At 41.0% G+C, this 174,286-nt stretch carries 157 protein-coding genes and 6 pseudogenes; 72 read left to right on the top strand and 91 right to left on the bottom strand.

Annotation, left to right across the window (positions count from 1 at the left end):
- Positions 1-123: 123 nt before the first annotated feature.
- A pseudogene (locus tag V7K48_RS26095) lies at positions 124-351 on the bottom strand (protein rep); the annotation flags it as partial.
- Between the two features lie 8 nt (positions 352-359).
- Positions 360-1,079: a response regulator transcription factor gene (locus V7K48_RS26090; protein ID WP_334972410.1), complete on the bottom strand. Its 720-nt coding sequence runs from the start codon at positions 1,077-1,079 to the stop codon at positions 360-362.
- 1,036 nt (positions 1,080-2,115) lie between these two features.
- Here V7K48_RS26090 and V7K48_RS26085 point away from each other — a divergent pair.
- Together V7K48_RS26085 and V7K48_RS26080 are read left to right on the top strand one after the other, a co-directional pair.
- The gene (locus V7K48_RS26085) at positions 2,116-2,241 is read left to right on the top strand and encodes a hypothetical protein (protein ID WP_335076764.1); all 126 of its coding nucleotides are present in this window, start codon (positions 2,116-2,118) and stop codon (positions 2,239-2,241) included.
- A gap of 455 nt (positions 2,242-2,696) precedes the next feature.
- Positions 2,697-3,143 (top strand): annotated as a pseudogene (locus V7K48_RS26080) (rhodanese-like domain-containing protein); the annotation flags it as partial.
- A 644-nt stretch (positions 3,144-3,787) separates the two neighbouring features.
- On the opposite strand, the gene V7K48_RS26075 reads toward V7K48_RS26080, so the two are convergent.
- From V7K48_RS26075 to trpB, 4 genes are all read right to left on the bottom strand, one after another.
- A complete protein-coding gene (locus V7K48_RS26075; protein WP_335076761.1) occupies positions 3,788-4,417 on the bottom strand; it encodes a ribonuclease H-like domain-containing protein in 630 nt (209 codons plus the stop codon).
- A gap of 86 nt (positions 4,418-4,503) precedes the next feature.
- Complete coding sequence (locus V7K48_RS26070) at positions 4,504-5,052, bottom strand: CAP domain-containing protein (protein ID WP_335076758.1); 549 nt, start codon at positions 5,050-5,052, stop codon at positions 4,504-4,506.
- 633 nt (positions 5,053-5,685) lie between these two features.
- Positions 5,686-6,213, bottom strand: coding sequence for a CAP domain-containing protein (locus V7K48_RS26065; protein ID WP_335076756.1), 528 nt, complete (start codon positions 6,211-6,213; stop codon positions 5,686-5,688).
- 912 nt (positions 6,214-7,125) lie between these two features.
- Positions 7,126-8,361 (bottom strand): tryptophan synthase subunit beta, encoded by a 1,236-nt coding sequence (gene trpB / locus V7K48_RS26060; RefSeq protein WP_335076754.1) that lies wholly within the window; start codon positions 8,359-8,361, stop codon positions 7,126-7,128.
- Positions 8,362-8,593: 232 nt separating this feature from the next.
- Between trpB and V7K48_RS26055 the strand changes: the two genes are divergently transcribed.
- Entirely contained in the window at positions 8,594-8,941 is a 348-nt protein-coding gene (locus V7K48_RS26055; protein WP_335076752.1) for a translation initiation factor, read from the top strand.
- A gap of 140 nt (positions 8,942-9,081) precedes the next feature.
- The gene (locus tag V7K48_RS26050) at positions 9,082-9,240 is read left to right on the top strand and encodes a YqaE/Pmp3 family membrane protein (RefSeq protein ID WP_334972139.1); all 159 of its coding nucleotides are present in this window, start codon (positions 9,082-9,084) and stop codon (positions 9,238-9,240) included.
- 218 nt (positions 9,241-9,458) lie between these two features.
- On the opposite strand, the gene V7K48_RS26045 is transcribed toward V7K48_RS26050, so the two are convergent.
- The 4 genes from V7K48_RS26045 to lpdA form a co-directional block, all read right to left on the bottom strand.
- Positions 9,459-10,139, bottom strand: coding sequence for a carbonic anhydrase (locus V7K48_RS26045; protein WP_335076750.1), 681 nt, complete (start codon positions 10,137-10,139; stop codon positions 9,459-9,461).
- A 466-nt stretch (positions 10,140-10,605) separates the two neighbouring features.
- Positions 10,606-10,857 carry a DUF5340 domain-containing protein gene (locus V7K48_RS26040; RefSeq protein ID WP_334972412.1) on the bottom strand — a complete coding sequence of 84 codons (252 nt, stop codon included), beginning with the start codon at positions 10,855-10,857 and terminating at the stop codon, positions 10,606-10,608.
- Between the two features lie 242 nt (positions 10,858-11,099).
- Entirely contained in the window at positions 11,100-11,990 is an 891-nt protein-coding gene (trpC, locus tag V7K48_RS26035) for an indole-3-glycerol phosphate synthase TrpC (protein ID WP_335076748.1), read from the bottom strand.
- 183 nt (positions 11,991-12,173) lie between these two features.
- Positions 12,174-13,604, bottom strand: a complete 1,431-nt coding sequence (gene lpdA, locus V7K48_RS26030; protein WP_335076746.1) for a dihydrolipoyl dehydrogenase — start codon at positions 13,602-13,604, stop codon at positions 12,174-12,176.
- Positions 13,605-14,169: 565 nt separating this feature from the next.
- Here lpdA and V7K48_RS26025 point away from each other — a divergent pair.
- The gene (locus V7K48_RS26025) at positions 14,170-15,945 is read left to right on the top strand and encodes an SWIM zinc finger family protein (protein ID WP_335076744.1); all 1,776 of its coding nucleotides are present in this window, start codon (positions 14,170-14,172) and stop codon (positions 15,943-15,945) included.
- A 136-nt stretch (positions 15,946-16,081) separates the two neighbouring features.
- On the opposite strand, the gene V7K48_RS26020 is transcribed toward V7K48_RS26025, so the two are convergent.
- Positions 16,082-17,191: a potassium channel family protein gene (locus V7K48_RS26020; RefSeq protein ID WP_335076742.1), complete on the bottom strand. Its 1,110-nt coding sequence runs from the start codon at positions 17,189-17,191 to the stop codon at positions 16,082-16,084.
- 624 nt (positions 17,192-17,815) lie between these two features.
- On the opposite strand from V7K48_RS26020, the gene V7K48_RS26015 reads away from it, so the two are divergent.
- The 9 genes from V7K48_RS26015 to V7K48_RS25975 all read left to right on the top strand — a co-directional run bounded on the left by V7K48_RS26015 (position 17,816) and on the right by V7K48_RS25975 (position 28,800).
- Complete coding sequence (locus tag V7K48_RS26015; protein ID WP_335076740.1) at positions 17,816-17,992, top strand: SDR family NAD(P)-dependent oxidoreductase; 177 nt, start codon at positions 17,816-17,818, stop codon at positions 17,990-17,992.
- Positions 17,992-18,384 carry an SDR family NAD(P)-dependent oxidoreductase gene (locus V7K48_RS26010; RefSeq protein ID WP_335076738.1) on the top strand — a complete coding sequence of 131 codons (393 nt, stop codon included), beginning with the start codon at positions 17,992-17,994 and terminating at the stop codon, positions 18,382-18,384. The genes V7K48_RS26015 and V7K48_RS26010 overlap by 1 nt, the downstream gene beginning before the upstream one ends.
- A gap of 935 nt (positions 18,385-19,319) precedes the next feature.
- Positions 19,320-21,107 (top strand): ShlB/FhaC/HecB family hemolysin secretion/activation protein, encoded by a 1,788-nt coding sequence (locus V7K48_RS26005; protein WP_335076736.1) that lies wholly within the window; start codon positions 19,320-19,322, stop codon positions 21,105-21,107.
- Between the two features lie 612 nt (positions 21,108-21,719).
- Positions 21,720-24,356: an EAL domain-containing protein gene (locus tag V7K48_RS26000; protein ID WP_335076733.1), complete on the top strand. Its 2,637-nt coding sequence runs from the start codon at positions 21,720-21,722 to the stop codon at positions 24,354-24,356.
- A gap of 74 nt (positions 24,357-24,430) precedes the next feature.
- Positions 24,431-25,351, top strand: coding sequence for a histone deacetylase family protein (locus V7K48_RS25995; protein ID WP_335076732.1), 921 nt, complete (start codon positions 24,431-24,433; stop codon positions 25,349-25,351).
- A 452-nt stretch (positions 25,352-25,803) separates the two neighbouring features.
- A complete protein-coding gene (locus V7K48_RS25990; RefSeq protein ID WP_334972163.1) occupies positions 25,804-25,941 on the top strand; it encodes a hypothetical protein in 138 nt (45 codons plus the stop codon).
- Between the two features lie 178 nt (positions 25,942-26,119).
- Positions 26,120-26,566, top strand: coding sequence for a tellurite resistance TerB family protein (locus V7K48_RS25985; protein WP_335076730.1), 447 nt, complete (start codon positions 26,120-26,122; stop codon positions 26,564-26,566).
- Between the two features lie 209 nt (positions 26,567-26,775).
- Positions 26,776-28,131 carry a UDP-N-acetylmuramoyl-tripeptide--D-alanyl-D-alanine ligase gene (locus V7K48_RS25980; protein ID WP_335076727.1) on the top strand — a complete coding sequence of 452 codons (1,356 nt, stop codon included), beginning with the start codon at positions 26,776-26,778 and terminating at the stop codon, positions 28,129-28,131.
- A 342-nt stretch (positions 28,132-28,473) separates the two neighbouring features.
- Entirely contained in the window at positions 28,474-28,800 is a 327-nt protein-coding gene (locus tag V7K48_RS25975; RefSeq protein ID WP_335076725.1) for a hypothetical protein, read from the top strand.
- A gap of 161 nt (positions 28,801-28,961) precedes the next feature.
- Here V7K48_RS25975 and V7K48_RS25970 read toward each other — a convergent pair whose 3' ends face one another.
- Together V7K48_RS25970 and V7K48_RS25965 are read right to left on the bottom strand one after the other, a co-directional pair.
- Positions 28,962-29,297: a hypothetical protein gene (locus tag V7K48_RS25970; protein WP_334972171.1), complete on the bottom strand. Its 336-nt coding sequence runs from the start codon at positions 29,295-29,297 to the stop codon at positions 28,962-28,964.
- 204 nt (positions 29,298-29,501) lie between these two features.
- On the bottom strand, positions 29,502-29,903 hold the full coding sequence (locus V7K48_RS25965) for a fasciclin domain-containing protein (protein WP_335076723.1): 402 nt from the start codon (positions 29,901-29,903) through the stop codon (positions 29,502-29,504).
- A gap of 388 nt (positions 29,904-30,291) precedes the next feature.
- Here V7K48_RS25965 and V7K48_RS25960 point away from each other — a divergent pair, with 388 nt between their 5' ends.
- The gene (locus V7K48_RS25960; RefSeq protein ID WP_335076721.1) at positions 30,292-30,498 is read left to right on the top strand and encodes a ferritin-like domain-containing protein; all 207 of its coding nucleotides are present in this window, start codon (positions 30,292-30,294) and stop codon (positions 30,496-30,498) included.
- A 99-nt stretch (positions 30,499-30,597) separates the two neighbouring features.
- On the opposite strand, the gene trmFO is transcribed toward V7K48_RS25960, so the two are convergent.
- Positions 30,598-31,914 carry an FADH(2)-oxidizing methylenetetrahydrofolate--tRNA-(uracil(54)-C(5))-methyltransferase TrmFO gene (gene trmFO, locus V7K48_RS25955; protein WP_335076719.1) on the bottom strand — a complete coding sequence of 439 codons (1,317 nt, stop codon included), beginning with the start codon at positions 31,912-31,914 and terminating at the stop codon, positions 30,598-30,600.
- Positions 31,915-32,372: 458 nt separating this feature from the next.
- On the opposite strand from trmFO, the pseudogene V7K48_RS25950 reads away from it, so the two are divergent.
- Positions 32,373-32,576: pseudogene (locus tag V7K48_RS25950) on the top strand (hypothetical protein); the annotation flags it as partial.
- A 270-nt stretch (positions 32,577-32,846) separates the two neighbouring features.
- Here V7K48_RS25950 and V7K48_RS25945 read toward each other — a convergent pair.
- The 3 genes from V7K48_RS25945 to V7K48_RS25935 all read right to left on the bottom strand — a co-directional run bounded on the left by V7K48_RS25945 (position 32,847) and on the right by V7K48_RS25935 (position 35,342).
- Positions 32,847-33,263 carry an aspartyl protease family protein gene (locus V7K48_RS25945; protein WP_335076717.1) on the bottom strand — a complete coding sequence of 139 codons (417 nt, stop codon included), beginning with the start codon at positions 33,261-33,263 and terminating at the stop codon, positions 32,847-32,849.
- 78 nt (positions 33,264-33,341) lie between these two features.
- A complete protein-coding gene (gene panB / locus V7K48_RS25940; RefSeq protein WP_335076715.1) occupies positions 33,342-34,115 on the bottom strand; it encodes a 3-methyl-2-oxobutanoate hydroxymethyltransferase in 774 nt (257 codons plus the stop codon).
- Between the two features lie 120 nt (positions 34,116-34,235).
- Complete coding sequence (locus V7K48_RS25935) at positions 34,236-35,342, bottom strand: ligand-binding sensor domain-containing protein (RefSeq protein WP_335076713.1); 1,107 nt, start codon at positions 35,340-35,342, stop codon at positions 34,236-34,238.
- Between the two features lie 816 nt (positions 35,343-36,158).
- On the opposite strand from V7K48_RS25935, the gene V7K48_RS25930 reads away from it, so the two are divergent.
- From V7K48_RS25930 to V7K48_RS25920, 3 genes are all read left to right on the top strand, one after another.
- Positions 36,159-37,589 carry a form I ribulose bisphosphate carboxylase large subunit gene (locus V7K48_RS25930; protein ID WP_335076711.1) on the top strand — a complete coding sequence of 477 codons (1,431 nt, stop codon included), beginning with the start codon at positions 36,159-36,161 and terminating at the stop codon, positions 37,587-37,589.
- 171 nt (positions 37,590-37,760) lie between these two features.
- A complete protein-coding gene (gene rcbX / locus V7K48_RS25925) occupies positions 37,761-38,207 on the top strand; it encodes a RuBisCO chaperone RbcX (RefSeq protein WP_335076708.1) in 447 nt (148 codons plus the stop codon).
- A gap of 46 nt (positions 38,208-38,253) precedes the next feature.
- Positions 38,254-38,589 carry a ribulose bisphosphate carboxylase small subunit gene (locus V7K48_RS25920; RefSeq protein WP_298916202.1) on the top strand — a complete coding sequence of 112 codons (336 nt, stop codon included), beginning with the start codon at positions 38,254-38,256 and terminating at the stop codon, positions 38,587-38,589.
- Positions 38,590-38,702: 113 nt separating this feature from the next.
- Here the strand turns inward: V7K48_RS25920 and V7K48_RS25915 are convergent, their stop codons facing one another.
- From V7K48_RS25915 to V7K48_RS25905, 3 genes are all read right to left on the bottom strand, one after another.
- Positions 38,703-38,960: a hypothetical protein gene (locus V7K48_RS25915; RefSeq protein ID WP_335076705.1), complete on the bottom strand. Its 258-nt coding sequence runs from the start codon at positions 38,958-38,960 to the stop codon at positions 38,703-38,705.
- A gap of 43 nt (positions 38,961-39,003) precedes the next feature.
- Positions 39,004-39,636, bottom strand: a complete 633-nt coding sequence (locus V7K48_RS25910; protein WP_335076775.1) for a TonB-dependent siderophore receptor — start codon at positions 39,634-39,636, stop codon at positions 39,004-39,006.
- 159 nt (positions 39,637-39,795) lie between these two features.
- Positions 39,796-40,443: a hypothetical protein gene (locus tag V7K48_RS25905; RefSeq protein ID WP_335076703.1), complete on the bottom strand. Its 648-nt coding sequence runs from the start codon at positions 40,441-40,443 to the stop codon at positions 39,796-39,798.
- Between the two features lie 810 nt (positions 40,444-41,253).
- Here V7K48_RS25905 and V7K48_RS25900 point away from each other — a divergent pair.
- Complete coding sequence (locus V7K48_RS25900) at positions 41,254-41,508, top strand: type II toxin-antitoxin system VapC family toxin (protein WP_335076701.1); 255 nt, start codon at positions 41,254-41,256, stop codon at positions 41,506-41,508.
- Positions 41,509-41,599: 91 nt separating this feature from the next.
- Positions 41,600-42,874 carry a ribulose bisphosphate carboxylase small subunit gene (locus V7K48_RS25895; RefSeq protein ID WP_335076699.1) on the top strand — a complete coding sequence of 425 codons (1,275 nt, stop codon included), beginning with the start codon at positions 41,600-41,602 and terminating at the stop codon, positions 42,872-42,874.
- Positions 42,875-43,086: 212 nt separating this feature from the next.
- Here V7K48_RS25895 and V7K48_RS25890 read toward each other — a convergent pair whose 3' ends face one another.
- Positions 43,087-43,839, bottom strand: coding sequence for a hypothetical protein (locus tag V7K48_RS25890; RefSeq protein WP_335076697.1), 753 nt, complete (start codon positions 43,837-43,839; stop codon positions 43,087-43,089).
- A 360-nt stretch (positions 43,840-44,199) separates the two neighbouring features.
- Entirely contained in the window at positions 44,200-44,595 is a 396-nt protein-coding gene (locus tag V7K48_RS25885; protein WP_335076695.1) for a hypothetical protein, read from the bottom strand.
- Between the two features lie 339 nt (positions 44,596-44,934).
- Here V7K48_RS25885 and V7K48_RS25880 point away from each other — a divergent pair, with 339 nt between their 5' ends.
- Positions 44,935-45,279 carry a hypothetical protein gene (locus V7K48_RS25880; RefSeq protein ID WP_335076693.1) on the top strand — a complete coding sequence of 115 codons (345 nt, stop codon included), beginning with the start codon at positions 44,935-44,937 and terminating at the stop codon, positions 45,277-45,279.
- Positions 45,280-46,031: 752 nt separating this feature from the next.
- Here V7K48_RS25880 and V7K48_RS25875 read toward each other — a convergent pair.
- Together V7K48_RS25875 and V7K48_RS25870 are read right to left on the bottom strand one after the other, a co-directional pair.
- Entirely contained in the window at positions 46,032-46,418 is a 387-nt protein-coding gene (locus tag V7K48_RS25875; RefSeq protein WP_335076691.1) for a DUF2358 domain-containing protein, read from the bottom strand.
- Between the two features lie 75 nt (positions 46,419-46,493).
- On the bottom strand, positions 46,494-47,057 hold the full coding sequence (locus V7K48_RS25870) for a hypothetical protein (RefSeq protein WP_335076689.1): 564 nt from the start codon (positions 47,055-47,057) through the stop codon (positions 46,494-46,496).
- A 241-nt stretch (positions 47,058-47,298) separates the two neighbouring features.
- Here V7K48_RS25870 and V7K48_RS25865 point away from each other — a divergent pair, with 241 nt between their 5' ends.
- The 3 genes from V7K48_RS25865 (at position 47,299) to V7K48_RS25855 (ending at position 50,980) form a co-directional block, all read left to right on the top strand.
- Positions 47,299-47,460: a hypothetical protein gene (locus tag V7K48_RS25865; RefSeq protein ID WP_335076687.1), complete on the top strand. Its 162-nt coding sequence runs from the start codon at positions 47,299-47,301 to the stop codon at positions 47,458-47,460.
- 149 nt (positions 47,461-47,609) lie between these two features.
- Positions 47,610-47,777: a hypothetical protein gene (locus V7K48_RS25860; protein WP_335076684.1), complete on the top strand. Its 168-nt coding sequence runs from the start codon at positions 47,610-47,612 to the stop codon at positions 47,775-47,777.
- A gap of 107 nt (positions 47,778-47,884) precedes the next feature.
- Positions 47,885-50,980, top strand: a complete 3,096-nt coding sequence (locus tag V7K48_RS25855; protein WP_335076682.1) for an S-layer family protein — start codon at positions 47,885-47,887, stop codon at positions 50,978-50,980.
- A gap of 458 nt (positions 50,981-51,438) precedes the next feature.
- Here the strand turns inward: V7K48_RS25855 and V7K48_RS25850 are convergent, their stop codons facing one another.
- On the bottom strand, positions 51,439-51,960 hold the full coding sequence (locus tag V7K48_RS25850; protein WP_335076680.1) for a DUF1036 domain-containing protein: 522 nt from the start codon (positions 51,958-51,960) through the stop codon (positions 51,439-51,441).
- Between the two features lie 1,040 nt (positions 51,961-53,000).
- Here V7K48_RS25850 and V7K48_RS25845 point away from each other — a divergent pair.
- Together V7K48_RS25845 and V7K48_RS25840 are read left to right on the top strand one after the other, a co-directional pair.
- On the top strand, positions 53,001-54,077 hold the full coding sequence (locus tag V7K48_RS25845; protein WP_335076678.1) for a cellulase family glycosylhydrolase: 1,077 nt from the start codon (positions 53,001-53,003) through the stop codon (positions 54,075-54,077).
- Between the two features lie 144 nt (positions 54,078-54,221).
- On the top strand, positions 54,222-54,452 hold the full coding sequence (locus V7K48_RS25840; RefSeq protein WP_335076676.1) for a hypothetical protein: 231 nt from the start codon (positions 54,222-54,224) through the stop codon (positions 54,450-54,452).
- 496 nt (positions 54,453-54,948) lie between these two features.
- Here the strand turns inward: V7K48_RS25840 and V7K48_RS25835 are convergent, their stop codons facing one another.
- The 4 genes from V7K48_RS25835 to V7K48_RS25820 form a co-directional block, all read right to left on the bottom strand.
- The gene (locus V7K48_RS25835; RefSeq protein WP_335076772.1) at positions 54,949-55,215 is read right to left on the bottom strand and encodes a Precorrin-3B methylase; all 267 of its coding nucleotides are present in this window, start codon (positions 55,213-55,215) and stop codon (positions 54,949-54,951) included.
- A 72-nt stretch (positions 55,216-55,287) separates the two neighbouring features.
- Complete coding sequence (locus tag V7K48_RS25830; protein ID WP_335076674.1) at positions 55,288-55,659, bottom strand: NAD(P)/FAD-dependent oxidoreductase; 372 nt, start codon at positions 55,657-55,659, stop codon at positions 55,288-55,290.
- A gap of 205 nt (positions 55,660-55,864) precedes the next feature.
- Complete coding sequence (locus tag V7K48_RS25825) at positions 55,865-56,197, bottom strand: hypothetical protein (RefSeq protein WP_335076672.1); 333 nt, start codon at positions 56,195-56,197, stop codon at positions 55,865-55,867.
- Positions 56,194-56,358 (bottom strand): hypothetical protein, encoded by a 165-nt coding sequence (locus V7K48_RS25820; protein ID WP_335076670.1) that lies wholly within the window; start codon positions 56,356-56,358, stop codon positions 56,194-56,196. The genes V7K48_RS25825 and V7K48_RS25820 overlap by 4 nt, the downstream gene beginning before the upstream one ends.
- A 339-nt stretch (positions 56,359-56,697) precedes the next feature.
- On the opposite strand from V7K48_RS25820, the gene V7K48_RS25815 reads away from it, so the two are divergent.
- From V7K48_RS25815 to V7K48_RS25790, 6 genes are all read left to right on the top strand, one after another.
- Positions 56,698-57,009 (top strand): MetQ/NlpA family ABC transporter substrate-binding protein, encoded by a 312-nt coding sequence (locus V7K48_RS25815; protein WP_335076668.1) that lies wholly within the window; start codon positions 56,698-56,700, stop codon positions 57,007-57,009.
- A 174-nt stretch (positions 57,010-57,183) separates the two neighbouring features.
- A complete protein-coding gene (locus V7K48_RS25810) occupies positions 57,184-57,504 on the top strand; it encodes a MetQ/NlpA family ABC transporter substrate-binding protein (RefSeq protein WP_335076770.1) in 321 nt (106 codons plus the stop codon).
- A 148-nt stretch (positions 57,505-57,652) separates the two neighbouring features.
- Positions 57,653-57,859 (top strand): hypothetical protein, encoded by a 207-nt coding sequence (locus tag V7K48_RS25805; RefSeq protein WP_335076666.1) that lies wholly within the window; start codon positions 57,653-57,655, stop codon positions 57,857-57,859.
- Between the two features lie 270 nt (positions 57,860-58,129).
- Positions 58,130-59,320: an MFS transporter gene (locus V7K48_RS25800; protein WP_335076664.1), complete on the top strand. Its 1,191-nt coding sequence runs from the start codon at positions 58,130-58,132 to the stop codon at positions 59,318-59,320.
- A gap of 70 nt (positions 59,321-59,390) precedes the next feature.
- Complete coding sequence (namA, locus tag V7K48_RS25795; RefSeq protein WP_334972230.1) at positions 59,391-60,458, top strand: NADPH dehydrogenase NamA; 1,068 nt, start codon at positions 59,391-59,393, stop codon at positions 60,456-60,458.
- A 232-nt stretch (positions 60,459-60,690) separates the two neighbouring features.
- Positions 60,691-60,903, top strand: coding sequence for a hypothetical protein (locus tag V7K48_RS25790; protein WP_335076662.1), 213 nt, complete (start codon positions 60,691-60,693; stop codon positions 60,901-60,903).
- 121 nt (positions 60,904-61,024) lie between these two features.
- Here the strand turns inward: V7K48_RS25790 and V7K48_RS25785 are convergent, their stop codons facing one another.
- The 3 genes from V7K48_RS25785 to V7K48_RS25775 are packed head-to-tail and all read right to left on the bottom strand — an operon-like array spanning position 61,025 to position 63,637.
- Positions 61,025-61,849: an ABC transporter permease gene (locus V7K48_RS25785; protein ID WP_335076660.1), complete on the bottom strand. Its 825-nt coding sequence runs from the start codon at positions 61,847-61,849 to the stop codon at positions 61,025-61,027.
- A 5-nt stretch (positions 61,850-61,854) separates the two neighbouring features.
- The gene (locus V7K48_RS25780; RefSeq protein WP_335076658.1) at positions 61,855-62,637 is read right to left on the bottom strand and encodes an ABC transporter ATP-binding protein; all 783 of its coding nucleotides are present in this window, start codon (positions 62,635-62,637) and stop codon (positions 61,855-61,857) included.
- A 4-nt stretch (positions 62,638-62,641) separates the two neighbouring features.
- The gene (locus tag V7K48_RS25775; RefSeq protein WP_335076656.1) at positions 62,642-63,637 is read right to left on the bottom strand and encodes an ABC transporter substrate-binding protein; all 996 of its coding nucleotides are present in this window, start codon (positions 63,635-63,637) and stop codon (positions 62,642-62,644) included.
- Positions 63,638-64,068: 431 nt separating this feature from the next.
- Here V7K48_RS25775 and V7K48_RS25770 point away from each other — a divergent pair, with 431 nt between their 5' ends.
- Both V7K48_RS25770 and V7K48_RS25765 read left to right on the top strand, forming a co-directional pair.
- The gene (locus V7K48_RS25770; protein WP_335076654.1) at positions 64,069-64,659 is read left to right on the top strand and encodes an HD domain-containing protein; all 591 of its coding nucleotides are present in this window, start codon (positions 64,069-64,071) and stop codon (positions 64,657-64,659) included.
- Between the two features lie 59 nt (positions 64,660-64,718).
- Positions 64,719-65,369, top strand: coding sequence for an ABC transporter substrate-binding protein (locus V7K48_RS25765; protein WP_335076651.1), 651 nt, complete (start codon positions 64,719-64,721; stop codon positions 65,367-65,369).
- On the opposite strand, the gene V7K48_RS25760 is transcribed toward V7K48_RS25765, so the two are convergent.
- Both V7K48_RS25760 and V7K48_RS25755 read right to left on the bottom strand, forming a co-directional pair.
- A complete protein-coding gene (locus V7K48_RS25760; protein WP_335076648.1) occupies positions 65,351-65,797 on the bottom strand; it encodes a GNAT family N-acetyltransferase in 447 nt (148 codons plus the stop codon). The two genes, V7K48_RS25765 and V7K48_RS25760, sit on opposite strands and share 19 nt — an antisense overlap.
- A gap of 271 nt (positions 65,798-66,068) precedes the next feature.
- On the bottom strand, positions 66,069-67,514 hold the full coding sequence (locus tag V7K48_RS25755; RefSeq protein WP_335076646.1) for a PQQ-dependent sugar dehydrogenase: 1,446 nt from the start codon (positions 67,512-67,514) through the stop codon (positions 66,069-66,071).
- 1,019 nt (positions 67,515-68,533) lie between these two features.
- On the opposite strand from V7K48_RS25755, the gene V7K48_RS25750 reads away from it, so the two are divergent.
- The 9 genes from V7K48_RS25750 to V7K48_RS25710 all read left to right on the top strand — a co-directional run bounded on the left by V7K48_RS25750 (position 68,534) and on the right by V7K48_RS25710 (position 77,977).
- Positions 68,534-69,019, top strand: a complete 486-nt coding sequence (locus V7K48_RS25750; RefSeq protein WP_335076644.1) for a lasso peptide biosynthesis B2 protein — start codon at positions 68,534-68,536, stop codon at positions 69,017-69,019.
- 146 nt (positions 69,020-69,165) lie between these two features.
- Entirely contained in the window at positions 69,166-70,431 is a 1,266-nt protein-coding gene (locus V7K48_RS25745; protein WP_335076643.1) for a nucleotidyltransferase domain-containing protein, read from the top strand.
- Between the two features lie 40 nt (positions 70,432-70,471).
- Entirely contained in the window at positions 70,472-70,780 is a 309-nt protein-coding gene (locus V7K48_RS25740; protein ID WP_335076641.1) for a PqqD family protein, read from the top strand.
- A gap of 3 nt (positions 70,781-70,783) precedes the next feature.
- Entirely contained in the window at positions 70,784-72,643 is a 1,860-nt protein-coding gene (locus V7K48_RS25735; protein ID WP_335076639.1) for an asparagine synthetase B family protein, read from the top strand.
- A 504-nt stretch (positions 72,644-73,147) separates the two neighbouring features.
- Positions 73,148-73,294 carry a hypothetical protein gene (locus V7K48_RS25730; protein WP_335076637.1) on the top strand — a complete coding sequence of 49 codons (147 nt, stop codon included), beginning with the start codon at positions 73,148-73,150 and terminating at the stop codon, positions 73,292-73,294.
- 203 nt (positions 73,295-73,497) lie between these two features.
- The gene (locus V7K48_RS25725; protein WP_335076635.1) at positions 73,498-73,668 is read left to right on the top strand and encodes a hypothetical protein; all 171 of its coding nucleotides are present in this window, start codon (positions 73,498-73,500) and stop codon (positions 73,666-73,668) included.
- Positions 73,669-73,684: 16 nt separating this feature from the next.
- The gene (locus tag V7K48_RS25720; RefSeq protein ID WP_335076633.1) at positions 73,685-74,728 is read left to right on the top strand and encodes a serine/threonine protein kinase; all 1,044 of its coding nucleotides are present in this window, start codon (positions 73,685-73,687) and stop codon (positions 74,726-74,728) included.
- Positions 74,729-74,731: 3 nt separating this feature from the next.
- The gene (locus tag V7K48_RS25715) at positions 74,732-75,769 is read left to right on the top strand and encodes a tetratricopeptide repeat protein (protein WP_335076631.1); all 1,038 of its coding nucleotides are present in this window, start codon (positions 74,732-74,734) and stop codon (positions 75,767-75,769) included.
- A 42-nt stretch (positions 75,770-75,811) separates the two neighbouring features.
- A complete protein-coding gene (locus V7K48_RS25710) occupies positions 75,812-77,977 on the top strand; it encodes a prenyltransferase/squalene oxidase repeat-containing protein (RefSeq protein ID WP_335076629.1) in 2,166 nt (721 codons plus the stop codon).
- A 124-nt stretch (positions 77,978-78,101) separates the two neighbouring features.
- On the opposite strand, the gene V7K48_RS25705 is transcribed toward V7K48_RS25710, so the two are convergent.
- Positions 78,102-78,329, bottom strand: coding sequence for a Nif11-like leader peptide family natural product precursor (locus V7K48_RS25705; RefSeq protein WP_335076627.1), 228 nt, complete (start codon positions 78,327-78,329; stop codon positions 78,102-78,104).
- A 33-nt stretch (positions 78,330-78,362) separates the two neighbouring features.
- On the opposite strand from V7K48_RS25705, the gene V7K48_RS25700 reads away from it, so the two are divergent.
- The gene (locus V7K48_RS25700; RefSeq protein WP_335076625.1) at positions 78,363-80,201 is read left to right on the top strand and encodes an ABC transporter ATP-binding protein; all 1,839 of its coding nucleotides are present in this window, start codon (positions 78,363-78,365) and stop codon (positions 80,199-80,201) included.
- 67 nt (positions 80,202-80,268) lie between these two features.
- Here V7K48_RS25700 and V7K48_RS25695 read toward each other — a convergent pair whose 3' ends face one another.
- The 4 genes from V7K48_RS25695 to V7K48_RS25680 form a co-directional block, all read right to left on the bottom strand.
- Positions 80,269-80,493 (bottom strand): hypothetical protein, encoded by a 225-nt coding sequence (locus V7K48_RS25695; protein ID WP_335076623.1) that lies wholly within the window; start codon positions 80,491-80,493, stop codon positions 80,269-80,271.
- A gap of 62 nt (positions 80,494-80,555) precedes the next feature.
- Positions 80,556-81,362, bottom strand: coding sequence for a pentapeptide repeat-containing protein (locus V7K48_RS25690; RefSeq protein WP_335076621.1), 807 nt, complete (start codon positions 81,360-81,362; stop codon positions 80,556-80,558).
- Positions 81,363-81,372: 10 nt separating this feature from the next.
- Entirely contained in the window at positions 81,373-82,014 is a 642-nt protein-coding gene (locus V7K48_RS25685) for a hypothetical protein (protein ID WP_335076619.1), read from the bottom strand.
- Positions 82,015-82,784: 770 nt separating this feature from the next.
- Positions 82,785-83,585, bottom strand: a complete 801-nt coding sequence (locus tag V7K48_RS25680) for a hypothetical protein (RefSeq protein WP_335076617.1) — start codon at positions 83,583-83,585, stop codon at positions 82,785-82,787.
- A 290-nt stretch (positions 83,586-83,875) separates the two neighbouring features.
- Between V7K48_RS25680 and V7K48_RS25675 the strand changes: the two genes are divergently transcribed.
- Together V7K48_RS25675 and V7K48_RS25670 are read left to right on the top strand one after the other, a co-directional pair.
- The gene (locus tag V7K48_RS25675; RefSeq protein ID WP_335076615.1) at positions 83,876-84,091 is read left to right on the top strand and encodes a hypothetical protein; all 216 of its coding nucleotides are present in this window, start codon (positions 83,876-83,878) and stop codon (positions 84,089-84,091) included.
- A 39-nt stretch (positions 84,092-84,130) separates the two neighbouring features.
- Entirely contained in the window at positions 84,131-85,186 is a 1,056-nt protein-coding gene (locus tag V7K48_RS25670; protein WP_335076613.1) for a DUF1350 family protein, read from the top strand.
- A gap of 625 nt (positions 85,187-85,811) precedes the next feature.
- On the opposite strand, the gene argC is transcribed toward V7K48_RS25670, so the two are convergent.
- A complete protein-coding gene (gene argC, locus V7K48_RS25665; RefSeq protein WP_335076768.1) occupies positions 85,812-86,804 on the bottom strand; it encodes an N-acetyl-gamma-glutamyl-phosphate reductase in 993 nt (330 codons plus the stop codon).
- Between the two features lie 869 nt (positions 86,805-87,673).
- On the opposite strand from argC, the gene V7K48_RS25660 reads away from it, so the two are divergent.
- Positions 87,674-88,798, top strand: coding sequence for a choice-of-anchor tandem repeat GloVer-containing protein (locus tag V7K48_RS25660; RefSeq protein WP_335076611.1), 1,125 nt, complete (start codon positions 87,674-87,676; stop codon positions 88,796-88,798).
- 451 nt (positions 88,799-89,249) lie between these two features.
- Here the strand turns inward: V7K48_RS25660 and glpK are convergent, their stop codons facing one another.
- Entirely contained in the window at positions 89,250-90,764 is a 1,515-nt protein-coding gene (glpK, locus tag V7K48_RS25655) for a glycerol kinase GlpK (RefSeq protein WP_335076608.1), read from the bottom strand.
- A 519-nt stretch (positions 90,765-91,283) separates the two neighbouring features.
- On the opposite strand from glpK, the gene V7K48_RS35170 reads away from it, so the two are divergent.
- On the top strand, positions 91,284-91,541 hold the full coding sequence (locus V7K48_RS35170; RefSeq protein ID WP_442949475.1) for a hypothetical protein: 258 nt from the start codon (positions 91,284-91,286) through the stop codon (positions 91,539-91,541).
- 19 nt (positions 91,542-91,560) lie between these two features.
- On the opposite strand, the gene V7K48_RS25650 is transcribed toward V7K48_RS35170, so the two are convergent.
- Complete coding sequence (locus tag V7K48_RS25650; RefSeq protein WP_335076606.1) at positions 91,561-92,730, bottom strand: PAS domain S-box protein; 1,170 nt, start codon at positions 92,728-92,730, stop codon at positions 91,561-91,563.
- A gap of 1,070 nt (positions 92,731-93,800) precedes the next feature.
- A complete protein-coding gene (locus V7K48_RS25645) occupies positions 93,801-95,093 on the bottom strand; it encodes a hypothetical protein (protein WP_335076604.1) in 1,293 nt (430 codons plus the stop codon).
- Between the two features lie 510 nt (positions 95,094-95,603).
- Between V7K48_RS25645 and bchM the strand changes: the two genes are divergently transcribed.
- The 5 genes and pseudogenes from bchM (at position 95,604) to egtD (ending at position 99,442) form a co-directional block, all read left to right on the top strand.
- Positions 95,604-96,290: a magnesium protoporphyrin IX methyltransferase gene (bchM, locus tag V7K48_RS25640; protein WP_335076602.1), complete on the top strand. Its 687-nt coding sequence runs from the start codon at positions 95,604-95,606 to the stop codon at positions 96,288-96,290.
- A gap of 250 nt (positions 96,291-96,540) precedes the next feature.
- Positions 96,541-97,020, top strand: a complete 480-nt coding sequence (locus tag V7K48_RS25635) for a hypothetical protein (protein ID WP_335076600.1) — start codon at positions 96,541-96,543, stop codon at positions 97,018-97,020.
- A 50-nt stretch (positions 97,021-97,070) separates the two neighbouring features.
- On the top strand, positions 97,071-97,451 hold the full coding sequence (locus V7K48_RS25630; RefSeq protein WP_335076598.1) for a DUF423 domain-containing protein: 381 nt from the start codon (positions 97,071-97,073) through the stop codon (positions 97,449-97,451).
- Positions 97,452-97,692: 241 nt separating this feature from the next.
- A pseudogene (locus tag V7K48_RS25625) lies at positions 97,693-97,971 on the top strand (ergothioneine biosynthesis protein EgtC); the annotation flags it as partial.
- 436 nt (positions 97,972-98,407) lie between these two features.
- Positions 98,408-99,442, top strand: a complete 1,035-nt coding sequence (egtD, locus tag V7K48_RS25620) for an L-histidine N(alpha)-methyltransferase (protein WP_335076596.1) — start codon at positions 98,408-98,410, stop codon at positions 99,440-99,442.
- Positions 99,443-100,042: 600 nt separating this feature from the next.
- Here egtD and V7K48_RS25615 read toward each other — a convergent pair.
- Positions 100,043-100,357 (bottom strand): hypothetical protein, encoded by a 315-nt coding sequence (locus V7K48_RS25615; RefSeq protein WP_335076594.1) that lies wholly within the window; start codon positions 100,355-100,357, stop codon positions 100,043-100,045.
- A 1,124-nt stretch (positions 100,358-101,481) separates the two neighbouring features.
- On the opposite strand from V7K48_RS25615, the pseudogene V7K48_RS25610 reads away from it, so the two are divergent.
- Positions 101,482-101,697 (top strand): annotated as a pseudogene (locus V7K48_RS25610) (ISAs1 family transposase); the annotation flags it as partial.
- Between the two features lie 275 nt (positions 101,698-101,972).
- On the top strand, positions 101,973-104,999 hold the full coding sequence (locus tag V7K48_RS25605) for an SMC family ATPase (RefSeq protein ID WP_335076592.1): 3,027 nt from the start codon (positions 101,973-101,975) through the stop codon (positions 104,997-104,999).
- On the opposite strand, the gene V7K48_RS25600 is transcribed toward V7K48_RS25605, so the two are convergent.
- A complete protein-coding gene (locus V7K48_RS25600) occupies positions 104,996-106,414 on the bottom strand; it encodes a peptidoglycan-binding protein (protein WP_335076590.1) in 1,419 nt (472 codons plus the stop codon). The genes V7K48_RS25605 and V7K48_RS25600 overlap by 4 nt on opposite strands.
- Positions 106,415-106,682: 268 nt before the next feature.
- Here V7K48_RS25600 and V7K48_RS25595 point away from each other — a divergent pair, with 268 nt between their 5' ends.
- Positions 106,683-108,449, top strand: coding sequence for an MHYT domain-containing protein (locus tag V7K48_RS25595; RefSeq protein WP_335076588.1), 1,767 nt, complete (start codon positions 106,683-106,685; stop codon positions 108,447-108,449).
- 27 nt (positions 108,450-108,476) lie between these two features.
- Here the strand turns inward: V7K48_RS25595 and V7K48_RS25590 are convergent, their stop codons facing one another.
- The 11 genes from V7K48_RS25590 to V7K48_RS25540 form a co-directional block, all read right to left on the bottom strand.
- Positions 108,477-108,986, bottom strand: a complete 510-nt coding sequence (locus V7K48_RS25590) for an SH3 domain-containing protein (RefSeq protein ID WP_335076586.1) — start codon at positions 108,984-108,986, stop codon at positions 108,477-108,479.
- A 418-nt stretch (positions 108,987-109,404) separates the two neighbouring features.
- Entirely contained in the window at positions 109,405-110,916 is a 1,512-nt protein-coding gene (locus V7K48_RS25585) for an AAA family ATPase (protein WP_335076584.1), read from the bottom strand.
- 184 nt (positions 110,917-111,100) lie between these two features.
- The gene (locus V7K48_RS25580) at positions 111,101-113,059 is read right to left on the bottom strand and encodes an AAA family ATPase (protein ID WP_335076582.1); all 1,959 of its coding nucleotides are present in this window, start codon (positions 113,057-113,059) and stop codon (positions 111,101-111,103) included.
- 185 nt (positions 113,060-113,244) lie between these two features.
- Entirely contained in the window at positions 113,245-113,766 is a 522-nt protein-coding gene (locus tag V7K48_RS25575) for a YceD family protein (protein WP_335076579.1), read from the bottom strand.
- A gap of 241 nt (positions 113,767-114,007) precedes the next feature.
- Positions 114,008-114,535, bottom strand: coding sequence for a Jag family protein (locus V7K48_RS25570; protein WP_335076577.1), 528 nt, complete (start codon positions 114,533-114,535; stop codon positions 114,008-114,010).
- Positions 114,532-115,683, bottom strand: coding sequence for a membrane protein insertase YidC (gene yidC / locus V7K48_RS25565; protein ID WP_335076575.1), 1,152 nt, complete (start codon positions 115,681-115,683; stop codon positions 114,532-114,534). The genes V7K48_RS25570 and yidC overlap by 4 nt, the downstream gene beginning before the upstream one ends.
- Before the next feature lie 174 nt (positions 115,684-115,857).
- The gene (locus V7K48_RS25560) at positions 115,858-116,250 is read right to left on the bottom strand and encodes a PH domain-containing protein (RefSeq protein WP_334972296.1); all 393 of its coding nucleotides are present in this window, start codon (positions 116,248-116,250) and stop codon (positions 115,858-115,860) included.
- The gene (gene rnpA / locus V7K48_RS25555; protein ID WP_335076573.1) at positions 116,237-116,659 is read right to left on the bottom strand and encodes a ribonuclease P protein component; all 423 of its coding nucleotides are present in this window, start codon (positions 116,657-116,659) and stop codon (positions 116,237-116,239) included. Before rnpA ends, V7K48_RS25560 begins: the two co-directional genes overlap by 14 nt.
- Positions 116,660-116,684: 25 nt before the next feature.
- Positions 116,685-116,819 (bottom strand): 50S ribosomal protein L34, encoded by a 135-nt coding sequence (gene rpmH / locus V7K48_RS25550; protein WP_094327629.1) that lies wholly within the window; start codon positions 116,817-116,819, stop codon positions 116,685-116,687.
- Between the two features lie 366 nt (positions 116,820-117,185).
- Positions 117,186-117,698, bottom strand: a complete 513-nt coding sequence (locus V7K48_RS25545; protein ID WP_335076571.1) for a DUF2808 domain-containing protein — start codon at positions 117,696-117,698, stop codon at positions 117,186-117,188.
- A gap of 239 nt (positions 117,699-117,937) precedes the next feature.
- The gene (locus tag V7K48_RS25540; protein WP_334972301.1) at positions 117,938-118,096 is read right to left on the bottom strand and encodes a hypothetical protein; all 159 of its coding nucleotides are present in this window, start codon (positions 118,094-118,096) and stop codon (positions 117,938-117,940) included.
- 362 nt (positions 118,097-118,458) lie between these two features.
- Here V7K48_RS25540 and V7K48_RS25535 point away from each other — a divergent pair, with 362 nt between their 5' ends.
- From V7K48_RS25535 to V7K48_RS25515, 5 genes are all read left to right on the top strand, one after another.
- Positions 118,459-119,625: a Re/Si-specific NAD(P)(+) transhydrogenase subunit alpha gene (locus V7K48_RS25535; protein ID WP_335076569.1), complete on the top strand. Its 1,167-nt coding sequence runs from the start codon at positions 118,459-118,461 to the stop codon at positions 119,623-119,625.
- 32 nt (positions 119,626-119,657) lie between these two features.
- A complete protein-coding gene (locus V7K48_RS25530; RefSeq protein ID WP_273766159.1) occupies positions 119,658-119,951 on the top strand; it encodes an NAD(P) transhydrogenase subunit alpha in 294 nt (97 codons plus the stop codon).
- A complete protein-coding gene (locus V7K48_RS25525) occupies positions 119,948-121,354 on the top strand; it encodes an NAD(P)(+) transhydrogenase (Re/Si-specific) subunit beta (protein WP_335076567.1) in 1,407 nt (468 codons plus the stop codon). Before V7K48_RS25530 ends, V7K48_RS25525 begins: the two co-directional genes overlap by 4 nt.
- Positions 121,355-121,576: 222 nt before the next feature.
- Entirely contained in the window at positions 121,577-122,095 is a 519-nt protein-coding gene (locus V7K48_RS25520) for a DUF4365 domain-containing protein (RefSeq protein ID WP_335076565.1), read from the top strand.
- Complete coding sequence (locus tag V7K48_RS25515) at positions 122,092-123,186, top strand: hypothetical protein (protein ID WP_335076563.1); 1,095 nt, start codon at positions 122,092-122,094, stop codon at positions 123,184-123,186. Before V7K48_RS25520 ends, V7K48_RS25515 begins: the two co-directional genes overlap by 4 nt.
- A gap of 526 nt (positions 123,187-123,712) precedes the next feature.
- Here the strand turns inward: V7K48_RS25515 and V7K48_RS25510 are convergent.
- The 8 genes from V7K48_RS25510 to petN all read right to left on the bottom strand — a co-directional run bounded on the left by V7K48_RS25510 (position 123,713) and on the right by petN (position 129,653).
- On the bottom strand, positions 123,713-124,075 hold the full coding sequence (locus V7K48_RS25510) for a DUF5615 family PIN-like protein (protein WP_335076561.1): 363 nt from the start codon (positions 124,073-124,075) through the stop codon (positions 123,713-123,715).
- 9 nt (positions 124,076-124,084) lie between these two features.
- On the bottom strand, positions 124,085-124,315 hold the full coding sequence (locus tag V7K48_RS25505) for a DUF433 domain-containing protein (protein WP_335076559.1): 231 nt from the start codon (positions 124,313-124,315) through the stop codon (positions 124,085-124,087).
- A gap of 103 nt (positions 124,316-124,418) precedes the next feature.
- A complete protein-coding gene (locus tag V7K48_RS25500; protein WP_335076557.1) occupies positions 124,419-124,610 on the bottom strand; it encodes a hypothetical protein in 192 nt (63 codons plus the stop codon).
- Between the two features lie 128 nt (positions 124,611-124,738).
- Positions 124,739-124,951, bottom strand: coding sequence for a hypothetical protein (locus V7K48_RS25495; protein WP_335076555.1), 213 nt, complete (start codon positions 124,949-124,951; stop codon positions 124,739-124,741).
- A gap of 47 nt (positions 124,952-124,998) precedes the next feature.
- Positions 124,999-125,754: a hypothetical protein gene (locus V7K48_RS25490; RefSeq protein ID WP_335076553.1), complete on the bottom strand. Its 756-nt coding sequence runs from the start codon at positions 125,752-125,754 to the stop codon at positions 124,999-125,001.
- Positions 125,755-126,097: 343 nt separating this feature from the next.
- The gene (locus V7K48_RS25485) at positions 126,098-129,238 is read right to left on the bottom strand and encodes a GAF domain-containing sensor histidine kinase (protein ID WP_335076551.1); all 3,141 of its coding nucleotides are present in this window, start codon (positions 129,236-129,238) and stop codon (positions 126,098-126,100) included.
- Positions 129,239-129,394: 156 nt separating this feature from the next.
- Positions 129,395-129,559 carry a hypothetical protein gene (locus V7K48_RS25480; protein WP_292718964.1) on the bottom strand — a complete coding sequence of 55 codons (165 nt, stop codon included), beginning with the start codon at positions 129,557-129,559 and terminating at the stop codon, positions 129,395-129,397.
- 4 nt (positions 129,560-129,563) lie between these two features.
- Complete coding sequence (gene petN, locus V7K48_RS25475; RefSeq protein ID WP_017322509.1) at positions 129,564-129,653, bottom strand: cytochrome b6-f complex subunit PetN; 90 nt, start codon at positions 129,651-129,653, stop codon at positions 129,564-129,566.
- A gap of 277 nt (positions 129,654-129,930) precedes the next feature.
- Here petN and V7K48_RS25470 point away from each other — a divergent pair, with 277 nt between their 5' ends.
- Positions 129,931-131,817, top strand: coding sequence for an ATP-binding protein (locus tag V7K48_RS25470; protein WP_335076549.1), 1,887 nt, complete (start codon positions 129,931-129,933; stop codon positions 131,815-131,817).
- 30 nt (positions 131,818-131,847) lie between these two features.
- Complete coding sequence (locus V7K48_RS25465; protein WP_335076547.1) at positions 131,848-133,110, top strand: sensor histidine kinase; 1,263 nt, start codon at positions 131,848-131,850, stop codon at positions 133,108-133,110.
- Positions 133,111-133,323: 213 nt separating this feature from the next.
- On the opposite strand, the gene V7K48_RS25460 is transcribed toward V7K48_RS25465, so the two are convergent.
- Positions 133,324-134,250, bottom strand: coding sequence for an AraC family transcriptional regulator (locus V7K48_RS25460; protein ID WP_335076545.1), 927 nt, complete (start codon positions 134,248-134,250; stop codon positions 133,324-133,326).
- A 194-nt stretch (positions 134,251-134,444) separates the two neighbouring features.
- Between V7K48_RS25460 and V7K48_RS25455 the strand changes: the two genes are divergently transcribed.
- From V7K48_RS25455 to V7K48_RS25440, 4 genes are all read left to right on the top strand, one after another.
- Positions 134,445-135,428 (top strand): aldo/keto reductase, encoded by a 984-nt coding sequence (locus V7K48_RS25455; protein WP_335076543.1) that lies wholly within the window; start codon positions 134,445-134,447, stop codon positions 135,426-135,428.
- Between the two features lie 61 nt (positions 135,429-135,489).
- The gene (locus V7K48_RS25450; RefSeq protein ID WP_335076541.1) at positions 135,490-135,669 is read left to right on the top strand and encodes a hypothetical protein; all 180 of its coding nucleotides are present in this window, start codon (positions 135,490-135,492) and stop codon (positions 135,667-135,669) included.
- 406 nt (positions 135,670-136,075) lie between these two features.
- Complete coding sequence (locus V7K48_RS25445) at positions 136,076-136,717, top strand: class I SAM-dependent methyltransferase (protein ID WP_335076540.1); 642 nt, start codon at positions 136,076-136,078, stop codon at positions 136,715-136,717.
- Positions 136,718-137,272: 555 nt separating this feature from the next.
- Positions 137,273-138,463 (top strand): acyl-CoA dehydrogenase family protein, encoded by a 1,191-nt coding sequence (locus V7K48_RS25440; protein WP_335076539.1) that lies wholly within the window; start codon positions 137,273-137,275, stop codon positions 138,461-138,463.
- 27 nt (positions 138,464-138,490) lie between these two features.
- On the opposite strand, the gene V7K48_RS25435 is transcribed toward V7K48_RS25440, so the two are convergent.
- On the bottom strand, positions 138,491-138,730 hold the full coding sequence (locus tag V7K48_RS25435; RefSeq protein WP_335076537.1) for a hypothetical protein: 240 nt from the start codon (positions 138,728-138,730) through the stop codon (positions 138,491-138,493).
- A gap of 478 nt (positions 138,731-139,208) precedes the next feature.
- Between V7K48_RS25435 and V7K48_RS25430 the strand changes: the two genes are divergently transcribed.
- Positions 139,209-139,772, top strand: coding sequence for a 3'-5' exonuclease (locus V7K48_RS25430; RefSeq protein ID WP_335076535.1), 564 nt, complete (start codon positions 139,209-139,211; stop codon positions 139,770-139,772).
- 299 nt (positions 139,773-140,071) lie between these two features.
- On the opposite strand, the gene V7K48_RS25425 is transcribed toward V7K48_RS25430, so the two are convergent.
- From V7K48_RS25425 to V7K48_RS25310, 24 genes and pseudogenes are all read right to left on the bottom strand, one after another.
- Positions 140,072-141,412, bottom strand: a complete 1,341-nt coding sequence (locus V7K48_RS25425; RefSeq protein ID WP_335076533.1) for a hypothetical protein — start codon at positions 141,410-141,412, stop codon at positions 140,072-140,074.
- An 86-nt stretch (positions 141,413-141,498) separates the two neighbouring features.
- Entirely contained in the window at positions 141,499-142,140 is a 642-nt protein-coding gene (locus V7K48_RS25420) for a hypothetical protein (RefSeq protein ID WP_335076531.1), read from the bottom strand.
- Between the two features lie 1,276 nt (positions 142,141-143,416).
- Complete coding sequence (locus tag V7K48_RS25415) at positions 143,417-143,956, bottom strand: WcaF family extracellular polysaccharide biosynthesis acetyltransferase (protein WP_335076529.1); 540 nt, start codon at positions 143,954-143,956, stop codon at positions 143,417-143,419.
- 22 nt (positions 143,957-143,978) lie between these two features.
- A complete protein-coding gene (locus V7K48_RS25410) occupies positions 143,979-144,473 on the bottom strand; it encodes a YdcF family protein (protein ID WP_335076766.1) in 495 nt (164 codons plus the stop codon).
- Between the two features lie 351 nt (positions 144,474-144,824).
- Positions 144,825-145,592, bottom strand: a complete 768-nt coding sequence (locus V7K48_RS25405) for a glycosyltransferase family 2 protein (RefSeq protein ID WP_335076527.1) — start codon at positions 145,590-145,592, stop codon at positions 144,825-144,827.
- A 123-nt stretch (positions 145,593-145,715) separates the two neighbouring features.
- Positions 145,716-146,183, bottom strand: a pseudogene (locus V7K48_RS25400) (class I SAM-dependent methyltransferase).
- A 115-nt stretch (positions 146,184-146,298) separates the two neighbouring features.
- Positions 146,299-147,492 (bottom strand): glycosyltransferase, encoded by a 1,194-nt coding sequence (locus tag V7K48_RS25395; protein WP_335076525.1) that lies wholly within the window; start codon positions 147,490-147,492, stop codon positions 146,299-146,301.
- A gap of 2 nt (positions 147,493-147,494) precedes the next feature.
- On the bottom strand, positions 147,495-148,541 hold the full coding sequence (locus V7K48_RS25390) for a glycosyltransferase family 4 protein (protein WP_335076523.1): 1,047 nt from the start codon (positions 148,539-148,541) through the stop codon (positions 147,495-147,497).
- A gap of 122 nt (positions 148,542-148,663) precedes the next feature.
- The gene (locus tag V7K48_RS25385) at positions 148,664-149,935 is read right to left on the bottom strand and encodes a hypothetical protein (protein ID WP_335076521.1); all 1,272 of its coding nucleotides are present in this window, start codon (positions 149,933-149,935) and stop codon (positions 148,664-148,666) included.
- Between the two features lie 243 nt (positions 149,936-150,178).
- Positions 150,179-151,309 (bottom strand): glycosyltransferase family 4 protein, encoded by a 1,131-nt coding sequence (locus tag V7K48_RS25380; RefSeq protein WP_335076519.1) that lies wholly within the window; start codon positions 151,307-151,309, stop codon positions 150,179-150,181.
- On the bottom strand, positions 151,285-152,463 hold the full coding sequence (locus tag V7K48_RS25375; RefSeq protein WP_335076517.1) for a glycosyltransferase: 1,179 nt from the start codon (positions 152,461-152,463) through the stop codon (positions 151,285-151,287). Before V7K48_RS25375 ends, V7K48_RS25380 begins: the two co-directional genes overlap by 25 nt.
- Entirely contained in the window at positions 152,463-153,152 is a 690-nt protein-coding gene (locus V7K48_RS25370; protein WP_335076515.1) for a class I SAM-dependent methyltransferase, read from the bottom strand. The genes V7K48_RS25375 and V7K48_RS25370 overlap by 1 nt, the downstream gene beginning before the upstream one ends.
- Before the next feature lie 143 nt (positions 153,153-153,295).
- Positions 153,296-153,964, bottom strand: coding sequence for a class I SAM-dependent methyltransferase (locus tag V7K48_RS25365; RefSeq protein ID WP_335076513.1), 669 nt, complete (start codon positions 153,962-153,964; stop codon positions 153,296-153,298).
- The gene (locus tag V7K48_RS25360; RefSeq protein WP_335076511.1) at positions 153,955-154,812 is read right to left on the bottom strand and encodes an FkbM family methyltransferase; all 858 of its coding nucleotides are present in this window, start codon (positions 154,810-154,812) and stop codon (positions 153,955-153,957) included. The genes V7K48_RS25365 and V7K48_RS25360 overlap by 10 nt, the downstream gene beginning before the upstream one ends.
- Before the next feature lie 115 nt (positions 154,813-154,927).
- Positions 154,928-156,133 carry a glycosyltransferase family 4 protein gene (locus V7K48_RS25355; RefSeq protein WP_335076509.1) on the bottom strand — a complete coding sequence of 402 codons (1,206 nt, stop codon included), beginning with the start codon at positions 156,131-156,133 and terminating at the stop codon, positions 154,928-154,930.
- A 130-nt stretch (positions 156,134-156,263) separates the two neighbouring features.
- Positions 156,264-157,349: a glycosyltransferase family 4 protein gene (locus V7K48_RS25350; RefSeq protein ID WP_335076507.1), complete on the bottom strand. Its 1,086-nt coding sequence runs from the start codon at positions 157,347-157,349 to the stop codon at positions 156,264-156,266.
- Between the two features lie 93 nt (positions 157,350-157,442).
- Positions 157,443-158,576 carry an acyltransferase family protein gene (locus V7K48_RS25345; RefSeq protein WP_335076505.1) on the bottom strand — a complete coding sequence of 378 codons (1,134 nt, stop codon included), beginning with the start codon at positions 158,574-158,576 and terminating at the stop codon, positions 157,443-157,445.
- A gap of 14 nt (positions 158,577-158,590) precedes the next feature.
- Positions 158,591-160,411, bottom strand: coding sequence for an ABC transporter ATP-binding protein (locus V7K48_RS25340; protein ID WP_335076503.1), 1,821 nt, complete (start codon positions 160,409-160,411; stop codon positions 158,591-158,593).
- A gap of 310 nt (positions 160,412-160,721) precedes the next feature.
- On the bottom strand, positions 160,722-161,024 hold the full coding sequence (locus V7K48_RS25335) for a GDP-mannose 4,6-dehydratase (RefSeq protein WP_335076501.1): 303 nt from the start codon (positions 161,022-161,024) through the stop codon (positions 160,722-160,724).
- A 49-nt stretch (positions 161,025-161,073) separates the two neighbouring features.
- Complete coding sequence (locus V7K48_RS25330; protein ID WP_335076499.1) at positions 161,074-162,171, bottom strand: glycosyltransferase family 4 protein; 1,098 nt, start codon at positions 162,169-162,171, stop codon at positions 161,074-161,076.
- A 79-nt stretch (positions 162,172-162,250) separates the two neighbouring features.
- Positions 162,251-162,574 (bottom strand): hypothetical protein, encoded by a 324-nt coding sequence (locus tag V7K48_RS25325; RefSeq protein ID WP_335076497.1) that lies wholly within the window; start codon positions 162,572-162,574, stop codon positions 162,251-162,253.
- Positions 162,575-162,776: 202 nt separating this feature from the next.
- A complete protein-coding gene (locus V7K48_RS25320) occupies positions 162,777-163,736 on the bottom strand; it encodes a GDP-mannose 4,6-dehydratase (RefSeq protein ID WP_335076495.1) in 960 nt (319 codons plus the stop codon).
- Positions 163,737-163,968: 232 nt separating this feature from the next.
- Positions 163,969-164,397, bottom strand: coding sequence for a hypothetical protein (locus tag V7K48_RS25315; protein ID WP_335076493.1), 429 nt, complete (start codon positions 164,395-164,397; stop codon positions 163,969-163,971).
- Positions 164,398-164,530: 133 nt separating this feature from the next.
- A complete protein-coding gene (locus tag V7K48_RS25310; protein ID WP_335076491.1) occupies positions 164,531-165,892 on the bottom strand; it encodes a glycosyltransferase family 4 protein in 1,362 nt (453 codons plus the stop codon).
- Between the two features lie 1,250 nt (positions 165,893-167,142).
- Here V7K48_RS25310 and V7K48_RS25305 point away from each other — a divergent pair.
- Complete coding sequence (locus V7K48_RS25305) at positions 167,143-169,413, top strand: GumC family protein (RefSeq protein WP_442949476.1); 2,271 nt, start codon at positions 167,143-167,145, stop codon at positions 169,411-169,413.
- Between the two features lie 1,163 nt (positions 169,414-170,576).
- On the opposite strand, the gene V7K48_RS25295 is transcribed toward V7K48_RS25305, so the two are convergent.
- Entirely contained in the window at positions 170,577-170,789 is a 213-nt protein-coding gene (locus V7K48_RS25295; protein WP_335076487.1) for a hypothetical protein, read from the bottom strand.
- 17 nt (positions 170,790-170,806) lie between these two features.
- Here V7K48_RS25295 and V7K48_RS25290 point away from each other — a divergent pair, with 17 nt between their 5' ends.
- Together V7K48_RS25290 and V7K48_RS25285 are read left to right on the top strand one after the other, a co-directional pair.
- Positions 170,807-172,168, top strand: a complete 1,362-nt coding sequence (locus V7K48_RS25290) for an LLM class flavin-dependent oxidoreductase (RefSeq protein WP_335076485.1) — start codon at positions 170,807-170,809, stop codon at positions 172,166-172,168.
- A gap of 776 nt (positions 172,169-172,944) precedes the next feature.
- The gene (locus V7K48_RS25285) at positions 172,945-173,799 is read left to right on the top strand and encodes a hypothetical protein (protein WP_335076483.1); all 855 of its coding nucleotides are present in this window, start codon (positions 172,945-172,947) and stop codon (positions 173,797-173,799) included.
- Positions 173,800-174,286: the final 487 nt, after the last annotated feature.

Raw genomic sequence — 174,286 nt, 5'->3', positions numbered from 1 at the left:
GTGATTGATTTTTTTGTACAAGCTCTAATTGCTGCTTCTAATAATCATCTGTCTCGCCCTTCTTTGCTTCCCCAATATTAGACCTGAATCCTTACAAACTAAACTTTCCCCATCCACCTCATCTGTCTCTTCACTTTCATCAATGAGGTCTTGGTTTTTCTCCTCCAATTCGCGCATATACTGCCTGAGTATACCCCCAACAGCGATCGCTCTAGTTTTATGCAGCTGACGGGTTAACTCTAGAAACCATTCTCTATCACCTACCAAATCTGACTCTTTCACCTGATACTTGAGAATTTCTGGGAATGCTGACTCATCTGAGTCATTCTTTTTATGAAGTACTCCTGAAATCGGTCAGATCAAAAATTAGTATTTTCGTCAGGTGCTTCAAACTTGTAACCATAGCCCCGCACAGTTTTAATAAACTCCGGTATACTAGCATCAACTTCCATCTTCTTGCGAAGCTGACCAATATGCACATCAACCACCCGGCCATCTCCTACGTAGTCGCAACCCCAAATTTTTTGGATTAACTGTGGACGACTCCAAGCCTGATTAGGATGACTTGCCAAAAAATGTAAGATATTAAATTCCAGCGCTGTTAAGGCGAGAGGTTTATCGTTAAGTGTTACCTCCCGACCCTCTGGGTTAATTGCTAGCTGCTTGAAGAGAATACGTTGTGTTGGGGAAGGGTTGATGTAGCGTATCCGCCTCAAAAGAGCTTCTACTCTAACTTCAACTTCTGCAAGACTAAACGGTTTAGTCATAAAATCATCAGCACCTACGCTTAAGATTTTAATTTTATCAGCCTCGTCAGTCCTACTAGTCAGTATCAACACTAAAACATTAGTACGACTCTGCATTTCTTGGCAGAGGCTATAACCATTAACATCCGGCAAATTCCAATCCAGAATTACTAAAGCTGGGTTGAATTGCTCAAACAATGATAAGGCAGTCTTACCATCTGCTGCCGACTCTATTTGATATTTCCGACTTAAAAAACGATAGACGAGATTTCGGACGCCAAAGTCGTCATCGACGATCAGAATTTTGGGAGTAGTAGCGGTAACCATAACCATAATGCTGCCTATTGTAGATTGGGCGATTCGCTGTTGCGCCACTTTTGCTTTACGTGTTTCTGTTGAGAGTGTATTCACGCGCGTCTGTGCTGAGTACCATCCCTACTGTAGTACTTGTGTACAATTAATTTTCCATGAAGTTTATGAAAACTTCAGCCATCATAATGCTTCTAAAATGTAAAGCTATTGTATGATTTTTGTATACTTTTGAATTTTTATGGTACAATTTTAAACTTCATACTGAAGATGAGTGTAATTGAAGACCATCTCCATAACCGCAAATAGTCCAGAGAAACACCAAACGCCACAGCAATTACCACAACTTTGGAAGAGCAATGCACTCCCTGATTAATTAGGTATCAACAAAGGCTCACAAACTAAGCTATAAGCCAATCTAGATTCTAAACTCCTACTTATCCAACTGTACTCTAGCCAATGGGTATATCCTTTTGAAGAGGATCTACGAGAGTTTTCCCTGCGTGCATTTACATGTACTTACCCTCTTAAGCATATACTATACTACAAGTTTCAGCTTGAGATTATGACAAGCCAAAAACTGAGAGGATCACCAGAAGGCATCAAGGCAGCAAAAACAGTTTTAACAGACAAAACTTAGAGTTAGCATAAATTAGCAATGGCTTTAGACATTACACGTCAACCAGGTTGCAAATTTTTACAGGTGAGTCGGTTTTACGCTCTTGTTTTGTGCAAATTTGCCAACAGCTAGAGTTATCTTGACAAAAGGTTGCTGCTTTACCTGAAGATGTGGCATTTGAGGCAACTCCTAAGCGCAATTCAGGTCAAACGGCTGATTTTGTGCTAGATGGATTAGATGAAGTACAAGCACAAAAAGCAGATAAAATCACAATATAAATTCGCAGATTTACCCAAACTTTTTACAAAAATCAGTTTGTTATTAGCTGTAAATTGCTTTTTTGAACAAGAAAAAAGCCTGCAACTTATTGCTGACTATCTAGAACCCTTGCAAAATATTAATTCAGAGTTAACTCAATAGCAGCTAGATAACGAAGCAGTGATGAAAGCAATTGAGGTACAAAATGGGTTCTTGGTGGAATACGATGTCAAGAAATTGCTGGTAAATTGCCTCAATAGTGCAGCGAGAAATTCAAGAGACATTATTATGAGCGATCGCAAATATTGAAAAGGTACACAATTCCTGTACTAAAAGGTCATTTATAAAGTAAAAATAAAATTACTGTCGGGGAGCCTGTGCGTTGGACAGGTTTTGCGGCTTATTCGCTCTTAGTGTTTCCTTATATTTACTTTATAAATGGTCTTTAATGACTGAATATTTTTAATTCTTAAACTATTTTTTATTAATTAGATAGTAATTTTAATAAATTTAAATTTAATCATAAAGTGTCTTAATATATAAATTAAAAATATAAACTTTAAATATATTTAATTAAATTAATATACAAATTTACCTTCCAATAGTCGAAGTTGACTATATTTGCAATGGATTAAATGGTAGAAAATATTTTAATTAGCCACTCTATCTCAGGAGATATTTTGAGTAAATTCATCCTAGAGAAAGAGAAATTAAAGATGTTTAGTCCGGTAAATTGCTATTAATATCGCTAGTAAGGAATAGTTATGACTAACAATTTAGCCGGCGGCATCATTCCCCCACAGCCACCAATAGAAGCAGAATCTGATGCTCATGTCCTGAAGACTCGTCTAGAATGGGGCGAACCAGCTTTTACAATACTGGATGTGCGCGATCGCCCGACCTTCAACCAAGGTCACATTATGGGAGCGATGCCGATGCCAATAGATGAATTGGTGGAGCGTGCAGTATCTTCTTTGGATAAGAGCCGTGATATTTACCTTTACGGTGCTAATGAAGAAGAAACTGCCCAAGCCGCACAACAACTGCGTTCTAATGGATTTGAGCATGTCTCCCAACTCAAAGGTGGTCTTGCTGCATGGAAGGCGATCGGTGGGCCAACAGAAGGCATTGTTGAATCAAAAACTCCCCCAGGTGCAGATGACTACAATATCGTAGATCGGCTAAAAAATAACCAAGAGCTTCAGGAAAAGGGAGGCTCTACCCCAGCGGAAGCCATTAAAAAGGGAGCCAGTAACCTCAAAGAAGGCATTCAAGAGGGAGTCACTAATCTAAAGGAAAGTATTCAAGAGAAAGCCAGTGACGTCAAGGAGAAAGCCAGTGACGTCAAGCAAGATATTCAAGAGAAAGCCAGTGACGTCAAGGAGAAAGCCAGTGACGTCAAGCAAGACATTCAAGAGAAAGCCAGTGACGTCAAGCAAAACATTCAAGAGAAAACCAGTGACGTCAAGCAAGACATTCAAGAGAAAACCAGTGATGTCAAGCAAGACATTTAGTGAATCTATAACTCCTAAAAGTTCAGATGATTCCAATGTTGGCTCTTAGGCATAAAATAACTTAGCAAATCAGCAATAGACTTCTTGCAAAATCTCAATTTCTCGTGAGGAAATAAGTCTGAATTCACAGAGCACTCTGAGCTGCAGCTTTAGCCATTCCTTGTAGGGGTACGGGGAAGCAAGCTAGGTGATAGCGTCCAGGAGAAGGAGTTGCCCTTCGCCCTTGGCGTTGAATATAAAAAAAGGCATGTGAAAAGTTTGAAGAGTCAGGAGACAAAATATTCTGCCTCCAGAGGCTTGTCCTGTAGAAATATAACTTTTGCAAGAGGTTTACTGTTTTGTCAGTGTTCAAACAAATCTTTAAATTGCAATAAATCTAAGGAAACTATTGTTGGTAGAAATTCAAAACATTCTTGAGCAATTTCCCAACGTTCTTCTCGTTTAAGCATTTCTATTAGCTTCTGCTGCACACTAAGTAAGTAGCGCACATCATTGGCAGCATAACTCAGTTGAGCTTCAGATAAACTAGCGGCGTTACCCCAATCAGAACTTTGAGAGCTTTTATCCAGTTCCACTTGTTCTAACTCTTGCACCACATCTTTGAGTCCGTGGCGATTTGTGTAAGTACGGGCTAATTTACTAGCTATTTTGGTGCAAAAAACAGACTCAACCTGAATTCCCAGATTGGCTCGTAAAGTGGCAAGGTCAAACCGAGCAAAATGAAATACTTTTACAACATTTGCTGCTTCCAAGAGTTTTTTTAAGTTTGGAGCGTTAGCTTGTCCTTTGGCTATACGGATTGCAGTCACTTTCCCTTTGAGGTTGCACAGCTGGACAAGACACAACCGATCGCGCTGTGGCAATAATCCCATCGTTTCTGTATCAACTGCGATCGCTGTAGATTCTAAATACTGTCCAAGGGCTGCGTCACTGAGATCGCGATCGCTCACCTGAAAATCTTGTAATGTCATGAATTGTTCAAAAATAATAGCAGTGTCCAGCAGACAAAAGTATTGTCAGACACTATATTATTGTGCAAAAAAATCAGAAATTAAATTTACCTAGTGTGAAAGAAAAGTTGTGTTAGGTAGACTTCGCCTTGATTATTAGTAGCAACGCCAATTCCAGTCAGGTTATAATTTCCTTTAAGATTCTTTAAATGTCCCGGACTGTTGATCCAACCAGTAACAGCCTCGTCCACAGGTTTGCTATATCCCCGATTGAAAGCAACATTTTCCGCCGCACTGTTGTAGCGAATAGGGATAGCTTTGACTCGTTGTTCAAATCCCTGATGGCTAAACGGGGTTTTACCTCTAGCCATATTTTGACTATGAATTCTTGCCTGTCGAGTGATATTTGCATTTAAGGTCAACTTTGGCAGTCCTTTAGAAGCCCGATATCGATTAATTTGGTCAAAAACTGATTTTTCTAACTCCGTAGTTTTAAAAGTAGGAGTCGATATTGCAACCTGACTGGAAAAAAGCGACAACAGCTTATTACGGGTGGATGTATTCGTAGAAGGATAATTTGGGATCGGAACAGTCGTTAATCCACTAGCAAGGACAAGCGCACTTAAAGCGATGCCAAAAGCAGTTTGTCGGAACATGGAGAATTGCGTAATGTGTAGAGATATAAGACTTCTACTCTACCCTATTGTTCCGACGATATATACCACGATACTATTAAGGATTGATGAATTTCGGCAATCTGGCTAAATTTTTGTATAGGAAGTATAAACAATCTGAACAATTGTCAATACTTCAGTAGGTCAGCTTGATGAAATTACGGTTATTTTGGCTAGAGAATTTAAGATTTTCATGAATTACTAAAAAAATAATATAGTATCCAATAGACAAATGTCATTAAAACTACATTATTCAACATCTAGCAAAAGCTTTGCTAGCAGGCTGAAGTCTGGGGAATTTGAGAAAAAAACCTAAATTTTACCAAATCAGGACTTACGCATTCAAAACCTGAAACCTCGTTCGCGTAGCGTGCGCTTCGTGCACTCCCTCGTAACGCCCCGATAAATTGCGGGGGATCTTAAATAGCCAACTTTTTAAGGGGTAGGACTTACGCAAAATATCTCTGAAACTCTGATTTCTCCGTGTCGCGCCAGTTGCTTTAAGTCGGGGAACCCGCCCAACGCACTGGCTCCTCTGCGGTTCGTTATTCCGTAACTGGTGCGTAAGTCCTAAGGGGGTTGGGGGATCTCTTGTGCGTAAGTCCTACAAATCTATCAGCGAAGGAAAATCTGTGTGAAGTAGATTTCGCCTCTACTGTTCTTAGCGACACCAATCCCCGTCTTATCATAATTACCTCTGATATTGGCCAGATGCCCTGGACTTTTGAGCCAGCCTTGAACAGCTATTGTGGCAGGATCACTATATCCCTGGTTGTAAGCGACATTTTCACCAGCAGCTCTGTAAGGAATACCGATTGCTTTAACACGTTCTGGAAATCCTGTATGTCCAAAGGGAACTGTACCATTAGCCATGTTCTGACTGTGAATCCTGGCTTGATTATCGATGGCAGCATTACGAGTCAGCGCTGGTAGCCCTTGGGTAGCTCTGTAGTTATTAATTTGGTTGAAAACCGACTGTTCTAAAGTAGCAGTGTTGATGCTAGATGCTGCTAGATAAACAGTATCACTTAATACAAGTGAAGATTTTGATGTAAAAGTTGCATTTGTTACAGGAGTAGCGATCGCTCCACTACTGAGAATAATAGTGCCTAAAGCAACGCTGTAGATTGTTATTTTTATCATTTGCTGAAACTGAAGTTCCAGACAATCTAGCCAAGGTAGTATCAATGTGACAAATTGCCTATCAGTCTATATACCTCTGTTTATGGGGTTTTATGTTCAAAAACTACCAGTAAACATTTAAATGCACGATTTTACAAAAAAATTGTGTTATTTATAAAAAATTTACATGTACTATTAGTATGATTATTTATATACAGATAATTTGGATTTTCCCCAAAAATATCTACGTAATTTTAGCTAGGCTTATTCAAGAGTTTCTAATTCCTCTTGTATCACGTGCAACACCCATGCAAGATATTCTGCACGCCACTGTTCCTGCTCTTTAGTTACTTTGGCATCCGGCTCATAAGCTTCAATCTCAGTAGCTGATAAAATCCCTTTAATCTCTAAGAACTGTTTAATGGTGTCCAGCCCTCACACAACCGCTAATATCATTTCTTTGTGAAGCTGCGCCAAATTTTCTTGGCTTTTTATTTCTTTCTTTGTATCCTTCTCTACGAGACGCTACGCGTAGCTTGCTTCCCCGTAGGGGTATGCGTTCTTTTCTGCGAAACGCTGCGCGAATGCGGTTCGTTCCTCATATATGGCGAATCTTCATACAGAATCGGTATAACAATTTATCGATTTGCGGATTGTCTAAGTAAACAGATCGTTTACCCTTAGCTATTTTTGTCATCCTAATACCAATTCTCCAAAAATAAGACTACACATACAAAAGAAAGCCAGATAAAATCTGACTTTCTCAATTACAAATTACAAGTTACGAATTGGTATACTTCCTCTACTTATTTAGTTGCAGCAACTACAAACCAAGTGCTTTGGCGTGCCAACTCGTCGTGAGTGGGTTACGTTAGCATAGCGTGTTGGAATTGTTGATCCATTATTGCTTCTTCCCAAAAACTTTATGTATATTTACGCATAATTTAATGATTTTGCTACCGTTTGTACATCCTTATCACCACGTCCAGAGCAGTTAATTACAATCCGAGGACTGTCCGTTAGTTGAGGACATAGGGTTTCGAGGTAAGCGATCGCATGGGCTGTTTCCAATGCCGGGATAATCCCCTCCAATTTCGACAATCGCTGGAATGCTGCCAAAGCGTCTGCATCCGTCACACTATAGTATTCGGCGCGACCAGTATCCTTCATATAACTATGTTCTGGGCCCACACCGGGATAATCTAAACCCGCACTAATTGAATGTGCCTCAATAATTTGCCCATCCTCATCTTGCAGGAGATAGCTCATTGCTCCATGCAATACACCAACTCGTCCTTTTGTCAAGGTAGCTGCATGTTTTTCGGTATTGACACCTTCTCCTGCTGCCTCAACCCCAATAAGTCGTATAGAAGACTCATTGATAAACTCATAGAATAGGCCCATAGCATTGGAACCGCCACCCACACAAGCCAACAGAATATCAGGTAATACACCCCACTTTTCGATTGCTTGGGCGCGAGTTTCTTGGCCGATTACTGCATGAAAATCACGTACCATCATCGGGTAAGGATGGGGCCCTGCTACCGAACCCAGGATGTAGTGAGTCGTTTCCACATTTGTTACCCAATCGCGAATCGCCTCAGAAGTAGCATCTTTCAGGGTTCCCGTTCCCGCCTCCACCGGACGCACTTCTGCGCCCATCAGCCGCATTCTAAACACATTCAAAGCTTGGCGTTCCATGTCATGAACGCCCATGTAAATTACGCATTCCAGCCCAAAACGAGCGCAAACTGTGGCTGTGGCAACTCCATGCTGTCCAGCACCCGTTTCGGCAATAATCCGTTGCTTGCCCATGCGTTTCGCCAACAATATCTGACCAAGGGCATTATTAATTTTGTGAGAGCCAGTATGATTTAAATCCTCGCGTTTTAAGTAAATTTGCGGCCCTGTGCGATCGGGTCGGGCATAATGAGCAGTCAGGCGTTCAGCGAAATACAATGGTGTGGCACGTCCTACATAGTCCCGTAACAACTGCTGTAGTTCTGCTTGAAAACCAGGATCATTGCGGTATTGCTGATAAGCTGTTTCTAGTTCAGCAAGAGCAGGCATGAGCGTTTCAGGTACATACTTACCGCCAAAGCGTCCAAAGCGACCTAGCTGATCGGGAACTCGAGCAGTTGAACTTGGAGATAGGGGAGTGGTAGTCACGGGCTGATTTTGATGACGGGAATGACTTAATTATTATAGAAAGTCTGGGGCATATCTGGGGTATACCTGGGGACTGGGAACTAAATTCTTCGTTGAGACTCAATGCCCCATGCCCAATTACTTTGAATCCCTTGCAATGGATTTGTGATGTTAGCCTAGAAATTGATATCCCAGCAGAATGGTTGCGTAGAAGTTTCCACTGCCTTTGAAATCTTTCTTAAACATTCGTTTTATGTCTTCTTCCAATCCCAAATCTTCTGACAAAAGCTTTGTCTACCGCGAATTTGGCAACGACAACTTCGCCGCCACAGAAAGACCAATTTCAGAACTGCCCCCACAACAACAAAATCTCAAAGTACAAGCTTCCCGCAAAGGACGCAAAGGCAAAACCGTCACAGTGGTTAGCGGTTTTCAAGCCAAACCAGAAACCTTGGCAGATTTGGTGAAGCATTTGAAAACCCAGTGTGGCACAGGTGGGACAATTAAAGACAACGAAATTGAAATTCAGGGTGAACACAAGCAAAAAATTGTCGAGATATTGACCAAGCTAGGTTATAAAGCCAAAATTAGCGGTGGTTAATCTTGAGTGGAGTTTACCGCATCTAAACTGTGACCTAGATTGAGAGTGACAATGTTATCTTTGAGAGGTATAAATATACTTGAGCAGTGGTGAATCACTTCGCCGACAAGCTGTCTTTGTGAGATTAACAGGAGGTTCAAATGGATTTAGTTCGTCTTCTGTGTGCCATCTTCTTACCGCCTTTGGGAGTTTTTTTACAAGTAGGTTTTGGTATAGACTTTTGGATTAATATACTTTTGACGCTTTTCGGTTACATTCCTGGGATTATTCATGCAGTGTGGATAATTTATAAGAAATAATTCTTTGTAGTAATCTAATCTTTGACGGTGCGTTAGCCACAGGTAAAACGCACCCTTATATTCATAACTTTCATTGGACAAGAATCTAAAATTATTTAGAGATTTGACGTAAAATTTATAATACTGTGGCAAAAAAACAACTATTTATTTCACTTAAAATAAAAGTTGTGAAGACACGATTTATCACGTCTCCAATGTACATTTTTGTTTGTGTGGCGTTAAATACCGAATTGACTATCATTTTTTAACATAGTGTAGAGTCTAAACTCTAGAAGCAAGGGGCAGATGTGCAATTGCCATTGCACAGTTGAAACGTTCAAATCTTTGATCAACCCACTGCCTATATCTAGTACCCAGCCATGAACCATAGGCGCTTTTCGCTCATAGAGTGCCTGACGCATGACGGAAGTTTGGTAAAGATTTTTTACTCGCGCCACAACATTGATTTCTGCCAAACGATTCAGACGTTCTTCTCTTGTTGGCAAGGCATCAATTTCTTCTCGTTTGTGTAAATACAGTTCGCGAATCGGATTTACCCAGTTATCAAGAATTCCGATGGTTCTCCCTTCTAAAGCGGTCTTAATTCCTCCGCAATCGTAGTGACCACAAACAATAATGTGTTCCACTTCAAGATGTAAAATTGCATATTCTAAAACGGCTAAAAAGTTAATATCTGTAAGAGAAACTTGATTGGCAATATTACGATGTACAAAGAACTCTCCTTGTTCTGTACGGGTAAAGTTTGTTAAGGCTAGACGACTATCAGAACAACCGATGTATAGAAAAGGTGGTGTTTGTCCCCTAGATAGTTTTTGAAAGTAAGTTGGGTCTAGAGCCAGTTTTTCAGCAACCCAAGCCTGATTATTTCTGAATAGTTCATCAATGCTGTTATTTTTCATCTTTCATCAAATTCGAGAGAGAATCTCATCAATATTTTAGCGGATCTACACTTTCCTTTAAATCAATATGAACTTTTTCCAATCTGAAATTTTTATAAAAATGACATTTTTTTTATACAGCATTAATAGAATTATTGTATAAATTATAAAAAGCTTAGTAATTAGAGAAAAAATAACTATGTATAACTTGATAAAATAAGCTAAATAAAGTAAAATTTATATGAACTAAAATCTGAGCGTTGAGACTGGCGATTTCAAATCCTCATCTAGTATTTATAGATATTTTTGCAAAGCAGAGAAAGTTCTGTAACCAGAAACATTTTAAATCACACCCCAAACTGTGCATTTGAGTCAAGCAAGTGCGGCGGAACTTTTAAGTACTGGCCACTTCAATACACTTTCTGATAATGGTAAGCTCACTTAACAAAGATGCCAAATTTGAGGTTGAGATATTAAGTTATCAGCTTCAATCGGGGGCAACAACTTTGCTATCGTTATAATGGTTGATCGACCAACGGTGATCAATAGTTACAGAGGAAAACTCACAAATTTCTTCTAGTCGCTTTTGCTGCACAGCAGCTTTACGGAGAGTAATAATTAGCTGATTCACCTGATGCCGTAAATCTGGATTATCATTTACTGCTAACATAGTTTGTCTTTCTAAGAGTTGAAGTATAAGTTCGTAGTGAATAGGTGAAGGTAGAGGAATTTGCTCCATGAAGTTAAATTTTGATTTCATATTTGGAATTTTGTATTAATCAGATTTTCTATCTTGTCAATAAATTGTTACATATGAAAGAACTAATTGCTTATAGCTTTGATCCGAGTGGCGATGAAGATTTGGCAAAGATATTGATAATATCAGGCGGCAAACAGCTGCGTATCTACGCATAGTCTGCCTGATCGCCCAAAAATTGTGTGTATTTACCCCGTGCTAAGGGCGCTCAAAAGGGGTTTTTTTCAAAAATTCTTCGGCAAGATATGGGCGATCGCTGCGCCGGGATCTGGTTGTTTTACCAAAGATTCTCCAATCAGTACAGCAGATGCACCTGCTGTAAGTACCAAACTCAAATCTTCTGGGTTGTGTAGTCCTGACTCACTGACAACAAGGATGTTTTTCTCCTGCAATTGGCTACCCCTTGCAGCTAAAAGTTGGCAAGTAGTTTGCAGGTCAACAGAGAAATCTTCCAAATTGCGATTATTGATTCCTATTAAGGAGACCCTATCTAAGGCTAACACACGGTCAAGTTCTGCCAAACTATGGACTTCAATCAAGGCTGCCATTTTCAGTTTGTTAGCAATTTTCAGGAAGTATTTCAAATTTTGATCGTTCAGGATAGCTGCAATCAACAAAATAGCATCTGCACCCTGAACCCGCGCTAAGTACATTTGGTAAGGATAGATGATAAACTCTTTGCACAGTAAGGGCAAATCTACGGCAGCCCGAACTTTGGCTAAGTTGTCAAAACTACCTTGAAAGAATTTGACATCTGTCAGCACAGAAAGACAACTAGCTTTGGCTTGCTGATAAGATAGGGCGATCGCTACTGGGTCAAAATCTGCTCGTAAAACGCCTTTGCTCGGTGAAGCTTTTTTGACTTCGGCAATCAACGCTGGCTTTGTCTTACCTTGGCGTAAGGCGGCGACAAAATCACGGGTAGGTGGCGCAGTTAGTACCTGCTTGACTAATTCCTGCAAAGGAAGCCTTTCTCGCATTTGGTCAACTTCTACTTCTTTGTGCCAGACAATTTCTTCCAAGATGTTGTTTGGCGCTGCATCAGGCACAGCAGCCTGATAACGTAACATGGATACATTAATAGCTGGGCTAGGTGAACGGCGACGGATTTGCATAATTAGTGCTGAGTTAGGAATTATGAGTCATTCAATTTTGGATTTTGGATTTTGGATTTTAGATTTTAGATTTTAGATTTTAGATTCAATCCAAAATCCAAGTTGCGCTGTCAGCGTACCAAAGGTGCGACCAAAATCTAAAATTGACAGAGTGAGGAATTATTAACTCCTCACTCCTAACTTTTAGATGGCGATCGCTCGTTTATAAGCTTCGTCCAAGACTTCCGAAAGTGTTGGGTGGGCGTGAACTAGATGTGCGAGGCTTTGGACAGATTGACGGTTTGCGATCGCAGCTGACGCTTCATGAATTAAGTCTGAGGCGTGCAGTCCGAAAATGTGAACGCCCAAGACTTCTCCTGTGTCTTTGCGATATATCACCTTGGCAACACCATCGGCTTCATTTTCTGCCAATGCTTTGGAATTCCCTTTGAAGTAACTCCTACTTGCGGCGATTTCAAACCCTTCGGTTTGTCCCAATTCCTTAGCTGCGGTTTCCGTTAAGCCCACATAGCTAACTTCTGGGTGGGTAAACGCCGCTGCGGGGATGCTGCGATAGTCTACTATTCTTTCCCTCCCAACTATATTTTCTACCGCGATGATGCCTTGAGCAGAAGCCGCATGTGCCAACATTATCTTTCCATTAGCATCGCCAATTGCCCACAAATGCGGCACTACTTCACCAGCTGATAGCACTGCCATGCGATCGTCAACTGGGATAAAATTCCGCCGATCAACTTCCACACCCACAGACTCTAAACCGAGATTTTGGGTAGCCGGGATGCGTCCTGTAGCCACCAAGCAAGCATCTACCTCGATGACATCTACATCTTCTTTGGTTTTGAAATCTGCTAACTCAATCACCACAGGTGAACCTGGGATAACTTTTTTGGCGTATATTCCCACTTTGGTTTCAATATCGCGGGGAGTAATCAGCACCCGTTCGGCAAGTTTGGCAATATCACGGTCAAATCCTGGCATTAGCTGATCTAGGGCTTCAATCATGGTGATTTCACAACCCAAAGCTGAGTAAATATCAGAAAATTCCAAGCCGATGTAACCACTGCCAATAATCGCCACCCAGTCTGGTAACGACTCTAACTTGACACCTTGATCGCTAGTAAAGACAGTTTTGCCATCTACTTCAATCCCTGGAGGCACAAAAGGAATTGAACCAGGCGAAAGGATAACGTCTTTGGCTGTGATGGTTTTTTCACCACCATCTCCAGTGATAGAGACTTTTTGCACCCCAGCGATTTTTCCCCAACCCCTGATGATATCGACTCCTAGACGTTTGAGGCTGTTGGTTAAATCGCCTTGAATTTTCGAGACAAGATTGGTAGCATGATTGGCGATCGCTTGGCGATCAAATTCCACGCTCTCAACTTGAATTCCCATTGACTTGAGGTGGTGGGCATTGCGTAACTCCCGCACACGTCCAGATGCTGCCAGCAGCGCCTTAGAAGGAATACAGCCCCGATTAATACAGGTTCCTCCCATATCAGCAGCTTCAATAATCGCTGTTTTCAGACCACAACTTACGGCGTGTAAGGCTGCGCCATGTCCGCCTACACCAGCGCCGATAATTACTAAATCGTAATCAAATCCTTCACTCACGTTAGTTTCCCCGTGTGCTTCGCCTATTTATTCTCAACTTGACTGACAATCAGCGCAACCCCTTTAACAGTTATCAGTTATCAGTTATCAGTTATCAGTAAAAAATGAGGTGTTTATCCTTGGGTTTAAGTCCCCCACCAATTGGTGGTAGGCGTTGGTGGCGGGTTTAAAACCTACGCCGGTACGAAGACAGATTTCTGTTTACTGTTCACTGTTCACTGTTTTAAATCCCCTACCATCCGTCTGATAACTATTTACTGATTTAAAGTTCGGGTGTTGCTAACTCAAATTATGATTCACTCACTTCAGGCCAAAAGATGGACGTTTTCAGTAATTATAGTCAAATCTATATACTTATTTTTTTTTATACTCAAAACGAGTGGGGAGGTAGGGGAGTAGGGGAGTAAAGGAAAGTTAGAACTGGATTCATCCACCTCAGAACCTCAAAGCTTCCAATGCCCGGTTTGGCCCATACCTATAACTTTGAATTTCTTTACAGCGTGTTAGCCTAACACCTAAGCTGGATTTAGGATTTATCCAAAGGATTTACGCAGGCGATCGCTCGATGTCTATTCCCCAAATTAGTGAATTTACTATCCGCCGTCATGCCAACGCCAAATCTTTCCAGCGGGGCGAGGCATATTATGAGGCTGGTGCTGTCAATGCTGTTACCCAACGTGGTCATCTGCTTCAGGCAAATGTTGTCGGCACTCAAGCTAAACCTTATCATGTCAATCTGAGTTTCGATAGCAGTGGGTTAACCTCAGTCAACTGCACTTGTGCTTACGACTTTGAAGGGTGGTGCAAACACATTGTCGCGACGATGCTTGTCTGTGCGCGGAACTCAGAAAATATTGAGCAGCGCCCCACCTTAGAACAACTACTAAATCGCCTGGATCATATCCAAACCCAAAGGCTGCTGCAAGAATTGGTAACAGAATACCCACCACTAATTGAGGCGATTGACCACCATGTCACCTGGATGACTAATCCTGCTGTCCAGGAAAAAACCACAAAATCTGTGCGCCACAGTACTATTGATCCGGTTCCCTTTCGGGGGCAAGTCCGGCAGATTCTCCGGGATACCGTGCGCTACTTTGAGGAGGGGTACGAAGAAGACCCGATTGCCGAAGAATTGCTGAGTGTGGTGCAAACTGCGGTAGATTTTAGCGAACGGGGAGAGGGTGAAAATGCGATCGCTATTTTAGAAGCGATTACCTCTACCTGTGTGGAAAATTGGGATGATGTTGCAGAATACGGTGCTGAAAATGATGAAATTGTTGGGGAATTAAATAATGCTTGGTGTGAAGCAATTCTCAGTGTGGAACTCACCCCAGAAGAAAAAGTTGATATTCAAATAAATTTAGAAACCTGGCAAGATGAGTGGGATGCTGATTTTGGCATAGTTATGGAGGCTTTACGCCAAGGTTGGGATTATCCGCCGCTGGTACAAGTTCTCCAAGGTAATATCACCGAAAGGGGAGCTTGGGAAGAAGATGTGCCAGACTATGCAGATGATTTGGCATTAATTCGGCTGAAAATTCTTGAACGTCAGGAACGTTACCAAGAATACCTGTATTTAGCAGAAGCGGAAGGACAAACCCAGCAGTATCTCACAATGCTAGGGCGTTTGGGCAGGGTGGAAGAAGCAATTGATGCTGCTCAAACCCAGATGAACTCAATGGAAGAAGCCTTTGCCCTAGCGAAAACACTAAGCGTTCAGGGGGCATTACAGCAAGCACTAGATATAGCCCAGAGTGGATTAAATTTACCGGGTAATTGTCAATACGAATTGGGAATTTGGACAAGTGATTTGGCTCTGGAGTGGGGTAATAGTGAAGCTGCTTTATTAGCAATCAAGGCAGCTTTTCAAGTCAAGCCCTGCTTTGTTGACTACCAAAAGATGACAGAATTGGCTGGGGAAAACTGGGAAAGTCTCAAAACAGACCTGCTGAGAATTGTCCGTACTTATGGTGGTTGGGGAACAGAATCAGCCAAGGTGGATATATTTTTATATGAAGGACTAATTGATGATGCAATTGCGATCGTTAGTGAACTCAGTTCTTATTATTCAGAGTTGATTCACCGAGTCATGAATGCTGCTATCCCTCACAATCCTGATTGGGTGATTGCTAATGCTCGTCGCCGTGCCGAAAAGATTATGGATGCAGGTAAAGCCGAATACTACTACTATGCGGTTGAATGGTTGAAAAAAGTACGTAATGCCTACTTGGAATCTGGGAAGAAAGCTGACTGGTTAAGCTATCGGGAAAACTTGATGCAAACCCACGCTCGTAAACGTAAATTGATGGGAATGTTTAAGCAAAGAGGTATGGAGTAAACCATATACAAAATAGATTAGAGGCTGAAAAAGATGATGGGGGACGGTTAATTAAAAAGATTATGGCTCTAGAGGCAGTGGCAAAAGTTGCTTTGGCATTAGGTAGCTGCCGAAATAAGGTTATCAAGTCTATGAATCAGTGACTTGAGGTTGAGCTTGGCGATCGCTTGCCCGTTTTCTGGCGAAGTCGGTGAGCAAGCGGATGAGGTGCAGGGAAAGTATGGTCAGTCCATAAGGGCGGTTTGATGGCGAAGTATTCAACTAATGTGTTGAGTAAGCTGCTGTAGGCAGAATGCATTTCTACAAACTTTCGCCACGCCGATTCTGCATCCTTTAGCACAAAACCCGCCTGTGCTAAACTTGCCCGTGACTGCTCAAATTGTTCGCGATCAACTTCGAGTATGGCGGCTTCGGGAAGTTGAAACAACTGATGCAGATCCAGAATAATACGACAGCCCATTCGGTGCATCAAATACGCTCGACCGCTATGCTCAGTTTGCACGGTAGTAAGCAATAGCGTACAAGCGTCGAGCATTGCACCGAGTGTACTAATCCAGGAATCATCTTCCAGAGTCGAGCGAAAAAACGACAGAATTGGATACGCGCGATGGCTCTCTAAAATTTCCGCTGCCCAAACTTCCCAATCCCCAATGTCACCAGGCAGTTGGTCAAGAATCTTTAACCGAGCATAAGTTTCCAACAACGTCACCCCCGATGGAGGACTGCCAGCCCGTGCTTCGACAAGATTGACAAAAACTTCCCGATGCTGTAGCGAACTGTAGAGTGAGAATAAAAACGCGATCACAAGCGACATCACTGCCAATCCCGATCCTGCTGCCGCTAACACCACCACTCGCGCAATCCCTACAGCTACAAAATCGCCAAATCCAAGGGTGAACAGCGAGGTTCCCGCCACGTAAAGGGCACTACCAAAATCTCGAATCGCAGGTTGGATGGAGTCTTGCAGAGCATATAGGAGCAGCCCGTACCCAACGATCAATACAATCACCCAAACCGTGAGCAGCAGCATTAACGACAACGGCGCGAATATTCCCAATAAATACTCCTGCCGCTTGCCGGCGTGCAAACTCAATTGTCGCCACGGCAACCAGAATAATCTGATCAGCAGCGATGAAATTCTAAACGTGCGCGGTGAGCGACGAGGAACAATCACCACCTGAAACACATCAAACCAGACAATGACAATGATTAAGATACCGATACTCGCCTCAGATATCGCCATCATTTGATTGCCTTAGTTTGAACTTATCCTTTTGACAAAAATTGTAACCCATGCATGGCAAAAATTTTGAGGATTTTGACTCTATGGCTTTGATGCTAGAAACAATAGAATCCCAAATAAACGTTGTGGCTTAAATCCGGGATTTTGTCAAGTACTTTAGAGAACAGAAGATCACTATCAAAAAATTTCTCGGTGGCCTGCCAACTCTGCACTCCTTAAACGAAGAAATTATGGAAGATATTCCAAGAGGAGATATTGTCAGAATTAATGAGATAGTAATTAATTATTATTATTGAATAATGGACTTATTTGAACAAGATATTATAAAAATAACTGAAAATGATTATTCCAAAACTTCGGCTCTTTCAATAATCAACCATTTATAATATAAAACTACTAGAAAAAATTCTTCTCCCTTCAGGCGATCACATACTGCCATAAAGAAAAGAGAAAAAAGTGTCATCATAGGTAGATCGAACAGGAAAAGCGTTACAGAATTTCTGTCCGCTATTACCATTAATATTTTGCTATGTGAGGAAATATACGTCGGAGCGCCTAAAGCCCTCAAACCGTCAATTGACTTTTACGTAAAAAACGAAAAAATAATCTTCAAGGGAGAAGCTAACAATGCCTGGTAAGTTAACTGACAAAGTGGCAATTGTAACAGGGGCATCGTCTGGTATTGGCGAGGCTACAGCACTAGCGCTGGCATCAGTTGGCGCTACAGTAGTGATTACTGCCCGTCGGAGCGATCGTTTGCAAATCTTAGAAGCCCGTATTACTGCCACTGGTGGAAAAGCCTGATGTATGCGACTCACAAAGTTTTACCGTTGATGAAGGCACAAGGCATTGGGCATATCGTCAACATTTCATCAGTTGCAGGTCGAGTTGCAAACGCTGGAAGCGGTGTCTACAACGCCAGCAAATGGGCGGTTGGTGCATTTAGTGAAGCACTTCGCAAAGAGGTCTATCAAAACAACATCCGCGTCACGATTATTGAACCCGGGTTAGTGGCGACAGAGCTCCCACAGCACATTACGGATTCCACTGCACTAAAGCGGGCGAAAAACTTTTACGGTTCGGTCAAAAATCTAGAGAGTCAAGACATTGCCAATGCCATCGTCTATGCTGTCACACAGCCGTTACACGTTAACGTCAACGAAATCTTGATCCGCCCGACTGAACAAGAACGGTAATCGACATACTCTTAATCAGGCAATAATCAGTGCCCTGTTTAATTTTGCTGTAGATTCCGGCTACATTCAATCCAATCTAGCTAGTCGGTTAAGTCGGAGGAAACCGGAACCAGAACGTTTTGAACATCAAAACAGATGAAGTAATACGCTATCTCACGCCATCACAGCTAGATATTTTGTATGAATTGGTCAAAAAATTTAATGCCCGACTTGAGACGATAGTGAACAAGAAAAAACACTCTTCTGCAAAATAATGATGGTGGTTGAAGCGTTTAGGCATCGCCCAGTCACAACCTGGTATACAACAAACAGCAAAGCCAATGATAAAACTTGGTGTAATCAATTTAAGTTGACATCAATGAGCAATGCTGTGCCCGTAGGGCGTGGTCTATTTATCTGAAAATTGCTGTAATTTGCCATTGCAACACTTTCTTTGCTCTAAGAGGTCATTTATAAAGTAAAAATGAAATGACTGTAGAGGATGTTAGGCGCATATTTTGATATGCTTGATCACAAAAAACATGACTCTCGGCGATCATGCACCGCTATATAAAATGGTGCGTGCTCGCAAAGCTCTAGTACAGCGGGCGCGTAAATAAACCAACCATACCCTCCGGGAAGCCGCTCTGCGTCTACAAAATGGCGCAAGAGCAAGGAATATAATTCTTTTGAATGAGTGAATGAGTGACTTTTAACTTCCGCCTTGCGATACTAGGTCTATTTTTCCGGCAGCAACAGATAATTCCAACATATCTACTTGTTTATACAGCTCGAACACCATCGATACTTTAAAGTCTGCAATAACTAGATAATTTAGCTTTTAAATTGAGATTTGCCCAAGATATCAACTTTAGCGACAAAAGATGAAGTAAGATTCACATCTGAAGTAGTCGCCGTATAATCCTATAGTTTCTGACAAAAAATAGTCGAGTGCGATGATTGATAAATATCCTCAGAATCGTATAGTGTCTTGCTTACCGCTGAGTATGCTTCTATTACTCAGCAACATATCTTCTAGTCCACTGAAAGCTCAGGCTGTTGATACTACACAATTACCAACTAGTAATTTCATCCTGTCACAACGACAACTCCCACCACCACAGGATGTCCAACCACCCGCACCTTCCCCACTTCCCTCACCTGAACTGCCACAGCCACTCCCCCCACCAGCAGAACTATTTCCACCCTCTGTCCCAACTCCCACACTTGAGCAACCATTCCCTAGTAACTCTCCTCAAACTATTGTTGTTGAACGATTTGAAGTTGTTGGTAGCACAGTCTTCAGTGCCAAAGAGTTAGCCCAAGCCATTGCTGAATTTACCAAACGACCGATCTCACTGACTGAATTGTTTCAAGCACGTTCTAAAATCACTGATCTATACGTCAAAAATGGTTACATTACTTCTGGTGCTTTGATTCCACCCCAAACAATCCAATCCGGTGTTATAAAAATTCAGGTGGTCGAAGGTAAATTAGAAAATATCCAGGTAACTGGGACTCGGCGGTTGAATCCAAATTATGTCCGCAGCCGATTAGCAATAGCTACATCACCACCTCTGAATCGGCAGCGTCTACTAGAGGCGCTGCAACTTTTGCAACTTAATCCTTTGATTCAAAACGTGTCTGCTGAACTCTCGGCAGGATCGCGGACTGGTGAGAGTCTCTTAGAAGTCAAGATTAGCGAGGCTAAAACCTTTAGTAGCCAAATAGTTCTTGATAATGGGCGATCGCCTAGTGTTGGCAGTTTCCGCCGCCGATTACAATTGAGTGAAGCCAACTTATTGGGACTAGGAGATGCTCTGGGTGTAGCTTACACTAATACCGATGGTAGCAATTCCATTGATGCCAGCTATACATTACCACTCAATCCTAAGAACGGAACCCTCACCTTCTACTATGGCACTACGTGGAGTAATGTCATTGAACCTCCTTTCGACGTTTTAGATATCCAATCGGCTTCCCGCTATTACGAACTAACATTCCGCCAGCCCATAATTCAAACTCCCACACAAGAATTCGCCCTTGGGTTGACAGCCTCCCGACGGGAAAGTGAAGCCTCTTATATCGACATAGATCGACTCCCTTTCCCTGGTTTAGGTGCTGATGAACAGGGACGCACCAGGGTATCTGTGTTGCGATTTTTTCAAGAATGGACGAGTCGTAACAGCCGTGAAGTCATCGCCCTACGCTCTCAATTCAGTCTGGGCATAGATGTGTTGAATGCCACGATTAATCAAAATCCTCCCGATAGTCGTTTTTTTGCCTGGCAAGGGCAAGCGCAGTGGGCACGCCTTTTGGCTCCTGAAACCTTATTGTTATTACGTTTAAATACGCAACTAGCATCCAGAACACTTCTGCCTATAGAGCAATTTGGCTTAGGTGGGCAGGATAGCATTCGAGGCTACCGTCAAGATTACCTGCTGACGGATAATGGCACTTTTGTTTCTGCTGAAGTTCAAGTACCGATTCTGCGCTTACCCCAGATAAATAGCACGTTACAGGTTATCCCGTTTGTGGATTTTGGGGTTGGCTGGAATAGTTCTGATAGAGAGAATCCCGACCCTAATACTCTAGCTGCTGTTGGTCTGGGGTTGCGTTGGTCACAAGGCGATCGCTTCACTGTTCGTCTTGACTGGGGCATTCCTTTAGTATCTGTTAACTCAAATGAGAGAACATTACAAGAAAACGGTCTCTATTTTAGTTTATTCTATAATCCTTTTTAAAATTTAGGGGTTCATTCTGCTTTCCTTCTCTACTAGGACTTACGCACACTCGAGAATTGCCACCATTGAAGCTACTGGTGGGCGATTTCCAATCGTCAGGTATTTTTTGCCCAGTAGGATGTGCCCAATTAATTTAATTCCTACCTTGCTCCTATCTATTTTGCAAAATTACCGGAAGCACTACTCCTTGACTGATTAAAAAATAAAAATCATCCGGTTATTTATATAATTCGGAATTTACCCACCACTCAGAATAAAAATCCGCAAATATACCATGTGTTCTATTCAGTGTTTAATTTTATTCTGGGTATCCTAAGAAAGACAAGGTTGGATGATATGGACGAAAGGACAAAATTTATAACTTATGTATGAGTGGAGAAAACAGCTAGAACTTCTACCGCAAAAACTGAATTGTTCAATTAGCCATCTGATTCCAGAAGGTCAATCATGAAGATAATATCTGGTTTGCACCCTCATACCAATTTTGGGTTCACAGACAGTGACAACTTTGATTGAGCAAATTTTTCCATAAGTTCAGACTTTCAGGTTGAACTTATGGGAGTAGTATTTTTCAGACTAAGACATAAAGATATGAGAATTTGAGGAACAGCCATGCTAGGAAATGAGCGGGGAAAAATACGCCATTTATTGGTTATCCAAGACCTGGAAGGGCGACGAACTGTCCCCTTGCAAGAGACTACTTATTCTCTGGGGCGGCATTCCGCAAACACTATTGTCTTGGCTTCCCGATCAGTATCTATGCAACATGCGATTTTATTGCGAGTAACTGTTCCAGAGACTGACCAATACGGTTTCCAAATTATTGATGGCAACTACAAGGGTAAAGGAAGTACTAATGGCTTATTTGTGAATGGTACTAAATGTTTTTCTCATAATCTTAGAAATGGAGATATCATTGCCTTTGGTAGTAATCAAGCTCAAGCTAAATACTATGCTATTTCCAACATCTCAGAACAAGCATTTTCTGAATCTTGTGATGTTGAAGACTTATCTGGTTTCCTATCAGAGCAAGCCAGTCTTGCAAATCCTTTTCAAACCCTAGCTGTCGATCCCACCTTTGAAGCAGCTAGTGAGTCCGCCCTAGCTCGCCTAGCATCCTTTCCTGAACTTATCCCCAATCCAATTATTGAGATGGATCTCGAGGGAACAGTGACTTATCTCAATCCAGCCGCCGCTCTCAAGTTTCCCAAACTTCGGGAAGTTGGGACAAAACACCCGATCTTAACAGGACTCCTGAGTGCAGTTAACAATCTCGAAAAAAATTCTTTTGTGCGGGAGGTGGAAGTAGGCACAGAAGTTTTTGAACAATCCGTTCTCTACCTTCCTGAAAGTGATTTAATTAGAACTTTTATTGTTAGGGATATTACAGAGCAAAAGCAAGCTACAGCCGAACTGCGCCAGCGCGATCGCTTGTTACAGGCAGTTGCGGAAGCCGCCAATTATTTGTTAGGGGAAATGAATTATGAAACTGGTATTGATCGAGCTCTCGCTATATTGGGCGAAGCTGCTTTGGCAGATCGTGCCTATCTCTTTCAAAACCATCCGCATCCTGCTACAGGGGAAATAGCAGTCAGCCTGCGGTTTGAATGGACGCATTCCTCCATTGAATCTACCCACCACCATTGGCAGAATCAGCCTTATCAAGCTTCTCGATTAGCCCGTTGGTACGCTGTTCTCTCTAGCGGCCAGTCGATTAGCGGACTCACCCAAACATTTCCTGTCGCCGAACAAGAATTCCTGATTCGAGATCGCATTCAATCCCTTCTGTTGGTACCTCTCCGCTTGGAGAAGGAGTTCTGGGGTTACCTTGGCTTGGCAGACTGCACCTTTGAGCGTCATTGGTCAACGCACGAAGAATCTACCCTTTTGACGATGGCCGCCAGTATCATTGGTGCACGGCAGCGTCAGCAAGTAGAAGAAAAGATTCGCTATCAAGCCCTCCATGACGTGCTGACAGGGTTGCCCAATCGCCTACTATTTAATGAGCTGCTCAGTAAAACTCTGCCCAACGCTACTCGAAATGGCGAAAGTTTAGCTGTGATCTTCCTCGACTTGGATCGCTTCAAGGTTATTAATGATACTCTGGGGCACACTCTGGGAGACCAATTATTACAAAGCCTTGCTCAAAGATTAAAAGACTTACTCAGAGGCGGAGACACCATAGCTCGTTGGGGAGGCGATGAATTCACTATCTTACTTCCGCGAGTCAATGATATTGAAGAAGTAACCCTGGTGGCGTACAGAATCTTACAAGCTTTAGAGGATGCTTTCCATCTCCAAGGGCATGAACTTTATGTGACTGCCAGCCTCGGTATTGCATTGCTTGATAACAATAGTCCTGACGCCGAAACACTAATTCAGCACGCGGATGCCGCGTTATACTACGCCAAAGACAAAGGGCGGAATAACTACCAATTCTATAGTGTTTCCCTGAGCGCTAAAAATCCTGAACTCCTGACTTTAGAAAAGAGCTTGCGCTATGCCCTAGAACGCAAAGAATTTACCGTGTACTATCAGCCTCGTGTGGACATTGCCACAGAAGAAATTACTGGTATGGAGGCTCTGTTGCGTTGGCAGCACCCAGAGATGGGGTTAGTCGCACCCAGTGTCTTCATTCCCCTCGCTGAAGAAAGTGGATTAATTATCCCTATCGGCGAATGGGTGCTGCGGACAGCCTGTAGCCAAAATAAAACCTGGCAAGATACAGGATTGCCACCCATGACGATCGCTGTCAATCTTTCTCTTAAGCAGTTCCGCCAACCCAAATTGGTGGAGACTATAACCGAAGTTTTAGAACAAACGGGGTTAGAAGCCCGCTTTTTAGAATTAGAAATTACCGAAACCACAGCTATTGAGGATTTAGATTTTACCAGAACAGTGTTACAAAATCTACAGCAGATGGGTGTTTATATCTCCATTGATGACTTTGGTATAGGTCATTCCTCGCTCTCGCGCCTACAGCTTTTGCCACTCCACAATCTGAAAATAGATAAATCTTTTATTCAAGATTTGACGCAGGATGTAAAAGTAGCTCATATTATCAAGGCCATAGTTAGCTTGGGACAGAGCTTGGGATTAAAGTTGACAGCCGAAGGGGTAGAAAAAGAAGAGGAACTGGAGTTCTTAAAATCTATCAACTGTGACGATGTACAGGGCTTTTTCTTCTACCGGCCACTTTCTGCAAAGATTGCAACAGAAATCCTCGAAAGTAAACGACCAAAGCTCTAGCACAAGGATAAAACTGTTTGTACCAGTAACGATACAATAGCATTCATTATCCTGCTGCCAACCTTTTTCGTTCTATGCTGCCAGTCATCTATTCTGACGAATTTTTAGATCACAAGACTGGAAAATACCATCCCGAAAGACCAGAACGCTTGATAGCGATCGCTACTGCCCTAAAAACAGCTAAATTCGCAGATCAAATTGACTGGCGTCAACCTACACCAGCATCATCACAACCATCACTGATGTCTGTGTTAGTTAAAGCGCATAGCCCAGCCTACATCAAAAAACTTTGGCAAATCGCTTCTAGTGGCGGCGGCCCTTTGGATGGAGATACGCCAGTTTCCCCGCGCAGTTATGATGTGGCATTGTTGGCAGTCAGTGCCTGGTTAGATGGAGTTGAGGCTGTCCTCAAGTCAGCTAATCCGGCTTTTGTACTGGCGCGTCCCCCAGGACACCATGCAGAAAGTGATGCGGGGATGGGATTTTGCCTATTTTCTAATGCAGCGATCGCAGCTTTATTTGCCCTAGAACAACCTGAAATTAACCGCGTCGCCATCCTAGATTGGGATGTGCATCACGGTAATGGTACTCAGGCGATCGTCGAAACCCAAGCACGCATCGCCTACTGTTCCCTACATCAGTATCCATGCTATCCCGGTACTGGAAGATCGACAGAACGCGGCTTTCATAATAATGTATTAAATTTACCAGTACCCCCTGGTAGTGATATTGCAGTATATCAGCCACTATTTGAAAGACAGGTAGTACCGTTTTTAGCCAACTTTCAGGCAGATTTACTGATTGTGAGTGCTGGTTACGATGCTAATGCAGCAGATCCTTTGGCAAGTATCAATTTGCAGCCAGAAGACTACGCTTTATTTACTGATTATTGTTTAGGGGTAACTCGTAAAATTCTGTTTGGCTTAGAAGGTGGTTACGACTTTGAGACGCTTTCTCAATCAGTTGTAGCGACGATTGAACGCTGTTTACTTTAAGTGGAACCTGGGAATTCCTGATTGAGTAACTTTCGTATATGCACTGAGATCATAATAATCTTATTTGATTTATGGCTCAGATTCCTGGTTTTTTGGAGAAGTCGCAAATCTTCTTGTATATTTCATTTGGGTTTCACAACATAGTCTGCAAAAATAAGCAATTTGTGTATATTTATTGTCATGGTTATTTGTGACTTAGTTGACTAATTTTATAACCATCTTTACGTAAATTTAGGGTGATAAAACTTTTTTCTAAACTCAACCTAAGTAATTTCTTTTACAAATGCTCTCGATAATTCATCAAATCTTCAGAAATAAAAGGTTTGAACAGTGCTCTGAAAGAGCTAAAGTTTTGTTAAGATGCAATTGCTAGCAGTTTCTCACCGAAATTCACCTATCGGGGTGTGGAGAAATAAAAAGTACTAGCAGCACAAATTTCAAAAGGTGAAGCAATGACCACCTACATTTTTTTCGATGAAGCCCTACGGATGCTGACCAACGCCTATTTGATATCAGCAGTACTGTTAATAGCAGCTTCTGGTATAGGTTTGGCGGTAATAGAAACAATAGAAAAGACAGGAGAAGGCTAAGTTTACAGATGGCAGTATAGTTTTTGCTAAAAACCATTGGGTGCTGGTGTTCGCTGTGAATAAATCCTGGGAACACTAAAGTATGAAAGTCTCACAGCGTTGCAGTCTTACCTAGAAATCCACCAAACACACAGGTAACTGTAGCGCTATTGGGACTCATAACCAAGGAGCTACTACAATGGGTCTATTCGACGCTGTGTTGGGTACAGAAAGCCAAATCCAAACAGCACTCAATCCAGAGGAAGCTTTTGCTGTCATTATCTTAATGGCAACGGCTTCAGACGGTTATCTTTCTGTTGAGCAAGCAAATTCTATCACTTCTGTGCTGTCCCGGATGAAACTTTTTAAAACTTATCCCCAAGAGATGATGAACAGGCTGTTTAACAAAATCTTGGGCATTCTCCAGGGGGATGGTTTTAATAGTTTATTTAATGCAGCAAAACATTCTTTATCTCAAGACTTGCGGGAGGCAGCCTTTGCTGTAGCCACTGATTTAGTCTTAGCTGAAGGTATCATAGCTGAAGAAGAAAAAAACTTCTTAAATGATTTATATCAAGCTTTAGGTGTTTCTAATGAGATAGCTATCCAAATTGTACAAGTAATCTTAATTAAAAACCGGGGATAGGCGATAGAACATATGCCTAATTAAACTATATAAATAGCTGATAAACAAAGTGTGCCAAAGGAGTTAAGTTTCTTTGGCACTATTTTTGGTGTTATTGTGACTAGGCTTAGATTCGCAACTTTTTCGATAAGTCGCAAATCTTGTTGTTCAATGCAGTATTGTGTCATAATTCGATTTTCTAATTTTGAACTTTAAGTTGTAAATTACTTATGCATTGTTCTGCTACCCTAACCCAACTGGTTGAAGTTCTTTTGGCCAGTCCGATAAACTTATCTGAAACTGCTTTAACACAAGTAAGTAACGGTATCCAAACAGATAGCCGTACCCTGAAGCCGGGTGAAGTATTTCTAGCTTTGCGAGGTGATAAGTTTGATGGGCATGAATTTGTACCAACTGCGATCGCCAAGGGTGCAATAGGTGCAATTGTGGATTTTGAATACGAAAATCCCGGATTTCCTGTGTTACAGGTAAAAGACACCCTCAAGGCATATCAAAAAATTGGCAGATGGTGGCGCGATCGCTTTAACATTCCTGTAATTGGGGTTACAGGTTCTGTGGGCAAAACTACAACCAAAGAATTGATCGCCACAGTTTTAGCAACAAAGGGACGAGTTCACAAAACTTATGGAAATTACAACAACGAAATCGGTGTCCCAAAAACTCTCCTAGAACTTGGCGCAGAACATGACTACGCCGTGATTGAAATGGCGATGCGGGGTAGAGGACAAATTGCCGAACTGACGCAAATAGCGCGTCCAACAATTGGAGTGATTACCAATGTGGGGACGGCACATATTGAGTTACTGGGTTGCGAAGAAGCGATCGCTCAGGCAAAATGTGAATTATTAGCTGAAATGTCTGCTGATAGTGTGGCAATTCTCAACTACGACAATCCCCTATTAATGGCCACAGCGGCGAAAGTTTGGCACGGAGAAGTTTTGACTTACGGCTTTTCTGGCGGGGATATCCAAGGGCAGTTAATAGATCACCAGACTGTAGGAGTTGCAGGAATCCAACTGCCTTTACCTCTACCTGGGCGTCACAATGCGACTAATTTCTTGGCAGCTTTAGCGGTGGCAAAGGTGTTGGGGATCGATTGGGCAAGCCTTAAAACAGGTGTGGTGGTGGATATGCCCACAGGGCGATCGCAGCAGTTTACCTTGCCCAATGACGTGGTAATCTTAGATGAAACTTATAATGCTGCACCAGAAGCTGTAATAGCAGCGTTGCAATTATTAGTAGATACACCCGGAAAGCGGAAAATTGCTGTATTGGGTGCAATGAAAGAATTGGGAGAGCGATCGCAGCAGTTGCACCAGCGAGTCGGAGAAACAGTGCGAAAGTTGAATTTAGACGGCTTGTTGGTTTTGGTAGATGGACAAGATGCCGAAGCTATCGCCCTTAGTGCCGAAGGTATTCCATCGGAGTGCTTTGCCACTCATGCTGATTTGGTTGCTAGATTGAAGACATTTGTGCAAGCAGGCGATCGTTTATTGTTCAAAGCCGCCCATTCCGTGGGACTAGATCAGGTAGTCAATCAGTTACGTGCAGAATTTCCCAAATGATACTGCCAGAAACCTAACGTCTCATACTGCGAGACTTTGTAGAATCAGATTGGCCAATGGTTCATAAATAGGCCAGCGATCGTGAAGTTGTGCGTTATTTGACGTTTGGCCGACAAACAATGCAGCTGAAGTAAACAATCCTAACTCGTCTTTAATCTAAAATTTGGAGAGCGATGTTTAACAACAAGCCCTGACTCTCGTTCGCCTTTGGCGTCTCCTCTTCTCTACGAGACGCTGCGCGAAGGGAGAAGACTCGCTTTAAGCGTACTCCTTCTCCTTCTCCTGACGGAGAGGCTGCGCCAACGGGGAAGCAAGCTACGCGTAGCGTCTTTTGGAGTTGCCATGCCGTTGGCGCAGCCTCTGGTAGAGAAGGCTTTACACTACGCTATCTGGTTCAGGAATGACGCTCGTTCGCCTTTGGCGTCTTTCTTTGGAAGAAGACTCACTAATGCTGTGCTATCGCAATCGACACGGGAACCGCCAACTCTTGGAGAGGCTTCTGCTAATGTGCAGCGTCTGATAAAGAAGACTGCGACTCCCTCACTGATAGGCGTATACGCAGCGCTTTACTTATCAGAAGCTATGATCGCAGGGTTACAATTATTGGCAGACACACCCGAAAAACGTAAACTTGTCGTGTTAGGTGCTATGAAAAAATTGAAAGAATGATCGCACTAGTACCGCAAGGCGGAAGTCAAAAGTCAAAAGTCAAAAGTCAAAAGTATTACGGAATAGCCTTTTTAAGGTTTTTAAATGGTTGCTCTATTTACGCCGTGCTGTACTAGTTGCACCTGCAAGTTAGAGAAATAGTGCGATCAAGAGTTTAGATTTCAGGCGTTGTTGGAAAGACTAGGACTGTTACCGTAGCGTCTTTGAAAAAGAATTGCTGCCAAATTAGTCACCAAACAAGTAATTGCTAACCACAGCAAGATATAAGTAGGAGCCATCACCACCCCAATCATGAACCAAGTATATACGTGCAATATCATCACCGAAGCGAAAAAGCTGGCAATTCCAGCAGATTGCCACACTTGATATGATGGGCGACGTAACGCTACTAGGCTCATCGTTAAAATTGTGACAAGCAAGTTCGCTGGTACGAGAAATGTACAAATACTTACACAGTTGCCACGAGAGAACTCAACTAGGGTGTTAAAATCGAGCATTAATTTGTTGGGATAGTGTTAGCTTTTTAAGAATTTAATTTATTGTATTTTAAAATAAAAAAATCTATCTTAACATATGAGTGAGTAATCACATTGCAAACATAACATAAATTAAACTATTTAGCTGCGTTTTGATACTACCAATAGTTAGTTAATTATAAAGATTTTGGATAAGTAGGGTGGAAAACACCCACCCTAGCTCAATTAACCCGGTAAAATCACTGTATCGATAACGTGTACTACACCATTATCAGCTTCGATATCTGCTGCTAAAACTGTGGCATTTTTAACTTCAAAACCATCAGAAGAATCAATTTTAATCGGTGAACCTTCTACAGAATTAACCGTACCGAGTTGTGCCAAATCAGCTTTTAACAGCTTTCCTGGAACGACATGATACTTTAAAATCCGCGTTAGCTGGGGAATATTCTGTAATAGAGTTTGGATAGTTCCCGCTGGTAACTTAGCAAAAGCATCGTCATTTGGTGCAAAGACAGTGAACGGGCCAGGACTTTTTAATGTTTCTACTAAACCAGCAGCTTGTACAGCTGCCACCAGTGTTTTAAAAGACTCAGCCGTAACTGCAACATCAACAATATCAGCCATATATCTTACCTAAATCTCTGCAAAAGATTTTAAAGGATAATAAACCTATTTTAAGTTTTATTAAATAAAATAAATTTAAAATCAGGCGTTGAATAAACTACACGTAGACGCGTACTTCCTGTCAGACATCACCTGATGATGTTTCTAGGAAAATTCCTGTGTAGAACAAATGTCCGTCGCACGTATACCATTCTGGGAACTGGAGTAATGTAACTGTTATCGGTGGGTTGTGCTTTCTATGTTCTAATCAAGTGGGGTCAGGGGATATACACTACTTAGATTATGGGCAGATTATCAGCGATCGCTTCATTCAAACAATGCTCAATTATACTGTCAAGGTGATGTTTCATCTTACATCAAAAAAGGTAAGGGAAACTTAGATAGCGATGTGAATATTGCCAAGCTGGCTTTAGCTTTGGAGACTGATGCTGCGATCGCCTATACCCAAAAAATTGCTAAGTTGAAAACTCCAAAATTGATTACTGTGGGGGCGAGTATCGGCTCTACTAAGGCTGCCCATGCTGCGGCTATTCGTGCCACTTTCAAAGAAAGCTCTAGGAGTGAATCTCGAAATTATACCAACGTCTTTTGTTAGCATTGAAACTCGTGAAGCCTGGGTGTTGAAGGTATAGATAGGGACTGGGGACTGGGAAGATGGGGAAATCTCAATGTCCAATGCCCAATGCCCATTAATTTAATTATGATTTGCTTTCCAGTTTGCTAGATCACTTAAAGAGCGATCGCGGTAACGTCCGTAACGCTCCTGCTTACTTTTGATTTTCGCACCTAGTTCCGGAAAAATCCCAAAGTTGGGCGGCATTGGTTGGAAATGCTTCGGCGAAGCGGAACTAATAAATTCCAATAACGCACCCATCATTGTTGTTGGTGGTAAAATCAAAGGTTCTTTACCCAAAGCTAGCCGCGCGGCATTAATTCCTGCCAAGCAGCCACCCGCAGCCGCTGCGGTGTAGCCTTCAGTACCAATCAACTGTCCAGCTGCTAACAATGTCGGACGCTCTTTAAATTGCAGAGTTGGATGCATTAGCCCAGGAGCATTAATAAAAGTGTTGCGGTGCATCACTCCCAGCCGCACAAACTCCGCCTTTTCCAAACTGGGAATTAGCTGAAATATTCGCTTTTGCTCACCCCAGCGCAGGTTCGTTTGGAATCCTACCATATTCCACAGTTGACCGGCTTTATCTTCTTGTCGCAACTGCACCACAGCATAAGAACGTTCGCCTGTGCGAGTATCTGACAATCCCACTGGCTTTAGGGGGCCATAGCGCATGGTATCTTCCCCCCGCTGTGCTAGTTCTTCAATGGGTAAACAAGCTTCAAAAAATTTCGCTGTTTCCCGTTCAAAACCTTTGAGTTCTGTTTGTTCAGCTTTACAAAGTTCTTCTCGAAACTGCAAGTACTGCTCTTTATTCATTGGGCAGTTGAGATAAGCGGCTTCACCTTTGTCATAACGTGATGCCATAAAAGCAACGTCACGGTTAATCGATTCTCCCACAATAATCGGACTAGCCGCATCAAAAAAACTGAGGTATTCCATCCCGGTAAAGCGACGCAAATCTTCTGCCAAGTCGGGGCTGGTTAAAGGCCCAGTCGCCAAAACCACAATTCCTTCCGGAATCACAGACACTTCATCCCGGCGAAATTCAATTAAAGGATGGCTAGCTAAAGTTTGAGTCAAGTCTTGGCCAAATTGTCCTCTATCGACGGCTAGCGCCCCACCCGCAGGAACGGCGTGTTCATCAGCTTTAGAAATGACGATAGAGCCAAGTTGGCGTAATTCTTCGTGTAATAATCCAGCTGCGCGATCACTTCCCATTGCCCCAAAGGAATTACTACACACTAATTCTGCCAAATGTTCTGTATGATGAGCCGGACTGAAGCGTTTTGGACGCATTTCATGGAGAATTACTGGCACTCCAGCTTGGGCTATTTGCCACGCTGCTTCTGTCCCAGCGAGTCCACCTCCAATTACTTGTATCGGTTGTTGTTCCATAGTTAAATTTTTAGTTCCTATATCATAAGTATTCATCAGCATCACAGAAGTAAAATTAAATTAAAAGAGGTAAATTCATAACTACTTCTGTAATTCTATCGATAAATTCAGTTATTCCGTTTTAGTGACACAACTGGCAATGTGTTTATTTTGGCAGGTAATGAACTGTAAATCTTTGTATTTCGTGACAGAACTTGGAAATTTGTCAATAGACCTCTTGTAAAAATCCTTGAATCAACCCTCCCCGATGTATTGGGGAGGGCGCAAGATTTCAAGCTTCCCCCCAATATATCGGAGGGATTAAGGGGGGTCTATTCGACTTATGCAAGAGGTCTAATGAAACCTAATTTTGCAGAAATGTCCACAAAATAATTGAGGGCATATGTGCTAATCGGCAAGATATAGAAGCAGTGGTAATCCTATTTAGTCGCCGGACTCCTGACTCAGAAGCAATTATTTTGGAAGTGCATAAATTAGTTAATGGCAAGTATATATTGCAAGCAGGAAATCCGGTTTGGCTATCCGAAATTGGCTTAGGAATTGGCTGCGATCGCGGCAATTATTCCGGTGTAACCAGAGAATGGCTTTATTAGTATGATCAGTCAGGAAAACGCTATCCTACGCTGCAAGAGAAGATTCAACAAACTGAACAACGCGCTTAACGGTTAGCGGAGAAATTGCGTAGACGCGTAGCGGCTTGTCGTTATATCATGTCCGCCAAATTACCCATAATAAAAGAACCCCACCCCGCAAAAGCTACGCTTTAGCTCCCCTCCCCGCCTGCGGGGAGGGGTTGGGGGTGGGGTTCTTCGGGTTTAATAAGCAATCAAGCGGACATGATATTAGACATCGCTCGGCATAGATCCAGATAATCTTGATTAAATTTATGTGTGAATCGCGGCAATTATTCCGGTGTCATCAGAGAATGGCTTTCACTTAATTATGGCAACTGGATAATCAGGGTGTTCTGGATTGGGAATTAATCGCTGGTTTCTGCAATCTACCAGTAAATCTATCTGTTCTAAAACCACTTGACCAATTAATACTTCATTACCAACAACCAATGCTTCGACTACTGTTTCACGTCCTTGGCACTCAATTATTACAGGCTCAGTAACTCCGATTGTTTCTTCACTACCATTTGCATATTGAGCGACACGTTGACCTCTGATTCTTAACCCTAGCTGTTCTACTATTTGTGGTGGAATAACTAAGGATACTGCACCTGTATCTACTAATCCTTCTGTTTCACATTCTCGCAAAAGTCCCGGTGCTAGGAGTCCTCGACTGACTAAAGCTTCATCAATGGCATTTTTTAACTTTACTTTGGTACGAACTGAACCCATCATGAGCAAAACAAAAATTTATTATCTTCTATTGTGTATACTCTCAGCTTTTGCGCCAATTTGGACTCAACTCAAATTCTACTATGATGGAAACTTCCGATCGCGCACTTCTACAGCATAATCTTGCACAGCTTTGGTAATTGTCTCGCGCAAATTTGTGTAAACCTTGGCAAAGGGTGGCTGCTTCTCTGTAAGTCCGATTACATCTGAGGTAACTAAAACTTGTCCATCGCAGTGAGTTCCTGCACCGATACCAATTGTCGGAATGCTCAGTTTTTGGGTAATCTGCATTGCTAAATCTGCGGGGATATGCTCTAACACTAGAGAAAATACACCTGCTTGTTCGAGAGCGATCGCTTCATTTAAAATTCTTTCTCCGGTTTCCTGGCTCTTTCCCTGTTGTCGCAAACCAAGTTGATGTATTGATTGTGGTGTTAAACCTACATGACCCATTACCGGAATTCCGGCTTGTACTAAACGAGCAATAGTTTCTGCGATCGCTGGATAGCCACCCTCCAATTTTACCGCTTGAGCGCCCGTTTCCTTCAATACTCGCCCAGCAGAGTGCATTGCTTGCTGGAGACTTTCTTGATAAGTCAAAAATGGTAAATCTACAACCACTAATGCGCGTTTAACTCCTCGACGCACGGATTTGGCATGGTATATCATCTCATCCAAAGTTATTGGCAGTGTTGTTTCATACCCTAGAACTACTGCCATAGAGTCACCCACAAGGATTAAGTCTACACCAGCTGCGTCGAGGAGTTGAGCGATCGCATAATCCCAAGCGGTCAACGCCACAATTGAACGTCCCTGTTGTTTCCATTGAATTAATTGCTGGGTAGTGATTGCCATTGCCAATTTTAGATTTTGGATTTTGGATTTTGGATTGGGGATTAGGTATTGGTTATTAAGTATTGGGTATTAGGAATAAATTTTCCTAGTTCCCAGTCCCTAGTCCCCAGTCCCTAGTCCCTACTTAACGGCGCGACTGAAAGCAATATGGGGTTTTGCACTATTTGTTTTGGGCATTAACCAAGCTAGACCTTCACTAGTACCTATCCATAATTTATTGCCGATGTCAGGTGCAAGGGTAAGAACCCGACTAGAAGGAAGTCCAGCAACTTCTGGGTCTAAGACAGCTCCTGTATTTGGATTTAATCGTAACAAACCATTGTTAGTCCCGACCCAGACACTACCATCTTTAGCAAAACGTACTATTGTCACGTTACGCCCACGCAGGCGAGTCACAGATCGCAACACTGCACCAGTTTTTGGGTTAATAACTAGTAAATTATTCGGCATTCCTGCCCAAATTAATCCTTCTGGACTAATAGCTAAGGCTTGTACAGTTGTCCCTGGTAAATCGGCAATCCGCTTCATAATCGCAGCACTAGCAGTATTTACCCGCACCAATCCATCAAGGGTGCCAACCCACAGTTGACCTTCAGCATCTAAAGTCAGGGTGTTGGCACTGACACCAGGCAGATTTTTTAATGTTGTCATAATCAAGCCTTGATCGGGACTAATTAGCGCTAAACCGCTATCGGTTCCAGTCCACAAATAACCCCGCTTGTCAAGTAACAGTGACAATACCCGTTTAGAAGGTAAAAATAAATTCTGCGCGGTGGTTTCGTTAGTGCGGGGGTCTACTCGGATTAGTCCCTCATAACTTCCCACCCACAAGCGTCCTACTTTGTCTTGGGCTAAAGCACCAATGGCAACATTCGGTAAGCTAACACGAGAAATAATCTTGCCGGTTTTAGGATCAATCCGTGATAGTCCCCGCCAAGAACCGACCCAAAGATTGCCTGTAACATCTTTCAGTAAGTTACCAACCCGATAATCAATTTCTGGCGAATGTTCTTGGACTCCCCGCTCATCGGGCAAGGGTTTTACTCGCGGTGGCGGTGGGGAAGGTGGATAAGCAGGGGTTACATCAGATGAATTAATGTCAGGGGTTTTTTGTGCCCATCCCATACCTGGCAAAGCTATCAACCCCAGCAAAATATAAGTAATCAATAAACTAGTACGCTTGCAAAACAATACCACAGTGACATTTCCTTTGGAGACAGTACTCATAGCCGTTACCTAAACTGGCTTTGGGTTAACTCCAGTGTTCCCGTAGCTGGGATTTTTTAAACGTCATAGGCAATTTTTCTCAAATTCAATGGACATTGAGCATGGGGCATGGGGCATTGGGGAAAGAATTCTTATAACTCCTAACTCCCCACTCCTGAAAAGCTTCTTTACAGTTATTCATGACATTTTGTAAAGTACTTGTAACAAAATGTTAAAACTTTCTGTAATAACAAATTCATATAGTTAAGTTAAAAACTTTCAAAGAATAACTTATCAAATTCTTGATATATTGTGAGACAAGTTACAAATTACGTGGTGTGCAATTTTTTATCTTTAGTTGATCACTCTGCTAAATCTGTGTCAAGTAGATTCTTTTGCGGTATCTCTTCCATGAACGGGAAAGATAGAAGGAGTTTAGAGGCGGGAATGTGTGGCAGCCAGCCCAATCCCCTGAATACCCTGATTTGTCAGGGCATTATCTAAATGCTACCTGCAAAACGCCGAAGTTTTAATGAAATTGAGAAGGTTTAGTTGGGTGCGAAGAAGAGGTAAAAAAGAATTTTGATTCGTGGAAAGAGGGAACAGTAGAAGCGCTAGGTCGTGTACCCCTATAAAAGGAGAACACTGGTGAGGAGGGTTACAACTGCTACCAAAGTGTCCGTCGCAAAAAAACTGTTAACCTCTGCTAAAGGCAACCCCTAACAAAAATTTTTCCTGATCTTCCCGTCGCTCAAGGGAGGAACGAGCGGGGTGAGGGAAAGTGGCACAGAACGTGATTTGATAATTAAAAAGAGTGATTTCAGGGAAGGATAAAATATGTCTTACGCTCAAACGAAGACTCAGAGCAAATCTGGGTATAAAGCCGGTGTTCAAGATTACAGACTAACTTATTACACACCCGATTACACACCAAAAGATACCGATCTTCTCGCTGCGTTTCGCATGACACCCCAACCTGGTGTTCCTCCCGAAGAAGCAGGTGCGGCTGTAGCGGCTGAGTCTTCCACAGGTACTTGGACAACTGTGTGGACAGACTTGCTCACCGACCTCGATCGCTACAAAGGTCGTTGCTATGATATCGAACCAGTTCCCGGTGAAGACAACCAGTACATCTGTTACGTTGCCTATCCTCTGGACTTGTTTGAAGAAGGCTCTGTAACCAACGTCTTGACCTCAATTGTCGGTAACGTATTCGGTTTCAAAGCTCTACGGGCACTGCGTCTAGAAGACATCCGCTTTCCAGTCGCTTACATCAAGACCTTCCAAGGGCCTCCCCACGGTATCCAAGTTGAGCGCGACAAGTTAAACAAATACGGTCGTCCTTTGCTGGGTTGTACAATTAAGCCCAAATTGGGTCTTTCCGCTAAGAACTACGGACGCGCTGTATACGAGTGCTTACGCGGTGGTTTGGACTTCACCAAAGACGACGAAAATATCAACTCCGCACCATTCCAAAGATGGCGCGATCGCTTTTTGTTCGTAGCTGAAGCTATCAACAAAGCTCAAGCAGAAACTGGTGAAATTAAAGGTCACTACCTAAACGTCACCGCCCCCACCTGTGAAGAAATGCTGAAGCGGGCTGAGTACGCTAAAGAACTCAAAATGCCCATCATCATGCATGACTACCTGACCGCAGGTTTCACCGCCAACACCACATTGGCTCGTTGGTGCCGTGACAATGGTATCCTGCTACACATTCACCGTGCTATGCACGCTGTAATTGACCGTCAAAAGAACCACGGTATCCACTTCCGTGTATTGGCTAAAGCCCTACGTTTGTCTGGTGGTGATCACATCCACACCGGTACAGTAGTTGGTAAGTTAGAAGGTGAACGCGGCATCACAATGGGCTTCGTTGACCTGTTGCGTGAAAACTACATTGAGCAAGACAAGTCTCGTGGTATTTACTTTACCCAAGACTGGGCTTCTCTACCTGGAGTATTTGCAGTTGCTTCTGGTGGTATCCACGTATGGCACATGCCCGCGCTGGTAGAAATCTTTGGTGATGACTCTGTACTACAGTTCGGTGGTGGTACTCTGGGGCATCCTTGGGGTAACGCTCCTGGTGCAACCGCTAACCGCGTCGCCTTGGAAGCTGTTGTTCAAGCTCGTAACGAAGGCCGCAACTTGGCTCGTGAAGGTAACGATATCATCCGCGAAGCTGCCAAGTGGTCTCCTGAACTGGCTGTTGCTTGCGAACTGTGGAAAGAAATCAAGTTCGAGTTTGAAGCAATGGATACCGTCTGATCAAAAGTTAGGAGTTAGAAGTAGAGACGCGACACCAGTCGCTACAACGGGGGGAACCCCCGCAACGCGCTGGCTCATTAATCGCGTCTCTACAGGAGTTAAGAGTTAAGATTTGCATTAATTCATAACTCATAACTCATAACTCATAACTCTTCAGGGCTGGGGTCAAGCATGAATCTTAAGCAAATTGCGAAGGACACAGCCAAGACTCTCCAAAGCTACCTGACTTATCAGGCTCTAAGGACAGTACTGGCACAGCTAGGTGAAACGAATCCTCCATTAGAACTTTGGCTGCATAACTTTTCGTCTGGCAAAATTCAGAATGGTGAATCATACATTGAGCAACTGTTGCGAGAAAAACCAGATTTGGCTTTGCGAATCATGACTGTCAGGGAACACATTGCGGAAGAAATCATCGAATTTTTACCGGAAATGGTTCGTACTGGCATTCAGCAAGCCAACATGGAACAGCGTCGCCAGCATTTAGAACGCATTACACGATTAGACACATCTAACCCCAGTCTGCAACCAGAACAGCAAGCAACTTCAGATAGCCACAGTCAGCAACCAGAACAGCAAGCAACTTCAGATCCGAATTTGGATAACTTATCCAATTAGTTCGGTCAACCTAGTAGTAAAAAATCGCAACCCATTATCAAAAGCTATGCAAACTTTACCAAAAGAGCGTCGTTACGAAACCCTTTCTTATCTGCCCCCCCTGACTGATGCTCAAATTGCCAAACAGATCCAATACATTTTGAATCAAGGTTATATTCCAGCGATCGAGTTTAACGAAACTTCTGTGCCAACAGAATTATATTGGACAATGTGGAAGCTACCTTTGTTTGGTGCTAGATCCACTCAAGAAGTACTGAGCGAAGTTCAAGGATGCCGTTCTCAATTCAACACCAGCTATATCCGTGTTGTGGGTTTTGACAACATCAAGCAGTGCCAGATTCTCAGCTTTCTTGTTCACAAACCCAGCACCAACAGATACTAAAGTTAGCAAGCTTTAAGTAATTGGTTTATCCCCATAGGAGAGGTAGATAATTCTACCTCTCCTATTTACTAAATTTGTATTGAAACGCAGAGAGACGCAGAGGTTTACGCTCATCAATACTCTACAGAAAGTGTTTCCACAATACTAAAAGGTGCGCCAGAAATCACACCTAAGCGATCGCTGTTTGGTGAGCCAAGATAATATTCTGTGTTGAACAAATTACGGAAGTTCAGTTGCACTCGCCAGTTCTCCCGTCGGTAGAAAATTAAACTATCAAAGCGAACATAGCTAGGAATCTCGTAGGTGTTGGCAAGGTCGCCGGAGCGATCGCGCTGCATAATAAACCCTGTAACAACAGGAATTAGTTTCAAAGTCGTCTTGAGTTCATAGTGAATGCTCCTAAATTACTAAAAATTAAAATTCAAACCCGACTGTTCCCACCACTGTGAATGGTTTACTGGGATTAACCCGTGCACTGCTACCAGCATTTTCAAAATATTCAATGTCTAACAAATTCTTGAAATTCAGGGCTGTCCGCAATCTCCTTTGCTTGTAGAAGATGGCAGCATCGGTACGTAAATAACTCGGTAACTTAAAGGAGTTTGCTAAATATCCCTGGCGATCGCCCACATAATAAAGTCCCAAACTAAAGCCTAGACCCCGTAAATCCCCTTCTCGAATTTCGTAAGTTGTCCACAAGCTGGCGCTAAATTTAGGAATGTTCACCAAGCTATTGCCAACCCTAAAGTTATTGTCTGAAGTAATTTCAGAATCAGTATAAGCAGCACTAGTAGAAATATTCCATCCTGGTGATATCTCACCTGATAAATCGAATTCGATACCGCGAGAGCGTTGTTCGCCAGTTTGAATAGAAAATCGAGTATCTCTAGGATCGGGGGTTGAGACATTAGCGCGGGTCAGGTCGTAAAATGCTAGAACCGCAGAGACTTTATCGTTGAAGTCGGCTTTAACACCTACCTCGTATTGCGTACCACGTTCCGGCTCAAATAGGGTAGTGTCAAACGTGGTTCCAACTACCTGAGTAATCGAGCGACAAAGGCGATTTTCTTGGAATACCTGCTACTAACAAGAGCTGCTCAATCCGAGGGACTACAATTATTGAACTGCAACAGACCAATCACAGCCAAATTATTGCAAATGTTCTTAATTGAGCAATACCGCCAGGCATTGTCTTGAATCAACAGGTTAAGGGTTGCAAGTAGGCGGTTTTTTTGAGATGTTAGGTTTGATGCAAAGCGGTCCGAGGTTGGTTAGAGAATTAGGTCGGCTAATAAATCCTAATGGACCAGCCTTGTGTTCACCATTAAAGGGGGTAGGTTTGCGAACATCAAAGCCACACGCGGCAGCATCTTTAGGGTCGTTAAACCAAAACCCTATATGGAAAGTGTTAGTAGGTGGTAAGTTCACTTGCGGATCAAAACCGAAAATCTGATCTAGTAGGATAGTTTTAATTGTCACAAGTCCCGGCTCAACGTCAGATTGGTACCAAGCCAGACCAAAGTTCTTGAAATTTGGGTTTGGGGTACCAAATGCCTGCTGAGGGCTATTCTGTACAGTAAACAAGTCAAACTTCAAACCAGGCTTGAAACCTGTCAGGGTCAGAGTCAGATTGTCATTAAGATTGCCACGCTTAACGATGGCATTAACCCGAGGCGGGACTCCAGGATTGGCTGCCATGCAATTAATGAACTGCCTGTTAGGAAATAACTCAAAACGAGTTTCATCAGAACTTGATGAAGACTGTGCTGTGGCAAGTTGGCTGAACCCAAATACTAATAGCAACCCGACTGCAAACATGCGAAGAGGTATTAATGTTGGAAATTTTTGAGACATAAATTTAAACTCTCTTGTGAAATTTCAAGTTTTTTAAAACAGCATTAGCTCTTTCAACAGTTCAGTGTAAAACTGTTGGACATCAGATGTTTCCTCATTTGATGGATATTGGTTGCCGAGTGATTATATAGCTCAATGCCAATCTGTTTGTAGAACCAAAATCCACCTTGGCAGGTTTTCCTTCTAGTTCTTACAGCTATTTTCAAGTAATTGAACTATCTAAACTGCACCAATTGAATTCGCTCAGATGAGTCATTGTGAGCTATTTATTTGAAAATTACTGTAAGCAAATTGCTTGTTGAATACAATCTAAGTTAATTATTTGTAACTGTTTAGAGGGTTAACGAAGTGGTTTCTCCCACATTTTTGGTGAAAGAACTATCAATTATGCTGCTAGGGAGATTCAGGATGAGTATTATCGTGCTATAAGCCTAAGTAGTTTGGCAATTATACTGCCATAATTATTACCAAAGTATTTGGCTGCTGCTAGGGAGATTCAGGATGAGTATTATTGTGCCAAAGCCCTAAGTAGTTTGGCTGATAAACTTTCACAAATATAAAAAACTCAACTTTTTTCTCTCTGGCAAGATACTCTTTACGTCTTATCTCTTCACACTCGCCCAAGCTTACTCACTGATATAAAAGCATTAACTCTTGTTATCTTTGCTTTAGGTGGTCGAAAAGCGGTAAAAGATACAGCTGATGGTATCCAAGATGTGTCACGGTGGTGGCGCTAAAGAACAACATCTTTAGTTAGCGATCGCAAATTGAAAATAATCAGAATCTACTAAATATGCTAGTGTTTGGGAAATGGCAATTAAGCACAGCATTGGAAAACTCAACTTTGGTCTAGCTTTTGACGAATTTATCAAACAGCAAATAATTAGGAATGGTATTGAATTACTGCCAATAATCATAGACCATATTACTGTTGTTGCTACACTACCTTTACATCACCGTGACCCATTCGACCGAATTTTAATTACACAGTCGGTAGTTGAAAATATACCGTTACTGAGTGCTAATAAAATTTTTGATGCATATCCAATTGAGCGTTTATGGTAAGTAGCGCTCCTTTTATACCAAAAAATAAATGAACAGTTATCACTAAAAAAACTTAACATTACTTTAAGCAGTGCTAGGCAAAAATAATTTTATGGGTTACTACATCGCTCCCCGCTTTCTGGACAAACTGGCTGTCCACATCACCAAAAACTTTCTAAAGCTTCCTGGCGTGCGAGTTCCCGTGATTTTGGGTATTCATGGACGCAAAGGAGAAGGCAAAACATTTCAATGTCAATTAGTCTTCGAGAAAATGGGTATCGAGGTGACTAACATATCTGGTGGCGAATTGGAAAGTCCAGATGCAGGAGATCCAGCGCGGTTGATTCGGCTGCGCTATCGGGAAACAGCAGAACTGATTAAAGTACGCGGCAAAATGTGTGTACTGATGATTAACGATTTAGATGCCGGGGCTGGACGCTTTGATGAAGGCACTCAATATACTGTAAATACGCAGTTGGTGAATGCCACACTGATGAATATTGCTGATAATCCCACAGATGTCCAGCTACCTGGAAGCTATGATTCCACGCCTTTACATCGTGTGCCGATTATTGTCACAGGTAATGATTTTTCCACTCTCTATGCACCGTTAATTCGGGATGGACGGATGGAAAAATTTTATTGGGAACCAGACAGAGACGACAAGGTGGGAATTGTCAAGGGAATTTTTGAATCGGATGGACTATCACAGCGGGAAGTTGAACAGCTAGTTGATACTTTTGTCAATCAGTCCATTGACTTTTTTAGCGCTTTGCGATCGCGCATTTATGACGAACAAATCCGCAACTACATCCATCAAATAGGTTTTGAGCAGGTATCCTTGAGTGTGGTTAACAGCGTTGAAGGCCCACCAGAATTTAAAAAGCCAAATTTTAACCTGTCTCACTTAATCGAGTCTGGTAACTTCCTGGTTGGTGAACAAAAACGGGTAGAAAATTCCCATTTGGTTGATGATTACAATCGACTCAATCGAGGTAGAAATTCTCAATCTCCACTACCTGCTGTAGTAACACCAATTAGTCAGCCGTTAGGCAATGGCGCAACCCAAGAAGCAAAAACTAATAAATTCCAGAAACAGCAAGTATCGAGTCCACATTTAACCCTAGAGACACAAGAACAGATTCGGCAATTATTGTCTCAAGGTTACAAAATTAGTATTGAACACGTAGATGAGCGCCGTTTTGGCACAGGTTCTTGGCAAAGTTGTGTTCATAGCCACATTGATGCAGAGTTTGATGCAATCTCAAATTTGGAATCAACTCTGGCAGAATATAGTGGTGAGTATGTGCGATTGGTAGGTATTGATACAAAGGCAAAACGGCGGGTTTTGGAGACAATTATTCAGCGTCCGAATGGAAAAAATTAGGGATAGATAAATGAGAAAGGGACTTCCAAATAAAAAAATATCCCATCGCTTTTAGGGCAGGGGGCAGGGAGCAGGGGGAGAGAAAGTCGTTTTGATTCGGTGAAATTGGATAATTTATTTCTTGGAAGTCCCAAAGAGCGATCGCTTTTGTCAATTCTCAAACAACTAGAAAAAAATATGCTTCCTCAATTTGATAGTTGAATCCTAACTTTTTAACTACAAGTCATTGCTGAAGCGGAGTTAACTGTAGTTAAATCGCCAGTAAATACTGCTGTGTATTGATAAGGTGATGAACCAGAGCAAGTCATGGAATTTGTATTAGCGCGACGCGGAGTCCACCATGACTTTGCTTGTACAGTCAAATTTGTACCATTCCATGAAAGGTTTTGGACAACTAAAGAGTTAGTTTGTCCATTATCCGCCTTTTTGGCAGATAAAAATGTGGCATAGGAAACCTCGCCATTGGCTGGATTTATCTTGGCTATAACTGCGACTTTTGGCCCGCCTCCGCTACCATAACTAGACAACCAACGTCCAGTTGCAAAGCGGCGGAAATCATTACCAGTCTGACTACCAGTGGACGAGTAAACCCCATATAAAACATTCGCTCCATCCCAAAATAATCCATAACCTGTACCATCGTCATTTGTTGTTTCGTAATCACTACGACACCATGTTTTTATCCCATTAGTAAAACGGATTGTCACAGGGTTTTTGTTATTAGACGAGACTTGCTGATAACCAATGTAAATTGTGGTATTTCCATTACTTACTTTGGGGGCATTTTTAGCTTGGATTGTGGCTTCACTATCATTGCAACTGAATGTTACAGCATTACCGATAGATGAATTTACCGTTTGAGCAAAAACTGGAGGAGCTTCTTTTGTAATTACTAAATCAGCTAATAATACCACAGATAAAGAGAAACCTGCCAAATACTTCTGCAATTTTTGAGAATAAATCATGGTAGAAATTTGCTGAGAAATTGTAAGGGAAAACACTGTATTAATATAAACTCTCGTCAGAGTTTAAACAAGTTAAATTGTTTAAACTCCTAGATAGCAGCATTCTCAACAACATGCAAAATAAGATTAGACTACAAAATGCATAAAATAATATGCATGATATTGCCTGATATTAACTGTACATAATCGTTCCTGAGCAAAGAGCATCAGTTAATAGAAGAAATTGCGTAGGCAAAGCCTACCAAAGGTATCGCAGCAGTCAACAACAAATGGTTTAATGAGCAAGTAGCGTTTACTCATCTTGATGTCCCTTGCTAGAAGCATTTTTTGCCTCTGCTTTCTACCTTCTGCCGTGCTGTATTAGATAGTTTTATCATTTTCATCTAATACTTCTACTGCACTAACTTTCAAGCGGCTTAATCTGCTTTTGCGGATACGTTCGCTATCACGAATACCACCCGCCAACTCATATTCGCTGCTGTTTTTGCCATACTTAAAAGCAACGCCTCTCACTATTTTATCTGTAAGATTGCTCAAGGTTTTTTCCATCTCATCAATTTTAGTTTTAGAGGAGTCAATCATAGCTAGAGCAATGTTATAAGCATCAAGCATAGTGCGTAACTGCTCAATTGATTGAGTCAGATTTTGCAAATCGCAATTATCACCAAAATCCAGATTTGAATCAATTACTTTGAGTCCAGCGGATCTCAATTCAGCTTTTTCTAAAATACGGGATGTACGTTTTTGACGGGACATAGATATATTTGTTAAAGGGGGTTCTATAACACCAATTCAGTAATCCTAGAAGAACCTTTTTCCCAACCACTCTTTGTTGGCGTCAGCCTGCCATTAGGCAAGCAAATAGGAAAGTTTGACTCCCCCAATCCTTCAAGGGTTGGGGGCTGGGGGTTAGGTTTTTGATTACTAAATTGATGTTCTAGAGCTAGTTTGACTTAGTAAAGCTGTTTTCTGGTTCAGTAAAATTCGTGAATAATTTTATTTTTTAACAAGATAATACATAAATCTGAGTAATTTCTCTTAATTCAGATATAACACTTCTTGTTTAAAGGAGGTATAAGCTAAAGGTGTACAGCCATGCATCCCTACGAATTGCTGTACTTCATGCAATTGAAAACTGCTATATTGCACCTGGTTTTTTGGACGATTGTTTTAATGTTAGTGATGAATATCGGGATGTTGATGATGAATATTGCGATGTTGATGGTGAATATCGTGATGTTGATAATGAATGTCGCGATATTAGTGATGAATGTCACGATGTTGATGATGAATGTCACGATGTTGATGATGAATGTCACGATGTTGATGATGAATATCGTGATGTTGATGATGAATATCGTGATGTTGATGATGAATGTTATTATGCTTTGGTTTTTGTGGAAAAGCTTAATGGCTTCTGATGGAAGTGTGTTAATTTGATACCAATGCAGCAATGCTCATACGTGTCAACTTAAGCCCAAACCCTTTTAAAACCTCGTTAAGAGCCTCTGGCTGGAAATGCTCTTTAATTGTGGCTCTGCTGCAAGTCTTGAGGCGGCAGCCCCCCTGTTAGGCATTCCCAGTCAGAGACTTCTTTTCAAGACAATCTCTAAAAACTTGTTCTAAACAGGACTTACGCAAAATATCTCCGAAACTCTGATTTCTCCGTGTCCTCTGCGTTTCTGCGGTTCGTTATTCCGTAACTGGTGCATAGGTTCTAAGAAAATCGAACCACAGAGAAGCCAGTACGTTGGGCGGGAAGAGACTTGTTCGCGCAGCCTCTTCCCTTCTCCCAAAGGGCTACCGTGTATACACAAGTCGGCAGACCTCTCCCCAAACCCCTCTCCGACGCGGAGAGGGGCTTTGAAGATTGGCTCCCCTTCCCTCTCTTCGAGACGCTGCGCGAACGTAGGGAAGGGGCTGGGGATTAGGTCTGAGAGCGCTTTGAGCAAAATAAGTCACTTGTGTATACACCGTAGCTCCCAAAGGGAGAGGCTAGCGCCAAGGGAGAAGCAACTGGCGTGACGCAGAGTACACGGAGAGATAAGAGTTTGAGAGGTTTTTTGCGTAAGTCCGACTAAACTAACTTTTACCTTAGGTTGACACCAATGCAGCAATGCTGTGCCCCGTACTGCGTAGTCTATTTACCTGAAAAAGGCTGTAAGGAGAAAATTAGAGCAAGCCTTAATTATTTACATTTTTGCAGCAAAGAAATGCTGCTTCACCACGTCTAAACGTGAGCAATTCCAATAATCGACATGGGAGACAATCAAACCATCAGAGTTAATACCTAATTCACTCCAACCAGGAATGGAGATTCGTGGTTTCCAGGGGAGAGGAGTATTCCAACTGAGTGTCCACTCAGTTTTTATTGTGTCTCCTAAATGTTGAATATTATGTAAGTCCATTTTGGGATCTAAAAACACAGTATTAATGAAATTAATCATCTGTTTGTAGCGTTTAACGCCACGAAACTTATTCAGCGGGTCTTGAAAATAAACATCTGGAGCGTAAATGCTGTAAGTTTGATTTACTGGGAATCTTTGATAGTCTTCTTTGAGGATTTCAATGATATCCATGATCAATAGCTATATCTGTAAACTGGTTTAAAATGGAAATGTGGCGCGGATATAAATGCCGATTAAAAATTTAAATCAACCCTCATTCCATAAGCGTTCTAACTGACGCCGCCAAACAGCTAGAACTTCTTCTCGCGCTTCTGGGGTTTGATTTATTTCGCCCATTAATCCTTCTGCATAAAAGCGTTCTAAGCTTTGCATAGTAGCTTGCAGAGATTGTCCTTGTTGTTTTGCTGCCTGAATAATTTGCTGGATGCGGCTTTCAGTTAGTCGATTAAAGACATTATCTAATCCAGCCTGATAGAGAGATACAAGTCGGTTGATTGCATTGGACAAATCTGCACTCACTAAAGTGTCACTGTTATGTTGAAATACCCCCCAAATTACCCCTTCATACAAAGCGTAACGTACTTCTTGAGTATCATCAAAGTTGGCTTCTAGGAACTGTGCTAAAAATGGTTGCCCTGACTCTGCGGGGACAATAGGTAGTAAAACTCGCAGCCAAGTATTATCTTCAGAAAGCAGCACCAACAGCCGAAAAGTTGAAGTGTCTACTTGCCACGATCCAGGAGCGATCGCACTAATAGCTGCTGTGTCAAATAACTCTGTTAGCATATCCGCAATTTCTTCAGGTATCATAAGCCTTTATTTAGATATAACCTCTAGATTAGCGCAGAGGTGCATCAGCTTATTAACTAGTACTGTACATTCACAAATTAAATGTCGTTGTTCACAGATCAATGTCGTCTTTCACAGACTAATGTCGCTATTTCATCAATTAGTGTCGTTGTTCATTCTAGATAACCGTTAACAAATATTATGTCGCAACAGCTGCTGGTGGCGGTGATATTGCGATTAATGCCCGTTGCGGGGACGAGCAGTGATTACTAGTTGCGTAGATTTGCCCCTACAAGCAACACACAGAGTAACAGATAAATTATCTACTGCTTCTGTTACCAAATCTACTAATCAGATTGTGGAGGCTCAAGGATGGATTGTCGATGCTAACGGTGATATTATCCTTGTGGCTCAATCTGAGTAAAGTTCTTTAATTTCCTCTGCCATTTCCTGTAATCAATAATTTGTTACCCCAAGAGTAAGGCTACGGTGTACACACAAGTCGGAAAAACTTCATCCACCAAAGATTTGCGCTGCGTTACGCTGGCGTGACAAAGCTAAATTGTTGCAATCATGGCGATGCCTACGGCTGGCTACGCCTACGCATTTGTTATTTTGGTGATGCCTACGGCTGGCTACGCCTACGCATTTGTTATTTTGGCCAAGACGCGCTACTACGAAACTACTAGAAGAGTTGAAACCTATACTTTTCATACTTGTGTGTACACTGTAGAAGACTAAGGGGGAGAAATTCCGATTATCTAAGTATTTGTCAAGAAAAGTTATTAATTTTCACTACTCTTAGCAGAATAAAATTAGGCCAAAGGATTAAAGTGATCACCAAAGCGATGACACAGCCTAAAATACCCATTACTACAATTACTATACAAACTAAGCTTGATTCAACAATTGCTGTTTCTGTGGGGATGGGAATTGCGATCGCAGCTTTTTGGGCAAATTGCGCTTTTGCTCAAATTACCCCCGATACCACTCTACCGAATAATTCCACCATCAAACTAGAAGGGAACACCAGAATTATTGAAGGCGGAACCAAAGCGGGTGGCAATCTGTTCCACAGTTTTAGCGAGTTTTCTATTCCTACTGGTGGCACTGCTTTTTTTAACAATGCTCTTGATATTCAGAACATTATCAGCCGAGTAACAGGTAGAGCGGTGTCTAATATTGATGGGTTAATCCAAACTCACGGCACCCCTAACCGCACCCCTAACCTGTTTCTACTTAATCCCAATGGAATTATTTTTGGACGTAATGCCAGTTTAAGTGTCGGTTCTTTTTTGGCAACAACGGTCGATGCGATCGTGTTTCCTAATGGTGCTCAATTTAGTGCAACTAATCCCGGTGAAACGAGTAGCTTACTGACGATAGTAGGCGATCCGAGTGGTTTCCTGGCTTCTAAGCGGCAACCTGGGAGCATTCAAACCTTCGGTAGTTCCCTCACAGTTAAGGGAAGGCAGAGTTTGGTCTTACTCGGCGGAAATCTTAGCTTTGATTCTGAAAGCAGTAGTCCAGACGGTACATCAAGCGTTTTAGGTACCGCTGACATTCATGAAGGGCAAGTTGAACTGGGGAGTATCGCTGGGGCTGGCATTGTCCAACTCTCCAGAATGCCAACACCGGATAGTAACCTTCTGAGCCTAAGTTTTCCAGATCAGTTGGCACGGGGAGATGTATCATTCAGGCACGGAAGTACAATCAATGTTCTTGCTGAAAGTGGTGGCAATATCTCAATTTATGCACGAGATATCTGCATTTTGGAAGGCAGCCAACTTTTAGCTGGGATTGGGGGAGGGTTAAACGGAACGCAGGCAGGAGATATTAGGTTAAATGCAACGGGTGCAATTACCTTGAGCGGTCAATCCAGTGATGGGGAAAGTAGTCAGCTTTATGACGCGGTGAGTCCGCCGAATTCTGTTGGCAATTCTGTTGGCAATGCCGGAAACATTCTGATTACAGCCAGATCGCTCTCGGTCACCGATGGCGGCGAAATCAACAGCAGCACCTTTGGACAAGGCAATGGAGGCAATATCGTGATCGCCGCTCCAACGGTTTTCCTGGATGCAGGGTTTCAGGGGGGTGGGATTTTCAGTAATGCGAGCCCGGCTGTTAGTGGAGAAGGCGGGAGTATCTTTATTAAGACGAATACCCTTTCTCTCACGAACGGATCAACGCTAAATGTAGCTACCAGTGGACAAGGAAATGCAGGCAATATTTTCATTGATACGCGATCGCTCTCGGTTACCAGAGGTGCTCAAATTAGTGCTGGCAGCAATGGATTGAATGCCGGGAATGTAGCGATCAATGCCAGGGATACGGTTAAGGTGGATGGGTTTGGAGTGGATCAAAATGGGCAAGTGATAGTTCGTCCAGAAAATGGAGAACCTGCACTCAGTCAAATCATTAGTGGTGTAAGTGGCAGTGGGCAAGGGGGAGATATTCGCATCACCACCGGATCTTTATTCGTTACCAATGGTGGACAACTCACCGCCAACACCTTTGGGCAAGGGAACGCTGGAAATATTATCGTCAATGCCCGTGACTTTATTTCTCTCAGTGGAAGACTCGACCGAGGCTCTTTCCATGAGCCAAGCGGACTGCTTGCTAGAACTACAAATAGCGGACAGGGCGGCAACATCAACATCATCACTAGATCGCTCTCTGTTACCAATGGCGCTCAACTTGAAGCCTCAACTTTTGGACAGGGGAATGCGGGGAATATTCGCATCAATGCAAAAGATGCAGTAACTGTTTCTGGAACTAGTCAAGAAAGCGGAGATTCTAGTGGTTTATTTACATTTACTGATTTTACTTCCACTGGCATTGGTGGTGATATTACCGTAAACACCAATATGTTTCGCGTATCAGACGGCGCTTTACTGGATGCAAACACCGCAAATAATCAAAAAGGTGGCGATATTACGGTAAATGCAAACGTCTTTGAAGCACTCAACGGCGGACAACTCACCACCGCTACCTCAAGCAATGGAGGTGCAGGTAAAATAACTGTCAACGCTGATGATAAGATAACAATTAGTGGTATTGACCCTAGTTACAGCGATCGCATTACTAAATTTTCTGACAATGTGCTAAATATAGGCGCTAACAGTGGCTTATTTGTCAGTTCCACTGGTTCAGGAATCACAGGCGATATCGAAGTCAACTCACCCCAAATTACCTTAGATAACCAAGGCAAACTCAACGCTTCTTCTGCATCTGGTAACGGTGGTAATATCAACGCCAACAGCGACTTACTCTTACTCCGTCATGGCGCTCAAATTTCCACCAACGCAGGTACAGCCGAAAAAGGTGGCAATGGCGGTAACATTAATATCAACTCAAAATTTATTGTTGCAGTCCCCAACGAAAACAGCGATATCAGCGCTAACGCCTTCACAGGGATTGGTGGTAGAGTTGACATTACAACAGACGGGCTTTTCGGTATTGTGCCGCAAAAAAGCCCAACCGAAAAGAGCGATATTACAGCGAGTTCCCAATTGGGAGTGAGTGGGGAGGTAACTATCAAAACTCTGGATACTGACCCTAGTCACGGTTTAATTCAACTACCCTCTAACCTTGTGGATGTATCCCAACAAATCACCCAAGGTTGCACACCCAGAAGAGGAAAAAACGCCAATCGTTTTATTGCCACAGGACGCGGTGGATTACCCCAAAGCCCCAACGAGCCTCTGCGGGGACAAGCAGTGATTACAGGTTGGGTAGATTTGCCCCCACAAGCAACAGAGAGAGTAAGGGATAAATTAGCTGTGGAAATTCCAGATAAAAAACCTACTACATCTATTACCAAATCTACTAATCAGATTGTGGAGGCTCAAGGATGGATTGTCGATGCTAACGGTGATATTATCCTTGTGGCTCAATCTGGGCAAAGTTCTTCTATTAAGACTGCCATTTACTGTAATCAATGATTCCTTACCCCAATCTCAATGTTGGTAAAGTCCTGGTGGTTCCCTTTCGTCTCACAACTCAATTATCGGCGCTGTCATAAGCGGAGTTTATATTTCGAGCCTCACACCCTGATTCTGTGGTGAGAAACCAGAGCTGCATCACCATGTAGATTAATAAGGAAAACGTAATTCCAAAACATCAGAGCTTGGAGTCACCAAACAATCAGGGTTTGAGTCCTGTACATTATCAAATGGTGACAAGACCCTATCGGCACTTGAGCGCTATTTAGAAGTGACCGACGAACAGAAACGTCTGGCGATCGCGCTTGTTGATTTTTTGAGCGCCGCGCTCTGAAATTCTACCGTTGCTGGGATTAATATCTGGAACACACCACCAAAAAAAATCAGTACCTTCCCCAAAATGCCCAATTGGCGAAGGTATTGATTATTGAATAGCTTCTGTAGTCAGAAACCATCACTTATCGTTCCGCACGCGGAGAGTTCCAGTTGTTGGAATAATTATTAGGTGCAAACGTGTAACCGTAGAATGGGGGAGTAATTCCTGTTACTGGGTTGGGAACCCAAACCGAGAAAAAGTTTTGTACAGAACTACCGCAATATTGGGTTTCGTCAGCGTAGGGGATTGTAAAGTTTGGGGTGCTTCCAATACAAAAAGGATGGTTTCCTTGCCACTGATTACCTGAATCACTAGTGGCATAAAGGAAGTAGCGAGTGTTAGTGAGTGAGTTATTATAAACTTGTATGCACGAGCCAGGTGTTTGAGATAACTGGTATCGACCTTGGGTTGTCCAAATATAACCGTTGTAGTAGGCAACTGTGACATTAAGATTTTCACCCGATTCGTTGCAGACATACAAACCTAATGGTGATGTTTGGGCAGAAGCTTTTTGATTTGGTAGAGGTGCAAATGTCATACCAACAAATAAAGCTGTAATAGTTACAGTTTTTGTCCAGTAACTTAAAATTGATCTAAATAGCATTTTGAAATCACCTAAGTTAGTTGATAAATTGGTACAGTGTGCTCACGCCGCTTTACTTACGTAACATCTTCAGGGTCAATGCCGGCAATGCCAGCAATGCCAGCAATCAGCCAATAAGTCTTGCGTGAAATGGTCAATTTAACGTTGTTTTTGGAAAACCAGTTATACCCCAATCCGTAATTAGGATAATGTGGCAATATCCAAATCTAGGGTTTTACCAACCCACATTGCTTATTACGAAGCATTTTTCTGATTTATGCACATGAACAAAAAATTAAATAGATGATGTAAAGCGATGCCTACGGCGGTAAACTACGCACCTCGCCACCGATACAAAACCCACAGCTAGCTATAAGAGGATATCTGAAAAGTTTTTTTGTATACACCTAACCCTTGGAGATCCCCCTAAATCCCCCTTTTTAAGGGGGACTTTGAGACTCTTATTCCCCCTTTTTTAAGGGGGGTTAGGGGGGATCAACAAATATTTGATACTTCTCAGACATCCTCTAAGAAGTGCTACGCGGTAGTCAAACTTATTTAATCGTGGGTTTGAAACGACATCGGATGATGAAGGCGCTGGTGAGAGGCTGCCATTCGATCCAGAAACCTATGAGCAGCTAGAACAGCTTATTGAAAGCTTATTGAATATACAGGGCTGACGAAAGCAAAGCTGCTCAGGGCTTTAATTAAAGAAACAGCAAATTCACTGCAAAAATCGCAGTAAAATATTACTTTAATCTGAAGATTAAAATGGACTTTTCCCGTCCCAATCTCAATTAAAATGCTCCCAACTGCACAAAGTTTTTTCTTTCTTTGTATGAAATTACCCTGCCCTCCTCGCTTGCTCTTAGGGGGTTGGGGGTGGGGTTATTGTACCTCACTCAACCGATAACCGCTATAAAAATAGTGGTAAATATGTAGGGACACCATAGTAAGGGCAAGTTTTTATAATTCTTGATTACCCTGAATCAATTAATGATAAAAACTCGCCCATAACCAACAATAAATCAACAATCATTATTAAATTATTTGGGGTTTTTATGAAACGTCGCCAGTTGATAATTAACACAGGAATTGTTTGTGTTACCGGTTTATTATCTACTACATTACCATCACTAGTAAAGGCTCAAAATAAAAAACCTACCTTCTATACTGAAGGTCGATATCTTTATAATAAATTTGGTGAAAACGTAATTCTTAATGGAATAAATTTACCCATTTTGGATGACTGGAATTTTCCTCAAAGCGATAAGTTAGCAGAATTAGAAAAAACGGGAGCTAATGCGGTCAGAATTCAATGGTACAAAGATTATGGTCAACCTAATCGTCCTAGTTATTCGATTTCTGACTTGGATAATGTTCTCACTCGCTGTCGTAAAAGTCGAATTATTCCCATAGTCGTGTTAGCTGATTTGACCTGTAATAGCGATCCACAGTTGTTAAATACCCAGTTAATTCCTTGGTGGACGCAGAATGATGTGCTGAAGGTACTTAAAAAACATGAATCCTATCTAATTATTAATCCAGCCGGTGAATTGGGACTTTATCGGTGGACAGATAATCAACAAGCTGCTTTAAATAGTTTCAAGAATGCTTATAAAAGTGCGATTAGCAGTATTCGCCAATACTTACACCTACCAATTATGATTGACGCACCAGATTGTGGTACATCAATCGAAGTTTTTCCCTTGATTGGACAAGAATTAATTGATCATGATCCCGATCATAATCTATTATTTAGTGGTCATGCCTATTGGTCTGGCTATGATGGAATACCATATATTGACACCATCATTAATGCTAATCTCCCCCTGGTTTTTGGTGAAATTGCTAATAAGCAAGATGAAGATATTAATGGTGCAACTGAATATTGTTATTACGATCTAGATGGGACTACAGAAAATCACCCACCTCTCATAAATTTTGCCTATCAAAATTTATTATCAATTCTCCAACAGAAACAAATTGGTTGGATGGCTTGGTGTTGGTATAAAGATAATTGTACGAATCGTCAAATGACATTAAATGGCGATTTTGATAACCTAACACCCTATGGGAATGATTTAGTAAACAATCCGATTTATGGTTTAAAAGTGATTGCTAAAAGATCGCGGTAAAGTCTCAATACTTCTCGGTTAAGAATTAAACAGTATTGAGAATAAAAAAAGTGCGTGGTTGACGTTTAGTACCCGTTCCTCTGTAGATTGGATCAGCAGCGTTGTCGCTGATCTTATTTTAAAAACCTCACCAACTCTGAGGAAATGTTGCGGATTGTGCGGGACGAAGCATTCCCATTTATAAAGACTTTGGGTGCAAGTGCGGCAGAAATTGAAGCGCGAGATTCCCTTTCAGAAGATCACGCTGGGATTACTGAAGCGTTTACCCTGATTCTGGCAAATCCACTTCTGCTGCCTTACAAATTTGACCCCATCGCCACCGGAAAGGGCGGGTACGCCATCGCAGAAAGTTCATACACAATGCCCGTTAGTTAAAAAGCAGATATCAAGGGGATTCTAGCCAATGGTTGAGACTGGCTAAAATCAAAAGTTGGTAAGGCTTGTGGAAAAATTTTCGGTCTAATGATTCTCTTGTCTATGAAGCTCAAACCCAAATTTTATGCTAGAGATAGAATCAATTTTAAAAATTTATTATTACCTCAATTTTTAGGATTATCTATGTCATTTTAAAACCTTGCTTAGTTTTTATTAGGAAATAAGATGCGTTTGCCCTGAGGCAGAATAGGATGACGGGATAATTGCTAATTTGCTTTTACATTTAGGACTTACGCAAAATATCTCTGAAACTCTGATTTCTCCGTGTCGCGCCAGTTGCTTTAAGTCGGGGAACCCGCCCAACGCACTGGCTTCTCTGCGCCTCTGCGGTTCGTTATTCCGTAACTGGTGCGTAAGTCCTAACATTGATGAACTAAGCTTGAACAACACAGGTATCTTTTGGCATATCAACGGCGAGGTGTTGCCCTAGTAAAGACTATTTTGATTTTCGTGACGATTTAGGCGGTGTTCGGTGTGCGCCAAAATACTTCTCACTGCGATAGCGCAGCCACACCCGCAACACTTGCGGAATCTGCTCTTTTTGTTCCTTGCTCAGTGTATTGTAAAGGGCTAATGCGCGATCGCGCTCACCCCGACAGGCAGCGTTATTGTGAGCATCCCAAAAGCTGCGGGCTACCCGAATTCGCCGACAGACTTCTTTAATTAGCGCAACTCCTGTGAGTGGAGCGTCCTGCTTTGCCATACTCAGATGCGATAAATTTCTAATGCCATCGTAGCGAGTCAGACTCATTTTCACAATTGCAACCCAAACAAGTCAAATCCGTGAATCGATGATCGCTGGAAGTTCATCGATTACACCTGTAGCCAACAGAAGTCGGCGGGCTTCTAGCTCGGTGCCACTTTCCAAGGTCACTTCAAAACTCTCATCCCGCTTGGAAGCACAAACGACTTGCTCAGGCTGGAATTGAACGCTGTTGTAGGGAGCTAGTTGTTCTTGCCCGATGCGAAGAAGTTCGGTCGGACTGATATCATCGCGCGTGAATAAATTGTAAGCTTTATGGGACGGCACATTGCGCGGCGCACCCGAACCACAAACAAGAGTACGTTTGCGAGAACGTCCTAGAATCAAAGCGGCACTCAAACCAGCAGTACCGCCGCCGATGATAATAGCATCAAATTTGCTCATGTTTTTACTGCAAAAGTCATACTTCAAATCAGCAGCGCCCAAATATTTAGTAATTATTGATGGTAGATTCTACAAAATGTTTGAGAGCACCATTCATTTCATTGAATCCTTGGCGAACCTCCGATTGTTTTGCAGATTGGATCGAGATTGGCGATCGCTGCTTTTTCATCAGCAGCAGCTTCACTATATCGATTTATTCCAAGGTTTAGTTTCTGGCAAAAAGATTTTTTGCACACACTAAGACGAGCGGTAGCCCCAAGGACGCTTTGGCGATCGCTTCAGTCATCCAGTTTTGCCCCAGCAGATTAAAGATGGACGCAATCACTACTAAGACAAAGGTACGCTTGCAAAAATTCAGGAGGGAACAGTTCCAGCAGTTGCTTGTTCTCAACCCAAACTTCCTCCAATTTGAAGAACCCGCGATCGCTGATATATACCTGCCAGCCTGCTCACTGTACCACTTGCATAATGCGCTTTGTATCTGCTGCAACAGAAATCGCCGCATGAAATAGCGCATACGTTCGAGCGGTTGGATCATTGGCATCCAGTTATTGTGGCGCGGCTAGTTAAAATTGCACGACAAGAGTGTTTGCGTAGCGTCTTGTAGAGAAGGTTGGCAGCTTGCTTGCTAGAGAGATTTCCAGGTAGCAAGATGTGAGTCAACCCAGAAGCGCTATAGTCCCTTGTTTTTATCTTCATCTATGCAAATCTTATTGTTTATACTACTGTAAATTTATTTATTTACCGTAGTATATAAATAAATTGCCCAATAACAGGTAATAGTTGCACAGCAGCTTTTTAAACTAGGTGAGATTTTTAGTGTTTTAGGACAAAGCAGTGCAGAAAAGTACCTTAATTCGGAGTATAAATCAATTACAGGACTTACGCACGGGTCATGGAAAAACGAACCACTCAAGACACAGAGAAGCCAGTGCGTTGGGCGGGTTAAGAGACTTGTTCGCGCAGCGTCTCCGATAGGAGAACCAACTGGCGCGACACGGAGGAATAAGAGTTTGAGAGGTTTTTTGCGTAAGTCCTATGAATATACAACATCCAAAAATTAACCGCCGATTTTTCCTGACAGCCTTAACCTCATTTACCTCCTCCATACTCTTTGCCAGTTGTAGCGAACAACGAGCTCAAGTAACTTCTAATACAGCCCAGGCAACTGTACAAAAAGAAGTTATTCAAGTCGGGGTGACAGGAATCATATCTGAAGATATTTTGAAGTTTGTAAATACTAAACTAGCACCTCAGGAAAGATTAGAAGTAAAAGTTGTTACTTTTAATGACTGGATACAGCCGAATACAGCTTTAAGAGACAAAGTAATCGATGCTAATTTTTTTTAACATCGACTTTTCATGAATAATCCTGTCAAGAAACTCAAAATCAATTTAGTACCATTAAATCTAGTTTTTTTAAGCACACTCGGTTTTTTCTTAAAAAGCCTTAAATCGATGAATGAGCTTCCCTAAAATGCCACTGTCACAATTGCCAATGATGTAATAAATAATGACTGAGGACTGAGGTTACTGGCAAGTAATAGCTTAATAAAACTTAATAAAAATACTAAAGAATTTGTAACTCAAAGAGACATAGCTGAGAATTCCAAAAACTTGCGAATTAAGGAAGTAGAAAAAGTCCAAGTAGTTCGAGCTATTAATGATGTAGACTTGATTGTTTCTTTGGCTCAAACTGTTGCTCTAGCAGGAATAACACCGCAATCTATGGGACAGGAGACAGCTAAAGATAAAAAGTATGCCTTGGTATTAGTCACATTACAGGGTCAAGAAAATGAACCCAAAATTCAGAAGCTAAACAAGCTGCTTAAGATCCACAAGTGAGAGATTTTATTAACAAACAGTATTAAAGGCGAATAGTACCTGTATTTTAAAGACAGCGAAAGGATGAAGGATGAAAATTTTGTTACTTCGTCTTTCCGAAATTAGGAGTTACTAAACTTAAATTGTGACATTACTGGAGAATAAAGCAATGCTTTTTGGACAAACTGAAAAAGAATTATTTTGTGGAGAAATTTGGTCAATCTGGCAAAATAATAAATTACCAGATCATCTACAGTTATTAGTGGATCAAGAACTAGGAAAACGCGATATTTGGGAATTCCAGACCCAAGAGCCTGATAATAAGCCTATTCATCCAAGTCTTGATCAGGATTCTAGTCATTCAACAAGTATTTAACAAGAAAAGCAGTTCTTGCTGAGGGCATCCTCCTGCCTCCTGCCCTCAGCAAGAACTGCTGCGATGCCTACGGTGGTAAATTACGCTAACGAGCTTGCGGTTTAAGTCCCCTACCAAAATCTTCTCTGCCAGACGCTGCACGAATGATTTGGTGGCTTGAAATTTAGATGGGGCTTCAACACCATCTAAATTTCTACCTTCTGCCTCCTGCCTGCTTCACATTACTATTCCATACCTTGGTGCATCATAATGAGTTTTAAAGGGGACATTGTGACCACTGATAGCAATTTGCTGACGCAACGAAGTACCGTTTTAACTTTAGCGATCGCTTGTGGTTTAGCAGTGGCCAATGTCTACTACAATCAGCCGCTACTGGCTAATATGGGACGTAGCTTGAATATCTCTGTCCAGCAGGTAGGATTTATTCCCACTCTTACTCAAACTGGCTATGCAGTCGGGCTACTGTTGTTAGTTCCTTTGGGCGACAGGATGGAACGCCGATGGTTAATTGTCACTATGCTAGGTTTGCTGGCCTGTGCCTTGGTGGTGGAGGCTACAGCTCCCAATCTCGTCTGGTTATCTGTGTCGAGTTTTGTGCTGGGTTTCTGTAGCATAGTGGCACATCTAATTATTCCACTCGTCGCGCAACTGACACACCCCTCAGAGCGAGGGAAAGTCATTGGAACGCTACTCAGTGGTATGATCCTCAGCGTTCTCCTTGCCCGTTCAGTCAGTGGGATAATTGGGGAATATCTCGGTTGGCGAGCCGTATATGGCATCTCAGCAGGTGTGATGCTTGTCTTAGCTTTTGTTATCCAAGGGCGGATACCTATAAGCAAGCCTTCGTCTACACTGTCGTACCAGCAACTGATGCAGAGTCTGGTGCAACTCGTTCGTGAGCAGCCTGTATTACGTGAAGCGGCACTGAACATTGCACTAGTATTTGCAGCCTTTAATGCTATGTGGGTGACTCTAGTTTTTCTGCTGGAATCTCCTCCGTATAATTACGACAGTCGAGTTGCAGGTCTATTTGGCTTAGTTGGCTTAATTGGCGTTTTTACCACCCCCATTGTTGGACGGGTAGCAGACAAGCGCGGCCCCAGAATGTTAGTTGGAATAGCTGTTATTCTATCTCTATCAGCTTTTATCATCCTTTGGATAGCTGGTGCAACTCATTTGCTCGGTCTTATATTAGGGGTGCTTATTCTTGACTTGGGAATGCACACTGGTTACGTTTCAAACCAAATCCGCGTCTACAACTTAGTTCCAAATGCTGAGAGCCGTTTGAATACGGTGTACATGGTTACAAACTACACTGGCGGCGCACTCGGCTCTTTTCTTGGTACTTATACCTGGGGATTGTGGCAATGGAACGGTGTTTGTACCTTGGGATTCTTTTTATTGGCTGTGGCGTTTATCGCTCATTTCAGTGTACGTAAGAGAAAATCTCCAGCCGTTTAATGCCAATTCGAGTTCATGCTGCAAATCTATCCCCAATTTTTTTACCTAGCAAGAGAAGGAATCAATTCCAATGGCACATCTGTTTGAACCATTCAAGATTCGTGAAGTTACCTTTCGCAACCGCATCGCCGTTTCACCCATGTGTCAATATTCCAGTACAAATGGATATGCTAATGATTGGCACGTTATTCATCTGGCTTCTCGTGCAGTTGGCGGTGCAGGTATAGTGCTAACAGAAGCAGCAGCTGTAGAGCCGGGTGGGCGCATTAGCCCGCAAGATTTGGGAATCTGGTCAGATGCACACATAGAAACTTTGGCCAAAACTGTGGCATTGATTCATAACTTTGGAGCTGTTGCAGGTATTCAACTTGCTCATGCAGGCAGAAAGGCCAGCACTGCCAAACCGAGTAAAGGAGGGAAAGTCCTCGATGAATCTCAGGAAGGTTGGCGTCCCTTGGTTTCGAGTAGTGCGATCGCTTTTAGCAAAGATAGCCCAGTTCCAGAAGCCCTAAGTCTTCAAGGAATTCAACAAGTTATTGACGCCTTTGTCGAAGCTACCAAACGTTCTCTGCAAGCTGGTTTCAAGGTAGTGGAAATCCATGCTGCCCACGGTTACTTACTGCACCAGTTTCTCTCACCCCTTTCTAACCAACGGCAAGATGATTATGGTGGCAGCTTTGAAAATCGGACTCGTCTCCTCAGAGAAGTAGTTCTAGCAGTCCGAGAGGTTTGGCCGCAGACAAATCCCCTCTGGGTACGCATCTCCGCCACCGATTGGGTAGACAATGGCTGGGACATTGAGCAAAGTATCGCTTTAAGTGACAAACTTAAGTCTCTAGGAGTTGATCTGATCGATAGTTCATCGGGCGGTATTATACCGGGCATTAATATACCAGTTAAACCTGGTTATCAGACTGAGTTTGCCGAACGCATCCGCCGTGAAGCAGATATTCATACAGGAGCCGTGGGCTTAATTACATCCCCTGAGCAAGCTGACCAAATTATTCGCACAGAAGCAGCCGATATAGTACTGTTGGGACGTGAACTACTCCGCAATCCTTACTGGCCGCATCTGGCAGCCAAACAACTGGGACACGAGAAACTCTGGCCTGTTCAATACGACCGAGCTTGGCTGTGATGTCACCTGTGCTTATCTAATTTCCAGAAAAAATGTCATAGGATTGGGAAAGATTATAGCAAGTTCTGCGGCAATTCTCGGTTTAGGTTTAATAGTTTTTTTCGCTCAACCAATTTAGAGATTTGTCTATTATTCATGTTTATTATTGGCATGAATAATACTCTAAGCTTCTATTAATGACTTTAGGCAATCTATTCTTCTTGATGAAGATAAAAGAGGTAGGGTCACTAGTATGTTTACAACTGGTTTTTTAGAAATCCTACCTTTTGGCAATTTATTTTCTGGGGCATTAACAGGTCATCTGGGTGTTACCAATGCTTTATTTGGCGGGATTTGTTGCATTTTAGGAGCATATTTATTTAGTAGACAACTACCCCAAATAATAAAGATAGTGCATCCAATTTATGCAGAGTTGGGCTTACTTCCACAGTCAAATAAAGGCTAAACCCGCTTTGATTGGATGTTGTCTAAAAGCGATGTCTACGCCGGGCTATTCGGCGTCGCTTAATTCTCTCAACTCAACCTTTCAACAACAACTGTCTTTGATACTTCATCAAAACCCAAGTTTAACTACGTTTCATACCCCATTTTTGCACTGTTCTGATTTCAATTAATCGAAAAATATAATCGACAGCTAAACCCAAAATTGCAATCACTACTAATCCGGCAAATACGCGATCGGTTTGCAGGAAGTAGCGACTGTTATTAATCTGCCATCCCAAACCGCTAGTAGCACCCCCTGAACCAAACACTAACTCAGATGCAATCACAGTGCGCCAACCAAAAGCCCAAGCAGTTCTCAAGCCTGTTAAGATGTGAGGCAATGCAGCAGGGAGCATAATTTCTCGAATCAGTCTGAAACCATCTAGACCGAGGTTTTTCCCCACCATCAGAACCGTTGGGTTGATGGTACTGAGTCCCATTTCTGTATTTAGGGCAATAGGCCAAGTTGTAGCATGGGCAGTAACTACGATCATAGAAACAGAAGTGAACCCAAACCAAATGATCACTAGGGGTAAAATAGCGATCGCAGGTAAGGGATTCAGCATCGAACTCATCACAATTAGCAAATCTTGACCAAAACGAGAAACTTTAGCGAAAGCTGCTAAAGCCGTACCCAGAATCACACCCAAGACCATACCAATACATAACACGGATAAAGTACTGAGTGTTGCTTGCAGCAGTTTTTGACTCAATAAGTCCTGCCACAGTACTTCTAGGACTGCTATTGGGCCAGGAATCAGTAAGGCGGGAACTTGGGTAATCCATACATACAATTGCCAAAAAATCAATAGACCGCAAAAAATTGCTCCGCGCCTGAAAGTACTACTGGCTTTGAGTGAAGTGTATAACTTCTCAAATTTATTAGAATTTGCTGTTGTTCGAGTCACAAATTTCATACTCGAAAAGCCTCACGACGGGAATCATTGACGAGTAAACTTTCTAAATAGGCAGCAACTTCGACAAACTTTTTAGTGTTGATGTCATTAATCTCTGCGGTATCAACAATTTCTTTGACAGTTCCCGGTACTGCTGTCATCACTAAAACTCGATGTCCCAGGTAAACAGCTTCTTGTATGGAATGGGTGATTAAAATGATTGTCAACCCGGTATTTTGCCAAATTGTATTGAGTTCGTATTGCAGTTGAGTCCGCGTCAGCGCATCCAAAGTGGCAAAAGGCTCATCCATCAGGATAACTTGAGGTTTTACAGCCAAAGCGCGGGCGATCGCTACCCGTTGTTTCATCCCTCCTGATAACTGATGAGGATACTTATTGATAGCTGCTGAGACTCCCACTAAGTCGAGATATTTTACAGCTTCAGCAATGGCGGCTTTCCCAGCAGCTTTACCTGTAGTCTCAAGGGCATAAACAACATTTTGCACCACAGTCTGCCAAGGTAGGAGTTGTTCAAAATCCTGAAAAACAACGATCCTATCTGGGCCGGGAACAGAGATGCTTTTACCTGCCATCAGTAATTCTCCGCTACTGATAGACTCAAAACCAGCGATCGCCTTTAACAGCGTACTCTTTCCACAACCCGATGGCCCAATAATTACAAACTTTTCTCCTGGTTTGACAGCAAAGCTAACATTTTCCACAGCCAGAAATTTATTCTTACCTTCGCTGTAGCTAATATGGACATTTTTTGCTAGTATTAACGATTCTAAATTAACCATCAATTTAATCTCCCCCAGCACCTTTAAGCGGCGGTAAAATCAATTCATCAATCGATTTTGGCTGCTTATTTAACATGCCGATTTCATGCATAAATGCTGCACACTTAAGGAAGGCTCTTGGCTCAATTCCGTATGCCACTGCCTTATTCGTGAGCCACTTTTTATATTGCTCCTGTGAAACTTTTCCACTATCCATTTTTGAGAGGATTCTGGCCGCTTCATCAGGTTTTTCATTCACGAGTTTAGTAGCATCCGCAATTGCAGTATACAAAGCTTTACCAAACTCAGGGTATTGATTGTATAATTTTTCAGTCATAAATACACTTGCTATGCTAGTTTTACCAAAGATATCAGAGCTTTTAATAATTACCCTACCACCTTTTTCAACTTCCTGAAATTCAAAAGGTGGTGTTGTAAAATGTGCATCAATTTGACCAGTTAACAGAGACTGTAACCCTAGAGGGTGAGCAATCACTTGCAGGTTTTGATCAAGTGCTGTGGGATTTCCTAAGTCTTTTTGTGCTACCTTCCGCAGTACAATTGCCTGTACCCCATCTAAAGATGGTAAACCAATTTTCATTCCTGGCTTGAAATCTTTGAGACTTTTGATATTGGGATTTTTCGTTATTAGCCAAAACTCACTATAGTTAAGAGAAGCTAATATTTTCCAGCCCACACCTTTATCCCAACCTACGAGAAACGCTCCAGGTCCACTTGCACCAACTTGTATTTGATTAGCGATAATTCCATCCCTAATAGCTGCACCATTCGATAATTCTTGCCATTGAAATTGTGTCTGGGGAAATTCTTTTTCTAAAATTTGCTGCTGCTTGACGATAAGTAGATTAGCGTAATTAATTCCAGGTTGATAGGCAATTGTTATTTTTTCTGGTACTTGTGAAGCAGTTTTATTACCAGAAGCACAAGCGACAAATAGAAACGTTAATAGTGCTAATCCAATCAAGAAAACCCACGTTTCAAATCTCTTGAATCTCATCATTTTCTGCCTTTTGGAATAGATTTATGTGATTTTCTAAATTAAACGAAAGTATCACACAGCTAGCAGCAAAAAACAAGGTCTTTTCAAGCTAGACCCCCACGGACGGTTCACCCACAACGAGGGCATGAAAATTTATTCCCCCACTCTTCATCTTGCACTGTTGTAGAAGATAGTATTTTGGGTATACGTGCAGGTGTGGCCGCTAAAATGAGAGTTTTAGGGTATACCAATCAGAGTCAGGCTACTCTACTAGAGTCATTTGGAGTAACTGTCTTTGACTGTATGTGCCAACTGCCTTGTTTATTGTCACACCATTAGTTTATAGATTGGGTAATGTCAGAAAATCTAACTCAGATCACTTAACTGAGTTGCCAAAAATAACTCACATTGGATAAACAGAGAATTTTGAGGTTTACATCAGGAGTAATGTAATGTCATCATCTACAAAAAGACCTATTGCCACCTATACACGAATGGCAGATGGAACAAAAGAGGATTATCTGCTATTACAGGAACACTCTAAACCTCACTTGAATCAGGTTGCTGATCGCGCACTGACACTTTTAGTTGGCTTACAAGAGAGTTATCCAGGAAATCTGATTGATCGTTATCAGCATTCGCTACAAACGGCAACACGGGCTTTTCGGGATGAGGCCCAAGAAGAGGTCGTGGTGGCTGCATTACTTCACGATATTGGAGATTTATTAGCACCTGTAAATCACGCCCAGCTAGCAGCAGCCATCCTCAAACCTTATGTGAGTCCAGCTACCCATTGGATAATTGAACATCATGGAATTTTCCAAGGCTATTATTTCTGGCATCATACAGGAGGCGATCGCCATGCGCGAGAAAAGTTTCGAGGTCATCCTTACTTTGACCGCACTGCCGAGTTCTGCCATAAGTGGGATCAAGAATCATTTGATCCAAACTATGATACTTTGCCGCTGACTTTCTTTGAGCCGATGGTACACCAGATCTTTGCTCGTGAACCTTGGGGTCAGCATACAAAACAGGAATTTTAAAAGTATCGGAGTGCAGGAGTCAAACATGATTCGACCATGCCAACAAGACACTTATTCTGTTGGTTCACGCCGATTCTCCCATCAAAGGCGTGGCTGACCTGAAGGGTAAGACTGTGATAGTATCCTCAGCGCGGGGCAGTGTCTCGCAGTACCAGCTCTACGGTGCGCTCGAAGAGGTTGGTCTTAAACGCAGTGATGTAACGGTCAAGTTCGTGCTGCCGACCGATGCAGCTGCGGCTTTCTCATCCAGGAGTATCGAGGTGTGGGCGACCTTCGATCCCTACTTCTACGTGGCGCAGCAAAATGGCGGGCGGGTGCTGCGCGACGGTCAGGGCATCAATAGTGGATTGTCGTTAATCACTGCCAGCGACGAGGCCCTGGCCGATCCGGGGAAGCGGGCGGCGATCGCTGATTTTTTGAAGCGGTTGAACAAAGCCAGCGACTGGGCGATCGCCAATCCAGACGCCTATGCTCAGGTTTACGCGAAACTGTCGCGCTTACCACTGAACACCTCGAAATCTATTACCCAGCGCTCCCCGCGAGAACTACGCCCAGTCAGCGATGACGATATCCGCGCATTGCAAACCGTGGCTGATCGTTCCTACCAAGACGAAATCCTGCCTGTACGGATCGAGTGCGTTCCATCGCCGACCAAAGTATCTGGACAAAATGACGCGTTTAGTCAAACATCTTACTTAGGCATCCAGTAATATTCCACATTAGGTTGACCGTTGATTTTGTTTGTTGATAGCTTACCCACTTTAAAACCGTGGTGTTCGTAAAATGCACAAGCTCGCATATTCGCTTGTAATGTGTCAAGCCCTAGACCTTGGGGACACATTGCTTTAGCTTTATCAAGTAATGCTGAACTGATACCCTGATTTTGGTACGTCGTATCTACAAACAGCTGGCTCAACCATTGTTCTTCTTTAATGACTACGAGAAAACCTACAATCTGATTTTCAACTTCAGCCAGCCAAACATCCCCGCGTGCAGCAAGGTCATCACGAAATCGAACTTTCCATGCGAAATACGGTTGTGGATGTTGAATGTCAGGAAATGTCTGATGCCAAGTTCGATACCACAGATGAACGGTGTCTTCTAAATCATTTAATTGATAAGGACGAATCGTTACCATGATATGGCGAGTTAGTTTTAAAGTACTACTTTAATGTTTGCAGATAGTTTAATTACACTGATTTCAATCAAGATGGTTTAGGTGCAATTATCTATGAGGTTGCATAGAACAAGGGGCTTAAGCCCCTTGTTTCACCAAGCCTGACGCCCAAAAAGTAATTAGAAGTGCAGCTGTTGAGTTTATTGAAAATGTTCAAAATTTCCTGAAGTTTTAGCCATGCCTTCAAATGACTGGAATTTCGACTAAGCAATGCAAAAATACTTAGTCTTCTTTATTTAGTGGGCATAGTAATTTCCCAAATTCCTTGATTTCCACCATATTCCAGAACATAAATCTTATTGCCGATAATCTCATCATCAATGGGATTACTAAAACCTTTGACAATGCGCGTGGCGTTAAGTTTATAGTTGGTAGTTCCTACTTTAGTTAACTTTAAATGTAGTAGGTCTTGACCGGCATCTTTAAAAGGGCCTGCTAGTGTTTCGCCAGTGGGGTCGCCTGGTGTCCAACTCAACATGAATCCATCTTTCTTGAATTCTGGACTCATTACTCCTTGTGTATCAAAAACTAAGCCCAAGGGAGAACGGTGTGATGTAAAACTGCTCACACTTTGCCCCAGAACACTGGCGTCTTTGACTTTGCCATCTACAGGATCACGGTAACTGTCTGCGTCCGGGCCAAAATTAGGAATTGGTTCAATTAAGTTTACAGGCCGAACAGGAAAGGTTGGATCGTTACGAAAGTAGCCCTTTTGAACTGCACCAAATATTGGGTTTAACAAACGGTCTTTGGCAGGATTATAATTGGGGAATTGTTGTGGATTGTCTGTCCCACCAATCCGCCAGGGAAAGCCGTAATTACCACCTAGACGTAGCCAATTTAATTCTTCTGACATGTCGCGATCGGGGCCATTTTCTGTGCCAAATAAATCCCCATTGGGTGCAAAAGCCATATCGAAAGTATTACGTGTTCCTTCTGCAAAAATATAGCCAGCTGTCTTTAAGGTTGTTCGATTGTTTGCAAGAAAGAGATTATTGCCATTACTAGGAAGACGGAGTATACAGGCGGTTAATCCTACTTCGCGAGTATTGGGATATTGACCATTAGCAGACTGAACCTCACCGTGATCGGTACGAGAACCGCTATTCACATAGATAAAGTTACCATCCGGGCTAACAACCACGCCGTTGAAGCGATGGTCATAGGCTGTTTTGCTTTTCGGATAGCCTGCACTCTCAGCTAAGATAGACCAGATGCGCCCTTTTGTACTCGAATTAATAACGCCTTTAACAATAATTGCTTTGGTCTGGTTATTCACAAGGTCTGCATTGCCAACCAAATAAATTGTACCGTTAGGACCAATGGCCATACCTTCAGTCTCAGCTAGATTATGATTACTAGAGTTGTACACCAGTGTTTTAGTAGAGGAGCCTAAATTGACTTGATAAATCTCACCATTTTGTTTGAGGTAATAAAGGGTATTGTTTCGTGGATCTTTTGCAATCCGAACAGAAGGAGAGACAGATAACGTATTGATAACATTGCGAATCTTAATATCAGAACGCAGGGCTTGAGGTGCAGCATTTACTCCAGTAGTGCCATGATTTAACATAACTATTGTAAATAACAGAATTTTGACAGCGGAAAAGCACCTTTTTAGAGCTAAATTACCGATAAATCTGCGTTGTTCTTGGTTGGATGATTTAGTGCTATTCATTATTTTGTTCATAAAATAGTTAGATGATTTTGTTGCTAAAATCTTCTTGATGAGGGAAAATTTTAGAAATTGCGGAGTGAAATGAGCAATGGGTAATAACTTGTAATCGGCTAAAGAAAGACACAATAACGTGTTTTTCTAGCCAGCAGTTAAACCTCAGTCAAAGAACTGTTTATAAGTTCAATGTGTATTACTTAAAACTGTAAGTTTAAATGCAGTTATATTGATTAACCTAATTAATACCAATATTATTTAGAGAATACTAATTATTAATTTGGTTAGTTGACTATGCAAATGGTAAGTAATTGGTCAAAATTCCTTTATTTTAATTATTTATTTTCCTTATATTTTGTCATTTTCAGCTCACCTGTATTATTTAATTATCATGAGCAAAAGATTACGTCAAATTCTTTACCAAATCTTAAAAATGTAAAATTTGTGATTTTTAATACTATCAGAAATTTTTATTAACTTTCATTAAGTCTTTTTTCAGACATGCTGCTTTTTTTAGTAGCGATTAGAAGATTTTTCAGCTTAATACGGTATTTTCATTAAGTTAGGTTTCAATATGATTTTTTTGATTGCAAAAAAAATACTTTTACATTATATAAATGCATTTAAAAATAGATAAGTTAAATTTATATATTATCTAGAGCATTTTTGAGCTTAATAACACTTAAGCTTTACAGAAATTTTATATACTTCCTTTAAGTATTAAAGCTTATTATAGAAAGAGATGCCCCAAAAAGCATGGTGCTAAATTCAAGTTAAACCCTGTCGCAGATGGCAAAAAAAATATTTTTTTCCTCCTGCCCTCTGCCTTTCCTCTTCATACCCACACCAAAATTCAGCTTGCTTGCGATCGCTGTTCTCTACACTACTGGGAAATGGTGTTAATAATAGGATTGGGTTGAAAAATCGTCCTATTCCTTTCCCCTCAAAGTATTAATTCCTTTTCCCATCTCAAAATCAGCGAACCTACAGTATAGTAGGCGACATAAGCGTAATTAAATAGAAAAATGGGTGGTTTAAAATCGCTAATTGAGAAAGGGCGAATTTGGATCAAGCTTTCAAGTAAAGAACGCTCACTCTTTCTGCAAGCCCTAGTTCTACTGCCTTTGGTCGCTCTATTGTTGCGGCTATGTGGACTCCAATGCACGCAAGCAGCTTTGATGCTGTGGACTGAACCTATGTCATTTGAACCGTCAAAAGTACAAGTTCCCCTAATTAGCGCTACAGCTAAAATGGTTCAGAGTGCTGCTCGATATAGTAAATTGTGGACGAATTGCCTGAAAAAATCCCTAGTGCTGTGGTATTTGCTACGCTGTCAGGGGATTGCAGCCCAATTACAGATTGGAGTGCGACTGGAGCAAGGACAGTTCCTTGCTCATGCTTGGGTAGAATATCGGGGATTTGTGGTAGGAGATTACCAACAGGTGCGGCAGCATTACACTCCACTTGACCGCCTCAATACCGAACTCAATTGCTACATTTCGTTGCTTTAAATTTCGGTCTGTGCTAAAACCTGACCAAATAGAGGCCGCTAATTTAAAAAGGGTGTGTTAGAGCAGGTTCTACCATAAGACGTGCGACAGCACGACCCGACATTTAGATTGCTCAATTCCGAACTCAATCACCATGTCTTCTACCAATGACCTTACAATTACTCCCACAAGAGTCTATCAAATATAAAACTGCCAGCCCAATTGCAAATCTGCGCCCCGAAATTAATTTACTGCTGTGCTGTACCCGCATCGACATTGACACGTCCACAGCTTCCCAAATTCACAAGCTACTGCAAACAGACCTCGACTGGAATTATCTTCTGCAAAAAGCCTATCAGCACGGAGTTTTCCTCCTCTTGTACCAAAGCCTTCAGAAAACTCACCCAGAACTAATACCTCAAAATATCTCTGATCAACTACACACCTATTGTCAAATAAAAACGGCTCGTAACCTATTTCTTGCCAAACAACTCTGCCAAATTCTCGACCTACTTGGCACTGATAACATCAGCGCCATTCCCTTTAAAGGCCCCACCCTCGCGACATTAGCCTACGGCAATCTGGCACTACGAGAATTCAGCGACTTAGATATCTTAGTTCGCAAAGATGACTATCTGAGAGCTAAAGAGTTATTGATTCGTCAAGGATATCGGCACAAATATTTTCCCGAAGATGAAGTAGCCTGGTCTCAAGCTCAACTAATTCGGGATGATGGCAAAGTGGGAATTGATTTGCACTACGACATGGTGACAAAAGATTCTTTTTTCCCACTGGATTCCACACCTTTTTGGCAGCGTTTAGAGCCTCTATCGATCGCAGGTCAAACAGTTGCTACCCTACAACCAGAGGATGCGGTATTAGTTGCTTATATTCACGGAAGTAAAGAAGATTGGCGATCGCTCAAACGAGTCTGCGACCTTGCAGAACTAATTCGCGCTTATCCGCAGCTGAATTGGGAGCAAATCCTTGAGCCAGTTGAGCGTTTGGGCAATAAGCGAGGATTTTTGTTGGCTCTGCTTCTAGCTTGTAATCACTTAAGCCTACCACTGCCAGAGGTAGTGTCCCAAAAATTCAAAGTTCCACCCCAATTGCGATTTCTTGCAGAACAACTTTACGAGCAGCTTGTTTGTGATGCTGAGTTGGAAAACCAGCTAACCCCCTGTGATGGACTTAGCTTCTTTATTGGCGGACTCAGCTTAGTTCGGATAGCGAATACAGACAGCTTCACGGTGAGAGTGCAATACTGCCTGGATATAGCTTTTCGCCTAAATGAAAGAGACCGGGCATTTTTTTTACTCCCAGATTTTCTCTATTTCCTTTATTATCCGCTACGGTGGTTCCGATTGATTAAAACCTACAAATTTGGAAAAGATAAAATTCTTAACTTGTCGAAACTACTGAGATGCAGTTAAGATGCTGTCAAAATCTTTTCCTTCATGGTGCTTAACTAGAATGACTCAAATAATTTCTCCTTTGTCGCCCCAACTTACCATCCCTGCTAATGTCCTGACTCAAGAGCTAGGGGGTGAAGTGGTTTTAGTGAATCTCGAAAATGAGGCTTACTACAGCTTGAACAATGTGGGTAGCCGAATGTGGCAACTCTTGATTGAGCAAGGAAATGTCGAAACAGCAACACAACAATTGTTGCAGACCTTTGCAGTAGATGAGGCGACACTGCGTCAAGATGTAGCTGAGTTAGTAGATGAACTGGTACAAGAGGGTTTGCTGGCAATGCCATCCACTCAAGAGAGCGTGGTATAAATAATGAGTGGCATTGTAGGTTTGATTAAGAGTAACAACGAACCGATCAATCTGTCCCTACTGCACCAAATGACTGACTTCATGGCGTTTCGCGGCCCTGATGCCCAGGCAGTTTGGCACAAAGGTAAAGTAGGGTTGGGACATACCCTGTTAAGAACAACTTTTGAGCAGGAACATGAGCAGCAACCATTTACCCTAGATGATCAAGTGTGGATAGTTGCTGATGCGCGGTTAGATGGTCGGAAAGATTTGCTTGCAGCTTTACGGGCAAAGGGTCGAGAAATTGCTGAGGATGCGCCGGATATAGAACTGGTTTTACACACCTATCTAATTTGGGATATTGGTTGTGTAGACCACTTAATGGGAGATTTCGTTTTCATTATTTGGGATGAAAGACAGCAACGCCTGTTTTGTGGACGTGACCAGTTTGGTATCCTACCGTTTTACTACGCGCAGGTTAACAATACTCTAGTTTGCAGTAACACCCTCAACTGTATTCGCTTGCATCCACAGATATCAGCGAAGTTGAACGAGCAAGCAGTGGGGGATCATTTGCTGTTTGGTATGAATATGGAGTTTAAGACCACTATTTATGCCGATATTCAGCGTCTTTCTCCTGCACATACATTAATTTGGTCGGATGGGAGAGTGCGAATACAGAGGTACTGGCAACTACAACGTTGTCTGCCATTAATTCGTTATCAGCGTCCAGAAGAGTATGTCGAACATTTTTACCAACTGTTTGAGCAAGCAATAAGTGATCGCGTGCGGACTGACAAACTCTCGACACATTTGAGTGGGGGGATGGACTCAACCAGCATAGCGACGGTAGCACAAAAGATTCTGACTACTAAGGGGAAGCCGTTTGACTTTCAGGCGTTTACCCTAAGTTCTGAACAAGAACAACAGGAAGATAGTTATGCGGGTTTAGTAGCAAAGGAAATTGGGATTCCACACAATTTTGTAGCTACTGATGGTTATGTGCGTGCAGTTCCGTCGATGCAAGCACAAATGTGTTTACCCGAACCGTGTCATAGTATTCCTAATCGTGACCCTTATATGGAACTCACAAAACTATGTGCTGCTCACGGACGGGTTGTATTGACCGGGTTTGGCGGCGACTCAGCTTTGTACTGTGGCGAATTTTATTGGTTGGAATGGTTAAAGCACGGTTTAATTGGGCAGTGGTTAGCAGTGCAACTCCATTATCTTTCTGTATACCGTCGCCGTCCTGCTTTTTATTTCCGTCAAGGATGGCGGTATTGGAGGAAGATTGCTCAAGCCGTACCACCATCTCCGACTTGGATTAATCCGGCTTTTGTTAAGCGACTGGATTTACAGGCTCGCTGGGAAAAGATTAATTCAGATGCGTTAGACCAAATTTCCCGCTATGGGATGGGGAATTCTGCTTACTGGTCAAATTTATTCGCTTGGGCAGATCCGGGCTATAGTTCAATTCAGCTTAAGCAGTATTTTCCTTTTTTTGATTTGCGGTTAGTTAATTATCTAATAGCTATCCCCCCCGTGCCTTGGTTAGTTAAGAAGGAAATATTGCGGCAGGCGATGCAAAAACGTTTACCAGAAGCAGTTCGCAACCGTCACAAAAAGGTGTTTGATGCTCCTCAAGCTTACTCACAAGTCATGCAAGAGATGGCAGGAGGATGGATTAGCGATTTGTTGAGTAAAACACCAATTGTACCTGAGTATGTTAATAGTTATGAGTTATTGGCATTGTTAGAAAAACCGGAAGATATAACTACAGCAAATTTCTTTTTAATTGAAAGGACTTTAGCACTTGCCTATTGGTTGAGAACTCAAAAATCAGAAAATATTTTGTCTCATAAAAACGCTGTGCTGAGATGAAATTAAGGAACAGTATCCTAGTTTCTTTAAGTAATATCTTTATAATATACTGTTAAAGGAAAAAAGCCTATCTCAGGACAGGCTTTTAGTGAGAATTTCTAAAAATTAGAATCCCACTAAAATAGTGTGTACAAAGCCATATTACTAAATTATTTATGTTTTATTTAGATAAATTAATTAATCTGCCTAATGAGACTTAGATAAAAAACACCCAGAAAAAAGCATGAAATCTATATACAGAGAGACTTTGAATCGTTAGACTTAATTTCTTGATATATCCGGGTTTGGCCCATTTTTGAGCATTTGGGGTATTTTTCTTACCCTGCACGGGTTTGAGGCTTGTTTCTTCCGAAAAAATGTTTAAGTCCCGCTAAAAAGTATTTCCAATTTTTTTGTGGCAAGATATTTATATTTTATTAATCAAAAAAAGGTAGACATTTTTTAAGTAGATAAGTTATAAACGAACTAGCTAATTTCTATTACATACACATGAGGAAGTAAAAAGTGAAACAGTTTGAAAATAAGGATAATCGCCTAGCTTACGAACATCCTAAGCTACGCAAGCATGGAACAATCCATGATATGACTCTTACCACGTCTAGTAGTGGCACTAATGATAGTGCCTATTATGCAAATGTAGTCGTCTCGTAATCTCACAACGACAATTGGATTGTGGACTATCTAGATCTGGGTGATAAACCTCAATAACAATTATTTAGTAGAGGTGTATTATGAGCAGAATTGACCCACGGCTTAAATTTTTGCAGCAGCAAAGTTAGAAAAATCTAGTTGAATTAGAGGTTAGTGTGTTGATGATTCAAATTCTATTAAAACAATGAGAGGAGAAGACTATCATGACCATCAACTTAGTGGAGAATTGCAAGTACACTATGAGAAAAGAAGGGCCGATGGTAATAGTTGGGATGTTATTGATATTAATTGTCCCGTTACAGTTAATCTTAGTGAAGGAAAAGCTGAAAAAGCTTCAAATATTCCACGATATTGTTCCCTGTATTTTATTATGAAAATAGTCTGAAAACTGTGAAGACTAAAAAAACAGATGAACACACCAGTACTGGACGTGAGGTATTTTACTACCAAGTTTACGGCTTAACTCTACGCACCAACCAACCTCTTTCCGATTTATCTCCCCTAAGCGACGTAACTGATGTAGATGCTATCTCCATTCACCTAGCCAGAACTTGGGAAGAAAGTGCCATGCCTGTTCCCTCATCTGCTTGGCAACCTAGCTTAAAGCATTCACGACTCCAAACAGCAACCTTAGAAGAAGGGACATATTTGCTGCTGTCATTCATTGAGGATGAGCAGGCTTACGCTGAATTTGTTATTAACCCCAGTGGGGAAAATATCTGGATAACTGTAGGTGAAGGGGCTGACCAAAGATTTGTAACCTGGCTCTTACTGGGTATTGTACTAGGATGCGTCTTGCGAATCAGAGGAATTACTTGCCTGCACGCTAATGTAGTCACTGTGGGGCAAAAAGCAATTGCCATCCTTGGTGCTAAAGGCGCGGGTAAGTCTACAATAACCGCAGCTTTACTACAACGGGGAGCTAAACTTCTTGCAGATGATGTTGCGGTATTGGTAGAGCAAAACAACACCTTCTTTGTTCAGCCTGGATATCCTGGTTTACGTTTACATGAAGACGTAGCCACTCAATTGTACGGCTCTTACAAACACTTACAAAGTGCTACGCCAAAACCAGACCTTTGGCCAACCAAGCGCTATCTTTCTTTAGTAGAACGCCAAGAATTATTTTCTCAAACTCTATTCCCTTTAACTGCTATCTATATACTAGGAGACCGCAGTTCTGATAGGCAATCAGTTTCTATCGAGACACTTTCATCTGTAACAGGTCTTCTTGACTTAATGCAAAACACTTATGTTAGTTGGATGTTAAGCAAAACAGATATGAAAAATGAGTTTAGAGTATTGAGTTGTCTGGCGCGTACAGTGCCTTTACGGAAGATTCACCGACCCAATAATTTAGCTAAATTGCCTCAACTTTGTGAAGCCATACTTGCTGATGCTAATTCTTATCTTTTAAATTTATCTTTAATATAAGATATGGAAATTAAGGCAGAACAAATAATTCCAATCTACGAAAAAGCTCTAACAAATAAGCCAAACAATCTTTTAATTTACAGTCAGTTAATAGAACTTTATTACTTTCAAAGTAACTTAGAAGCAGTCATTGAAACTTATCAAAAAGCTCTGCGAATTAAGCCAGAGTTTGAAGTATTTAACGATGCTATTAAAAGGTTGTTACTGGCTCAAACTCATGAACAAAGTAATGAGAGTGAATTATATAAGTGGCTGATTACCGATACAGAATCAGTGACTCATCACCCTGATGCCATTAATCTTATTTGCAATGACAAACTAGATGGAATCTTGATTAAGCAAGTTTTTTCAATAGAAGAAATGGATAATGCCAAGAAACGAATTGAAAAAATAAAATATAGAACTAAGACTACAACATCGTGGGAAACTATTGGTGCGTCAGTAACTAGCGTAAAAGGAGAGCTAGATCATTATTTCGAGCAGTCGTTTAGTTTTAGCTTACAATTGAAAGATATTTTTGAATATAATCTGGAATCAAGAGTATTTTCAATTCTCAATAAACTATCCAAAACTCATACATTAGAGCTAGCTAAAGCCAACTCTGGAAAAGCATTTATTCCAGCACAAATTAGAATACTTCATCCTAATGGTGGTGGCTATAAAGCCCATACCGAACATGAGCTTTTTGAATTTCATCAGCTTTATGAGCATTTAAAGCCAATTGTCAAACAGTTTGATATATTTAGTTATTTTTTGGTTATTGATAAGCCAGAAGTTGGTGGAGAACTGATTTTATATGATTGTTTAAGTGAGCAAACAACATCTGTAATGAAGCAAAATTTTTACACTGATAAGTTAGATGCATATTTAGAAAAATTCAGGAAACAAATTATTAATTCTGATATCGGGGATATGGTAATTTTTAATGCAGGCAGAATATGGCATAAAGTTGCTGATTTTGATGGAGAAAAGCAACGGATTACTGTAGGAGGATTCTTAGCTTGCTGCCAAGAAAATCAAAAAATATTTTGTTTGACTTAATATTTATTAAATAATATATAGTTCATAATAAGAAGTTTTTCAGTGAAGCCAACTCTAGCAGACTCATTCAACATTATTCTTCCTTATTTAGCGACAGATATTGCTGTGCCTACAGCTTTATCTCACTTACAAAAACTAGCAAAACTATCAGCCCCTATTCCCAGAGCAGGTTTTGAAATTCGTCTAAATAAAGAAAATTGGCAGGTTGACTTACAACAAGGAATTTTTTATCAAGATAACGAACCCAAAATTTTAGTTAACTATCTTTCTACTTTTGCTTCATATAACTACGAATTTAAACAACCAGTTTGGAACCAGATTCGTCAATTTTGCGAAGTTTGGAGTAACCCAACTGACTGTATTAAAAATATCAACGAAATTTGGCTAGAATTTGATAATACTGATTCAGCAATTGAACAACTAATTCCTTCTATCTTTATAGCTTTAAAAAACTGCAATTCGTTAGAAGCAAAAAAAGCTTTTAATATTGTTAAATCTACATTAGAATTGCTCTGTCAGCCAATTCCTGATTCACTATATAGTAATTTATATCGTTGTTTTACAGCTTGTGTAACGCCTGCTTATATCAGTCACGTTGGTATAATGTTGTCACGTCAAGTAGAAGCCTTACGAATTAATGTAAGTAAGCTTCCTATATACCAAATAGGTAGTTACTTACAACAGATAGGCTATATTCAAGAAACCAATGAAATTGAAAAATTGGTTAATAAGTTACTAGATACTTTCGATCATGTAAGATTGTGTTTAGACGTTGGCACAAAGATTTACCCTCAGATTGGTCTAGAATGTTTCTTTGAGCAACAATCTGGATTAGAACCAAGATGGTCGCCTTTTTTAGATGATTTGGTAGCCAAAGGATTATGCACACCCAAAAAACGAGATGCACTAATAGCTTGGGTTGGTTATACAACCCCCAGGAACAGCAAGGAACCTTGGGCTAGTCATTTAATCGCTGAGTCTTTATTGCAACCACCAGAAAGTTTAAGCATTTTAGACCGGAGATTAAGCCATATTAAACTTACTTATAAACCTGAATGTTCCTTGGAAGCTAAGGCATATATTGGATTTGTACATCAATGGCTAAAAAATAAATCTATCGAAAACAATTGTCAATCTCAAACTTTAATAAATTTCCAAAATGGAAATCTTCCAAAAACATCAGACGAATTAAGCCATAATCAATTAAACCAAGTTATTGATGCAGCTATTCGGTTTCTTCTTAATTCTGCCAATCAAAAAGGTTGGTGGTGTGATTTTGATATTGACTCACGCAAGAAAAGAAGTGACGAGTGGGTTACTGCTTATGTAGGTACTGTTTTAGCGTCACTGTCAAATGAAAAGGCGCAACAAGCTGCACATCATGTATGGCGCTTATTGCTTAGTCGTCATCAGTCATCACCAGGATGGGGATACAATGGTTTTGCTCCACCAGATGCAGACAGTACAGCTTGGACGTTACGGCTTGCTACAGCTTTAGGTGAAAAATCTCAAAGGATACAAACAGCCTTTGATTTTATCGCCCAGCACATATCATTAAGCGGTGGAGTAGTTTGTTATTTAGAGAAAGAACTCGCCTTTGATACTAATGCAAATTCAGCATCTTTTAAAGGTTGGTGTGGCATTCATACTTGTGTTACTGCTGCTGTTGCTGGTTTAGAACAGATAAAAGCATCTTCGGTTGAGTTTTTAAGAAATACTCAACTAGAAAATGGTAGTTGGAAAGCTTATTGGTGGTATGACCATGAATATGCGACGGCTTTAGCTGCTGAAGCTTTAGCAATGGATGACTATCAGCGTCATTCTCAGCAAGTGCAATTAGCAATTGATTGGGCTGCAAGTAGAATTAACTCCAATGGCGCAGTCTATTCTCGTCAATATGGAGATGATTCTGCTTTTGCTACCGCTTGGTGTGTACGAACTCTCGATTTAGCTAAGGAAAAACAATATTTATCTACTAAGTTAAATCAAGCAGTTAATTGGTTAATTAATACCCAAAAAGCAGATGGATCTTGGGCTTCATCGGCTTTGATGCGATTTCCTGATCCTGCTGATATTTTAGAGCCAGATAGTTCTTCTAGCCCTGTTATTCCAGATGACAAAAGAATTTTTACAACAGCTACGGTTTTAGCAGCTTTATCAAGGGTGCAGCTTGCAGGAAAGTTTGATCGCATGAGAATTCCTGATTAGCGATCGCTCTCATGCCATTGTTCCTCTATCATTTAACAAATAGCATCATCCATAACTCTTCTAGTTTCCATGCAGTGACAAAATTAAAATTATTATTTATTTACTTATTTATACACTCCTATTATTACAACTTTACCTCTGTTTGCATGAATCCGTAACGGAGCGATCGCATTACCCAATCGTGTCTAAAAGCTGTTTGTAAATCCGCTTCAGTATAATCAAATCCTGCATCTCTACCAATTTGTACCAATTCTTCTCCACTTACCGGATATCCTAATATCCGAATTTGATTTTTCAGATTCTCATCTTGTCTCACTGCTTGAATAAATTGTGATGCTGCTTGTATAGACATACTCTATATAATTCTTCTAATTTACTCTACTTAATGAATGTACTCTTGATTAAATTTGCCTCTAAACTCCGCAAACTTTTACCGCAACTTGCTTACATACCACAAACCCTAAAACTGGTATGGACAGCCGCCGGATACTGGACAGTTACGTGGACAGTTCTCCTGATATTACTGGGAGTTTTACCCGTAGCACAAGTATATCTTTTCAAAACAGCGATTGATAGTTTTGTTGCTGTTCTGGGTGCGGGTATTCACTCAACAAATCTCTGGGCTTCTTTAACTATAATTGCCCTACTTGTCGCACTACTACTATTAATGGGTATACTGGGCAACCTCAACAACTGGGTACGTACCATCCAAGCCGAATTGATTGAAGATTATATCAGTTCCCTTATCCATGAAAAAGCCATTTCTCTAGACTTAGCTTTTTTCGAGAGTTCCAATTATTATGATCGCCTACATCGCGCTCATTTAGAAGCTAGAAATCACCCCATTTCTTTACTAGAAAATCTGGGAGAATTCATCAGAAGTCTTCTTACACTCTTGTCAATGGGAATTATTCTATTTTCATTTGGAATTTGGTTACCTCTAGGACTCCTCCTAAGTACCCTTCCCCCTTTTTATCTTGTCGTTAAATTCAATAAAATAGAAAATCAGTGGCGACTGCAAAATACTTCTGCCCAACGATATGCCGATTACTACAGTACCCTGCTAACGTCCCGCGATTCTGCCGCCGAAATACGCTTATTTGAATTAGGAATGCATTTTAAAACCTCCTACGAAGCTATCCGTAAACGCCTACGTCAGGAACGAATGCAATTAATGCGTCAGCGTACTTTCGCTCAATTAATTGCCAGTTTGATTTCCTTATTCATGGTTGGCATCGCTTTAAGTTGGATAGTTTGGCAAATGGCTCAAGGAAAGCTCACTTTAGGCGATTTAGCTCTATTATTTCAAGCCCTCTGGATTAGCCAAGGTCTGTTGCAAACTCTTATAACAAATATCAATAATAGTTATCAAAATCTGTTATTTATCAAAGACTTATTTGAATTTCTATCACTGCAACCGCAAGTTACTAACCCGGACGTTTCCATTACTCCTCCCTCAGTCCTGCAAAAAGGAATAAGTTTTGAACAAGTTACCTTTCGCTATCCTGAGAGTCAGCAACTCGCTTTAGATCAATTTACCCTTTTTATACCTGCTGGACAAATAGTAGCGATCGTCGGTGAAAATGGAGGTGGAAAAAGTACCCTTGTCAAGCTGTTGTGTCGTTTTTATGATCCTGAATTCGGTCGAATTACCTTGGATGGAATTGATTTGCGTGACTTTTCATTAGCAGAACTGCATCGTTTAATAACCGTCCTATTTCAATTCCCTATTCACTATCACGATACAGCTGCTAACAATATTGCTTTAAGTGCTTTAGCCTTTCAACCTACTAGTATAGAGATTGAAACCGCAGCACAGGGTGCAGGTGCAGATATTCCCATTCAACGATTACCATTCGGCTACGATACTTTACTCGGCAAATGGTTTGGGGGAGCAGAACTCAGTGGAGGAGAATGGCAGCGTGTGGCACTTGCACGGGCATTTTTACGCCAAGCTCCTATTATTATTCTGGATGAACCCACCAGCGCGATGGACTCTTGGGCTGAAGCTGACTGGTTAGCCCGGTTTCGCAACCTAGCAGAGCAACGAACAGCAATTATAATTACCCATCGCTTTACCACTGCTATGCAGGCTGATATTATTCACGTCGTTACAAATGGTCAGGTAATTGAATCGGGGACTCATGCGGAATTGTTAGCTCAAGGCAGTTTTTATGCACAATCATGGCAAGCGCAGATGAGAAATTGCATGATATTGGGGTAGATTAAATAACCAGGGCGGGCAAGATGCCATTGGTGTCAAGTAACCTTGAGGCGTTGCATCGGTGTTGTTAACGAACGGCTTTCACCAAGCCCATAGAACGCTGATGCTCGACTAACCTTCGTAATGTGTTGCAATAATCGGTTTTGCGTAGGCGTAGCCCGCCGTAGGCATCGTGCACGATTAAAAAATACAAACTGCGGAAAACCATTTTTATTGAAATTCGTTCTAAAGGCATTAAGATAATTGCACTTTTGTCAAGAGGGTTGAAAGTAGCTACCGGATGAAAAACCACTGCCGAATTAAAACGACCCACCAGCAGAAAGTATTGATATTCGTTTACTTTTATCTTATAAACTAATTGTGCTTTGAAGCGTCAGGCATAATTGCCTCTTGAAGATTTACGCCGCTGAGGTCAGCTAACCTAAGGTCAGCTCCTCTAAGGTTAGCTCCTCTGAGATTCGCTCCTGCCAAATTCGCGCCTCTAAGGTTAGTCCAACTCAAATTAGCTTGACTCAAATCAGCTTCACTTAAGTTAGCCCGTAGCAGGTAAGCACCACTAAGGTGAGCTTTGTTCAGATTAGCTTTGTAAAGGTCAGTTTTATAAAGATAAGCCCCCAACATTTCCGCCTCGTATAAACTTGCCTCGCTGAGGTCAGCCGCAATCAAGTTAGCTTCAGTGAGGTTGGCAAAAGAGAGATTAGTCCGGATTAACTTCGCTGCACCTAAATCGGCATCTCTCAAGTTAGCGCCTCTTAAGTCAGTTCCAATTAGATTAGCATGAGCGATCGCGGCGCCTCTAAGATTCGCCTCACTCAAGTCAGAGCCAATCAAATTGGCATGACTCAAATCTGCCTGCGTAAGTATAGCACCACTCAAGTTAGCAACACTTAAGTTAGCATCACTCAGGTTAGCTTCAACGAGAAAGGCTTTATAAAGGTTGGCACTACTGAGGTCAGCACCACTGAGGTTTGCTCGCACGAGTAAAGCATTACCTAAATCCACCTTGCTCAAATTTACCCTCTGGAGGTTTGCGCCTCTGAGGTTATCCCCTTGGAGGTTTGCAGCGCTCAGGTCTGGTTCAATCTCAGGATTTTTCTTTCTCCACTCAATCCATGTAACTGCACCTGCTTTCAGGAAAGCTAGATGCTCTCGATTTGCCATTTTCTCTTTCTTACTCCTTACGCCCACCCAGAGGATTTGCCCGACCAGCTACACTTTCAATTGCCGCTAACGCTCCTGCCGCACCTGCTAGAATATCTTGTTCTTGTCCACCTAAGTAAAGCCGTCCAAAACTACCTACAGCTAGAACCTCAAGAATGTTAATCGACGCCGCTTTCTCAGCTTCATTCGCAGCCAGTGCGGCGTAAGCAGCAGGCTCAACTTCTAATACATACAGCGTTTGCCCTGCTAGTAGTAGCTGTCCGCGGCGTGTGCGATTAATCAGTTGTGTTTGGTAAGCATCGATGTTGCGGATAATCTGGCTAGAAATAACCCGCGGTTTGAGACATTCCTCTCTTCGGACTCCCAATGCCGCCAAAATGGCTTGACCAGCAGCCCGCGTTTCGCCTTGGGAGCCAGAATGAACTTCCAATAGTCCGTACAGTCGTTCAACTATCTGTACTCCCGGACGGACAGAGGCAGATTTCAGGGCAATATCCGTAATTTTATTAATTTCGATACCAGGAGAGATTTCAATCCACAGTGATGTATCCCCTGGTAATGGTAAGAAGCCTTGGGCTACTGTTCCCATATATGCTGCATGTTGAGGTTGCAGGCTGTCGAGAAATACGAAACTGCGTAGCTCTATTCCCAAGATTTTGCTCTCCAGTCATAAGGGTAAAAGTTATCTATTGCAAGATATGAGCGCCTAACTTGGGGCATTTTTGCCACAAGACAAGGATGGAAAAACACAAAGTAGAAAAATTTTGCTGTCGATAAATCTTACACCTGAGAAGTATTCTGGCAGTAAAAACCGCCTTGACAATTGTACAAGCTTTATTACGCACAAATCGCTGCCTGCAATCCTTAAATCGAGCAATGCTTGGCTTCCTTTACTGATAAATTTAATAGACATCTGGTGGAAAAGAATGTAAAGACGCGTTAGCGTAGCGGGACGAAGTCCAATTTCGCGTCTCTACAAGGGTTCTGGATAACGCATATTTAATTTCTGGAGATGTCTAATGTTACAAAAAAGCTTTTAGCTAAACTGAAGCGGAAAAAGTTCACTGGACTTGTGCCGATATCTTCAAAATGCTGCCAAAAGCGCAGCCAATCAAACTGACAGTACTAGGATTTACACATTGACAAAGTAGGCAATAAGTGTTGTAAGTGGAAATAAGAGGCTATTTGCTAATTAACTTTGACTGGTAAAGTAATCACAAACTCAGTCCTTTGCCTGAGATTGGGTTAACTGCGTAGCTTGCCGCCGTAGGGATCGCTCTACCATGTTTTTCTACCACAATAGACTTAGCGATGTCTGACGACAAGCCGCTTTGCGTCTACGCTAATCCTAATCCGGTACGTTTGCCCACAGTTTTGGTCGTAATCTAAGGATATTATTACTGTCGAAATCCAGTCATTAAATTAAAAAAAGTCATCATCCTCATGTTCAGACAAAAAATCAAGAGAAATTTGCCTGTTGGGGGGAGTTTGGTTAGAAGTATTGGGTGGTTGGAAGTATAAGAGTTGCACTCCTTGCTCTCGAAGCTGTTGTGATTCGGCATAAACATTGTAAAGTAAATCAATCAGATACCAGCAGCAATTGGAACTATCTATTACTTTTGCTAAGGCATTATCTATACGTTCGGCATAACCCTTCTCTACTTCATTTTGTAGATCAATCAATAACTCTGATTTTGGGTCTTCTAGCAACAGCCGCTCAAACTCAGCTTCAATTCTTGCAATTTCTGGGTTTTCATATACTCGCATTGCTGACTGAATTGGCTGTGACACTTTTAACAGAGAAAACTGTGAAATTGGCTCAGTTGAATCAATTTGTTCTTCGTAAAATACATGGGTTTCATCTAAACTATTAGCTCCTTCGCAATTATTCCAACCAGAAAGGAAGATCTGACCAGTTGCATCAGCTTCCAGCAAGATTCCACAAATGTCACGAACTACCCGAAAATGAAAAGCATCACGCCTCAACTGCATTGCTAACGCTGATAGTCGGGGGCAAGTAGCACCTTCTACCCGCGCACAAAATAACTCGTTTGGCCAAGTTTTTACAATTGTCCATCCGTCTGAACCGCTGAACAAGCTGATGATCCATAAACGCGGTCGTTCCCAAGCAGGAAGATAACGCAGTTGTTCTGAGTTAATTGTGATCTCAGGCAGCTGAGTAAGACGACAGCAACCTTCTTCCTGCTCCAAGAGGTGAGTCATTACATCTGCGATTGCAGCAAGATTATCTGATCGAATACAAGTGGTAAAATTCCAGTATCTCTCAAACATTTTTAGTTGTATCTAGTTTGATAGTCTGACTTAGCTCATTAACAACAGAATTGAATTTACATCTAGATATTTCAGGCTATTTGCAGACTAACAATCACAGAAATCTTAACAGAATTAATTACACAATGTCATTGCGAATGGAGCGTAAAGCCTTCTCTACGAGAGGCTGCGCCAACGGCATAGCTTCGCTTAACGCGGTAGCGTCATTATAGAGAAGCGGAATGAAGCAATCGCAAGGGCTGAGATTGCTTCTCTACGAGACGCTGCGCGAACGCTTCTCTTTGAGAGGCTTTTCTACGAGACGCTGCGCTAACGCCAACGTTCGCAATGACTGTAAATATTTTTGTCCATCTACTTACCAAGGTGAGCATCTCAGTTTTGCAAAAGAATCTCTTAAAGAATCCGAAAAGCAGCAACTTCAGTTTGGAGATGTCTAGTATACACCTACCAAAATGAGATGCACTCATTGCTAAGTTATGGTAAATGCAAATTTAAAACTGAGATTTAAACCCGTTTCTCACAGTTGGGTTGCTCTACATCCACAGCCTAAAGGGGTAATTCAATTTATTGCAGGGGCTTTCTTTGGTACTTTTGGCCCCATGCTTTTCTATCGCTATCTGCTTCAATCTCTATTCGAGCAGGGATATACGATTATTCTTCTGCCGTTTAATTTTAGTTTTAACCATTATGTAGAAGCGGGTTTTCTCATGAGAGAGCAGTATGAAATTCTGCCAGAGCTTGTAAGGATGGCAAGTGTTGCAGGATATGATTATGAAGCTTATCTAGATGATAAAAACTTTTCTTGGATTGGACATAGCCTTGGCTGTAAATATATCTCCCTGTTAGAAGGATTTACTGCTTTGCCAGATGATCCTCAAGATAGGCAAAAGTTTATTCGGAATCTGCTATCTCATACTTCGGATGAGTCACAGATAGAAAGTGTCATTGCAGATATTAACATTCTCGTTGAAGAGCTGAAAGGAAAAATTGTAGAAGTTCAAAACCTAATTTGCACTTATGTAGGTCGAAAAATTAAAATTAACAGTGTCTTTATTAAGGGGCAAGTTTCTATCCTCTTAGCACCTGATATTAGCGATACAGCTAGCGCAATTCGTCCGCAATTTTTAGCGGATCTCATCGATAATCTTGGTTGGGGTGTAAAACCAACCCCTGAAGAAACCAAGAACTTAATCAAGGATAGTGGACTATTTAATATCATGGGTTTAGTCTGTTTTCAGTCTGATAATATTGCAAAATTAACCTGTGAATGGTTTAGGAAAACTCTAAAAAAACCACCCCAAGAGTTTCTGAAATTTTTAGAGGGCGGACATTTAAAACCTTTAGGTATTCAACTAGGCAAGTATGTGATTAATCTTTTTGATAAACCTTTGATTGAATCAGCTCCAGAGCGAAAGAGAGGCTTTGAGCATTATGTAATTCAATTGCTTGAGGAACTGAAAAAAGAATCACCTAAGAAAAGTACTGAAAGTTCCAAAATCATTAAGTCAATAATATTAGGTTCGCATAAGTAGTTATGCTAACCACAGCCAATAACCCCACCCCGCCCTTGCGGTTTCCCAAGCTGAATTCTTAACGGCAGTTTCGCCTGATGCCTTTATTGTATTTTGCTGAAGTCGATTTCAATACAATACGCTTGGGTTAAGGATAATTGTAGGTTGAGTTGTAGCTTGCTTGTATTGTAGGGGTACGTAGTAAAACCCAACAAAGTCCCAAAAATGTTAGGTTACCCTTCGGGATCTTGCTACGTCCCTCAAACGCCACTTGCTTCAACTCTTGGAACCCCCGCAACGCAGTGGCTCCACAACCTACGTAGGTTAAGGTTTTTGGCTTTGACCCAAGCGTATTGGATTTCAATAAGCATTCAAGCATATTGCTTTCTCAAAATGCTTGAATGCTTTCTCATTTCGGTAGATTCAGCAAGCAAAAAGGCATATTGCTTTCTCAAAAGGCTTGAATGCTTTCTCATTTCGGTAGATTTAGCAAGCAAAAAGGCAGATTGTTTTCTCAATTTGCCTTTTTGCTTTTTCAAATGAGTAATTTACGCACTAATAATAGTTATCGCTGTCTAGCACAAGCCATTAGTCATTGAGCATGGAGTAAAAGTCATACTCCCTTTTCTTTATGCCTAACGCTCTTTCATAACAATCCCAACTCTTCTGGAAAACCTAGCATGATGTTTAAATTTTGGATTGCGGCTCCCGATGCGCCCTTACCCAAGTTGTCAAGACGAGCAACTAGCAACGCTTCTTTGGTAGTGTCATTGGCGAATACAAAAACCTGAACAATATTGGTGCCGTTGATTGCGTAGGCGTAGCCCGTCGTAGACATCGCATCCAGAAATGTTCCGTCTCTCAGCAGAGTAGAATCTTGGAATGGAGCAACCTGCACGAACTTTTCACTTTGGTAGTAGTCAGCAACTGCTTGATAAATCACCTCACCTGATGGTGGATTATCCAAAATCCCTAATGGCAAAGGCACCTGCACTAGCATCCCCTGCTCAAAATCTCCCACTGCCGGTACGAACAGCGGTGGCGATGCTAACCCGGAATACTGATGCATTTCCTTAACGTGCTTATGCCCAAACTGCAAACCATAGATGCCATAGGCATAGAGCGACTCTGCTCCAGCTTGCTGTTCGTGGAAGGTATGGTACTGTTTAATCAGATTCTTTCCGCCACCAGAGTAACCTGATACTGCATTAACGGTGATGGGAAAATTACTCTTCAGAAGTCCCTTGGCAATTAACGGACGGATACAGGCTAAAAATCCTGTAGGATAACAGCCTGGATTGCTGACAAACTGGGCGCTGGCGATTTTCTCTCGCTGTTCTGGATTTAGTTCAGGAAAGCCATATACCCAGTTTTTAGCTGTGCGATGGGCACTACTAGCATCAAGGATCTTAACCGTACTACTATTGACTAAGCTAACAGCTTCGCGGGCTGCGTCATCAGGCAGGCAGAGAATCACAACATCGACGGCATTGATTAGTTTGGCTCGCTCAGTTGCATCCCGATGTTTAGATGCCTCAATGCTAACTAACTCAATGTCATCCCGTTGGTTGAGGCGTGAGTAAATCTGTAAGCCTGTGGTTCCCGATTCCCCATCAATAAAAACTTTAGGTTTAGTAATCATGCGTCCAGCATCCTGATCTGTAAGTAGTATTTTTTGGATTTAAAGGATAATAATCCTTTAATAGCAAGGGTTTGAGCGTTTGATAATTGAGGCTATTTTTGAATCAATATCCTTATGCAGTAAGGATTATACAAATTACGTGCGTTTGCCCTGGTATTCTCCCTTAGTTTTTTTCAAAAATAAAATCGGATTCCTAGAGCAAAGCTAAAAATAAAATTAAAATTTTTTGTGTTGCTCACGACATCTAAAAAATAATAAGTATGTTATGTTACAAAACGAAATCATAAATGATCTGATTTTCAGCAATTAACTTAAGTGTGAATACAGCCGTTGCGATATAGGCAGCCAGAGGATTTCTGAATTCTTTCTGACCAAGACTATACCAAAATTCCTGCTGAGTTCTCACTAAAATCTGGTTTAAATAACGAATTTATAGTACCTGATGTCACAAATTAATTGTGATATCACGTATTACAAAATCCGTTAGGTCAATACTATTGTAGCTGTTTTCAATTGTATGGAATACATATCTGTTGAGGAGTGCAAAGTCTTGTGCCCCATAGCATATTGCATCTATACGAAAATCGCTATACCCAGTCTGAGGGATGATTCATAAAAGTAAATCTCCAGCCTGATTAAAACGAATAATCGACTATATCCACAGTGAAACCACGTTCTGTAAAGCAGTTCCCGTACCACTTCCCTACGGAACGCTCCGCGAACGTGGAAGCAAGCTATGTGTAGGGTCTCGTTCACCAGAAGGGTAGGCTGGAGATTTATTTCGGGTTCGTGTCTGAGCAAATTTTTGTAGGAGTTAAGTGAACAAAATGAATCTGTGCAAACAACCTCAAAGCAAGAATAGAGTATTGATTTTAACTTCCCTGGCTGTGTTGGCGTCTTCGTTAGTATTGCCCTTGCAACAAGCCTTTGCAGGAACATTAACGACTGTTGTAAATTTCAATGGTACTAATGGAGGGACTCCAAAGGCAGGTGTGTTTGCAGGGAGCGATGGCAATCTTTATGGAACAACTTCCACAGGTGGTTCGCAAAGTAAAGGAACAGCATTCAAATTAACTGGTTCTACTTTTAGTACTCTGACCACACTAGTTAACTTCACTGGAACCAATGGAACTAACCCAGTTGCTAGATTATTCCAGGCAACTGATGGCAATCTATATGGTGCAACCTTTGTAGGTGGTACAAATAACGCCGGTACGTTGTTTAAGTTACCAAAAACAACTTTTACAACCCTGACAACCCTTTTGAATTTCAATGGCATTAATGGAGCCAACCCAGCAGGTCGATTGATTTCAGGTAGCGATGGTAGCTTGTGGGGGACAACTTCTGCCGGTGGGGTCAACAGTAAAGGAACTGTATTCAAGATTCCGCTGACTGGTGGTGTCCCCACTGTCTTAGTTAACTTTAACGGTACTAATGGAGCAACTCCATTAGCAAGGTTGCAATTAGCTAGTGACAAAAACTACTATGGCACCGCCTCAGCAGGTGGAGCAACTAATAAAGGTGTGGCATTCAAGTTAACTCCCGCAGGAGTAATAACTTCATATAGCTTTAGTGGCGCTAATGGGCAAAATCCCCGGTCTGGATTAACTGAATCTGGTGGATTTCTCTATGGCACAACTTATCTGGGTGGAACCAGTAATAAAGGAGCTATATTCAAGGTTCCGCTCGGTGGCGGTACACCGGTTTTAGTTGCCAGTTTTAATGGCACTAATGGGGCCAACCCCACAGCTGCAGTCACAAAAGGAAGCGATGGTAACTTCTACGGGACAACTTCTACAGGTGGTGCAAATAATAAAGGAGCCATCTATCGATTGGCTGGAGGAACCCTCACTTTGTTATTTAGTTTTAATGGCACGAATGGGGCAACGCCAGAGTCTACCCTAATTCAACTTGCTAGTAGTGCATTTTACGGTACCACCTCTACTGGTGGTGCTTCTGGACAAGGAAGCGTGTTTAAATTTATACCATAACCTCAAATACATCTACATGCCAAATTAGGACTTACGCAAAAAACCTCTCAAACTCTTATTCCTCCGTGTCGCACCAGTTGCTTCTCCTAAAGGGAGATGCTGCGCGAACAAGTCTCTTGACTGCAAGGGCGCACTGGCTTCTCTGCGTCCTTTGTGGTTCGATTTTCCGTTGCTTGTGCGTAAGTCCTACAAATAAATAAGCTGTTCCCCAAATAGCCTTGCATATATTGGGCGCTCGTGTCGCCCACCCCATAAGAAATGTACAATTTCAGATTATGCAAACTAGATGTGGTTGAGCTTAGTAGAACCTAAATTTGAAAAATGTAGATTTTTCCACTTTCAGATAGTCATGCTTACTGACTATCTGAGAAGTGGAAAAGACATTCGCAGACAACCAAATATCTTCATAATCAAGCAAAACAATTAACTTCAACTCGTTTTTGGTGAAGGGTTACTCCGTCCAAGCGAGAGTGCGTTTCACTGCCTTTTGCCAAGTAGCAAAATTGGACAATGGGTCATTGCTCCCCGGCTCAAACACACGTTCAATTTGCCGTTGCTGCACCAATGCTTCATAGCTCTCCCAAAATCCTACAGTTAAACCTGCTGCAAATGCTGCACCCTGAACGGTCGTATCGCGCATTATCGGACGTTCAACTGGAATACCTAGCACATCAGCCTGGAACTGCATTAGGAAATTATTCTCGCAAGCACCACCATCTACACTTAATCGACCAACTGGAGTACTGCTAGATGCATTTATCGCCTGTACCACCTCCAGAACTTGATAAGTGATCGCTTCCAGTACGGCGCGAACCAGATGCTCTGGTTGTACACTGGCGGTAATGCCGAAAAAGGCTCCCCTAGCACTCATATCCCAGTAAGGTGCGCCCAGTCCACTAAATGCAGGCACAAAGTATACTCCGCCATTATCTTTTACCTGATTGGCCATCGCTTCAGTTTCAGCAGCAGTTTTAATCAGCTTCAGGTGATCGCGCAACCATTGAATACAAGTACCACTAGTAAACATACTGCCTTCAAGAGCATAACCTACATCTAAAGTTTCCTTTGGCTTGCCTTGTGTCCATGCCACTGTAGAAATGAGTTGATGCGGCGATCGCACAATTTGATCACCTGTATGAGCAACTAAAAAGCTACCAGTACCGTAGGTGCATTTCATCAAACCGGGGCGATCGCAGCCATGACCAAAGAGAGCAGCGTGCTGATCCCCTAAGATGGCAGTGATCGGAATTTCTGCACCCAACAGAGTAGCATCAGTAACTCCAAATACTCCTAAACTAGGCTGAATCTGGGGCAAAATATCAGCCGGAATCTGAAACAAATCCAGTAAAATCTCATCCCACTTACAGGTTTTGAGATTCATCAACATTGTCCGGCTGGCGTTGCTGTGGTCAGTAGCATGGATTTTCCCACCCGTGAGGTTCCACAGCACCCAGCTATCAATAGTGCCTGCCAAGACATTGTTCAGGTCAATATCAGTAAATTGGTCTAATAGCCACCTGAGCTTGGTAGCAGAAAAGTAGGCATCGATAATCAATCCGGTGCGATCGGAAATTTCTTCAGCATAGCCTTGCTGTTGCAACTGGTAGCAAAGGGGAGCAGTGCGGCGATCTTGCCAGACGATCGCTCTATGGAGTGGTTTACCAGTATTTTTGTCCCAAATCAAACAGGTTTCACGCTGTACAGTTAGTCCCAGGGCTACAACTGCTGATGGAGCAATCTGGGCATTTCCAATTGCAGTTTGCATCACCCAACAGGTATCCTGCCAGATTTGTTCAGGGTCATGTTCTAACCATCCGGGCTGAGGATAATACTGAGTTAGTTCTTTGTATGCCTGCCCAACAATCTTGCCGTCTGCGTTAAACACAAAGGCGCGGTTGCCTGTTGTACCTAAGTCCAGTGCTAAGATGTAGCCTGATGATGGAGTTGTCTTGCCAAGTGTGTGCATAGCCGCTTTGATATGCTGCAATCGCGATTTTAGCAATACACGTCAAATCAGATATACATTATTTTGGGTACATTTTGAATTCCCTGTTTGCATAGCGTTGCGCTTACTTTGCTGTGTCCGCCTCAAATCCCATATCCTTCACAACGTTGCAGGATGCTGTGCATTTTAATTATCTGTAAGTAGATCGGCACAAAAAATTATTATATAAATGGTACGATCGAGGGAATATTACACACAACTTCATACTAGTTTTAGTATTATATTTCGGTGACAACGTATAAAGTGTCGCTTTATTCAAGGCTGATCACGAGACTAAGGTTTTATAGTTCGCATATAAAAAGTAATAGTAAAAGTTAAAACCATCGAAATACAACAAAACTTGAATATGTTCGTAATAGAGCAACGCAAGTTGGATTGAGCAGTTTTGTGATTTACTTAGTAGGTTCAGCGTACTAGATATTTGTCAACTCTTTACTTGAGGAATTTGTCTGGCGTTGGTTTGTCTATCACAAATGTGAAATGTTGGTATTGAGTCCTTTTGCTGTAGTACTGTCTGCACTGTTTTTTACGATTCATCACATTGTTGGTTTGGCTAGCTTACTTCGACTGGCGTGCGACAATATTATGCCCATTGGGCGTGTTCCTAGCAGGGGCGATTTGGTCATGGTGCTACTTAACTTATTGCTCAATTTGGCCTGGATACATCAGCCACATTTTTGCAGATATAGCAATTTTCCTGATTGGCTGGCAACTTATCTTTGCTTAACAAAGATGTAATCAATCTACAGCGAAGTAATTAATCGAAATCTCTCAAGATAATGTGTTTTTTTAAGTCAAAACTGATTATACCTTGTTCTTGTAATTTGCCCATCAATCGTGTAATTGTTACTCTGGTAGTGCAGCAGGCGCTAGCAATATCTTCGTGAGTGAAGCGAACACTTAGGCGAGTTCCCTCCGGAACAGCTTCACCGACTTCTCGTTTCAAAAGTTGTAATAAATGGTGCAAGCGTTCTTGTACCCGTCGTCTTCCAGAAATGACTAAAAAAGATTCTGTTTGGTGTAACCGCTGATTAATTTTTGGTAAAAGTGTATGGCTCAGGGTTGGGGAAGCTGCTATCTCTGCCACGTAAATTGATACCAATTCAACATCAGAGAGGGCTGTTGCTTGGTAAATGTTTAGAGATGTTAAACTAGAGCCAAAAACCATTCCTGCTGTTGCCAATCCGATCAGCACTTCTTCACCCGTTTCACAATAGGTACTGAGTTTGACCAAACCCTGACAAACATACCAAATTACTAGTGGGTTGAGGGGAATAGTTTCTCCTTTACAATGCTTATCCAGGGGACGATCATAGAAGAGGTCGTGGTCATTTTTGACTAACACTGATTCTAAGTGCTGGCGCTCAGTAATATCACGTAGCAGCCAGCGCAGAGAGATTGCCTTATCCTGGTGATTGCGAACAACTGCCACTGTCAAAGCTGCATCAAAAAACTCGCCATAACGTTGTTGGAAGCGTACCAGTAACTCTTTAACTTTGTCTGATTGGGATAGCTGGATGAGTTCGCTGCGAACTTGCTGACGTTCTTGTAAAGGGACGAAGTTAATCATTGGTTTGCCCACCAGAAATTGCTTTGAAACATTTAGCAATTTAGCTGCGGTATGGTTAGCTTCTTGGATGATTCCTTCTGTATTAGTCACTAAATAGGCGTCTGGCGCAAACTCGAATAAATCTTGGTAGTGTTGGCGTTCTGCTTCTAGCCAATTCCGTGTTTGTACTAGTTCCTCATTTTGCTGATACAGTTCCTCTGCTGCTAACTGTACTATCTTTGAGGTGTTATAGAGTTCATTAAAAGCTTGCGGCAGCAGTTCCTGTGAAATCCAAGGTAATACACTAGCAGTTTCGTATAAATCTGCTAAACGCTTGTGCAATGCTTCTGCGCGTTGAATAAATTTTTCTATGTTCACCTTAAATTCCCGCTACTTGCTTGCAGAGGTTGAGCAAAAAAATCTACTAGGTAAATCCTTGGAAAAATTGCAGCATTCCTAATTTCGCTGAGTAATAAATTTAACTGGTTGTAAACTGCAATTGTTATTCAATTGAATTTATAAATAAAAGTACATTTATTTTAGCTTTTCGCCAATTTATGTTCTCTAGGACTACGGATAGACCAGTTTTTTAAATGACATGTGTCGCATTCAACCTAGATGCTCAAAGTAGATTGAATCTATAAAATTACAAAGTCTCCATTGATAATTTTAGCCACCCAGATACTTTTTTTTAAAAAAGCTTACAGCATTTTGCTAAGTATTACTTCTACCTTTGGTGGGAAAATTCGGTAAATTCAACTAATAGGATCGCCAAATCTACTGACCTAAGATTATGCTAATTTGTGACTAAACTAATCAGCCAGTCAAAATTATGACTAGCAAAGAAATTAAATAATATACCACAGTCGGAAAACCCTGGATCTCAACCTTAATTTCTGACTATTGTTAACCCGCTTTGTCATTCCCCCAATGAATAATTTAGTGCTAATGATAATTGTTTCCATTATTACCCAGAGTAACTGATCAGATGTTCGCCAGCTTCCATCACAAGAATCAAGCCACTACTACCAAAGATATAGAATCTAAGTTAAGTTTGTTTGTGCCCATAAATACGTTCCCTATTAATAAATTTTATAACAAGATTCCCAACTTCTTTAAGAAGTCATGAATCTGAGCTTTTCGATTTTCAAATTCATTATGGAACTATCTAGCACAGGCAAGAGTAAAACTACTGAGGACAAGCAATAGTCGAACTACTACATCTAGAATTGCAAAATAGATATTAATAAACTCAAGAAATTTGTATAGAAAAACACATATAAAATTAATAATTAACCGCCTCTTTAGTTAGAGGATAAATGAAGTAGTAAGTTGGTGTAATGTAACAATGCGTAACAGCTTATCAACGCGCAAGTTATAAGGAGTGATAGGTGAGGTTCAATACTATAAAATCTCGTCACTCCTTTTTACTACTTCAGTTTATTAGCTTAACGGATGCCATCATTATCAATAGCGCTATAGCTGTCGCTAGGGAAAAGCCCCAACCAAGGGTCAGAACTAGGAGTTAAAAATAGTTGGGCGTATACTTGTTCATTCAGCGCTTCCACACTCCTTGTTTGCTTACCTTGCATAAACCATTGATGAATTTGGCTGTGTAGCATATATTCATTTCTGACTGTATCTAAAGCCATTGTGGCTTCAAATTTTTTCACTATTATCGGCAAATTATCTTCCTGAGTGTTGGCAGACTGAGACTTTTTAGCTCTGATTAGAGAGATGCTGTTCTGGTCTAGCTTGACATCTGCGGCATAGAGTTGAGCGATTTTGTTCCAAACTTTCTGGTCAGTAATTTCAGCTAAAGCGTTTTGATTCCGTTCGGCATCAGACTGGAGAGCAGTCAACATTGGCGTTTCAACTCTCATCTTAGAAACTGCTAAAGAGCTTGCTATTTCTGCTGTAGGTGGCTGACTGGGATTGCTCGGAATTTTCACCAACTTAGGGGGAGACTGGATACCCAAACGGGATAAATCTGCAACCCATTGGGCTTGGATAGAATTCAGGCGATCGCTGTGGTATTTTCTTAAAAAAGACTCGCGATCGCTTGGTGTAAGTTTGCTATAATTTTTTACGGCTACTTCAGCCTGCTGTAGCTGATGCAAAAATGCTTTGGGACTATATAGCCCTGGAATTGCATCGATTGGACGACCCGATTCATCCAATATATAGTGAATACTATTGCCTGTAATCGTTCGCTCTAACTTGCGTCCGTCGCCAAAATCAATTGTTACTTTCGGTACAGGGCGGACTGATTGCCAGTGCAAAATGAAGCGGTCTTGAAGTAGTTTAGAAATTTCAACATTCGGATACAGCGCAACCCTGAAGAACCTACTATTAGCACAACTCAAATCTTGATCCAGCCTGCCCAGCAACCGCAGAGATAAAATGGGTTTACCACTAGTTCTGGCAGCAGCTTTGGCTTGTTCTATGTCAGTGTACCAGTATAGACGAGAGGCATAACAGTCCCGTTGTTGGCAGAGTTCGTCTAAAGCTACTCGGAGTGCAGGGGAAAGTAGAACTGCACCTGAAGAATCGGTCTTTATCGTATTGGCATGAGATTTTAAAAATACTTGTAACCCGCTTGGACCCTGTTTCCGAAGCACAGAAACTTCTTGAGATAGCTTGGAGATTTCAGCTACAGGAGTTTGAGCATCAGCTGTCTGCAAAAAACTAAAGCTGACTAGCATGAGTGTGAAAGGATATTTGAAGGTTCTAAATTTCATATATTTTCATAAAAATAGGGGATCGGGTGTCGCCATTACTAATTAGAGAAGTCTAGTTTAACTTGTAAAAATGAACAGATGCTCTGAAAGTTTCAGGTGTGATAGTAAACTTTAAAATATCGACATATAGCAGTTTTAAATTGCGTGAAGTACAGCAAGTCGTAGGGGCGCGCAGCAGTAAATCACGGCGTAAATAAACATACCATTCAAAATGGCGCAAAAGCCCAGAATACAACTCTTTGGAGCTAGTCTTGGGGCAGTTTTTGTCACACTTTCGGGTCTTGGAAGATCCATGTGGGAAACAGGGTTAGGAACATGCTTTTATCAGTATAATAGCGATCGCAATTGACCAATGCGGCGGGAAACTGAAAATACGGTGTCTGATGCTAAAAAAAAACTTGCTCCAAGCCCATAGCCGCAAACTATATCTGGAAAAATCTGCAAGACCCCTCTTATGGGTTCCTATCAATGATAATTTTAAGCATTGGGAACCCTTAAAAATCAAAGTTTATGAACGCAGCCGACGAGAAAATGATTGTTCGCGAGTATTTCAATTCCACAGGGTTTGACCGTTGGAAGCGAATCTACGGCGATGGCGAAGTCAACAAAATCCAACTAGACATCCGCAATGGACACCAGCAAACCGTGGATACAGTTCTCGGCTGGCTGAAGGCTGATAACAATTTACCAGAGCTATCAATCTGCGATGCTGGGTGTGGTGTTGGTAGTCTCAGCATCCCCCTAGCAGTAGATGGTGCCAAAGTCTATGCCACCGATATTTCAGAAAAAATGGTGGAAGAAGGCAAGCATAGAGCCAAGCAAACTTTGCAAAATGCCGAAAATCCCACTTTTGCCGTACAAGATTTAGAATCGTTAAGTGGTAGTTACCATACTGTTATTTGCTTGGATGTTCTTATCCACTACCCCCAAGAAAAAGCCGATGAGATGATTTCTCACCTCTGTTCTTTGGCACAGTCGCGGATAATTCTCAGTTTTGCGCCGAAGACCTGCGCCCTGAGTATACTCAAGAAAATTGGCAGTTTCTTTCCCGGGCCAAGTAAAGCGACTCGTGCATATTTACATCGTGAGGCTGATGTGGTGAAAATTTTGGAAAGTAATGGCTTTTCTTTGCAACGAAAGGCGATGACGAAGACTCGCTTTTATTTTTCTCGCCTACTTGAAGCTACACGTAAGTGAAGTTAAAATCGCAGCAAGATGAATACTATATCCTTTGCTGCGATTTGACAATCTCAAGGTTTAACACTGGTAGGTATTGCAGTTGGCATCCAGTTCTGCTTTTTATCTTGGCGACGCCGAATAGCCTGTCAGAGACATTGCTCTGATTGGGAGCATGAATAATTATTATAAAAGAAGCGATCGCACTCCAAAATCCCTTTGCGAAAGTCAAGTTAAAATCGCTAACAAAGTGTAAATCCAAAGTGGAACTATGAAAACTGCTGAAAAATTGGCTGCCGGTTGGCTACTGACACTCGGATTCATGTTTTTAACGTTATCAGCAACAGCGACATTGGAAAAATTTGCTACACGTAAGGTGTACACACCAGTCAAAGATGGCTATGATTTTACCGCACCAAATGCTACTTATGAAGATGATAATGCTGCTGTTGGTGGTCTAATTTTTGGCGTTCCTACTTTAACACTGGGTACATGGTTAGCATTGGGATTGTACCGTCAAAGCAGACAGGAGAAAAAGGCGCTTAATGAACAAGTTAGCGATCGCCTGCAATCTATTTTTTATGAGATGCTACAAGAAAATCATGGGCGCGTAACTGTTTTAGGCTTTGCCATGCAGTCACAACTACCCGCAACCCATGCTAGGCAATATTTAGATGAAAAAGCTAAAGACTTCAATGCAAACTTTAAGGTGAACGAAGAAGGGGCTGTATCATATCATTTTGATGTCTAATTGATATCTAATGGCCCGTTAAATTCCAGATCAACTTACGGCTAGGTCTAATGACGCAGATTTTTTTGAGTGTAGCTGCCATTTTAGGCGGTTTGTCAGTTGCTGCTGGTGCTTTTGCTTCCCATGCCTTGCGAGAAAAAATTAGTGAGCAATCGCTAGAAATTTTTGAAACTGGCGCTCGTTACCAAATGTATCATGCTCTAGCACTTTTTATAGTAGCACTGCTAATTAGTCGCACCGAATTTCCTCATCCCACTCTCCTAGCCAGTGGATGGCTGTTTATCATTGGCATTGCTATTTTCTCAGGTAGCTTGTACGCCCTTAGCTTAACCGATATTAAATCCTTAGGAGCGATCACCCCACTAGGCGGCGTAGCCTTGATTGCTGGTTGGGGTACTTTAGCTTTTGCCGCTTGGAATTTGAAGTTGTAAAAAAGTTAGAAATGAGGAGTTAGGAGTTAAGAGTTTTTAACTTCTAACTCCATTTATTGGAGACTCAATCACCTCTTTTTTACAGCAGATTTTATAGGAATAGACCATAGTAGGGTGGGCATTACAATGTCCACCCTACAAGCCACAAATGACGAACTCAATTCCCTCCTTAAAAAGCAGGAAAAGGGAGGGTCAAGTATAAAAAGTAATAAAGCAACAAGAATATTTTTCAACAAATAGAATTGCCAAATTTATAAAACTTTTTTCTTTAGAGAATCTTTTGTATAAATCAGAACACTCACTGATAGTCCAGAGTTATCAACCCCGCGAAATGACCTCTGGGGTAGTAAATGCAGATGGCTTTGGTGTGGGTTGGTATCATATTCAAAAAGATACTGACCCTTTTATCTATAAAAATACCCTGCCTATTTGGAATGATATAAACCTACCCAGCCTCAGCCGTTACGTTGAATCAAAGTCTGTACTTGCTTATGTCGGCAGTGCTACACCAGGAGAAGCCGAGGTATATTCGCGATTTGTGGGTAAGCGGCTACCCACATAAGCTGAACGGGAAAAAGCAGTCAGTTAGGATGCACAAACTAATAATTACCGCACCTCTCCTTGGGGAGATGAAGAACTAACTGCCCAACGCTTTGATTGCGTAGGCGTAGCCCGTTGTAGACATCGCCTAATTTGTAAGACAACGGCAGTAGATGCCTACCCTACTGGGTAAAGTGCCTATGGTTTGTTTGTACTGATTAAATAACAAATTAGTGATAAATAGCACTTAAGCGCTTACTTGCTATCATTTCAATGGAAAAATGCTTAAAAATAGCTCTAAAGCTTGAGCAATACAGCTCAGGCATGATTTTATTATCTATGACTATGTGTTTCACTGATTGGGGTAAAGATTTGCTATTAAAAGCAACCTATTACACCAAGCATACGGAGGTTTAATGTCGATATCTAAAGCTGTTAACAGCAATGTTACTTCTCAAAACAGCGTTGAAAAACGCTTGCAGATAGAGCGTTTGGTAGGAGCAACTCAAATAGTTGCACCTAGTGCTGGGAGTGATGTGGTTAAGGGATTAACTCAAACACTCAAATCTCTACCCCCCTGTTACTTTTATGATGACCGTGGTTCTAATCTGTTTGAGCAAATCTGTGATTTACCAGAATATTACCTCACACGCACAGAAACAACGATTTTAGAGGAATATGCTCACGAAATTGCCAAGATAACTGGCCCTTGTGAATTGGTAGAACTTGGCAGTGGCAGTTCTAGTAAAACCCGCATTTTACTAGATGCCTACCAGCAGCTAGGCTATCCTCTGCACTACCTACCAATTGATGTGTGTGCAGGGATGTTGGAAAGTAGTGTCAAGCAGCTATTAGAAGATTATCCCTCACTGCAAGTTTATGCACTAGCGGGAACTTATGAATTAGCCCTTGCACAACTCCTACTGACGCAATTACCCAGTAGGATGATTTGTTTTATTGGTAGCAGTTTAGGTAATCTGACACCTAATGAGTGTGATGTCTTCTTCTCTCAAATTACAGAAGCCCTACAAGTAGGTGAGTATTTCTTGTTGGGGATAGATTTACGAAAGCCGAAACAGATTTTGGAGCCAGCTTACAACGACAGCCAGGGAGTGACAGCAGCATTTAACCTCAATATGCTGGAACATTTAAATCAGCGGTTTGAGGGGAATTTTGATACCACCCAGTTTGAACACTGGGCATTTTACAATGAAAGTGAGCATCAAATAGAAATGCATTTACGCAGCCTGCGATCGCAAATTATAGAATTACGCGCTCTTAACCTCAAGGTGAATTTTGCACTAGATGAGACTATCCTCACTGAAATTTCTCGCAAATTTGACCTTACTATTATCAAGCAGCAACTTACCGCACAGGGTTTATTACCTCTTCATGTGTGGACAGATCCAAATCAATGGTTTGGTTTACTGCTCTGTCAGCTGCAAGCATAAAGCAAATCAGGGTATGCCTCACATATATAGGGGTTCTCAGTTGAGTCCAATATAGACCTTACAAAAACAGCCCCAACACTTGTAGCGTTGGGGAGTAACCATCAAACCTCTCTCCTTTTAGAAGAAAGGTTTGGAGAGCGAAAAGTTGGAGCGGAGGTTTCTGACGCTCGCAGACTCGCTCTAAGCGAACGCGAACAGCGTCTCTAAGAGTTGCCATGCTGTTGGCGAACGCGAACAGCATCTCCGTTCGCGCAGCGTCTCCGATAGGAGAAGGATAAGAGAAGGCTTTACGCTATCCGTAGACGCTTTGCAGCTTGCTACAGCGAAAAGTTGGAGCGACAAGAACCACCGATGCCTGCGGCAACGCCAAAGGTGAACTGAACTTTTCAAGACAGGCATCAAAGCTTTTCAAGAGAGAGGTGATAAGTTTATTGCATACAAGCAAGAACCGCTATAGATGATATTCGTCACATTCCAACAAGAGAGAACAATTAGAATCTCTCTTGCTGGAGTAGTATTTTCACTAGGTAAAGTTGGAGATTATGTATTAATGCAACTCACTATCAACCCAAGCAAGTAAACTAAATATTTAGCTGCTAGTTATTGCTGCATAGAAGGTCTGGGAAAAATTCTGCTGAATATAGGAACGCGTGGCTGAGGCTTAGTTGCAGTTATATTGGCATTAGGAGCAGAAGAGTTATTAGCTGCCTCAGAGAGGATACGTGGTTTGCTAGCAGTAGAATTGGCAAAATCACTTAATTGGATAGTGGAAGGTAAATTTGAAAATATAGAAGTAATATTATCAGTATTTTGGCTGTTGGATTTTACCGGAGTTTCAGCTTGAGATGGAGTAACGATGAAAGCTGAACTTGTTACTATTACCAGTATGAGCAGATTAGAAATATATTGTTGCATGGGGATTTGTTAAATTGGTTAGTAAATGTTTAAAGCTTAAAGAAGCTGTGTTTTTTCTCAGTTTGAAATAAAACCGTGATTTTACCAGATAAATTACTGCATTTATGTCAAATAAAACTTGATAATAGCGATTTTCAGATAAATAGACTACTAGTGTATGCTTCACATTTGAACACAGCTTAGTACATCGATTCACTCACAAAAACCTAACCATATCAGTTATATTGACTAGAAACTAAGGGTAAACTAAACTTCTGTCTTCTCAAACCAGAGCGGTTATTCTAGGATTATGGAATCAGTTTTATAGAGAGTCTGTAAATAGATACACCTGAAATAATTGAAGTTTTGTCATCAACTAAGCCAGCAGAACTATTAATAATTTAGTTGTATTTATCTTGTTATTGAAAGAGAAATTTTACGGAAGTTTTTGAAGAACCTGATTTTCAGTAAATCAGCTATTAATTCTTATATTTGATAAACTGCAACAAACAATATATAAAGTTTTTATAAAACTCACGTTTTATGAAGTTACTTTCATAAAAAATACGTATATCCTGTTCAATATTATGGAAATACTGAAAAAATTGTTTGCTTACAGCAGCCTTAAATTATTTATGAAATTCTCGATTCGATAATCTTCACAATTCAAATAGGATTGCTAGATGAGCTTTATCCATAGACATCCGAAAGCAGCGTCCCGTTCCGATCACAGGGTAAGCGCAAGAAAAAAGGTACTGTAATGTACTAAGTACATGTCACTGCAAAAAGGGGTCGAAAATAAAAATTGTCATGTCACTGGACACGTTTGATTACAAAAAGCGAATTCCGTAATTGTTTGATGGTGGGCTGTACTAAGGAAAATTAAAGTAATCCCTACTGAAATTTCAGAGGTTTCGATGACTAAAGGTTTCGCTTCTGCCTACAAATCCAAGCCCAACCCAGTAAAGACCACATCGTTCCAAGTAGACGGAGACTTGGAGCTAGTCTTGGGGCAGTTTCTGTCACACTTTCGGGTCTTGGAAGATCCACGTGGGAAACGGCACAGGTGATTCCGATTGATTGCAAACGCGTCAAAGGGTCTTACGACTAGCAGAAGCAACAGTCAGCCTTGCATGTAGTGAGTGCTTGGGCTAGTAAGCCAGCAGCAGCAATGGGCTGGACTCAAAACCTTGGTGATGGTAGTGAGGGTTCGGCACTTATGGAACAAAACAACTTGTCAGGTGCAGTTTTACCTTAGTTCTCTGCCATGCAATGCCCAACGTATTGGTCGTGCCATTGGGCAGCATTGGAGTATTGAGAACCAACTTCATTGGGTCTTGGATGTCACTTTTGGGGAGAATTTAGCCCAATAATCTCAATGCTTGTAATAACTCTTCTATGAATGTTTTTATCTCTGATAACAGGCAGAAATAACAAGAAACCTCCACGGAAGTTTCATTTTTCTCCAAAGACAGCAAAACTTCTTCATGCAACAAGAGAAATTTGCTCATTATATTGTTAATTTTTGTAAAATTGAAGTCTTCAAGACTAGAAACCTGATATTTAGATAGCTAAACTAACAAACAGTGCATCTGTACTGTTAATTATTAAAAGTAGGTGTGGCACTATAGCTTGAATGATCCCAGTACAACTTGTTCTCAAAAACTTTCTTAGTTACCGTGATGCAACTTTAGATTTTCGCGGTTTGCATACGGCTTGTATTTCGGGTTCCAATGGTGCGGGGAAATCTTCACTTCTGGAAGCAATCACTTGGGCAATTTGGGGTGAAAGCCGCGCCACCGCTGAAGATGATGTCATCTATTCTGGCGCAAAAGAAGTTCGGGTTGATTTTACTTTCCAAAGTAACCAGCAAAAATATCGGGTGATTCGTACCCGAATTCGGGGAGGTAGTAGCGTTCTTGAATTTCAAATAGAAATACCATCTGGGTTTCGCTCACTTACTGGTAAAGGGGTGAGAGCAACCCAGGATTTGATTTTAGAACATATCAAGCTCGATTATGATACTTTTATTAATTCTGCCTACTTACGTCAAGGTCGTGCAGATGAATTCATGCTTAAGCGCCCCACGGAACGCAAAGAAATTTTAGCGGAGTTGTTAAAACTCAATCAGTACGATGATTTGGAAGAACGGGCAAAGGAATCTTCTCGTCAGTTCAAAGCACAGGCACTAGAGTTAGAGCGTTCTTTGGAGTCGATAAAAATTCAGCTGCAACAACGCGAGACAACTGAAGCGCAAAGAATCGAGTTAGAAGCCGAACTCAACCAACTGCAACAGGTGCAAGCCTTTGATAATATTCAGTTACAAAGTTTGCAAGTTATCCAGCACCAGCGCCAAAATTGGGAACAGCAACTCAGCTTTGGGAAGCAGCAATACCAAAATCTTACCCAAGATTGCGATCGCCTGCAACAAGAACAATCAGCTATTGGCTCTCAGCTATCAGATTTAGAAAAAATATTACACCAAGAAGCTGAGATTAAAGCTGGATACGCCCAATATCAAAGTCTCCAATCTCAAGAAGAAGCCTTTGCTGCAAAATTTGAAGAATACACCCGCGCTGGGCAGACTCGCCAACAAAAGCAACAACAGCTTACCAAACAAATTCACGAAATCGAACGGCAACTGCAACAAGCCCAAGCCCAAATCGAAGCTTTACATCAACAAGAGCGAGAAATTCAGCAAACTCTCACCAAATCAGGTGAAGTAGAAGCTGCTTTGTCACAACTAACCGCAGCCCGCCACCATGTTGCTCGCTTGGATCAGCTGCAAATGCAAGTTACTCCCTTGTTGCAACAACGAGCAACTTTACAAAGCCAACTCGATCGCACTCATGCTGGTTTAGTAGCACGACTCGAACAACTCCAAAATACTGAGAACCAATTGCAACGCCAGCAGCGACGCCAACCGCAACTGCAACAAGCGGTGATGGATGTGGGAATCCAGATTGAGGAATTGGAGAAAAAGCGAGTTTATTTGCAACGAGTGCAAGAAAAAGGGCAAGAAAGGCGTCACTTTATCGAACGTCTACAAGCTCACCAACGGGACTATGAAAAACTGCTAGGAGAATTAGAGCAAAAATTGCAAATGCTCCAAAACCCTGAAGCACTTTGTCCATTATGTGAGCGTCCCCTGGATGAACATCACTGGAGTCGGGTGGTGGAAAAAACCCAGGCTGAGATAGAGGATACTCAAGGGCAGTTTTGGGTAGTGCGGGAACAAATGGCTGTGTCTGACAGAGAAATTCAGGTATTGAGGCAGGAATATCGGGAAATATCCCAACAGTTAGCGAGTTACGATGGTTTACGTGAACAACGGGGACAGTTGGCAGCACAGTTAGAAGCTACAACTGATGTCCAACAACAGTTACAACAAATTGCTGGCGAAAAACAGCATTTAGAGCGATCGCTCCAAGGTGGTGATTACGCTCCCGATAAACAAGCCGAACTCCGGCAGCTAGAACAATATCTACAACAAGTTAATTATAATGAACAAGACCATGCCCTCGCCCGGAGCGAAGTTGAGCGGTGGCGATGGGCAGAAATTAAACTCCAGCAGATTAAAGATGCGACTAAGCGACAAGCGCAACTATTAGCCCGAAAACCAGAATTACAATCCCAAATTGCTCAATTACAAACCCGAATCCAGCAAGATCAGACTGATTCTGAATGTGCTAAACAAATCGCCACTCTTGAGCGTCACATTGCCGAAATTGGCTACAGTTCTGAGCAGCACAACAATCTGCGGATGGCTGTCCGCCAAGCTCAATCTTGGCATTTGCGGTATCAACAATTACTCTCAGCCCAGCAGCAGTATCCCCAACTCCAGACGAGATTGCAAGAGTTACAGGAATCCAGAAACGCCAGAGTCACGGAGCGGCAAAAACTCGGCGGACAAATTGAAAGTATTATCCAGCAACTACAAGCAACAGCTAACCCATCTGCCCAAATTCCAGCTCTAGAGCAGCAGTTAGCAATCCGCAGACGGCAACTCGATGAGCAAATAGCCAAGTTAGGGCGTTTAGAACAGCTGGCGCATCAACTGGAAACGCTGCAAATTCAGTATGAACAACAGCAGCAGCAACTACAATCTTGCAAGCATGAATATCATGTTTATCAGGAATTAGCGCAAGCTTTTGGTAAAAATGGTATCCAAGCACTGATGATTGAGAATGTGTTACCGCAACTGGAAGCTGAAACAAATCAACTACTTTCGCGGTTGAGTGGTAATCAGTTTCATGTACAATTTATCACTCAAAAAGCTGGGCGCAGTGCTAAGTCAACAAAGAAAAATGCCAAGTTGATAGACACTTTGGATATTTTAATCGCCGATTCTAGAGGAACGCGATCTTATGAAACTTACTCTGGTGGAGAAGCCTTTAGAATTAACTTTGCCATCCGTCTAGCCTTGGCGAAATTATTAGCGCAACGGGCGGGGGCGGCGTTGCAATTACTGATTGTAGATGAAGGTTTTGGTACACAGGATGCTGAAGGATGCGATCGCTTGATTGCCGCGATTAATGCGATCTCTTCCGATTTTGCCTGCATTCTCACTGTCACCCATATGCCCCACCTCAAAGAAGCTTTCCAAGCCAGGATTGAAGTCAATAAAACTCAGGAAGGTTCGCAATTGAGTTTGTCAATTTAATTGTATTTTACCCGGGCATCAAGACCATAGGAGCGCAGCTTTTTTGATAACGTTTCTGCTTGTGTGCGATCGCTAAATGCTCCAGCATTCACATAATCCCCTAGATTGGATTGCTCCGCAACAGCACTGGGTATATATTGTTGGACTTTAATTAGAGTATCATTACTGGAAATTGGAATTATTACTCTGTAAGGATTATTAGCAACTAATGTGTTGCCATTGGTAACAGGTATTACATAGTCATTATTCGGAGGTAATGCATAGCGATTAGTATCAGCTAACATATAACCATTAGTCTCAGCATTGCTTACAGTTGAGCTATTCAACCCTAATGCTTGCCAAGTTTGCCAATCTACATTTCCAGTAGAATTCAATCGGGAAGATTGCTGGAATGCAATCACAGATTGTCTGGTGTAATCGTTGAAAAAGCCATCAGGATTGGTATTAGAGAAACCCAACCGTCCCAAACGCTCTTGAACTAATCTGACATTTTCTCCTTGATCGCCTACAGTTAGATAATTTCTGCCTGGTTGTTGAGTAGGATATCCACCGGAGGTTCTACGCACTGACTCCAAGACTTGGGCATTGGCAATGCCATTAACAGGTAGGCGATAATTTCGCTGGTATTGAATGACAGCTTTTTTAGTAATTGGGCCAATATTCCCAGTGGGATTAGTATTAAAATAACCTAGCTGCCGCAAACGCACTTGTAGTTCTCTCACTTGTTGAGTAGAGAGACTTGATCTGATTGGAGTCGGAGAGTAACCCAGTAGTGTGTTCCAAGTTTGTCGATTTACAATCCCGTTAGCAGCTATGCGATAATTTCGCTGGAATCTAATTACAGCATCTCTGGTCATTGGGCCAAAATTCCCATTGGGATTAGCATTCAAATAGTCTAACTGTCGTAGACGCTGTTGCAACCTGGTCACGGCTGCACCTGTTTTGCCTTGAGAGAGAACAGGATATTGACCACTTGGCGGCAATGCGCCACTAGTATTCCTACTAAAAGTTCTACCTTGACAGGCTCGTTGCAAGGCTCGTTGAGTATTACCACCCACAACCCCATCAGCAGGTATTCTATTGGCTTGCTGGAATTTGATCACAGCATTTTGAGTCAAGTTAGCAAACTTGCCACTCACCGGGCCATTAAAGTAGCCTAACTTTTTTAAACACCTCTGGCTACTGGTAACTCCAGTCCCATTACTTCCTATTTTCTGAAGTGCTAAAGCTTGCCCAGCTATACTCAGAAGCCCCATAGTCAGTGCCACAAAAAAAAGACGCATCGTTGCACCGCTAGATAACTTTTTCCAATTCAAAAATTTGAAATTAGCTACGGTAGGAACAACCTTGACGCTTTCGGATGCCTCGTAGACTGAGGCAAGCTTGGTTAAATAGCTATTTACCCCTGTTTTCACTTGCTTATTTCAAGTTATGACTATACAAAATTATACCATTTGCTCTGTATTATATTTGTTTTTAGTATGATTCCTGACAATAAATTCTGCACGCTGATATGAAATACAAGCTTTTGTAGAGGGAATAATAAGCAACGTAAAGCTTTGGAGGCTTGTTTTCTATTTGCCTGACAAAATTTTTGCTATACCTATTTGGGTTTGGAGCATGAACAACGCAGACAAATAGTGGGTTTAGTCTTCCATTGAATCGCAGATAATATTCAACCTCATGCTCCACGGTATCTACGATATTCGCTTAGTCCTATTTTCCGTTGCCATTGCCATACTTACGGCTTACACCACACTTGATCTAGCTATAAGAGTCACAGACGCTAAATCGCAGCAAAGGTGGCCCTGGCTGCTAGGGGGAGCGATCGCAATGGGAATCGGTATTTGGGCAATGCATTTTATTGCTATGCTGGCGTTCAGTCTGCCGATTTCCATTAACTATGACTGGTTGACAGTTTTGATTTCGGTGCTACCTGCAATTTTGGCCTCTGGATTAGCCCTGTACCTAGTTAGCCAGCCAGAATTTGGTATTTTGCGATTATTGAGTGGTAGCGTCCTTATGGGGGTAGGGATTAGTGCAATGCACTACATCGGTATGGCTGCGATTCGTTTACCAGCCAAGATGTCTTATGACTTGAGTGTGGTTGCACTCTCGATTGCGATCGCTATTCTCATCTCACTGGCTGCCCTCTGGGTAGGGTTTAACCTCAGAGCTAATAGTACGGTAACAGGAAGCTTTTTGAGGATTGGCAGTGCAATTATCATGGGTGTTGCCATTCCCTCAATGCACTACACAGGGATGATGGCTACCCATTTTTCAGTCGTCGAATTGGTCAAGTTTTCCGCAGTTGATACTGCTGCAACCTATTGGATGGCTGCGATTATTGGCTTATTCACATTACTCCTTCTAGGATGGACGTTGCTCACATCTTTTTTCAACGAACAATTGAGTGTTCAACTAGTCAAAACAGCTGATCTTAAAGAAAACGAAGAACGTCTCAAACAAGCCTTACAAAACCAAGAAGCGCTGGCTACTTTAGCTGAGTCTCGGTCTGAAGAATTAGAGATAGCTATGTTGGCACTTCAAAAAGCTCAATTGCAATTTCTTCAAGCAGAAAAAATGTCGTCTTTGGGACAAATAGTAGCGGGAGTTGCTCATGAGATTAATAATCCGGCTAACTTCATTTATGGAAACCTGTTTCATACAGAAATTTATCTGCGGGAACTCTTAGAATTAATCAACATCTATCAGCAACATTATCCGGAACCAGTGCTTGCGGTTCAAGCAAAAGTAGAGTCTATTGATTTACCATTTTTGCTAGAAGATTTACCCAAACTACTCGAATCAATGCAAGCTGGAGCCAAGCGGATTAAACATATTGTGGAATCCCTACGTAACTTCTCTCGTCTAGACGAGGCACAATTGAAAGCTGTGGATATCCACGAAGGGCTTAATTCGACACTGCTGATTCTTCAGAACCGTATTAGTTATGCGCCCAACAATCGACCCGAAATTATTGTAACTAAAGAATATGGTAATTTACCCCTAATCAATTGCTATCCTGGACAGTTAAACCAAGTACTTTTCAATATTATTGCAAATGCCATTGATGTGTTAGAAGAAAAGATAATTAGCTTAAAATTACCGTCCAGTTTTACACCTTTAATTCGGATTAAAACAGCTGTTCATCAAGTCGGTTGGGTCAATATTCAAATTTTTGATAATGGTTCTGGCATCAGTGAAGACATGCAAAATAAAATATATGATCCATTCTTCACAACTAAATCAGTTGGACAAGGAACTGGATTAGGATTATCAATTAGCTTTCAGATCGTTGTTCAAACACATGGTGGTAGACTCAATTGTATTTCTGCTAAGGGACAAGGAACTACTTTTCAAATTGAGCTTCCAATTGATACATTAATACATACTTCCTCTTTTTTGGAAAAGCAATCTCAATTAGACCCAGAAAAAATTATTGAGTAAACACATTTGATTTTCTGATTTTTTAAGCTATTGTTCATTAACTTTTTCAGTATTACCTGCTTTTACCCAACCTTCTTGTTCGCTACCTTCCAAACGGATCTTTTGCCAGGCTTTATCCTCGCTTTCTGACAAGATAATAATTTTTTGATTAAAGCCAACCCCACCAATCTTTTCAGCTTCTTGATTTGGTTGTGATCGCAAACTCAAGCCTTCAGCCCAATTAACACGCCCTCGGTAAGCTCCCGATGGCAATGGTTTTGGTGATGGTGTAGCCTTTGGTGATTCTGTAGAAGTAGAAGTTGAGCTTGAAGACGATTTAGTCTGAGTCCCAGGTTTAAGGCTGGGTTTACCTCCTCCAGGCTCAGTTGCTTTTGGAGCTTGGGCTTTCACCGAGGGGCTATCGTTGGAAAAAACGGGTTTGGCAGGGGCTAGTCCAGTGCGATTCATGAAATAGAGTGCAACTGCAACACCGCCACCAACTAACACAGCGATCGCTAAGAAAAACCCAAGTATAAACTTTGTGAAGCCAGACAACATAGTTAAAACCTGATTATTAAGAGTCAAACAATTTTGGATTTTAGATTTGCGCTAGCGTAGTGTAAAGCCTGCGGCATGGCTTCGCTTAGAACGAATCCGCAAGCGTTTGGGGTTTCCCCCAAGTAGAGCAAGTGGCTCTCAAGGGAAGCCAGTCACATGCGTATTTTCCCACGGCAGTCGCTCATGGGGGAATCCCCTCTCTACCAGACGCTCCGCGTTGGCGCTAGCCTCTTACGAGTGGGAGAAGATCGCGCTGCCTCCCCGTTGAAGGGAGTGGCGTTGAACTGGCTCTCAAGAGTTACAAGTAGAGAAGCAAGTAACCCATGTGGATAAGAATCAATAGTCCATAATAATTCATCATTAACTATTAACTATGGACTTTTGACTAACTGATTATTGTAGCTACTACTGAATGCGTTCACGTAGTGCGCCGGAGGCGTTCGCTCAAAGGACTGTGTTTAGATGCTAAACGCGCTCTCCCAGCAGCAGCCCATTCTTGGAGTTGCTGAATTTGCTCTACAGCAGTTCGCGCCAAGGGTATGATCTGACTGGCTGCTTCTAAAATATCGTCGGTAGCAAAGTCGCGGTTTTGGCTAAATCCAATATGCATCGCTTCAATTAAAGTTTGCTCAATCTCTGCCCCAGAAAAATCAGGCGTTTCATATGCTAGCCTGTCGATGTCATAACTTTTTAAGTTATGTGGGCGCAATCGGGACAAATGAACATCATAAATTGCTTTTCTCTCTTCTTGGGTGGGCAATCCCACAAAGAAAATTTCATCAAATCGCCCCTTACGGAGCATTTCCGGCGGTAAAGCTTGGATGTCGTTGGCGGTGGCGACGACAAACACGGGTGAGGTTTTTTCGGCTAGCCAGTTAATAAAACTGCCAAACACACGGCTGGCTGTTCCGGCATCACCTTTGCTACCAATTCCGGCAAAGGCTTTATCTATTTCATCAATCCACAAAATACAGGGAGCGAGGGCTTCAGCCACTTGAATCATTTGGCGAGTCCGAGATTCTGATTCACCCACCAAACCACCAAATAACCTTCCCACATCCAAACGTAGCAAGGGTAAATGCCAGTGATGAGCGATCGCTTTTGCCGTTAACGATTTACCAGTTCCCTGAATACCCACCAACATTAAACCACGGGGGTGCGGTAATCCGTACTGTCGCGCCTTATCAGTAAATGAACCTCCCCGGCGGATCAGCCAGTCTTTAAGGTTATCCAGTCCGCCAATATCAGAAATTTGCTCAGTGGCGGGGTAGAAGTCCAGGATTTGGGTTTGGCGGATAGTTTGACGCTTTTCCTCCAAAACCAGATCCACGTCTTCTGGTTGCAATTCACCGTGGGTAGCGATCGCTTTTGCCAAAACCCGGCGAATCCGTTCCATCGAAAGTCCTTGACAAGAGCGCACTAAATCATCTAAAACTTTGCCAGAAAGGGAGTTACTAGTACTTTGCAGTAAGCGTTCTACCTCAGTTTTAATTTCTGGAGCGGCGGGTAAGGGAAACTCGACGACTGTCAGCACTTCAGTTAAGTCGTCAGGGATGGCGATACGCGGCGACAATAATACAAGATTTTTTGGTTGCGACTTCAGGAGTCGGGACAGGTTGCGGAGTTTGCGGGCGATCGCTACATCATCTAAAAAGCGATGATAGTCTCGGAGAATCAAAACTGCTGGCGCAGAGGCTGGTAATTTTTCGATGAATTCCAAAGCTTGCAACGGGTTACGTCGCCCAAACCCAACATCATTGGGATTTCCCTGGTAGCCATCGACAAAATCCCAAGTATACACTGGGCGATTACCTTGGTTGGTTGCTTCTTCCCGGATAGCTGCTTCTACCCGCTCTTCCTCATAGGTGGGAATATAAATCAAAGGGTAGCGGGCGCGTAGCAGCAGTTTAAACTCGTCACGGAAGTTCATATGTGGCTGTGGTTATTAGTTATTCTCTCATTGTTCTGGTTTGTATCGCTTCTAACAACTAAAAAACCAACATCTACCAAGTTCATAGCGGTTGCCGGTGCGATCGCTGTATGTGAGATATTCCTCAAGGGTGAGCGATCGCTCTTTTGTGGTGATCATGATTAAATAATTAGTATAAAAATAACTACTGAGTTTTATTTAAGGAATTTTCTAATTCTTGAGCCAGTTCAGACAAAAAATTAGGTTGATTCTCAACTAGCCATTCTGTAAGCTTTTTAGAGTGTTTAGTCTTTCTAAATTCCAATTTATTCTCACATAATTCTTTAAATAAACTTGAAAGTATATTTGCACCGTGAATCTTAGATAACCAATTATTCTCTGAAACTTCTTCTCTTTTTCCACCTTGAAGCAGATAGGATTTTTCCTGTTTAATTTTGTCAAGATATTCCTGAACTTGAGTAATACTGATAGGTGTTTCTAGCCATGTAGCTTCTTCATTAATTACCACTGATATAACTTCAGAATAAAGTAGATAATTTTCATACATGGGTAGGCGTAAAAAAGTCACACCTCTCTTTTTTAGTTCTTGAATCTTTGTTTCTGTCTTACTTTCTCTATCAAATATAAATCCAATGGCTGGTGGAAATAGAGTTGCTCTCGTTGTGAGTTTTTTATAAATATCAAAAACAAGGTCAGACCGTTTTCCATCCAAAAGAGCATCAGTGCTATTGACAGATAAAATTTTAATACCCATTAATGTTGTTCTTGCAACTTTCTCCAATATCAGTGGAAAACATATCTCCTCAGTTTGTCCTTCCACCCAAAGAATACTATCAGCACCGAAAACGTCGGATAACCTGACTCCAAGTTCAGCTAAAATTTCGTTTTGTGACTCTATCTCTTTTGGATTTATTACTGATGTAGTTGTTTCACAATCTTGATATTGAAGCTTGATAATAGTAGATGGATTCGCAGATGCGATAATTTCTGGCGAATGAGTGGCAATAAAATATTGGTGCTGCGGAAATTGTTTAATAGTTTCTATAAATTTTTTAGCTGCGCCTGGATGTAAAAAAGATTGTGGTTCATCAATAATCAATGTTCTATGTTCTTCAGAAGAAACTAGAATATACAAAATGGCTAGTACTTGACTAACTCCACTTCCACAGGATGAAAGAGGAAGTGATAAATCATTTCTGTGAAGATTATCTGTATTCCAAACCAGGATTTCAACATTTGTATCATCTCTCATTACAACAGATACCCATTTTATTTCCGGTAAAATATCTGAAACTAATTTATTGAACTGAGCAAACATTCCGGGAATTTTACCCTGCAATATAAAGAGTACTTCCGCAAGATTAGAAGCATTTGATTTTAGGTTTATATCAGCTTTATTTTCATATTTGCAAATTCCAATATTTAGACGTTCAGCCTGAAATCTATAAATACTATTTTGAAATTTCTCAAATAATTTGTAACCTATACTTTCTTGACTTTTTCCACTATAATTAACAAAAGGTTCTTCCACAATGCCGTCATCATCCGAATAAGTAGTCTCTTCAAGAATTATATTGTCACTATCATCAGATTTAATTTTATAAAAGACTTTCTTAAAAGCTTGTTTATATGTTTCAAAATTAAGTAATTTTATTAAACTTTTCTTATCCATTTTCATATTAGGCTGCAAAGATAAACTTGTCTGTATAAAATCAGGATTTTCTAAAAAATCTTTAAATTTTCTAACAGCATATCTCACAGATTCGTCAATAGCGCTCATATATTGATCATAATAGTCACTTGGATTATCTTCATATTTCTCAGCAAAAAAATAATAGTTTTTAGTTGCTGCTCTAGGAATTCCAACAAAAGATAAACTTTTGATAAAACTTCGTAACTCTTCTTTTTCAATATGCAAAGTAATTTCTATTTTCGATTCTTCTTGTATACTCGAAAGCTTATTTGGTAAAGTCTTTAAACTTCTGTGAGGATGATTTTCAAAATCTAGCTTTAGTATCTCAAGTAAAGATGTTTTTCCTGCATTATTTCGCCCAACAATAATATTAACACCTGGTGAAAATTCCATTAGGACAGAGTCGAGATATGACTTATAGTTAAATACTTGTAGCTTCTTGATAAACATTTTGTATTATTTATTGATTTAGTTAATTCTATTATTGGCAATTTCACTTATTTTTCCAAGTAAAACCGAAGAAACCCGGTCTCTTAGAGAAGCCGGGTTTCTATGGAAATGTCATAGATTAGCCTAGTAAACTACTGCATAAGTTGTAAGACTTAAAGTGAACAAGTGATGCGGCGTAACGCACCTTACTGTCCCGGAAGTTGCTTTTTCAGTGCTTCCAGAGAAGCCCAACGATTATCAACTGGAGTTTCAGGACTATCAGAACTATCAACAGTACTACTTACAGAAATACCTGGACAATTGCGATCGCATAACTGGCGCTGAGGTATTGCCAAGCACATCTGCTCATACAGCCATTCGTTGGCATAAAAATAACCATCAGGCGGTAGAGTTTCAAGCAAATCTTCCATAACCACTTCCCTTTCTAAAGGCAAGTCATTTAGCTGATTTGCAGTTTCGTCTAACCAGATGATTTCTTTCGTATCAAGCCCTAAACGTCGATTGTATTGCTGCAAACAGCGGTTGCAAGTACAAGTAATAATTGTTTCTGCCTGACCGGACACTTCCAAGTAATTGCCATGATGCTGCACGCGCACATAACCGCGAACTGGTGTCAAGGTTTCCAGACCAGGCAGAAATTCCTTAACCTGAACTTCCTCTGTCCGCTCCGGGGCTTGGGTTAGCTGCGGAATATAAATTGCGTCCATAGGATTTGTGAGACATCCTCACGAAAATTTATCTTCTTTATCAGTAATTATACTGATGTTGCATCTTTATTCTATCTCTTAGGAACAAGAGAAATTTTGAAATTATATGGTTATGAGTTTTCAATTAACTCCAAACTTTACCAATTTTAGATTTTGGTCGCACCTTTGGTGCGCTGGAAGCGCAACTTGGATTTTGGATTGAATAAAAATCTAAAATCTAAAATCCAAAATTGAACGACTCTTAACTCCTAACTTCTTCCAACGAAGCTGGACGGACAACCAAATGACGTTGCGGCTCTTTACCACGACTGAAAGTTTCCAAATCTCCAAATTCCTTCAAAAAGGTATGAACTTGACGCCGTTCAGCAGAACTAAGGGATTTGATTTCCACTTCTCTACCAGAAAAGCGCACTTCATCGGCTGCTGCTTCTGCTAATGCGCGAATTTCGGCTTCTCTTTTGACCCGGTAGCCATTCAACTCAATAGTGTAAGAGGCTTGTTCCTCAGGGAGTTGGCTTAGGTTTAAAACCGAATTTGCTAGATACTGAATCGCATCTAGCACAGAACCATCGGCACCAATTAATACCTGGATTTGTTCTGACGTCAAGTTGGTTTGCTCAATTGTCAACCAGTAGTTATCTGGTTCTGGGGAATCGCTGTCTTGAGATTGGGCAGTTTCTAAATGACCCTGAATCTCAGCTGGTATTCCAGTGAGTTCCAGCAGTGTTTTTAACCACTGCTGACCTCGCTGCATCAGAATGTTGCTCATGATCCCCCTGTCGCCTTTTTCTTAGAACTTTTCGGTTCAAATGGCAATGCCTTTTGTTCTGTGACTACTGCTTCTTTCTCCTGGGTTTCTACGATTTTTTGCAGTTCTTCTGATAGAGGTTCGCGGGAGAGAAGATAAGTTTGTGCGGTTTGGAAAATATTACCAATCACCATATACATCAGCACCCCAGCTGGTAGAGGGAAGAACAAAAACATCCCAGAAAAAATGACTGGGGTGATTTTGTTAACTGTATCCTGCTGCGGATTGCCACCGCTGGAATTTTGCCCGGACAGCATTTGGCTAACATAAAGGCTGATCCCAAAGAAGACAATCATGGCGACGATATCCCAGTGGATTGTGCCATCTGGATCAGTTGCGCCAACTCTGCCTAAAGCATCAATGAATAGAAAGCCTTTTTCTGCTGCTAGTCCAGGAATTGTTCCTTGAATGCTAACTTCTCCGGGTTGCAAGGCTTCTACATTGCCCTGGGCATCAATTTTTATCCTATCTTCCCCTTTGGTGATTTTCCAATCAGGAATCAGCTTATTTTCTGGGTGTTCTGCTAAGAGCACCTGAAATGGTTTGCCCTGAATAGTCTGATATTGGATCTTAGTTTGTTCTCCCACCGTTAGTTTGTTACCACTGGGAAGGATTGCAGCTACTTTAACGTGTTCCCCATCCGCAACGTAAATATTTTGAGGAGCAGTAGCAAAGGCTTGCGGTTGAATTTGTTCGATTTGTTCTGCGGGAAAGATTTGCAGGTTAACGCTGTAGTTTGCACTTGCAAAAGGCGAACCCCGCAAAGTGGCGAACAGCGCTAACAAGACTGGCATTTGCACTAGTAGTGGAAAACAGCCTGCCAATGGGTTGCCAAATTCTTTTTGGACATTGACCATTTCTTCCTGCTGCTTTTGCGGTTCATCCTTATAGCGCTCTTTGATTTCTGCCATCCGCTTTTGCATTAGAGGTTGTACAATTCGCATTTTCCGCATGTTGCGAATTGAGCCAGCACTCAGGGGATAGAGCGCAAAGCGGACTATCAGTGTCAAAGCAACGATCGCTAATCCGTAGCTAGGCACAATACCATAGAAAAAATCTATGATTGGCAGCATCACGTTGTTCGAGAGAAAGCCGATACCAAAATCCATTATTCTGAATTCAACCTGAGGTACTGTAAACTGACTGAATCTAATTTATCTAAATCATGATTTGTCGGCGACTATCCTTCACTACGGATAGCCGCACATTCCAATAGAGTATCGGGCATTGAGCATGGTGTATTGGTTCATCTCCCTCATCTCCCTCATCTCCCCCTGCTCCCATCACTTGTTGGCAGCGGCGCTATATTCGGGATTTTTCGCAGCAATTCTTTCGTTAATATAATCATAGACTTCCCGAAATTTGGGAATTGCACGCAATTCGAGACGACTCCCATTTTTTAGGGTTAGCACCATATCTCCCCATAAGCCAATGCCACGGGGGATTGTGACGACTTTGACAATTTCTGAGTAAATTATGTCAGTGCGATCGCGCCCCTGCCAACCTCCCGTCACGGTAATTCGGCGATCGGTAATGCGGAAACGCAGCCACAATGCCCTGACAATTGCCCCGACTGTTAATGGTATCCCTACAATGGTTAGCCCAATCAGCAGGTTGATAATTAAATCCCCAATATGGGGGCCACCTTCATAATATACGTCTTCACGAATTCCCATCTAACACCTCAGCTTGTGCCAACAACTGCTCTAATTCTTGCAGAAATTGTGGGCTTACGCACTTGGATTCTGCTGCTGTGGGTTTGACAATAAATACTAGCCGCCATCCTGGTGATAATTTGGGCAACAAGTTGTGCAAAGCAGCAATAATTTGCCGTTTGATTCGGTTGCGAACTACCGCCCTTTTGCTGACTTTTGTACTTATGGAAATGCCAATCCGGGTGCTGGCAAGATGTGCTGAGTCAGTTGCTTGTGTAGTCTGGGTGGCAGTGTTCAAAGAAGGTTTTGTTGAACATAACGGCTTTAAGGCTCTCAATGTTAAATAAGAGCCATGACGCCGAATCCCTTCCCGGAAGACTGCCTGGAAATCCCTTCGGGATTTTAACCGATTTGCTTTGGGCAAAGCCACAGATGCTCTTTTAGCTTGATCTACTCTAAACGCTCAGACGGTGACGCCCTTTTCTTCTCCTAGCGCTAATCACATTTCTGCCGTCTGGTGTCCGCATTCTGGCGCGAAAACCAGAGGTTCTTTTTCTCTTACGGCTAGTACCGCCCAATGTTCTTTTCATACTGTTCTCCTCTTAGGTGATTTTTATAAAAAACTCACAATCTCTAATTGTATCACTTTATTAGGGAATTGGGGATTAGGCAATTCAATTTTGGATTGACAATAGCGTAGCATTAGCGAGTCAGACGCTAGCGGACTCGCTCTCCTACTCGCTATCGAGCGGATGATTGGATTAAATTTCAATTCTTTAATCCAAAATCGTTCGACTGAGTTTAGCCTGAGCGGCGTCGAAGGGCGTAGCCGTACTCTTTCTCTACGTTCGCGCAGCGTGTCGCAGACAGACGCTCCGCGAACAAAGAAGCAAGCTACGCGTAGCGTTCCGCAGGAAAGTCTAAAATCTAAAATTCTTACTCCCTACTCCCGATACTTAAGTAATGCTCAAAATCCATGTTCCCATATAGCGCAATAGTGGGACATCGCCAGGAGAGAGCACTTGACAGTTAAAATAGTAAACTCCGCCGAAGGCTGGGTTTTTCACGTTAGATAAGACTACCTCAACTGCGCTACCTGCTGGCACCGGGTCTTGGGGAAAAATATTAATTAGCTTACCTTCTTTGTCCCACTTCACCTCAGAAAGCGGAACTGCTTTGCCTTTAACTCGGACTTCAATTTTTTTCTGGTCAAAAGTTCCTTTGTAATAATTAGGGTAGGTAATGGCAAATTGACCAACTGCCAATTTCATTCTTTTGGCTGGAATCCTCAATATGTATCGATCCCAACCATTAGCTTGTCCACCAAAATCTAACCGATAAGGCAGTTGATTTTCGCTTTTGACGCCGCTAAACAACGTAAATCCTGGTAAGCTATCTGCCCAAGTCAGGGCTGGAAATCCAGTCACTAAACAGCTAGTCACGGCTAAAGCGGAAAGTAAACGTCGCATAATTAGGCTTCCTCTACCAAAATATAAATCTGTTATCTAAATAACCGTGTGTTAGTATTCGTTACTAAAGTTTACTACTCACTTCCTGACAATTGACGTTCAGTAACAACGAAAAGTGCCATCCTCCCTGAGGTTTGGGCGACAGAAAAATTACTTAGTTATAAATTTGACATATATTCGATTTATTTCATTACCCTTACAGAGTGCTGATTTGATGACTTGGTTGGTCAAATTTTGAACTAAATAGAAACACAGTCAGGATTGGATTGTGTTTCCAAATATGTATAAGTGTATCTAAATTTGATAATTTTGTGATAAAAATTGAGGCGTACCATCAGCGATCGCCAGTTAACTTGGGCTAAATTGATTAAAATGAGTTGAATCAAAGTCGTAATCATTAAAATTTGATTTGGAAATTATAAAGCTTTCAAAATTGGGTCAATATTACTCTATAAGAAAGGAATACCAAAATTTCTCAATCCCGAAAATAAGCTGAAGATAAAGATGCAAAATTTGGGAATCAATCTAGGATGTGCAATACGTAACCCTGTTTGCAACTATCTGAAAATATGACATCTGCGAGCGGCAAAGTCAGGCTTTGCCTGGACAGCTAAGAGTGGGAGAGGAAAGTTTCAAGGTTCAATCTACAAGTAAAAGTCATAGCTGATGTTCCTGCCTAAGTACTATAGAGTGCGGGATATCCCTCATCTAGACAATCGCTTACTTGGTAAAGATTAGGTATTTATCTTCAGGAGATTTCATGAGAATAGCAGTTGCTAAAGAAATTGAAGTTTGTGAACGTCGTGTGGCATTAATTCCTGACACCGTTGCTCGATTGGTAAAACAAGGTTTGGAAGTCTGGGTAGAAGCGGGTGCAGGAGAGCGATCTTTTTTCAATGATTCTGACTATGAAGCAGCAGGAGCCACAATAATCAGCGATACTGCCAAATTATGGGGCGAAACAGATATTCTGCTGAAAGTCAGCCCACCGCAAGAGCGAGAAGATGGACGCTCAGAAATTGACTTGTTAAAGGAAGGGGCTGTATTACTCAGTTTCCTCAATCCTTTAGGAAATCCTGTTGTGGCGCAGCAACTAGCAAATCGGAAAGTCACAGCCTTGAGTATGGAAATGATTCCCCGTACTACCAGGGCGCAAAGTATGGATGCTTTGTCCTCGCAAGCTTCATTAGCAGGTTATAAGGCAGTATTAATTGCCGCAGCGGCATTACCGAAATATTTTCCGATGTTAACCACAGCCGCAGGCACGATCGCTCCAGCGAAAGTATTTATTATGGGCGCTGGTGTTGCCGGATTGCAAGCGATCGCCACTGCTAGACGTTTGGGAGCAGTGGTAGAAGCCTTTGATATTCGTCCCGCCGTTAAAGAAGAAGTGCAAAGCTTAGGGGCAAAATTTGTTGAAGTCAAATTAGAGGAAGAAACCGTCGCCGCAGGTGGTTACGCCAAGGAAATTTCTGAGGCTAGCAAACAACGTACCCAAGAAGTTGTCGCCGAACACGTCAAAAATTCTGATGTGGTGATTACCACTGCCCAAGTTCCTGGGAGACAAGCACCACGGCTAGTTACAGAAGAAATGGTGGCACAAATGAAACCAGGTTCAGTGATTGTGGATTTAGCTGCTGATCAGGGTGGTAACTGCGCCTGCACCGAACCCGGTAAAGATATTGTATGGAACGGCGTGACAATTATCGGCCCGATCAATCTCCCATCATCGATGCCAATTCATGCCAGCCAATTGTATGCCAAGAACGTAACTTCCTTGATGCAACTGCTAATTAAAGACAAAGCTTTGCAGGTTGACTTTAGCGACGACATCGTTGATGCAGCTTGCGTTACCCACGCTGGTGAAATTCGCAATCAACGAGTGCGGGATGCACTACAAGCATTGAGCAGCGTTGGAGCAGGTTAGTAGCTAAATATACCATAAGGAGTTTTGATTTCATGACAGAGGCATTACTTGCTGCTTTGTTTGTATTTGTTTTGGCATCTTTTATCGGCTTTGAAGTCATCAACAAAATACCACCGACTCTACACACGCCCTTGATGTCAGGCTCAAACGCGATTTCTGGCATTTCGGTACTTGGGGCAATAGTAGCTTCAGGTGCTAGAGAAACGAGTGTGTCAGTGATTCTCGGTTTAATTGCTGTGGTATTGGCAACTGTCAACGTTATAGGTGGCTTCCTAGTTACAGACAGAATGCTGCAAATGTTCAAGAAAAAGGAGATTAAGGCGTGAGCGACTTTTTACCAACTGGCATTCAGCTGACATATTTAGTCGCTGCATCCTTATTCATTCTCGGCTTGAAAAAGCTGGGATCACCTGCTACAGCAAGGAACGGTAATCTCGTTGCCTCTGTGGGGATGCTGCTGGCGATCGCAGCGACAATGCTGGATCAGCATGTGTTGAACTACGAGATGATATTGTTGGGCTTGGCGATTGGATCGGGAATTGGGGCGATCGTTGCCTACAAAGTCCAAATGACCGAAATGCCCCAAATGGTGGGTTTACTCAACGGCTTGGGCGGTGCGGCTTCGGCATTAGTAGCTGTTGCCGAATTCTGGCGGTTGTTAGATAGTTCTCAGCCGATACCCTTAGATGTCAACATTTCCATACTATTGGACGTGTTAATCGGTGGTATTACCTTCACAGGTAGTTTTCTAGCCTTTGCCAAATTGCAAGGTTTAATCAGCGGTTCCCCGATTACATTTCCTTTCCAGCAACCATTTAACCTCTTACTTCTAGGTGCTTATTTAGTAGGCAGTGCCTATTTAATCATTACACCAGATAGCTTACCCATATTCTTAGGAGTGGTAGCTGTTTCCTTAGTGCTGGGCGTGATGTTCGTCATCCCCATTGGTGGCGGCGATATGCCAGTGGTAATCTCGCTGTTGAACTCGTTGTCGGGTGTGGCGGCGGCGGCGGCGGGGTTCGTGGTGATGAACAATATGTTAATCATCGCTGGGGCTTTGGTAGGAGCATCTGGCTTAATCCTCACCGAGATTATGTGTAAGGCGATGAACCGCTCCTTATTTAGTGTGCTGTTCAGCGCTTTTGGGACAGGATCTACTTCTGGTGGTGCTGCTGCTAGTGGTGGTGCAACTGATCAAAGCGTCCGCAGCATCGATCCCGAAGAAGGGGCGATGATGTTGGGTTATGCCCGTTCTGTAGTAATTGTGCCTGGTTATGGGATGGCAGTTGCCCAAGCGCAACATAGCGTCCGGGAATTGTCAGATCAGCTAGAACGGATGGGCGTTGATGTCAAGTACGCTATTCACCCTGTTGCTGGGAGAATGCCGGGGCATATGAATGTATTACTGGCGGAGGCAAATGTGCCTTATACGCAGTTATACGACATGGAAGATATTAATCCCCAATTTGAGCAAGCGGATGTAGCTTTAGTAATTGGGGCAAATGATGTGGTCAATCCGGCGGCGCGGAGTGATACAAATAGCCCGATTTATGGTATGCCAATTTTGGAAGTAGATCGAGCGAAGCAAACAATTGTAATTAAGCGCGGGATGAGTACGGGTTTTGCCGGTGTAGAAAATGAGTTGTTCTACAAAGATAAAACGACGATGCTTTTTGGTAGTGCGAAGGATATGGTGGCGAAGTTGGTTTCGGAAGTGAAGCAACTTTAACGAACCGTAGAGGCGCAGAGAGCGCGGAGTAAGAAAAGAATTAGAGAGTTAGCTTGCCTTGGGGGTGTGATGCTTCTGTGGCAAGTTTTTTTGTTGGTAAAACTTTGGATATTAAATAGTTTTTTGGCTGGTGTAAGTATGAAAAAATTTACAATACTAAGGCTTTTAAAACTTTATACAAATAGGTTAAGGTAGAGTTTGTGAAAATTAAATGTATTAAATATGACGTTATCAATGGATAGGAATACACAAAAAGAAGAATTTAGTTATGCCTATATTCGAGCAGTTGCTTCGGTTGCGGGATATTCAGTTGAAAATAAGCAAAGAGCTATGGATAATGCTGGAGTTGATATAACTATTGAAGTTCCTGGAGAAATAGGTGAAATATTATTTCCTAAATTTGATGCACAAGTAAAATGTACTTCTTCCCAAGATGTTTTCCATAGTAATTATATTAAATTTCCTCTCGAAGTTAAAAATTATCATAAATTAAGGCATGAGAAACCATTAACACCCCAGCTATTAATTGTTGTTTTAGTTCCTACTGATATTAATGGATGGATAAACATATCTGAACAAGAAACCCTAATGAAAAGATGTGGATACTGGATTTCTCTTAAAGGAAGACCAAAAACTGAAAATACTACTAAAATTACAATAGATATACCCCGTGAAAATATATTGACTCCATTTGCTCTTACTTCGATTATGAGCAAAATAGCGCGGAGAGAGGAGTTATGAATTTAGCTAAAGGATATCTTACTGCATTAGACTCAATAGAACCAAGTTCTGTTATTGAATATCTTGTCACTAATGGCTGGGAGGAAGAAGAAAAAATTGATAGTAGGGCATCTATTTATGCAAAAAGAAAAAATAATAAGAAATTTTCTATTTTATTGCCTTTAGATACTGAGCTTCCCGATTTTTATGACCGTATATATGAAGTTTTTAAAACTCTAGAATTTTTTGAACAAAGACCATTATCAGAAATCATTAATGTAGTTAGAAATTCTAGAGATATAGCAATAGAAAAAAAACGGGAAATTTTAACGTTAAAATTTAAATTTTTGTATCAAGAACATCAAAAACAAATACCAGCAAAAAAAATGGGTATTGTTTTAAATTCTCTCCAAGAATTATTTGATGCTGTTGGTCAATCTGAATCAGGAAAAGTTTCAGAAAATGGAAGAATTCAAAAAGAAATTATCGAAAAAACAGAACTTTCTGTGTTTGAAACTTTTCAAGGTTCTTTTGGGATAAAATTAGCTTTAGCTCCACATCCGCAACAATTAAACTTTCTTGAAAGACCATTAGGAGAAAGAGTTACTGAAACTTTTATTCAACTTGTAAAGTTCAGTAATACTGTTGACAAAGGAATGTTAAAAGAATATTTGCTTAAGCTTAAAAGAAGATCAGCTTCTAAATATCGCAAGTTTTTGATGACTTTAATCAACTCAGAAGCTAATTTTTATTTTGATTGGGGTTCAGTTAATCCAGAAAAAGGTGGTAAAGCAGTATTAAACTTTGATAATGTAATCCAAACTATAGATTTTATCAATAAAATGGAAGTTGAAGAGCCAGCCGAGTATACCGTAAATGGGCAGTTAATTGCAGCTAATAAAAATACAAGTAATCTGGAAATAGAAACTTTTCGAGATAAAACAAGATATATAGGTAAAGCCAATAATAATGTGGTAAGTAATAAAGAAATAGAATTAACTATAGGAAGATTCTACACTGCTAAAATTCAAGAAATATCTTCGATAAATCCTACAACAGCAGAAGAAAAAACTGAATATACAATTATCGATTTATTATATTGGAACCCCTGATTGAAATGAATAACCTTTTAATCAGGCTTTGCAGTGCTTGCAGAATTTCTATAGTTTCGATATAAATTCATTAAACCTCTGATATTACTCATAGTAATAAAATTACTTGCGTTTACAGTGTGCGATCGCCTCTTCTCTTCTGACTCTGTGTTCTCTGTGTCCTCTGCGGTTCGTTAAAAAAGCGATCACCTGCAAAATCCCCATAGTGCCATCGCTCTCTTCATCTTCTGTGTCCTCTGCGCCTCTGTGGTTCGTTCAAAAAAGCGATCCCTGTAAAATCTCCAGCGTGCGTGGGCGAAGCCCGCCAAAGGCATCGCTCTCTTCTCTTCTGACTCTGTGGTTCGTTAAAAAAGCGTAGGCGTTCGCGTAGCGTTCCGCAGGAAAGCCCGCCGTTCGCGTAGCGTCTCGTAGAGAAGGCATCACCTCTTTTTTCTCTCCTTCCTCCGCGTGAGATAGAAAAGCGATAGCCAAAACTGCCAAAATGCGATCGCTACGGTAAGCTACACTAACAATTAATCAACTTAACTTATATCGGTAATCGCCTTATCCGGAAAGTTTCATTATTGACAGAAATAATTGCCCCTAGTTCTAAATCTGCCTGACATTCCCTTAAAACTTCTGTCAAACGCTCATTAATTGTGTTGTAATTTTCATTTCCTAATCTAAACAAAATTACACTGGGTAAATTATCCCCACTAGTGGCTAAAAGTTGGGCAAAATCCAAGTCTACAGTTAATAAAATCCTCCCTTCTGTACAAGCTTTCACTAAAATCTGATCATCTGGTAGTTTTTGCAATCCTTCATCGCGCAAATGTACCACATCATAACCAGCACTACGCAACCAAGACACAGTGCGTAGAGAAATTCCTATATCAGCTAAAAATTTCATTTTACTGAATTAAGCGGTTTTGAAGGGATAAACCCGTTCTTGAGTTAACCAAGCTGCGTAAAGTAAAGATTGACGAATATCCTCTGGTTCTAAATCAGGATATTCTTCTAAAATCTCTTCTACAGATTTGCCATTAGCTACCAAATTAACCACCAATGAAACTGGAATCCGCATCCCACGAATACACGCTTGTCCCGCCATAATGCGAGGATTAAATGTAATTCTTTCCAGACCTAACATAAATTATTTTTTGTAATATCTTCTAGTTTCTCATAAATTGCCTGAGCATAGAGGCGATACTACAGTTGTCCCTACAGTTGGATCTAAGTTAGCTAGCCAGACTTCACCTCTGTACATAAGTGCCTGAGTTGTAAAAGTCTTCATCTGGATAATCGTAAAAGTCTTCTCCCTCTAAGTCCGAGAATATATTTAACTCACTACCAGGTGTATAATCTGCAATAGCTGTGATTGCGGCTAATGTTAATTGGCGTTTTTGCTGATCTTTGGTAAGTGAATGTTTTTCTTGAAGAACCAATTGCAGGACTTATTCAGCTACCTTTAGGCGATCGCTTATGCTCAGGCTTGGGAGTGCTTAAAGAATTTCTTTAATTTCCATATTAATTCATAGAGCAACTTATATTACTAATGGTAGTGAAATTATGATCAGCGATCGCCTGTAAAAATCTCCACAGTGCGTAGACGTTCGCGTAGTGTTCCGCAGGAAAGCCCGCCAAAGGCATCGTCTTTTTTTTCTTTCTTTGTGTCTTTGTGGTTCGTTAATAAATAATTTGGTAACTGAGATAAAACAGTTGTAAGACGTGAAAACGTAGTGATGTGATTATACAAAACACCCCACTTCACATTAGCCTCAGCCAAAGTGAAATGAGGTGCTTTTATTATCCGTAATTAAACAGATTTTAAAATTAATCCAATGACTTGCCAGCTTTACTTAAAAGCTTACCCAATCTTTGAATTGGCCCCTTAAATCCCCTTGGGGCTTCAGTTGCAGCTTGTTGAGTTTGTTCGCCCAGTTTCGTCAGCACCTCGGCAAAGTCAGCACCTTTAGCAGTTTTGCGCTTCAAGAGTTGCTTAAGTTCTTTAAGTCCATTAGCAACTTCTTGGAGATTCTCGTTTTCAGACTTATGCAATAAGGTATACCATGTATCAATCGCACCTTGCGCCGCCTCAGGTTCAATTTTAGTCAAGTCTCCTTCAAGGGTTTCTATTACTGATTCTATGTGTTCAATCTGCTCGCGGTCTTCCGCCTTACCTAGTGAAACACCTATATCGCGAAGTTGCTTACCCAACTTCTGTAACGGAGTTTTTAGTTCCTTATCAGTATCAGAAGCAACATTAGCTGTTTGCTCACCAATTTCAGTTAGCACTTCACCAATTTCATGACCTGTGGCCTTACCACTTTTTACCAGTTGCTTGAGTTGCTTGAGGTTATCGGTAATTTCTTTGATTTCTGGCTCTTTAGCTTTGTGTAAATAAGTATACCACTCATCGATTAAGCCAGTAGCAGTTTCGCTATCAAGAGCAGTCAAGTCTCCTTCTAGTGCAGAAAGAAGTGAATCTAAATCCAAGTTATCAGCTTTATCAGCTTTTTTAGCTGCTGTGCTTTCTTTCTTGGCAGCAGTCTCCCCTTGTTTACTGTCGGATTTTTGTTGAGAACTCATGATGTAATTTCCGTAACAAAATTAAATAAATGTACATGTATCACTTTATAAAGACTCTGCGGAATTGCCCTCATTCTTAGGTAAGACTTACGCACTATGTAAATCTATCTATAATTGTGTATATTAATAGGAATCAAACCTTTCATACCTTTAGTGAAAGCCCAACAACAAGTAGCATTCATTTTTTCTGTAAACTTTCCTACAGAGTAACTGTTCTCGAAGCTAGGCGCTGATTGTAGCATAGGTGTAAAAGTGCTGATAAATATTTCTACTTTTGAGCGAAATATAAAAAATTCTCGTCGTCTAACAGTGCTGTGTTGGGCTTGGAGTTCTTCTAGCTAACTCACCGTTTGCTGGGAATTTGGATACAGAACTCAGAGCCGTTACCAGGTTCAGAAACACACTTGATATTACCACCGTGTTTTTCCACAATAATTTGGTAGCTAATAGATAACCCCAAACCAGTACCTTGTCCAGGTTGTTTGGTGGTAAAAAAAGGTTCAAAAATGCGCGATCGCATATTCTCTGAAATCCCACAACCATTGTCAGCAATCCAGATAAGAATAATATTCCCTTCTATCACTTCTGTACGAATCAAAATTTTAGGATTGTCAATTATTTTTCCACTAGTTGCTGAGTTTTCCAGTGCATCGATCGCATTGTTGAGAATATTCATAAACACCTGATTTATCTGGGCTGCATAGCAGACTAACGGGGGCAATTCACCATATTGCTTAACTACCTCAATAGCAAAAGAATTAATCTGTGATTGCAGTCGATGTTGTAAAATTAGCAAAGTACTGTCGATGCCTTCATGAAGGTCAACAGGCTTCATTCCTGTTTCGTCAAGTCGAGAAAAACTTCTTAACGACAAGACTAATTGAGAAATCCGATCTGCTCCTATCTTCATTGAAGTAAGGATTTTGGGCAAGTCATCACTAATGAAATCTAAATCCAGTGCTGCTGCTTGCTTTTGAATTTCTCCTGTTGCCTTAGGATACTGTTTCTGATAGAGGTGCAGTATTTTAAATAAATTTTCGGCATGTTCAGTAACATAAGTGATGTTGCCGTAAATGAAACTAATCGGGTTGTTAATTTCATGTGATACACCAGCAACTAACTGCCCTAAGCCTGCCATTTTTTCACTTTGAATTAACTGGCTCTGAGTGTGCTGTAATTCTTTAAGAGTCTGGGTGAGTTCTTCTTTTTGACGTTGAGTCTGTTCGAGTAATTCCGCTTGCTGAAGTCCTACCCCTAACTGAGTACCAATCTGCATCAGCAAATCTACCTCATCCTCTTGCCAATCACGGGGTTTGATATTTTGATAAGCTGCTAGTAATCCCCAAAGTTTTTCACCTTGAAAAATCGGCACAATCATATATGCCCTAGCCCCCATTAGCTCGATTAGGGCAATATAAGGAATACAATAATCGCTGCTGTAAATATCCTTAATAACAAGAGTTTTACCATTAGCAAAGTCTCCTACTTGGTTTTTTTGTAAGTAATTATCTGAGGCAGCTACGCCCGTCGTAGACATCGCAGGTACAATTTCCCTTACTGATGTCCAATTTTGGGCTAATGACTCAGCAACAAATTCGCCACTCCAATCAGCGCGGAATCGATAGATTGTGACTCGATCAACTTCCAATAGCCGCCGGACTTCTTCTGTACTGGTGGCAAAGATGGTATCAATATCAAGAGATTGGCGAATTTTCTCCACCGTTGCGGCTAAAGCCTTCTCTCTTTCGGCTGCTTTCCGTTCTCGTGCAGCAGCTTGAGCCAGTTTTTGGGCCTGCACCTGCATCTGTTTCAAGGACTCAGCTTGCTGTAATGCTACCCCCAACTGAACGCCAACTTGCGCCAATAAGTTGATTTCCTCATCTTGCCAATAACGAGGCTGGGAGTTTTGATAAGCTACTAGCAATCCCCACAACTTTTCGCCCTGAGAAATTGGCACAAAAACTTCATTACGTGCATACTTACCCGCTTGCTTTCCTTGCACAACAACGCCTTCTGTTACAGGCTGTGGCTTAACCATTGGTGTCCAGCCATCAACAATGGAATCAGCGACAAATTCGCCACTCCAATCAGGATAGAAGCGATAAATTGCGACTCGTTCCACTTCTAATAGCCGTCGGACTTCTTGAGTAGTGGTTTTAAATATGGCTTCAATTTCCAGAGACTGACGAATTTTTTCTACGGTGTTTGCCAACGCCCTTTGCCTTTCAGCAGCTTTGCTGATCTCTGCTGCTTGGATCTGCATTTGTTGGATAAATTCTGCTTGCTGCAAAGCCACACCTAGTTGGGTGCCCACTTGGGTAAGCAAGTAAACCTCATCTTTTTGCCAATCACGGGTTTGGGCGTTCTGGTACACTGCTAGCATGCCCCAGAGCTTCTGACCGTGGTAAATGGCAATGATCGCATAAGCTCTTGCTTGATATATTTCTAAGATTTTAATGTAGCAGTCGCTAAAGCCTGCATTGTAAATATCATTACAAATTCGGTAAACTTCACACTGACTGAAGCTACCACCCTCTGTATCTTGTAAGTAGGTATCAGCGACTGGGGGTTTAGCTAAATCTTTGGTGCTACATTCGCTTACGTTTTCTTTCAATTCCGGCCGTTGCAACTGCTGCTCCATGAGGGAGCTCCAACCCTCTGCCACTGATTCAAACACGAATTCACCACTCCAATCAGGATTGAAGCGATAAATAGCCACGCGATCAGCATTTAGTAGCTGCCTAAGTTCTGCGGTGCTTGTGTGGAAAATGCTTTTCAAGTCTAGAAATTGACGAATTTTCTCAATGGTTATGGCTATGGTTTTCTGCCATTGAGCTGCTTTTTCTCTGGCTTTTGCTTGTGCTAGTTGTGCTGATTGTAGTTTTACTTGTTCCAGGTACTCTGCTTGCTGCAAGCCAACTGCCAGATGTTCAGCAATTAATTGCACAAACTCAATTTCTGATGCTTCCCATTCGCGAGGACTACTACACTGGTGAATACACAGCAATCCCCATAAATCTTTACCTTTGAGCAAGGGGGCAGCTATATTGGCACGTACTTGAAATCTTTCTAGCATCTGGACGTGACAATCACTGACATTAGCTTGATATATATCAGCCATTGCTTTAATCCGACCTTGCTGATAGAGTCCTGCAAACTCCGCAGCAAAGCAGTGGTCACGCAGTTTGGCTGCTAGTACTGAACCCCATTCTGCTCCCACATCTTCATAGATAAATTCCCCTTCCCATCCCAATTCGGGATAAAAGCGAAACACACTAACCCGATCGGTTTTCAGAAGCTGACGTACTTCAGTGACTGTAATTTTGAAGATGGCGTCTATGTCTAGAGACTCGCGAATACGGGCAATAACTCCAGACAAGGCTTTTTGTTGCTCATTCTGACGCAGGGAGAATGTCATATCTGAATGAGATTCTTGCTGTTCTGAATTTGGTGGTATGGGTTGAGTAGTAGAGGAGTTTTCCATTCCCAGTGGGACTTTAAATATTGAAAGTCTTCTATCTCATGATTCCCTTTGCGATCGCAAAGGTAACAGTTATTTCCTTTAAATGCCAAAAAAAACAGTGTAGGGACACGATAATATCGTGTCCCTACAAAAAAACATTTTTCAACCATAAGCGAACTATCGCCGTTTGGGAGTGGCGCTGCGGGTGGTGCGTTTCTCTTCATCTCGACGGCGGCGATCGCGCCAATCTGCTAGGGTTAAATAACCAATACCACCAGTGACTACTACGAGCAGCACTACAGCAAATAAAGCCAAAATACTCAAGAATGGACTTTCTACCATGCCTCTACAGTCCGTTACGTCCCCAGACTACCATTGCAATTGACCAAGTGAACACAACTAACAGTGCTACCCAACCTAGTGTCAAAATCTCCATAGTCCCACTTTTCAAATAATTACCAAAGGTTTCTAATATTTATCATACTGGTAAAGGGCAGGCTGAGATTTTTTTATCAATGAGATTGTAGTTTTGCAGGCGATGTCTACGACGGGCGTAGCTGCCTCAAACCAGACACTATCTTTTATTAATACACTAAAACTTTACGTAATAATAAAAACTAATATAAAAAAGTAGCGATCGCGCTTTTCCACTTGATGGTTTGGGAATACTAGGGTTATTGGTATATATTTCAAATCCAGCAACCCCTAGTATTATGCCGACATTTTTCAACTATCCTTTCCACTCTAACGGTTTTATTCCCCATGGACATTGTTATCTCTGGCAAACTGGATTAGTTTGGCTCCACATTATTTCTGATGCCACGATCGCTCTTGCCTATTATTCTATTCCCTTCTTACTAATTTACTTTATTTCCAAGCGCAAAGACGTTCCTTTCAATGGAGTCTTTCTATTATTTGGTGCTTTTATCATTGTCTGCGGTACTGGACACTTGATGGAAATTTGGACGCTTTGGCATCCAGACTATTGGATTGCAGGTGGTTTAAAAGCTTTAACTGCCATTATTTCAATATATACGGCATTTGCATTATTTTTTCTCATGCCTCAAGCTCTGACACTACCCAGCCCAGCCCAGTTAGAAGCTATCAATCGAGTGCTTTCAACTGAAATTGTCGAGCGTAAGCGCATCGAGAAACAACTACGCTTTGCAGAAGAAGTCGCTCAAAACTCCAGCCAAGCCAAGAGTGAATTTCTCGCCAATATGAGTCATGAACTACGCACACCCCTCAACGGTATCCTGGGCTTTACACAAATCCTCCAACGCACAGAATCTTTGACCGAGAAAGGACGCAAAGGAGTTGGCATTATTTATCAATGTGGTTCCCATTTACTAACTCTAATTAATGATGTTCTGGATCTCTCCAAGATAGAAGCCCGCAAACTAGAATTACATCCTGTTGATTTCTACTTGCCTGCCTTTATAGATAGCGTGACTGAAATTTGCCGCATCCGGGCAGAACAAAAGGTGATCGCATTTCACATCGAACTTGATCCTGATTTGCCAACGGGCATTCATGCTGATGAAAAACGCTTGCGGCAAGTACTGATTAACTTGCTTGGTAATGCCATTAAATTTACTCATCAAGGCAGTGTCACCTTCAAAGTTCAAGTCGTTGGCCAAGAATCAAATGCCAATGGACAGACTAACTACAAAATTCGCTTTCAAGTAATAGATACTGGCACGGGTATAAGCCCTGAACAAGCCGAGAAAATCTTCCAGCCCTTTGAGCAAGTGGGAAATCAAAAACAACAATCTGAAGGTACAGGCTTGGGATTAGCAATCAGCCAAAAAATTGTTTTGTTGATTGGTGGTCAAATTCAGGTGGAAAGTGAATTTGGCAAAGGTAGTACTTTTTGGTTTGAAGCAAAATTACCAGAATCTAAAGACTGGGCAAAGGTTTCCAGAGTGGTTGAGCAGGGAACCATTATTGGTTATCAAGGACAAAGGCGCACCATTTTGATTGCAGATGACAGATGGGAAAACCGATCAGTAATTGTAAATTTACTAGAGCCAGTTGGGTTTACTGTTGTAGAAGCTAGTCAGGGCGAGGAAGGATGGGAACAGGCTCTCACCCACAAACCAGACTTGATTATCACTGACCTAGTGATGCCTATATTGGATGGATTTGAGTTGATCAATCGTTTGCGTGAGTCTAAGCAATTTAAAGAGATTGCGATCATCGCTTCCTCAGCCAGTGTGTTTGCAATCGACCAGCACAAGAGTATTGATGTTGGTGCAGATGTATTTCTCCCAAAACCTGTAGAAGCGGAAACGTTGCTGGAAATGTTACGACAATTTTTGCAATTAGAATGGATTTTTGACGGTAAGCTAGACGCAATAAAAAAAACTTATACAGGTGGTTTGGATAAAGCAAATGAGATGATTTCTCCTGCCAAAGAGGTTTTACAACAGTTACTCGAACTGGCACAAGACGGGGATATTCAAAGTATTTTAGAAATAACTCAGCAACTTTCTGTAGCTGATGAGCAGTTAGGCACTTTTGCCCAGCAAATCATCCAGCTTGCTAGTAATTTTCAACTCAAACGTTTGGAAACTTATATTCAACAATATCTCAATTAATTGGAGTTAAATTTAACTTTTAAATTCATCATGAGCAAACCCCAAAATAATGGATTTATTTTGATTGTGGATGATAATCCGACAAATTTATCTGTCCTGTGTGAAGCGCTCAATAGTGAGGGTTTTCGTTTCCGTGTTGCAGTCGATGGAGAAAGTGCGATCGCCCAAGCTGAACGCAATCAACCAGAGCTGATTTTGCTGGATGTACAAATGCCGGGTATTGACGGATTTGAAACTTGTTGTCGCCTCAAAGCCAATCCTGTTACCCAAAACATTCCAATTATTTTCACCACTGCCTTAGCGGATACGGAGAGCAAAACTAAGGGATTTTCCCTTGGTGCAGTAGACTATATACCCAAACCGTTTGCACAAGAGGAAGTCATTGCTAGAGTGCGTGTGCATTTACAACTCAAACAATTGACTGAATCTTTGGAACAACAAGTCAGCGATCGCACCAAGGCTTTGCAAAAAGCCCAAGTCAAGCTAGTGCAGCAAGAGAAACTATCAACACTCGGAGAGTTAGTCGCTGGTATTGGTCATGAAATCAACAACCCCATCAACTTTATTTCCAGCAATATTTCACCCTTGCAAGGATACATTGCAGCAGTAACTGAGTTGCTCCTACTGTATGAACAAGAGTATCCAAACCCAACAGCCAAAATTACCACTGCTATTGAAGACTTGGATCTAAACTTCGTTCTCGAAGATATGGCAAAAATCTTGAACTCACTCCAGCTAGGGAGTGAACGAATTAAGAACCTTTCTAATTCACTCCGCAACTTCTGTCGCTCGGATAGGGATACTAAAATATTTGCTGATTTGCACCAAGGACTAGATAGTACATTAATGATTTTGCAACACCGGATCAAGGCGAATGGCGATCGTCCCGGCATTGAAATTATTAAAAGTTATGGAGTATTACCAGAGGTGAACTGCTATATTGGGCAGATGAATCAAGTATTTATGAACATTCTGGCAAACGCAGTTGATGCCCTTGATGAAGCTATAACCCAAGGCAAAATGATCAATCTAATTCCTCAGATTCAAGTTGCAACAGAAATAGATTCTGAACAATTGGTTGTAATTCGGATTGCTGACAATGGGATTGGTATTCCTGAACGGCTTAAAAAACGCTTGTTTGAGCCGTTGTTTACCACAAAAACTGTTGGAAAAGGCACTGGACTTGGCTTGTCAATCGCCTATGAAATAGTTGTAGAGAAACACAACGGCGTATTAGAAGTGAATTCTCAATCTGGTGTGGGAACCGAGTTTATCATCAAAATTGCCACATGAAAGCAGCATTTAATTAATTACAAAACTGCTCTAGCATTTATCATACTGAAGACTTCAAATCTTCCTTCTAGCATTTTTTTGTGTTCAAATTTATATTTCGGACAGGTCTAATAAGCGACTGGGCATCGGCTGATTGTTTTGCTGAAGATCATCGAATGGAAAGTTCGCAATTATTACGAACATTGAGCCAGAACCGCACTAGGAATTCTCAAATTAGACGATAGCCTCTATCCGTAACCGTTCAATATCCCTGATGGGCGGCGCACCAAACATGCGAGCATATTCGCGACTGAACTGCGAACTGCTCTCATATCCAACCTGATAGGCAGTCTGGGTCGCATCGACATCCTCGGCAAGCATCATCTGACGTGCGCTCAAGAGTCTCAACTGTTTTTGATATTGCAGTGGACTCATCGAAGTGACTGCCTTGAAGTGGCGGTGGAACGATGAAGCAGACATATTCGCCTGATCTGCCAAATCCTCAACCCGCAGTGGCTTTGCAAAATCAGCTTTGAGCCGTTTGATTGCCTCAGTGATGCGCTGCATGTTGCTGCCAGAGGTGGCAATCTGACGAACCGCTTCGCCTTGTTCCCCCATGAGCAGACGGTAATAGATTTCGCGGATGATCATTGGTGCCAGGAAGGGGATATCCTGCGGTGTCTCTAAAAGCTTTGTCAGTCGGATGGCGCAATCAATCAACGGTGGTTCGGCATCGCTGATGAACCAGCCTCTCACTGATTCTTTCTTACTTATACCTAAGTTCGTTTGAGCAATGATCTCACAGAGTTGGGCAGAGTCTAACTTCAGCTTAAATCCTAGATAAGGCTGATTGGGGGTTGCTTCTACTACACATCCACTCAGCGGTAAATCTACCGACACAACCAGATACTGAGCGACGCCGTAGCGATAGGCTTCCTCCTTCAGCAACACTTCTTTTTTGCCCTGCACCACAATGGCGAGCAGCGGTTCGCTGACCCCCTGTATTGCGGCTGGAGGATCGCATTCTCGCATGAAGACTAAAGGATTGATCGCGGTTGCATGGGTACCGTTTCCCTTGCCGTCAGTATACCGATTCACTAATGCCGCTAGTTCTTCACATTTGTTGATCGCTACCTCGTGGCTCAGTGTCTCACTCGTCATGCTGGATTCCTGACTGATTTAACCCTTCTCCTGCACTCATTATAGGAAATTTTTTCCCTGGCTAACGCCTGGCTTGAGAGGATTAGGCAATCATCTGCGAGGTTTGTGTATTCATCCAAAAGCTGATTAAGCCTACTATGAACCTATATTGCAAGATAAGACTAAAAATCGAAAGTTAGACCAGGAGAACTTTAATGAAAACACGTCAACTTGGCAGAGAACTGGTAGTTTCAGAACTAGGGCTAGGCTGCATGGGCATGTCTGAGTTCTATGCAGGGCGCGATGAGCAAGAATCGATCGCCACAATTCACCGCGCTTTAGAACTCGGTGTGACGCTGCTGGATACGGCTGATATGTACGGTCCGTTCACAAATGAACAATTGGTGGGCAGAGCAATCTGCGATCGTCGAGATCAGGTTGTGCTAGCCACAAAATTTGCTAATGTCCGTGGCACTGATGGTCAGTTTTTGGGCGTGAGCGGCAAACCAGAATATGTGCATCAAGCGTGTGATGCTTCATTGCAACGCTTGGGAGTTGATGTAATTGACCTTTACTATCAACATCGGGTTGATCCATCGGTGCCAATCGAAGAGACCATCGGGGCAATGGCAGAACTGGTGCAACAGGGCAAAGTCCGCTATCTTGGGATGTCCGAAGCGGCTCCTGCCACGATTCGACGGGCACATGCAGTTCACCCGATTACTGCCCTGCAAACGGAATACTCCCTGTGGAGCCGTGACCCAGAAGATGAGATTTTGCCGACTGTGCGCGAGTTAGGCATTGGCTACGTGGCTTACAGCCCGCTCGGTCGTGGATTTCTCTCTGGGCAGTTCACCAGCCCAGAAGATTTCGCCCAAGATGACTATCGCAGAAATTCACCACGATTTCAGGGCGAAAATTTCTACAAGAATCTGCAACTGGTAGAACAAGTCAAAGCGATCGCTTCAGAAAAAGGCCTGACACCTGGTCAACTTGCCTTGGCGTGGCTACTGGCTCAGGGCAATGACATTGTGCCGATTCCGGGTACGAAACGGCAAAGCTACCTGGAAGAAAACATTGCCGCAACTGATATTACGCTGACTTCTGAAGAGTTGAGCCGGATTGAAGCAGTTGCTCCCAAAGGAATCGCCGCTGGGTCTCGCTACGCTGAACAGCAAATGAAAGCACTCAATCATTAAAGCCTTTCCACCTCTAATCGCTTGAAAAAGTGCGATCAAAACTGATTTCAGGGGCAGTACAGTGCTAGATAATCTAGAGCTTAACAACTTCATCGCCTTGCAAACAGCTCTGGGTAGCGTGGGTCTTCCCGATGATATCGGTGGGGCGTTAGCCATTGGTGTCAACTTAAGCCAAAACCCTTTTCAAACCTCGTTTCCAGCCAGAGGCTGGAAATGCTGTTCATTAGCGGCTCTGCCGTGAGTAAGGAAGGTGCAGCCTAAGAGTAGGCATTCCCAGGCGGAGACTTTTTCTCGAGACAGTCTCTAAAAGCTAGCTCTAGACTGCTTTTAACGTTAAGTTGACACCAATGACAACAACTGTAAGCCCTTACAGCTTTAATAGATATTGGTTCAAAAAAGCATTCACCTCATTAGCGCATAATCCAACATGAACTATTTTGCCTACATTTGTAAGAATATTTAATCCTTGACCATTATTGTCGGCATCTGGATCAAGTATGGATACATATATCTCATGTATGCGAAAATCTTTGGCGACGGCTATTGCACAAGAGAGTGTACGTCCTTGAAAAAATTGGTGAAGTGGATCTTTATTTGAGGAAATTATTAATTACTTTTTCAATGATGTACATAGAGAGGCTTAGAAGATGGATAAAAATTATTTAGTACAGCAATACAATAACTATAAAACACTTTTTCTTCAGGGCAGTCAAGAATACGATGCTAAAAGTAAAACTATATTTCATGAATACATCAATAAATTTGATATCCAAGGTAAAAGAGTTCTAGATATGGGGTGTGCTGATGGTTTAGACTTGCTGATTCTCCAAAAGCAAGGGGCTGATGTATTTGGAATTGATTCATCAGCGGAAATGATACAGGAAGCTCAGAAATTATTTTCTCCTGAAAATTTTTATACCTGTGATTTTACGCAAACATCTTTCCCCGATCATTATTTTGATATTGTTGTTAGCAAATGGGCATTTCAAACAGCAATTGATATTCAGAGTATTTATCAAGAAATTATTAGGATAACCAATGATAATGCTAGATTATTTTTTTTGGTAACTCATCCAATTCGTCAGTTCATTGAGAAAAGAGTTAGCCCTAAAGACTACTATCAACAAGAGATAGTAAAATCAGTTTTGTTTGATGGCACTTTAGTTGTAGAGGAACCATCGCATACTTTTCAAGAATATTTTTCACCTATTTTTCTTAGTCGATTCCAAGTTTTGGAATATGCAGAAATTAATGATACAGGAACAGAGAGAATAAATGGTGATGTTTAGCCTTCATTTTTCATTATTCACAGCGCAAAAAAATAGTAGATTAACGTGAGCTTCCAACGAACGGCATTCGTTATGCCTTAAGAGAAACAATCTAGTACAGCACGGCGTAAATAAGCAGACCATTGAAAAATCCTAAAGAGCTTATTCCATAATACTTTTGACTTTTGACCCTTCAACTTCCGCCTTGCGGTGCAGTTTCCTAGTAATTCGACGGATGGAAAAAGGTACAAAAAAAGCTGAGACTGTATTTAGACAAAAATACTTTTGATGTCTCAGTGGTTCATTAACGTAGTCACTTGGGCTACCGATTTATTTGCCTTTAGGACTTTTACCAGACCAACGCCTGTTTTTGCAACACAACCCGCAATTCATTTCAAATACCTACAGTGCTTGGTTTATAGCTTTTTTGTTACTTAACTTCACTCTTGATAATTTTAAGTTACTTATCTTCAATATTTTGATTAACTTCTATTACTTTTAACGCGATCGCAAAGTTCTCAATTTTTCAACTCAATCACTTAAACTACTACTATCTCTAACAAAGGGGTGATCTTAATGGTAACAGTTCTTAATAAAGAATCAACAGACTTCCTCGCTGTGGCTACTGCCCTAGCAGAAAAATTTGCTCAGACAGCAGTATTGCGAGATGCCAAGGGGGGAACCCCCACTGACGAACTTAAACAATTGCGTGAGAGTGGACTGTTAAAGCTGGTATTGCCGAAAGAATATGGTGGGTTTGGGGAAACTTGGCCTAATGCCTTAAAAGTGGTGCGAGAAATTGCCAAAACAGATGGTTCTCTAGGACAACTATTGGGTTATCACTATTTCAATACAGCAGTTCCTCTATTGTTTGGTACAGTAGAACAGTACGCTCACTACTCATCAGAAAGTGTGCGTCACAATTGGTTTTCGGGAGATGCTGCAAATCCGCGAGATCCCGATTTAATCGTGACACCAGATGGAGAAAACTTTCGTCTCAATGGTCTAAAGAACTTTGCCACAGGTACAAAAGCCTCAGATGTAGTGGTAATTGCAGGAATACGTCAAGACTTGGGTAACTTAGTGTTTGCAATTATCCCTAGCGATCGCCAGGGTGTACAAATCAACGATGATTGGAATTATATCGGGCAGCGTCAAACCGATAGTGGCAGCGTCGCCTTTAGCAACGTTTTAATATCTAGAGACGAGATTTTAGGAAATCCTGACTCTAATGAGCATCCTAGCCCGTTTGCTACACTTATTACTCCCCTTGGTCAATTAGTTTTTGTCAATTTATATTTAGGAATTGCTCTCGGAGCCTTTGCAGAAGCCAAGCAATACACTCTGACACAAACTCGACCCTGGATACTTTCATCCGCAGAAACAGCTGCTCAAGACGCTTACATTATTGAACAATACGGCAATCTCTGGGTTGACTTAGCTGCCACAATTAGCCACGCTGACCATGTAGCATCGGTGTTGCAAACAGCTTGGGAGAAAGGAGAACATCTGACTGCAACGGAACGTGGAGAAGTAGCGGTTAGTGTCGCAACAGCTAAAGTTTTGAGTACCAGAGTAGCACTAGATGTCACCAGCAAGATTTTTGAGGTCACAGGCGCACGTTCTGCTGCCAACAAATATCGTTTTGACCGCTACTGGCGAAATATTCGCACACATACCTTGCATGATCCCGTTGCTTACAAAGTTTATGAAGTTGGTAATTGGGTACTGAATAAACAAATACCAACATTCACCCTTTATACCTAAATAAAATTTAATCCGCTTGGGTTAAGGCTAAAACTCTTTGTCAAAGTCAATTTTTTTAACGTAGACGCATTCACGGTGAAGCAGCGCTCTTACAGGGAGTTTCCACGCCACTTGCTTCACTTGGAGAGACCCCAAGTGAAGCAAGTGGCTCCCCATGAGCGACTGCCGTCGCAAAGAGCAGGAATAAATGCTTAACTGAACTGTATTGAAATAAAACTGACTAAAAAACAGGCGATCGCCCCTTCGCAGGCGGGTACGCTGGATCACGATTGGGCGACTGAAGCGACGAGCACGAAAGCAGTTTTAGGGTTGCCAATTATCTTAGTGAGTGCATAACAACTCTTGGTCAGAAACCAATTTTGGCAATAAATCCACAGTCTTATCATGCACATTGATCCAACTTCTAACTTGCTTCGCCCAATTTGTAGCGATGAATTCCCGAAGTTATGTGAGAATCACCTGCCGAAGTTTATTCATTTTCCACCTATCCCAATATCAATTGTGGTTCAAATAGATCAGGACTTACGCACAGGTAACGAAAAATCGAACCACAGAGAACGCAGAGGATACGGAGGAATAAGAGTTTAAGAGGTTTTTTGCGTAAGTCCTATAGATGAAAAAGGCTGTAAACATTGCGCCTATGTAGTATAGTTAATACAATAAACCTACACAACTAATTGTGTAAGCTATAAAAAAATACGTATAAATAATTACAAAAATTATTTATCAATCTTTATTACCTAATATGAAAACTAAAACATCCCACTATTATCTGATAGTTGATCTGGAGGCTACGTGCTGTGACAGTGGGACTATTCCCCGTCACGAAATGGAAATCATCGAAATTGGTGCGGTGATGCTTAATCGAACAACCTGGGAAATTGATTCAGAGTTTCAGCAATTCATTCAACCTGTAAGACATCCGCAGCTGACAAGTTTTTGCACCGAATTGACTAGTATTCGGCAGCAAGATGTTGACGAAGCACCAAAATTTATAGAGGCAATTTCTCGCTTCCAAGAATGGATTTATTCATTTGCCAATCATATTTTTTGTTCTTGGGGCAATTACGACAAAAAGCAATTTATTCAAGATTGCACCTTTCATAATTTCTCTTATCCTTTTATTTCAGAACACATAAATATCAAAGAGAAATTTTCAGAATATCTTGGCGTTTCTAAAAAATTCGGCATGGCACAGGCTCTCAATGAGTTGGGGATAGAATTAAAAGGCACACACCATCGTGGCATTGATGATGCCCACAACATTGCAGCTATCTACAGACAGATTAAAACCAAAAAACTAAGCTGAATCCCTAGAGACTGCTGCTAGAGCAACTGCTCCTGTGGCAGTTATGGTTGTTGGGATGTTCCTGGCCACTCTATTTTTAGTTATCCTTATCAACCGTATTTTGATTACGGATTAAATAAGCTTTGATTTATCACATCTCATTATTTGTATCTCTGATTTGGTTCTCAATATCTCTAAAACCATAGGCTATATTATTAGATATTTCTGTCTGATTGCCGATAAGATGGTTAAAGTCTCTCTTATCATTTAAAGCTGTAGCTTTGTTTGAGGTTGGGTCTAAATACCTTTATGTAACATAATTACGAATTACGGATTTTTAAAGATTGGTGTTTGTAACGGACTATGCATAGTAGAACAATTAGCAATACAAGCGCTTTGATCATTGATGGCTCCACTACCTTCTTCACTTCCGTAGGAGTTTTAAGAGTAACATGACATGGAATCTCAATGATCTGTGTGTGATCAGAACCATTACCACTGGGAGTCAGATCGCATTCACCTTTGCTGGTGAGAGACAAAGGTGTAGGTGTATTTCCTGAAGAAACAGATGTTTGAGCTGAAGAACTATCCCCGTTTAGTAGTAGAAGCAGAATTAAACCAAGACCCCCAATTCCGATTATCGGCCAGAGTGGAAAGGAATTAGAACTGTCTTGTACCAAAACATCTCCCATAGCGTCAGGGAAAGTATCGAGTCCCATAGCTTCTCCCTCCAACGCTATTGGATTGTCACTTAGTAAAATATTTCCTGGGACATATTCTCCCAAGAGCTGATTCAATTCCTGTGGGATCGCGTTATTAGGGCGTCCGAGTTCCCCACCATCTTCGGAGTATGGAAAGGATAGTACTTCAAAAATCCTTTGTTGGAGTTGGTTCCGATCTCCAGAACTCAAGGCATCCAAGCCTGTAGAGATTTTATCTAAATAAAAATTAGTCATCTCTGACGACAGACCAAGAGACTGAATCTGCTCCTTAATGTTGGAAATTTTTGAGGCCTCCTCAAACAGTAGTCGTCCGTATGACAATTTCAAGTCTAGTAATCCATTACGGAGGCTGACCGAGTTATTGACTCCTGAGTATGGTGACCAGTAGAACTGCTTGGTTACAAGTCCAAGTCCTTCTACTGGATTGCGACCAAAAGGTTGTCCAAGAAGGTATTGAGATCCATCCATGATTGCGGGGGATTGGTTTCTCCAAAATGAGGCAAAAGGCACAGCAGAGAGATTCGGATTGTTACCGTAAAAACTAGCGAAATTCTGAAAGTTTTTCTCCCCACCTGCCGCTCTGATCAGGAGGTTTTGATAGCTCGTCCCGTTATTTAACTCCAGTAATCGTTGGATTACCGATCCAGTTTTATTGCAGGTCAGACCAAATCCCACATTACATGCAGGAATTACTCGCATCTGGCTGAGATTTTGGTTATTGATTTGGTACTGGAGATACTCATACTCCAGTCCTTGTTGGATACCATAGCGTCCAATATTGAGCTGTGCAGAAGCAGACTGACACGTAGTGAGTACTACTGCAACAGATGAGAATGCGATAGTCGCAAAGCGAACCGCCTTCTCTACGTTCGCGCAGCGTGTCGCAGACAGACGCTCTGCGAACAGCATCACAATTCTTTGAACAATTGATTTGGGCAAGATGCACCTTTACTAAACGACAGCTTTTTTATTTGGGCATGAGGCATTGCTTATTTCTCTCCATCCCCCACTCGCCAGTTACCAGTTCAACTCTTAGGTAAATAAATGTTGATTGTGATTCCGGTACCTTTGAGACTTCCTGATGAGAGTGTGTGATATAAGACCAATGCCCGGTTTGGTTGGTCGAAAAGAAACCCACGACGCGTGGGTTTGATCTTCCCTTGCTTTACTAAGGAAACGAAGGCTTCTAAATACCTACGTATACCTTGACGGTTCTCTTGACTAGTATTCATATGACGCTCAATCAGCATCATAAAGAAGTCCAAGCTACGATTTTCCTGCCCCTGAATCAGACTGCCCTCATCTAGGAAAGAACTTGCTATGAGCCTGCCATCAACTTGTTTAACTTTAAACAGAGTAAAGTAACGCCCTTCTTTTTTAGGATCGTTCGCATAACAGACCCAAGAACCCTCTTGATTCTGTGTAAAACCCTGTTCAGCAAGGTAAGAAAGCAAAGAATTACTTGCCTTGGTTTGTGGTGGAGGTAATAAATCCTCAATCGGATCTAAAGAGCAAATCCTCTGCATTGTTTTCCGTTGAGAAGCAGCAGGAGCCTCCTGGGTATAGACACGTAGAAGCTTGTCATCAGACATTGCCATGCTAGACATCGCAGCCAATGCAGATATTTGGAGAACGATCACTCCAAACAAACGAACAATGATATTCATGTTTTTCCTATTACTCTTTTACGTTGTTAATAATCGAGTCGTTACTAAATCAGGATTAATCTAGCAGTCCTAAATCATTTGTTAAATTTAAGAGTTTGCCTCATTTGTCGAGCGTAGGCTAAGTTTTCACCAATTAAATAGGACTTTTATATAGCTAACTAAGCACAAAGAGAATCAATATCTAAATAAAACACACAAAAATAATGTATTCTTGACAAGATAAATTGGGCTTTTTGATATTTTTACATATACAAAAAACAATTGACGTCAGGTCAAATTTTTTTATTTACTCTTGTCTAATTTTTTATCATTATCAGAGGGTTTGATACCTTTATAGCTGGCTATCATGATTCCTAAAAAAGGGCTTTGTTAGCTATTTAGTACCTTATATAAGCAGACTTACAAAAGCTCTGTGCTTTGCACATTAGCGCTTTTGCTGATTTCCTGGGTGGGTTGAATAATTTTTTGTTTTTTGGAGGTAGCACACCTAAATAGCTGTTTCAGAATGGTAAAAATTTGATGTATAAAATAATGTCTCCTAACAGTAAAATAATATTACCATGAGCTTGAGACATGCAACAGTATTGTGGACAGTTGTCAAAGTTGTACACAGTAAATTGTAACCACCTCTTGATTAAATTTCATGGCAAATAGCTGAGAGTCAAAGTCAATCTATTTACACATCACTAGTATTTGAGAACCTAATACTGTTGTTCTTAAATTAATAGCTTAATGTTTTAACTACGTATTAAGTATAAAAATATACTATAAGTGCTAAACTAAGTTGCTAGTTATGCTGCCGAGCGATCGCATCAAACAAAGTTAAATTAGATTACTAAATATTTATCAAATATTTTTTAAAAAAGCGTATCAAAAAATACAGTTGTTCAGACAACAATCAGATGTATAGGTATCCATCACAGAGCGATACCTTCTATACGAGACGCTCCGCGTAGCTTGTTTCTCCATAGGGGTACGCTAACGCAGAACTTTTCGGTCTACTGACTAGTGGAAGCGTTGGCGCAGCCCGCCGCAGGCATCGCTCGATATGGCGGTTACTTGGAACATCAACGTAATACTCTCATTGGTATCCATATGGCGAGGTTGTTTAAAATTGCACGACAAGAGTGTTAGTGTAGAGTCTTCTAGAGAGGGTTGGCAGTGATCTTGAGAGACTTAACGGGAAAAGTCAGCTTGAATAACCACTACCAATCACTTTTCCTACTACTCATTTGCAGCAAACTGAATTATGGGATGCGATCGCAAAAATTGAATATCAAAGCTTTCTCTGCTTGATGGCTTGAGCCGGATTACCTGCATAAATAGTCATCGGCTCTAGTGATCTGCCGGTAACGCCACCTAAAGTCAGTATTGCTCCCCGACCAACAGTGACTCCTGGGCCAATTACAGACTTGGCAGCAATCCAACTACTCTCTTGAATATGGATTGGAGCATCAATCAATTTAAAATCAGGATGATTCCAGTCATGATTTCCTGTGCAGAGATAAACTCCTTGAGATAGACAAACATGGCTTTCAATGGTGACAGGAGCAAGGTTATCTATCCATGCATCTTCTCCAATCCAAACAAAATCACCAATGTTTAACCGCCACGGATACTTGATCCGCACTCCAGGTTTAATGCGGACACCTTGACCGATTTTAGCTCCAAAACTGTGGAGTACCGAAAGCTTAAAAGCTGAAAATGGTAGCCAATAACTTTCGACTAAGGGTGACCCAACGAAATACCAAAGAAGTTGCTTCCAGTATGGTGCGCCTGGAGTGTAATTGCCGACTGTGTATTGATCTAGACGCATGGGGTGGGTAAACAAGATTAGGTTAAAGGCTGGCTCCTGTATGACCTGTGACAATCCAAAGGAGGGAGCGAACAATATCACGAATAATATGCAGCAGGGATTCTTGAGTTCGGTTCGATGGTACGGCGAAAGGAGTGAAGGCAATGCCTTGACTACCAAGGACAAGGGTAGCGATCGCCTTGGCTCTGGGCATGTGATAATCTGAAGTAATTAGAAATAGGTGTTGTATCTGCTGTTGCTGGAAAACTTTTACTAAGGTAGTAAAGTTAGTCACAGTATCTGTAGCACGATAATCAAGGTAAACCCGGCTATCCGCAATCCCTGCGTCTTGAAAAATTGCCCGTGATTTGTTGGGAGGGCTGCCAGAAGAAACCCAAATTTTTAGGGTTGGATGAAATTTAGCAAACTGGGCAGCGAATTCTTCTCTGTCTTCGCCACCACCAAGCACCAGGATAGCTTGGGGTTGGGGTGCTTGGTGATGGGCGATCGCTAACCGTACTGGAATGAACAGTAACATTACCAGAATCAATGCTACTAGAGCTAAAAAACCATTTTTTTTACATTTACGACCATCAGAAGATTTTACCAAATATACTGATTTCTTCTGTCGTTTAGCCCTCAATGTTATCAAAGTATAAAAAATACTTAGTTGCTGATGAAAGTAGCAAATCCTGGTATTAAGTATACAACTTTAATAATTCAAGTTTAGAGGAAAATCAATATGTATAAGTTTGAACGAATATTTGAAGTTTATTTTTTATAAATAAAGGGCTTTTTAATTTATCGCTTTGTAAGATGATATTTCTCAACTTTTGTTCTGGTTGTACTCGGAAGGAGGTAACGTGAAAGTAATTATATAACGTAATAATTAGATTTTAAATTTCTCAGCTTCTATGAGTCGAATGCTCAAAAGTATTTCTGCCAGAACGCGCTGAAAAGCGTAGTACCAACCATGCCAACCATCTAGAATACCGCCTTTGATAATTAGGCAATAAAATAAAATTATAAAAGGTGCAAAAATTTTTTGTCTGCGGATGCGATCGCCTAAACTAAGTTCACTAGTAGGAGTCTCTATTAATTTTTTTACTTCCAATACCGTATAACGATCCTGTGCCCATAACCAACGATTTAGGGGTTTGCGATCGTCGTGGTGAATATAGGTAGAAAGTGTTGCCGAGTTACCTAACTGTTGCAAAAGTTGTGTATGTCCATCATCTATATACCTAACTTTACTTTTACGAAAAAGCACTTGACGGGGTGGAAGTATACTACTACGCATTGGTTGACCAAACACACAATACTTGAATCTGGCGAAATAGCCATCAATATTGCCATCAACTGGCAGAGCAGCAATTTCAGAAATTAACTCATCAGTGACTATATAGTCTGCATCTAGAGATAGCACCCACGGCGACTGAACTTGCTCTAAACCATAATTCCACTGCCTAGTATGGGTATCAAATTCCCGCTGCAATAAATGAACTTGTCGATAGGAGTTAAGAATTTCTAGAGTTTTATCAGTACTATAGCTATCAATAACTATAATTTTCCCTGCCCAAGTGAGTTGCTGGAGTGTGCGTTTAATATTTGGGGCTTCATTATAGGTGATAATAAGAGGAGTAATCTGCTTTAGCATATAAAAAGTAAATCTATCAAAATCAAATCAATTTTTTACTAAAGTACTAGAACAAAGCATAGACTTCCAAAGATAGGGAAATCTTCCTGCAAAATTAAACTTGATGCTTGTATAATTCTCTGTTTAGAGTAAAGTAGTCATAGTTGCTACAGAAAAAAACTTTATGTGACCGCTATCCCAGAGAGTATTGAAGTGCTTATCCATTTTTCCTGAAACAGCAAGCATGATATTTTTGAAATAGCCGTGATAAGGGGTAGTAATAATTAAATGACCATTTTGCTTCAGGCATTGTTTGGCATTTACAACTAATTCTTTAGGATCAAATAAATGTTCAATTACCTCAGCAGCAATAACAATATCAAACTTTTCTCCTATTTCTGCTTAGGGTAGATTGTATATAGTGCCTTGAATAAAGTGGCAGTCTGGAAAAGTTTGGCTAGCAAATTTAACACCAGACTCTAATTCTTCAATACCAACAACTTCATAGCCATGCTGTGCAATTAAGTTACTCAAACTGCCATTACCACAGCCAATATCTAAAATACGAAGCTTTTGTTGAGTTTCAAGACGGTCAGTATATTCTGATATCATCTCCATAAGAGGCTTTATGAGATAAATATGATTGTGTGATTGATTGCCAGATTGGTATTGGTATTCATATTGGTTACTAATCTTTGAATCCATATGTTTAATCACTTATTATTTATTATTCATGTTGGCTGATAGCAGCAACAGTCTGACTTTCAATAATGTCTGTATAAACCGAGATCAGTTTTGATGCAATCTGATCCCATGTGTAATTTTCACATATCAATTGACGAGCGCAATCGCCCATATTTTTCGCTTGTATGGGATCTTGCAAAAGTCCAATTAAGGCATTACCTATTTGATCAGCATTAATGTCAACTACACTAGCTGCTTTCGCCTCCGCAGCTTCTGGAAAATTACAGCCAGTCGTGATCAAACAGGGTAAACCCGCAGCCATACCCTCCAATACAGACATACTAAATCCTTCAGAATAGGAAGGAGCAACATAGATGTTTGCGGCTGCTAAAGCTGCATATTTAATAACACCTGTGAGCATTCCAGTAAAGGTGACAGCATTCTTACAGCCTGCTTTGCTAAAATAACTTTCAGCAGTGGGTAAAAATCCTGTATTATCTGGGCCAGCAACAATTAGGTGAGTTTCAGGAAATTTTTCGTGTGCTTTAGCAAAAGCAGTGGCTAATAAATCTAATCCTTTTTTTGGATCAATGCGACCTAGAAATATAATTAGTATTTTATTGCGAGTATTGGGAAACTGTTCATAAAAAAGCTCCGCGCTAGGTAGAGATTCAAAATTTGTCCTATTGATACCATTAGGAACAAAAACTAAAGGCGTTTTTAAATTAAGTGTGTTTATGTGTCTAGCTTCAGTAGAAGCTATCATTTGAATAGCATTAGCTTTTTGTAATGATCGGTTTTCAAACAAAGTGAAGTAAATTTTTTTCTTCCAACCTTTATAAGCTAATGCCCAAGGTTCCATCATTCCGTGGGGAGTTGCAATATATGGAACTATGCGAAATTGACAAGCCAGATGAGCAGCTAGAATTGGATAAGAAAAAATGGCATTAGTGTGTACTATGTCATAGTCAGATACATTTTGAAATAACCATTTCGTCATTAACCAAGTAAACTTGTAATCTAAAAAATTCAAATAAGGAAAATACTGTACTCTATAATTGTTTTCCGTAATCCATTTATTTAAAGGTACATCTAGAATTGTAGAACCATTAGCATTAGTAGCTACTATATCAACGCTAACACCTAATTTACCAACTGATTCTGCTAAATCAAGAACAACTTTTGTAGAACCACCATAGACATTTCCTAATGCAGGGATAACCATTAAAATTTTCATTGTTATTTTTTGCCATTTTCATGAACTGCTAAAGCATATTCAACTGCTTGCATTAGTCCTTGAGCAAAATAGTCAGGAGAGAATTTTTGAATATGCTCTAAAGCAGCTTCGCCTATTTTCTGTAAGTCAATATCTGCTGAACTCATTTTCAGCATTAACTCAGTTAGCTGTTGAGGATTCTCAGGATCAAAGCCAAAACCATTGACTCCTTCAATAATTAAATCTTCATAACAGCCACATCTATTGGAAACTAATACTGGTAAAGCTGCTGCCATTGCTTCATTGACTACCAAACCCCATTGTTCTTGAATACTGGCATGGATGAAGCAACCTGCATGGGCAAAGTAAAGCAGCATTTCATCTTGTTGAAGAAAGCCAGGAAGATGAATATGCTTTTTTAAGCCAACTTCGAGAATTTGTTGTTCAATATTTAGCCGCATCTGTCCTTCACCACATATAACCAAATCCCAGGCACTCTCACCCATTATCTGATGATAAATTGCATAAGATGAGATCAAAAATGAAAGATTTTTTTTGGGAATGAAGCGATTAACTGCTAAAAAGTAAGGATTATTGACTGGTCTAGGAAGAGATTTAATTATATTCGGATGAAAGGCATCATTTCCTACTACATCATATCCTACAAATGTTGCTTCTATAGGCATACCTAATTTAACTAAATATCTTTTATGTGGTTGTCCTCCTACCAGAGCAGATTTATATTTTGTAACAATAATACTTTTTAATGCCTCTCGCCACCAAGAACGAGGGGCATCATTTTCAGTAGTTTCTGATAGGAGAATAGCAGGCTTACGATGCCATAAACACCAAGCTAGTGCGAAAAGCATTGCAGGTCTAAAATAACCAGCAATTGCAATAACACTAGGATTTACTTCTTTAAGGATAGAATTGAGCTTTTGTACTAATTGAAAATTATTAGTTTTTTCAAAAGCTTGCTCTTGAATCACTGAAATTAATGAAAAATGTAAATTATCAACTTTTATTTGCCAAGGATATTCGTTTTCAGAACGTGCTAATTCTATAGCCACTATCTGGTTTTGAAGTTTATGGGTGCAATCGACTAATCCCTTGACTCTAGCAATGTGATAAGGTCCATAGTTAGAAAATAAAATTCCAATGGTAATATCCATAATTTATAAAGTATTATTTCCTACTTGTGAGTTTGTGGCAAATATTTATACTGGGTTCTAGAATAATAAACTGTTAAACTTACAAAAATAAATTGAAATATTGCTTCTTGCAGAAATCTTCCTATGCCGTGCGTTAATCCCAGCATTGCTGGACTAACTAGACCTATATAAAGTAAGCTACTAAAAACACTTTTTTGATAAACAGCAGATATCCAAAGATTTTTAAACAAGTATGCAATCAGAGCAAAAGAAAAGCAGCCTAAGTAGCCAAATTCTGTAAATGAATCTCCAACGCCAGTAGTCGTAGTGCCATTGGGAATTGTATAACCATATAAATTTTCTAATTTCTCCCTTGTTATTAAATGGAATTGTAAAGACTGTTTAAAGTCATAACCTAGAATTTGCCCAGGGACATATTGAAATACGATGCTATCCCACCAACCACTTCCATATCCATATAAACCTGTCTTTTCGGTCGCATCAGCTAATAATGCAGCATTCCTCAATTCCAATATGTCACCTGTTTGCTGTGTTTCAAATGCTCTTTGAGAAGCAAATGATATTTCTTTCCAATTCACGCTAAAAACTAAATCCCAAAAATGACTCCGTAACGTACCAACTACAGGAATGAGAAAAGCTAGAAGCACTACAGCTGTGATAACTGCCAATCTTGGGGGTACATAGCGCAAAACCAGCCAGAATGAAAGACCTACAATAACTATGAATGTCATTGTGGATTGCCGCCGTCCCATAAAAATTGGTTGCACTACAGGCCAACCAGCAATAATTGTTAAAATGATATTAAGAACTTTGGGACGCTTTAATGTTTGTAAAAGAAAAATCCCGAAAGCTATGTTGATAACTTGAGCTAGAAAGATATATATAGTAGCTGGTCCTGTCCATGTGCCACTATCACTTCTTTGGATAGTTGTAATAGACAGTAAAAAATTAAACAAGTAGCCCTGAAGCATAAGGGCTATTCCTGCTCTAAATAACTTACGTTCGTCGATAATTATGTTGAATTTTTTCAATAATTTTGTATTGGGTTTCATTGTATAGCCTATCCAACAGGCGGCAGCACAGAGGCATGACATCAATAAAACCCTTTCTAGTGCGTCTTGACTCACTAGACCCGGATTGTTAATTAATGCAAATACTTGCGGCAGAAGAAACGAAATAAACATACTGCCCATGAAGAATGGATATTGATAAACTCGCTCAACACGAATTACTCCCCAACCTAATAAGCATATGCAAATAATAATTAGTAAATCTCGATATATTTCAACCATAAAAAATAAACTTGAGAGTGTATAGCAATCTTAGTACAAGATTTCACAAATTCGTAGTGTTATAGAGTGCCTCTGTCCCTTGCCATTAGCTCACTCAATTGGTAACGGATTTAGAAAATGCTGTACTTAGTTGATTTATGAAAACCCCGATCTGGAAAAACCTCTTCACGAAAGTGAATTTATAAGTGTTCATAAAAGTCAAGCTTGTGCGCTGGTATTGTATACAAGATAGTCATGAAACCTTTATAAATTTGAACAAGTTTTTTTATACAATTGAGCTAATGTTGAGGTATTTTTTTCCCAATCATGGTTTTGTCTGAGAAGAGATTGAGCATTTTGATGACGGAGATGCCAGGTCTCTGGATGCTTAATTGTCTCAATGATTGCCTGAGCCATGACTTGCAGGTCTCTATTTGGAATGATATACCCAGTATCAGGACTAAGTAACTCATTCACTCCACCCATACAAGCAAACCCGACTACAGGGACTTGGCAAGCCATCGCTTCAGCAATTACTAGACCAAATGGTTCGTAATGGGAAGTCAAACAGAAAACATCTAATGCGTGATAGGCTTTAACAGTCTTCTCAAGTATTCCAGTAAAAACTACACGTTCCGAAATTCTCAAAGTTGCAGCCAAGTGTTTTAATTGTTCTCCATCTGAACCACTACCAACTACCAATGCCCAAAAATTTGACGGTAAAAGGCTGATGACCTTAAGAAAATCATCAGTTCCTTTCATTTCACAATGAAGACGGCCAACAAAACCAACAACAAAAACATCATTGGGTAATCCAAACTGCTTTCGGGCAATTGTTCTTTCAGTATGTGTAGAAGGATAGAAGAGATGGGTGTCAACACCGTTATAAAGAACATGGGTTTGATTAGGTAGATAGCCACCCTGTTGAATCTGGCTGTTGCGAGTATCTTCGGTAATGCAAATCAAGATATCTGTAGACTGACGTTGCACCCTCTCAGCAAAACTACCTCGTGTCAGTAGTAAGGTTTTATTTGTTGCTCCCAGATGGGCATGAGCAATTTTAATTATGCTGGGATGAGAAAAGGTCAACAAATGACACCAGAGTAGACCGTCATGATGATGAATTACGTCAGGCTGGAATTTATGAATAAAGCTAACTAAACGGCCAAATTTAAAAAATTCTCGTGAATTGGTAATACCCAAATAATGAGCGCGATCGCCCAATTCGTTCCCAAAGTATCCAGGCTGTCCATAGAGAAAGAGGCAATGGGCTTCTACTTCATAACTTGGTAGGCGCTTAACATATTCAACAGCAACCCGAACTGCACCACCTGTGGCGGGGTCATCTTGCTGACAGATGTGTACAACTTTTAGGCACTTTGAGGAGCTAACCATCCTTTTTCCTCCAGTAGGTGGTAAAGTTTTTGTGCCTGTAGTTGCCAAGTATGGGCTTTGGCAATTTCTAAACGCTGATGCGATCGCCAATCTGGGTTTGCTAAAGCAAATCTAACATTTGTGGCAAAATGCTCTGGATTTTTTGAAATGAGTATCAGGTCACTCCATTGATTTACTTCAGGGACGACATCGTTAGCCACAATCGGCAGTGAAGTACCCATGTAGTCCCAGAGTTTCATAGGACAAGCATTTAAGTTAAAATCACATTGGGAATATGGCATTAAAAGTACATCAAATGATTGTAAATATTCACCCACTAAATGGTGAGGGACGGAACCGAGAAAGTGAACATTGGGCAAGCATCGAACTTTGTTTACACCCTTCCACCATTCGTTAGAACCATCACTTGGTTGAGGAATAAGACCACCTAAAATAATCGTTATATCCGGTATTTGTTCAGCTATCTGGGCGAGATAATTGAAATCAAAACGATAGATTAAAGTACCGATATATCCAGCAATTGGACGGGAATAATCTTGTAGTTGTTTAGGTAGGGGATTAGGACGAGAAACTGGTTGTTCAACGATGAAATTTGGAGAGCAACCATGAGGAATATGAACAATGTGATCCGCTTGAGATGAACATTGCTGTCTTAACAAGCTAGCTCTGTAGTGAGCAACGCATAACGTCATATCTGCTTGAGCGATCGCCAATTTTTCAACTGCTATAGTTTGCAACTCACGACCAGGCCAATAGTCGTGGTAATTGTCCATGCTGTAATAAATTGAGTATCCTTTTAGTTCATTTAGTAAGCTGTAATAGTAAGGATAGTTGAATACAAAAATTAGAGAATTGTTACCCTGAAACTGCCGAATTAAGTAAGTAAAGAAGCGACGGGTTAGAGGCCAGTAATGAAACAACCAGCCTGGAGGACAGCAAAGTTGCTGTTCCCATATACCTTCAGAAATTAGTTGAGGTTGAATATCGATAAAGTAGCGACCATATCGTTTTTTAAAGGTACGGAAATCAACTGGTCGCAATAAGAGCACATCTGCAAATTCATGACAGGCAGAAAACATTTGCTCTGTCCAATAGAAATTTGCGTCTAGAACAGCTAATTTTAGTCTTCTGGATTGCAAACCAGAGACTGTCATCAATGTTTTGAACCTCTGACTGAAAATATTGTGAGATTATTTGGATGAGCAAACTGATTTCCTAAATTCTTAAACTCAAAAACTGCTTTTCTTGTTCCAGCAAAGCATTCTTGATCTGTATCATGCATGGCTAATATTCCACCTTTAATCAATAGAGATGACCAAGTCTCAATATCAAATGCAGTATTTACATAGTCATGCAACGCATCAATAAAAACAAGACTTACAGGATTATAATTCCAGGTTCTAGCTGCTTCACCAGAAGTTTTACGTTCGTGTGTAACGTTTGATAAACCATCAGTATTTTTTGAAAAAAATCTGTAGTCTTCTTCCCAGCCACCATAACCAATATAAGGATCTACTGCAATTACCCTGCGGGATGTCGCTTTTGCTATAACTTGAGTAGTTACTCCACGATAGGAACCTACCTCAACAACAACAGTATCTTTTAAATGCTCAGTTGCAGATAAAGCAGCTAAGAGATGCTGCATTTGAATAGGGGTTACAGATGTGTTTGAGTAATCAACATCAGGAGCTTGTGGAAGATTCGGAATAATTTTTTTTGGGAGTGTGTATTTTTGAAAATTGAGTTTAGCCTCTTTTTCAAGAAGTCTTGCCTGAAGTGTAAAAACTAGTCTTGGAGGATACCATTTAGGATATTTTTTGATAAAAAATGGATCTTTTTTCATTACTTATCTTTTATCTGAGTTCTGTAAACAGCATAGCAAGCTATAGGATTTATATTTGACTTGAAAAAGTTAGAGCATTCCAAAGTTTGACTGGCATAGGTTGGAGCTTCAGTATACTTAACAAGACTAAAACAGGATTTTTATTAGGGTTTATGAGCCATCACACAGAGACGATTACCTCTTAGTGGGAAAACTTGTTGTATGAAATGGCGTAAAGCAGGAAAGAACTGAAGACCCTCCAAGCCAGAAACTGTTCGCATCATTATGTTGTCAAAGCCAGCATTTTTGAGAGCTTTATTCATTGGTTTAGGAGCTAGATAACGAACATGTCCAAACTGATTAGCGCCTGAATCAACCCACATATACTGCTCTGTTTTCACCCAGGAACGTAAATTTGCAAATGAAGATAAATTGGGTGTAGTTAACAGTAAATAACCTTTCGGTTGCAAGGCATCAAAACATTGCTGTATAAAGAAATCTGTATCTAGGATATGTTCAATTACTTCACCTGCTAAGACAACATCAAAATGCTTCTGAGGGACTGACCAATATTGAGAAATATCGCAGTCAATAAAGTTAAATTCTTGTGGCAAATTTGGGTGGCGTTCGAAATCAAGACCCCATTTTTCAACTTCTGGAGGAAGAAGCGCACTAAAGCCACCACTACTACAACCTATATCAAGGGAGCACGAAATAGAAATAATATCTTGCAGCCAATTGTGCAGCAAAGTTATACGATCATTATCAAAACCAGGGGAGTTCTGTGCTGCTGAGTATAATGAACGGTTCTCTTCAGTAGTATCTAGTAGCATAATGCGTTTGGTGTAACTAGTAATTTAGACAGTAGGCATTCTGTTTTGAACTTAAGTGATCCTGCCTTTGATTGATGCCATTTATGGCCATCCCAAGTCAGTTGATGCAAGCTAAACTTTTGAGAAAATTTATCTATAAAGTCACCAATTTCATTAGAACGACATTCTAAAATAACAAAATCAACTGCTCCAACACTAAATAATTCTATGGCTCCTTCTAAAACTTTTTGTTCATGACCTTCTGTATCAATTTTAAGTAAAGATATGCGTTGGATACCTTGCTCTTGTGTCCATTGATCAAGGGTAACTGTAGAAACTATTTGTTTATTTTCAACCTTATCTAGATGATGAAACTCATCTTCAATAGCATGATATGTACTGTATTGATGAATACTTAAAACCGCCTCTCCATTAACTGAGCTAGCTGCCACATTATATGCCAAACAGTTGAAGCCATGATTTTTAATAACATCACAATTCGCCTTGAGATATTCAAAATTTTTAGCTTCTGGCTCCAAACAAAAAATTTTTCCTTTCTTCCCTACAGCAGATGCTGCATATGCAGAAAAATAACCAATATTAGCACCTATATCTACTACGGTATCACCATTTTTAACGAGCTTACTAATAGCATTACTAATATGTTGCTCGTGTGACTTTGTTAGATACCTGAAGAAGTGGGCATCTGGAGGTAAAGAGATATAAAAATCAGAGTTATAACTAATCTTGATTTTTCTATTAGATCTGAAAAGGAATACATCAAGCTTTGCAAGGGTATATTCCCCTCTTCCTTTAGTAAGATTTAAAATAGTTTGGTATAAAGGTATTAAAGCTTTATATGGGTACATTAGTTTTAACCTTTCAATGAGGAAGTTATGAGATTCTTGATATTAGACATTTTGGAGATTTTTTAAGAAAAAAATGGATCAGTTTTTATAATTCATCTACTAATTACTAATCCCATTAAACAGCTTGAAATACTGATAATAACCGTTCGGCATATGTGTCCCAAGTGTAATTTTTCGCACGTTCTCTAGCAGCTACCGCCATGCGATCACGCAGTTCTCGATTTTCAACAAGTTCCTCAATTCTGTCGGCTAATGAGTCTGCATCACTTTCTAAAACTATAAATCCTTCAATCCCATCTCTAATAACTGAGCCAGCTGCTTCAGTAGTAATTACTGGTAATCCTGCTGCTAAAGCTTCGTACACAACCGATGCCGAACCTTCCGCTAAACTAGGAAGAACAAAAATATCTCCCAATGCATACTCTTGCTGAATTTCAGTTCTGGGTACTCGACCTAAAAAGTGTAACTTTTGAGTTATTTCAGAATTACGAATTACATCAGAAACCCCACCTGCAATTCTAAATTCATAATTACGGTGACTGAGTTTTTGAGAAGCCATTCCTAAAATATGAATCCCTTTACGAAGTTCGGCAGTACCTACAAATAATATACGTCCTTGGGTTGGATAATTATGGATATCAAACCAATTATTTTTGACAGTGTAAGGTACTATATGACATTTTTCAAGTGGCACATTAAATTCCTTTAATCCTTCTAGTACAAAGTATGAAGGAACAATAAATATATCTGTAAATTTACAAACATTATTAGCATAATCATAATCTTGGTCAATAATTTTTGATGGAGTAATAGACTCTAAAAATGGATATTTTTGCCTTTCATTCTGAACAATTTTATGAGTAAGAAAAGAAATATACAATTCAGTGATTACTTTAAGTCCCTGTTGTTTGGAAGATTCAATGAAATTAGAGCCTTCACCAAACATAGAATAAATGTGTGTAGCCTGCCCGAAACCCCTATCAATCATAGCCTGACCAAACTCTTGGTTAAATATAGTCAGTGCTTGATGTTGCTTGACTTGGTTATTTCCAGCTAGCTTTTGTCGAGCTAAGTAACGAAGAGTAGCCAAATCAAATGTATGTACTTTTCTCTTTAACTCAGATGGAACACGACGACTCAAAAAACGACTTAACAAACCCTTTTTAAGAGAGTGAGGGCAGAAACTATCAAGTACTGCTCCCAGACCAGAGTCTGCACAAAGGTCAGTATAGAGTGCTTCTAGTAGTCCAGCTTTCTCTATAATAGCTGGTACTACATAATTTCGTCTTGCTCCAGTTTGAATGCTAATAAATTTCTTCACTTGATATAACCCTTAATTATTACTATTAATCTTTACTTTGTAAATCTTTAATATAGATATAAAAGTATCTTTTTTTACTTAGTTATTTTAGATGAAGACATACATATAAAATTCTTATTAAAGAACTTACTCACTGACTAAAGAAATAAGACAACCAGGTTTTTTTTAAAATTGAATATGAATAACGTTCAAGGTAAAAATTTTGTAACTTCTCTTGATTGATTTGTCCTTGTGATAATAGATACACCATTTGTTTAACTCCAGATATAAATACATCTGGTTTCGTAGGAACTACTAACACATTTGGATTATTAACTCCATAATCTGGAATTCCCCCAACTCCATAGGCAATAAATGGTACACCACACGCCATTGACTCTAAAAGCACTAGAGGTGCGCCCTCAGCCCCAATAGTAGGTAGTAAAGTCAGGTCAAAACTGCTAAGAAGGTCTACATAGGCTTGACCTTCAGGATAACGACCAAAGCATTTGACGCGATCGCCTATTTTTTGCGAAGCAATATATTCTCGAATCAGTGGTTCTTCCGGTCCACTACCGTGAATATGTAACTCACCTAAAATGTCTTTGAGTAAATCCCATTGTTGCACCAACCAAAAAGCTTGCTTATGGGGTGCTAAACGACTAAAGAAGCCAGCTTTAGCTTTACCCAATTCCACCTTTTTAGATACAACCAGAGGGAGAGATGCACTTAACTCTAATGGTTCTGGCATGGCGGGTATTGCTAAGACTGCTTTCTTCCAGCCAAAAAATTTCGCAAAAGTTTTGGCTACAGTAGGTGATTGTCCTATAACTTCATCAAAGCACCACCGTACAATCCAGCGAGAATCATGCCATCCATTAGGAACACCAGACATGACTTCATGAAATATTCTCTTTGTTTTTACTCCAGATAAAAGAGGTGGAACAAAAAGATTCCAACCTGTACCTACTGCTAAATAAACATCTGGGGAAAAATTTTTAATTATAGCTGTAGTCTCTAATATTCTTCGCCATCTTGAAGGATTGCAGAAGATTACCTGTATATTAGAACTTGTTGGTTTGTGTAAATCTTGTACATCAGCAATTGAGTCTCGATGATAGCCGAGAGAAAGAACCAAAACTTCTATTCCTTCTTCTACTAATGCTTTAGATAGCCATCTCAAATGACTCTGAATACCACCCTTTCCTCTAAGAGACCCAGCAAGTAAAATTTTCATATTTTCTAACAAAATTTAATATGTTAATAATATATTTACGTTGGATGCTAATAATATATTTACGTTGGATGGTTTTTTGGTTTTTACTTTTACTTATAAAATTGCTTTTAAAGTTTTTTTTTCAACTAAGAGAAAGAAAAACCATGCTACTAATACTGCTAGTGAAGATGCACTAAGTGCAGGAATCAAGGTTATAAATCTTTCTCCCAAAGGAGCTACAGAGATTTTAATAAATAATAAAACAGGTCGATGTATCGCGTATAGTGAGTAAGAAAAAAGACCAATTTTAGTAAATAAACTTCCTAGTTTACAACTCCAAAATTTATTTCCTTGAGGTTTTATGCTCCAATACAATAAACCACCTAATGGTAATGTAGAGGTAAAAGCTACTAGGTTAGAAAGTTCAAATAAAGATGCTATGAGAACAATAATTACTCCTAAAGCAGCGATTAGCCAATATCTTTTAGGGAGTGCAGTACGTCCTGCTTCTACTTCTGCCAGATAAAATCCAAAAGTCCAAGTAAACAAAAAAGGTAAAAAAATAGGATTACCAGAGCCACGATAAGGAAGTAAATCCGATAAATTCAGTAAAAAGTCACCAGATATATATATTAGACTAATTGTAAATGTCAGAGCTAAAGTCTTTACCGCTCCATATTTACGAGAGATATAGAAAAGTATTGGATAGACTATATAAAAGTGTATTTCCAGAGCTAAAGTCCAGAAAACTGTGTTACTTCCAAAATATGGTGCTGCTAGCCCTGGCAGAGCTAATAAGCTCATAATAAAAGTAAATAATGAGTTGCTCTGTCCAGAATCAACCTCCGATGGATAATGTGTTTTTATATAAGCATCAACTAAAGCGGTAATTAACAAAGCAGCTATGTAAGTTGGGTATATTCTCCAGATACGTCGGATTGCATACTGTTTGAGATTTAAGCTGGTTTTAGGGTCAGAGATTAACTGCTGTGCGCCTCGTCGGTGGATGCAGTAACCACTAATTATAAAAAATAGATTTACAGCTAGACCACCGAAGTATAAAGGAGCTGTAGCATAGCCTAACCAAGAATTAATATTTATACTCAAACCATATTGCTTCCATATCTCCCCCAAACCAACCCAAAACATAGGTCGAGCATGGTAGAAAACAACTGTAAGGGCAGCTAAACCTCTTAAAGCATCAATTGAGTTTAAGCGTGCTTGGTAAAACAGGTTAGTAGATGTCATAGAAATTTTTGATTTCAAGTTGATTGAATAATTTGCTCTTTAACAGATACTTGAGATTTATACAAAGACCAATACTCACTATGAAGTGCTAGTAGTTCTTCATGCGTTCCTTGCTCTGCAACTCTACCGTTATACATAACAATAATCTTGTCCGCTTTCTCAATTGTAGAAAGGCGGTGAGCAATTACAATTACAGTGCGATCGCGGCTTACTTCTTCAATTGCTCTCTGAACAATCCTCTCAGAATTTGAATCTAATGCACTAGTTGCTTCATCCAGAATTAAGATGTCTGGATCGCGCAAAATTGCCCTAGCGATCGCTATTCTCTGCCTTTGTCCACCAGATAACCTTGCACCCCGATCTCCCACAATAGTATCAAAACCTTCTGGCAATTCCTGAATAAACTCATAAGCATAAGCTTTTTTTGCAGCTTCAATAATTTCTAACTTCGTTGCATCTGGACAACCATAAGCAATATTTTCCCGAATTGAAGTATGAAACAAGAATGTTTCCTGACTTACCATTGCAATCGCGTTTCGCCAAGAAGCAATTTGATATTCTCGTAAGTCAATTCCATCAATTTTGATCCTGCCAGAATCAGGATCATGAAATCTCATTACTAAATCAGCTAGGGTTGATTTGCCACTACCTGATGAACCAATAAGGGCGGTTATTGTGCCTTTTTTAACTGGAAAACTTATATTTTTCAGGGTAGGTTCTGAATTAGCAGCAAAAGTAAAACTAACATTTTCAAAATTTATTCCAGATGTCAAACCTCTGTATGGTTTCTGACCATCTGGTAAATGTAGTTCATCTGTAGATGACAAAAAATCATGAATTACTTCTAAACTACCTGATAGTAATGCTAGTTGAGAGCGTAAACTATTAAGATGATTAATTCGCGGTATTATTCGCAATAATGTATACGTATAGGTTAACAATAAGGGTAACCCCCCACCTCCTGTGGCAGAAACTACGCTTGAACCTACACCAAGAAGCAACAACAGTAGGATAATTCCTGCTGTTTCAGTCAGGGGAACTATTGCTGAATTATATTTAAAAGCTCCTAATTCTGCCACATAGCGGTTTGTTAGATATTTATCAGCACGCTCTAGCTCCCTGAATTCAGACTTAAACGATTTAATTACTCGAATTCCACTCAGCAACTCTGTAATAAATGAAGAAAATTCGTCAATAGAGTTAGCTGCTTTGCGTCCATAAATTCTAACAGAATTGAGCACTGCTTTGAACAGCAAAGATATTACTAATAAACTTATTACACTAATTATTGTTAATTCAGGTGATAAACCAATAAGTACAACTAAAAGTATAAAAATCATCAGCATTTCTCTAATGATTTCTATCACTTGAGAAGATAAAATTTCACTGCGTTGGGCTTGTTCATTTACGAAACTTAATAAAGTACCTATATTTGATCGATTATAAAATGATACTTCTAATTTTAAAAAGCGTTCAATGCAAACTTTACGAAGTAAAAATCCAACTTTGAGTTGTAAATTATTAATATTAATATTTGAAAAATATAAAAATATGTTTTTAATAATTGTTAAGCTCAGTAGAGTGACGAACAATATTAGCAAATGCCAACTTTTGGGAAAAGTGGCATATAGTTCAACTATATTTTTAATAATTATTGGTATTTGACTGATATTAAATAAACCACCCCCTAATTCTTGAAGAATTAGCATCACAAAAGGAGTAGAAATTCCCTCTAAAATAGAGGTAAACAATGCTAATATTAAAGAGTTAATTGCCAGATATCGTTGAGCAATAATTAATTTTATAAGTATACTGATAGCTTTATTTTGCAGCATTGCTAGTTAGCGATATTTTATTATGATAAAGTTTAGAAAAGTTTTACTTTGTCTGCTATAAAGAATTAGATAGATTGTGCTTAAAGTGTGAAATTTTTGAGTTATCAGTGTTACCAGACTGCCAGTAAAATGGATGACAAAAAACATCTGTAAAACTAGCTATTTCATATTTATTTTTAAGTGTAACTTTGGATTTATTTTACAAATTAAACTCGTAAGTGCTCCAACGAGCTAAACGTTTGTAAAGAAAGAATAGTAAACTCATTTAGCAATACCAGTAATATAAGTTATTAAATCTTGGAAATTTGCTTTAATCAACTTGTTTTGCTTCCACCATCATCCGCACCACATCCTTCATCTTATATTTCGCCTGCCATCCCAGCTTATTCTTCGCTTTAGCTGGATTACCCCTACCCACTGCCAAATCTGTAGGTCGTAGTAGGCTATTATCTATCACAACATGTTCACGCCAATCTAAATTCACAGATGCAAATGCTGCTGCTACAAATTCCTCTAAAAGAAATCTTACTCGTAGAGAGATGATTATATGTTTGCCAAGCTTACTATGCTTACACTTATCTTTTATAAGAGCGATCGCTCGACTATATTTCATGATCGCTTCATTCGCAATTCCAGATAAAATAACTCTTTACAACAGCCTATTAACCAACAACATATTTATATGCCTGTATAGTTTTAGTTACTGTTTTATCCCAGCTAAACTTTTGAGCTTGCTCTAAACCTTTGGCTATTAAACGCTCTCTTTCTGCTGGATGTTCAAGCAAGAACAATAATCTCTCAGTTAAATCTGATACTGAGGTAGGGTCAAACAACAAACCTGCATCACCAACTACCTCTGGAATACTAGAATTATTTGAAGCAATAACTGGTGCTTGACATATCATTGCTTCCAAAGGCGGAATACCAAAACCTTCATATAACGAGGGATATACAAAGGCAATACAATTTCGATATAGTTTAGCTAAGTGGGAATCACTTGCATAACCAAAGTTCTGAATATGTTTATCTAACTCCATTTCTGCAATCTTGCTTTGCTCAATTTTATCAAATGGTGAGCCAACTACACAAAGCATGATATCTGGCACTTTAGAAACAGCTTTTGAAAAAGCAATCAATAAATTGTTAAAGTTTTTGTAAGCTGCTCGTCCTCCTATATAAAGATAGAACGGACGAGAGGGGATAAGCTCATATCCATTGCCAAAATTGGGACTAAAATCTGTTGCTAAATGAGTTACTAAAACTCTCTCTTCAGGTAATGTGTATCGTTCCAGCAGGTCTCTTTTTGTACTTTCGGAAATGCATAAAATTATATCTGCTGCTAATATAGCCCGACATTTTATTTCTGCCATCTGTCCATGTCGATCGATTACATCAGCAAAAATTTCGTGAATCATGTCATAAACAGTCAAAACAACAGGACAAGGTTTTTTTTCAAATTTTTGCTGAGTGAGCAAGGAGTAATAGGTGGGATGGAAAACTTGATAGTTATTAAGTGCTTCGACGGATTTAAAGTAATATGGTTCTAGCCAATAATACAATCGTCTGGGACGAAATCCAAATCGCTTATAAGAAAATAACTTTAAATTTGGGTGATATAGCTGGTGATTTTTACGTGAACGAATACTCGTTAGGATTGGTTGAAAATCTTTTGGTAATCTGTTAATGATATTGTCAAAGTAACGGTTAATACCGCCTACTTTTTGCATAGCATAGATTTCACCATCATATATAATACGCATATATAGAACTCTTGTTTGATATTGATACTGCTAGCAGTTTGTATTGTATAAATCTGTTAACTATTTAAAATACCCATTGTTAAATTTGAACTACAGAACTTAGTCTTTCGGTAGCTCTGAGACCTACATCTTCGCTATTGTCAGGATCTACAGCAACAACATCATGCCCTATGGAAGTAAAGGCAAAAGAAGCAATGCCATTTCCACAATCTAGATCGAGTATTTTAAATTTCTTGGATGAATCACTTAGTTGTAAAGTATTTTTAACCTCTGTAAATTCATCACTATATGCAAAACGCTGTGCAGCTATGAGATTGTCTACATCAAGGTAGCTGAGTTTAACCAACTCAGCATATTCTGCTTGACTCTGCATCCAGTTAACAGATTCTTCATACGTGTACATAAGCATAATCACTTCAATTACAAGGGGTGTAAATTAGATGTTTTAGATGTTTTTTGCTAATCATCTTTATTTTTTGCTGAGACTTTAACCAAAAATTACTAGCTTCTTTGAGAGTATTGCGACCATAGATGAGGAACTACAAAGCAATCCTAGTCATTGCGATCGCTTGTTTTCGGAATGCTCCTTCACATTTATGAATGATTTAGGATTGCGATAGTTTAGCCTCCACCATCATTTGCACAACCTGCTTCATCTTGAATTTCGCCTGCCATCCAAGCTTGTCCTTCGCTTTAACTGGATTACCTCTACCCACTGCCAAATCTGTAGGTCGCAGCAGGCTATTATCTATTACAACATGGTGACGCCAATCTAAATTCACAGATGCAAATGCTGCTGCTACAAATTCCTCTAATGAACCGCTCTCTCCTGTAGCAATTACATAATCATCCGGCTGTTCCTGTTGCAGCATCAAATACATCGCCTCAACATATTCCGGTGCCCAACCCCAGTCACGCTGAATCTGCATATTTCCCAAATAAAGCTGATCGGTGCTACCTTGAGCAATGCGACAAGCAGCCGCAACAATCTTTTGAGTCACAAATCTTTCTGGTCGCAAGGGAGATTCATGATTAAATAAAATTCCAGAACAGGCAAACAAACCGTAAGCTTCTCGGTAGTTAGCAACTTCCCAAAAAGCAGCAGCTTTAGCCACAGCATAGGGGCTTCTGGGTCGGAATGGCGTTGTTTCATTAGCGGCAGTTTGGCCAGTATCCCCAAAACATTCACTAGAACCAGCGTTATACAGTTTGATTGGCACACCCAAAAAGCGAATAGCTTCTAATAAATTTAGAGTACCAGTAGTGATACTTTCTAAAGTTTCTACTGGTTGTTCAAAAGACAAACCAACTGAACTTTGTCCTGCCAAATTATAGATTTCATCTGGCTGGATTTTTGTCAGCACTTGCAATACACTCCGAAAGTCATTCAGAGCCATTGACTCTAACTTTACTTGGTCACAGATAGCTAAGTAAACCAAATTTCGGAAAGAGGAAATCTGGGCATCTCGCGAACTACCACAGACGCGATAGCCTTGATTAAGAAGTAACTGTGCCAGGTAAGCTCCATCCTGACCCGATATTCCACAAATGAGAGCTTTCTTCATCGGGTTATCTTAGTTAATCTAAATTGTTTGCAGTGTTTCAGGAAGAGAGAAAACTTGAATTTGAAATTCATCTTTAGAGGATATTTGAAAAGTGTAGCTGAGGTATTCAAAACTTTAGATCCTCCTAAATCCTCCTTAAAAAAGAGGACTTTGAGAAGGTTTTCCCCCCTTAAAAAGGGTGACTAGGAGGGATATCGATACAACGGTAAACTTTTCAAACAATTGTTAAGGTTTAACTCACAAACTGGAAACCATTCAGACCTTGATAACCAACTTGTCTGGCGCTCCTACGAGTAAACTCTCCAACAGAAGGGTTCCCCAGAGAATCAATCACTCCTGTTACTTGCTGCCATAGTTCTTGTGGTGCTATTGAAATTTCATAAGTACGATCATCACACTTACGAATGTGATACCAAGTTGTTTGCTGACACTCTTCACACCAAAAAGCTTCTAACCATTCCCCTTCTATAAGCACTGCAGTTTGGTTAGCTACTAACATCAACGCATTCCGCCGACTCATCCCTCGTTGCTGTAATTGACCTGCTTGGTCAGCAAACATTTTATATTTCTGACTGACGCTATCGATATAGCAGCTATGAATGGGACAATAAATAGCCCGTCGTTTGGAACGTTTCCGATTTTGGTCACACCTTCTCTGCAATTTCACCTCCTATATAGACAAAAACTATGAGCAAGGAAGGCTATGTTGGAGGGACTGAGATCAATAAGACCATCGAAGCCCAACTCCGAAAAAATCCAGCAAAAATATTCAATTAACTTCAATATGCTTACGCTTACTTTATCTCGCTTTCAGACATGGTTCTGATCTCATCAGATAATAGTGCCTGCTGCAAAACATGTAAGTATTGTTGAGAGATAACTTTCGGTGTAAAGTGCGATGAGCGCAAATACTGACGACCTGCTTTGCCCATCTGCTCTCCTGTTTGTCGATCTCGACTCAAAAAGCGAATAAATTGCGCTAGACCTTGACCATCTCCATTGTCAAATGTCCCACCACAGTTGGCTTCAGACATCAGTTCTCTGAGATATGAAGTCTGTGAGCAAATTACTGCTATTGGTCGCCCAGATGCCAAAGCTGAATAAAATTTGCTGGGAACAACTAAACCGTCTGTAGTTGCATCTACACTCACTAGTGATAGATCGCAAGCTGTTAAAGAATAGGGTAACACTTGCTGATCTTGATAAGGTAAAAACGTAAAATTGTTTAGCCCTAACTGATTTACTTCCGTGATTAATTCTTCGCGTTTAGCACCACCACCAATACAGACAAACTGAATTGGCTCATCTTGTAGTTGCTTTGCAGCTTCCAAGATAGTGTCGATGTCATGGCAGCGACCCATATTGCCAGAATATAGTACGGTAAATTTGTTAACTAAGTTATACTTCCAAGCAAACCAGTTTTCTCGCTTGGCAATCGGCACGATCTCTTCTGGGTTAGCCCAACTGTGAATTATAGAAATTTTATCAGCTACTTCGGGACAATGTGCTACTACCTGTTGTTTCATCGCCGGACTAAGTACTATAATCCCCTTAGCCTTTAACCAAACCTGTTTGTTGATCCCACGCCACAAGCGTACTAGCCAGTTACCTTTTGAAATTACGCCTAGTGCGATCGCAATATCAGGATATAGGTCATAGAGTACACACACATAGGGCAATCGGAACAATAAATAAACCAAATATCCTATAACTGGCAAAAATGGAGGAGCTGTAGTTAATAGTAATATATTGTTGCGACGCCAAGCTTTCAGAAGATAAAGAGTAGCACGTAAGGTATATAGTACCCCATTAACAGCTTTACCACGAATCCTTCCCGGCCAGAGTTGGGCTGTACGCGATCGCTGAATTCTGATTTGGTCAGCCCATTCAACTGCTGGGGCTGTATGAGAGCTAAATGCATATCCTGGCTGACTTGTAAAGACTTCAATATCCACCCCTTGCTTCCCTAACTGTTTCACTAGTTCTTCAAGCAACTGCCCTGTAGCAGCATAATCTGGGGGAAAAAATTGGGTGACTACAGATAATTTAATTGATTTTTGAGCTTTTACAGAAGGTTTATTCCTTGCATCTAACTCAGTAGAAATAGATTGCAATAAGTTTTGATTAATCCATTCATTAAGTTCATTAAGTCTCATCAGCTATGTTCCTAGTCTAGAGTAGAAAAATGCTTGTTTATTCACTCAATGTTTGAAAGTTCAAGCTATATATTAAAGTCTCCCTGAGCAGAACAAATTAAAGCAAAAAATCTAATCTATCGTCAGGACTGAGATGCTTTACCAAGAAAGAATAAAGGTATAAGTCGTCAGAAGAAAGCCCTGAATTTTGTACGACTGGCGGATGAGTAAAGCGGTTTAAGACCTCCACTAAATTTACAAATTCAGTGGTCAACTTTCGTAGTGGCGAGGTTTGAATCCCCCACTGATAGCACAGCTCTTCTCTTCGAGTCTGCGTACCCCTGCCGGGAAGCAAGCTAGCAAGAGCGTCTTGATTCTGACTTTTGAATTCTTCTTCAATTTGGGGCACTACGTACGGGAGCAACGCGAAAAAGTGAGAACCAACAAATATTGTCACGTTGTCACTTTAAAAACTTTTCCAAGCTATAGCATCAGTAAAAACACTAAAAAAACGGTGATTTTGCCCAGTTTCTTATCAATAAACCAATTTTATTGATAAGAAAAATCAAATCTCACGAAATCGTGTTGCTCCCATCTGCACCCTGTAGCAAGGCTTTTCTGCGAGAAACTACTTGAATGACAACACTAAACTATTTACGTATAATTACATAAAAATTTTTGCTATCTGTACCTTCGCTTTTAGGCTTTGTTTGATTTTTTACGTGTAACATCTGTTGCACAACACGCTATCATGTTTAAATTATGAAGACCAAAACTTCATCAATCTTTTATAAAAACTTAATATCTTAATAGATATTGTAGCAAAATCTTTATAAAATCAATATTTTTAGGACTTATGCACTGGAGAAACTAGCTAGTACATATATACCAATACAACGAATATAGGGCGTTTCAGGCTTTTCTCAATCATCCTTTGATAAGTAGTCCAGGCAAAGCTAAACCCTGCAATCGCTTAAAAAACGTCGAAAAATCAAATTTGAATAGCTGAAACTCGTATCTGATATTTGGTATTTTCTGTCAATGTTTAAATTCTATTGTTATACTTTGGGTGAGCAAAGACCAAAGGTTATATTTTTACAAAATCTTTACGTACTAAGTTTAAGGATAAATACTGAGATTTCATCAAAGATAATATCAATTAAATATTATGTTTGGTATATATTATTGCTTATATCCAAACTACCTAACTGAAACTTTCAAAAGCCTTTCTACTGCTCCTGTTCAGTGTATTACCAAGTATTAAACATATGATCGAGAATTATCCTTCTCAAAACTCAAGTTCTAATCGCAGTAATAACTCTCTGCCTCCATTTCCTCAAAATCAACCTGTTCCCTGGGCTGAAGAACAAGAAGACGACTGGAGCTTTCAAGAATTTCTAAGTATTTTACGGCGACGCTGGCTACTCATGACAAGTGTAACGATTGCTGTAATGACACTTGTAGTGATTAACTTGGTGGTAAACCGGAAGCCCCCAGAATATGAAGGCAGTTTTCAACTGCTGGTAGAACCTGTAGAACCTGTAAATAATGACAGCAAAGTTATGGATGTTGTCAAAGACTTCAACGCACAAAAGTCTAATCTAGATTATGAAAGCCAAATTCAGGTTCTTAAGAGTCCTGAACTGATGAAAAGCACTCTTAAACAGTTGCAAGCCTCCTATCCAGAAATCGACTATCATTCTCTTCTCGAATCTCTGAAGATTTATCGGTTACAAGAAACCAAGATTATAGAAGTTCGGTATGAAAGCAGCAATCCAAAGCAGACTCAAGTTGTACTAGAGCGAATAGCAGAAAATTACTTAGACTATAGTCAAGTAAAGAGACAAACCCAGTTACGTCAGGGGGTTCAGTTTATTGAAAAACAACTGCCATTTATACAAAATCGAGTCGATCAGATCCAAAAAGAATTGCAACTTTTTCAACAAAAATACAATTTTAACGACCCAGAATCCCAAGTCACGCAAATTGCTTCACAAACTGTTGAATTCTATCAACAAAAACAAGTAATTGATCTACAGTTAGCCCAAGCTCGTGCTAATTTGGCTATCCTACAAGGAAAAAATGGATTAACAATAACGCTGAATAATTCTATCCAACAAGGAGAAAATGGATTAACGACAACGCTGAATAATTCTATCCAACAAGGAAAAAATGGATTAACGACAACGCTGAATGATGCTCCTTTATATCAACAGTTGATTACTCAAATACGCGCACTTGATGTTCAGATTGCTACAGAATCAACTAGTTTGCAAGAAGAGAATCCAATCATCCAAACATTGAAAGAGAAACGAGCTAGTCTTTTACCTTTGCTACATCAAGAAGAAAAGCACTTATTGGATGTAAAGTTTGCCGAAGTTGCAGCACAGTTTCAAACCTTAGAAGTACAAAACCAAGAACTTGCCAAAATAGAACAAAAACTTGTACAAAAACGTAAGCAACTACCAGTTTTAGCACGGCAATACGTTGATTTACAGCGTAAATTACAGATCGCTACTGAAAGTTTAAATCGGTTTTTATCAACCCGTGAAAATATCCAAATTCAAATATCGCAATCGGATATTGGCTGGCAATTACTCCAAGTACCAACTACCCCAGATATTCCTATTTATTCTTTTTCTACTCAACGCAATTTTATACTGGGATTAGTTGCAAGTATCCTCTCAGGAATTGGTATTGTTTTACTGGTAGAAAAGCTAGATAATACCTATCATACTGTTGATGAACTGAAAAAAAAGCTCAAACAGCCATTGTTAGGAAATATTCCTTTTGAAAAGCAAGTTGAAACTAAGAAAAACTCCACTTTTAATCAAAAAAATCCCTTAGCAAATATACAAAATTCTTCTTCTCAGGGAATTGCTGGGTTGGCTGTTTTACCAGATCAAGAGTATGCTTACTCTTCTACCAACTTTTCAGAAGCATTACGGGTACTTTATAGCAATATTCAACTACTCAGTTCTGATCGCCCAATTCGTTCCATAGTTATTAGTTCAGCTATGGCTGGTGATGGGAAGTCTACGGTTGCCCTCCATCTAGCTCAAATAGCTACAGCAATGGGGCAACGAGTGCTACTTGTAGATGCTGATCTCCGTAAACCCACAATTCATGACCGATCAGCTTTAAATAATCTATGGGGATTAAGTAATTTAATTTCTACAAACTTGCCAGTGGGAGAAGTAATACGAAAAGTACCTTCCATGAGCCAATTATCTGTAATCACCGCTGGTCCAATACCACCCGATCCCACAAAGTTGCTCTCATCTCAAAAAATGAAGCAACTAATGGCAGATTTCCATAACAGTTTTGACTTAGTGATTTATGATGTCCCTCCCTTGGTGGGATTAGCCGATGCTAGCCTGATAATACCCCACACTGATGGGCTTTTGATAGTAGTTAGGATGGAGAAAACAAATTCCTCAATGCTAAAAGTAGCTTTAGATAACCTGAAAATTTCTCGGTTGAATATATTAGGCATAGTTGGTAATGCTCAGAAAAGTAAAATCAATAGTTATTATTATTAGGAAATAAATAGTCGCCTCAGCACTATCACTAGTAACTATAACCAAAGTGCGTTGGCGCAGCCCGCCGCAAGCATCGCTTTTCTCTAAAATACTGCCTGGTAGACCCCAGGAGTTAAAGACGGGAAGCCGCGAATTCCAGGCAATCGAATGACGGTTGGCGATAATGCTGTTAGCTCTGATCGGGGACGCGTTCTGGCAAGCGCTTCTGAGCAAAACGCAGTGGAGAGTTCGTGTAGCGTTCTGCTTAGAATGAATCTCACCAGATGTTTCGCTCCGCTCAACAAAGTCTAATGATCATAAAGGCGATCGCCTTCTGCTCGAGCCAGAGCTAGGGCAAAAATTTTCGTTACGTCTTTCAAACAGGTGGCAAGCAGTTTGTGCAAGAACCACGAAATCAGGTGGTTGAGCAGTTAACCAAAGATTTGATTGATAAACTGCTGCTCTCAAAGATTTCCTTAGCTGGCGATCGCTAAAGTGATTGGAGCTTCACAGCGGTGGCTTCAAATCTATAGGACTAGTATTTGATTTTTGATAAAACCCCCTACATCTGGATTCTTTAAGAAAAGCTTGACTTGCCTTATCTATCCTTGTATTATATCTCCTAGTATTTTAATTAGCTCCTTTAAATCGATAAATTTACCGTAGTTTGCAAAACTAGTTTAACTTTAGGAGTTTCTTCAATACCTGTTTAATAAACAAAAATAGTATATATAAAAAGTATAATTTTGTTTTTTGAACATAAAAAATGCATATTTAACTCTAGGATTTTGTAAGATTCTGAGAGTCTTTTGAATTAAGATTAAGCAGCGATCGCGAATATTTTGAATAACTAATTTATAACCGTTATCTTCTTTGATATCGCAGTAAATTTAGTTCTAATTTGAATTGGAGCAAAGCGACCATGACTGAACCACCTATGGAATTTTGGATTCCGGTCTATGGAAACTGGGGACTATTAAATCAACCTGAAAATCTATTTGATGCCAGTTATGCCAGGATGCGATCGCTCTTAATTTAAGTGGAACGAATAGGTTTTTCATCTACTTTCCTTGCACAACACACCATTAATTGTTACGACCAAGATTTTGACCAACTAGAAACCTGGACAGCAGCAGCGCTAGCGAAGCCACTAAAAAAATTGTGGTTATTGCAGCAATTATGCCCTAGAGACAACTAGCAAGATTTTTGAAGTGATAGGCACTCGTGCTGCTGCCAAAAAATATGGCTTTGATCGCTTCTGGTGCAACGTCCGTACCCATATTTACAAAGTCCACGAAGTGGACAACTGGGTACTCAACGAACAAATCCCAGTTTTCACTTTGTATACCTAAAGCTTTAATTCTGAGTCCTGAATAAAAAATACTACTATCTATCATCCTGTCCCCAATCCTCCATGACAAAACAACTCCATCTAGCCGGATTTCTGATTGCCTCTCACCTAACTCATAGTCATCCTGCATGGCGACACCCTCTCAATGACTTGAACTTTTTGCGACCGGAGTTTTACCAAAATCTAGGTCGAATTCTAGAACGAGGCAAGTTTGACTATGTGTTCTTTGCAGATGGATTGATGATTCCTAGTCGTTATGGTGCAGGTATTGCAGACACCTTGCGCTATGGCTCTCAAGGTGCTGCTTTTCTTGACCCTGCTTTTGTTGTGGCCACGATGGCAGTTGCAACGGAATACATCGGATTGGGCATTACCCGTTCCACCACCGACTCGACTCCTTTTGATTTGGCTCGTGCTTTTGGATCATTAGATCATCTTTCACGGGGGCGTATCGCTTGGAATGTGGTGACATCCCACAATACAGCTGAGGCGAAAAACTTTGGTTTTGAAGAACATTTAGAACATGAAACTCGTTATGACAGAGCAGATGAGTTTGTCGAAGTCGCCTATAAACTCTGGGATAGCTGGCAAGAAGACGCATTGGTTTTAAATAAAGAAACAGGCTTCTTTGCAGACCCCACCAAAGTTAGACATATTAACCATCAAGGGCGGTGGTTCAAGTCGAAGGGGCCATTGACAGTGCCGCGATCGCCCCAAGGTCGTCCGGTAATTATGCAAGCTGGCTCGTCTAATCGGGGTAAGGAATTTGCAGCTCGTTGGGCAGAAATTCTCTTTGAAATTGACCCTACGCCAGAAGGTCGCAAAGCCTACTACGATGATGTGAAGTCACGGGCTGTGAAATATGGGCGAAATCCCGATGATATCAAGATATTTCCAGCGGTAATTCCCTTTATTGGTGAAACAGAAGCGATTGCAAAAGAGAAACAAGCCTTTCACAATGAACTAGTTGACCCCATTGCAGGACTGGTTACTCTCTCCAGCCATATGGACTATGACTTTTCCCAACTTCCCTTGGATGAGCCAGTCAAAGATGTGCAAGTCGGTGGGATCAGAGGACTTTTTGAACTGGCTATGAGATTAAGCAAAAAAGAAGGTTTGATCCTCAGAGATATCGGGAGGCTTTACGCTGAAGGCATATTGCTCCCTCATCTGGTGGGAACACCCACTCAAATTGCCGATCAGCTAGAAGAAAGCTTTAAAAATGGAGAAGCGGATGGCTTCATTATTTCAGCAGCTTATCTTCCTGGTGCATTTGAGGAGTTTGTTGATTTTGTCGTGCCAGAGTTGCAGCGCCGGGGTTTATTCCGTAAAGAGTATACAGGCAAGACCCTGCGCGATCATCTCTTACTGGGGAAAGCTAGCCTAACACCTCCTGTCAAGCAGCCTGAAGTAGTGGGTATATAAAAACTACTGATAAAAATGTCCCGTCTAACGGGAAAGCAAGTTTTGAGGGTGCGGTAAACCCGTCTGCCCTACTCTTCTGCTGACAGAGACGCATTGCTTGGGTTAAGAGCTGCTTGAGCGCGATCGCGTCTAGCAATAGCCCCTAAAACAGCTTGTTTTAGCCGTTCATTTGTTTTTATCTTGTACCTTACCTTATCGCTCTCCTGCTGCCCAATGCCGTCAATCGTTAATTGTGTGTCATCGTGAATCCGTTTCCATAGCTAGAATTGTTTGCAATCGTCCCTCTTGTTCAGGACTTACGCACAGATAACGGAAAATCGTAGACGCATTCGCGGAGCGTCTGTCTGCGACACGCTGCGCGAACGTAGAGAAGCGGCTTGCCGCAGGCTACCACAGAGAACGCAGAAAAGCCAGTGCGCCCTTGCGGTTAAGAGACTTGTACCCCTCCGGGGAAGCAAGCTACGCTCTTAGCGTTCCCGTAGGGTAGCAACTGGTGCGACACGGAGGAATAAGAGTTTGAGAGGTTTTTTGCGTAAGTCCTATTGTTAATCATTTGTTACTTTTGGGCTGAATCTATCTTCCCTAGTTCTTCTCGATTACACTCTAACTTAGGAACTATCGAAGCAAAAGTGAATTAAAGGTTGTCGCAGCTTCAACTTACGCTGATTTTCCGTAAGGTAATGTACCAAGCTCGACTTTATCCAAATGCTGAGGTCGTGTCCCAATGATTCTTGGCGTGTCGATTAAATATAATAACGAACTTCTTTAATTCGTCAATGAACTTCTTTCACTTGTCAAAACCAAAAGCCCCTGCTATATCGCTTCGTTCATCTGATCCTATCCACAAACGAAATCATGGCGGCTTCATTTCAGTAATCGACATAAAAACTACTTTGCTTGGGTTTGCCTCTTTGTTGGTACTCACCGCAGCTATCTCTTCCCGGATCGCCTCAGCCCAGCAAGCGTCCAACCCTCAAAAGACTGACACTGGTAAGTCGATCAGCGAAAAACTTGTTGCCAACTTCCGACCCAAGCCTGATGAGGTGGTACAGCCCACGGTTCTCCCCGAAATCGGCAAATGGATGCTCAATCCGGATTTCACACCGGCTGACTGGTTAGGTGAAATCTACCAGGGGAAGACCCTGAGGGAGCCGATCAATATCATCATTGTCGATCCAGTGGCAAATTCGCCCGAAGAAGCCAAGAATCGACTGATCGCGGCTTGTACGGCAGCGGGTTATCCCAGTCGTGAAGGGCACTCAAGTGGGTATTGGGGATACATCGACGAGCAACTTCAGGCACAAATCCCGCAAACTCAAGATCATGCTTTTTCAAACGAGCCATATATCTTCAACAATAATCATGGCAGGATATTCGGAGCTTATCGTTACAAAGGGGCGTATGTTTTCATCGGCGCATTCAGCCGTGAGAAAGTGATGCCATTTTCAAAAATTAAGCACCAGTTCGTCTCCTTCAATCAGGCGCGGGATGATTTTGCTAAGAATATTAATATAAAAACACAGTACCAGATAAACGGGTATCTGAACTTAGATAATGCGATCGTGAATAACCCAAAGCTCACGACCGGCGATTATGACGGGATGGCTGTCTTGCTGAAGGCAAAAAAGTAGCTCTTTGTGAAAGCGGTAGATTCAAAGCGATAATGCCTTGCAGATTCTCGTTCATCCATTTTCAATCTTCAATTACTGAAACGTAAGAACTGGATCATAAAACTTAATACCCTTGATAATCGAAATCATCCTTTAGTAACGGCTCTGCTGCTAACTGGAACACTTGCTGTAGCAGGTTTAGCCAGGATACTGCAAACGAACACTCAAACTTATCCAATTATACTGAGTTTTGACTGGAGCAATTGCTAGCTCTCCTGCTGGTATCCAGACTCGACGCCAAATTGGATGAGCAGCAAAAAGAAAAATTAAAATCTATCTAAGACGTTTCACCAAGCCTCTCAATAATGCACGCACTTTAAGAGGAATCCCCAGAGAGATATTTGAAGCGACTGATACCATTTCACGAAAAAAATGATAGAAATAATTAAGGAATAAATATGAACGAGCGAAAATGCCTGGAGTCACCAAAGTAGAAATATTTGAGTCA

The sequence above is a fragment of the Nostoc sp. genome (assembly GCF_036919615.1).
GTDB lineage: Bacteria > Cyanobacteriota > Cyanobacteriia > Cyanobacteriales > Nostocaceae > Nostoc.
Note: the sequence above shows the minus strand (reverse complement) of the source record. Positions and strands in the feature narration are given on the sequence as shown.

Excerpts from the sequence above, each read along its gene's own strand:
- V7K48_RS26090 (WP_334972410.1), bottom strand. The coding sequence starts at position 1,079 with ATGGTTATGGTTACCGCTACTACTCCCAAAATTCTGATCGTCGATGAC.
- V7K48_RS26085 (WP_335076764.1), top strand. The coding sequence starts at position 2,116 with ATGAAAGCAATTGAGGTACAAAATGGGTTCTTGGTGGAATACGATGTC.
- V7K48_RS26075 (WP_335076761.1), bottom strand. The coding sequence starts at position 4,417 with ATGACATTACAAGATTTTCAGGTGAGCGATCGCGATCTCAGTGACGCA.
- V7K48_RS26070 (WP_335076758.1), bottom strand. The coding sequence starts at position 5,052 with ATGTTCCGACAAACTGCTTTTGGCATCGCTTTAAGTGCGCTTGTCCTT.
- V7K48_RS26065 (WP_335076756.1), bottom strand. The coding sequence starts at position 6,213 with ATGATAAAAATAACAATCTACAGCGTTGCTTTAGGCACTATTATTCTC.
- V7K48_RS26055 (WP_335076752.1), top strand. The coding sequence starts at position 8,594 with ATGTCTTCTTCCAATCCCAAATCTTCTGACAAAAGCTTTGTCTACCGC.
- V7K48_RS26050 (WP_334972139.1), top strand. The coding sequence starts at position 9,082 with ATGGATTTAGTTCGTCTTCTGTGTGCCATCTTCTTACCGCCTTTGGGA.
- V7K48_RS26045 (WP_335076750.1), bottom strand. The coding sequence starts at position 10,139 with ATGAAAAATAACAGCATTGATGAACTATTCAGAAATAATCAGGCTTGG.
- V7K48_RS26040 (WP_334972412.1), bottom strand. The coding sequence starts at position 10,857 with ATGGAGCAAATTCCTCTACCTTCACCTATTCACTACGAACTTATACTT.
- trpC (WP_335076748.1), bottom strand. The coding sequence starts at position 11,990 with ATGCAAATCCGTCGCCGTTCACCTAGCCCAGCTATTAATGTATCCATG.
- V7K48_RS26025 (WP_335076744.1), top strand. The coding sequence starts at position 14,170 with ATGTCTATTCCCCAAATTAGTGAATTTACTATCCGCCGTCATGCCAAC.
- V7K48_RS26020 (WP_335076742.1), bottom strand. The coding sequence starts at position 17,191 with ATGATGGCGATATCTGAGGCGAGTATCGGTATCTTAATCATTGTCATT.
- V7K48_RS26015 (WP_335076740.1), top strand. The coding sequence starts at position 17,816 with ATGCCTGGTAAGTTAACTGACAAAGTGGCAATTGTAACAGGGGCATCG.
- V7K48_RS26010 (WP_335076738.1), top strand. The coding sequence starts at position 17,992 with ATGTATGCGACTCACAAAGTTTTACCGTTGATGAAGGCACAAGGCATT.
- V7K48_RS26005 (WP_335076736.1), top strand. The coding sequence starts at position 19,320 with ATGATTGATAAATATCCTCAGAATCGTATAGTGTCTTGCTTACCGCTG.
- V7K48_RS26000 (WP_335076733.1), top strand. The coding sequence starts at position 21,720 with ATGCTAGGAAATGAGCGGGGAAAAATACGCCATTTATTGGTTATCCAA.
- V7K48_RS25995 (WP_335076732.1), top strand. The coding sequence starts at position 24,431 with ATGCTGCCAGTCATCTATTCTGACGAATTTTTAGATCACAAGACTGGA.
- V7K48_RS25990 (WP_334972163.1), top strand. The coding sequence starts at position 25,804 with ATGACCACCTACATTTTTTTCGATGAAGCCCTACGGATGCTGACCAAC.
- V7K48_RS25985 (WP_335076730.1), top strand. The coding sequence starts at position 26,120 with ATGGGTCTATTCGACGCTGTGTTGGGTACAGAAAGCCAAATCCAAACA.
- V7K48_RS25980 (WP_335076727.1), top strand. The coding sequence starts at position 26,776 with ATGCATTGTTCTGCTACCCTAACCCAACTGGTTGAAGTTCTTTTGGCC.
- V7K48_RS25975 (WP_335076725.1), top strand. The coding sequence starts at position 28,474 with ATGCCGTTGGCGCAGCCTCTGGTAGAGAAGGCTTTACACTACGCTATC.
- V7K48_RS25970 (WP_334972171.1), bottom strand. The coding sequence starts at position 29,297 with ATGCTCGATTTTAACACCCTAGTTGAGTTCTCTCGTGGCAACTGTGTA.
- V7K48_RS25965 (WP_335076723.1), bottom strand. The coding sequence starts at position 29,903 with ATGGCTGATATTGTTGATGTTGCAGTTACGGCTGAGTCTTTTAAAACA.
- trmFO (WP_335076719.1), bottom strand. The coding sequence starts at position 31,914 with ATGGAACAACAACCGATACAAGTAATTGGAGGTGGACTCGCTGGGACA.
- V7K48_RS25945 (WP_335076717.1), bottom strand. The coding sequence starts at position 33,263 with ATGATGGGTTCAGTTCGTACCAAAGTAAAGTTAAAAAATGCCATTGAT.
- panB (WP_335076715.1), bottom strand. The coding sequence starts at position 34,115 with ATGGCAATCACTACCCAGCAATTAATTCAATGGAAACAACAGGGACGT.
- V7K48_RS25935 (WP_335076713.1), bottom strand. The coding sequence starts at position 35,342 with ATGAGTACTGTCTCCAAAGGAAATGTCACTGTGGTATTGTTTTGCAAG.
- V7K48_RS25930 (WP_335076711.1), top strand. The coding sequence starts at position 36,159 with ATGTCTTACGCTCAAACGAAGACTCAGAGCAAATCTGGGTATAAAGCC.
- rcbX (WP_335076708.1), top strand. The coding sequence starts at position 37,761 with ATGAATCTTAAGCAAATTGCGAAGGACACAGCCAAGACTCTCCAAAGC.
- V7K48_RS25920 (WP_298916202.1), top strand. The coding sequence starts at position 38,254 with ATGCAAACTTTACCAAAAGAGCGTCGTTACGAAACCCTTTCTTATCTG.
- V7K48_RS25905 (WP_335076703.1), bottom strand. The coding sequence starts at position 40,443 with ATGTCTCAAAAATTTCCAACATTAATACCTCTTCGCATGTTTGCAGTC.
- V7K48_RS25900 (WP_335076701.1), top strand. The coding sequence starts at position 41,254 with ATGGCAATTAAGCACAGCATTGGAAAACTCAACTTTGGTCTAGCTTTT.
- V7K48_RS25895 (WP_335076699.1), top strand. The coding sequence starts at position 41,600 with ATGGGTTACTACATCGCTCCCCGCTTTCTGGACAAACTGGCTGTCCAC.
- V7K48_RS25890 (WP_335076697.1), bottom strand. The coding sequence starts at position 43,839 with ATGATTTATTCTCAAAAATTGCAGAAGTATTTGGCAGGTTTCTCTTTA.
- V7K48_RS25885 (WP_335076695.1), bottom strand. The coding sequence starts at position 44,595 with ATGTCCCGTCAAAAACGTACATCCCGTATTTTAGAAAAAGCTGAATTG.
- V7K48_RS25880 (WP_335076693.1), top strand. The coding sequence starts at position 44,935 with ATGCATCCCTACGAATTGCTGTACTTCATGCAATTGAAAACTGCTATA.
- V7K48_RS25875 (WP_335076691.1), bottom strand. The coding sequence starts at position 46,418 with ATGGATATCATTGAAATCCTCAAAGAAGACTATCAAAGATTCCCAGTA.
- V7K48_RS25870 (WP_335076689.1), bottom strand. The coding sequence starts at position 47,057 with ATGATACCTGAAGAAATTGCGGATATGCTAACAGAGTTATTTGACACA.
- V7K48_RS25860 (WP_335076684.1), top strand. The coding sequence starts at position 47,610 with ATGGCGATGCCTACGGCTGGCTACGCCTACGCATTTGTTATTTTGGTG.
- V7K48_RS25855 (WP_335076682.1), top strand. The coding sequence starts at position 47,885 with ATGACACAGCCTAAAATACCCATTACTACAATTACTATACAAACTAAG.
- V7K48_RS25850 (WP_335076680.1), bottom strand. The coding sequence starts at position 51,960 with ATGCTATTTAGATCAATTTTAAGTTACTGGACAAAAACTGTAACTATT.
- V7K48_RS25845 (WP_335076678.1), top strand. The coding sequence starts at position 53,001 with ATGAAACGTCGCCAGTTGATAATTAACACAGGAATTGTTTGTGTTACC.
- V7K48_RS25840 (WP_335076676.1), top strand. The coding sequence starts at position 54,222 with ATGTTGCGGATTGTGCGGGACGAAGCATTCCCATTTATAAAGACTTTG.
- V7K48_RS25835 (WP_335076772.1), bottom strand. The coding sequence starts at position 55,215 with ATGGCAAAGCAGGACGCTCCACTCACAGGAGTTGCGCTAATTAAAGAA.
- V7K48_RS25830 (WP_335076674.1), bottom strand. The coding sequence starts at position 55,659 with ATGAGCAAATTTGATGCTATTATCATCGGCGGCGGTACTGCTGGTTTG.
- V7K48_RS25825 (WP_335076672.1), bottom strand. The coding sequence starts at position 56,197 with ATGATCCAACCGCTCGAACGTATGCGCTATTTCATGCGGCGATTTCTG.
- V7K48_RS25820 (WP_335076670.1), bottom strand. The coding sequence starts at position 56,358 with ATGAAGATAAAAACAAGGGACTATAGCGCTTCTGGGTTGACTCACATC.
- V7K48_RS25815 (WP_335076668.1), top strand. The coding sequence starts at position 56,698 with ATGAATATACAACATCCAAAAATTAACCGCCGATTTTTCCTGACAGCC.
- V7K48_RS25805 (WP_335076666.1), top strand. The coding sequence starts at position 57,653 with ATGCTTTTTGGACAAACTGAAAAAGAATTATTTTGTGGAGAAATTTGG.
- namA (WP_334972230.1), top strand. The coding sequence starts at position 59,391 with ATGGCACATCTGTTTGAACCATTCAAGATTCGTGAAGTTACCTTTCGC.
- V7K48_RS25790 (WP_335076662.1), top strand. The coding sequence starts at position 60,691 with ATGTTTACAACTGGTTTTTTAGAAATCCTACCTTTTGGCAATTTATTT.
- V7K48_RS25780 (WP_335076658.1), bottom strand. The coding sequence starts at position 62,637 with ATGGTTAATTTAGAATCGTTAATACTAGCAAAAAATGTCCATATTAGC.
- V7K48_RS25775 (WP_335076656.1), bottom strand. The coding sequence starts at position 63,637 with ATGATGAGATTCAAGAGATTTGAAACGTGGGTTTTCTTGATTGGATTA.
- V7K48_RS25770 (WP_335076654.1), top strand. The coding sequence starts at position 64,069 with ATGTCATCATCTACAAAAAGACCTATTGCCACCTATACACGAATGGCA.
- V7K48_RS25760 (WP_335076648.1), bottom strand. The coding sequence starts at position 65,797 with ATGGTAACGATTCGTCCTTATCAATTAAATGATTTAGAAGACACCGTT.
- V7K48_RS25755 (WP_335076646.1), bottom strand. The coding sequence starts at position 67,514 with ATGAATAGCACTAAATCATCCAACCAAGAACAACGCAGATTTATCGGT.
- V7K48_RS25750 (WP_335076644.1), top strand. The coding sequence starts at position 68,534 with ATGGGTGGTTTAAAATCGCTAATTGAGAAAGGGCGAATTTGGATCAAG.
- V7K48_RS25745 (WP_335076643.1), top strand. The coding sequence starts at position 69,166 with ATGACCTTACAATTACTCCCACAAGAGTCTATCAAATATAAAACTGCC.
- V7K48_RS25740 (WP_335076641.1), top strand. The coding sequence starts at position 70,472 with ATGACTCAAATAATTTCTCCTTTGTCGCCCCAACTTACCATCCCTGCT.
- V7K48_RS25735 (WP_335076639.1), top strand. The coding sequence starts at position 70,784 with ATGAGTGGCATTGTAGGTTTGATTAAGAGTAACAACGAACCGATCAAT.
- V7K48_RS25725 (WP_335076635.1), top strand. The coding sequence starts at position 73,498 with ATGACCATCAACTTAGTGGAGAATTGCAAGTACACTATGAGAAAAGAA.
- V7K48_RS25715 (WP_335076631.1), top strand. The coding sequence starts at position 74,732 with ATGGAAATTAAGGCAGAACAAATAATTCCAATCTACGAAAAAGCTCTA.
- V7K48_RS25705 (WP_335076627.1), bottom strand. The coding sequence starts at position 78,329 with ATGTCTATACAAGCAGCATCACAATTTATTCAAGCAGTGAGACAAGAT.
- V7K48_RS25700 (WP_335076625.1), top strand. The coding sequence starts at position 78,363 with ATGAATGTACTCTTGATTAAATTTGCCTCTAAACTCCGCAAACTTTTA.
- V7K48_RS25690 (WP_335076621.1), bottom strand. The coding sequence starts at position 81,362 with ATGGCAAATCGAGAGCATCTAGCTTTCCTGAAAGCAGGTGCAGTTACA.
- V7K48_RS25680 (WP_335076617.1), bottom strand. The coding sequence starts at position 83,585 with ATGACTCACCTCTTGGAGCAGGAAGAAGGTTGCTGTCGTCTTACTCAG.
- V7K48_RS25675 (WP_335076615.1), top strand. The coding sequence starts at position 83,876 with ATGAAGCAATCGCAAGGGCTGAGATTGCTTCTCTACGAGACGCTGCGC.
- V7K48_RS25670 (WP_335076613.1), top strand. The coding sequence starts at position 84,131 with ATGGTAAATGCAAATTTAAAACTGAGATTTAAACCCGTTTCTCACAGT.
- glpK (WP_335076608.1), bottom strand. The coding sequence starts at position 90,764 with ATGCACACACTTGGCAAGACAACTCCATCATCAGGCTACATCTTAGCA.
- V7K48_RS35170 (WP_442949475.1), top strand. The coding sequence starts at position 91,284 with ATGTTGGTATTGAGTCCTTTTGCTGTAGTACTGTCTGCACTGTTTTTT.
- V7K48_RS25645 (WP_335076604.1), bottom strand. The coding sequence starts at position 95,093 with ATGAAATTTAGAACCTTCAAATATCCTTTCACACTCATGCTAGTCAGC.
- bchM (WP_335076602.1), top strand. The coding sequence starts at position 95,604 with ATGAACGCAGCCGACGAGAAAATGATTGTTCGCGAGTATTTCAATTCC.
- V7K48_RS25635 (WP_335076600.1), top strand. The coding sequence starts at position 96,541 with ATGAAAACTGCTGAAAAATTGGCTGCCGGTTGGCTACTGACACTCGGA.
- V7K48_RS25630 (WP_335076598.1), top strand. The coding sequence starts at position 97,071 with ATGACGCAGATTTTTTTGAGTGTAGCTGCCATTTTAGGCGGTTTGTCA.
- egtD (WP_335076596.1), top strand. The coding sequence starts at position 98,408 with ATGTCGATATCTAAAGCTGTTAACAGCAATGTTACTTCTCAAAACAGC.
- V7K48_RS25615 (WP_335076594.1), bottom strand. The coding sequence starts at position 100,357 with ATGCAACAATATATTTCTAATCTGCTCATACTGGTAATAGTAACAAGT.
- V7K48_RS25605 (WP_335076592.1), top strand. The coding sequence starts at position 101,973 with ATGATCCCAGTACAACTTGTTCTCAAAAACTTTCTTAGTTACCGTGAT.
- V7K48_RS25595 (WP_335076588.1), top strand. The coding sequence starts at position 106,683 with ATGCTCCACGGTATCTACGATATTCGCTTAGTCCTATTTTCCGTTGCC.
- V7K48_RS25590 (WP_335076586.1), bottom strand. The coding sequence starts at position 108,986 with ATGTTGTCTGGCTTCACAAAGTTTATACTTGGGTTTTTCTTAGCGATC.
- V7K48_RS25585 (WP_335076584.1), bottom strand. The coding sequence starts at position 110,916 with ATGAACTTCCGTGACGAGTTTAAACTGCTGCTACGCGCCCGCTACCCT.
- V7K48_RS25580 (WP_335076582.1), bottom strand. The coding sequence starts at position 113,059 with ATGTTTATCAAGAAGCTACAAGTATTTAACTATAAGTCATATCTCGAC.
- V7K48_RS25575 (WP_335076579.1), bottom strand. The coding sequence starts at position 113,766 with ATGGACGCAATTTATATTCCGCAGCTAACCCAAGCCCCGGAGCGGACA.
- V7K48_RS25570 (WP_335076577.1), bottom strand. The coding sequence starts at position 114,535 with ATGAGCAACATTCTGATGCAGCGAGGTCAGCAGTGGTTAAAAACACTG.
- yidC (WP_335076575.1), bottom strand. The coding sequence starts at position 115,683 with ATGGATTTTGGTATCGGCTTTCTCTCGAACAACGTGATGCTGCCAATC.
- V7K48_RS25560 (WP_334972296.1), bottom strand. The coding sequence starts at position 116,250 with ATGGGAATTCGTGAAGACGTATATTATGAAGGTGGCCCCCATATTGGG.
- rpmH (WP_094327629.1), bottom strand. The coding sequence starts at position 116,819 with ATGAAAAGAACATTGGGCGGTACTAGCCGTAAGAGAAAAAGAACCTCT.
- V7K48_RS25545 (WP_335076571.1), bottom strand. The coding sequence starts at position 117,698 with ATGCGACGTTTACTTTCCGCTTTAGCCGTGACTAGCTGTTTAGTGACT.
- V7K48_RS25540 (WP_334972301.1), bottom strand. The coding sequence starts at position 118,096 with ATGATTACGACTTTGATTCAACTCATTTTAATCAATTTAGCCCAAGTT.
- V7K48_RS25535 (WP_335076569.1), top strand. The coding sequence starts at position 118,459 with ATGAGAATAGCAGTTGCTAAAGAAATTGAAGTTTGTGAACGTCGTGTG.
- V7K48_RS25530 (WP_273766159.1), top strand. The coding sequence starts at position 119,658 with ATGACAGAGGCATTACTTGCTGCTTTGTTTGTATTTGTTTTGGCATCT.
- V7K48_RS25520 (WP_335076565.1), top strand. The coding sequence starts at position 121,577 with ATGACGTTATCAATGGATAGGAATACACAAAAAGAAGAATTTAGTTAT.
- V7K48_RS25515 (WP_335076563.1), top strand. The coding sequence starts at position 122,092 with ATGAATTTAGCTAAAGGATATCTTACTGCATTAGACTCAATAGAACCA.
- V7K48_RS25510 (WP_335076561.1), bottom strand. The coding sequence starts at position 124,075 with ATGAAATTTTTAGCTGATATAGGAATTTCTCTACGCACTGTGTCTTGG.
- V7K48_RS25505 (WP_335076559.1), bottom strand. The coding sequence starts at position 124,315 with ATGTTAGGTCTGGAAAGAATTACATTTAATCCTCGCATTATGGCGGGA.
- V7K48_RS25490 (WP_335076553.1), bottom strand. The coding sequence starts at position 125,754 with ATGAGTTCTCAACAAAAATCCGACAGTAAACAAGGGGAGACTGCTGCC.
- V7K48_RS25485 (WP_335076551.1), bottom strand. The coding sequence starts at position 129,238 with ATGGAAAACTCCTCTACTACTCAACCCATACCACCAAATTCAGAACAG.
- V7K48_RS25480 (WP_292718964.1), bottom strand. The coding sequence starts at position 129,559 with ATGGTAGAAAGTCCATTCTTGAGTATTTTGGCTTTATTTGCTGTAGTG.
- petN (WP_017322509.1), bottom strand. The coding sequence starts at position 129,653 with ATGGAGATTTTGACACTAGGTTGGGTAGCACTGTTAGTTGTGTTCACT.
- V7K48_RS25470 (WP_335076549.1), top strand. The coding sequence starts at position 129,931 with ATGCCGACATTTTTCAACTATCCTTTCCACTCTAACGGTTTTATTCCC.
- V7K48_RS25465 (WP_335076547.1), top strand. The coding sequence starts at position 131,848 with ATGAGCAAACCCCAAAATAATGGATTTATTTTGATTGTGGATGATAAT.
- V7K48_RS25460 (WP_335076545.1), bottom strand. The coding sequence starts at position 134,250 with ATGACGAGTGAGACACTGAGCCACGAGGTAGCGATCAACAAATGTGAA.
- V7K48_RS25455 (WP_335076543.1), top strand. The coding sequence starts at position 134,445 with ATGAAAACACGTCAACTTGGCAGAGAACTGGTAGTTTCAGAACTAGGG.
- V7K48_RS25445 (WP_335076540.1), top strand. The coding sequence starts at position 136,076 with ATGGATAAAAATTATTTAGTACAGCAATACAATAACTATAAAACACTT.
- V7K48_RS25440 (WP_335076539.1), top strand. The coding sequence starts at position 137,273 with ATGGTAACAGTTCTTAATAAAGAATCAACAGACTTCCTCGCTGTGGCT.
- V7K48_RS25430 (WP_335076535.1), top strand. The coding sequence starts at position 139,209 with ATGAAAACTAAAACATCCCACTATTATCTGATAGTTGATCTGGAGGCT.
- V7K48_RS25420 (WP_335076531.1), bottom strand. The coding sequence starts at position 142,140 with ATGAATATCATTGTTCGTTTGTTTGGAGTGATCGTTCTCCAAATATCT.
- V7K48_RS25415 (WP_335076529.1), bottom strand. The coding sequence starts at position 143,956 with ATGCGTCTAGATCAATACACAGTCGGCAATTACACTCCAGGCGCACCA.
- V7K48_RS25410 (WP_335076766.1), bottom strand. The coding sequence starts at position 144,473 with ATGTTACTGTTCATTCCAGTACGGTTAGCGATCGCCCATCACCAAGCA.
- V7K48_RS25405 (WP_335076527.1), bottom strand. The coding sequence starts at position 145,592 with ATGCTAAAGCAGATTACTCCTCTTATTATCACCTATAATGAAGCCCCA.
- V7K48_RS25395 (WP_335076525.1), bottom strand. The coding sequence starts at position 147,492 with ATGAAAATTTTAATGGTTATCCCTGCATTAGGAAATGTCTATGGTGGT.
- V7K48_RS25385 (WP_335076521.1), bottom strand. The coding sequence starts at position 149,935 with ATGGTTGAAATATATCGAGATTTACTAATTATTATTTGCATATGCTTA.
- V7K48_RS25380 (WP_335076519.1), bottom strand. The coding sequence starts at position 151,309 with ATGGTTAGCTCCTCAAAGTGCCTAAAAGTTGTACACATCTGTCAGCAA.
- V7K48_RS25375 (WP_335076517.1), bottom strand. The coding sequence starts at position 152,463 with ATGACAGTCTCTGGTTTGCAATCCAGAAGACTAAAATTAGCTGTTCTA.
- V7K48_RS25370 (WP_335076515.1), bottom strand. The coding sequence starts at position 153,152 with ATGAAAAAAGATCCATTTTTTATCAAAAAATATCCTAAATGGTATCCT.
- V7K48_RS25365 (WP_335076513.1), bottom strand. The coding sequence starts at position 153,964 with ATGCTACTAGATACTACTGAAGAGAACCGTTCATTATACTCAGCAGCA.
- V7K48_RS25360 (WP_335076511.1), bottom strand. The coding sequence starts at position 154,812 with ATGTACCCATATAAAGCTTTAATACCTTTATACCAAACTATTTTAAAT.
- V7K48_RS25350 (WP_335076507.1), bottom strand. The coding sequence starts at position 157,349 with ATGAAAATTTTACTTGCTGGGTCTCTTAGAGGAAAGGGTGGTATTCAG.
- V7K48_RS25345 (WP_335076505.1), bottom strand. The coding sequence starts at position 158,576 with ATGACATCTACTAACCTGTTTTACCAAGCACGCTTAAACTCAATTGAT.
- V7K48_RS25340 (WP_335076503.1), bottom strand. The coding sequence starts at position 160,411 with ATGCTGCAAAATAAAGCTATCAGTATACTTATAAAATTAATTATTGCT.
- V7K48_RS25335 (WP_335076501.1), bottom strand. The coding sequence starts at position 161,024 with ATGAAATATAGTCGAGCGATCGCTCTTATAAAAGATAAGTGTAAGCAT.
- V7K48_RS25330 (WP_335076499.1), bottom strand. The coding sequence starts at position 162,171 with ATGCGTATTATATATGATGGTGAAATCTATGCTATGCAAAAAGTAGGC.
- V7K48_RS25325 (WP_335076497.1), bottom strand. The coding sequence starts at position 162,574 with ATGTACACGTATGAAGAATCTGTTAACTGGATGCAGAGTCAAGCAGAA.
- V7K48_RS25320 (WP_335076495.1), bottom strand. The coding sequence starts at position 163,736 with ATGAAGAAAGCTCTCATTTGTGGAATATCGGGTCAGGATGGAGCTTAC.
- V7K48_RS25310 (WP_335076491.1), bottom strand. The coding sequence starts at position 165,892 with ATGAGACTTAATGAACTTAATGAATGGATTAATCAAAACTTATTGCAA.
- V7K48_RS25295 (WP_335076487.1), bottom strand. The coding sequence starts at position 170,789 with ATGATAGATAGTAGTATTTTTTATTCAGGACTCAGAATTAAAGCTTTA.
- V7K48_RS25290 (WP_335076485.1), top strand. The coding sequence starts at position 170,807 with ATGACAAAACAACTCCATCTAGCCGGATTTCTGATTGCCTCTCACCTA.
- V7K48_RS25285 (WP_335076483.1), top strand. The coding sequence starts at position 172,945 with ATGAACTTCTTTCACTTGTCAAAACCAAAAGCCCCTGCTATATCGCTT.